The organism is Bacillus sp. PS95 (assembly GCF_037963565.1).
Classification (GTDB): domain Bacteria; phylum Bacillota; class Bacilli; order Bacillales; family Bacillaceae; genus Bacillus; species Bacillus subtilis.
In genome coordinates this window covers 3,937,729-4,168,414 of record NZ_CP150160.1, presented here as the reverse complement: position 1 = coordinate 4,168,414, position 230,686 = coordinate 3,937,729, and the positions used below count along the sequence as shown (strand labels likewise).

The following is a 230,686-nucleotide window of genomic DNA, read 5'->3' as shown; positions in this document are numbered from 1 at the left end:
TTGTATTTAAATGTCTATGAAAATATGGCATGTTTGCTTTCTTTTATTTATATAGTAACAATAACGGGAACAAGCTGAACTTTGTCTATGAGGTGATAGTGTTGTGGAGAGCCGGAATGAAGTGGATGCTGCTCATATTAGGGAGCCTGATCGGGGCCGGATATGCGAGCGGTCAGGAGATATGGCAGTTTTTTGGGGCGGAAAGCGGACTTGCTATTGTGCTGTTTACAATCATGTTCATTTTCTCGTCTTATATTGTGATGAAAATCAGTTTTAAGGTTCAATCCACTCATTTTCTGCCGGTTCTGGAGCATTTAATGGGGCCATGGCTGGCGAAAATTTATGATGTCCTCATCATTTTTTATTTGTTTTCGACGACTATGGTGATGATTGCCGGAGGCGGTGTGACCCTGCAAATGTACAAGCTTCCTTTCTGGTGGGGAATCACGCTGATTTGCATCGTGACAGTGTGTTTGTTTTTGTGGGATGTGAAAGGAATATTATCTATAAATAGTATTTTGATTCCTGTGTTAGTAGCGGGGCTTTTATATGCGCTGATCTCCTTTCAGAGCACACATCACCATACGTGGACGATTGATTTGTCCCAGCAGTATAACTGGCCTGCGAGCATTACGTTTACCTCTTTAAACATCCTTTCAGTTGTTGCGATTTTATCCTCTGTTGGGAAAGAGATGAAAGGGCTCGGAGAAGCAAAAATCGCAAGTGTGGCAAGCGGTCTTATTTTTGGCGTGATCTCATTTGTTTATAATGAAACGTTGGTGGAGCTGGCGGGCTCCCTTTCTCAGTTTGAAATACCGCTGTTTGCCGTTCTGGAGGGTGCGCCTTATTTCCTTTTTTTATGTATGACGGCGGTGCTGTGCCTGGCGATTTACACGACGACGGTAGCTGGTTTGCTGGGGCTGTCCAGCCGGCTGATGGCGTTTATTCATATGCCAAGATGGATGATTGTGTTGATTTTGTTAGTGTTAATGGTACCTTTTACTTCTTTCGGATTTTCTGATTTGATCGCGTTCTTGTATCCGATATATGGGATGCTCAATTTGTATTTGTTAGTTTGTCTGCTCTTATATCCTATTTTGAGTAAATGGAAATAAGAGGATGTATTTCTTTTCGGGTATCTTGATTGCTCTTATGATCAGTTTTTTTGTACAATAGATACAGCAGTTTAGGAAAAGAGGTGAAGGGTCTTGGCGGATAAAGACTTTGGCCTGAATGATATCGTAGAAATGAAAAAACCGCATCCATGCGGAGCGAACAGCTGGAAAATTATACGCATGGGAATGGATATTCGAATTAAGTGTGAGGGATGCTCTCACAGTGTTATGATTCCGAGAAGAGAATTTGAAAGAAAACTAAAAAAAGTACTAGTAAAGCATGAGGAGCCTACTTCATAAATAGGCCGACACTCATGCTTTTTCATATAGAAGGTAAGGAGAAGACGGCGATGAGCAAAGTGCATCAGTCGGCATGTCCGCTGAATTGTTGGGACAGCTGCGGCTTTTTGGTGACTGTTGATGATGGAAAGGTAACAAAAGTGGACGGAGATCCAAACCATCCGATTACGGAAGGTAAAATCTGCGGCCGCGGCAGAATGCTTGAGACAAAAACAAATTCCCCTGATCGGCTTCGCTATCCAATGAAAAAACAAAATGGCGAGTTTGTGCGGATTTCTTGGGAGCAGGCACTTGATGAAATTGCCGATAAACTTCGGGAAATCAAGGAAACGTCGGAGACGACTGCTGTTTTGCACAGCCATGATTATGCGAATAACGGTCTGTTAAAAGCGCTTGATCAGCGTTTTTTTAATGGATATGGAGGCGTGACTGAAATCGTCGGAAGCATATGCTGGGGCTCCGGCATCGAGGCGCAAAGCTGGGATTTTGGCCGTTCGTACGGTCACGGCCCGCTTGATATTTACAACAGCAAGCATGTTGTTGTGTGGGGAAGAAATGTATCCAGAACAAATATGCACTTATACCATCACTTGCAGCAGGTGAAAAAGAAGGGCGCCACGATTACGGTGATTGATCCGATCTTCAACCCGACTGCTAAGCTTGCTGACCGCTATATCTCTGTAAAGCCTGGAATGGACGGCTGGCTTGCGGCAGCCGTTTTGAAGGTTCTGATTGAGACGGGAAGAACGGATGAAACGTTTATTTCTGAGCATTCTGTCGGTTTTGATGATGTGAAAGAGCTTTTGAAAACTGTTTCTCTGGAAGAGTTTATTGTGAAAACAGAAACTTCTATGGAGGAGCTGGAGTATCTGGCCGGTTTGTATGCTGATGGTCCGGTGTCTACTTTTATGGGGCTTGGCATGCAGCGATATAAAAACGGCGGGGGAACGATTCGTTGGATTGATGCACTCGTTGCGGCAAGCGGAAATGTCGGAATTAAGGGCGGCGGCGCGAATTTCGGAAATGTCCAGATTGGCGAGAGCTTTGCAAAAACAAAGCTGACGTTGCCGGAATTAAAAACAACATCCCGTTCTTTTTCAATGATGACACAGGCTGAAGAAGTGTTGACCGCTGCTGATCCTGCGATTGCGATGATTATTGTGACGTGCGGAAATCCGCTGACTCAGGTGCCGAATACAAATAAGGTGAGACAAGCTTTTGAAAAGATTCCAATGACGGTCGCGATTGATTCCATTATGACGGATACCGCAAAGCTGTGTGATTATGTTTTGCCGACTGCCACTGTTTTTGAAGAAGAAGATATCTACTATTCCAGTATGTATCATCATTATGTTCAGTACGGGAAGAAGCTTGTGGAGCCGCAGGGTGAAGCGAAATCGGACAGCTGGATCTGGTCAGAGCTTGCAAAACGTCTTGGGTTTGGCGAGCTGTTTGAATACAGCACTCAAGAGTTTTTAGAGATGGGGCTTTCCTCATTGGAAGCAGAGGATGTGACACTTGAGCGTTTAAAAGAAAAAGGTCACCTCCCTCTTCCAGTAAAACAGGTGCCGTGGGATGATTATCAGTTTTTGACGCCGAGTGGAAAATTTGAATTTACTTCGTCGCTAGCTGAGCAAAAAGGATTTAGCGGCTCGCTTCAATTAAATGTGCCCGAAGAATCTGTTTTCCATAATGAGGAGTTAGCTGAAAAGTACCCTTATACGCTGTTATCCATTCATCCGCAGCGTTCCAACCATTCACAGCATGTGCCGTTTATTGAAAAGCTTCAGCACGTTCAGGTCGATATTTCTCCAGATATAGCTGCTGAGCAGAATCTTCAGGATGGAGACGAGGTTGTCATCTTTAATGACCGCGGACGCTTGAAGGGCAAGGTGAAAGTGATGAAGCAGGCTCATGCGAAGACGATTAATATAGATGAAGGCATGTGGGCGGCTTTTGGAGGGTCAGTCAATGCACTGACAAATGATACAAATTCTGATAATGGAATGGGAAGTACGCTTTTTGACTGTTTAGTAGGCTTGAAAAAAGCATAATCAAAGGGATTGGCAGGCTGAAAATGCTTTTTTGTCAGCTTGTCTTTTCCAGTGAACCTCCTTATAATTGCTCTAGGTTCAAAATACGTTCATACAATGACGGTTTTATATAGAGGAGATGAAAGAATGGCTTTAACAGCTGGAATTGTTGGTTTGCCGAACGTCGGAAAATCAACACTATTTAACGCAATTACACAGGCCGGTGCCGAATCAGCCAACTACCCGTTCTGTACAATTGATCCGAACGTGGGAATTGTAGAGGTACCGGATGATCGTCTGCAAAAGCTGACTGAGCTGGTCAACCCGAAGAAGACTGTGCCGACTGCTTTTGAATTCACTGATATTGCAGGGATTGTAAAGGGCGCATCTAAAGGAGAAGGACTCGGCAACAAGTTCCTATCTCATATTCGCCAAGTTGACGCGATTTGCCACGTTGTCCGTGCTTTTTCCGATGACAACATTACACACGTTTCCGGAAAGGTTGATCCGATTGATGACATTGAAACGATCAACCTTGAGCTGATCCTCGCTGATATGGAAACGGTTGAAAAGCGGATTACACGCGTCAGCAAGCTTGCGAAGCAAAAAGATAAAGACGCTGTATTTGAGTTTGAGATTTTATCTAAACTGAAAGAAGCGTTTGAGAGTGAAAAGCCTGCTCGATCTGTAGAATTCACTGAAGAGCAGCAAAAGCTTGTGAAGCAGCTCCATTTACTGACTTCGAAGCCTATTTTGTACGTGGCCAACGTAAGTGAAGATGAAGTTGCTGATCCATCTGGCAATGAAAATGTAGCGAAGATTCGCGAGTACGCTGCCGGCGAAAATGCAGAAGTTATCGTTGTATGTGCAAAAATCGAATCTGAAATCGCTGAGCTTGAAGGCGAAGAAAAGCAAATGTTCTTGGAAGAGCTGGGCATTCAAGAATCAGGTCTTGATCAGCTGATCAAAGCGTCTTACTCTCTTCTAGGCCTCGCAACATATTTCACAGCCGGAGAACAGGAAGTCAGAGCTTGGACATTCAAAAAAGGCATGAAAGCCCCTGAGTGTGCAGGAATTATTCATAGTGACTTTGAGCGGGGCTTCATTCGTGCTGAGACAGTTGCTTATGAGGATCTTCTTGCGGGCGGCGGTATGGCAGGAGCTAAAGAGGCAGGAAAAGTCCGCCTTGAAGGGAAAGAATATGTGGTCCAAGACGGAGATGTTATTCATTTCCGATTTAATGTATAGGATGCAGTTGTAAAGGGACAAGAGCTTTGGTATAATATAAAATTGTGAGTAATAGAATTATTGCTCCTTGCCCATTATGGGCCGCTTAGTCCAAAAGGAGGTGCAAACAGATGAGAAAGTACGAAGTTATGTACATTATCCGCCCAAACATTGACGAAGAGTCTAAAAAAGCAGTTATCGAGCGTTTCAACAACGTTCTGACTTCTAACGGTGCGGAGATCACTGGAACAAAGGATTGGGGTAAACGTCGTCTTGCTTACGAAATCAACGATTTCCGCGACGGTTTCTACCAAATCGTAAACGTTCAATCTGACGCTGCGGCAGTTCAAGAATTTGACCGTCTAGCTAAGATCAGTGACGATATCATTCGCCACATTGTTGTTAAAGAAGAAGAATAAGCAATTTTGAAATATATAATGGTAAAAGGTGGTCTTTCTTATGCTTAACCGAGTTGTATTAGTCGGAAGACTGACAAAAGACCCAGAGCTTCGTTATACGCCAAACGGTGCGGCTGTTGCTACGTTTACTCTTGCTGTGAATCGTACATTTACGAACCAGTCCGGAGAACGTGAGGCCGATTTCATTAATTGTGTCACTTGGAGAAGACAAGCCGAAAACGTTGCAAACTTCTTGAAAAAAGGAAGCCTTGCAGGCGTAGATGGCCGTTTACAAACAAGAAACTATGAAAACCAGCAAGGACAGCGTGTCTTCGTGACAGAGGTCCAAGCTGAAAGTGTTCAATTTCTTGAGCCGAAAAACGGCGGCGGTTCTGGTTCAGGTGGATACAACGAAGGAAACAGCGGCGGAGGCCAGTACTTTGGCGGAGGCCAAAATGATAATCCATTTGGGGGAAATCAAAACAACCAGAGACGCAATCAGGGGAACAGCTTTAATGATGACCCATTTGCCAACGACGGCAAACCGATTGACATCTCGGATGATGATCTTCCATTCTAATGTGATTATCACCTAAAATGAAAAAGAAAGGAGGGAAATGACAATGGCAGGAGGACGCAGAGGCGGTCGTGCGAAACGCCGTAAAGTGTGTTATTTCACTTCTAACGGTATCACGCACATCGACTACAAAGATGTAGATCTTCTTAAAAAGTTTGTTTCTGAGCGCGGTAAAATTTTACCACGTCGTGTAACTGGAACAAACGCTAAATACCAACGTAAATTGACTGCAGCGATCAAACGCGCACGTCAAATGGCTTTACTTCCATACGTAAGCGGTGAGTAAGCTGATACGTAAAGAGCAAGGACCTTCGGGTTCTTGCTCTTTTTTATAGGGGGGAGGATGAAACATGAAGTTGATTTCATGGAATGTAAACGGCCTGCGGGCTGTGATGAGAAAAATGGATTTCCTCTCTTATTTGAAAGAAGAGGATGCAGATATTATATGTCTTCAGGAAACGAAGATACAGGACGGCCAGGTTGATCTCCAGCCTGAAGGCTATCATGTGTACTGGAATTATGCAGTGAAAAAAGGATATTCCGGCACAGCTGTTTTTTCTAAGCAAGAACCGCTGCAGGTCATCTACGGTATCGGAGTAGAAGAGCATGACCAAGAAGGCAGAGTGATTACGCTGGAATTTGAAAACGTGTTTGTGATGACTGTTTACACGCCCAATTCCAGAAGGGGATTAGATCGGATTGATTACCGCATGCAATGGGAAGAGGCTTTATTGTCTTATATTCTTGAATTGGATCAGAAAAAACCAGTGATTTTATGCGGTGATTTGAATGTAGCCCATCAGGAGATTGATTTGAAAAATCCAAAGGCGAACCGGAATAACGCTGGATTTTCAGATCAAGAAAGAGGGGCATTCACTCGTTTCTTAGAAGCTGGCTTTGTTGATTCTTTTCGTCATGTTTATCCTGATCTTGAAGGCGCTTATTCCTGGTGGTCGTATCGTGCCGGCGCCCGGGACAGAAATATTGGGTGGCGGATTGATTATTTTGTTGTTTCTGAAAGCCTTAAGGAACAGATTGAAGATGCCAGCATATCAGCGGATGTCATGGGTTCCGACCATTGTCCTGTTGAACTTATCATCAATATATGATGAGATAGCAGTAAGGATTTTACACTTACTGCTTTTTTTATATGAAAAGGAGAAAGAGATGGCAAATATAAAAGAGATCGCAAGACTGGCAAATGTATCTGTTTCGACTGTCTCGCGTGTATTGAATCACCATCCTTATGTATCTGAAGAAAAGAGAAAGCTTGTTCATCAAGTCATGAAGGAATTGGATTATACGCCAAATCGAACCGCAATCGATCTCATTCGCGGGAAAACCCATACGGTCGGTGTGATTCTGCCTTATAGCGATCATCCCTGCTTTGATAAAATCGTTAACGGAATCACCAAGGCGGCTTTTCAGTATGAGTATGCAACGACCCTTCTCCCCACCAATTATAACCCCGATATTGAAATCAAATATTTAGAGCTGTTAAGAACGAAGAAAATAGACGGTCTCATCATTACTTCCCGCGCCAATCATTGGGACAGCATTTTAGCTTATCAGGAATATGGGCCGATCATCGCTTGTGAGGATACCGGAGACATTGATGTTCCTTGTGCTTTTAATGACAGAAAAACTGCTTATGCAGAGAGCTTTCGCTATTTAAAGAGCCGCGGGCATGAGAATATTGCTTTTACGTGTGTCAGAGAAGCTGATAGGAGCCCGAGCACGGCTGATAAAGCTGCGGCCTATAAAGCTGTCTGCGGAAGGTTGGAAGACCGCCATATGCTGTCCGGATGTAACGATATGAATGATGGTGAGCTGGCAGCTGAACATTTTTATATGAGCGGGCGGGTTCCAACTGCTATTTATGCAAATAGTGATGAAGTGGCAGCTGGAATTCATCTATTTGCCAAAAAGAATAATTGGGATGTTGAAATCATAGGCGAGGGGAATACTTCTATCAGCCGTGTTCTTGGTTTTCCGTCGCTTGATTTGAACCTTGAGCAGCTCGGCATCGCAGCATTTTCTCTATTTTTGCAGGATGAACCCGCTGATATCAAAATTCAGCATAAATTTAAGAAAAAAGCTTGAACTGAAATGCATTTCATACCTTATAACTTCATTGAAGGCGAAGGAGGAGGAAGAAATGCATATTGAACATACAGCGGTCTGGGTCAATGATTTAGAGCGAATGAAATCTTTTTATGAAACGTATTTTAATGGCGAAGCGAATGATTTGTATCATAATGAGAAAAAAGATTTTAAGTCTTATTTTATTACGTTTGATTCCGGAGCAAGGCTGGAGATTATGAAAAAAGGGAATGTGACCGATCCGCCCTCACAAACAATGACAGGCTGGGCACATATTGCCTTTTCCGTTGGAAGCCGGGAGAAAGTTGATGAACTGACTGATCGATTGAAGGCGGATGGTTTCGCAGTAGTAAACGGCCCGAGGACAACAGGAGACGGCTACTATGAAAGTGTGATTGAGGATGATGAAGGAAATTTGATCGAGATTACAATCTGACATCTGGAGTGACTTACATGCTGAGGACAGAAAAAGAAAAAATGGCAGCCGGAGAATTATACAATTCGGAAGATCAACAACTATTACTAGAACGCAAACATGCGAGACAGCTGATTAGACAATACAACGAAACACCGGAAGATGATGCAGTGCGGACGAAGCTTTTGAAGGAGCTGCTCGGTTCGGTTGGGGATCAAGTCACGATTTTGCCGACATTCCGCTGTGATTATGGCTATCACATTCATATCGGAGATCATACATTTGTTAATTTTGACTGTGTCATTTTAGATGTGTGTGAGGTGCGTATCGGCCGTCATTGTTTGATTGCGCCAGGTGTACATATCTACACGGCCGGTCACCCTCTTGATCCGATCGAAAGGAAATCCGGGAAGGAGTTCGGTAAGCCTGTGACAATTGGAGATCAAGTTTGGATTGGAGGCCGGGCGGTGATTAACCCGGGAGTGACAATCGGTGATAACGCAGTGATTGCTTCTGGATCTGTTGTCACTAAGGATGTACCCGCTAATACTGTTGTAGGCGGAAACCCCGCAAGGATTTTGAAGCAATTGTAATGAGATCAGTGCGGCAGATCCGCACTGACTTTTTTAAATCTGTTTTGCATTCGTATTAGGACCGAAGAAGATTAACAGCAAGGAGCATGCGAGCCAGCAGCCCCCAATAAATAAGAAGACGCTGATATAGCCGAGCTGAACGGCAATAAATCCAACAAGCAATGAGCCAAAAATGTTTGAAAAACGGCCAAGACCATAGGCTAAACCGCTGCCAGACGAGCGGTATTCAGTCGGATAAGGTTCAGATGTATAGGCGTATAAGTTCGAGGTAAAGACCCGTTCTGTGATATTCACGATAAAACCAAATACAATGATCATGATGGGAATAAAAGTCATACCATATAAGAGCCCGGCGATGGCCGTCAGAAACGCACTCGCAGCTAAAATCCATTTTCTTTGAAATCTTTCGGAAATCATGGAGCCGAGCAGTGCACCAAGCGGAGCGCCGACGGAATGCAATACGTTATACCACAATGTATTTTCCATGGTGACGCCATTGCTTTTTAGCAGACTTGGAACCCATGAGGCAAATCCGTAAAACCCAAACGTTTCAAAAATCCATACAGCAGATAATACGATGGTGATTTTGAGGTTTCTGCCTTTCAATAAGCCGGCATAACCTGCATTCTGCTTAACAGTTTCGCTTACTTTAGGCTGGGATGCTGCTGGAAGCGGGCCTTTCTCCTTTTCAACCTGTGCCTCAATTCGGTTGAGGATCGCATCGGCTTTCGCATATTCCCCGCGATTTTCGTGCCAGCGAGGCGACTCTTCCAGCCGTCGAATAAAGAAAAAATAAATAAGGCCGACGGCACCCCATACAAATACTAGCCTCCATCCCCATGAACCAAGAGGAATGACAAAGGCAGACACAATGTTGGTGATCGGCACCCCGATCAATCCAATCATGGCACAAAAAGAAATATATTTTCCACGTACACTTGAAGGGAAAAATTCCGCCAAATAGCTATTCGTAATGACCATGGCGGCTGCAACGCCAAATCCGGTGAGAAAACGGAATGTCATTAAAGATGGAATGTCCCATGCCGCAGCATTGCATAGCGATGCGATTGAGAAAACAAAGACAAATAGATTTAAGGCTTTTTTGCGGCCGATTCGATCGGACAGCCGTCCGCCCAGTGAAGCGCCTAAAAACATGCCTAAAAACGAAGCAGCCGTTACGTTAGCAATAGTTGAAAGCGGGATGCCCCAATGCTCGATCAGTGCCGGCGCTACATTGCTGAGGGTAAATAAATCTGCGAGATCAAAGAAATAAACAATGCCGAGAGCGGTTAACACTTGGAAATGAACGCGTGAAATCGGAAGGCGGTCTAAACGATTCGCTGCGTTTGAGAAAGGATGTGTATTCTTTTGTTTGAAGATCGTATTCATAAAAAACCCCCTTTTGAGTAGTAAGAAAAGACTGAAAATTCCCCTCTTGGGACTATTATAAGTATCTTGGTTCATTGGCAACAGAGTTCAAATCACTAGATGGAAGAACTAAATTCACACTTTATATTTTAATTTTGCTTGAAAGATTTCCAAAACAGTAGATTCATAGACCAATTTATGCAAATATATAGTAATATTCTCATTGAAAGGAAGAGACATAGAAGGAATGAATTCATTTATCCGTCCTATAGAAGGAAACAATACGTTGTGGAGATATTTTTTCGCTTTTTTGGTGATGGTAGGGTTATATGTATTCGGGAATATAGCTTACCTTTTCGCTATACTGTTCACGGTTATTGTGAATCCCAATATCACGTTTGATTTGGATGAAGCTGTGCTGAGTGATCCTCTCGTAGATCTTTATTTGTCCCATGTGATTTATTTATTCGCCATTCCGGGAGTTTGGCTGGCTGTGCGCTTTATTTTGAAGCGGCCTTTCCGAACTGTGATTACACCAAATTCAAAGATGAATTGGCGGAGAATTTCCTTTGGTTTTATTGCTTATTTCTTGCTGATGATCGCCGTACAATTGATTGATTTTGCGATTCATCCTGATAGCTATTCAATGCAAGAGTTTAATGCCTCACGCTTTATCTGGCTGCTAGCGGCTGCCCTCATTTTGGTTCCGATTCAGACATCAGCTGAGGAACTGTTTTTCAGGGGATTTTTGCTTCAAGCTTTCGGGAGATTGACGAAAAATCCTCTATTTTTGACACTGATTGTCGGAGGATTGTTTGGCGTATTGCATTTTGCGAATCCAGAAATGAACAATGGCGCTGTCTGGGCAGGAATTGAGTATTTAACATTTGGTTTTGTGTGGACCTATTACACGATTAAAACTGGAAGCATCGAAATATCACTTGGCGCCCATGCCGCGAATAATATGTTTTTGTGTATGTTTATTACAGAAAAAAACAGTGTGTATGGAGGAATTCCTTCTCTGTTTACGGTTACGCGGGGGAACCCGATGTGGGAGGCTTTCTTTACGATAGCGGTCAATCTTGTGTTTGCGGGGATCGCTTTATGGTACCATAAGAAATCAAAAAGTAAGCAGCAAGGGTCTTAATCCCTGCTGCTTATTAACGTTTGGATGGCTTCTTCGATATTTGTTGTCGGCTGCTGGCAGGCGAAGTTTTCACAAATATACACGGTTGTTTTGCCGTCTATGATGCGGTAGTCTGCTGCAAATGGCGCAATGTCTTTGCATTGCTCGGGCTGCTCTGCCACCAGAATGGAGTCGTTAGGCTTAAAGGCTTTTTGAAGCTCCGTTATGATTTGTTTTCTGGCTGGATCGTCTGCACTTCCAAAAATCACGATTTCTTTCTTAGGCATCAGATGCCTTAACACACTTTGCATAAAGAAAGCATGGCCGCTCGGATACGCGTCGATGTCTGGCTTGAACACGGAAAACATCGCTTCTGCTTTTTCAATTAGTGATAAGTCGCCTGTGACTTGTCCAAGACGAAGCAGCTGAACGGCTGCCACACTGTTTCCGGAAGGCACGGCGCCGTCGTACACTTCTTTTTCCCGTACGATTAAGGCTTCTGCATCATGCCCGGAAAAATAGAATCCGCCATGCTCCTCATCCCAAAATAAGCCGATCATATCGTCTGTCAGTTTCTTCGCTTTTTGTAAATAAGAAAGATCAAACGAAGCTTCATAGAGATCCAGATAAGCCCATAGGAGAAAAGCGTAATCGTCGATAAAGCCTTTGTTTTTCACTTCGCCATCACGATATCGGACCATCACACGGCCGTCGATGATTAATTTGTTTTCAATAAATGTGATGGCGTCTTTCGCTAGGCTGAGATATTTCGGCTCCTGGTATACCTTTGCCGCTTTCGCAAGACCCGCGATCATCAGCGCGTTCCATGAGGTCAACACTTTATCATCGACATGCGGATAGGTTCTTTCCTCGCGTGTCTTCAAGAGCTGCTGTCTTGCGTCTTCGAGTTTGAGACTGAGCTCTTTTTCGGTTAACCCGGCATCCTCTTTGATTTGTTCTCGCTTTGTGTGAATGAGGTTAGGAATATTTTTGCCTTCAAAGTTTCCTTCTTCAGTGATGTCATACACTTGGCAATACAGCGTTCCGAGATCGTCTCCGAGCGTTTTTAGAATCTCTTCCTTTGACCACACGTAGTACTTTCCTTCTTCTCCTTCTGTATCCGCGTCTAAAGCAGAGAAAAAGCTTCCGTCTTCATGAGTCATTTCCCTCTGAATGAACGTAATGATCTGCTCACAAATCTCTTTATAGCGGCTGTTTTGCGTGACCTGATAGGCTTCTGTATAATCGGTCAGCAGCAGCGCATTGTCGTACAGCATTTTTTCAAAGTGGGGAACGAGCCACTCGTCATCGGTCGAATAGCGGGCGAACCCATAGCCGATATGATCGTAAATGCCGCCATTCGCCATGCTGTCCAGCGTTTTCGTCACGTTGTATAAAGCGTTCTCCTGCCCCGTATTGTGATGATAACGAAGCAAATACATCAGCATATGGGGCATCGGAAATTTCGGTGCCTGCCCGAAACCGCCGTAGATCGTATCAAACCCGCTGGCAAGCTGCTGGAATGTCCGGGAAATCGCTGACTCGCTAAGGCCTTCGCCTGATTTGGCGGCTGTTTTGGTCTGCAAATGTTTAGCGGCGTTCTCCGCAATATCCTCGACATGCTCACGGTCGTTCGCAAACGTCTCAGACAGATGCTCAAGCACATCAACAAAACCAGGACGATTGAATTTGCTCGTCTTTGGAAAATATGTACCCGCGTAAAACGGCTTCTGATCAGGCGTGATAAACACATTCAGCGGCCAGCCGCCCTGCCCGGTCATCAGCTGGCAGATTCTCATATAAACAGAATCCACATCCGGCCGCTCTTCCCGGTCGACTTTAATCGCCACAAACCGTTCATTGAGAAGACGCGCGATTTCTTCGTCTTCAAAGCTTTCGTGAGCCATAACGTGGCACCAATGACATGTCGAATAACCGATGCTGACCAGAACCGGCTTGTTTTCGCGTTTTGCTTTTGCAAATGCTTCTTCTCCCCACGGGAACCAGTCCACAGGGTTGTGGGCGTGTTGGAGTAAATAAGGAGACTTTTCAGCGATTAATCTATTGGGTTTACTTTTATTTGGCATGGGATCACCTTCTTCCTAAGTTGGTTATATTCAGGTTACCACAGTTATCCTAAACAAATACAATAACTGACTGCTTATCGATAATTGTGATGTGAAAATATAAACTAATGTTTCATTTTGCCACTTGAGATAAATGCGAATAACGTTTTTCCTTGTTTCGCAATCTGGTCAAATTTTTATAAAAAAAGTAAAAGTTTAAACCTTAGTCTATATATAATAAGATCATATCAATCAAATGTAGGGGGAGTTATTATGAAGTGCAATAAAATGAACAGGGTACAATTAAAAGAGGGAAGCGTATCAATGACCCTATAAACTGCGTCTGCCCTCATTAATGGAGGGGAAATTGTGAATACGTCTTATTCACAGTCAACTTTACGGCACAATCAAGTTTTGATTTGGCTTTGTGTTCTATCATTTTTCAGCGTATTAAATGAAATGGTTCTGAACGTCTCATTACCTGATATTGCCAACGAGTTTAATAAACTGCCAGCAAGTGCAAACTGGGTGAATACTGCCTTTATGTTAACCTTCTCCATTGGAACAGCTCTATATGGAAAGCTATCAGACCAGCTGGGCATCAAAAATCTGCTTCTATTTGGGATTATGGTAAATGGCTTAGGGTCGATCATTGGATTTGTTGGACACTCTTTCTTTTCTATACTCATTCTAGCCCGGTTTATTCAAGGGATTGGTGCAGCCGCATTCCCAGCTCTTGTGATGGTTGTCGTTGCGCGCTATATTCCAAAAGAGAACAGGGGGAAAGCATTTGGCCTGATCGGGTCCTTAGTAGCAATGGGAGAAGGTGTTGGGCCAGCTATTGGCGGAATGGTTGCTCATTATATCCATTGGTCGTATTTGCTGCTTATTCCAACTGCAACAATTATCACCGTTCCATTTCTTATAAAATTGTTGAAAAAGGAAGAGAGAATAAGAGGACACATTGATATGGCAGGGATTATATTGATGTCTGCAGGTATCGTATTTTTTATGCTGTTTACAACATCTTATAGATTTTCTTTTCTGATCATCAGTATCCTTGCTTTCTTCATATTTGTGAAACACATTAGGAAAGCTCAGGACCCTTTTGTTGACCCTGAATTAGGGAAAAACGTCTTTTTTGTGATTGGAACCCTTTGCGGAGGACTAATATTTGGTACAGCAGCAGGATTTGTCTCTATGGTTCCTTACATGATGAAAGATGTTCACCATTTAAGTACTGCAGCAATTGGAAGCGGCATTATTTTCCCCGGAACAATGAGTGTCATCATCTTTGGTTACATTGGGGGATTGCTTGTTGATCGGAAAGGTTCCTTGTATGTACTAACTATTGGAAGTGCATTGCTTTCTTCCGGCTTTTTAATCGCTGCCTTTTTTATAGATGCAGCACCATGGATCATGACAATTATAGTAATTTTTGTTTTTGGGGGGCTATCTTTCACAAAAACAGTTATATCTACAGTTGTGTCTAGCAGTTTGAAAGAAAAGGAAGCGGGCGCTGGAATGAGTTTGCTTAATTTCACGAGCTTTTTATCAGAGGGAACGGGTATTGCGATTGTAGGCGGTTTATTATCTATCGGCTTCTTAGACAATAGGCTGCTGCCTATTGACGTTGATCACTCTACCTATTTGTATAGCAATATGCTCATACTTTTTGCAGGAACCATTGTTATTTGTTGGCTAGTAATCTTGAATGTATATAAACGTTCGCGGAGGCATCGCTAAATGAGTGAAAGGGTCAATCTTGTGAAAGTAATCCAAGGTTGATCCTTTTTTGTAAAATGAATAAACATGGCATCAATAGCATGTTCTTTAGATTAGCCATCGTTAGCTATACCCCATAGATACGAGAACAGGCTTGTTTTCGCGTTTCGCTTTTTCATATGCTTCTTCTCCCCAAGGGAACCAGTCCACAGGGTTATGAGCATGTTGAAGTAAAATAAGTAGACTTCTCAGCGATTAATTCTATTGGGTTTATGGTTAGTGGGCATAGGATCACCTCTTAGCCGATTTACTTAAAAGAGGGAGAATGAAATATACTATAATGTTTAATTATGTTAATGCGTCCTTTCCAGTCTTCTTTTCTTTTAATACAAGAGAATGGATATTTTTAGCTCTGTTAAAGTTGATAATTCAATAGTATTAAGGGGAACCCATTGGAGTCCCCTTTAGTTCAATAAGAAAAATAACTGTCGAGTGTTACCTTACAATGTATATTTTGGAGGGAAAGATTTTTTTAGCCATTCCAATGATAAACGATTTGCACAACGCCAGAGGAAAATGTTCTTGTATTCACCATTTTTAAATTTATCCTCTGTTTTACATCAATAAACAACGGTTTTCCTTCTCCCAAAACAACAGGGTGAATAGATAATCTAAATTCATCAACAAGCCCCAAATTTATAAAAGTTGTAATGAGACTCGCTCCACCATATAGCCAGATGTCTTTGCCAGACTTTTTCTTCAATTTATTTACTTCTTCAAGAATATTATCATTTATAAATATGGCTTGATTATCAATCTCATTTTGTGTTCTGGAAAAAACATATTTCTTTTTACTATGGACCAATTTCCAAAGTTCCTTTTCTGTATCAGGATCTTCATTTTTTGGAATATATTGTCCCCATAAATCGTAGCTTTTTCTGCCATATAAAATAGTATCAATTTGATTTAAGAAATCAGTAAACCCCATATCAGGGTCCATAATGCACCAATCAACTTCTCCATTTTTCCCTTCAATAAAACCATCTAAAGTAACTGCTAAATCTAAAATGATTCTTCTCTGTTTTAAGTTATTTGTCATAACTATTCATCCTTTTCCATAAGAAGTTGGTAGAAATTCTTCTCCCACTCACACACCAGATGGACTAAGTTGCGTTTGTGGACAAAGTGAAGAACAATATCTAAAATGAAAGTGCCCACTACTCTCCGCAGCTCGATTAGCAGAAACACTCTTTATCTTCACTTGGTTAAATGAAAGCTCTGCTCGATTAAGTTATAGATTTCGCCTTCTGGATCTGTCCGTTCTAAAACAATTGAAATCCAATGTTCCTTATCCATATGATATCCGGGTAAGACATTTTCCCCGTTTCTTAAGCTATCACTTATTTCAGGGGGACATTTTAGATTTAGAATATCTATTTCGCCATGACCATCCAAGCCTAATTTTTCTGGGAGAACATTCATGATAAGACCGTACCATTTTTTGTTTGATGTATGTCTCAAAGAAGCATAGTTTGGGTATTTCTCCCACGGGTAATCAGGCGATGTACCGTATTTTTCTTTGACGTGTTTAAAGATATCTTCTCTTGTTAACATACTCAATCACTCCTTTATTCACTCTACTTTCTTCTTGAAAAAGTCAAAGAGCGATCCTTGGTTGTCCTTTGGATACTTCAATAGAGATGTCATCAATGGCAGAAGCTGTGTCAAAGCTTCCTCTCTCCACGGATACTAGTCAACAGGGTTGTGGGCGAGTTGAAGGAAGTATGATATTTCTCATTGAGTTTATTGTTAGTGGGCATAGGTTCATCTTATTTTCTCTTTTACTGTACCACAAGCCTCTGTTGAAATACCTCATTAAGATAGTGAAATATATAAGGTAATGGATGCCTTACCTAGTGCTGTTCTCTTTTGGAAGCTGTTATTGAATAGTATCGAAACGAGTTTACTAAATATTATCTCAATTGGCGGAGATTGATATGATCATTAAAATGACTCAATTGAATTTGAAAGATTTCAATAAACCAAATGAACCTTTCGTTGTTTTTGGGAGAATGATACCTGCTTTTGAAAACGGTGTTTGGACATATACTGAGGAACGATTTTCTAAACCTTATTTTAAACAATATGAAGATGATGAAATGGATGTTAGTTATGTTGAAGAAGAGGGAAAAGCGGTTTTTTTATATTATGTTGAAAACAACTGCATCGGTCGGATTAAGATTCGTTCTAACTGGAATGGGTATGCACTAATAGAGGACATTGCCGTTGCAAAAGACTATAGACAAAAAGGCGTTGGAACAGCATTATTACATAAAGCGATTGAGTGGGCAAAGGAGAATCGCTTTTGTGGTCTTATGCTTGAAACACAAGATATTAATGTTTCAGCTTGTCGTTTTTATGCCAAACATCACTTTATAATAGGTGCAGTTGATACGATGCTTTATTCCAACCTTCCAACAGCAAATGAAATTGCGATTTTTTGGTACTATAAATTTTAATTTATCATAAAATTATTGAACGAAACGTAGCTTGTTTTGCGTTTCGTTTTTTCAAAGAAGAGGTTTTTTAACCCCTTCTTTTTTTTGATAAGAATTGTTTTTCCACAATAGGCATAAAAACGTGAAGGATCATTCCTCCTAAACAGACGGTTAATAGGGTTCCGATGCCGATAGGGCCTTTAAAGATGATGGCTAATACTAAGAAAAGAGCGTATACCAATGTTCTTGAAAACAAGATTGTTCTTTTGGAGAGATCTCGGATAATAAGTGTTAAATGATCGATGGGTGTTGATGCGAATTTCGTCTGAAGATAGATGGCTGTTCCAAGACCGATGAGCACCAATCCAATTCCGAAACAAATCAGTTTGCTTAACAACGCATTTAGATAGATGGTGTTTTTTACAACAAACAACCATAGGTCAATGCCTATTCCAGTAATGAATGCTGTAATTAAGCCTAGCAAAATAGGTTTTTTTCTCGTTAATATAGCGTTGCAGATTAAGAGGATCACAGAAATAAGGACCTCCCAGCTCCCTACGGTAAGACCGATTTCTTTTGACAGACCAACCAAAAGGGCATCGAAGGGTGATGTGCCCAGTCCTGATTGTATGGTTAAGGAAATGCCCAAACTTAATATGAGTATGCCTAATCCGTAAAAAATATATTTCATGTTAAATCCGCGATATGTCTTTTGTCATCAAGACATGAGGGATGCCGTCTTCCATAAATGCCTGTGAAGAAATCTGGTAGCCCAGTTTTTGATAAAAGCCTGCTGCTTGTGTTTGACCATGCAGCTTACATGCAGTCAATCCTTTTTCTTTTATGATTTCTTCTAACCCGCTTACGATGACTTTCCCCAATCCGTACTTACGGTAAGGTTTTAGGATGCATATTCTTTCCAGCTTTGCTGTATGGTCAACGATGCGCACACGGCCCGTGCCGACAGGCTGATTCTCATGATATACCAAGACATGCTGGCATTGTTCCTGGAGCGTATCAAATTCATCGAACTCTTCGGATTCCGATACATGTTGCTCCTCAATGAAAACCGTCTTTCTAATATTCAAAGCTTCATGTAAATCAGCTTCAGTTGTTATTCTTTTTATATTCATTATGAATCAATCCTTTTCTGATATTAGTCTGGACTGTACAGCATGCATGTGGTCTTATAATAGTAAGGTTAAAACATTTTTGTTGTAATTGCAACAAAAATACGTGAGGGGTTTTAGGAATGAATGATATTTTGCGTGAGATCGGCATGATAGCAAGAGCGTTGGATTCCATAAGCAACATCGAATTTAAAGATTTAGACTTAACAAGAGGGCAGTATCTCTATCTCGTGCGTATATACGAAAATCCGGGAATTATTCAAGAAAAATTGGCGGAAATGATAAAAGTGGACCGGACAACGGCCGCGCGGGCCATTAAGAAGCTGGAAATGCAGGGATTTATTCAAAAACTGCCGGATGAGCAAAATAAAAAAATAAAAAAACTGTTCCCGACTGAGAAAGGGAAAAAGGTATATCCATTGTTAAGAAGAGAAGGAGAACATTCCACGGAAGTGGCCTTGTCCGGTTTTACTTCAGAGGAAAAGGAAACCATTTCTGCACTCCTTCATAGAGTGAGGAAGAATATAGAACGTGATTGGGAGTATGTGAAGAAGGGGAACAAGAGGGATTATTAATGGACAATGTTAACAAGTCGAGCTGATGCTGGCGAAAATCGGCGTCTCCTCCTCAAGAATACCGGTCCGCTGGAGTGTGGGACCATTTTCAAGATAATATGCCTTGAAAATAGTCCGTTCACTTCTATTTTTCTTTTAAACTATCAAAAATCTCCAAAGGGAGTGGTTTGCGTGAACTTGAGACAATTATCAGAGCATGTCTATCAATGTGAATTTGAGCTTGATGTGCCTCTTCGGATTCCGGTTCATACCTGGTTTATCAAAGATGGTGATGATGTATATATTGTTGATACGGGAATAGAACGTTTTGCTGATGCTCAAATTAGGGCAGCGTTAGCGATCGGCAATCCAAAAGCCATTTTGCTTACCCATGGCCACAGTGATCATATCGGAGGTGCATCAAAATGGTTAGAGAGATTTGATATTCCGATTTTTGCGCACCAGAAAGAACTAAAGTACATCAATGGGGAAGAGCCATATCCGAACAAAAATGAAGTGGAGAACACAGGGGTAGCCCATATTGTCCAGCCGCTGACGGAGCAAACGCTTGCTCACCTGCCTCTGAAATACTATTTAACACCTGGCCATTCTCCGGGGCATGTCGTGTATGATCATAAAATCGATCGTACTCTTTTAACGGGTGACCTTTTTATCACAAGTAAGGAGGATTTACACCCACCTATAAGAAGATTCAGTGTTGATATAAATGAGAACATCGATAGCGGTGCGATTATAGATCAAATCAAACCAACGCTCATTTGCTCTTCACATGGCGAAGAAATCCTTTATAACGAAGAATTGTATAAAAACTATGTGGTAAGGTATAGGGATTAATGGAAGTGAAAAACATAAGCTGAAAAATCTCCAGCATGGTGAAGCCCTCGATCCGATTTACTCACACCCAAAAAGAAAAAATGGCAGCTGCCTGCCGCAGAGGCTTTTGCGGAGCTTGTTTTACATTCGATTCATGAGCAAAAGGAGTGAGTGTCAGGCTCACTCCTTTTCTATTTAAATTGCGGCTGTGAGCTTTGGTTTTACAAATTTCATGAAAATCCCTCTGACTAATGGGCCCATAATCAGTAATTGCAATGGATAGGCCAGGATGAAATTTTTCAACACAATTATAAGATAAGCACTGAAGAGGCTGTCCCCGTTCAGCCCATTTGCTAGAACCGCTGTCACTAAACCGAACACAGACATACAAAGTACCATGCCAATCACCATACAAGTTGACATGGCAAGGATGATATAAATTTTTTTAGTCTTGTCGAACGGCATGCGGAATGCAATCTTCTTGGCGAGGGGGCCCACTAACAGTAAATCGAACAGGAGGGCGACCATAAAACCGATGACCATTTCAAAAACGGTCAACAGTGAAAAATCATGAATGGCTCCGTTGATGATGGCATTGTAAATCGACATAACGCAGACCATTCCAAAACACATCATCACGCCAAATATAAGACTCTCTTTTTTATTTGCTGGCATACAATCATTCCTTCTCTCCATAATCGGTGATTAGTATACCAATGATCCGTTCATGCTCATAAGTGACAAATTTGTGAACAATCTATAAAGCAGAATCGTCTTGTTTTGTCATCAGCACATGCGGAATGCCGTCCAGAATAAATTCTTCTGATGCAGTCTGATAGCCGAGCTTTTCATAAAAGCCTGCCGCCTGTGTCTGGCCGTGCAGTTTGAAGGCAGAAATGCCTTGTTCTTTCACAATACGTTCTAATGCATCGACGATCACTTTTCCCAAACCGAATTTGCGGTAAGACTTCAGAATGCAGATTCGTTTCAGTTTCCCCGTGTGGCCAACGATACGGACACGTGCCGTGCCAACAGGTACATTCTGATGATAAGCCAGGATGTGCTGGCAATCACCGTGGAGTGTATCGAACTCATCGAATTCATCCGAAATGGGACAGCCTTGTTCCTCTACAAATACTGCCTTTCTGATTTCAAACGCTGTATGTAAATCCTGTTCTGACGTGATTTTTTTGACATTCATGCTTGAATCCTCCCTACTCAGAAAAATGGCTGATCACATATTGTTTAAAGGTCTCAGCAACCGGTGATAAAAACCTGCCTTTTATCCAGGCAATTCCTATGACACGCTGACATTCCGGCCAGCTGACGCGGATTTTGGTGATCTTGCTTTGGTCTAAGCCTTTCAGGTCTGGCAGAATAGATATGCCCAGTCCGGCTGCCACAAAACCTGCGGCAGTAGCTGCTTCTTCTCCTTCAAACATAATGTTCGGCTGTATATTGGCCTTCTCAAACAGCTCATCGACCGTCATCCGAAGCGCGTAGCCTTTTTTCAATAAAATAAAACGCTCCCCGGCAATCTCATTCAGGGTAATGCTTTCGCGACTGGCTAATGGGTGATCATTTGGCACAAATACAAAGAGTTCTTCACTCCACAGCTTGATCCATTGGATCGGATCTTCAGGCTTAATCGAAGCGAGGAGACAGAGGTCCAGATCCCCGGATTTTAACCGTTCAAGCAGCCAATAAGAGTGGTTTTGCTTCAGCTGGAAGGCAATGTTGGGGTATTCCTGCTGAAAGGAGCCGATGAGATCGGGCACGAGCGTGGTGCCTAATGTATGTAAAAAACCGAGAGAGACTACGCCTTGGTCTGGCTTTAATAAGGCTTGGATTTCTTCTTTTCCTTCAGTGTACTCCTTCATCATCGCCTGAACCCGCCGCAAAAAAATGTGTCCGTATTGATTTAAGCTAATGGATCGTCCTTGCCTGTCAAATAGCGGGACGCCCAAATGATTTTCCAGCCTGGCGATAGAGCGTGAAAGCGCAGGCTGTGTGATGGAGAGGCTTTTTGCGGCTTTCGTGACGTGCTGCATCCGGGCCAGTGTTTGAAAATATTCAAGTTGTTCCCATTCCAATTATCATCCCTCCTTTATTACATGTAAGCATGAAAACGATATTTTATATGCATTATACAACATATATCAACGGTGCTAAGATAATAATATAAACAGACTCGAGGATGTTTGAATTCGGAAGAAATAAAGGATGGTTGTTTATGAATGGCAGTGCTCCACAACATGATGAGGGACCGATAAAGTCCCGATGACATACATTCAAAAAGGCACACCGGTTTTTCGAAAAATTACGTTTGCTTTCTTCGCTGCGGGTTTCAATACATTTGCGATTCTATATTGCGTACAGCCGCTCATGGAGGAATTCACGCGGGAATTTCATGTAACGCCTACTGCGGCGAGTCTTTCTTTATCTGTTACCACAATGCTGTTAGCTGTGAGCATGCTTGTCTTTGGTTCATTATCCGAGGTGTGGGGGCGCAAGCCGATTATGGGTGTTTCCATGCTGGCCGCATCGGTTCTCTGTCTGGCATCGGCCTTTAGTCCGAACTTTCATACGCTGCTCGTATTGAGAACCATTCAAGGCGTTGCGCTCGCAGGCCTTCCGTCGATTGCGATGGCTTATCTCGGGGAAGAAATTGAACCCGGAAGTCTTGGGTCGGCGATGGGGCTGTATATCAGCGGAAATGCAATCGGCGCCGTTTTCGGAAGGATCGTTTCCGGGCTCCTGAGCGAGTACTTGAATTGGCATATGGCGATGGGGGCAATTGGTGTCATTAGTTTGATTGCTAGTATTATATTTTTTATGAATTTGCCGCCATCCAGGCATTTTACGCCAAGAAAATTGAAGCTCGGGAAATTGGGAATGTCTCTGGTCGGCCACTTGAGGGACCGAAAATTATTCAGCTTGTTTCTCATTGGTTTTTTGCTGCTTGGAAGCAATGTTGCATTGTTTAATTACATTGTGTATGTGCTGTTGGGCCCGCCGTATTCGCTTAATAAAGCATTTGCCAGCTGGATATTTATTGTGATGATTGTAGGCATTTTCAGCTCGTCTTTCATTGGAAGAATGGTTGATCGATATGGCTATCCAAAAATACTGGTGATGAATATTTTCATCGTCATTGCAGGTGCTTTATTCACGATAAACAGTATGCTGGCAGTGAAAATTCTGGGGATTGCCCTCTTTACATTCGGTTTTTTCGGAGGGCATTCAGTTGCCAGCAGCTGGGTGGGCAGGAGAGCCCTTCACAACAAAGCACAGGCTTCATCGCTGTATTTGTTCTTTTATTACGCCGGTTCAAGTGTTTTCGGAACAATCGGAGGGCTATTCTGGTCTGTTTTTCACTGGCTGGGCGTTGTCGGTATGATCACCTTCATGCTGCTGGTTGCGTTATGGCTGTCGGGATACTTGGCAAGAAGTGCGAAAGTGCCGGATAAAAGGAACGAAAAAGGATTGAATTGATCAGTAAAAAAGGACCGTTAGCGGGTCCTTTTTTATTTCCAATGGGCAGGGATTCGTAAAGACAGCGGCAGCTTTGTGTTCGAATCGCCGTTGGCGGCGTTCACCTGTGCCTGTGTCAGAAAGATGCTCCCGGTCAGGTCGGCGCCGCTGAGATCAGCGTCTCTCATATCTGCACCGATAAAGTCTGTCATTCTCAAATCGGCATTTCTCAGATCGGCGGCTATGAGCAGCGCCCCTCTTAGATTTGCTCCTCGCAGATCAAGCCCTTTCAGTTTCGCGCCGATCAGGACACTTCCCCGGCTGACCTTTTTCGGGAGTTTTGGATGGCGGGCTTGGGCTCGCACCAGTTCACTTGTTTTTAACAGCCATTCATTGACCTCAGCTCGATGCTCGTCCACCTGCAGTGTCAGCAAGCGTTCTTTGCTGAGTCTGGTGAGCCTTTCTATTTTTTCGAAACTGGTTCTCAGTTCAGCATGAATCGGCTTGGCTATATCTATAGAAAGAGCTTCATGTAAATACCAGAGCATTTCGTGCAGCTGCTGCATGATAGGAAAAACATCAAACATCTGGTTGGCCGTTTCGGGGCTGTTTCGCCAATCCTTTCCCTCATAAGTGATTTGGGATACTTTTTGGCCGGCGCCAAAGCATTCATATGCAGAGCAGCCTCGAAATCCTTTTTCTCTGAGATCTTTATGTATAGAACATTGATAGTTTGATTGTAAGTTGCGGCAAGGCGTGCCCCCGTCTTTATCAAAAGCAAAATCTGCCGACTTCGCATAAGGCAAGGCGACACAGCACAGGCCAAAACAGTGCTGGCAATCCGCACTTAAATCATGATGTATATTGTCATGTAACGTTACTTCCGCAGACAATAATATTCACCCCTTCACTTGGGTACTTTGTTAAATATATCTATTTGATTATATAGGAAAAAAGGATACTTTTCATTTTGTTTTCACGGTTTCAGTGGTCTAGCGATGTATAATATATCCAATCATGATGATTGGGGGAATTCATTTGGAACAGCAATTGAAAGACATCATCTCTGCGTGTGATTTGGCAATCCAAAATGAAGATTTTGATACACTGATGAATTATTATTCGGAAGATGCCGTTTTAGTTGTGAAGCCGGGCATGATCGCGCGAGGCAAGGAAGAAATCAAAAAAGCGTTTATCACGATTGCGAACTATTTCAATCATCATATTGTCCCGACACAAGGGAAAATGATCCTGTTGGAAGCAGGTGACACGGTACTCGTTCTTTCTCAGACACTGCTTGATTCGGATAAAAAGGACTCCGAGTATGCGATGGAAAGAAGGGCGACCTATGTATTTAAAAAGAGTGCGCAAGGCGAGTGGCTTTGTGTAATTGATAATTCATATGGTACGGATTTAATTGGTGTGTAAGATATGTCTTTGATGTGCCATTCCTGCATATAATGATTCATTCAGCTGATTAGGGAAGGTGACACAATTGAATGTGTATGACATCAGAATGGCTCCTTATTGGTTTTATGAAGGCAGAGAACTTGTTCAACATCCATACGTATTTCGGCAGCCTGTCTCCTCACGTGCAATCATTGCATCTACCCGCGGCGATGTAACGGGAGACGGCGTTATTGACGAGGTCTTTCTAACTGGAAATCAAATGCCCGGCAGCCCGTTATGGAGAGATATCACATTGGTGATCCGTGATGGCAGAACCCATCAGGAGCAGCGGATTCAGCTTCAAAACAATATGGGATACAATCCGTCACTTTTTCTGGGGGATATGACAGGCGACAAGATTGAGGATGTGGCAGTAGTAATGGACACAGGGGGAAGCGGCGGTGCTATTTATGCATATGTGTTTGCCTATCTAAACAGGCAGTTCCGGCGAATTTTCAATTCAGATGTATTGAATGATGAATTAAAGTACAGTGTGAGGTATCAAAATCAATATAAAGCGAGCGTCCTCAGTCATCAGCAAAACGAAACGTATATCCTCGACCTTACTTACAAGGGCAGGGAATATTTGAATGAGATTTATGACAGCCAAGGTGTGTTAAAAATGCCGATAGAAGGATGGGTGAATCCTTTATCGGGCTTGTATCCGGTTGATTTTGACAGAGACGGCGTATACGAATTATTGGCGTACCAGCGGATAGCGGGAAGGTATAACGCCGACTCATTGGGATATGTTCAAACCGTATTGAAATGGAACGGACGGCGTTTTGCCGTTGACCGGCAGAATGTTTCGATTGTTGGCGGTGCTGTCTCGTAATCCTGATGGCTGTCACCCTATAAAGGGTGACAAAACACTACAGGTGTTCTGCAACGACAACCAAATAATAAGATAAACCGGTTTGCTGCTCTTCTAACATTCCTCTATGGAAATCATCTTGCATAAAAAAACGTGTTTGTTTTACGTAGTCTTCTTTACTTGTCGGATGCCCGTTCTGATTTAGGAACTTAAGATGATTCATGACATGCTCTTGCACGGAAGGGTCATGATACGTTACACCATTTCTTAAAAAATCAGCCATCCTATCAAGAAAATGTTTAGCCTCTATTGCCATTTTGTTCATTTCATCGACATTGATTGTATGTGTATCCAATTCAAAATCGTAACGCTCTTTTAAATACCCATTTTGTTCTGCTAAAGATTGTTTCCATTCTTCAGCGCTTTCAAATCCTTTAAACATTACCTTATGATCCATGTTTTCACCTTTTCTCGTGTATTCTAAAGATGTGTTGACTGTTTGAATGAGATGCTGATACTTTTCAATTTTCTTTTCAAACAGCTTTTTTTGTTTTTCTAATGTACTTGTTCTTTTAGCATCCTCATTTAGTAATGTTTTAATTTCTGACAAAGGAATATCTAATTCTTTGTAAAAAAGGATTTCCTGCAGTCTTTTTAGTTCTTCAGCACCATAGTACCGATATCCGGCTTCGCTTATTTCCTTTGGGGCCAGCAAGCCGATTTTGTGGTAATGATAAAGCGTTTTGATTGTGACATTCGCAATATTGGATAGTTCTTTTACTGTTAATTTCACCATCCGACTCCTCCTTTCTTCTTTCACTATGAGGCCTTACCTTTGGTTGGAGTCAAGGATAAAATGGTGGTGTTTTCGTCCGAAGACAGACTAGTGAATGTGGGAGAAAGAAAATAACACCTGGCGGATTCAAAGAAAAGAGTGCTTTTCAGCAAGCACTCTTCATTCCAGTTTAATTCGTTTTACATCCCCTAATACAAACACATAAAAAACCAATCCCAGCAACAGCACAAAACCAGCTACCAGAAAGCTGAGGGTAAAGGAGCCTGTCACATCAAACAAATACCCTGTCAGTGACGCAGCAATAATGCCTCCGAACAGGTTGTTTGCGAGATTCACCATGGAGCTCAGCATGGATACGGAACCGATCGGCGCGAGTTCTGCGGAGATGGACCAGCCGACTGGAGCGGTTGCTGAAATTCCGGCGAGTCCGATGGAAATGCAAATAATGGCTACGGTAATATTGTTCGTCAGAATGGAGCCTAAAAAGAAAAAGCCAAAGCTCATTCCGACTATGATTACGGTTCGGTACACCTTGGTGTTAGGATAGCCTTTCTTAATAAAATAATCGACGAGCCAGCCGCCGACGGCAATTCCGGAAATGGTTGAGATCAGCCACGGCACTGCCGTAAATAAACCGGACGACATGAGATCCATACCGTATGTATGTTTAAAGAAAGTCGGAAGCCAGGTGAGCAGCAGGTTGAATGTATACCCGTAACCTGTAAATCCGATCATTAAGCCCCATACTTTTCGATTGGTGAAAAGCTTTTTTAAAAGCGGGCCCGTTTTGTAAGGGATTTGCTCTGTTGTAATGGCATTGTGTTTTTGAATATAGTTTAGTTCACTTTTAGAAATGCGTTTGTGCCGTTCAGGCTGTTCATAATACTGCCAGAAAAAAATCGTAAACAGCACATTGATGCATCCAATCGTCAAAAAAGCGACACGCCAGTCAAATGTTGTGACAAGAAAGGCGACCAATGGCGCGCCGATTACATTTGAAAACTTGGCGGCCGAATCAAACAGTGAGTTTGCCAATCCCCGCTCACTTGGAGGAAACCAGAGAGCGGTTGCTTTAGAGGCAGCAGGGAACGCAGAGGCGCTCGTCAGCCCAATGAGAAACCGGAACAGATACAACAGCAATTTTCCTTGCAAAAAAGCAAGAAGGATCGTTAAAAAGCTCCATATTGTCATTCCAACCCTCGTGACCCATGCGACCCCAAAACGGTCCAGCAAACTTCCGACAGGCAGCTGCATCAGTGTATAGGAATAGGTGTAAATGGAAAACACGATGCCGAGTTCAGTTGCAGTAAGGTGAAACGAATCTTGTATCGCAGGGGCCGCTACCGAGATGGCCACTCGGTCAAAATAATTAAGAATAATAATGCCGCTAAGTAACGAAGATATGTACCATCTGGTATGCCCAGGCCGTTTCACGCGCTCTTGACTCATGATTAAAACCTCCTCTGTCATAGCATGATCTCCTGATGGAAAAACCATTCAAATTTTAAATACCACAGCGCGCTTTTATATAAACGGCAGGAATTTGACTGGAACAGATCGGTGCTTTAGAATGAAAGTAATAAAAATGAACACTCCAAAGGGGAGTAGCTTTCACAGTAAAGTCGTCATTACGGGACAAGTTGTCCTCGGCTTTGCTGGCAATCTCATTTGTTAGCGAGACCTTTGCCAAATCTGATTTGGTGAAGGTCTTTTTGTTTCAGGAACTTCACCAAATTGGTGGAGTTTTTTCATTTTTTACCAAAAAGGGAGAGGAGCATCAGAATGTCTAAGCTGAAAAAGTGGCTGAAGCGTGAATTGGTGAGGAAAGGGCTGCCGTTAGCGAAAGAGAAATTGATTCCGATCTTAAAAGAAAAAATGAAAAAGAAACGATGAGGGGGCTGAAGATGAAGATCATTTTGACAATACTTGCCGGAGTGGGACTTTTGAGTGCAGGCGGATGCGGCATGCTTGATCAGGTGAACGACGGATTGAACTATACGAGTGAAGCAGCGGGGTATGTGGAGAAGGTGAAGACATTTGCAGAGGAAGCGCCTGAATTGGCTGAGAAAGCTGTAAATGACACCGAGGCGAAAGAAAAACTTGAAGCGCAGCTTGAGTCGATTCAGAAGGATGCCGCTGATTTTAATGAATTAACGCCGCCTGATGCCGCAGCGGAGATTCATCAAACCATTCAGGAGCATAACGAAACCTTGCAGAAAAGCGCTGAAGAGGTGTTGAAACAAGCCGAGGAAGGCAAGGTATCGCTTAAAGAATTGGAGCAGTCAGACCTGGTCCAAAACGCAAAGCAAATTACTGATGTGATGGGACAAATTGAGAAGCTGGGTGAATAAGAAAAAGCATCCCGACGCGGGATGCTTTTTGCTTATTCAGCCATTGCGTCTGTTAAGACAGGAACGACTTGTTTTTTACGGGAAACAACGCCTTTTAAGAGGGCTGTGTTGTTTTCTAATGTAACGTTGAACGCTTTTTCCACTTTCGCTGCTTCGTTACCGATTGCAAGAGCAAGTGAATCATTTTCTAAGATATCTGTGATAACGAGAAGGAAGAGATCAAGATTCTTCTCAGCCACAACTTTTGAGATCACAGCTTCTAATTCAGCTTGGCGTTTTTTCACATCTTCAATGTCCACTGTGTTTACTTGTGCGATTTCGACTTTCTTGCTGCCGAGTGTAAATTCTTTCGCATCAAGAGAAATGAGCTCTTCCACTGTTTTTTTGCTTAGATCAGCGCCTGCTTTCAACATGTTCAAGCCGTATTCTTCAGCATCTACGCCAGCGATCTCCGCAAGCTCTTTTGCTGCTGCTACGTCTTGGTCCGTGCAAGTTGGAGATTTAAATAACAGGGAATCAGAAATGATCGCAGACAGCATAAGGCCGGCAATTTCTTTCTCGATTTTCACGTTATTCTCTTTGTACATTTTGTTTAAGATGGTAGCCGTACAGCCTACAGGCTCAGCACGATAGTAAAGCGGCTCAGCTGTTTCAAAGTTAGCGATGCGGTGATGGTCGATAACCTCTAAAACCTGAACCTCTTCAATGTCTTTGATGCTTTGCTGGCGTTCGTTATGGTCAACCAGGATAACGCCGTTTACTTCGTTTGCAGCTGTTTCAACAAGACGCGGGCTTTCTTGTTTGAAATAGTCAAGCGCGTATTGTGTTTCGCCGTTGACTTGTCCGAGACGGACAGGCTCAGCATTGAAGCCGAGTTTGTTTTTCAAATCAGCATAAGCAATCGCAGAACAAATCGTATCTGTGTCTGGGTTTTGGTGTCCGAAAATAAGTATCTTTTCCATGATAGCTCCTATCCTTTTTTTAAGTAGTGTAATCTTTATATAGTTTAACACGTCTTGCTGCAGGTGTAATCATGCAAACCCTTAAAAATTGATGTGAATAAGAAGCATTTTCTTTGAGCTAAGGAGAAAAGGTGTGTAAAATACTGGGTAGCTTAGTTGCAAAATGTAATGTAGTATCAAAAAAGGTACTATTGGAGGGTCAAGAATGAGTGGAAAAAAGAATATATACCCGAACAAAGAAGGCTGTCCAGTTGAATTTACTCTAGATGTCATTGGCGGAAAGTGGAAAGGAATTCTTTTTTATCACATGATAGATGGCAAGAAACGATTTAATGAGTTTCGGCGAATCTGCCCGAGTATTACTCAAAGAATGCTTACTCTTCAGCTGAGGGAGCTGGAAGCGGACGGCATCGTGCATCGTGAGGTTTATCAACAGGTGCCGCCCAAGGTTGAGTACTCTCTGACGGAATTCGGGCGAACGCTTGAACCGATTGTTTTGCAAATGAAAGAATGGGGAGAATCCAACAGAGACGTGCTGGAATCTTATCGTTCGAACGGCTTACTGAAGGATCAGCAGAAATAGCAGCAAAGGGAAAACTCCTTTGCTGCTTGTTTTATTTCATTGAAATGGCTCTGTTGGCGTTTCTGACATCGTTTTTCAACAGTTCAGAAAGGTTGTAAGACGGATAATATCCATGCTGATACATGTATCGATAAACTTGGGCGTGCAGCTGGATGGCAGCATTCAGCTGTTTGACCAGTACGTTTCTTAATTGAGGTGTTGCTGTTTCTGTAATTGCGATGGCATAGCTGCGGACAGATGTTTTAGCAAAACCGAGCAGGTCACCGCTGTAAAATGGGTTATCTGCGCGTTCTTCTTCCTCATCTTCTCTGTGCGGAGCCTGTGGAAAGAACGGAAGAAGCTCTCTCAAATTTTGCTCAACACCCTGAATAGACACGTTATAAAGCTGTCTGAGCTGAGGGTCTTTTACTTCTCTTATCATTTTCTTCAGTTTAATGAGTCCGTTTGATTGAAAAGCAACCAGCTCGTGCATTTCTAATGTTTCATGCCAAGCCAATGTTCTGCGTTCATCCATGTGAAAATTCTCCTTTATCGATCAGATTCCATATCAGCATATGCCCAACGCTCAATGTTGTTCATGATGTTTTGAAGTTTATAAAAAGGGAAATTCACCTTATATAGGATACGGGTTGAGAACATGCACAAAGAGGTGAAACACAATGTGGGACATGATAAAGAACTTTTTCTTGTTTAGCAGCGGCGTTCTGCAAGCAACAACCCTTTTACTGGTGATCTTAATTTTTATGTATGTCAGAAAAACGAAAAAGAAAAACAAGGAATCTTCTGGCTTTATGGATGATAAACATTAATTGTGATGGGCATTCTTTTCAAAGAATGTCTTTTCATTTTTTATGTTTCACATGAAACATTAGCGTCATTTTACTTGCGATTTGGACTTATGTTAAAATATAAAAGTAAAATTTAGAGATGATATAAAAACATTCGGTGCAACGTATGTTGCAGCGATGAAAAAGAGCAGTCGTTTATGCTGCTCTTTTCTATTCGTATGTTCAGGATGATACGAGGTGACTAAGTGAAACAAACGAGAGCTTTAATGGAAGGTGCTATTTTAATCAGTCTGTTTGCGATCATCACGCTTCTGGTCGTTTATGTTCCTGTGATTGGAACAATTCTGTTATTTGCACTGCCGCTGCCAATGATCTTGTATACGATCAGACATGGATTGAAGCTAGGGATATGGATGGGCGCTGTCAGTCTTCCGGTTGTTTTTATTGTCGGGTCCTTTAACGGGCTTATTGTAGCTTTTATGTCAGCTTGCGCCGGCATTGCCATGGGACATTTTTTCAAAAGGAAAGAGCCCGGGCACGCCATTATTTCGGGCGCTCTTATTTATATGCTTAGTATTGTCTTCTATTTTGTGATAAGCATTCAGTTTTTGGGTATCAATATCATTGATGAGGCGATGACACAATACCGGCAATCTCTTGATATGGTAGAAACTGTAGCGAAGCAGTCGGGCAATGCTGGACAGTTTGAGAAGCAATTAAAACTGATGGAAGAACAATTGGGTATCGTTCAATATCTTTTTCCAACAGCTATTGTGATGGTAGGAGTTATTTTTTCTTTCCTCAGTTACCTTATCGCTAAGCCGCTCTTAAGGCGATTCTCCCCCGATATTCCTAATCTAAAGCCTTTTAGAGAGTTGAAGTTTCCGCAAAGTGTTGTAGTACTGTATTTGATTATTGTCATGCTTTCATTTTTGCCTTTAGAAAAAGGCCAAATGCTGTACTCTATCGCTTTAAATGGGGAGTTTATACTCGGGTTTCTGATTTTCATCCAAGGTTTATCATTTATCTTTTTCTATTGCCATAAGAAACAATATCCAAAGGCTGCGGTTGTGATTGCTGTCATACTTGGGTTTGTGCATCCGGTCTTCATGGCAGCCATTCGCATTTTAGGCGTTTTAGATATGGGCTTTCATATAAGGAATAAGGTGAAGTGAACATGAGTTTTACTCACATGGTGGGGAGTGATAGAAATGCCAAGCTTTTATGAAAAACCGCTGTTTCGGTATCCCATCTATGCATTGATTGCTCTGTCAATTATTACAATCCTCATCAGCTTTTATTTTAACTGGATATTAGGAACCGTCGAAGTGCTGCTGCTGGCAGTTATTTTGTTTTTTATTAAGCGTGCTGATTCTCTTATTCGACAAGAGATTGATGCTTATATTTCTACGTTGTCCTACAGGTTGAAAAAAGTCGGTGAAGAGGCATTGATGGAAATGCCGATTGGAATCATGCTTTTTAATGACCAATATTATATAGAATGGGCAAATCCGTTTCTTTCCTCTTGCTTTAATGAAAGCACTTTAGTGGGGAGATCACTTTACGATACTTGTGAATCGGTAGTGCCGCTTATCAAACAAGAGGTGGAATCGGAAACGGTTACATTGAATGACCGCAAGTTTAGGGTTGTCATCAAACGGGATGAGCGTCTCTTATATTTCTTTGATGTAACAGAACAAATTCAGATTGAAAAGCTATATGAAAACGAAAGAACCGTCCTGGCATATATTTTCCTTGATAACTATGATGATGTGACACAAGGATTGGATGACCAGACGAGAAGCACGATGAACAGCCAGGTGACATCTTTGCTGAACGCTTGGGCGCAGGAGTACGGGATCTTCTTGAAAAGGACGTCTTCAGAACGCTTTATTGCTGTACTTAATGAACACATCTTAACTGAACTCGAAAATTCGAAGTTTTCGATTCTTGATGAAGTGCGGGAAAAAACCTCGTTTGACGGTGTAGCGCTGACGTTAAGCGTCGGTGTCGGGGCTTCAGTCTCTTCCCTGAAAGAACTTGGCGATTTGGCGCAATCCAGCTTGGACTTAGCACTGGGACGCGGCGGAGACCAGGTAGCCATTAAGCTGCCAAACGGCAAGGTGAAGTTTTACGGCGGTAAAACAAACCCAATGGAGAAACGAACAAGGGTGCGGGCCCGCGTGATTTCTCACGCCTTAAAGGAAATCGTCACCGAAAGCAGCAATGTGATTATCATGGGGCATAAATTCCCCGACATGGATTCTATCGGCGCAGCGATCGGGATTTTAAAGGTGGCTCAGGCAAATAACAAAGATGGTTTTATCGTGATTGACCCAAACCAAATCGGATCAAGTGTGCAGCGTTTGATTGGGGAAATCAAAAAATATGAAGAACTGTGGTCAAGATTTATTACGCCTGAAGAAGCAATGGAAATTTCCAATGATGACACACTGCTTGTGATCGTTGATACACATAAGCCGTCACTCGTCATGGAGGAACGGCTGGTCAATAAAATTGAACATATCGTGGTCATCGACCATCACCGAAGAGGTGAGGAGTTTATCAGAGATCCGCTGCTCGTTTATATGGAACCATACGCTTCTTCCACAGCGGAATTGGTGACAGAGCTGCTTGAATATCAGCCGAAGCGCTTAAAAATCAATATGATTGAAGCAACAGCCCTATTAGCTGGTATAATAGTGGATACAAAGAGCTTTTCTCTCCGCACGGGCTCGCGGACTTTTGATGCGGCTTCTTATTTAAGGGCAAAAGGCGCCGACACGGTGCTGGTGCAGAAGTTCCTGAAAGAAACCGTTGATTCCTATATTAAACGGGCGAAGCTGATCCAGCATACGGTCCTCTATAAAGATAACATTGCGATTGCTTCTCTTCCTGAAAATGAAGAGGAATACTTCGATCAAGTGCTGATTGCGCAGGCTGCCGATTCGCTGCTGTCGATGAGTGAGGTTGAGGCTTCATTTGCGGTGGCGAGACGGGATGAACAAACGGTTTGTATCAGTGCACGGTCGCTTGGCGAGGTAAATGTTCAGATCATCATGGAGGCCCTGGAAGGCGGAGGGCATTTAACAAATGCGGCGACTCAGTTGTCCGGCATTTCAGTTTCTGAAGCGCTGGAACGGCTGAAGCACGCCATAGATGAGTATTTTGAGGGAGGCGTACAGAGATGAAGGTTATTTTCTTACAAGATGTAAAAGGAAAAGGAAAAAAAGGCGAAGTCAAAAACGTAGCAGACGGTTATGCGCATAACTTTCTAATTAAAAAAGGCCTCGCGGTTGAAGCGAACGCGTCAAACATCAGCGCGCTAAACGGACAAAAGCAGAAAGAGAAAAAAGAAGCCATTGCTGAGCTTGAGCAGGCTAAGAGCTTAAAAGAGACATTAGAAAAACTGACTGTTGAGCTTAGCGCAAAATCAGGTGAGGGCGGTCGTTTATTTGGTTCAGTGACAAGCAAGCAAATTACTGAACAGCTCCAAAAAGACCATAACATTAAAGTAGATAAGCGGAAGCTTGAACTGCCGGACGGCATTCGTGCATTAGGATATACAAACGTGCCTGTGAAGCTGCATCCTGAAGTGCAGGCTGTGTTAAAGGTACATGTAAAAGAAGAAGCTTAATAGAAAAGAGGCTTGGATTCATCCAAGCCTCTTTTTTTATTCCACGAGATAAAGAGTTTGCTGGCTTTCTCCGCCAGGTCCTCTTCGCATTCCCTGCACGCTGTTTGTGCTGCTGGAGGAACCGCTGTACTCGTCAGATGTTATTTCTTTTCCGTTTTTCTTAATCCAGGAAACAAGTTCGCTGTTGCCTGAGTTGTTTTCTGACAGAAGGAAGTATTTCACTTTGCCTTCTTTGATCAGTTTTTTCAGTTCCGACACAGTCAGAATGGGATCCGTGCCGTTAAATCCGCCCATTGCAATAACAGATTCATTTTCGTAAATGATGTATGGCGCAGCTGTTACGGTTGTCAAAGTAGCAAATAAATATTCTTCGCCGGTATTGTGTTTTCTCAGATAGGACAGGAGCCCGCTGTCGACCTCTGAAGAGAACATGTTCCCGCCGTTTGCTGAGTCTTTGAGCTGCGGACCGGATTCAGGAAGGACGCTGTTGCCACCGTATAGAAGCGGCGTTGCTGACCAGTAAACTGGTGTGAGAAGCAGAACGCACAAGCTGATGATGGTCAGCTGCTTACTGAACGGATGGCTGCGTTTAAGCATCAGAAGTGCAAGGGAGATGCCCAGTCCTAAGAGCCCCAGGGCATACATCCATACACTGCTGATTTGGCTTGTATAAGCGCTCAGAATATACACCTGGAACACGGTTGTGATCAGAACGGCTGCCGGCAGAAGATAGCTGGCCCAGTCTTGATTATTTTTGTATAAGCGGTGCATCGTATACCATCCGATACCAGAAAGGGCGGCAATCGGCGGTGCCAGCATAATCAAATAATACTGGTGGAAGAATCCTGCGATGCTGAAGAAACCAGCCACGGGAACAAGCCAAGCCGCCCAGAATAGCGTTTCTTTTTTTTCAGCAGCATGTCCGCGGCGATCACGGTACCAGCTGACGAGTGAGCCCAGTAATCCGATCAATGAGAATGGGAGCATCCAGCTGATTTGGCCGGAAAGTGCTGATTGGAAAAGACGAAGCGGTCCAGGATCACCGGTGCCGAACATATTCACGCTTTTTCCGCCTCCACCGCCAGGCCCTCCATTTCCAGGCCCGTTGCCACCTGTAGGAGGTGTGCCTCCGCCTCCATTGAGAGCGCCGGTTTGTCCGTTAGGCGGCTGAGGCGCCTGTGAATGGTTTCCGAATGATTGATTTCCGTTCTGAGAAAAAGATGAACCGTTGCCATTTGGCGCTTGCATGTTGTCTTGATTCTGCATGTTCCCTCCGCCAGCAGCATTCATATCACCCTTTGCAAGGCCCGTAGTTTGCCCAAGCAGACGCTCTGTGCCGTTGTAGCCAAAGGCCAGTTCTAGCACTGAGTTGGTCTGGCTGCTTCCTACATAAGGCCGGCTTGAGGAAGAGGCTGAATCCACTGCAATCGCCCATGAGAGTGAAAGGCCTGTCAGAAGGACAAGAGACAGAAGCAGGGACCCGATTTTTTTCTTCAGAGAAACCCGAGATGCAACCATGTAGAATAACACAAATGCAGGCAATACCATAAACGCTTGCATCATCTTCATATTAAAGGCGAGCCCAATCAGGGCAAATGCCATCAGCAGCCAAACCAGCTTGCCTTGTTTTACTGCCCGAAACAGGCAAGCTGAACCGAGCAATATGGTAAAAACGAGCATGCTGTCGATATTGTTTGTCCGGCTGACAGCTACTGCGATAGGGGTCAGTGCCATAACAAGTGCGGAAATGCGGGCCGCTCCAATTCCAAAAGTCGGCTTGATCATTCTGTAGAGAAGGAAGACAGATCCAACTCCGGCAAGAGCCTGGGGAATGATGACACTCCACGTGTGAACACCGAAAATCAGTGCGAAAATCGTTTGAATCCATAACACGACAGGAGGCTTATCTACTGTCACAAATCCAGAAGGGTCAAATGACGCATAAAAGAAATTATGGAAGCTTTGCGTCATGCTTTTTACAGCCGCCAAATAGTACTGGTTCGCTGTATCATCCTGCCAAATGTGATACGTATTCAAAAAAGCTGCTGCCAGCAAAATAAGAATAAGGGCTGCGTCGAATCGTTTGGTTTTCATCGTTTTTCACCTCTTTATGGTGTCTCATTGTAAAAAACAAATATGAAAAACTTATGAATAAACCATAAATATTCAAAGAAAAAAGCGGAGATATTTTCCCCGCTTTTATGCTGAATTTCTTTGTTTTTCTGACTGAAAAATGTATCGATCTCGTCCGGCTCCCTGTCCGGCTGCTCCCATTACGATCAGGGCAGCAATGAGAAGCACAATCGGCATCGTCCATGAATGCGTCTGGTCAAAGAGATAGCCGACAAAGATTGGCCCGACTGCTGCCAGCAGGTAGCCGAATGACTGAGACATGCCTGACAGCGCAGCGGCCTGTTGGGCATTTTCACTGCGGAGACCAATCAAAGTGAGCGCCAGACTAATGCTGGAGCCTTGCCCGATACCGATAATGATCATCCAGATGGCAAGCAATGTATGGCTTCCGCCCGCTAATAATCCGCAGAGGCCGATCAGATAAACTGAGGCCAGCGCCGCAACGATACCGCGCTGCTGTTTCACACGGTCAGCTAAAACTGGCGTCAGAAAAGTGGAAGGCAGACTCGCAAATTGCATGAGTGATACCATCCATCCGGCTGTTGCCGTATCAATCCCGTGTGAACGGAGAATTTCAGGAAACCAAGCGATGCTGCTGTAAAATAAAAACGATTGCAGGCCCATAAAGATGGTGACATACCATGCCATTTTGGAAGCCCAAATGGAACTGGATTGCAGCTTCATTGTCTGGTTTGCCGTATCTCGATGGCGCAGCTGAGGTATCCAGATCAGCAATGCAAGCAAAGCCAGCCCGCCCCATAAGAGAAAGGCTTGTTTCCATCCGCCATTCATCTGGGTCGCTAAAGGAACGCTGACACCTGATGCTAAAGCTGCGAATATATTCATTGATGTCGTATACAGGCTGATCATGATCCCTGGCTTTTCAGGGTATTTATGTTTGATTAAGCTTGGCAAAAGTACGTTACCAATCGCAATTCCGACTCCGATAAGTGCCGTTCCGAAAAACAAAGCGGCAGTATAGCCGGTAGAACGAGTCAAAACACCGATAAGCAGTATCACGAGACCTAGCCATAAAGTTCGCTCATTTCCGAGGCGCTGTCCAAGCTTAGGTGCAAGTGGAGAAAGAACTGCAAACGAAAGCAGCGGCAGTGCGGTCAAAAAACCGGCTGCCCCATTGGACATGTGCAGCTCTGCCCGGATAGAGCTGATGACCGGACCGACTGAAGTGATCGCGGGCCGTAAGTTAAAGGCGATAAAGATAATGCCGGTGATCAGCCAAAATGATTGGATTTTTTTATTATGTGGATGTGGCAAAGCAGTTACTCCTCTTTTCTAACATATACATGATATTATCCCGAAACAGGTAAGCAAGTATGTGAATGAACGCTATGATTTGTCCTCTTTTTGCAGTTCAGCCATTTTGGCAAGCAGAATATGCTGAGGCATATGCATGATCTGTTCAAGCGGCAGATTCAAGGACTCTGCAAGCTTTTGTGCAGTTTCAGCAGAAATTTGCAAAGGTCTCACAAAAGATCCCTCCTCTCTTCTGTCCATTGTACAAGAATCAGATGTGAAATGTAAGAAGATGTCACAAAGGAATAGAGCAATCGGAAAATGACCGTTATAAAAGAGGTAAGGAGGGTTCTTATGCACGCACCGTTATCCTTATTAAAACAAATGCTGAAGGAACACCAAATAGACACTGAAAAAGCTGTCACTTTCGAAGAATATATAGCAGTGAGGCTAAAGCTTCGGGAGCTGATGGGGAAATTTGCTTCGATCGGGGAGTGGGATCTGTATCAAAAAGCGGCAGATTTGATGATGCACATAGGCATCCAATGGATGAAATAAACCGATAACCGCTAAAAAACCCTCGCTGCAGCGAAGGCTTTCATTCATTAAAATGAGTGTTCTTCTTCCACATTTTTAAACTGGTCATAAATTACAAGCTTAGACGGACTGTTTTCCTTAGCCACCTGTTTGGCCTTTTCAATAGCGGCGTCTTTAGACGTATACAAAGCTGTCGGCGCTACATTCTCCACCTCAATAAACCAGCCGTCCGCATCAACATTAGGCGTAATCGCATATTTCTTTATCATCTTTCATTCCTCCCTCATGTTTTATTGCATTTTTCCCGCCTTGTTACTGTCCGAAACGATCCAATCTGCTAACTGAAAAAAACAGGAAACAGTCAATTTTTCTATTTTTTTTCTGTAGAAATGGTAGAATGGAGGTTGGAGATTTTTTAATGAGAGGACGGTGCTTAGCATGACAGACCTTCTGAATGACCGGCTTCCTCCGCAAAATATAGAAGCCGAACAAGCCGTGTTAGGCGCTATTTTTTTACAGCCGTCTGCTTTAACACTGGCTTCAGAAGTATTGATTCCAGATGATTTCTATAGAATGTCCCACCAAAAAATCTATAATGCGATGCTGGTGCTCGGTGACCGAGGTGAACCGGTTGATCTGGTGACAGTAACATCAGAGCTTGCGAACACAGACCTGCTGGAAGAAGTAGGCGGCATTTCATATTTGACAGATATCGCAAACTCGGTGCCGACAGCGGCTAACATAGAATATTACGCGAAAATCGTTGAGGAAAAATCGATTCTTCGCCGATTAATCAGAACTGCGACAACGATTGCTCAAGACGGGTATACCCGTGAGGATGAGGTCGAGGATTTACTCAGTGAAGCGGAAAAAACGATTATGGAAGTGGCACAGCGCAAAAACACGAGTGCCTTCCAAAATATTAAGGACGTCCTTGTCCAGACCTATGATAATATCGAACAGCTTCACAATCGAAAAGGTGATATCACGGGGATTCCAACAGGGTTTACGGAGCTTGACCGGATGACTGCGGGTTTCCAGCGCAACGACTTGATCATTGTGGCTGCCCGTCCGTCAGTAGGGAAAACAGCCTTTGCCCTGAACATCGCACAAAACGTGGCGACAAAGACCGATGAGAGCGTAGCGATTTTCAGTCTTGAGATGGGTGCCGAGCAGCTCGTTATGCGTATGCTCTGTGCCGAGGGAAATATCAATGCCCAGAATCTCCGTACAGGTAACCTGACCGAAGAGGATTGGGGCAAGCTGACGATGGCAATGGGAAGCCTGTCGAACAGCGGGATTTACATCGATGATACACCGGGTATTCGAGTGAGTGAAATCCGTGCCAAGTGCCGCCGCTTGAAGCAGGAAAGCGGGCTGGGCATGATTTTGATCGATTACCTGCAATTGATTCAGGGAAGCGGTCGTTCAAAGGACAACCGTCAGCAGGAAGTATCTGAAATTTCCCGTGAACTGAAGTCGATTGCCAGGGAGCTGCAAGTCCCTGTTATCGCGCTTTCTCAGCTTTCTCGGGGCGTTGAGCAGCGTCAGGATAAACGTCCGATGATGTCTGATATCCGGGAATCAGGAAGTATCGAGCAGGACGCGGATATTGTCGCGTTCCTTTATCGTGATGACTACTATGACAAAGAAACCGAGAATAAAAATATTATCGAAATTATTATCGCCAAACAGCGTAACGGCCCGGTAGGAACCGTGTCTCTTGCGTTCGTAAAAGAATACAACAAATTCGTCAACCTGGAACGGCGTTTTGATGACGCAGGCGTTCCGCCCGGCGCATAAGCCCCAAGAGCTGCTCTTGGGGTTTTTTCATTCGAAAGATGGAAGAAATACCGTTCGCTCAGCGGATGAAAAATTGAAAGCGTTTTAATAAAATGGTGCAAAAAGGAGATGGTAACAATATGGGAAAACGTTTTTCGTCTTTTCACGCAGCACAAATCCGAATTGCGCGTCCTACGGGCCAGCTTGATGAGATTATTCGTTTTTACGAAGAGGGATTGTGTTTGAAACGAATAGGAGAATTTTCAAAGCATAACGGGTATGACGGTGTCATGTTCGGCCTTCCTCATGCCGATTATCATTTAGAATTCACCCAGTATGAAGGGGGAAGCACTGCCCCCGTTCCCCATCCCGACAGCCTTCTTGTTTTTTATGTGCCGAATGCAGATGAACTGGCAGCGATCACTTCAAAGCTAAAGCACATGGGCTATCAAGAGGTCGAATCAGAGAACCCGTACTGGAGCAATGGGGGCGTAACGATAGAGGACCCGGATGGCTGGCGGGTCGTTTTTATGAATTCAAAAGGGATATCAGGCAAGTGATTCTTTCTTATGCTAAAGGATGAAAGTTTCGCAAGCTTTTTATGACAAAGCAGTGAGAAAACGCTTATAAAACGAATGGAAGCGAACGAATATAGATTTACAATAATTTAATGTTCGGATTTACAATTGACTTTCTGTTTCTTCACTGATAAACTTGATTTGTTTGAATAGAATCGTTTTGAAAGGTTAACGGAGGTGCACGGACATGTCTTCAGTAGTTGTAGTAGGTACGCAATGGGGCGATGAAGGAAAAGGTAAAATTACAGATTTCCTATCAGAAAATGCAGAAGTGATCGCCCGTTATCAAGGCGGAAATAACGCAGGGCATACAATCAAGTTTGACGGAATCACATATAAGCTTCACTTAATCCCGTCTGGAATTTTCTATAAGGATAAAACGTGTGTAATCGGAAACGGAATGGTTGTAGATCCGAAAGCATTAGTCACAGAGCTTGCGTATCTTCATGAGCGCAACGTGAGTACAGATAACCTGAGAATCAGCAACAGAGCTCACGTCATTCTGCCGTATCATTTGAAATTGGATGAAGTGGAAGAAGAGCGTAAAGGGGCTAACAAGATCGGCACAACGAAAAAAGGAATCGGCCCTGCTTACATGGATAAAGCAGCCCGCATCGGAATTCGCATCGCGGATCTGTTAGACCGTGACGCGTTTGCGGAAAAGCTTGAGCGCAATCTTGAAGAAAAAAACCGTCTTCTCGAGAAAATGTACGAGACAGAAGGGTTTAAACTTGAGGATATCTTAGACGAATATTATGAGTACGGACAGCAGATTAAAAAGTATGTTTGCGATACATCTGTTGTCTTAAACGATGCTCTTGATGAAGGGCGCCGTGTATTATTTGAAGGCGCACAAGGGGTTATGCTCGATATCGACCAAGGAACATACCCGTTTGTTACGTCATCTAACCCGGTTGCCGGCGGTGTCACGATCGGTTCTGGTGTCGGCCCGACCAAAATCAAGCACGTTGTCGGTGTATCAAAAGCATATACGACTCGTGTCGGCGACGGTCCTTTCCCGACTGAGCTGAAAGATGAAATCGGCGATCAAATCCGTGAAGTCGGACGCGAATATGGAACAACAACAGGCCGCCCGCGCCGTGTCGGCTGGTTTGACAGCGTTGTTGTCCGCCACGCCCGCCGTGTGAGCGGAATTACAGATCTTTCTCTGAACTCAATTGACGTCCTAACAGGAATTGAAACGTTGAAAATCTGTGTGGCGTACCGCTACAAAGGCGAAATCATTGAAGAATTCCCAGCAAGTCTTAAGGCACTTGCTGAATGTGAGCCGGTATATGAAGAAATGCCGGGCTGGACTGAGGATATTACAGGTGCGAAGAGCTTGAGCGAGCTTCCGGAAAATGCGCGCCATTATCTTGAGCGTGTGTCTCAGCTTACAGGCATTCCGCTTTCTATTTTCTCTGTCGGTCCAGACCGCTCACAAACAAATGTCCTTCGCAGTGTGTACCGTGCGAACTAAATAGAATATGTCTGCAAGCCCCTATTTAAGGGGCTTGTTTTTTGTTTGAAAGCCGCATATAAGTTGGTCTGAGAAAAAAATATGAAAAAAAACCAAAAAAGTTATTGCCACTTCTATTTGTTCGTGATATTATAAATCTCGTTGTTACGGAAACTGCTTCAATAGAGTACAAGATGAGAACTAGATTTAAGTCGTTTGCTCTATAGAAATTCCGACATCTTTAAGAGCCATTAGCTCAGTTGGTAGAGCATCTGACTTTTAATCAGAGGGTCGAAGGTTCGAGTCCTTCATGGCTCACCATTTCGTGAAGGCCCGTTGGTCAAGCGGTTAAGACACCGCCCTTTCACGGCGGTAACACGGGTTCGAATCCCGTACGGGTCATTGATTTACTTTAGCGTTATTGCTAAATTCCTTATTTGTCTGTGAGAGCTGACACGACAGCTCTCCGGGCAATTACTGTAAGGTCCGGTAGTTCAGTTGGTTAGAATGCCTGCCTGTCACGCAGGAGGTCGCGGGTTCGAGTCCCGTCCGGACCGCCATTTTACTTTACTTAGTAGAGAAAAATAAAACATTTGGCTCGGTAGCTCAGTTGGTAGAGCAACGGACTGAAAATCCGTGTGTCGGCGGTTCGATTCCGTCCCGAGCCACTTACCAAACGCATCTGCAATCGTAGGTGCGTTTTTTCTTTTAGGAAAAAGGCAAACATGAGGAGTGTTATAATAGAAGAAAAAGGGAGAACCGGCCCTGCGGCCGGTTCAAAGAAGAAGACGTCATTGATAAAGACGCACTCCGGTGAGGGGAGGTTTCAATAAAGTTATCTTTTTTAAAAAAAGTTGACCAGCATGACAATAGATAAACAACTGGCGATAAAGGTGAAACATGTGTTTTTTTTCTAAACCTTTATTTTTTTTATCTTTTGACCTTAAACCGTTATAATAGACAAGGACCCATTCTTTACATGGGCCATAAGTGATGAAACGAATGTTATATAGATGAAATGAAGTCATTCGGCAGGAGGAAAATCAAAATGATGGATAAAAAGATCCTTGTAGTAGATGATGAAAAACCGATTGCAGATATATTGGAATTTAACTTAAGAAAAGAAGGCTATGAAGTGCACTGTGCCCACGATGGAAACGAAGCCGTTGAAATGGTAGAAGAGCTTCAGCCTGATTTAATTCTTTTAGATATTATGCTCCCGAATAAAGACGGCGTTGAAGTATGCCGCGAAGTCAGAAAGAAATACGATATGCCAATCATTATGCTGACGGCTAAGGATTCAGAAATTGACAAGGTTATCGGGCTTGAAATCGGTGCTGATGACTATGTCACAAAACCATTCAGCACACGCGAGCTCTTGGCACGTGTAAAAGCGAACCTGCGTCGCCAGCTGACAACAGCGCCTGCGGAGGAAGAGCCTTCCTCTAACGAGATTCATATCGGCTCTCTCGTCATCTTCCCTGACGCGTACGTTGTATCAAAACGAGACGAAACAATCGAATTGACTCATCGTGAGTTCGAATTGCTTCATTATTTAGCAAAACATATCGGACAAGTGATGACCCGTGAACATTTGCTTCAAACCGTTTGGGGCTATGATTACTTCGGCGATGTCAGAACGGTTGACGTAACAGTCCGCCGGCTTCGTGAAAAAATCGAGGACAACCCGAGCCATCCAAATTGGATCGTCACACGCCGCGGTGTAGGTTATTACTTGAGAAACCCAGAACAGGACTAATGCCCATATGAATAAGGTTGGTTTTTTTCGGTCGATCCAATTTAAGATTACCTTGATTTATGTGCTTTTGATTATCATTGCCATGCAAATCATTGGTGTGTATTTTGTCAATCAGGTAGAGAAGTCGCTGATCAGCTCTTATGAACAATCGCTGAATCAGCGAATCGACAACCTTTCTTATTATATCGAACAAGAATATAAGAGCGATAACGACAGTACCGTCATAAAGGATGACGTCAGCCGTATTTTGAATGACTTCACGAAAAGTGATGAGGTTCGGGAAATTAGCTTTGTAGATAAAAGCTATGAAGTGGTCGGTTCTTCAAAGCCGTACGGTGAGGAAGTGGCTGGGAAACAAACGACCGATCTGATTTTCAAAAGAATTTTTTCTACCAAACAGTCGTATTTAAGAAAATATTATGACCCGAAAAGCAAAATCAGAGTTCTTATTTCCGCGAAGCCCGTCATGACTGAAAACCAAGAGGTTGTCGGCGCGATCTATGTTGTCGCGAGTATGGAAGATGTCTTTAATCAAATGAAGACGATCAACACGATACTGGCGTCCGGCACAGGTTTGGCACTTGTTTTGACGGCTCTTCTCGGTATTTTTCTGGCAAGAACCATTACCCATCCGCTTTCAGATATGCGAAAGCAGGCGATGGAGCTTGCGAAAGGGAATTTCTCGAGGAAGGTTAAAAAGTACGGGCATGATGAAATTGGGCAGCTGGCCACAACGTTTAACCACTTAACGAGAGAGCTTGAAGATGCCCAGGCGATGACTGAAGGAGAACGCAGAAAGCTAGCCTCTGTCATTGCCTATATGACAGACGGCGTAATCGCTACAAACCGAAATGGAGCGATTATTCTCTTAAACAGCCCGGCGCTGGAACTGTTGAACGTTTCACGTGAAACAGCCTTAGAAATGCCGATTACGAGTTTGCTGGGGCTTCAAGAGAATTATACTTTTGAAGATTTAGTGGAGCAGCAGGATTCTATGCTGCTTGAAATTGAGCGCGATGATGAATTAACGGTGCTTCGCGTGAATTTCTCTGTGATTCAAAGGGAACACGGCAAAATTGATGGTTTAATCGCTGTCATTTACGATGTAACCGAACAAGAGAAAATGGATCAGGAACGCAGAGAATTCGTTGCGAATGTATCACATGAGCTGAGGACGCCGCTTACGACAATGCGCAGCTATTTAGAAGCGTTAGCTGAAGGCGCGTGGGAAAATAAAGACATTGCTCCGCGCTTCTTAATGGTGACGCAAAATGAAACAGAGCGTATGATCCGGCTTGTCAATGATCTGCTTCAGCTGTCGAAATTTGACAGCAAGGATTATCAATTTAACCGGGAATGGATTCAGATTGTCCGGTTTATGTCGCTTATTATTGACCGTTTTGAAATGACAAAAGAGCAGCATGTGGAGTTTATCCGCAATCTGCCGGACAGAGATCTGTACGTCGAGATTGACCAGGATAAAATAACGCAGGTGCTCGATAATATTATTTCTAACGCTTTAAAATATTCACCGGAAGGCGGACATGTCACGTTCTCGATTGATGTCAATGAAGGGGAAGAACTTCTCTATATCAGCGTGAAGGATGAAGGGATCGGCATTCCGAAAAAAGATGTCGAAAAAGTCTTTGACCGCTTCTACAGGGTGGATAAAGCGAGAACGAGAAAGCTTGGCGGCACCGGTCTGGGATTGGCGATTGCCAAGGAAATGGTACAGGCGCACGGCGGAGATATTTGGGCGGACAGCATAGAAGGAAAAGGCACGACGATTACATTTACTCTTCCATATAAAGAGGAACAAGAGGATGATTGGGATGAAGCGTGAAAATATAAAAACGATATTACTTACGGTACTCGTCGTCATCAGTCTTGTTTTTACATGGGGGATATGGACGTTCCAGCCAAACTTTTCTGAAGGCTCATCCTCAACAGAGTCTACTGTTCGTGTGAAACATAAAATCGAAAAAACCACCCAAAAGCTGTCTGAAACGGTAAGGCCAAGGGACATGTTTATCCATGATGACGGCGCTCATTACAAAGTGGATGACAATGCCCTCTATGAAGAAATTTGGTCTGACTTGCCGCATTGGGATGTGAAAGGAATTAAAGATATTTCGGATCAGTATGACAAGGCTGGATTCAAAAGCTGGTTTTATGGAATAGGCGGTTCTGAAGCCAAGCTTGACTTGCAATTCAGCGATACGATCCCGATTGATATTTTCCAAACGTTGTTTAAATGGTCTAATCAGTCGTTTGAATACAGTTCGTTTGACCATATTCTGATCCCGTTCAATGAAACAAAAGCGAACAAGAAAATCTATTTGGTATCTTACAGCAAACAGCTCATTCTTGAAGTGACGGTTGAGTCGGCAAACTACCGGAACATTATGAACGACTTGAAAAACAGGCAATCAAATATGCCGGCGTTCAGTTTGTTCTCCATTGGCTCAAAGAAAGAGTTCTTGCTGCCGAACAAACCGCTTACGATGGACAAAAAAGAATTTGTCACAGAATCGATTAAAACAAATACCTTTAAGCAGGCTTTGTTTAGTGATCCGAGCATTGTAAGAGAAGATTCGAATTACAACAACAGAAATGTGCTGACAGATGGGATCAGCCGTTTAGATGTGAATCTAAGCCAGCGACAGGTGCAATTCCAGCAGCGCAATTTGGTGCAGAGCACATCCTATCAAACAGGTGAGTTAATCAAAAAGAGCCAAAAATACCTTGAGGATACCGGAAGCTGGACGGATCACTATCAATTTTTCAATATCAATGACAGCCAGCAGCTGAGCTTCTATATCTTTATGGATCAGATCCCGGTCATTAACAGCACCGCCAAACCTTTCGGAGCGACATCGGCGATTACGGTGCAATGGGCGAATGATGATATTCTCAGCTATAAGCGGCCGAATTACAGTCTCGGAACGAATCCGATTAAAACAAGTGAAACAGAGCTCATGAGCGGCAGCGAAGTGAAGATGCTGCTTTCGAAACAAACCGCTTATGATACGGACAAAATTGATCAGATCTTCCTTGCTTATCAATTGGTATCAACATCAACCAACGATGATCCTCTCGTTGAACTGGAACCGGTTTGGGCGATGAAAGTAAATGGAAAAATTGTGCCGATTACAAAGGATTTATTGAGGAAGGAGGGGGCTAACAGTGGAGTGGAATAAGACAAAATCAATCTTCATCGTTGCCTTCCTCATTTTAGATATTTTCTTAGGCTATCAGTTTTTTCAAAAATGGCAGGCTACCGGCAAAGAATATGAAGTCATTAAAAATGATGTCGAGCATGACATGAAGGCCGATCATATCACGTATGAAGGCTTGAATAAGGAAGCGACAGAAGGCTATCGGATCACGGCAAATCAAAAAGCCTTCACCAAGGAGGAAATTGAGGCGCTGAAGGATCAAAAGCCTTTGATGGACATGCCTAGTGATGATCATAAAGTAACGAGCCTGAAAATGAAGTTTGCAAATCCAATAGCCCTATCAAAGAAGGATATCGAGGACGATGCTCAGGCACTTGTTTCTTCAAAGATTCAAGATGGCGAAAAATATAAGCTTTGGAAGGTTGATAAATCGAAGAAAGAAATTATTTTCTTCCAAACGTACGAAGGTCATTATATTTACCAAAAGACCGACAATCCCTCTAATATGATCGGGCAAGTGGTGCTGCACTTAAACGGTAAAAACGAGGTTGTGTCATACGACCAGACTACGCTTGAGACCTTCAAGCAAATCCAGAAAGAAAGCTTAATTACTGAAATGGATGCGGTTGAGCTATTGTACTATCAAAATCAATTAAAAGAATACAGCACTGTGAAGAGCTGTAAATTCGGCTATGTAGCACAATATCCGCTGACAAGTACGCAGGTGCTGGCGCCGGTATGGAGAATTACGGTCGAGTACGAGAAAAAAGTGAACGGTGAGAAAAAGACAGTACAAGAGTATTTTACTGTGAATGCTTTGGAGAGTACGATTTTAGATACAGATCAATGAAAATAATGGAGTGAGACAAACATGAGCTTGCAATTTAGCGTACTTGCGAGCGGGAGTACGGGAAATGCGTTTTACCTCGAAACAGAGGATCACGCATTTTTAGTGGACGCCGGTTTGAGCGGGAAAGCCATGGATGGGCTGATGGCGCAGATCGGGCGTAAGCTGGATGATGTAGACGGCATTTTTGTGACGCATGAGCATAGTGACCATATTAAGGGCCTTGGTGTCGTCGCCAGAAAGTACAAGCTTCCGATTTATGCGAACGAGAAGACTTGGAAAGCGATGGAGAATCAAATCGGCAAAATTGACACCGATCAAAAGTTTGTATTTCCGATGGAGACGGTGAAGTCGTTTGGCGGACTTGATGTTGAATCGTTTGGCGTCTCCCACGATGCGGCCGAACCGATGTTTTATGTGTTCCATTATAACGGCCGAAAGCTCGCATTAATGACAGATACGGGATATGTCAGCGACCGAATGAAAGGCATTATCCGTTCAGCGAATGTGTTTGTGTTTGAAAGCAATCACGATGTCGGTATGCTGCAAATGGGAAGATACCCATGGAGCATTAAGCGGCGGATTTTAAGTGACGTCGGGCACGTGTCAAATGAAGATGCTGCCTTGGCGATGACGGATGTCATTGGCGATGAGACGTCTCGTATTTACCTGGCGCATTTGAGCCAGGACAACAACATGAAGGAGCTGGCAAGAATGTCCGTGCAGCAGACATTGGCTTCTAAAGGATTTGTGACGGGTGAGACATTTGACTTATACGACACTGATCCGAAGAAGGCCACTCCGCTTTGCGCTGTATAATTTTTCTATGTAAATCATGACTATTCTAGGAGCTTCTAACCCACAATATAACCATATTAACGTTCTTGGAAAGGATGGAATATGGTGGATTACGAACGTGAGGAAGAACATACTACTCCTGAACAGCCAAAGAGAAGCAAAAAAGGATATTTTCTTTCGAGTCTGATTGGCGTGATTGTCGGTGCCGTATTAATGGCGTTTATCATGCCGTACCTTTCAAATGAAGGGCTAGATACAGGCGCCTTAGATCAGCAGCAAAACAACAATGGCCGGGAATCAATCAGGACGGTGAATGTCAGTGTCAACAATACGGTCACCAAGATTGTCAGCAATGTGTCGCCCGCCGTTGTGGGTGTTGTGAACATCCAAAAATCAGATATACGGGGAGAGAGCGGCGAGGCTGGGAGCGGCTCTGGCGTCATCTATAAGAAAAATGACCATTCCGCTTATGTCGTGACCAACCATCATGTCATCGAAGGCGCTTCCCAAATTGAAATCAGCTTGAAAGACGGCTCACGTGTATCAGCTGACCTTGTCGGCAGCGACCAGCTGATGGACCTTGCCGTTTTACGGGTGAAAAGCGATAAGATTAAAGCAGTCGCCGATTTCGGAAATTCAGATAAAGTGAAGTCTGGGGAGCCGGTTATCGCGATCGGGAACCCGTTAGGCCTTGAGTTTGCAGGCTCTGTCACACAAGGCGTCATCTCAGGTACGGAGAGGGCGATCCCAGTGGATTCAAACGGTGATGGACAGCCTGACTGGAACGCAGAAGTCCTGCAAACAGATGCGGCCATTAACCCTGGGAACAGCGGCGGTGCTTTGTTAAATATGGATGGGAAGGTCATTGGCATCAATTCAATGAAAATTGCCGAGTCGGCGGTTGAAGGGATTGGCCTGTCGATTCCATCTAAGCTCGTGATCCCTGTGATAGAGGATTTAGAGAGATACGGAAAGGTCAAACGCCCGTTCCTTGGGATTGAGATGAAATCGCTAAGCGACATCGCAAGCTATCATTGGGATGAAACATTAAAGCTTCCTAAGCATGTTACCAATGGAGCGGTTGTGATGGGTGTAGACGCCTTTTCACCTGCCGGAAAAGCGGGGCTGAAGGAACTGGATGTCATCACGGGATTTGACGGATACAAAGTAAATGATATTGTTGACCTGCGAAAACGGCTTTATCAGAAAAAAGTCGGTGACCGGGTGAAGGTGAAGTTTTACCGCGGCGGAAAAGAAAAATCTGTAGACATCAAGCTGTCCTCCGCAGACCAATTAGGAAGTTAATCAAAACAGTCTGGCATCGTTTGCCAGGCTGTTTTGATATGCAAAAAAACTGAACGGGGGTCACGCCCGTTCAGTTGAAAAGGATATATCGAATATGAAGAAAAATACAAGATGGATGTTACACGTGAAACAGCAGCAAATGGCTGTTAACTGCAAATACCTCCATTCTCAGCATTCACTTTAATGGTTTGTACCGTGTGGTTGCTGGCTGTGATGGTGATGATGTACACATAGGTGCCATTTTCTTTCTTTAATGCAGAAGATGTGACAGTACCTTTGCATTTGTTCAACGCAATGCTTTGTGCTTTTGCTTTTGTGATCGCGGCTTGTTTATGTTCAACGTGATGCTTGACGATTTTTCCGCTGTTGCGGTTAATGTTAAAGGTGTGAATTTTGCCATCCTCACCAAGCACTTTAATGACATAGACATAAACGCCATCTGCTTTCTTCATTTGTGCTGATTGAACTGCGCCTTTGCAGTTCTTTAAAGCGACAGTTTTTGCTTTAGAGAGCGTAATAGAAGCCTGCTGCTGGGTTTGAACTTTAGCAGTGTCTTCTTTATGCAGAACAGCCGCGTGTGCGGATGATAAAGAACTGATTGAAATGATCGCTCCTAAAGCAGCTGCAGAACATATTTTCATATTCATTTGTAGGTCCTCCTTAGAAAAAGAACTGAACGCGGGTCACGCACGTTCAGTTTAAAAGAGTATTTAGAAAAAGGTAGACATGAACTTAGAACTTTGTGTTAAAACAAGACTGGTGTTATACGTTGAATTTCAGTTATTTTACTGCTGGCAGGCAGTTTATTTTATTTGCAAATGCTTCCGTTTTCAGCGTTCACTTTCACTGTTTGTTCAGTGTGGTTTTGGGCAGTGATTTTAATCACGTAAACGAATGTGCCGTTTTCTTTCTTCAAATCAGTAGATTTCACTGTGCCTTTGCATTTATTTAGTGCAATTTGATGTGCTTTTGTTTTTGTAACGGCTGCGTTTTTCTTTTGCACTTCTTGTTTTACGATTTTACCACTGTCACAGTTGACATGAATTTTATGAGTGCTTCCATCTTCGCCAAGCACTTTGACAACGTAGATGTATGCGCCGTTTTCTTTCTTCAGTTCAGAAGATTGAACTGCGCCTTTGCATTTGTTGAGTGCGATTTGATGCGCTTTTGTTTTAGAAAGATGTGCTTGTTTCTTTTGCTCGTGTTTTGCGACTTTGCCGTTTTCTCCATTGATATGGAACGTGTGAAGGCTTCCGTCTTCACCCATTACTTTCACGACGTAAGCGTAAACACCGTTTTCTTGCTTCAGCTCAGAAGATTGAACCGCACCTTTGCAGTTTTTCAAAGCGATCGATTGGGCTTTTGTTTTGCTGATATAGCTTTGTTTCTTTTGAACATCATGTTTCACAACTTTGCCGCTGTTGCAGTTGACGTTCATCGTATGCTGTTTGCCGTCCTCACCGAGAACTTTCACAACATATACGTATGTGCCATTCACTTTCTTCATTTGGGCCGTTTGAACAGTACCTTTGCATTTGTTCAACGCAACCTGTTTTGCCTTTGCTATTGTGATGGAAGCCTGTTGCTTCGTCTCAACCTTCGTTGATGTATCATCCTTTTGAATGACAGCGGCGTGAGCAGAAGTGAAAGAACTGATTGAAATAATCGTTCCCAGTGCAGCTCCTGATAAAACTTTAGTGATATTCATGTGAGATTCCTCCTTTAATTCATTGTTGGCTGTACCAACTAAGGCAATTGTATAGGCTGAAGCTGAAAATCAAATGAGGGCTGGCTGAAAACTTGCTGAATTCAGCTGATTTTTAGGGAAGATTCAGTTTGTTTTCAGTTAAAAACGAATAATAGGAGGGGAAGGGAAAAAACTAATCAGAGGTTTATGCCAACTAAGGAGAGAGCACAGCATGAATAGGATGAAAGGCATCAAGATTTTGCTCGTGGACGATGAACCGGCGATATTAGATTTTTTGACAATGGGTCTTGAAAATGAAGGCTTTGAAGTGAAGACAGCAGCTGACGGAATGACAGCGATGAACACCGTAAAGACATTTCAGCCGCATGTGGCCATCTTGGATGTGATGATGCCCGGAATGGATGGACTGGAAGTATCGAGGATGATGAAAAAAACCGGCCATACCGCCGTTATTATGCTTACGGCCAAGGATGAGGTGGGGGTTCGGGTAAAAGCGCTGACAGAGGGCGCTGATGATTATATGATCAAACCCTTCAGCTTTGAAGAGCTGCTGGCGCGAATCTATGCGAGAATTCGGGATCACTTTCCCAACCTGTTTGAAGAATTCGCGCTCGGTCCGTTTCGAATTGATGATCGGCGCAGAGAAATCCGCTATCAGGAAGAGGTGCTCAAGCTTTCAGCAACAGAATACGAGCTTTTAAAGTTTTTGGTGCTGAATCACGGCCTTGTGCTCAGTAAAGCAAGGATTCTGGATAAAGTATGGGGGTATGATTTTTACGGAGAAGAGAATATTGTTGAAGTGTACATTCGATCCTTGCGGGAAAAATTGAATGACAAAAAGCATGAAGTGATCCGAACGGTTCGGGGTGCGGGCTATCGGGTGGATATTGAATGAAAAAACGATTCAAAACACTGCGCTTTCAGCTTTTATTCCGTTCATTATGCATTCTCGTTCTTCTATTGGTGTTTGTCGGCGCTATGCAATATGTGTTTGGAAAACGCCTCTTATATGAAAACCGAGCTGTCAGCATTCAAAGTTATATCAACTCAACGGAGCCAACCATCTGGAATAATATTAAAACATACAAAAGCCATCCCGACAGCTCGGAAAAGTCAGATGGTGCTGTCCGTCCCGCCTTTATCTATCCGGGCGTGACCATTGTTTTTATCGATAAGAAAACAAAAGACAGTACGGTATTGTCGACCGATCCATATGCGGGAGCACCGCCAACAGTGAAAAAAAGTGTATATGATGAGGCATTAAAAGATACGATGGCCTTGCATTACAAAATCACGAAAAATGAATCCGGCGAGGAAGTGCTGATTGTGTTTCAGGCTATTACTATTGATGGAAAAGAAGCAGGCGTGATCCAAATGAGTACTTTAACAGAACCACTGAAGGACGTACTGCTCCGGCAAATCAGCATTTATTCCACGCTCTCGCTGGTTGCGCTCCTGCTCGGGCTTTTCACGTTCTTGCCTGTGGTCAGACATACGCTTAAACCGTTATCACAAATGGTACATATGATGGGAGATATTAATGCAGGAAATTTGAATAAAAGGCTTCCTGTATATCAAAAACAAATCGAAATTGATACGCTTGCCATTTCGTTTAATCGCATGCTGGAGCGGATTGAAACGTCATTTAAAGCAGAAAAAGAGGCGAAGGAGCGCATCCGGCAATTTGTATCAGACGCTTCACATGAACTGAGGACACCTTTAACGTCGATACACGGCTTTATCGAAGTGCTGCTGCGTGGCGCCGCGCTTCAGCCTGAGCAGAGAGATAGGGCGCTGAATAGTATGTATGAAGAGTCGAAGAGAGCCACTCGGCTGATAGAGGATCTGTTGTTTTTAGCAAAAATTGATCGGGTGCCGAGCTTTGAAATGAAGAGAGGAAATCTCGATGCGCTCATAAGGGAGATGGAGCCGCAGCTCAGTCTGCTTGCGAAAGAAAGAAGGCTGCAGCTGTGGCTTGAGGATGATGCTGAAGCGGTGTTTGACAGAGATAAGATGAAACAGGTCATTTTGAATTTGGTTTATAACGCGGTGCAGTATACAAATGAGAAAACCGGTGCCATCACCATCTCTCTGCAAAGAGGCAGTGACGGCGTGAGGTTGATGATAGCGGACAACGGCACAGGCATCGCGCCGGAGCATTTGCCGCATTTATTTGACCGGTTTTACAGGGCAGACCCATCCCGCTCCCGAAAATATGGAGGTTCGGGATTAGGCCTTGCCATAACGAAATCGATTATCGACAGTCACAATGGGACGATTGAAGTGAAAAGTGAAATCGGCAGAGGCACTGTATTTATGATCAGGCTTCCTGCACCAGTTCATTCGTCAGATGAGTGAGAAAATTTCTTCAGCCGGTATTGAAGGCTTTGTCTGCTGATGCCAAGTTCCTGAGCGGCTTTCGAGATGTTATGGCCGTGTTTTCTTAACACGTTCTCTATCACATATTTTTCGAAGCTTTCCATTTTTTCTTTTAAGTCCGCGGCCGGCTGGTGTCTTGGTGTTTCAGGCTCTGGGATGTCAGCCGGCTTGATTTTCATGCGGTATTGATAGGGCAGATGGGAAGCCGTAATCGTTTGCTCGTCCGTCATGAAATTCATTGCGCCTTCGATCATATGCTCAAGCTCGCGAATATTTCCCGGCCAGTCATAAGAAAGGAAAAATTGCTTCACGTCATCGCTGATGTGTTCAACATTCATTTGGAATAGATGGTTGTTTTTCTGGATGAACTCCGATGCGAGAAGCAAAATGTCTTCTTTTCGTTCCCGAAGCGGCGGGATGATCAGTGTGACGACACTCAGCCTGTAATACAAGTCCTTCCGCATTCGTTCGCCTGCAATTGCATCAATTGGGTCTTCATTCATCGTGGCAATAATACGTACGTCAATCGGTGTATCCTTTGTCGAACCGATGCGCCTGATTTTCCGTTCTTGAAGGGCGCGCAGCAGCTTCGCCTGAAGGCTGAGATTCAGCGAGTTGATTTCATCTAACAGCAGCGTCCCGCCGTGGGCTTGTTCAAACAGGCCGGGCTGGTCGACAGCGCCGGTAAACGCGCCTTTTTTCGTTCCGAACAAGATGCTTTCCACAAGGCTGTCTGGCAGTGCCGCACAGTTTTGCGAAATAAACGGGCCGCCAGAACGATCGCTTCCATTATGGATACTTTGCGCGAACAGTTCTTTTCCCGTGCCGGTTTCGCCTGCTAGAAGGACAGATGATGACGTACGGGTTGCCCGCTTGGCGTTTTCGATGACGTCTTGAATGGCCGGACTGGTGCCGAGAATACTGTCAAACGTATAGGTTGTGCTGCCTTTTTTGTTCATATTCTCCCTGATCAGCCGTTCAAGCTTTGTCACATCCTTGGCAATTTCAACAGCGCCCCTGATTTTGCCGTCTTGGACGATGGGATATGTATGATTGATCGTCGTAATTTCCTGGCCTTTATTATTGAAATAGCTCTGTTTGACGTTTTTAATCGTCTTGCCTTCCTGAAGAGCCTGTACCAGTGTGCTGTCCTGCTGCTTTGAAAACATAAACACATCCATCAGGTTTTTATTCAAGACGTCATGCTTCTCCATATCTTCAATCTGCATCATTTTATTGTTATAAACGATTGTGTTTCCATGCTCGTCTACCACGTGCAGGCCAACATCGATTTCATCTAAAATGCTCTGAAAAACCAATGTGAGGAATTCGCTGTCTTTGACCACTGTATGAACCTCCCTCAGTTTTCTTAATATTGCTTCTATTTTATAAAAAAATGGAGAGGATATGCAAAAGAATTTTGCACTTGCTGGAATTTTTGCTCGAAATATCAGAATGTTTTTGCACCTTGTCCTCGAAAATTGTAGAAAACACACGAATTCTTGATTTGGCACAGAACTTGCATTTATATAAAGGGAAAGCAGGATAACATGTTGAAACAGAAAACAAGGGGGAATTCAAATATGCCAGCTTTATCTAAATCTAAAGAAATTATTGATCAGACGTCTCATTACGGAGCCAACAATTATCATCCGCTCCCGATTGTTATTTCTGAAGCGCTGGGTTCTTGGGTAAAGGACCCGGAAGGCAATGAATATATGGATATGCTGAGTGCTTATTCTGCGGTAAACCAGGGGCACAGACACCCGAAAATCATTCAGGCATTAAAGGATCAGGCTGATAAAATCACCCTCACGTCACGCGCGTTTCATAACGATCAGCTTGGGCCGTTTTACGAAAAAACAGCTAAACTGACAGGCAAAGAGATGATTCTGCCGATGAATACAGGAGCCGAAGCGGTTGAATCCGCGGTGAAAGCGGCGAGACGCTGGGCGTATGAAGTGAAGGGAGTAGCTGACAATCAAGCGGAAATTATCGCATGTGTCGGGAACTTCCACGGCCGCACGATGCTGGCGGTATCTCTTTCTTCTGAAGAGGAATATAAACGAGGATTCGGCCCGATGCTTCCGGGAATCAAACTCATTCCTTACGGCGATGTGGAAGCGCTTCGACAGGCCATTACGCCGAATACAGCGGCATTCTTGTTTGAACCGATTCAAGGCGAAGCGGGCATTGTGATTCCGCCTGAAGGATTTTTACAGGAAGCGGCGGCGATTTGTAAGGAAGAGAATGTCTTGTTTATTGCGGATGAAATTCAAACGGGTCTCGGACGTACAGGCAAGACGTTTGCCTGTGACTGGGACGGCATTGTCCCTGATATGTATATTTTGGGCAAAGCGCTTGGCGGCGGTGTGTTCCCGATCTCATGCATTGCGGCGGACCGCGAGATCCTAGGCGTGTTTAACCCTGGCTCACACGGCTCAACATTTGGCGGAAACCCGCTTGCATGTGCAGTGTCTATCGCTTCATTAGAAGTGCTGGAGGATGAAAAGCTGGCGGATCGTTCTCTTGAGCTTGGAGAATACTTTAAAAGCGAGCTTGAGAGCATTGACAACCCGGTTATTAAAGAAGTCCGCGGCAGAGGGCTGTTTATCGGTGTGGAATTGACTGAAGCGGCACGTCCGTATTGTGAGCGTTTGAAGGAAGAAGGGCTTTTATGCAAGGAAACGCATGATACAGTCATTCGTTTTGCACCGCCATTAATCATTTCCAAAGAGGATTTGGATTGGGCAATAGAGAAAATTAAGCACGTGCTGCAAAACGCATAAATCCGCACCATGGCGGGATATTCACTTCGTTTGTATAAATTTACAACAGAAAAATCAGCACTCCCTATTTGCTCAGCTACAGTATTTTAGTATAATGTATCTTTATGAGAAGAAGTGAATTTTATATTAAATAGATAGAGGCTCTTTGGACAGCAAACTGGGATAGCACCATGCAGATGTTCCAGCTTAGATCCAATACAAGTTGCTGAAGGGGTGCAGAATGTGAATACAAACCAAGATAACGGAAATCAGCTCCAGCGGACAATGAAATCGCGCCACTTGTTCATGATTTCATTGGGCGGAGTGATCGGAACCGGTTTCTTCCTTGGAACCGGGTTTACCATTAACCAAGCGGGACCGCTCGGCGCGGTTCTGTCCTATTTAGTGGGCGGCTTTATCATGTTTTTGACGATGCTCTGCTTAGGAGAGCTGGCAGTCGCCTTTCCTGTGTCGGGGTCCTTCCAGACCTATGCCACGAAATTTATCAGCCCGGCTTTCGGGTTTGCGTTCGGCTGGCTGTACTGGCTCGGCTGGGCGGTTACATGCGCCATTGAATTTTTATCAGCGGGGCAGCTGATGCAACGCTGGTTTCCGCATATAGACGTGTGGATCTGGTGTCTGGTCTTTGCGGCACTGATGTTTATTTTAAATGCGATCACCACAAAAGCCTTTGCGGAATCTGAATTCTGGTTCTCAGGCATTAAAATTTTGATTATCCTTTTATTTATTATTCTCGGCGGAGCTGCCATGTTTGGCCTGATTGATCTGAAGGGCGGAGAGCAGGCGCCGTTTTTGACACATTTTTATGAAGACGGGTTATTTCCGAACGGCATAAAGGCAATGCTGATTACGATGATTACCGTGAACTTTGCGTTTCAGGGGACTGAGCTGATCGGGGTTGCAGCCGGAGAAAGTGAAGACCCTGAAAAAACGATTCCACGGTCAATCAAACAGACAGTATGGAGAACGCTTGTGTTCTTTGTGCTTTCAATCATTGTCATTGCCGGCATGATTCCGTGGAAACAGGCTGGAGTCGTGGAAAGTCCCTTTGTTGCCGTATTTGAGCAAATCGGAATCCCATATGCAGCTGATATCATGAACTTTGTTATTTTAATCGCACTGTTATCTGTTGCGAATTCAGGTTTATACGCATCGACACGTATTCTGTACGCGATGGCGAATGAAGGACAGGCCTTCAAAGCGCTCGGAAAAACAAATCAGCGCGGTGTACCGATGTACTCGTTAATCGTAACGATGGCTGTGGCCTGCCTATCACTTCTGACAAAGTTTGCGCAGGCTGAAACTGTATATATGGTACTGTTATCTTTGGCGGGCATGAGCGCGCAGGTCGGCTGGATTACAATTTCGCTTTCCCAAATCATGTTCAGACGCAAATATATCCGTGAGGGCGGGAAGATAGAAGATTTGAAATTTAAAACACCGCTGTATCCGGTGCTTCCGCTGATCGGCCTAACGTTAAATACGGTCGTGCTCATCAGTCTTGCATTTGATCCGGAGCAGCGTATCGCGCTGTATTGCGGCGTACCGTTTATGATCATTTGCTACATCATTTATCATGTCGTCATTAAAAAACGCCAGCAGGCGAATCGTCAGCTAGAGCTTTAAAAACGTTGTCCGTAAGTCATCTTTGTTAGAACCCGCATAGGACATTATCTTAAATGTTGAGGTGGAATCACAGATGGATAAAACGATTTCGGTTATTGGAATGCCAATGGATTTAGGACAAGCACGACGCGGAGTAGATATGGGCCCGAGTGCCATCCGGTACGCTCATCTGATCGAGCGGCTGTCAGACATGGGGTATACGGTTGAGGATCTTGGTGACATTCCGATCAACCGCGAAAAGATCAAAAATGACGAGGAACTGAAAAACCTGAATTCCGTTTTGGCGGGAAATGAAAAACTCGCGCAAAAGGTCAACAAAGTCATTGAAGAGAAAAAATTCCCGCTTGTCCTGGGCGGTGACCACAGTATTGCGATCGGCACGCTTGCAGGCACAGCGAAGCATTACGATAATCTCGGCGTCATCTGGTATGACGCGCACGGCGATTTGAATACACTTGAAACTTCACCATCGGGCAATATTCACGGCATGCCGCTCGCGGTCAGCCTCGGCATTGGCCACGAGTCACTGGTTAACCTTGAAGGCTACGCGCCTAAAATCAAACCGGAAAACGTCGTCATCATTGGCGCCCGGTCACTTGATGAAGGGGAGCGCAAGTACATTAAGGAAAGCGGCATGAAGGTGTACACAATGCACGAAATCGACCGTCTTGGCATGACAAAGGTCATTGAAGAAACCCTTGATTATTTATCAGCATGTGATGGTGTCCATCTGAGCCTTGATTTGGACGGACTTGATCCGAACGACGCACCGGGTGTCGGAACCCCTGTCGTCGGCGGCATCAGCTACCGGGAGAGCCATCTGGCTATGGAAATGCTGTATGACGCAGGCATCATTACCTCAGCCGAATTCGTTGAGGTTAACCCGATCCTTGATCACAAAAACAAAACAGGCAAAACAGCAGTAGAGCTCGTAGAATCCCTGCTAGGGAAGAAGCTGCTGTAATAAGAAAACCCCCGCACCCGCGGGGGTTTCAGCGTGTCGACAAACCCTCGCATTCGTTGTCAGGCCTGCGCTTCGGTGCTCGCGAATTTCAAACATTCGCTGCGCTCCAATGCTCGTTCTTCCTAGACTTCAAGGGTTTTCAATCACGCTGAAAAGATGAAAGAATCCTAAAACTACAAACCGTTTTAGGATTCTTTCGTTAAATTGAATCCCCGCACCCGCGGGGGTTTTTCATTTATCCAATCATTTTCTCAGCGACTTTCATTTCCTGTGAATGGGTTTGATGGTCTGCAATAAACCAACCTGATAAAATCACCGCTACGACGCCTGCGCCAATCAGAAATCTTTTCATTTATATAACCTCCGTTCGTTTAATCAGTTCTTCAATTTGTAATGCTTCATAAAAAAAGTGGGCAGCTTCTTTGTAAAGCTCAAGTTCCCTATACCGTTCGCCAGCCAAAATGGAAAGTTCTCTTACACTGTCATACTCTTTCTTGGACAACAAGTCATCCATATGTTGTTTGCATAAGTGAAACGTTTCCGCATGACCCCCTTCTGCATAAATGGCATATAAAATGTCTATTTTTGCCTCACATATTCTATTCGGCTCAGTATTCAATTTTTCCTTCACTTCTTGGTAATAAGATAAGGCCTGTTCTTTCTTTTTGATCTTAAACAGCTCTCGTATCAGCAGGTAGGCAGAATGATAATAATAGGCGGAGCGGGCATACTCTTCGTTCCGTAGAGCCTCCTCTAATTTCGAAACCGCTTCTTCTGATTTGCCGCTTTGCGCATGAAGAAGGCCGAAGTTATGCAAAAGCTGGGCTTCAAAAAAATGATCCTCTAATTCACTCGTGATCCGAATTGCTTCGTCCAAATAAGCCTCAGCTTCTTCAAACTGGCTCATCTCTGTAAAATTGCCTGACATGGTAATCAGGGCTGAAGCCAGCTTCTTTTTATAATCGGTTTCTTCCCTGAACGTTTTGACCGCTTGCCGTGTATGATTGAGGGACACAATATTTTGTCCCAGCTTATAATAAAGCTTTCCGACCTTCAGGTGAAATTCAGCTTTCTCAATCGGATCGGGAATGTTGTCGAGATACTGCTCTGCATCTTTATACAGCCCAATGGCAATGTCATAATTATTTTTATAGGCCTCATACATGCCTTCAAACAGAAAAAAGTAATATTTCAGCATGTCAGACGTAGCATTCATATGAGAAGGCTCCTCATGCTGAAAGCCCTGTCCTCTCGCCTCGTGAAGCAAAACCTTGTGGCGCAGTTCCAATAAGGAGAAGTAGGCAAGCACCTCCTGATCCTCTTCCATGTCATCCAATAAAGGCTTCACTTCTTCAAATAAACGGGAGGATTCTTCAACTTCATGTTTCTTGATGGCAAGGTACCAATCGTTGAGCATGCTAGCGATTTCTGCGGGTGCGATCTTATTCATGTGAAACTCCTTTCTCTAGTGACTTATCAATCTCAGTTGCTTATTCTGATAGTAACACCTCTTTCTATTTTATGTAAAATCCTCTAGTCAATATATGAAGGAGAGATGATATGACAATCATGCTGACCCCAATGCAGTCAGAAGAATTTCGGTCTTATCTCACATACACAACAAAGCATTACGCGGAAGAAAAGGTAAAAGCGGGAACATGGCTGCCTGAAGATGCACAGCTTTTGTCTAAGCAGGCGTTTACTGATCTGCTTCCGAGAGGGCTGGAAACACCCCATCACCATTTGTGGAGCCTCAAGCTGAATGAAAAGGATACCGTTGGCTGGCTCTGGATACATGCTGAACCGGAGCATCCGCAGCAGGAAGCGTTTATTTATGATTTCGGGTTATATGAACCGTATCGGGGAAAGGGCTACGCAAAGCAAGCATTGGCGGCATTAGATCAAACGGCACGCAGCATGGGAATCCGCAAGCTGTCCCTTCATGTCTTTGCCCATAATCAGACGGCGCGAAAGCTATATGACCAAACCGGATTTCAAGAAACAGACGTAGTGATGAGCAAGAAGCTTTAACGAAAAGGGCCTGATAAAGGCCTTTTTCTGTAAATGATTTCTAAAAATTCTGTAAATAACCTAGTTACTTTCCTTATTTTCCTAATATAATGTGGGTGAGGAAATTACCTTTCCTACACTCACAAGAAAAGAGGAGATGTAATGAAGTTGAAGAAACGAGTGTCGATGTTTTTGGTAGCGCTTACAATGTGTGGCGGCCTGTTTGTTTCTCCCGCCAAAGCCGTAAAGACCACAAATTATGCTGAAGAAATCGCCGCACTGCAGCCAGGCACGACACCGGAAGAAATCATGAAATCTGCCAGCCAGATTGCCAAACAGCAGCACGTAAAGCAGGACGTTATCCTAAAACAGTTCTATAAGGAAATCACGGCTGATAAAGCAGAAGGAGACCGGCTCGCCAAGGAAAGCGGCATGTCTATCATGGGCGGGTCGTCCGGCACGAAAAAACTCCCGACAAGCGCGAAAGGCAATATCTATTACACGAACTCCTACACAGCCTACTACAATCATGGCCACGTCGGCATGTACTCCGCTGCTGACAAAATTGTTGAATCTGTCCCGGGCGACGGCGTCAGGCAGATCGCTTATAATGCCAGAGACGTGGAAGACAACTCCATTGTGCAAACCGTCAGCGTATCCTCATCTCAAAAAACAGCTGCTGCCGACTGGGCGGTATCAAAAGTGGGCGACCCATACTCATTTAACTTCGTCAATAACAGAAATACCGGCCATGACGGCGCCAAAAACTGTTCAAAGCTCCTATGGTCTGCCTTTTTGCTGAAAGCAGGGATTGATATAGACAGCAACGGAGGCTTAGGCGTGTATCCGCGCGACATCACAAGTTCTTCGTATACGACAACTATCATGACCATTTACTAAGGAGAAGGCTATGAAAAAGTGGATGATTACCATCGCCATGCTGATTCTCGCAGGAATCGCACTATTTGTCTTCATTTCTCCTCTCAAAAGCCATAAAACCGTAAGTCAGCAGGATCTCAGAAACCCCGATTTCCTGGATGACAAAGAAGTCCTGCTGTATTTTTCATCCTCTGCAGATCAAGATGCATTTGGCGGCGGGAAAAGCTACGCCCTGTTTATCAGCCAGGACGGGACGCTGTCTTCCTTTAAGATGAAGGGCCTTGAGCTGGGCTCAGCCGAGGTTCACGGCGACAGTGTGATGCTGGAGGACAAAAACAAAATTTATACGATCAAAAACGGTCTGCGCTCCCATAAAAGAACCTATCAGCACACAGGCGACAGCGCAGGCTTTCTGCAAAACACGGACGGCTTTTACACCTTATACAACTCCGGTTACGACAAAAAGAAAGAAGGATACCGCTCAGAGCTGTACCGCCAAATGGACGGAGAGTGGAAAAAAGACGTCATCCCCTACTACATCCGAGCCTCCGGTTTTCATGACGGCGCCATTTACGCACTCGTCCCGACAGCTGACGAAAAAGGCTATGAGCTCCTTCAGATTCAAGCGGATCAGAAGAAGCTCACTTATCACACGATAACGGAATGGCAGTACCGGGAAGGAGCCTCAGTCGAATCCCAGCTTGCCGTGGACGACCAAGCTGTGTATGTCATGGTTCGCGGCCAAAAAGCCCACAATCTCTATCAAATGGTCAAGATTAACAAAAAAAGCGGCAAAGTCGAGCTGCATGACATCGCCGAATACAAAAACGACGAACAAACGATATACAGCTCCATGCCCTTCAGCTTTAAAAACAGCTTTTTCCCGTATGACGGGAACCTGTATTTCATTGACGGCTTCGGAAAGGTACACAAAATCGATGCCAAGACAGGAAAAACAAACATCGCCTTCACCCTTTCCCAGGACAAAATGAAAGCCGATTTCAAAGAAATCATCCAAAAAGGCAGCAGCCTCTATTTCTTCACATACACGTATAACAAGCCTGCCTACATTGAACAGTACAGTTTGAAAACCGGAAAGAAAATGAAAGAAAAAGAGATTAGGAAGGTAAAGGATGTCGTGACGCCGAAGAGTCATTTGAAGCTGTATGATGTTGAGGTAATGAAGAGGTTTTAAGGCAAGGAGGTTAGTATGGGAGCCATCGCCGTTTTATTTATCGTTTTTGGTTTTCCGATCATCGCAGGTGTATTTGGTATAGCGGGTCATTTTTTATTTAAGAGATTTTGGGTGGCACCGCTCATCGTTCTTATCACGAGCTTGATATTGTTATTTACGTTAGCTTCGGGCAATAGCTCATTCATGTTTTGGGTTGTTATGTATACGGCGATTTCGTTAGTAACCAGTATTGTCACATTATTTCTCAGGAAATTTTTTAATTGATCTCTAATTATGAAGAGACTGGTGTGAAGTCTCTTTTTTTGTTGAACCGAAATTTGCAGAGGATTTTGGGTATGGTTTAGAAACGAATCTAAAGGAGGAATTACATGCGCACCAAACGGGTTTTTCTTCTGGCAGTTATGATCAGCCTGGTTTCGGCCATTACTGTATTCCTGTTAAATGGATGTAAAGTCGACTTTTTAGACATCCTCGGAACTATTATTGGCTGCTTTCTTGGCATATTTGTTGTTATAAGAATACAGAAAAAACAGTCGTGAGAAAGGGAAAGAGTCATGCCGAACCGAAGTCATGTTCAAGGACGGAGAGTCCAAACACATGAATGGGAGGAATGGCGTTGACAGGAAACAAAGCGGTTGTGTACAAAGGCAAAGGGACTGTAGCGGTGGAGGATATCGGTTATCCGGAGTTAATCTTGAGGGACGGGCCCGGCGTCCCGAAGGCGAATGTGAATCGAAAATGTGAGCATGGGGTTATTCTCAAAGTCATTACAACCAACATTTGCGGAAGCGACCAGCATATGGTCAGAGGCCGCACAACGGCGCCTGAAGGCTTGGTGCTCGGGCATGAAATTACCGGAGAAGTCATTGAAACGGGGCGTGATGTCGAATTTATCAAAAAAGGCGATATCGTATCCGTTCCTTTCAATATTGCCTGCGGACGCTGTGTGATGTGCAAAACGCAGAAAACGCATGTGTGCCTGAATGTCAATCCGGACCGGCCGGGATCGGCTTACGGCTACGTCGATATGGGCGGCTGGGTCGGCGGCCAGTCTGAATATGTCATGGTGCCATACGCTGATTTTCAGCTTTTGGTATTCCCTGATAAAGAACAGGCGTTAGAAAAGATTCTCGATTTGACCATGCTGTCCGACATTTTCCCGACCGGCTTCCATGGAGCTTATACAGCGGGCGTGCAAACAGGTTCAACCGTCTATATCGCGGGAGCGGGGCCTGTTGGCTTGGCAGCTGCACACTCCGCTCAGCTCCTAGGCGCCTCAACCGTGATTGTCGGCGATCTGAACGAAGACAGACTGGCACAGGCGAGAAGCTTCGGCTGTGAAACGGTCAACGTGCAAAAACACGACCGCCTCGGCGAGCAAATTGAACAAATACTAGGTGAACCAACCGTTGATGCCGCAGTGGACTGTGTCGGCTTTGAAGCATCCGGACACGGCAATCAAGGAGAAGCGCCTGCCGCCGTGCTGAACTCAATCATGGACGTCACCCAGGTCGGAGGCAGCCTTGGCATTCCAGGCTTATACGTGACCGAAGATCCCGGTGCAAAGGATGCGGACGCCAAAACAGGCTCACTAAAAATCCGCTTCGGACTCGGCTGGGCTAAAGCCCACACCTTCGTCACCGGACAAACACCCGCCATGACATACAACCGCAATTTGATGAAAGCGATCCTGAGCGGCAGAGCGCAAATCGCAAAGGCCGTCAACGCCACTGTCATTTCTTTGGACGACGCGCCAAAAGGCTACAGCGTCTTCGACAAAGGCGCAGCCAAAAAATTCGTCATCGACCCGCATGGAACACTGAAGTAAAAGAAAAAGCCGGACGTTCTCAGAACGCCGGCTTTATTGCTGGTAATCCGTTTCTTCAAAGCGGTTTCCCTTTTCATCCTGTACAATGAATTCCCCTTCGATTTTGTCCAGTCCAATCAAAATATAAGGGTTTTTCTCATTTGCCGTAGGAGCAGGTTTTCGTTTCACAGTTACAATCGTTTCTTTAGGCGAGAATTTGACGTCTGACACTTCAAGCTTCTTATCTTTCTCGCTGCTTCCGAGAGACACAATAACCATTTTTCTCCCTTCTAAAATGGTGAAGACTTGGTATCCTTTCACGTCATCATGCATTTGGAGATAATTAGCGTATATTTCTAAGTCTGGACTGCCTTCACCGATTCGATCCTTCTCCAACACCCAATAAGACGGCTGACACCCAGCAAGCAGCAACATGATCACAAAAAGCCAAACCCATCTAAAGCGCAAATGCAAACCTCCCCACACATCGGTTACATCCAAACTAACACACGAGCGAAATAGAGTCATCAACAGCTTGTTTGTCGAATTGTGGATAAAACTCAGCCCGAAGCACTACTAACATGTGAATAAATAGGTTATATTGAGAAGAGAACATTTGTAAAAATGGAAGAAAACATCGGAGGATTTGAACATGAAACAAGCGTATTATTCCTGTGAAGAACACATCGAAACGGTGCTGGATATGTACATAGACGACCACGAGCTGCCGCCCGAAATCAGAAAAATCGAACATACTAACAGTTTATCCACAGCCTGTGAATTATGTGGAGACCCCGCAGTATATATAGTGGGGAACGAATGATCTTACACAAAATACAGAAAAGATATCCACAATTGTGGACAACATATATGAATAACTTGTTTTTAAAGTGGGGATGACCTGTGAATATCAATATTGTGACAATCGGAAAACTAAAAGAAAAATACCTCAAGCAAGGCATTGAAGAATACACCAAACGACTTTCGGCCTACGCAAAAATCGACATCATCGAACTCCCGGACGAAAAAGCGCCGGAAAACCTAAGCGACCAGGACATGAAAATCATAAAAGACAAAGAAGGCGACCGCATCCTATCAAAAATCAGCCCCGACGCCCACGTCATCGCCCTCGCCATCGAAGGAAAAATGAAAACATCCGAAGAACTAGCCGATACAATAGATAAGCTGGCTACATATGGAAAAAGCAAAGTCACCTTCGTCATCGGCGGATCACTCGGATTGAGCGACGCGGTAATGAAGCGAGCGGATGAGAAGCTGTCATTCTCGAAAATGACGTTCCCTCATCAGTTGATGCGGTTGATACTTGTAGAGCAGATTTATCGGGCTTTTCGGATTAATCGTGGGGAGCCGTATCATAAGTAGAGGCAAATATTGTTTTAAGAGTAAGGTATTAATCCATTGTTAGAGTGGGTATTAAAAGTGTGTTTTCATTATCCATTTCACGATACAACTCAATCTTTAAAGGATGAATTTTAAGTTGTCCGTATTGGATGGCTATTCTGCAAATAGCTTAATTGTGTTTCTTATTGAAGCATAGAAGAGTTTGATTATTTATGGGGGATTTTAAAAAGTTAGAACCGGTGAGGTAGCAAGGAAATTTATCAAAAGTTACTTTCCAAATTATGAATGGAGTTTTATGCTTATTACGAATGAAATGAGCCACTATGCGTAGTTTAGAGCCACCGATTACGAAAATAGAGAGCCACTAATAGTACAAATCTCTTCAAATAATAGAGACAGAGCTACAGCCACAGCGGAGCCGCTAGCCATTGACTGTAATGTGTGATTAACATTTACTAGAAGTGACGGAGAGCCCACCGGCAAATGTTTTAGAATCGGTTTGTCAGTATGCCTTTGGATAATAACAGAACTTAAAAAAACCAAACCACAAGAACAATTTTCATAAGGACCAACCTTATCTTTTATTCGTATAAATTTACTCCAATCATATCTTGAGCTTCTATAATAAATATGTGATAAACATTTCAATACAAATGGGTAGTCATTGTAAGAGAAAGACATTTTTAAGCATAGCTCTAAATTTTTCAAGAATATGTAAAGGAAGATTGGAATTGAAGAAATTCAAACATAGAATTAAAGGATTTAAGCACTCTTTAATAAGAGGAAAAAATTATTTAGATTTAAAGATGAAATTTCCTTTATTTAAGTCTGTGATGGTTATGTTCAAGTCCCTTGAAATTATTACCCTATTAACATATATTGGGTTGATCCTTCAATTAACAAGAGTTATAAACTTTGATTTTCTACAAAAAATACTGTCTTACATACCTGTAACTAATTCTGAAATCAATACCAGACTTGTAATAGCCCAAATAAGTATAACTTTTTTAATTCTTTCCTTATTCTCTCTTATCTCAAATATAAAAAAAGAAAAGATTTTAGGAACTTCAATTTATAGCGTAGCTTTTTCAAATTCGGTAATAAGCAATATTCTATTACTAACACCGTTCATATTTGTTCTTTTATTTATAAATTTATACTTGATGATGACTAAATCTGATTCAGGGAGTATTGTCTTCTTATTTCTGTCTTCAATGATAGCAATAACAATTTTAATTCTAAGAGTTATTACTTATACTAATTTTAAACAGTTAACAAGAAACAAGATTATCACACTATATTACTTGGAAAATAGAAAAATTATAAAAAAGCATGCAAAAAAATCATATGACCCAACTTATGAGCTGTCTAGTAATCTATTTGAATTAGTTAACGATACAGTGGAAAGAATTTGGCGTGATGATATAGAATATAAAATGAATTTAATGGTTTTCGAAAAGATAACAGATCTTTCATTAAAGAAATATGGAAAAGAAATACAGGAAAATCATACGGAGATGTTGAATAAACCTGATATAATCTCTTTATGGTCTAATTGTATTAGTGAATTAGTAAAGAAAACAAAAATATCTGACGCCCTAGATCAGTACAACCGAATGTTAAGGATTTTCATTAAAAATGAGATAGTAATTTCTTCATATGAAATCGGGAATCATTTTAAAGAAATTATGGACCTCGTAACAATTTCTAAAAACGAAATAACTTCAACGCAATACAAAGAAATAAAGAGAGCTATGAAATTAAGTATGGAGTATTGTTTTCTTTTATTAAATAACGATCTATCTTATACACGACTTGGAAAATTAAAAAGTGGTTTATTGAGTGTTTGGGGAATTTATGGGAGATTCTTTGTAGATTATTATAAGATTCTGAGTAATAAAGGCGATTTGTCTTCTAGTAAGCATTACTACTCCAATATTATAATTGAGTACTTTGAAGATATAAGGACAATGTCAATCGAATTTTCCTTTCCCCGCCATTATTTTATAAATTCTAAATTGAATAAAATAGCGAAGGATATCAGGAACCAGTATGATGGTGAATTATCACTGGCAGGAATTCCTTTAAGTGCACTACTAATAGAATTGATAAAGGAAGAAAATAAAGGAAGGTTATTATATTTCTTAAATGATTTTAACAACAAGTCTATTTACTTTGCGTGTCTTATTGTTGCAGGCAAATTAACTGATTTGTTAAGGAGTACTAACGACATAGTTGAATTAGAAAAAGTAAAATACTACTTAAAACTCATTTTAGCTAAGTTGCTCGAATGGGAATACTATAATCTAAAGTACAATATTCATATAATAAAAGAAACCCTTTTAAGAACACATATTTTCCCCTATTCTGACATATGGTTATTTGAAGAGCAGTTTGAGGATATAAAGAGAGTTAAAAGTGCTATTGAAATGAAAAGGCATAAAGTTGATGTACCTATAATGCAAATAAAAGATTCAGCTATAAGGGAGCTTTTTGCTTTGATGAAGGACATAAATATATCTACCTTAAATAAAGAAGCAAGAGAAAAGCAGTTGGAAATTACTAAAGAAAAGGGAATACTGTATAGATTGAGATAAAATATTGGATTGCGGAATTAATGTACATACTATAAGACATAAGTATTTTCAAAGCATGTTTAGCATGCTTTTTTATTTTTGTTTTCAATTAGAGTATACTCTGTCCAAGCAGATTATACATATAGTATTATTGGTGAAAAATATGTTCAACCATACCTGTTTAATTCTATATGTTAGAACATTAAGACTCGTTAGCGATTTGCTGTATTAAGTGAAAAACCGCAAAAAAAGAGCCCAGAGAAAGTCATCCCTGAACCCCACATCCCTCACTTCATATACCGATACTCCCGCAAACTCTCCAAAATCGCAACTTCCTGCAACAATTCCTCACCAACATTCGTTTCCTTCACTTTCTTCCGCTCAAGCTCTTTGTCCACTAATCGTTTGACCGTTAAGACGTCGGTTCCGGTGCTTAGGACTTCTGCCTTGGAATTGAAGTGTTTATGGGCGACGAGCTGCATGCCGTAGGAGTTGTATAGCAGCGTGTAGCCGGCGATGCCTGTTGTGGATTGGTAGGCTTTGGAGAAGCCGCCGTCGATGACGATCATTTTTCCGTTTGCTTTGATTGGGTCTTCTCCTTCGATTTCTTTTACAGGTGTATGGCCGTTGATGATATGGCCGTGATCTGGATTGAGGCCGAATTCTGCCAGGATGTTTCGGCAGGTTGCCTCGTCTTCTCGTAAATAATAATACGGGTTTTTCTTCTCTTTATGCGTTTCCTTCTCTTTGATGAAATAGCGCTCAAATGTCGTCATGGCGCGTTTTCCGAAGAGGGAGGAGTATTCGCCTGTCCATAAATACCAAGCCATATCTGTCGCCAGGTCATCGGTTTCTTCCGGGTGGGCAAAGGCTTCCCGCAAGAATCGTTCAAATACATCGAGCAGCTCACGGCCCGCATACGGTTTATCCTCAATCATCATCGTTTCCATATTGCCGTTTTCATCAACTGGAATACAGCCGTGAATCAACAGGTTGCCGTTATATTTTAAATAAAGGCTGCCTTTTTTCATCATAAAATTCATATGGCGGCCCAGCTTTTCGGAATGCTGGACAGAGAATAGCAGCTTGTCTATGACTTCTGCTTCTTCTTCTAATAGCTGATCTGGCTGCTCCGGATTAATCGTCGCAAAGCAGGTGTTTTCCAGTTGATATGTTTTTCCGTTCAGCGTGATTTCATTTTTGTCATAGTCTATTTTCTCTAATAACAGCCGCTCTTCCATATTAAAGTTCGGCCGTCTCTTGATAATCGGGCTCTCAAGCTTGAATTGGATCATGGCAATCGCTTGATGGATTTTTGTGATTTGCTTAATCTCATCCTCTGGCCTGTTTTCGTCTGCTTTTGGACGGAACGCTGGATTATCATCATAATATTTTTCGGCCAGGTTCAGCAGCGGTCTCAGGTTGATGCCGTACACGTCCTCAATAATATCCAGGTTGTCGTAGCGGGCACAGATGCGGATAATATTGGCCAGGCACACTTTGGAACCGGAATAGGCGCCGATCCAAAGGACATCGTGATTTCCCCACTGAATATCGACAGAATGATAGTTGATCAGTTCTTCCATAATTCTATCCGGCTGCGGGCCGCGGTCATAAATATCGCCGACCACATGCAGATGGTCGACCACCAATCGCTGAACGCTGTAAGCAAGGCCGGTGATCAGCTTATCGGCTTGGCCAAGCTCAATGATCTGATCAATGATTTCGGAGTAATATTGCTCCTTGTTGCCAGCTTGTTCTGTTTTGTATAACAGCTCCTCCGTAATATAAGCAAATTGGGCAGGCAGTGCTTTGCGTAATTTGGAGCGGGTATACTTGGAGGAGCAATATGAAACGAGCTTAATCATTCGATGAATCGTTTCTTTATACCACTCGTTTAATGCTGCTTTCGCATCAAAGTCATGTTTGATTAACTTCAGTTTGTCTTCCGGATAATAGACCAATGCTGCTAATTCATCAATTTCTCTATCGTAAATGACACCGCTGAAGATGTCGCGTATCTTCTCTTTGACTCGTCCTGAACCATTACGCAGTACGTGCTGAAATGCCTGATACTCCCCGTGCAGATCACTGACAAAATGCTCGGTGCCTTTTGGCAGGTTCAGTATCGCTTTCAAATTGATGATTTCTGTTACCACTTTTTCTTCACAATCGTATTTTTGTGCGAGTAGATCTAGGTACTTGCTTTCCAAAATCGTCCATCCCCTTTTTAGAATAAACCCCTATTTATGAGCATGTGCATGATAAGGTGAATTTAAAAGTATGACATTATTTTTAAACATTGGACCTTTATATGATAGTACCGCATAACTGCTTTTAGAGACAATTAAAACGAGAGAAAGAGGTGCCAAATGGGGTAAGCAAGAGCTTAAAACAGCTTTTCAGTACAGGTTGGTTTGGGGTAAGATTGTTTGCCTCATTTCTTCCACTTAAAATCTGTATATCCCTTAACTAGTGTAGTCAATATTGATGTTTTACTTTTCATTACGAAGCTTTAAATCAAACTATGGCCTTTCATTCGTATAGCTTAGAGGGGCTAGAGGACTATAGGCTTTATATACCAAGAATAGTGACATTTTTCAGATTTTTTAGGTACAATATATTGACATGTATTGAATCATATAGAATAATTGGTTTATATTAGAAAAGGAGGAGGGATAATATGAAAAAGGAAAACACTAACAATGAGACTGTGAAAAACTTAGAATTTAAGGGTCTATTAGATGAATCACAAAAGTTAGCAAAAGTGAATGATCTTTGGTATTTTGTAAAATCAAAAGAAAATCGCTGGATTCTTGGAAGTGGTCATTAATTAGAGGGGTACAAAGGAGAGTCTAACTCTCCTTTACCATTTGTTGGGGGATATTTCATGTATAATAAAACAGTATCAATCAATTTAGATTCAAGGTGTAATGCATCCTGTGACCATTGTTGTTTTTCTAGTTCACCAACTTCAACAACCAGGATGGAAAAAGAATACATAAGAGAGTTAGTAACTGAATTTGCAAAAAACAAAACCATTCAAGTGATTTCTTTTACAGGTGGGGAAGTTTTTTTAGATTATAAATTTTTAAAAGAACTAATGGAAATCATTAAACCATATGAAAAACAAATAACGTTGATCTCTAATGGATTTTGGGGTTTGAGCAAGAAAAAGGTCCAGGAGTACTTTCATGATATGAATTCTTTAAATGTGATAGCACTGACTATAAGTTATGATGAGTACCATGCTCCATTTGTCAAGTCTTCCAGTATTAAAAACATATTAGAACATAGCAGGAAATACCCTGATATCGATATTTCTCTTAATATGGCAGTTACCAAAGACAAAATGTCCAACCACATTTTAGAGGAATTGGGGGATTCAATCTTAGGTGTAAAGATAACAAAATTTCCAATGATATCAGTTGGCGCTGCTAAAACTAGAATTAAGCAAGAAAACATACATAAATTTTACAGTCTTGAAGATGAAGATTCCTTACATTGTCCCGGATATGACATTGTATATCATCATGATGGAGAAATTTATCCATGTTGTTCCCCTGCTATTTTTGAAACGAAAATAACCCTAAGGGAAGAATATAACCAAAGTTTCGAAAGAACCGTGGAAAAGTTAAATTCCAATTTGCTATTATTTATTCTTAGAAAAGAAGGATTCAAATGGTTTTTGAATATTTTAAAAGAAAATAACAAAATAGAGGAATTTGACATTCCTTATGAATTTTCCTCTATTTGTGGAGTTTGTGGTTCCTTATTCAACTCTGCAGAAAAAATAAACTACTTCTATCCTTATATGGAAAAATACTATAATGAAAATTTTAAAGTATGAAGATGAAAAATATGAAGTGCTTGTGCAAAACAACGTATTTATAAAAGACAAAAAAAGCGGAGAATACTATAAAAATAGTTTAAATTCTCTGTCAGATGAACAATTATTACGTTTTAAAATGTATAAAGAGAAAGTATCACCAAAGTTTTTTTATCTGTTCTTATCCTTTACGGCTCTCATGTTCATATTAAATTATATTCATTTAATAAAATTGCAAAATGGATTGTCCTCAGTATTTTACGGCTGGAAAATGTGGATAATTATAGTTATTTATTTTATAATGAATATAGTGCTTCATGAACTGGGACATATTTATTCCTTAAAATTTTTCGGGAAAAACTTTGATAAAGTGGGATTCAAACTGAATTTTTATGTATTTCCTGCTTTTTATGTCCAATTGAATGAAACCTACATGCTATCAAGAAATGAAAAGATAATCGTTCATTTATTTGGCTTGTTTATCAATTATCTTTTAATAAATACATTAGAATTAATAAATCAATTTACATTTTCCAGTGAAGCATTAACTATGGCATTTATGCTTTTCTCGTCTACTTTATTGTGGAACTTAATCCCAATATTGAATTCTGATGGTTACAAAATTCTTTTAGCTTTTCTGAGCTTAGATGAATATAGCCGTTTTAAGACAAATCATTGGTTAGTTCTTACGATTCAAATTATAGGGATTGGCCTTGCAGTGAATTCAGTTGTACATTGGATATTATATATTGTAAACTAGAGTAAAAGATATCCAGATTAATCATCGAAAAACATTTCTTACAGTTCCAAACCGGAAACGAAAGAGGTACCGCGAAAATACAAATATTTCCTAGGAGTATGTATATGAATATAGCGAATTACACTTTAAAAGTGAAAGGCAAAACGTTACTTCAGGACACCGACTTGCATTTTTCGAGCGGGAAAATTAATCACGTTGTCGGAAAAAATGGAGTCGGTAAATCACAGCTTGCTAAAGACTTTTTGTTGAATAATAGCAAGAGAATCGGCAGAGATATTCGTCAAAATGTTTCTTTAATATCCAGCTCGTCGAATATACCTAATGATGTTTCTAAGGACTTTTTATTACACTTTTTGAGTAAAAAATTTGATGCAGAAATGATAGATAAAATCGCACATTTACTTAATCTGGATAATATTGATGGAAAAGTTCTGATCAAAAATTTGAGTGATGGACAAAAGCAAAAATTAAAATTGCTCAGTTTCTTATTAGAGGATAAAAATATTATTGTTTTAGATGAAATAACGAATTCATTAGACAAAAAAACGGTTATAGAGATTCATGGCTTCTTAAACAAGTATATTCAGGAGAACCCCGAGAAGATTATCATCAACATTACACATGATTTGTCTGATTTAAAGGCGATAGAAGGGGATTATTATATATTTAATCACCAAGAAATTCAACAATATCATTCAGTGGATAAATTAATTGAAGTGTATATAAACGAGTAATAAAACAGTGGGGGCTTGAGATGAAATTAGAGTTTAAAAAGAGTATTAGCAACAAAGTTATCATTATTTTAGGAGCAATGTTTGTATTTTTATTTTTGCTGGGTTATTTTTTACTTGTTGGAATTGATAAAGTCAGCAATGTTACACCTGAAATGTTTTTCTTTAGCTCCTATACTGTTGCGACCCAGTTTGGTTTGATGTTATTTTCATTTGTTATAGCTTTCTTTATTAATAGAGAGTATTCAAACAAAAATATTCTCTTTTACAAATTAATTGGAGAGAACATCTATACTTTCTTTTATAAAAAGATAGCTGTTTTATTTTTAGAATGTTTTGCATTTATAACGCTAGGCCTGCTAATCATATCGTTGATGTACCATGATTTTTCGCATTTTGCATTATTACTTTTTTTATTTTCTGCAGTTATACTGCAGTATATTCTAATTATCGGAACTATAAGCATGTTATGTCCTAATATATTAATTAGTATAGGTGTCAGTATCGTTTATTGGATGACTTCTGTTATCTTAGTAGCTATAAGCAATAAAACGTTTGGTTTCATTGCTCCTTTTGAGGCAGGTAACACTATGTATCCCCGAATAGAAAGGGTGCTGCAATCTGATAACATGACACTTGGGAGTAATGATGTTTTATTTATTATTTTGTATTTAGTTTCAATTATTATCATAAATGCGATTATCCTTCGCTTTTCTAAAACTAGATGGATCAAAATGGGCATTTAATAAAGGAAGCTACTTCACAATGAAGTAGCTTTTTATGTGCACCTATATATCATTAACATCAAGATTAATGCATGTGACTGGCTGAGTTTGTTAAGGGAAGGATGTTTTTCTGTTTGCATCGCCCAAACTATTATTGTTTTTCTTTCACCATCTTTACAAAGAGGAAAAAGATAATGAATACGATAAAGTAGTTCATTGGATTCTTAACGATGCTCATCTCTAGTGAAATCTGTAAGAGTATCCAGAGCGAAAAGATGGCTAGTATGGCAGGAATGATGATTTTGTACATGTCGACCACCTTCCGTAGTAGAGCCCTATAATAAAAAACTATTAGCCTGTACCACAAACTGCGACTGCTCATAATTATACGAAATCTTCGAGTAATCAAACGGCTGCCCATTTGTCAGGTGAAAAATACTTTCTATATACAGCTTCGGCAGTCCAGCCTCTAATCCCAAATATTCCGCTTCTTCCTCATTAAGCTGGCCCACGTGCAGAAACAAATCAGAAAAACCAATCTTCAACCCCAGTCCTTCCCGGATGTAATGGAAGATGGAGTGGGAGACGATTTCGTTGTTTAAATACGTCACGATCGATTTGTTGTAGTAAGACTCTTCGTAGCAAAGGGTCTGGCCGTTGATGTAGCGGACCCTTTTGACATAGTAGATGTCTTCGTTTATTTCGATGTTCAGATTTTCCGCCGCTTCCGGTGTTGGCTTTCTCACGTCCAGTTCGATGACTTTTGAGGTGACGTTGAAATCCTCGAGGTCTTTTTTAAATCCCTGATTCGACAGAAGGCTGATATAGCCTTTTCGTTTATGTTTTCTGACGAAAATGCCGCTTCCTCTGACCTGAAAGATCGTGCCTTTTTGCTCTAATAGCTCCAGGGACTTTGTGATGGTGCTTTTGCTGACTTCAAACTGGGCCATGAGGGTTTCTAGGACTGGCAGTTTGTCTCCCTGCTGAAGCTGGTGTTCTTCTATATATGTTTCAATTTCCGCTGCGATTTGCTGGTATTTTAACATACGCATTCCTCATTTATTCGTTTAGTTTCACTGCCAAAATTATAGCATAAACCGCTTACAATGATAGTAAGTGCGTAAATATTTTGTTTCGGTATTGATATATTATACCGGTACAATTATAATGAAAGCGCAACCAAAACGAAGGGGTGGGTGAAATGTCGGGGAAAGTGAGAGATTATACGAGACTAGCAAAAGACATTTTAGAGGCCGTAGGCGGGGAAGAGAATGTGATTGGGGCTTCTCGCTGCGCTACCAGACTTCGATTGGTGCTGAAGCGGTCTACCCCTAAAGCGAAGGATATCGTGAAATCGATGCTACCATCCCGGCGTCATTACGGTTGTCATGGTTACGCCTACAAAGCATGCGATTGGCCTGCGTTCAGCGTCCGGCGTCGAATTGCTTGCGCACATCGGGCTGGATACGGTGACATTAGGCGGCACTCCTTTTTACTTGAAGGTAAAAGAAGGCGATACCGTCAAAAAAGGCGAAGTGCTTGTTGAGTTTGATAAAGCTTTCATTGAAGAGATTGAGGAAAGTGCATTACATCAAAAAATATTTACAGTCGTAAGCTGAGGAGGAATTAAACATGGGAAACATGCCAAAGGATTTTTTATGGGGCGGTGCTTTAGCTGCCCACCAATTTGAAGGCGGATGGAATCAAGGCGGTAAAGGGCCGAGTGTCGTCGATGTGATGACAGCGGGTGCGCACGGCGTGCCGAGAAAAATCACTGACACGATTGAAGAAAACGAATTTTATCCAAACCATGAAGCCATTGATTTCTATCACAGATACAAGGAAGATATCGCTTTGTTTGCGGAAATGGGATTAAAATGTCTGCGGACGTCCATCGGCTGGAGCCGGATTTTTCCGAAAGGCGATGAGGCTGAACCGAACGAAGCTGGTTTGCAGTTTTATGATGATGTGTTTGATGAATTGCTAAAGCACGGGATTGAGCCGGTCATTACGCTGTCTCACTTTGAAATGCCGCTGCACCTGGCAAGAGAATATGGCGGCTTCAGAAACCGGAAAGTCGTGAACTTCTTCGTCAACTTTGCAGAGGCTTGCTTTACCCGTTACAAAGATAAAGTGAAGTACTGGATGACATTTAACGAGATTAACAACCAAATGGATGTGAACAATCCGCTGTTCCTATGGACGAATTCAGGTGTTGTGGTTGGCGAAAACGAAAACGCCAAGGAGGTCATGTATCAAACGGCACACCACGAACTAGTGGCGAGCGCATTAGCAGTGGCAAAAGGAAAAGACATCAATCCAGAGTTCCAGATCGGGGCCATGGTATCACACGTGCCGATTTATCCTTTCTCCTCCAATCCTGAAGATGTGATGCTGGCTGAAGAAGAAATGAGGCAGCGCTATTTCTTCCCTGATGTACAGGTTCGCGGTTATTATCCAAGCTACGCGTTGAAGGAATTTGAACGCGAAGGCTACAACATCACATTCGAAGACGGCGATGATGAGATTTTAAGAAACGGAACCGTCGATTACTTAGGCTTCAGCTATTATATGTCAACAACTGTGAAAAGCGATGTGAAAAATGATAACACTGGCGATATTGTAAATGGCGGCTTGCCGAATGGTGTCAAAAATCCGTACATCACTTCGAGTGACTGGGGATGGGCGATTGATCCAACCGGGCTGAGATATACGTTAAATCGTTTTTATGACCGATACCAAATCCCGTTATTCATCGTTGAAAATGGCTTTGGCGCAGTGGATACGCTGGAGGAGGACGGCAAGGTTCATGATCCGGAACGCATTCAATATTTAAAATCGCATATTGAAGCATTGAAAAAAGCGGTCACGTACGATGGTGTTGATTTAATTGGCTACACGCCGTGGGGCATTATTGATATTGTCTCCTTCACAACTGGCGAAATGAAAAAACGCTACGGCATGATCTATGTTGATCGTGACAATGAAGGAAACGGATCCATGAAGCGGTATAAGAAAGATTCCTTTGAGTGGTACAAAAACGTCATTCAAACGAACGGCGAGGAACTATAAGAAGCTGGCCCGAATCGAGCACTTTTACCGAGTGCCTGATTCGGGTTTTTGGCATGATCCGATCCGATATCCAATAATGGGAATAGATTACTAGCGCTGATTGCTATGTTATGATTTCACCTGTAAGATCCTTTTTTGTATAATTTAATATTAGAATGGAAGAAAGGGAGAGAGTTTGTGAGTAAAAAGGGATGAAAGCGGGTGTCCGGCTGAAGTTTTAAGATCATGATAGAGTTCCCTAAGCAAATCTCCTGAAAAAAATTTGGCGAGGAAGGGGCAACATCACATTGAAAAACATTTTAATAAGAGCTGGCATATCACCATTTGATACATTTAATGCAGCTGAAATGATTGTTCGCAACTCCATTGGCGGCAACGTAGGAAACCTAGTATATGCCTACAGTGTGTTTCGCACGCTGATGACAGAAGGAACGACGATTACTCCTGATTATTATCGGATTAATCCAGCGGATGCTGAACAAATTAATACAAATTATGATATGTATATTATTCCGCTGGCAGATGCATTCCGCGAGGATTTCGTGCCTTCTTTACGGAAATATACCCAATTAATTAAGAAACTAACCATTCCGGTTGTTGTGATTGGTGTTGGTTTGCGGGCTCCGTTTGAACCAAAATTAAATGAAGGTTTTCCTTTTGATGAGGATGTAAAAGCGTTTGTAAGTGCTGTGCTGGAGAGATCAAATATGATCGGTGTCCGCGGTGAAATTACAGCGAAATACCTTTCCAGATTAGGCTTCCGTGAAGGCATTGACCATACGGTGATTGGGTGTCCTTCTATGTATGCGTTTGGCAGAGAACTGAAGATAAGAGAAACTAATATCACAACAGAATCTATGGTGACGGTTAACTCATCAAGGCTGTCTCCAAAGCATGTGCTGGACTTTATTACGAGAAGCATGAAAGAGTTCCCGAATCATTACTTTATCCCGCAATGGCGAAAAGAAATGATTCTGACGTATGCGGGTGCGCCTGCGCTAGCGAAGCCTGCTGATAATTATCCGGTCAGCATGGAAGACCCGGCTTATCAGAATGATAGAGTCCGATTCTTTTTAAATGTGCCGACTTGGCTGGATTTCCTGAGAAAAGCCGATTTGAGCTTTGGCGCAAGGCTGCATGGAAATATCGCAGCGACGATTGCCGGTACACCGAGCCTGTTGCTTCCGAAAGATGCCAGAATGCGTGAATTAGCTGAGTACCATCAATTAACGCATGTCATGGCAAATGAGATAACCGATCAGACAAAACTGTCAGAATTAATTGAAACACTTGATTTTCATCAGCCTGAGAAACGGCAAGCGCAAAACTTTGACCATTTCATCAGCTTCTTGAATCAAAATGAATTAGACCATATTTATAAAGAGAAAGCGATTCCTGATACCGTTCCTTTTGACGAAAAACTATCTAACACGAAGCTTCTTCCGCCTGTGACTACAGTTAGCGGCTGCAGTTCCACAGAAACAGCGAAACGCTGGGAAGCGCTGATGGCATTAGAAAATGCCAAAAAGGAAAAAACCATTAAAGATCTGAAAAAAAAGGTCAAAAAGTATCAGGGCACGTTAAATAGAAAATCAGTGCGTATCGCTTTAAAAACAGCAAATATGCTGAGTGTGAAGTGACCATTCACTAACATTACAACTATATTACAGTTGTATAAAACTTGCAATATTTTTGGAATAAAAAAGAAAGCCGCAATGCTGCCAATCTGGCAATTGCGGCTTTCTTATATTAGTTACGGATTAGGTAATCAAACGCGCCGAGGGCGGCAGTTGCACCTGATCCCATAGAAATAATAATTTGGTTGTACGCACTGTCTGTGCAGTCGCCGGCAGCAAATAAGCCTGGTACGCTTGTTGCGCCATGTTTGTCGACGATGATTTCGCCCATGCGGTTGCGTTCAACCGTTCCTTCTAACCATTCTGTGTTTGGCACGAGACCGATTTGGACGAATACACCTTGAAGTTCAACGTGTTTTTCTTCGCCTGTTTCGCGGTCTACATATGTGATGCCGTTAACACTCTGATCACCTGTGATTTCTTTTGTTTGTGCGTTTTTCACGACAGTAACGTTAGGCAGGCTGTAGAGACGTTTTTGCAGGACTTCGTCTGCTTTCAGTTCCGGCGCGAATTCTAGCACAGTAACGTGATTGACAATACCTGCAAGATCAATCGCTGCTTCGATACCAGAGTTTCCGCCGCCGATTACCGCAACGTCTTTGCCTTCAAACAATGGCCCATCACAGTGCGGGCAGTATGCGACACCTTTGTTTTTGAACTCTTGTTCACCGGGGACGTTGACATTGCGCCAGCGTGCACCTGTTGAAAGGATCACTGTTTTACTTTTCAGGACAGCGCCGTTTTCGAGTTCAAGTTCGAACAGATCTTTTTTCTCAAGGCGTTTCGCACGCTGAAGGTTCATGACATCAATATCATATTCCTTCACATGCTCTTCAAGACTTGCCGCAAGCTTCGGCCCTTCCGTCGCTTTGACGCTGATGAAGTTTTCGATGCTCATGGTGTCGAGTACCTGTCCGCCGAAGCGTTCAGCGACAACACCAGTGCGGATGCCTTTACGTGCAGTGTAGATCGCTGCACTTGCACCAGCAGGTCCGCCTCCGACAACAAGAACGTCAAACGGCTCTTTGTCAGCAAATTCAGATGCATCTGTGCCGCTGCCCATTTTTGCAAGAATTTCTTCAAGCGTCATACGGCCGCTTCCGAAGGACTCGCCATTCAGGTAAACGGTCGGCACTGCCATGATGTTTTTGCTTTCAACTTCTGCCTTGTATGCTGCACCGTCAATCATCGTGTGCGTAATGTTCGGGTTCAGCACGCTCATCATGTTTAAAGCTTGTACAACATCAGGACAGTTGTGGCATGTCAGGCTGATATAAGATTCGAAGTGGTATTCACCGCTGATCTTCTTCACCTGATCAATGACTTTTTGGTCCACCTTAGGCGGTCTGCCGCTCACTTGGAGCAGCGCCAACACTAATGATGTAAATTCGTGGCCCAGAGGGATACCGGCGAAAGTCACGCCAGTGTCTTCTCCGACGCGATTGACACTGAAGCTTGGCGTTCTGTTTAATTCAGCTTTTTCAACTGAAATTTTCGATGACATGGAAGCCAGCTCATCAACGAGAGCCAGCATGTCCTTAGAAGTGTCATCTTCGCCTGCGCTAACTTTGAGAACAATGTCATTCTCAATTAGCTGCATATATTGATTTAATTGTGCTTTGATGTTTGCATCAAGTACCAATTGAATGCACTCCTTAGATTTTACCTACTAGATCAAGGCTAGGTGTAAGAGTTTCGCCGCCTTCTTCCCATTTAGCCGGGCAAACTTCACCTGGGTTTTGACGAACGTATTGAGCTGCTTTTACTTTGTTTACAAGGTTGCTTGCGTCACGGCCGATACCGCCTGCATTGATTTCAACAGTTTGGATAACGCCATCTGGATCGATGATGAATGTTCCGCGGTCAGCAAGACCAGTTTCTTCGTCAAGAACATCGAAGTTGCGAGAGATTGTTTGAGATGGGTCGCCGATCATTGCGTAAGTGATTTTGCTGATTTTTTCAGAGCTGTCATGCCAGCCTTTGTGTACGAAGTGAGTATCTGTAGAAACAGAGTATACTTCAACACCTAATTCTTTAAGAGCAGCATATTGTTCTTGAAGATCTTCAAGCTCAGTTGGGCATACGAAAGAGAAATCTGCTGGGTAGAAGCAGAATACGCTCCATTGGCCTTTCAAATCTTCGTTTGTTACATCGATGAATTCACCGTTTTTGAATGCTTTTGCTTCGAATGGAAGTACTTCTTTACCGATTAAAGACATAATGTATATTCCTCCTAAAAATGTATTAGAAAGCATAATCGCTTTCAATAATAATTCTAATTATATATGAATTATTAATTAATATATATTTTTTGTCAAGCCATAACCTACTTTTTTTCATCTTACTAAAGGTGTGACAGGTAGGATTTAGGCATTTCTTTTATAACAAATGAGAGGCTGATTCTCAATTAGACAAGGTTTTCAGGGACTTTTGTAAATCAGAATGACAGGCCGTTTTGGCATTTGAACATTTTATGACACCATGGACAAGGGGCAAAGGACAATGGCCAAAAGCAGAATAGAACGGAACAGCAAGCTGCTGTCACATGATGATCTTGGGGATTGTTTCTAGCTATTATTGTATCACTGTTTATGATATTTAAAACATAACTTATGTCTTCTGTTGTTTGAGATAGAAGAAATCATAGAAGAAAAAAACACGGTTCAGTTGAAAACTGACCGTGTTTTTGATGACAGGTTATTCAGACCAATTCGTATGGAAAACGCCGTCCATATCAGTCCGTTCGTACGTGTGAGCGCCAAAGTAATCGCGCTGCGCCTGCAAGAGGTTCGCATTGGAACGCCCTGTGCGGTAGCCGTCGTAATAAGAGAGCGCGGTAGTTAAGCATGGGAAAGAGATTCCGGTGCTGATACCCTCGCAAACGACTTTTCGCAGGCCTGTTTGATAGGCATGGAGCTTATCTGTGAAATAAGGCGCGATCAGCAGGTTAGCCAGATTTGGCTGCTCACTGAATGCTTCGCTGATCACGTTTAGGAAATCAGCGCGGATGATGCAGCCGCCTCGGAAAATCAAGGCGATGTCTTTGAGCGGCAGATTCCAGCCGTAAAGCTCAGATGACATCTTATATTGGGCAAAGCCTTGTGCATAGGCGCATACTTTCCCCATGTAAAGAGCCTGTCTGACGTATTCAATCCAGGTGTCTTTATCCAAGTGTTTTTCTTCGGATTCCGGGCCTGCTAATACGTCTTGAGCTGCCATCCGTTCTTCTTTTAAGGATGACAAGTAGCGGGCGAACAAGGACTCTGTGATGATCGTGGACGGGATGCCGTTATCAATCGCCTGCATGCTCGTCCATTTCCCAGTGCCTTTTTGTCCGGTTTTATCAAGGATGACATCGATCAGAGGCTGTCCTGTTTTTTCGTCTTTTTTGCGTAAAATCTCAGCTGTAATCTCTATTAAATAGCTTTTCAGCTCACCTTGATTCCATGTTTCAAAAATAGATGCAATTTCATCTAGCGGCAGACGAAGCGTTTCTCTTAGAAACGTATACGCTTCTGCAATCAGCTGCATGTCTGCATATTCAATGCCGTTGTGCACCATCTTTGTAAAGTGCCCTGCCCCTTTTGGTCCGATATAGACACAACAAGGGTCATCTCCGACTTGAGCTGCGATTTTCGTCAGGATAGGAGCGGCTTTCTCATAGACGTCGCGATCTCCGCCCGGCATGATGGAAGGCCCTGTTAATGCACCGACTTCACCGCCGGAAATGCCGACTCCCAGGTAGCCGATCCCTTTTTCCTTCAGCTCGTCATATCTTCTTTCTGTGTCTTCATAGTGGGAGTTTCCCCCGTCCATGATGACGTCGCCTTCTTCAAGCAAAGGCTTTAATGATTGGATGACGGAATCTACGGGTTTTCCCGCTGTGACCATCAAAAAGATTTTTCTTGGTTTTTCTAACGATTGAACAAAGTCCTCAAGCTCGTAATACGGGCTGAGAGATTGTCCATCCAGCTTTTGGATAAGCTGGTCCGTTAAATCTCTGGTGTAATTATAGACAGCGACGTTTTCGCCTTTATTTGCCATGTTTAAGGCGATGTTGCTTCCCATTACGCCTAAGCCTATGACACCAATCGTATTGAACATGTGTTACAGCTCCTTCTTAATTTCATACAACTAAACTTAACAATAAAATGAATCCCAGTCCAGCAACGGAAATAATGGTTTCCAGCAATGTCCATGTGGCAAATGTTTCTTTCATGCTTAATCCGAAGTATTCCTTGAACATCCAGAAGCCGGCATCATTGACGTGTGAAGCGATGACACTTCCGGCGCCTGTTGCGAGCACGACTAACGCCAGGTTAACATCAGAATGGCCCAATAACGGGATGACCAGACCTGTTGTGCTTAGTGCGGCAACAGTCGCTGATCCTAGAGAAATGCGCAGGATCGCCGCGATGAGCCATGCCAGAATGATTGGCGATAATGCCGTTCCTTTGAATAAGTCTGCTACGTAATCGCCGACACCGCCGTTGATCAGCACTTGTTTGAAGGCGCCGCCTCCTCCGATGATCAAAAGCATCATGCCGATTTGTGAAATGGCAGTTGAACAAGAATCCATCACGGTTTTGACTGGAATGTTGCGCTTGATGCCCATTGTATAGACTGCGACCAATAACGAAATAATCATAGCAGTCGATGCGTTTCCAATCAATCTGATAAAAGCTAAAATTCCGTTATCTGCAAACCCGATTGTTTCTTGAAGCAGGTCGATAATGGTCGCGACCGACATGATGATAATCGGGAGCATTGCAGTAAAGACACTTATTCCAAAGCCGGGTGTTTCTTCAAGGTTAAACGTTTTTTGTGTGCCGAGTGATGCAATATTGCCGTTTTTCGCAAATGATGCAGGAACGATTTTTTTCGCGAACTTTGTAAATAACGGCCCTGCGATGAGCACTGTCGGAACAGCAACAATAAAGCCGTACAGCAGCACTTCTCCAATGTTTGCGCCATACTCACCGGCGATCGCCGTAGGTCCCGGGTGCGGCGGCAGGAAACCGTGTGTGACGGATAGTGCCGCGACCATCGGGATTCCGAGAAATAAAATAGAAATCTTCAATTCTCTTGAAATCGCAAAGACAATCGGAATTAATAGAACCAGTCCTACTTCAAAAAATAACGCAATCCCAATAATGAATGAGGCAATGACAACGGCCCATTGAATATTTTTCTCACCGAATTTGTTGACGAGCGTCATCGCAATGCGCTGTGCGCCTCCTGAATCCGCGATCAGCTTGCCCAGCATCGCACCGAGTCCGAAGATGAGCGCGATGTGGCCAAGAGTCCCCCCTATTCCTGCTTCGATGGAGCTGACAACCTTATCGAACGGCATCCCGAGTGCCAGTGCCACGCCGAACGATACGACCAGCAGGGAAATAAATGTGTTTAATTTTAAGCCCATAATCAGAAATAGTAATGCTAAGATCCCAAGTGCAACGATGATTAACGGCATGGTAATGCCCTCCCCTTCATGTCATGTACTATTTGTGTGTGATTAAGCCCCTCTGATAATCTGCAATTTGTGTATATTGATTTTCTAATAATCTTGATAGATTGATGAAAATCGGCATTAATGTTCTGTATTCCTTGGCTGAGTCTTCGATCGGCGTATGTCTGTATGTGCTGCCGATCATGTCGGACGCGGCGTCGAAAGAGTCAATTTTTCCTGTTGCATACAGGCCTAAAATGCAGGCGCCGAGACATGAGCTTTCGTAGCTTTCCGGAACGACAACCTCTGATTCGAAGATATCCGACATCATTTGGCGCCAAACCTCTGACCTTGCAAATCCCCCTGTCGCTTGGATGCGGGTTACCGGGCCATCCATGCATTCAGTTAACGCCAAGAACACCGTGTACAGGTTGTAAATGACGCCTTCCAATGCCGCGCGTATCATATGCTCTTTCTTATGCGACATGGTCAGGCCGAAAAATGAGCCGCGTACATCCGGATTCCATAACGGAGCGCGTTCTCCGGCGAGATATGGGTGGAACAGCAGACCGTCAGAACCGGGTCTGACGCGTTGGGCAATTTTCGTCAGCACGTCATATGGATCAATGCCCAGCCGTGTCGCTGTTTCGATTTCGGAGGAGGCAAACTCGTCTCTGATCCAGCGAAGGACGATGCCCCCATTGTTCACAGGTCCCCCAATAACCCAATGCTTGTCCGTCAAGGCATAGCAAAAAATTCTCCCTTTTTCATCGGTTTGCGGCTTGTCAATAATCGTCCGAATGGCACCGCTTGTACCGATGGTGACGGCGATTTCGCCCTTTTTAATGGCGTTGACGCCGAGGTTGGACAGCACGCCGTCGCTGGCGCCGATGACAAAAGGCGTTTCCGGATCGATCCCCATTTGGATCGCTATTTCCGGGCTGCAGTGCTGAAAGATCTGGGTTGTCGGCACGAGTTTGGATAAGTGATCCGGCGTGATGCCTGCGATGCGCAGTGCCTCTTCGTCCCAAGCCAAGCCTTTCAGGTTCATCATGCCTGTCGCTGATGCCAATGAGTAATCGATGACATACTCATTGAACAGCTGTTTAAAAATGTATTCTTTGATGCCGATATATTTTTTTGCCTTGGAAGCGATTTCTTTCCTTTCATTCGTGATCCAGGCAATTTTACTTAACGGTGCCATCGGATGAATCGGTGTTCCCGTCCGTTTGTACACCTCATGTCCGTTCAATTCCTCTTTGATCTTATGCGCCCAGCCTTCACTTCTGTTGTCGGCCCATGTGATGCATGGCGTCAGCGGCTTGTCATTTTCGTCGATTGCAATGACGCTGTGCATGGCGCTGCTGAACGAAATGAAAGAGATCCGTTTTTCGGGATGCTGTTTTGTAATTCTCGCTGTTGTATGGATGACTGCCTGAAAAATCTCTTCCGGATTTTGTTCTGCTGTTGAGATGTCCGGTGTATAGAGCGGGTAGCCGATGCTTTCTTTCTGTACCACATCCCCGTTTTCACTGAACAGCACAGCTTTTGTGCTTGTCGTGCCGATATCGATTCCTAACATATAACTAGTCATTGTTGTATTCAGCTCCTTTTGCCAGCATTTGTTGTGAGAGCCATAGGTCTTCTACCTTATCCTGCACATCATCAAAGTTTTGGTGAAGAGACTGAATCATCAGCGCCCTATCCTTTGTTTTGATGGCTTGAATATAAAGCTCGTGGTTATCTAAGATCCTTGTGAAGTCTTCATACTTTTCCTTTAACCGTACCCGCATCGATAAAAGAATAAAGCTTTCCATGACGGGTTTTAGATTGTTCCAGATCATCTGAATGTATGAATGATCAATCGCTCGGATAATGGTTTCATGGAACAGCACATCTTGAAATGAAAATTCGTCAGCGTCCTCATATTTGATTGAGACTTTCATCATTTCAAGAATTTTGCTGAGATCCTTAACTAAAGGCTCAATGTCTATTTTGACAAGCCGTTCAAAGACAAATGTTTCTAATAGTAACCGCACATCATAAATTTCCGCGATTTTCTTCTCAGTTAAACCAATTACGACCGCTCCCATTCGTTCTAAGCGGATGATTTTTTCGGATGCGAGTATTTTTAGCGCTTCGCGAACCGGCGAACGGCTTACTGAAAACTCGGCGGCGATTGTATTTTCTGATAAAATGGTACCGCTTTCAATCAGGCCTGAAACGATCCGCATTCTCAGCTCGTATGCGACACGAACTCCGGTTGACGCTTTTGAGAGCCATTTTGCGGGATACAACAGGTCTTTGGAGTCTAGCATACACTCACCTTCCTCACTCAAGAAGTATACTTGTATACAAGTATGATAACGTGAATATTTCTTTTATGCAAACACTTTCATTTCTAATTTTTAATAAAATTTTTCCCGATCATTATGGTATTTATTTCTAAATGGAATATGGTACATTGGTGATAACTAGCATAAGTGAATCATGTTTTGAAAGAGGCGATTTGGATGAAAATCATCATTGCACCTGATTCTTTTAAGGAAAGCTTATCAGCTCTGGAGGCAGCCGAAGCGATAGAAAGAGGTTTCAAATCGGTCTTTCCGGGTGCTGATTACAGAAAATTGCCGGTGGCGGATGGCGGCGAGGGAACCGTTCAATCTCTGGTCGATGCGACCAATGGAAGGATCATAGAGCAAGTTGTCACAGGGCCGCTGGGGGAACCGGTGAGAGCTTTCTTTGGCATGATGGGAGATGGGAGAACAGCTGTGATTGAAATGGCTGCTGCTTCAGGGCTGCATCTGGTGCCTGTAGATAAGCGAAATCCGCTCATCACTACAACAAGGGGAACGGGAGAATTAATCGGAGCAGCTCTTGATGCGGGAGCGGAGCGATTGATCATCGGAATCGGCGGAAGCGCCACGAACGACGGGGGAGCCGGGATGATTCAGGCATTGGGCGGAAGGCTTCTTGATAACTCAGGCAGCGAGATTGGCCCAGGGGGCGGCGCGTTATCTCAGCTTGCATCAATAGATGTTGGCGGGCTTGATTCCAGATTGCGGAATGTCAAACTGGAAGTTGCCTGTGACGTGGACAATCCGTTAACAGGACCAAAGGGTGCTACGGCTGTTTTCGGACCGCAAAAAGGCGCGACGGCCGACATGCTGGATGTACTAGAACAGAACGTAAACCATTTCGCTGATATGGCAGAAAAAGAGCTCGGATCAACCTTCCGAGATACAGAGGGCGCCGGTGCAGCGGGCGGTCTTGGATGGAGCCTGCTGACTTATCTTCAGGCTGACCTGAAAAGAGGCATTGATATTGTCCTTAATGCGATTGATTTTGAAAGTATCGTTCAGGATGCAGATCTTGTGATTACCGGCGAGGGACGGATCGACAGCCAAACGGTTCATGGAAAAACGCCGATCGGCGTAGCCAAGGCGGCTAAATCATACGATGTGCCCGTCATCGGTATTGCGGGATCAGTATCACGAGACAGTGATGCCGTCTATCAACACGGAATCGATGCGCTTTTCAGCATCGTTCCCGGAGCCGTGCCGCTAGAAGATGCGTTTGAACATGCCGCGGAATATATGGAAAGAACGGCGCGGGACATTGCAGTGACTATCAAATTGGCGAAAACGATGTTTCTGATATAGCCGATGCACACGCCAATGCATAGCCATCCTTCTTTTTGGGTAGAGACAGTTAACACACAATGAGGAATTCATCCCAGAAGGAGGACGCAGATATGACTGTACAAGAAATCAAAGGCAAAAAACTAGTAAAAGGCATTGCGCCAAATGTGGAGCCGGAAGCTCTGTTAAATGATAAACGAAAAGTATTTTTGTTTGGTTCCCCTAGTTACACAAACATTGGAGACCAAGCGATTGCGTATGCGGAAGAGAAATTTATCAAAAATCATTTTCCGTATTATGAATACATTGAGATTATGGATTATGCGACGGATGAGGGCATTGAACTGGTGAAGGAGATCATTCGTGAAGACGATATTGTCTGCTTTACAGGCGGAGGGAACTTAGGAAACCTTTATCTTGATATTGAGGAAGACAGAAGAAAGGTCTTTTCGGCATTTAAAGACTACAAATCAATTTCTCTGCCACAATCCGTTTATTTTGAGGATACAGAGGAAGGACAGAAGGAAAAGAAAAAAACACAGGATGCGTACCATCAAAATACAAACTTAACGATTGCTGCGCGTGAGACGCAAACACTGGATGTTGTGAAAGAGACCTTCAACTCCAATGTGATCTTTACACCGGACATGGTGCTTTCCTTGGATATTGTGCCGCGAGAGCTCGAGCGGGACGGCGTTCTCTTTATTTTAAGAGCGGATAAGGAGAAAGTGACTGACGAAGATTTTATTTCACAGATGAAGCAATGGGCAGAAAAAACAACTTACACAGAGCGTACCGATACGGTGCTGGATACGGTAGACACCATCGATTACGCTGATCGTGAAAAGCATTTTATGGAGATGCTGGACCGCATCGGCTCCAGTAAATTGGTGATTACCGACCGCCTTCACGCGATGATTTTCTCGATTATCACCAAAACACCTTGCCTTGTCTTTGGAAACAGCTATGGCAAAGCCAAACATTCATATCGGGATTGGCTTGAAAGCTTAAACTTCATTGAATATACGGATAAGAATGATGTTGAGGAGCTGGAGCGAATGATTGACCGCCTGCTTCAAGCAGAACCGAATGACGTTGATTTATCTAAGGACTTTCAGCCGCTGATTGATTTTTTTGCTTCTTAAACGAAAAAGACTGCCCTCCCCCGGGGCAGTCTTTCTTTGTTAAATATGAAACAGCCAGACGACGAGCGGGCCGAAGAATGAGCCGAGCACCGCACAAAGCGTCATGGAGACGGAACTCATGGATACGGCCAGTTCCCCATATTCCAATGCTTTGGAGGTACCCAGTGCGTGGGAGGCGCTGCCTAATGCAATGCCTTGTCCAAGGGAGCTGCGTATGCGAAGCCATTTTAGGAAAAGCGGCCCGAGGATGACGCCTGAAAAGCCCGCAATCATGACAAATACGACTGTCATGGAAGGGACGCCGCCAAGACCGGCGGCGATCTGAATAGCGACAGGGGTTGTGATCGACTTTGGCAGAATGGATAATAAGAGATCATGATCAATCCCGAATGCTTCTGCGAAGATCAGCCCGCTGATCATTCCCATGCATAAGCCGACCAGGACGCCGCCTAAAATGGGAACACAATGTTTGACAATGATATGCCATTGCTTATAAAGCGGATAGGCCAGCGCCACAACAGCCGGCCCAAGCAAAGAATTGATCCATTTCCCCCCGATCATATAGCCTTCATAGGAAACATGGAACATCATCAAAGCCGCTACAATCAAAATGGTCGTTGTGAGAACGGGGATCAGAAATGGAAGCGGGAATCGCTTATAGAGTTTGACCATCGCTAAATAAGCGGCAACTGTTAAAAGAATTATAATGATCGCGATACATGCTTGCTGCATTTCTCTTTCTCCTCCCGTTTTTTTGCTTTTTTCTCTAATAGCTGGCTGGCGAATCCAGCCGCAATGATCGTGACGATGGTGCTGAGAACGACTGTAATCAGCAGCATCAGGCCATTGAATGAAATGAGAGACGGATAGTTTATCACTCCTGTCATTGCCGGGATGAACAACAATGGAAGGAAGGATAATAAAAACCCTGCTCCGTCTTCAATGAGGGAGACAGGAACAATACGGAGGCCCAAGCAGATCAGAAGCAATACCAATCCAACGATGCTTCCTGACACGGGTAAATGAAACAGATGCTGAATGGCTTCCCCGATCATAAAAAATACATATAATATCAACACTTGCAAAATAATTCGTATGACTTTCACATCAAGTGCTGCTCTCCAATCAGAACAGCTTCCTCCTTTCTGGTGCTTGCTTCTAGGATGGTTCTGAGGAATCGCTTTACTTTCTTTTTATATGATTGTACTATACAAGTATAATAATTGATTTAGTCATATAACGACTTGTATTTATTCAGTTAATGTACATTTGTATTATACAAGCATATATGATGTTGTCAATGCCGGAGATTGGAATAGGGAGCGAGAGCGATTGCAAAATCAAAATCCAGTTGAATTAATTGAATATGAGCTGACGACTTTTATCAGGAGAGCTGTTTATCTGGATCAATCGGAGAAAAGAACAGGGAATTTGGAGAGATCTTCGTACTTATTACTGAGACAATTGGATGAGTTTGGGCCTGCTCGTGTTAAGGAATTGGCTGAATCGTTTAAGCTTGATATTTCTACTCTTTCAAGACAAGCAGCTGCATTAGAGGCAAAGGAGCTCATCTATCGTTTCTCAGACCCGTCTGATGGGAGAGTAAGCCTGTTTACCATTACAAAACTCGGCAAACAACTATTAAAAGCCGATCAGCAAAAGCGCCTTGAACGTTATGAACAGATGCTGAAAGAATGGTCAACACAGGAAAAAGAGATGTTCGGCGAGCTGCTGCAGCGTATGAACAAGGCTTTTATCGATTAACAGCTGAAAAACCCATGGTTCGCTGGAACAGCATGGGTTTTTCTTATGGTCAGAGATTATCTGCATCGTTTGGCGGCAGCCCAAGCCACTAGTCCGGCAACAACAGCCGCCGATACAATGGGGCGCTTCGTCGCTTTTGTGTAGTAGCTTCTTGACCTCATCCATCCTTTATTTGTGCCTCTGTCATGCATACCGTGGCCCGCATCATAAAGAGCACTTTCTTCTCGCGGTTTGGACGGTTTTTCGGCATGCTGGCTGTGATACATGATTTTTTCCATCAGTTTGTCTGTCAGACGAGGGAAAAGCGCGCCCAGCATGGCGATGGCTTTGGCCTGTGACCCGATGTACATGTCGCGCTTAGGGTGTTCGGCGGCAAACAGGATCGCTTCGGCGACTGCTTCCGGTGGATAGATCATGGAGCGGTAATGAGCCGGCTGTTTGTCGAGGTAGCTGTGCGCATGCTCGTTATAAGGTGTGTCAATTCTGCCCGGGTGGATGAGCGTTACCGAGACGGGCGCCTGTTCCTTTTCAAGCTCCATTCGGATGCTTTCCGTCCAGCCGTGAAGCGCAAATTTGGCAGACGCATATGTGGATTGAATGACTGTTCCCCTGTCTCCGAACAGGCTTCCTACATTAATGAGTGCGCCCGGCACACCTCTGCCGGTGTAGTGTTTGACAGCCGCTCTTGTTCCGTAAACAGGTCCCCAGAAATTTGTGTCGAACATGCGCTTCATGTCTTCGACGGTGACGTCCATGGCGTGTCCGAAAGTCGAGACGGCCGCATTGTTGACCCATGTATCAAAGCGGCCGAATGTGCTGATCGCGGTTTCTGCGATGCGGTTGACGTCCTCTTCTTTTCCGACATCCGCCTTTACCCATATGGCGTCGTGCCCTTTTTCCTTAAGTTCATCAGTGAGCTCCTTCAGCGCCTCTTCATTTCGCGCTGCTGCCACGACCTTTGCGCCTTTTTCAGCTGCCATTCTCGCCGTGACAAGTCCGATACCGCTTGAAGCGCCGGTAATGACGATCACCTGATCCTTAAGCTTTTTCAGTTTGAGCTTTGTTTTTATGGCGGGGTTCTGTTGTTCAAGCTGCTCTGTATTTGTGACTGAATGATCGATTGTCATTGAGAGATCCCTCCTAGACGCTGTTTTTGTACATTACCCCATCCGGAAGGGTCTTACCCCTTTTGACAATCACAGGGTTCTTTTTTATATTATATAAGTCGCTCTACCATACCTAGGAGGGAATGTTTTAATGACTAGCAGAGGAGATTCACGTGAAAAAATCCTTCACACGGCGTCACGTCTGTTCCAGCTGCAAGGATATCACGCGACAGGTTTGAACCAGATTGTAAAAGAAAGCGGTGCTCCAAAAGGATCGCTTTATCACTTTTTTCCGAATGGCAAAGAAGAACTAGCAATTGAAGCGGTTACATATACAGGTAAGATCGTTGAACATCTGATACAGCAAAGCATGGATGAATCCTCTGATCCTGTTGAAGCGATTCAGCTTTTTATCAAAAAAACAGCCAGCCAATTTGACAACACAGAAAGCATTAAAGGTATTCCAGTCGGTTTGCTGGCGAGTGAGACAGCGTTAATCAGTGAACCGCTGCGGACGGTTTGCATGAAGGTGTTTAAAAGCTGGGAAGCGGTTTTTGCCAGAAAATTAATGGAAAACGGATTTGCAGAAGAAGAAGCAAATCAGCTTGGAACGCTGATTAATTCGATGATTGAGGGCGGCATCATGCTTTCGTTAACGAATAAAGACAAAACGCCTCTTCTTCTCATTGCCGAACAAATACCAGTGCTGGTGAGAAAAAAAGGGTAGCATTTTGTTATCCTTTCTCCTACAATTATATAGAACGGTCTAGTAAAAAAAAGTTATAGTATATAGACTGGTCTAAATTGGAGGAAGCGATAATATGAAAACATTATGTACACATTCATTGCCTAAAGAAAAAATGCCTTATTTGCTCCGGAGCGGAGAAGGCGAGCGCTATCTGTTCGGCAGACAGGTTGCCACGGTGATGGCGAATGGGAGGAGCACAGGTGATTTGTTTGAGATCGTGCTTCTTTCCGGGGGAAAAGGAGATGCCTTTCCGCTTCACGTCCACAAGGACACACATGAAGGAATTCTCGTTTTGGACGGGAAACTGGAACTGACACTTGATGGTGAACGCTATTTATTAATATCAGGTGATTATGCCAACATTCCGGCGGGAACACCGCACAGCTACCGGATGCAGAGCCACAGAACAAGACTGGTGTCTTACACGATGAAAGGAAACGTAGCGCACTTGTATTCCGTTATTGGGAATCCGTATGATCACGCTGAACATCCGCCGTACGCAAGCGAAGAAGTCTCAAACGAGCGGTTTGCAGAAGCAGCCGCTGTAGCGGACATTGTATTTCTAGATGAAGAAAAGCCTGCATGTTCGGCCAAATTAGCGGAACTTACAGAGCTCCCAGATGGAGCCGTTCCATACGTTCTTGAATCTGGAGAAGGAGATCGCCTGTTGACGGGAGATCAGCTTCACCGCATTGTGGCTGCACAAAAAAATACAGATGGCCAGTTTATCGTCGTATCCTCTGAAGGCCCTAAAGGTGACCGAATCGTTGATCACTACCATGAACATCATACAGAAACATTTTATTGCCTTGAAGGCCAGATGACGATGTGGGCAGATGGCCAGGAAATTCAGCTGAATCCGGGAGATTTCCTGCATGTCCCTGCAAATACCGTTCACTCCTATCGCCTTGATTCTCACTATACTAAGATGGTGGGCGTATTGGTTCCTGGTTTATTTGAACCGTTTTTCCGGACGTTGGGCGACCCGTATGAAGGCCACATCTTCCCATGTGAGCCTCAGGCTTTGCGTTTTGATCGCGTTTTGCAGAATATCGAAGCATTAGATTTAAAGGTGATGAAACCATAAAGATGACAAGATTGTAAGGTTTTCATGCCGGCCTGACACCTAAATCGATGTTTCCGCGCTTCATTTTTTCATACCCTTAAGGTACAGAAAAAAGGAGCGTGATGGCTATGTCTTCATTACAGCCGACTTTGGCAAATGAGCGGATCGGTGTGCTTGATGTGCTGAGAGGAATGGCGATTTTCGGCATCTTATTTGTCAATCTGGCACATTTCAGTTATCCGGATATGTATTTGTCTATGCTTGGAAAAGAGAATTTTTTCATGGATAAGTGGTCTGAAGCTGATTTTGCCGCCGCAGACATACTGAAATTCTTCATTCAAACAAAATGTATTTTATTGTTTTCCTTTTTATTTGGATTTGGCATGGTTGTCATGATGGAGAGAGCAGAAAACAAAGGGAAACGGTTTGTTCCGTTATATGTGAGAAGGTTAATGGCGCTTCTCTTGTTTGGAACGATTCATGCCTTTTTGATATGGGACGGGGATATTTTAACAGAATATGCCCTGCTCGGTTTTGTCCTGCTCTTGTTTCGAAAAGCAAAGCCGAAAACACTGCTGATATGGGCGGTCTCTTTGTATCTTCTGTTTTCCATTCCGTTCATGTTGACAAGTTTTGATCAATCAAACGGACAGGAATGGGTACAAGCGGTAACACAGCAGGCAACACAATCGATTCATGTTTATGGAAGCGGCAGCCTGAAGGACATTGCAGAACAGCGGATCCATGACCGTCTTGTTTATATGTCTTCGAATGGCATGCTTACGTATAATCCGCTCAACTTCTTCTTTGCATCCATTCCTTATTTCAGCATGTTTTTGCTGGGAGCTGCGGCAGCAAAATCACGGTATTTGCATGAACCGGAAAAGCATCGCAAAGGATTAAAACGATTATGGATGGCTGGGCTTGTCATCGGCATCGGCGCCCAGGTGCTGTACAATGTAACGGATAAAGAAATATGTTTGCTGATTGGCGCGCCTTTCCTCATGTTTTTCTATGTTACAACGGTTGTCTATCTTTATCATAAAACAAGAGTGAGAACAGTGCTGCAATCATTCTCCGCTGTTGGGAGGATGGCATTTACCAATTATCTGATGCAGTCTATTGTATGTACTTGGATTTTTTATCATTACGGCTTGGACCTGTATGGAAAAGTGTACCCTGCTGCCGGTGTGCTCATTACAATTACGGTTTGTGCCGTTCAAATGGTCTTCAGCCACCTTTGGCTTCGTGTCTTTCGGATGGGGCCGTTTGAGTGGCTGTGGAGAAGCGCTACGTATCTGTCGTGGCAGCCTATTGTAAAGAAAACAAAAGTCTAGATGCCTATTGGCGTCTAGACTTTTTTCTATTATTTATACACGACACGTGTTTTGCAAATGATGTCATGCAGGCCTTTTTTCTCTCCAAAGGCGATCATGATAAACCCGATATAAAAGATGATACCAGATAAGATATAGGCAAAGTAACGGCCAATTCCCTGTCCGACAGAAACCCGTTCACCCTGTTCATTGACCACTTTCAGGCCAAGAATTTTTTTGCCAAGTGTGCCTTGCATTTTAGAAGCTGTGAGCAGCCCGTAATATAACACACTGATGACGATCATGATCAGCATAGTAGGCAAAAATGCAAGCGTCATGTATTTTACTAAATACTCTTCTTCCGTCATGTAAGGGTTTGTTGCCACAGCCCCAGCTACAAAAACAGAATTGATCACAAATAGAATAATATAACTAGGAACAGATACAATAATGCCATCAATAAAATAAGCTAAAAAACGAATCCAAAATCCTGCTGGTTTTTCCATGTATTTTTCTCTCTCCTCTGAATTAATCTGGAATAGTATACTTTGAAAAACAAGTACATGCAATATGGTATGGTGATAAAATCCTGATATTACAGAAAAATGAGTCTTTTATCCTTTGTTTTTTACTATATAAATATACCAGAAAGAATCATATCATTTTTGTATGTTCTGGATTTTTTAAAAAAATATAATGAATATAACATTCAACTTACTTATAATGAAAAAGGTTAATATTTCTATTAAAGGAGGAGTTTGATGTCTAAAAAAAATAGCGTGGCGATCATGACAACCATTTCTGCGTTTCTTTTTTGCGCCGTGATTGTGGCGGCTTCACTTTCGCCGCTGGCCGGAACGGGAGCGGCGGCCAATCAGTTTAATTCAGTTGGCATGTGGTCAGCTGTCGGTATGATCCTTGTATTGTATTTCATTCCATTTCTCGTTTATATGCTCGGAGTTGATGCAATGAGGTATGTCATGGCGGTGCTTTGCGGCTTCGGGCTTTTGATTCATTTGTCTTCGGCCGGTTTTATCTTGATGTTTAGTTTCTTTAGTGACCATCTGCTTTCTGAGGTGATCTTTGTTTTCGGAATTAGTCTCGCTGCGGCTGCTGTCAACGTCATTTGGTTTGTGGCTGCATTTCGGCCGGGTGCTGAAAAAACGTCCGTGAATACTCTTACATAGTTTTCTAGTTTGTGATGTTTTTGTGAAATAGATTTATAAAATGGATGAATATGTTATGATGGTCACAAATTAGAAGTTACATATAATGGGGGTCTCAATGATGGTCAAGTCATTTCGTATGAAAGCTTTGATTGCGGGAGCTGCGGTGGCGGCGGCTGTTTCGGCCGGCGCTGTTTCTGATGTGCCCGCTGCCAAAGTGCTTCAGCCGACAGCTGCTTATGCGGCGGAAACGGTGTTTTCTCAAAATAATGGAGCATCTGGCTTTTTGACAGGAAGATATGATGTACAAGCGATGGCACCTGCCATGTTTAACTGGTCACGCGAAAGCCGGTTCGCCGGAAATACAGACGGGACGCTGAAATGGCAAAACGACATCAGAACGACTCCGCAAAATGGAGCGGGGGCTGTGATTGACGGAGACGGCACAGTATATCTTCATTCCAGAGACGGGGAAATGAAAGCCTTTAATCCAGACGGCTCAGTCAAATGGGTGACGGGCAATCTTGGAAAAACATATACGCAATCTCCTGTACTTGGGACCAACGGCGTTATCTATTTGGCATCCTATGACAAAAAGATTTATTTTATTGACAAAGAAACGGGAGAAATTTTAACAACGGTTCCGTTAAGCGGCGGGCCAAGCTCTGAAACGGTGATCGGTTCAGACGGGACGCTGTATTTCTCAACACTTGATAATTATGTTCACGCGATCAAACCGACGTCAAAATCAACCTGGACAGAGCGCTGGAAGTTGAAAACAAATGGTGTCGTCAGCTCTGTGCCGGTGCTTGCCAAAAACGGCACCGTGTATGTCGGCACATATAATTACGTGTTTTATGCGATCAACTCCGGAACCGGACAGGTGAAATGGTCCAGAACGACGTCAAATGCGTTTAAAGGATATCCGGTGATTGATAAGGATGGAAACATTTATGCCGGCAACCAAGATGGACAGCTGTATGCTTATACATCAACAGGCAGTTTGAAATGGACATTCCCGCTAAACGGGTTCTCCAGCTCATCTCCTGCGATTGATCATAATGGCAATATCTACATCGGCTCAGGAAGCGGCGAGCTGTTTTCCATCAGCAAAAACGGGGATATGAACTGGTCATTCTACACAGACGGCCCTGTCAGAACGGCGCCGCTGATTGACGCGAAGGGAACGGTTTATTTCGGGTCAGATGATATGAAGGTTTATGCGGCAGACGCAAACGGCAATGAATTATGGAGCTATCAAACCGACAGCAACGTCGTGTCATCTCCTCAGCTCGCTGAGGACGGAACGCTTTATATTGGAAGTTATACGAAGCTGATGGCTTTTGGGAAATAGTAAAACAGGCTGGCGAGGTTAACTCGGCAGCCTGTTTTTTTGATCAATCAAGATATTTATTTTTATAGACAACCTTTGTCCCGCAAATATAATCATGTAATGCCAGTTTAGAGGGAAAGGCCGCCATGATAAAACCGATATATAAGATCTTAGATAATGTGTAAGCGAAGAAACGGCCGAAGCTGTGCCAAAAAGAAATACGCTCGCTATACTGATTGACAACGATGATGCCCATGAGTTTTTTTCCCAATGCTGCTTGCATGTTTGAGGAAGTCAGCAAGCTATAGTAAAGAATAGCGAAAATAAATATGATGGCCAAAACAGGGATTGTGCCAATGATCAACATGAAAAACTCATATTGGGCTTCTGACATGTGTGTACCTGCTGCATCAATGAGTGGCAACACAATGAAGGTGTTAATGAAAATCATAATGAAAGAGAATATAGCTATAATAAATACATCAATAATAGAGGCGGCTGCCCGAATCCAAAATCCAGCTGGTTTTTCCATGTATAATATTCTTTCCTTTGAAGTTTTCTGGGATATTATACGTTAGGGGCTGTAGGGTTTCAATGAGATAGACTAGAGGAATTTGGTCTCGTAGTAAAAATGGTATTTTATCACTTTTAATCTCTTTATTTAGGTGATATAAAGATAAAAAAAGAACCTGCAAGATGATGCAGATTCTCTTCATTACGATTATTTAGCGGCTTGAATAAATACACCCTTCTCATGAGAAAACTCTTTGAATCCGTATACCCCATGATAGGAGCCGATTCCGCTTGTGTTGACGCCGCCGAATGGCAGGTTGACGTCACTGAAATGGACGACGACATCATTGATGGCGGCATTTCCTGATGTCGTGTGCTGAAGGACGTTGTCAATCAGGTCTTGGTTTTTGCTGAACACATAAAGTGCAAGCGGTTTATCGCGGTCATTTACGTAATCGATGACCTCGTCGATGTCTTCATAGTTCATCATTGGCAGAATCGGTGCGAAGATTTCCTCCTGCATGATTTTCATATCAGGCGTGACGTTTTTCAAAACGGTTGGCGAGATCGTGCGGTCGCTGGCATCAAATACGCCGCCGAACACCACTTCCGCCCCTTTTTCGATGGCATCGTCGAACAGATCTTTGACGCGGTTGAAGTTGCGGTCATTGACGATCTGCGTAAATTTGCTGCGGTCTGGGGTATGATCATCCTCCATAAATCCAGCGTTGACGACTGTTTGTAAAATCCCCGCGAACCTGTCCTGAACGTCTTTTTTAATGAACAGGTAATCAGGTGCGATGCAGGTTTGGCCGGCGTTTACGAATTTCCCGACGGCGATCTTTTTCGCTGCGTCCATCAGATCGTATTCACTGTCAATAATCGTCGGGCTCTTGCCGCCAAGCTCAAGTGTGACAGATGCCAAGTGTTTGGCAGCCGCTGTCATGACAATTTTCCCGACATTTGTGCTTCCAGTGAAGAAAATATGGTCGAACGGCTGATCAAGTAGTTCGGTTGCCACCTCAACCTCTCCTTCAAAAATCGCGACTTCTTTTTCATCAAAAGCGTCTCTTATTACTTTAGCGGCAATGTTGCTCGTGTTCATCGTGAAATCGGACAGCTTCACAATCGCGCTGTTTCCGGCTGCGAGAGAAGCGGCAAGCGGCGCCATCGTCAGCATAAACGGATAGTTCCACGGGCCGAGGATGAGTGTGACGCCTTTAGGCTCGTACATAAGAATTCCGTTTGCGTCAGGGCTTAACGATGAACCGACTTCTTTAGGCGCCATCCATTGTTCCAGGTTATTCATATTATCTCTAATCGCTTTTTTTGTTCCTTCGATTTCCGCTTTTTTGACTTCGTGATATGGTTTGCGGACGTCTTTGCGGATCGCTTCGATGATTTCTTCTTCATGGGCGATGACGGAATCTAAAAAGCGTTGAAGCTTTTCTCTCCGCTGTTCCGCTGTTGAAGCGCGCAAGGCTTTTTGCTGTTTTTTCTGAAGCTGAAAGACACGCTGGATGTCGTCCTTTACTTGCTGTTCCATTGTAAAATCCCCCTCATTTGCTTTCTTCTTTTCTCGGACCTATTATAAGGTGGTACCTTTTCTGTAAGAAAGACAACGGTGAACCATCTATACGTTACCGTACATATATCTAAGATCTGTCTAATGATTGGAGGTGTCTTTTGTGCCGGAATCTGCCGAAGCTCAAGTGAAAGAGGCGCTGCTGGCTTTATTGAAAGAAAGAGATATTCAACACATCACAATGAAAGAAATCGCTGAGAAGGCCAAAGTGAGCCGCGGATCGCTCTACCTTTATTATGAGGATAAGTTTTCAATCATTGAGGATGTGATCGAAGACATGAAGGAAGGACTGGGCAAAGCGCTTTTTGACGCCTTCAGTCATATGGATACCCTTCATTTGAACAAAAAACGGCAAACGGTGCATCCGACGCTGTCCTTTGTTCATGAGCATCGATCCTTTTTTTCTGTGATGATGAACAGAGGGCATTTCCATCGTTTTTTTAGGGATGTGTTTCAGCAGGATGTGCTGCTGACTCCGGTCCATGTGAATTTGACGCCGATTGAACGGGAAATTTACGGACATTACCGGGCCTTGTATACGTACGCGATTATCCTGTATTGGCTGAATGAGGATGCGGCCGCGACTCCGGAAGCTATCAGCCAAAAGGTATGGGAGCTTGTTTCTCAAAAGAGATTTTATTGGCTGTTTGGACAAGCTGTGCCAGGAGAGCGAGAGAATGACAAGCAAATCGACAGGCGTGTGGTTCGAACGAGAGAGGCGCTCCAGAAGGCATTTCTGGACGTGCTGGCGGAGAAAAAAGACTACGCAGCCATCACGATTTCGGATATTACCCGGAAAAGCAATATCCGCCGTGCAACCTTTTATGATCACTATGCCAATAAGGAGGAATTGCTCCAAACCATGATACAGCGATCATGTGCGGAGATCATTGATCACCTGACGATTGCCTCCAGCCCGAATGAATTTTCCTTAAAGGAAGCGGAGAAGGCGCTCGCCAGTCTGCTTTCTGCTTTGTCAAACATGCCCATTGTCCATTTTCTCAATCGGGAATGGGGTGTTCCTCATGTGATACCTGATATGTTCAAAGCGCTGGAATCGTTTTATCTGCATCAGCAAACTGATATTCACGCAGAGAAAAAGCTTTATGCCCATTATGTATCCGCAATGATTATTGGGTTGCTTTTGTATCGGCTGGATGAAGGAAAGGCGCATCCGCCTGAAGTGCTGGCGAGGGAATTTTTGCAGTTTTTGGATGTGAAAAAGTATAAGGTTGTATTGCTTTGAAAGACAAAAAGAGAGGGACATCCCCTCTCTTATTTCGTTTCTTTCTTCCATTTCTCATCAATCAGCATTTTCCCTGGCCATGTGTATGCCATGATGCCGCCGTCTGCGGTGATGTCCTCTCCTGTGACGTATGAGCTGTCGTCTGACGCGAGGAACAGGGCCACTGTCGCCATTTCCTTCGGCTGGCCGAGGCGGCCGAGCGGCGTGACCCATTTGTTGGCTTCGCGGAATTTTTCACCCATTTCCTGTTCTTTGGTGCCTGCTAATTTGTCAATCAGCGGGGTTTCGATCGTACCCGGTGAAATGGAATTGACGCGGATGCCGTTCCGTGCGTAGTCGATCGCCATCGCTTTTGTCAGGTTGGTGATGCCGCCTTTTGCTGCGTTGTAGCCGGAGCGGTCAAGGTCCGCGGCACGGCCTGACATGGAGGAGGTATTGATGATGGAGCCTCCTTTTTCGAGCATGAGCGGAATCAGATATTTGCTGCAAAGGAACGTGCCGCGCAGGTCGACGGCGATAATGCGGTCAAACAGGTCAACCGGATATTCGTGCACCTTTCCGCCTTCCTGATCAACGCCGGCATTATTAAACAGAATATCAATCGTTCCGCATGCATCCTTGATTTGATCAGCAAATGCTTTCACACTGTTTTCATCTGACACATTGAGGTGAAAGGATTCGGCCTGTCCTCCGTTTTTTCTGATTGCGTCAACTGTTTCTTCCATTTGATCTTTATTGATATCTCCGATGATCACACGCGCGCCTTCATTGGCAAAAACCTCTGCCGTCGCTTGCCCAATGCCTGTCGCGGCGCCTGTGATCACTGCTGTTTTGTTTTCAAGTCTTCCCATGATACGAGACCTCCTTTTTCTATTTGTCTTCCCGCTATGTGCAGTGATAAACATGCGAGAAAAGAAAGGCCAGCATATGTTAAGATGAATTAGAAATTGTTGGGAGGTTTGTATGTGTGAAGGTACAGCATAAGAAGGAGCTCAAGTTTTATTGCTTCATTACCATTCCATCTGCATTTGTTGTGCTGACTGTCATCTCTTTTTTATTGCAAGAGATTACGTTTCCGGTGACTGCAAGCGCATTTCTGAGTGCTTCATGGCATAATCTATTGTTTTTGATACCGTTCGGTTTGTTTTTCTACCCGGTGCATATATGGATGAAGCGGGAGTTTGGCCGCTGGAATGACACAGAAAAAAAGAGAGGATGATGAAGCCTCTCTTTTTTATGAGAATGAGTGAGAAAAAGAGTGAAAACAAATCCAACTAATGTTAAATTTACATATATATGCATCTATCAATCTAATTGACAATTGTCATCTTATGTGATAAATAGATGCTGAAAAGGGTTTACATAATGGTAAAGGAGCGATCAAGAGTGGCGAAAAAAGAGTTTAAAGCAGAGTCTAAACGCTTGCTGGATATGATGATTAACTCCATTTATACCCAAAAAGAAATTTTCCTGCGCGAGTTAATCTCCAATTCGAGTGATGCGATTGACAAAATCTATTACAAAGCGCTTACGGACGATGCGCTTACGTTTGATAAAGACAGTTACTACATAAAGGTCGCAGCTGACAAAGATGCGAGAACATTAACCATCTCTGATACGGGGATCGGAATGACAAAGGATGAGCTTGAACAGCATCTTGGAACAATTGCAAAAAGCGGTTCCCTCGCGTTTAAAAAGGAAAACGAGCTGAAAGACGGACATGACATTATCGGGCAGTTCGGTGTCGGTTTTTACGCGGCATTTATGGTTGCCGATGTCGTGACAGTCATCAGTAAAGCGCTTGGCAGCGAAGAGGCTTATAAATGGGAGTCTGCGGGTGCAGACGGCTATACGATTGAGCCGTGTGAAAAGGATTCTGTCGGTACAGACATTATCCTGAAAATCAAAGAGAACACAGAAGATGACAGCTATGACGAGTTTTTAGAGGAATATCGTTTAAAAGCGATCATCAAGAAGTACTCCGACTTCATTCGCTACCCGATCAAAATGGATACAACCATTAATAAGCCGAAGGAAGGCAGCGAAAATGAATTTGAAGAGGTGCAGGAAGAGCAGACGGTCAACAGCATGGTGCCGATCTGGAGAAAAAACAAAAGCGAGCTGACAGATGAGGATTATGAAAAATTCTATGCTGAAAAGCATTACGGGTTTGATAAACCGCTCACACACGTTCATATCAGTGTGGATGGAGCCGTTCGCTACAATGCGATTCTATTCGTCCCTGAAAACATGCCGTTTGACTACTATTCCAAGGAATATGAGAAAGGCTTGGAGCTGTATTCCAATGGCGTGCTGATCATGAATAAGTGCGCAGACCTGCTACCGGACCACTTCAGCTTTGTGAAGGGCATGGTCGATTCTGAGGATCTGTCGCTGAATATTTCCAGAGAAATGCTGCAGCATGACCGCCAGCTGAAGCTGATCGCGAAAAACATCAGCAAGAAAATCAAAAGCGAGCTGCAAAGCCTGTTGAAAAAAGACCGCGAGAAATACGAGACGTTCTACAAGTCGTTCGGCAGACAGCTGAAATTCGGCGTGTATAATGATTTTGGCGCGAATAAGGATCAATTGAAGGATCTCCTATTATTCTACTCTTCAAAAGAGAAAAAACTGGTCAGCTTAGACGAGTATGTTTCCAGAATGCCAGAGGAGCAGAAATTCATTTATTACGCGACCGGGGATTCTTACGACCGCATTGAGAAACTGCCGCAAACGGAAATGGTGGCGGACAAAGGCTATGAAATCCTCTACTTTACTGAGGACATCGATGAGTTTGCAATTAAAATGCTGGCTTCTTATCAGGAAAAAGAATTCAAGTCCGTATCAAGCGGAGACCTTGGCATAGACACGGATGAGGATCAAAAGCAGTCCGAGGAAGAGGAAAGCAAGTATAAGGATCTGTTTGAGGAAATGAAAAACATTCTGTCAGATAAAGTGAAAAACGTCAGAATCTCAAAACGGCTTAAATCACATCCAGTCTGCCTTGCAGCTGACGGCGAAGTGACAATTGAGATGGAAAAAATCTTAAACGCGATGCCTGACAGCCAAAATGTGAAGGCGGAAAAAGTGCTGGAAATCAACCCGAATCACGAGGTATTCCAAACGCTGCAGGACGCGTTTGAACAAGATAAAGAGAAGTTGAGCCTGTACACAAACCTTCTGTACAATCAGGCGCTTCTCATCGAAGGCCTGCCGATTCAGGACCCTGTGGAATTTACGAACAATATTTGCAAGGTCATGGTGTAAACAGAAAAAGGAATCGTCCCATAAGGAGACGATTCCTTTTTTTATAATGTACGCTCATTCAGCACTTGGTTTTGGGTGCTTTTCTTCTTTTTAAACCGTTTTTTCAGGCTTGCTTCAATTTCCTCCAAGCTTTTCCCTTTGGTTTCCGGTACCATGTAGAACGCGAAGAAAAATGAGAGAAGACAAATGACTGAGAAAACCATAAAGACCCATGCGATGCCCATCGCGCTTAGCATCAGCGGAAAGACAAGCGACACGATCAGGTTAGCCGCCGATAACACCAAAGTCGTGAACCCTGTCGCGGCTCCGCGTGCTTTGGACGGGAAGAGCTCAGGCATGAGCACCCACACTACCGGACCCCATGTCGCCTGGTAAAAGACGATATAGACACCTAGAAAGACTACTGTCATCCACGCTGTTGATGCGGAAAGTCCGAGCGTTAGGAGCACGCCTGATAAAGCAGCAAGGCTCAGTGTGATGCCGACACTTCCCCAGATCAGAAGTTTTTTGCGGCCGACACGGTCAATTAAGATCATGGCAGTGATACACATGATGACGTTGAGGATGCCGATCCCCATTGTGCCGAGCGCCGAAGCTGATGTGCCAAGACCGGCCTTCGTAAAAATGGTTGGCGCGTAGTAGATGACCGTGTTAATGCCGACTGCCTGCTGGAAAATGGCAAGGCCGACGCCAATCAGAAGCATAGGGCGAATCCACTTGGCTTTCAGCACGCCAAGTGTCGTTTCTTTTTTCTCCGCTTCCCCTTGCTTCATCTCTGCCAATTCCATTTCGATGTCTTTGGGGTCATGAGTGATGTTCATGATGCGTCTCGCTTCTTCTTCGCGGCCGCGCTTCACGAGCCATCTTGGCGATTCCGGCATGAACGCGATGCCGATTAATAGAAGCACGGCAGGCACTGCAGCCAGACCGACCATCCAGCGCCACGCTTCAAACGGTGTGAACAGGTAGTTAACGATATAGGCGAGCAAAATCCCGGTGACAATCATTAAGTTGTTCATTGTGCCGAGTGTCCCGCGAATTTTCGTCGGTGCCATTTCGGAAAGATACACGGGCACAAGTGCCGTTGAACCGCCGACGGCCAACCCGAGTATCACCCTAGATGCAATCAGCATGCCGATTGTTTGAGAAAATGCGCAAGCGAGCGCGCCGATAATAAAAATGATGGAAAGGACAAATACAACCTTTCTCCTGCCCCAGCGGTCTGAGCATGTGCCGCTCAAGGCAGAACCGAAAATCGCGCCAAGGAGCAGCATGCTGACAACCAATCCTTCTGTCAATGTCGTTAAAGGAATATCGTTATTGATAAACAGGAGTGCTCCGGAGATAACACCTGTATCGTAACCATATAGCAGTCCCCCTAAAGCGCCGAAAAAGTAGATCATATATTTCCTTGTGTCTTTCTTCACAAATGTCTCCTCCTCAGTTGTTGAGCCAATGAGTATCTAAAATGTATAACAAAGTTAATAGATTAGTACCCATTTCCTATCTCATTTGAAACATTTGTTTTGAACAAACGGAAACGTTAAAGCCAAAAGAGATGATCACAGATCCGCTGAGTTTAGGAAAAACGAAATAACTTTATGCTCAGAGAAACCATTAAAAAAACCTTACCCGCGCGGAGTAAGGTTTTGATTAAGACATTTTTATTCTTCTGCTTCGTTGACGAAAACCAAGGCGGAGAAGCCTTTTTTCTTATCAAATTGCAATTCAACGACGGTAACGTCCGGATTGAAGTTGTGGTATTCCTCTAAGAACTGAATAATGCCTTCTGAAATGTCATCTGACATAAGCTGCTTGTGGTGCAGGCCAAATGTAGCTTCAGCGAAGAACCCTGTACGCTTGTTATAAGATAGCTCCTTTACTTCAACGTCTTCAGGGTAGATATCTTCTTCATTGGAAATATACACGCAAATTCCGTCTACAATTTCTTGCTCATTTAATATTAATCTCATCGCCTAAAATCTCCTTCTGTACGTCTTCGGTGCTTTAAATGCGCGAATCAATGCGATGACAATGATTAAAATAATGATCAAAGCGATGATATCCACGATCCAGGCAATGGGTGAAGCGCCATAAGAAACATAGCCGGGGCCTCCGGCTGGATGATAGGTGTAACCCCACGGGTGCATCATGCTGATCATGAACATACCCATTGTAAATCCGCTATAATATCCAAACCATCCTGATGGCGCGAAACCTGCGTGATAGTAATGATTGACTGAAACATATCGTCCGCCAACATAGGCTTTAGACGTTTTTCCGCTGTATGTCTTTCCGGTTACTTTTGATGTAGCGCCGGAAAAGGTGCCTGACGATTTTTTAGAGCTTGAGGAGCTTGCCTTTTCTGAAGGCTTCTTTTTAAGCGAAATCGATGATGATGAATCGTCAGACGTCTTGGATTTTTTGCTAGAAGAGCTTGATCCTGAGCTGTAGCTTGATTTCGGGCTTGATTTATAGCTTCCGCTGTATGACGAGCTTGAACTTCGGCTGCTGTAACTAGATGATGAGCGGCCGCTGAAGCTCTTTGCATGAGAAATCGTTGATGGCAGCAGTACACCTAAAGCAACGGTTACTGCAACTAAGGCTTTTACATATTTAAGTTTCATTCTGTTTCCTCCATAGACCGCCGAAAAGGTCCGCTATTCTGACCAGCAAATAAAAGAAGCTGGGTCAGCTTTATTTCATATGAGCTAGATGATATGAACGTTTCATACTTTTGCTTTCTCAATCACTTTCTTTCTGAGATAAACTACCTTTATTTTATCGGATTTATGGCTCATTTTGTAAGGTTTTGCTTCAAAATCAGTTATTTAGGAATTTATCGCACAAAAAAACAGCCTTCTCCAATGGAGAAGGCTGCTTTCTTCTTATGCGAACAGCTTATCAATAAATGAAATATCCTCTTGAGAAAGCGTCACGTCGGCTGTTTTGATGTTATCAATCAGCTGATCGGCACGTTTTGCTCCCGGGATTAAAATATCAATTTCCGGTCTTGCTAAATACCAGGCCAATACGATGTGAGGGATATCCACGTTGTGTTTTTCGGCAATCGGCGCAAGCTTGTTGACCTTTCTGATATTTTCTTTGAAACGCTCGCCCTTGAAGTGTTCCTGTTCGTTTCGCAGGTCGCCTTCTGGGAACGTTGTATCTTCTGTATACTTTCCTGCCAATAAACCTGATACGAGCGGGAAGTAAGGGATAAATGAAATATTATGCTCCTTCGTATACGGGAAGAATGTGTTTTCCGCTTCACGGTTTAACAGGTTGTATTCGCCTTGCAATACATCTACCAAACCGTCTTTGTTTGCTTCTTTCAATTGCTCTAAAGAGAAGTTGGATACACCGATGGAGCGGATTTTTCCGGCTTTCTTCATCTCATTCAGCGCGTTAACGGCTTCATCCTTAGGCGTATGTTCGTCAGGGAAGTGAATGTAGAACAAATCGATATAATCGGTATTCAAGCGCTTCAGGCTTTCATCAACTGATTTTTTAAGAAATTCTGGTGAATTATCAAAGACAAAGTCATTGCCTTGTTTTCTGTGAGCGGCTTTTGTCGCGATGACAACATCTTCACGGTTGAATTCACGCAGCACTTCACCAATTAATTCTTCGGAACGGCCGATCCCGTAAATATAAGCGGTGTCTAACATTGTCACGCCATTACGGATCGCCTCGCGCACCAATTCTTTTCCGGTTTCTTCATTTAGGTTCGGGTAGAGGTTATGTCCTCCGACAGCATTTGTTCCTAATCCGATAGGGAATACCTGCAAGTCTGATTTTCCGAGCTTCGCTTTTTTCATGATCTGCCTCCTAGAATAAAATGGATGATAGACTCTCAACACTATTGTAAACGTTAGGCCAGATGAATGCCGATTTGATGCTCATTGCAGTACTGCGTGTACTCGTCGTCTAATGGCTGAGAGGTCACAATGCAATGCAGCCTGTCAAACGGTGCATACGTCAGAAGCGTTGATTTTCCGAATTTAGAATGGTCAGCCAATAGATACACTTCTTTTGCTTTTTCTGAAATCCTCTTTTTAATTTCATACTCCAGCAGATCCGAATTGGTCAATCCGTGAGTCAGCGTCGTTCCGGTAGCGGACATAAAGGCTTTGTTGATATTGTACTTATCAAGCATAGCCGGGTCGTCCATGCCGACAAAGGAGCGGGTTTTTCTCTTATAGTTGTTTCCGATAATGATTAAGTTGATATTCTTCAAAGCTGACGCCGCATTGATAATGTCTAAACTGTTGGTTAAGATGGTGACATTTTTGGCTGGATCAAGCGTATCAAGAATAGACTTTGTCGTCGTTCCTGAATCAATGAAGACCAAATCGTGATCTTCAATAAATCGGGAAGCATAATGGGCGATTTTTGTTTTTTCATCCTGGTGCTGAATGGTGCGATTTTCAAAAGGAACTAATGCGGTTTTTTCAATAGATGTTACGCCGCCGTATACTTTTTCAATCGCACCCTTTTCTGTTAGCTTGTTGATATCACGTCTGACTGTGTTTTTGGAGACATTGAACACCTGGCACAGCTCATCTAAGGAAACAGTGCCATGCGATAAAATGTACTCCTCCATTTCCTGAATCCGCATCAGTTTCATATTAAAAACTCCTTCTTGAATCTTTACGTAACATAAATATATAATAAAAACCAAAAGTTAATCAATAGTTGCTTAAAAAATGATAACATCGGTGTATATCTTTTGCAAGATTCTACGGCCTTCTCTTACCTCTCTTACTTGATTAAAAGATTAATATAATAAAAATAATGAAAAAATGTAGTGTTTATGATTGACTTATGGGTATTATGCGATTAGAATATAACCAAGAAATGACCAAAAAGTAACCTGTTGTGCATGAAATGGTTGCTTGTATGTAAATATGCATCCGCCATTTATTTTTTTGGTTTTTTTGAAAGCGTTTAATTCTTGGCTTGCTGAAAAGTGGATATTGATATGAATCTATCCTGAACCATCAATACAAGTGTATGTGTTTACTAATGAAGGAGGCAATAAGAATGGCAGAAATCAGAAAATTAAAAAACTACATCAACGGTGAATGGGTTGAAAGCAAAACAGATCAATATGAAGATGTCGTCAATCCGGCGACGAAAGAAGTGCTATGCCAAGTGCCGATTTCTACAAAAGAGGATATTGATTACGCAGCGCAAACGGCGGCTGAAGCATTTAAAACATGGTCAAAGGTGGCGGTTCCGCGCCGTGCCAGAATTCTATTTAACTTCCAGCAGCTGCTGTCCCAGCATAAAGAAGAACTGGCTCATCTGATTACCATTGAAAACGGAAAAAACACAAAAGAAGCTTTAGGTGAAGTGGGACGCGGGATTGAAAACGTAGAGTTCGCCGCTGGAGCACCTTCCCTGATGATGGGTGACTCACTTGCTTCCATCGCAACGGACGTTGAAGCGGCGAACTACCGTTACCCAATCGGAGTTGTCGGCGGAATCGCGCCATTCAACTTCCCGATGATGGTCCCTTGCTGGATGTTCCCAATGGCGATCGCACTCGGCAACACATTTATTTTAAAACCATCAGAGCGGACACCGCTGTTAACAGAGAAATTGGTTGAGCTTTTTGAAAAAGCGGGCCTTCCGAAAGGGGTATTCAACGTCGTATACGGTGCGCATGACGTTGTGAACGGCATCCTCGAGCATCCCGAAATTAAAGCGATTTCATTTGTAGGCTCCAAGCCAGTCGGCGAATACGTCTACAAAAAAGGAAGCGAAAACTTAAAACGCGTTCAATCTCTGACTGGCGCGAAAAACCATACGATTGTCTTGAACGATGCGAATCTTGAAGACACGGTTACAAACATCGTCGGAGCTGCCTTCGGTTCTGCCGGTGAACGCTGCATGGCTTGTGCGGTTGTGACAGTTGAAGAAGGAATCGCCGATGAATTTATGGCGAAGCTGCAGGAAAAAGTGGCGGACATTAAAATCGGTAACGGCCTTGATGACGGCGTGTTCTTAGGACCGGTGATTCGCGAAGACAACAAGAAGCGCACGCTCAGCTATATCGAAAAAGGTCTTGAAGAAGGTGCCAGACTCGTATGTGACGGACGTGAAAATGTGTCAGACGACGGCTACTTTGTCGGCCCGACGATCTTTGACAATGTCACAACAGAGATGACGATCTGGAAAGATGAAATTTTCGCTCCGGTCTTATCTGTCATTCGTGTGAAAAACCTGAAAGAAGCGATTGAAATCGCCAATAAGTCTGAGTTTGCCAACGGTGCCTGCTTGTTCACATCCAACTCAAACGCAATCCGCTACTTCCGTGAAAACATTGATGCGGGAATGCTAGGCATCAACCTTGGTGTGCCGGCTCCAATGGCGTTCTTCCCATTCTCAGGCTGGAAATCTTCATTCTTTGGAACGCTGCATGCGAACGGAAAAGACAGCGTCGACTTCTATACACGTAAAAAAGTGGTGACGGCAAGATATCCGGCACCTGATTTCAACTAAACGACGAACAGCCGAACGGCGTCCATGTGCGCTGTTCGGGCTCATTCTGCCAATAGAAAGAGGAGGGCATCACTATGAGTTATTTGTTGCGTAAGCCGCAGTCGCATGAAGTATCTAATGGGGTCAAACTCGTGCACGAAGTAACGACATCCAACTCTGATCTCACTTATGTAGAGTTTAAAGTGTTAGATCTTGCATCAGGTTCAAGCTATACAGAAGAATTGAAAAAACAAGAAATCTGTATTGTGGCGGTAACGGGAAAAATTACAGTGACAGATCATGAGTCGACTTTTGAGAATATCGGCACGCGTGAAAGCGTATTTGAACGAAAACCGACAGACAGCGTCTATATATCAAATGACCGTGCATTTGAGATCACAGCAGTCAGCGACGCAAGAGTGGCGCTTTGCTATTCTCCATCGGAAAAGCAGCTTCCGACAAAGCTGATCAAAGCGGAAGACAACGGAATTGAGCATCGCGGGCAATTTTCAAACAAACGTACTGTTCATAACATTCTTCCGGATTCAGACCCTTCAGCTAACAGTCTATTAGTAGTTGAAGTCTATACAGACAGCGGCAACTGGTCCAGCTACCCGCCTCACAAACATGATCAAGACAACTTGCCGGAAGAATCTTTCTTAGAAGAAACGTACTACCATGAGTTAGACCCGGGACAGGGCTTTGTATTTCAGCGCGTATACACAGATGACCGTTCTATTGACGAGACAATGACTGTGGAAAATGAAAACGTTGTCATCGTTCCTGCGGGATACCACCCGGTAGGCGTTCCGGACGGATACACATCCTACTATTTAAATGTCATGGCAGGGCCGACGCGAAAATGGAAGTTTTATAACGACCCGGCGCATGAATGGATTTTAGAACGCTAACAAGTGAGGAGTGGCTGTTTACGATGAAGTATACATTCAATGAAGAGAAGGCTTTTGATATTGTTGCCATCGGCCGGGCATGTATTGACCTGAACGCAGTCGAATACAACCGCCCAATGGAAGAGACGATGACATTTTCCAAATACGTTGGGGGTTCACCTGCGAATATCGCGATCGGCAGCGCGAAGCTTGGCTTAAAAGCGGGCTTCATCGGCAAAATTCCGGATGACCAGCATGGAAGATTCATAGAGTCCTATATGAGAAAGACCGGCGTTGATACAACACAGATGGTTGTTGATCAAGATGGACACAAAGCAGGCCTTGCATTTACAGAAATCCTCAGCCCTGAAGAATGCAGCATTTTAATGTATCGCGATGATGTGGCGGATCTTTATCTTGAGCCTTCAGAGGTAAGCGAGGACTATATCGCAAATGCGAAAATGCTGCTTGTTTCCGGGACAGCGCTCGCCAAAAGCCCGTCACGGGAAGCGGTGCTAAAAGCTGTTCAATACGCGAAGAAGCATCAGGTTAAAGTGGTGTTCGAACTGGATTACCGTCCGTATACGTGGCAGTCATCAGATGAAACAGCCGTTTATTATTCTTTGGTTGCCGAGCAGTCTGATATCGTCATCGGCACACGCGATGAATTTGATGTGATGGAAAACCGCACAGGCGGAAGCAATGAAGAATCCGTCAATCATTTATTTGGCCATTCAGCCGACCTCGTTGTCATCAAACACGGCGTCGAAGGCTCTTACGCATACAGCAAATCCGGCGAGGTATTCCGCGCTCAAGCGTACAAGACAAAAGTGCTGAAAACCTTTGGAGCCGGTGACTCCTATGCGTCAGCCTTTATCTATGGCCTTGTCAGCGGAAAAGACATTGAAACGGCATTGAAATACGGCAGTGCTTCCGCTTCCATTGTGGTGAGCAAGCATAGTTCGTCAGAAGCGATGCCGACTGCGGAAGAAATCGTACAGCTTATTGAAGCACAGTCATAATTGAAAAAGATCGAGTAAAGGTGGGATCGTTTGTGGGTAAGAAAATTCGCTTAACAACAGCACAGGCGCTGATTAAATTCTTAAACCAGCAGTACATCCATGTTGATGGAAAGGAAGAGCCTTTTGTCGAAGGGATTTTCACAATTTTCGGCCATGGAAACGTATTAGGGATCGGGCAAGCGCTTGAGCAGGATGCAGGCCATTTGAAAGTCTATCAAGGGAAAAATGAACAAGGAATGGCGCATGCGGCCATGGCGTACAGCAAGCAAATGCTGAGAAGAAAAATATATGCGGTGTCTACATCCGTCGGACCTGGAGCGGCTAACTTGGTGGCGGCAGCCGGCACTGCATTGGCAAACAATATCCCAGTTCTCTTGATTCCGGCAGACACATTTGCGACAAGACAGCCAGACCCTGTACTGCAGCAAATGGAGCAAGAATACAGTGCGGCGATTACGACAAACGATGCATTGAAACCTGTATCGAGATACTGGGACCGCATTACGCGCCCTGAGCAGCTGATGAGCAGTTTGCTGCGCGCGTTTGAAGTCATGACTGACCCGGCAAAAGCAGGTCCGGCAACGATTTGTATTTCTCAGGATGTTGAAGGGGAAGCATACGATTTTGATGAAAGTTTCTTCGTCAAACGGGTTCACTATATTGATCGCATGCAGCCGAGCGAGCGCGAGCTTCAAGGTGCGGCGGAGCTGATTAAATCCAGCAAAAAACCTGTGATTCTCGTCGGCGGAGGCGCAAAATATTCCGGTGCGCGCGATGAATTGGTTGCCATTTCTGAAGCCTATAACATTCCGTTAGTTGAAACGCAGGCAGGAAAGTCTACTGTTGAGGCAGATTTTGCGAACAACCTTGGCGGAATGGGCATCACAGGTACACTTGCGGCAAACAAAGCGGCCCGCCAAGCTGATTTGATTATCGGCATCGGCACAAGGTATACAGATTTTGCGACATCCTCTAAGACCGCTTTTGATTTTGATAAAGCGAAGTTTTTGAACATTAACGTCAGCCGAATGCAGGCGTATAAACTTGATGCATTCCAAGTGGTAGCGGATGCGAAAGCGACGCTTGGCAAACTGCATGGCTTGCTTGAAGGCTATGAGAGCGAGTTCGGCACAACGATTCGGGAGCTGAAGGACGAATGGCTAGCTGAACGCGAGCGTCTCAGCAAAGTGACGTTTAAGCGGGAAGCATTTGATCCGGAAATCAAAAATCATTTTTCTCAAGAGGTCCTGAATGAATATGCTGACGCGTTGAATACGGAGCTTCCGCAAACAACGGCATTGCTGACAATCAACGAGACGATTCCTGAAGACAGCGTCATCATCTGTTCAGCAGGCTCACTCCCAGGAGATTTGCAGCGTCTGTGGCATTCTAATGTTCCGAATACGTATCACCTGGAGTATGGGTATTCTTGCATGGGCTATGAAGTGTCCGGGACACTCGGTCTTAAACTGGCCCACCCTGACAGAGAAGTGTATTCAATCGTCGGAGACGGCAGCTTCCTGATGCTTCATTCTGAATTGATCACGGCGATTCAGTACAACAAGAAAATCAATGTGCTGCTCTTTGACAACTCAGGATTCGGATGCATCAACAACCTGCAAATGGATCACGGCAGCGGCAGCTACTATTGCGAGTTCCGCACAGATGACAACCAAATCCTGAATGTCGATTACGCGAAAGTTGCTGAGGGATACGGCGCGAAAACCTACCGCGCAAACACAGTAGAAGAATTAAAAGCGGCGTTAGAGGATGCGAAGAAACAGGATGTATCAACATTAATTGAAATGAAGGTTCTGCCTAAAACAATGACGGACGGCTATGACAGCTGGTGGCATGTCGGGGTGGCAGAGGTATCTGAACAAGAAAGCGTTCAGAAAGCATACGAAGCAAAAGAGAAAAAGCTGGAATCTGCGAAGCAGTATTAGAGGGGAGGCACCATAGATGGGCAAAAATGAAATCCTGTGGGGGATCGCTCCTATTGGGTGGCGGAATGATGACATGCCTGAAATTGGAGCGGGAAATACACTTCAGCATTTGTTAAGTGATATCGTTGTCGCACGTTTTCAAGGCACGGAGGTCGGGGGCTTTTTCCCCGAACCTGCCATCCTGAACAAAGAGCTGAAGCTTCGGAACTTACGCATTGCAGGAAAGTGGTTCAGCAGTTTTATTTTGCGTGACGGACTTGGTGAAGCGGCAAAGGCATTTACCCTGCATTGTGAGTATTTGCAGCAAGTAAACGCGGATGTCGCAGTTGTCTCTGAACAAACGTACAGCGTGCAAAGCTTGGAGAAAAACGTGTTCACAGAGAAGCCGCACTTTACGGATGATGAATGGGAGCGGCTTTGCGAAGGGCTGAATCACCTTGGCGAAATTGCCGCTCAGCATGGCTTGAAGCTTGTCTATCATCATCATCTCGGCACTGGTGTCCAAACAGCGGAAGAAGTGGACCGCCTGATGGCAGGAACTGACCCTTCGCATGTACACCTCCTCTATGATACAGGCCATGCGTATATTTCTGACGGCGATTACATGGGGATGCTTGAGAAGCATATCGGCCGCATTAAGCATGTGCACTTTAAGGATGCCCGCCTGAATGTCATGGAACAATGCAGGCTCGAAGGACAATCGTTCCGGCAATCATTTTTAAAAGGCATGTTTACGGTTCCCGGTGACGGCTGCATTGACTTTAGAGAAGTATATCAGCTGCTGTTGAAGCACAGTTATTCCGGATGGATTGTCATTGAAGCTGAACAGGACCCCGATGTTGCAAACCCGCTGGAGTATGCATTGATTGCGAGAAACTATATTGATCAGCAGTTGTTGGATCTGGCTTAATGGGGAATGAACATATGGGCAATACCAATGGAGATTCAGCCTTCAATAAACGGACAATCGCGGCAGCATTGGCCAACTATATTGATGCCGGTTCAATTGTGGCAGGCTCCGCCGGTTTATCATTATGGGTCAGTTACCTTAAGCTATCCGATACACAAATCGGGCTGCTCGGCGCGCTGAGCGCAAATGCGATTTCTGCCGCTGTCGGCGCGCTGCTTGGCGGGTTTCTGGCTGATAAAGTCGGACGGAAGGCTGTTTATACCAATAGTATGCTGGTTTATGCACTAGGGATTTGTTTGGTTTTGTTCGGGGTTAATTTCCCCATGTTGTTAAGCGGTTACATCATTATCGGTTTATCAGTAGGAGCTGACATAACCGCGTCATGGACCATTATTGCGGAAAATGCGCCAAAGAAGAATCGGGCCAGGCATTGCGGCGTAGCACAAGTCGCTTGGGCCGCGGGCGCTGTCGTTGTACTGCTCCTCTCCGTACTGGCCGGTGACTTGGGACTCTTGGGGAATAAAATCGTATTTGCCCATCTGCTTGTGATTGCGCTGATTACGTACATCCTGAGAATCAGGCTTCCGGAATCAGACGCCTGGCAGACAAAAAATCAGCCGGAGGAAGCTCAGGCAGAGAAGCCGGCTGTATTGAATAAGACATCGTATTTTGATTTGCTCAAGCCTATGTATCTAAAAAGCATACTGTTTTTGATGGGTGTGTACTTGGTTTGGAACCTAGCCGCCGGGGTCATGGGCTTCTTTATGCCATACATTTATCAGCAGGTCGGCGGTGTATCTGCCAACATGGCCAACCTTTTGCAAATGGGGCTGTTTATCTTCACAGGATTGGGGGTCGCTTTGATCTTCATGCCCTTTGCCGACAAATATAGAAAAACCGTATTTGGAATTGCCGCTTTCATGGCGGTGATCGGGTGGACACTGTTTCTGCTGCCAGTTGAAGGCCTGCCGATTCTGCTCCTGTTTATTGTCGTGATCGGCATCAATAACGGAGCCGGGCAGCAAGCGAACTATCAGTTATGGGCCAGCGAAATCTTTCCTACGCAATATCGTGCTTCCGCACAAGGACTGATGTTTTTCCTTGTCCGTATTTCAATAGGGATTTGGAGTCTGTTTGTCCCAATGATTATCACCAATTTCGGCATTGGAACGATGGCTGCAATTCTTCTCGGATGTGTGACGGCCAGTATGATCATCGGGCTGCTCTTTGCGCCGAATACGTCTGGCAAGTCGCTTGAACAAATTCAAGAGGAACTCTACGGATCTCCTCAGAGCCAAGTAAAGCAAGAAACAGAAAGCAAAATTATGTAATCAACAGAAGGAGTGGCTGTCAATGAGTTTACGTATTGGCGTAATTGGAACTGGAGCAATCGGAAAAGAACATATTAACCGTATCACGAACAAGCTGTCAGGCGCGGAAATTGTAGCTGTAACGGATGTTAATCAAGAAGCTGCACAAAAGGTCGTTGAGCAATACCAATTAAACGCGACGGTTTATCCGAATGATGACAGCTTGCTTGCAGACGAAAATGTAGACGCTGTTTTAGTGACAAGCTGGGGGCCTGCGCATGAGTCAAGCGTGCTGAAAGCGATTAAAGCCCAGAAATATGTGTTCTGTGAAAAACCGCTCGCGACAACGGCTGAAGGATGCATGCGCATTGTCGAAGAAGAAATCAAAGTGGGCAAACGCCTTGTTCAAGTCGGCTTCATGCGCCGTTATGACAGCGGTTACGTACAGCTGAAGGAAGCACTTGATAACCATGTGATTGGCGAACCGCTTATGATTCACTGCGCGCACCGCAACCCGACTGTAGGAGATAACTACACAACCGATATGGCCGTAGTCGACACGCTTGTTCATGAAATTGATGTGCTGCACTGGCTCGTCAACGATGACTACGAGTCCGTTCAAGTCATCTACCCGAAAAAATCGAAAAACGCGCTGCCGCATTTAAAAGATCCGCAAATCGTTGTGATTGAAACAAAAGGCGGTATCGTCATCAATGCTGAAATCTATGTGAACTGTAAATACGGCTATGACATTCAATGCGAAATCGTCGGAGAAGACGGCATCATCAAGCTTCCCGAGCCATCAAGCATCAGCTTGAGAAAAGAAGGCAAATTTAGCACTGATATTTTGATGGATTGGCAGAGACGCTTTGTCGCTGCGTACGATGTGGAAATCCAAGACTTTATTGATTCGATTCAAAAGAAAGGCGAGGTCAGCGGACCGACGGCATGGGACGGCTATATTGCTGCTGTCACGACTGACGCGTGTGTAAAAGCCCAGGAATCTGGACAAAAAGAAAAGGTTGAATTGAAGGAAAAACCGGAATTCTATCAATCTTTTACAACAGTTCAAAACTAAAAAACAGAGGAGTGAAAATATGAAGTTAGCATTGGATCCATCCATGTATCGTGATGATTTAACTTTAGAGGAAACGGTCTATAAAACGGCGGAGCTTGGCTATGAATATATCGAATTGTCTCCGCGCGAGGATTTTTGCCCGTTTTATAAATATCCGAAAGTCGATTCAGCAAAGATCAAACAATTAAAGCGTCTTTTAAGAGATACAGGTGTTAAGCTTTCATCGCTTCTTCCTCTTTACCACTGGGCGGGACCCGATGAAGACCGCCGCCAGGCAGCAGTGCGCAACTGGAAACGGGCAATCGAAATTGCGGTTGAACTTGAAGTCGATTTGATGAACAGCGAATTCAGCGGTTCAAAATATGATCCTTTAACAAGTGAAGAAAAATTTATCAAATCCATGGATGAGCTTCTGCCAGTCTTTGAAAAAGAAGGTATTAAACTCAATCTTCAAGCCCACCCATACGATTTTATCGAAACGCACAAGGGTGCGATGGATATGATCCGCGCGCTTGACAAGGATTGGATCAATCTTGTCTACTCGACTGCGCATACGTTCTTCTATGATGACGGCAAAGGCGACATCGAGACCATGTTTGACGAAGCCGGCGACCGCCTCACACATGTTTTATTTGCAGATACCTATAATCATAAAGCGGCTCATGGTCTTCGCTATATCGTCAATCCGCCTGACGCGAAAGTAACGGTTCACCAGCATTTGGACATTGGTCAAGGCGAGGTTGATTTTGATACGATTTTCAGAAAACTGAGAGAGATGAAGTTCGACGGAATTGCGACGAATGCCGTATTTGCTTGGGTCGATGAAAGAGCGGATGAATCAAGCCGATTTATGCTTAAGAAAATGAAAGAAGAATTAGGTCTGGCATAAGCTGAGCATGGAGTTCGGCGGGATATGGCGACAGCCTTCCTGCCGAACTCCCTTCATATCTAAAACGCAGATGGGGGAGTCTGGCATGAAACTTTGTTTTAATGAAGCGACAACATTGGAAAACTCAAACCTTAAACAGGATTTAGAACTATGCGAAAAGCACGGCTATGATTATATTGAAATCCGCACAATGGATAAGCTGCCCGAGTACTTAAAAGATCATTCATTGGCAGATCTTGCGGAATATTTTCAAACCCATCACATCAAACCGCTTGCCCTAAACGCGCTTGTTTTCTTCAACAACCGTGATGAAAAGGGCCACAACGAGATCATCACTGAATTTAAAGGCATGATGGAAACATGCAAAACCCTCGGTGTGAAATATGTGGTGGCTGTTCCGCTTGTGACAGAGCAGAAGATTGTAAAAGAAGAGATCAAAAAGAGCAGTGTAGACGTGCTGACTGAGCTGTCAGATATCGCGGAGCCGTACGGCGTAAAAATCGCACTTGAATTTGTCGGCCATCCGCAATGTACGGTCAATACGTTTGAACAGGCGTATGAGATCGTAAACACAGTTAACCGTGACAATGTCGGGCTTGTCCTTGACAGTTTTCACTTCCATGCAATGGGTTCAAATATTGAGAGCTTAAAGCAGGCGGACGGAAAGAAAATCTTCATCTATCATATTGATGATACAGAAGATTTCCCAATCGGCTTTTTAACAGATGAGGATCGTGTATGGCCGGGACAAGGGGCAATTGACTTAGATGCCCACTTATCAGCACTGAAGGAAATCGGCTTCTCTGATGTTGTATCGGTTGAGCTCTTCCGGCCTGAATACTATAAGCTGACTGCTGAGGAAGCCATTCAAACAGCGAAAAAAACAACAGTGGATGTCGTATCAAAATACTTCAACATGTAATGGATAAAGGAGGGGTGGACATGGCTTTTGTATCGATGAAAGAGCTTCTTGAAGATGCAAAGCGGGAGCAGTATGCGATCGGCCAGTTTAATATCAATGGTTTGCAGTGGACGAAGGCGATTTTGCAGGCGGCGCAAAAGGAGCAATCACCGGTCATCGCCGCGGCTTCCGATCGCCTGGTCGACTATTTAGGCGGATTTAAAACGATTGCCGCCATGGTAGGGGCGTTAATAGAGGACATGGCAATTACCGTTCCGGTCGTGCTTCATCTCGATCACGGCAGCAGTGCGGAACGCTGCAGACAGGCCATTGATGCCGGATTCAGCTCAGTGATGATTGACGGCTCCCATCAGCCGATTGACGAGAATATCGCGATGACAAAAGAAGTCACCGATTATGCCGCAAAACACGGCGTGTCAGTAGAAGCCGAAGTCGGCACGGTCGGCGGAATGGAAGACGGACTGGTCGGCGGGGTCCGCTATGCGGATATCACGGAATGTGAGCGGATCGTTAAAGAAACCAATATCGACGCGCTGGCCGCCGCCCTCGGCTCTGTACACGGCAAATATCAGGGTGAGCCGAATCTCGGATTTAAGGAAATGGAGGCTATCTCCCGCATGACTGATATTCCCCTCGTTCTTCACGGGGCATCCGGGATTCCGCAGGATCAGATCAAAAAAGCCATCACGCTCGGCCACGCGAAGATCAATATCAATACGGAATGTATGGTAGCGTGGACAGACGAAACACGCCGCATGTTTCAGGAAAACAGCGATCTGTACGAACCGCGCGGCTATTTGACACCCGGCATTGAAGCCGTGGAAGAGACAGTGCGAAGCAAAATGAGAGAGTTCGGATCAGCCGGTAAAGCAGCTAAGCAGCAGGTCGGCTAAAGAGACCAGAAACCGCCGAGATGGCGGTTTTTTTGTGCGGTGTTGCGTCCATACGCCCAAAACGATTATGATGATGGCAGCAGTGTAAGAAACGGGAGTGGTTCAGTTTGAATAAAATCATGATTGTGGAAGACAGTGAAGACATTCGCGGACTATTGCAGAATTACCTTGAAAAATACGGATATCAAACAGTGGTCGCCGCGGATTTTACAGCTGTTCTTGATGTCTTTTTGCGGGAAAAGCCCGATGTGGTGCTGCTTGATATCAATTTGCCGGCATATGACGGATATTATTGGTGCCGGCAGATCCGCCAGCACTCCACAAGCCCGATCATCTTTATTTCTGCCAGAAGCGGGGAAATGGATCAGGTGATGGCGATTGAAAATGGGGGAGACGATTATATCGAAAAACCGTTTTCTTATGATATTGTGCTGGCGAAAATCAAAAGCCAGATCCGGAGGGCGTACGGGGAGTACGCCGCAAAGCAGGGAGAGAAAGTGGTTGAATATGCCGGCGTTCAGCTCTTTGTGGAACGGTTTGAACTGCGTTTTCAGGATGAAAAAAGCGAGCTTTCTAAAAAAGAAAGCAAGCTTTTGGAAGTGCTGCTTGAGCGGGGAGAAAAGGTGACGAGTCGGGACCGTCTCATGGAAAAGACGTGGGACACCGACATATTCATCGATGATAATACACTTAACGTGTATATCACGCGGCTCAGAAAAAAACTGCGGGAGCTGAATGCGCCTGTTTCTATTGAAGCGGTGCGGGGCGAAGGCTACCAGCTGAGGGCGCAGTCATGAAGCTGTTTCTCCGGTCTCATGCAGTGCTGATTCTGCTTTTTCTCCTTCAAGGGCTGTTTGTCTTCTTTTATTACTGGTTTGCGGGTCTTCATTCTTTTTCTCACTTGTTTTACATATTGGGCGTGCAGCTTCTTATTTTGGCGGGCTATCTTGCCTATCGCTGGTACAAAGACCGCGGCGTGTATCATTGGCTCAGCTCGGGGCAGGAAGGGACGGATATCCCGTATCTCGGTTCTTCAGTGTTCTGTTCAGAGCTGTATGAAAAGCAGATGGAGCTGGTCCGGCTGCAGCACCAGAAGCTCCATGAGACCGAAGCCAAGCTTGACGCGCGGGTGACGTATATGAATCAATGGGTGCACCAAGTGAAGACACCGCTGTCGGTCATTAATTTAATCATTCAAGAAGAGGATGAGCCCGTTTTTGAACAAATCAAAAAAGAAGTCCGGCAGATTGAATTCGGGCTGGAGACGCTTCTTTATTCTTCAAGGCTCGACCTGTTTGAACGGGATTTTAAAATCGAAGCGGTTTCCCTGTCCGAGCTTCTCCAATCAGTCATTCAAAGCTATAAACGATTTTTTATTCAATATCGCGTTTATCCGAAAATGAACGTTTGCAATGATCATCAGATTTACACCGATGCCAAATGGCTCAAATTTGCGATTGGCCAAGTGGTCACAAATGCGGTCAAGTATTCAGCGGGCAAGAGTGACAGACTTGAGCTGAATGTCTTCCGCGATGAAGACAGGACGGTGCTTGAAGTCAAAGATTACGGTGTCGGGATTCCCTCGCAAGACATCAAGCGGGTGTTTGACCCTTATTACACTGGTGAAAACGGGCGGCGTTTCCAAGAATCTACGGGAATCGGCCTCCATCTCGTCAAAGAAATTACAGATAAGCTCAATCATACGGTGGACATCAGCTCGTCTCCTGGTGAAGGGACATCAGTTCGATTTTCATTTCTTACAAAAATGTAAGGCTGCGTTAAGAAAACAACATAGCTCGCTTTGTTTCCCCTTGATAACATGGATTTATGTCAAGGGGATTTTTATGTTGAACGTCCCGGCACTACATGAAAGCAGCCCAGATCAACAAGAATAAAACCATAAGGAGGATTTTCATGGCGAATATGCTTGAAGTCAAACATATAAATAAAACCTATAAAGGACAAGTGTCCTATCAAGCCTTAAAGCAAATTTCATTTTCAATAGAAGAAGGCGAGTTCACGGCGGTGATGGGGCCGTCCGGGTCCGGAAAAACAACGCTTTTGAATATCATTTCAACGATTGACCGTCCAGATTCAGGCGATATCCTGATTAACGGAGAAAACCCGCATCGCCTGAAGCGGACAAAGCTCGCTCATTTCCGCCGCAAGCAGCTCGGATTTGTGTTTCAGGATTTCAACCTTCTGGACACGCTGACGATCGGTGAAAATATCATGCTGCCGTTAACGCTTGAAAAAGAAGCGCCGTCTGTCATGGAAGAAAAACTGCACGGCATCGCGGCAAAGCTCGGTATCGAAAACCTGCTTAACAAGCGGACGTTTGAAGTATCCGGAGGCCAGCGCCAGCGGGCCGCCATCGCAAGAGCGGTCATTCATAAGCCGTCACTCATTCTGGCCGATGAACCAACTGGAAACCTTGATTCCAAAGCGACAAAAGACGTCATGGAAACGTTGCAGAGCCTGAATCGGGATGATCATGTCACGGCTTTGATGGTGACCCACGATCCGGTTTCGGCAAGCTACTGCCGCCGCGTCATCTTTATAAAAGACGGCGAATTGTTTAATGAGATTTACCGCGGGGAAAACCGCCAAGTATTTTATGAACAAATTCTCGATGTGCTGTCTATGCTGGGGGGAAACGCAAATGACCTTTCTTCAGTTCGCTTATAAAAACGTCACGAGAAACAAAAGGGCCTATCTTGCATTCTTTTTAAGCAGCGCCTTTTCCGTTTTGATTTTCTTTACCTTTGCGATGTTCCTGTTTCATCCGGCATTAAAGGAAGGCTACCTGAATAATATCGCCAAAAAAGGCTTAACCGCTGCGGAATGGATGATCTTTGTTTTTTCTTTCTTATTTGTTCTGTATTCGGTTAATGCATTTTTGAAATCGAGAAATAAAGAATTCGGCATTCTGCTCATGCAGGGCATCACGCCGGGGCAGCTGAGAAAGCTCATTACTGCGGAAAATATGATCATCGGCGTCATGTCAATTGCAGCCGGCATTATCGGTGGATTCATTTTTTCAAAGACGTTCTTTACGGTCGGCGCTTATATTTTAGAAATGGACGCGCTGCCTTTGTATATGCCTTGGAAAGCGCTCGGTATTACGGCCTGCGGATTTCTGCTCTTATTTTTCTTTTTATCGCAGTTTACGATCCTTTTTGTCAGATCAAATACGGTTATCAAATTAATAAAGGGCACTGGCAAGGTTAAACCGGAGCCTAAGCCGTCCGTGCTTCTGTCCTTATTCGGCATCGCCTGTCTGTGCGGCGGGTACGGCATGGTTCTTAAAGGCAATGTCCACGGGGCCGAACCGTTTATCATTTTACTGCTCACCGTCATCGGAACATATTTCTTTTTCAGCCAAAGCAGCATATGGATTCTGCGCGCGCTGAAGAAGTGGAAAACCTTTTATCTGCGCGGGAAAAACATCATTTGGGTTTCTGACCTTGTCTATCGTTTAAAAGACAACGCCCGCCTGTTCTTTATTGTCAGCATTATTTCCGCGGTTGCGTTTACTGCGACAGGCGTGCTCGCAATGTACAAATCGACCGTCGGAGCGGAAGAGTCCGCTTATGAAATGGAGTATTTATCTTACAGCAACAATCCAAAAGAACAGACTCATTTGAAAGATATTGACCATGAACTGAAAACACACGGCTTTACGTATAAGAAAGACAAAATAGATGTTTCCTATGTTCGCTATCAGGAAGGAGAAACTGTTCCCCCTGTTTACATGATCAGTGAATCGGATGCGGCAAAATACTTCCATGTCAAAGTGAACGGCCTGAAAGAAGACGAGGCTGTCTATTTCCCGGGCACGTATGACCGCAATTTCAAAAACGAAGCGCCGGATCAGCTGAAGCTGCTGAACCAAAAAGGGGAGCTGTCTGATCAAAAACTGTCGGTAAAAGAAGTCAAAAAACCGCTGATCTCATTGAATGCTATCATCGCGGTGAATGATCAAACCTTTGATCAGCTGAAATCACTCGGTGATCAAGCGTCATTATACGGCTACAGCTATGATCATTGGAAAGACAGTCTTGAGATCAGCCAATCCTTGCAAAATGAGATTTACGGCAATTATATCGACGTGCATTCTGATTTTGCTTCAAAAGCCGGGACTTACTATGATACGGTGCAGCTGCCGAGCCTGAGTTTATTTATCGGCCTGTTTATCGCAATTGTATTCTTTGTCGCGGCAGCAAGTTTCTTATATTTCAGGCTGTTCACTGATTTAGATGAAGACCGGGAGCGCTACCGTTCACTGGCCAAAATCGGCCTGAGTGAGCGAGAAATGGCACAAAGCGTGACAATACAATTGGCCATTCTTTTCTTCTTTCCATTTGTCATTGCCGTCATGCATACACTGTTTGCCTTGAGAACATTGGCTGTGGAAGGCTATTCTGATGTCGCGGGACCGCTCAGTCTCACCATCGGAGGGTTTTTCATTTTTCAGCTTCTATTCTTCCTCGCGGTGCGGTCAAGCTATTTGAAAAAAATGAACAAGTAAGGGGAGTGCAAAGATGAAAAAAGCAATGGCAATCCTAGCCGTCTTGGCGGCTGCTGCCGTAATATGCGGGCTTCTCTTTTTTCATAACGATGTTACAGACAGATTTAATCCGTTTATTCACCAGCAAGATGTCTATGTTCAGATTGATCGAGATGGCAGACATCTTAGTCCGGGCGGTACTGAATATACATTAGACGGATATAATGCATCCGGGAAAAAAGAAGAAGTGACCTTTTTCGCCGGCAAAGAGCTTCGGAAGAACGCGTATTTGAAGGTGAAGGCGAAAGGAAAGTATGTCGAGACTTGGGAAGAAGTCAAGTTTGAAGATATGCCGGACTCCGTACAGTCAAAATTAAAGTGAACCATAAAAAACGGCACAGCGTCATGACTGTGCCGTTTTTTTATTTTTTATTTTCTTCGGCCCGTTTGATCAGCATGTCGGTGATGATATCCACCTGTTTGCTGACAGAAATCGGGTCGTACGGGTAGAACGTGTCAAAGTCATTGATAAACACGCGATTATGTTTAACAGCGTCAAGATTTTTCCAAATAGAGGAATTCTCCAGCTTGTCGAGTGTTTTGCTTTCGCCTTTCGGGTTGTAATCCGTAATGAACATATAATCTGCGGCATACTCAGGAATAACCTCTTGAGAGAGCTGTTTCATCTCTCCTTTTTTGATGACATCTTGCTCAATTTTTTCAGGCGCTTTTAACCCAAGTGCATTGTATACAGCTTGGCCGCCGCGTCCGCCATTGTCATTGAACACCCAGAATTCGCCCTTGTCTGTGTTTTCATAAATGCCGAAGGTTGCATCTTTGTCGATGACGCCGGCAATTTTCTTCTTAGCTGCTTCCGCTTTTTTGTTAAAGTCATCCATAAAGGATTTTGCTTTGTCTTTCGCTCCGGCGATATCTCCGAACATGCTGACTGTGTCTTCTACGTTTTTCGCTGTGTTATAAGGTATGACAACAGTCGGAGCGATTTTCTTTAATTTATCAACATTCTCTTCATTCATGACAACAATTAAGTCAGGCTGAAGCTCCATCACTTTTTCAACGCTGATTGGATCACCAACATCCTTCACATTTTTCAGCTTTGATTTTAAAAACGGATTATCAAATGACCATGAGCCTGAGCCGACCACATTGGCCCCGACAGACAGCAATTCACCGGCATAAAAATCAGTGACGATGCGTTTCGGATGTGCAGGAATGTTGACGTTCCCTTTTGGTGATTTGTATGTTCTCATTTCTGTTTTTTCGGAAGCAGAATCGCTTGAGCTCCCTTTAGAAGCCGTGCCGCTGCAAGCGCTGACAAACATGAGAAGCAGCACAAGCATGCCCACGAGCAATATGTTCTTTTTCATCAAGAACCCTCCCACTATGTATCTCAATAGATTAGTAATGATTATCATTATCAATTAATAATATAGCAAGAAACCTGTTCTCCGTCTATCACTATTTTTAAGGGAGAAAGTTTTTCCCGTTTATGGGTGACGCGGTATGCCTAATCGATTATTATAGGTAAATAGGAGGAGAAAAATATGGGAATTACAAAAAGAGGTTCCGCTTGGGAATGGCTGCATAGCTGGTGGATGCTGTTTATTTTCATGCCTTTTGCCATTACCAGTTTTTTTGCCTTTTTATTTATTGGCATCAAGGTTAGAAATAGAAAGTGGATCATGTACGGCATCATTTATTTTTTCATTTTTGCGTTTGGTTTTGTTTTGCCCGATCTGCCCGGTGTTTTTATTGTGGTTCCGTTATGGGCGGTAACCATTATTCATGGATTTAAAGTGCGCCCGCTGTATTTGATTCAGCTGGATGTCTACAAAGATCATGTAGAGGCGCGGGCTTTTGCCGAGGCAAGAAGTGAAGCCGAGAGCAGATTTCATGCACCGAAACAGTCTATTCAGGATATACATATTCGCAAAGAACAGTAAGAAAAAAAGCTCAACACTCGCATTGTGTTGAGCTTTTTATATGTTACTGCTGGTAGGATTGCTGCTGAAATGGCGTGTTTTGGCCGAATGGAAGTGTAGACACATTCGTATTCATGACGCTGGATTGTCCAGTAAGTTCCTGTTGTATTTGATTGCACATGTTGACAACCTGCTGGCACTTTTGAATCGCCATGTCATGCCCGTGCAGCGCTTGCTGAATGGTATGTGCAGCTTGTTGTTCGTGGTTTAGAATCTGCTGCAGCATTTGGATGTTTTGCTGTTCCTGATGAAGCATTTGGCGATATTGCTGGCTGCTTTGCTGTGTTTGCTGAATGAGCTGCTGAGCAGTTTGGCGGCATTGGTTCAGCTGCTGCAAGCCGTGTTGTGTATTATGCATGAATGATCCCTCCATGTATCGATTGACGTGAGTCGGTATTATCATGCAACCTGAATGAAAAGAAATTCTGTCAAAGAGGAACTACAATTATTTTCCTCAGCCCCTCTATCTTTGAATGAAAACGGTAAAGATTGTATACTGGGTACAAACCCTTTTTATGTAAATGTTCCGTTTTAACATATAAGAATTGCGGAAAACGAAACCCTGAGATGGGAGAATCGTATTCCGCTTTTTTTCTTTGTTTCGCTCAGAAACCGCCTTCCCCTGCAGTAAATGGGATATTCAGCCGGTTTTCTACTGTACGGAGGCGCTGATTGAGCCGGTTTAAGCGGCGTGTATGGCGTTCAACAGCCTGGCTTAGCTGATTGACCTGTTCGGCAATCCGTGCAATTTCCCGATTTTGACGGCGGTCTTCGTTTGTCAGACGGGTTAATTCTCTTGACTGTTGTTCATTTTGCCGTTCAAGTGCTGCGATTCTTCTTTCCAATGCCGGCTGTCTATCCATTTGGTATGGATCGTATACATCCTGCTGCGGATAAGGATTGTACTCATAGTGGCTATAGTAAGGTTCCTGCTGAGGCAGCTGAGGGCTGTAATATTGATAAGGGTTCATTATGATCAATCTCCTTGTGGGTGAATTCCTTATAACTTATGTAGTCCTTGGCACAGTGGCACGGCATTCGCCCAAAAAGAGGAGGAAAGGATGGTGATCCCCTTGAGAAACAAATATGGCATTTTGTTTTTAATTGCTGTATGCATCATGGTATCGGGCTGCCAGCAGCAAAAAGAAGAGACGCCGTTTTATTACGGAACGTGGGATGAGGGGCTTGCCCCCGGGCCAACGGACGGCGTGAAATCAGCAACAGTCACATTTACCGAAGATGAGGTTGTGGAAACGGAAGTGATGGAAGGAAGAGGAGAGGTACAGCTGCCTTTTATGGCATACAAGGTGATTTCCCAAAGCACTGACGGGTCTATCGAGATTCAGTACCTCGGCCCCTATTATCCGCTCAAAAGCACGCTGAAAAGAGGAGAAAACGGGACATTGATATGGGAGCAAAATGGCCAGACAAAAACGATGACAAGAATCGAATCAAAGACCGGCAGGGAGGAGAAAGATGAGAAATCAAAAAGCTGAAAGACTGGTGGCAGCGGGGCTTGTTTTACATATTATTCAGTGGATATTTATATTATGGGCTTTTCTCAAAGTCAAACATGTATTTAGTGACTATACGATCTATAACCCTAATGTCATCAGCGGCTCCATGCAGTCCTTATCGTTTATACAAATGATGCGCGCTATGATGTACTCAGGGGCAATCGTGAATTATGTATTGTTTTTTGCCCTTGTATTGCTGATTTATGGCATAGTGCTTCATGCCATCCTGATTGTTCTGGAAATGGCGGCTTACGTCATGATCAGACGGAATCCATCATCTTCATGGGGGTTCTTTTTCATCGCGGCGGGTGTGAAGCTTGCCATCTTGAATATAACCGGCATTCCTTTTCTAGCTGCCGGCTTTCTGCTGATGAAACAGAAAAAAGCAGAAAACGGCGTCAAGGCAGAAAGAAAGCGGAAACCGCGCTTGCGTATCCGAAGACAAGGGCAGCGTCTAAACAGAATCCGGAGAAAACCATCTCTTCCGGTTGAATATCAAAAAGAAAAAACGATATGATGGGACTATAGCCTGAAAACGACATGAAGGAGATGCAGGATGTACAAACTAATTGCAATTGATATGGATGGAACACTTTTAAATGATCATCATGAAGTAACAGAGGAGGTCCGCGACGCCCTTCACGCGGCAAAAGCGGAAGGTGTCAAAATTGTGCTTTGCACCGGCCGGCCTATCGGGGGTGTGCAGAGATATTTAGATGAACTGAATTTAATTGAAGAAGGCGACTATGTTATTGCGTATAATGGAGCACTTGTTCAAAATACGCATACAAATGAAGTGGTCTCGGAGCTGTCTCTCGGTTATGATGATTTGGCTTCATTATATGACCTGAGCTTAGAGCTGAAGACGCCGATGCATTTCTTTGACTCATCTAATCTGTATACGCCTAACCGGGATATTAGCGAATTTACCGTATACGAATCCTATGTGACACAGGTGCCGCTTCATTTCCGCAAGATTGACGAGGTGCCAAAAGATATCCTCATCCCGAAAGTGATGTTTATTGATAAACCGGAGAACTTAAGCCGCGTCATTACATCGATTCCAAAAGACGTGAGAGAAAAATATACAATGGTCAGAAGCGCGCCTTTCTTTTATGAAATTCTGCACTCGGAAGCCAGCAAAGGAAATGCTGTACGCCAGCTGGCTCAGCTGCTTGGAATTGAACAGGCGGAAGTCATGTGCATAGGTGACAACGGGAACGACCTGACAATGATCGAATGGGCGGGCTGCGGGGTTGCCATGGCAAACGCCATCCCAGAAGTATTGGAAGCCGCAAACTTTCAAACGCGCTCCAATAATGAACATGGTGTTGCGCATGCGATTCACGAGCTTGTTTTGGCTAAATAATAAAAAATCCAGCCTTCTAAAGGCTGGATTTTTTCGTTTTATTTGATGTAATGCCAATTCTTTGACGAATCGATTTGACTTTCGTTATGCTGATAAAACCAATTCGTTCACAATATGTATGATATTAATCTGAATTGAAAAGGGGACTGATCAAATGTGCACAAGTCTTACATTGGAAACTGCTGACCGTAAACATGTATTAGCGAGAACAATGGATTTTGCATTTCAGCTGGGGACAGAGGTGATTCTCTATCCGCGCCGTTACAGTTGGAATAGCGAAGCTGACGGAAAGGCCCATCAGACACAGTACGCATTTATCGGTATGGGAAGAAAACTTGGTAATATTTTATTTGCAGACGGCGTTAATGAAAACGGTTTATCGTGTGCTGCACTTTATTTTCCGGGCTATGCGGAGTACGAAAAAACGATACGGGAAGATACCGTTCACATTGCCCCGCATGAGTTTGTGACATGGGTGCTGTCAGTCTGTAAATCTTTGGAAGACGTAAAAGAAAAGATTCGATCTTTAACGATTGTAGAGAAAAAATTAGATCTATTGGATACAGTTTTACCGCTTCACTGGATATTGTCAGACCGGACGGGCCGAAGCCTGACGATAGAACCGAGAGCAGACGGCCTCAAAGTCTATGATAATCAACCTGGTGTCATGACGAACAGCCCCGACTTTATATGGCATGTAACCAATCTGCAGCAATATACAGGAATCAGACCGAAGCAATTAGAGAGCAAAGAGATGGGCGGATTAGCCCTTTCTGCTTTTGGCCAAGGCTTAGGAACTGTTGGTCTGCCGGGGGATTACACACCGCCTTCCCGGTTTGTCAGAGCTGTTTATTTGAAAGAACATCTAGAGCCGGCGGCCGATGAAACGAAAGGTGTAACAGCCGCTTTTCAAATTTTGGCAAATATGACGATACCAAAGGGCGCAGTGATAACGGAAGAAGACGAAATTCATTATACGCAATATACTTCCGTGATGTGCAACGAAACTGGAAACTACTATTTCCACCACTATGACAATCGGCAAATCCAAAAAGTGAGTTTATTTCATGAAGACCTAGACCGCCTTGAGCCTAAAGTGTTTTCTGCTAAAGCAGAAGAAAGTATTCTAGAACTTAATTAAGATTCAATTAGCTGATTTCGGTATGAATCCGGGATCAGCTTATTTTTTTATGTGATGTCTCAGCTTCTGAATGAGTGGGAAAATGGACCGTTCTACGACGGCGACCACGCGCGTTTATTAGCAAAGAGCAAAAGTGGCGGCAAAATGCGTATGGTCGGAAGTAGAGATAAGGTGCAAGCTACATTTATATAAAACTTTGGATCAAAACGAGTCTCAGCATCAGACTGGTTTTGCCAGTATACAGGTTGCACAAATGCCGCCCCATGACCCCGCGAGTTTTCAGCTTAAAAAGAAAAATTTAATCTTAACTCATTGACAAACGTCCAAGACAAAGGTACATTTTGATTTATTCATATTAAACGACTAGGAATATAGGAGTTTATTTTTCGGATTATTCAGCCTAAAAACATGATAAAAGGAGTATCGTCATGACAAGCAAAAAGAAACAAATCAAATTAGGGGTATTTTTAGCAGGTACAGGCCATCACGTCGCGTCTTGGCGGCACCCGGACGCGCCGTCAGATGCGAGCATGAATTTGGATTATTTTAAAGAGCTTGCGAAAACAGCGGAGCGAGGCAAGCTTGATATGCTGTTTTTAGCGGACAGCCTTTCGATTGACAGCAAATCACACCCAAATGTATTAACAAGGTTTGAGCCATTCACCCTGCTCTCTGCTTTGGCGCAGGTCACATCAAAAATCGGACTGACAGCAACAGCCTCCACTACATACAGCGAGCCATTCCATATTGCCAGACAGTTTGCGTCATTGGATCATTTGTCCAACGGCCGTGCCGGATGGAACGTCGTCACTTCATCTATTGAATCAACAGCGCTGAATTTCAGCGGTGAAAAGCACCTCGAACACCATTTGCGCTATCAGCGGGCAGAGGAATTTGTCGAGGTTGTAAAGGGGCTTTGGGATTCATGGGAAGAGGACGCCTTTATCCGTAATAAAGAAACGGGTGAATTCTTTGAAAAAGAAAAAATGCACGAGCTGAACCACAAAGGAGAATATTTCTCGGTTCGCGGACCTCTAAACGTTTCAAGAACGCCGCAGGGCCAGCCGGTCATTATCCAGGCAGGATCATCAGGAGACGGAAAAGCGCTGGCTGCCAAAACAGCAGAAGTGATCTTCACAGCACAAAACCACCTGGAATCAGCTCAAGAATTTTATCACTCCATTAAAGAACAGGCTGCGGAATTCGGACGCGATCCGGAAAAAATTGCCATCATGCCGGGTATTTTCCCGATCATTGCTGATACAGAAGAAGCGGCGCAAGCCAAATACAAGGAGCTTCAAGATCTGATTATCCCATCTGTCGGTCTGCAAATTCTCCAAAATTACTTGGGCGGAATTGATTTGTCGGCATATCCGCTTGATGGGCCGCTGCCGAATCTTGACGCCGAAGCTTCCAATGCGGTGAAGAGCCGCTTCAAGCTTGTTCAGGAGATGGCTGAACGTGACAATATGACGATACGAGAGCTTTACAAATACGTTGCAGGCTCCAGAGGCCACCATATCTTCGTCGGCACGCCGGAGCAGCTCGCCGACAAAATGCAGGAATGGGTGGATACGAAAGCGTGTGACGGGTTTAACATCATGCCTCCGCTTCTTCCAGAAGGAATTGAAGTGTTTGTTGATCAAGTGGTTCCGATTTTACAGGAGCGCGGCGTGTTCAGAAAAGAATATGAAGGCACAACATTACGAGAGCACTTCGGTTTGGAAAAGCCGGTAAACCGCTATGCAAAGTAAGGAGGAACGCTAGATGAAGCCACAATACCGCCTTGCAGTTGAACGTGATGCCGAACAGCTTCTCGAGCTGACATTGCGGGCTTATGAACCGATTCGAAAGCTCGGCATTCGTTTTGCTGCCGCTCATGCTGATTTGGATTTGGTGCTGAAAAATATTCGGCAAAATGCTTGCTACGTCATGGAAGAAGACGGGCGGATCATCGCGACCATCACCTTGAGAATGCCTTGGGGAAAACAGCCGGGACCGTATGGCGTTCCGCATATCTGGTGGTTTGCTGTGGACCCCGACACCGGTAAAAAAGGAATCGGAACAAAGCTGCTTCAATGGCTGGAGGAAACAATCCTTCGCGATACGTTAAAGGTTCCGTTTGTCTCACTCGGAACAGCGGATAAGCATCCGTGGCTGATTGAGATGTACGGACGAAAAGGGTATGTCCGCTCAGGTGAACAAGACCTTGGAAAAGGGCATATCACAGTCTATATGAAAAAACAATTGCGACATGATCTATAAAAATAGAAAAGGCGGGAAAATCAAATGAAAATGAAAAAATGGACTGTGCTGGTCGTTGCTGCATTATTAGCGGTGCTCTCAGCTTGCGGCAATGGAAACAGCAGCAGTAAAGAGGATGACAATGTGCTTCATGTCGGTGCGACAGGACAAAGTTACCCATTTGCTTATAAAGAAAACGGAAAGCTGACAGGCTTTGACGTTGAAGTGATGGAAGCAGTCGCTAAGAAAATTGACATGAAACTGGACTGGAAGCTGCTTGAATTCAGCGGGCTGATGGGAGAGCTTCAAACAGGCAAGCTTGACACCATTTCCAACCAGGTAGCTGTGACAGACGAACGTAAGGAAACGTATAACTTTACGAAACCATACGCTTATGCGGGAACACAGATTGTCGTCAAAAAAGACAATACAGACATCAAATCAGTAGACGATTTAAAAGGCAAGACAGTAGCAGCCGTTCTCGGTTCAAACCACGCGAAAAACCTTGAAAGCAAAGATCCTGATAAAAAAATCAATATCAAAACGTATGAAACACAAGAGGGTACGCTGAAGGATGTTGCGTACGGCCGTGTAGACGCTTATGTCAACAGCCGAACTGTATTGATCGCGCAAATCAAGAAGACCGGTTTGCCATTAAAGCTTGCAGGAGATCCGATTGTTTACGAACAGGTTGCATTCCCATTTGCCAAGGACGATGCGCACGACAAGCTCCGCAAAAAAGTCAATAAGGCGCTAGATGAATTGCGTAAAGACGGAACACTGAAAAAACTCTCTGAAAAATACTTTAATGAAGATATCACAGTAGAACAGAAGCATTAAGAAACGGCGGTGACTCACCAGAATGAACACGATTGATTGGGAATTCATGATATCAGCGTTCCCGACTTTAATTCAGGCCCTTCCGATCACGTTGTTTATGGCCATAGCGGCTATGATTTTTGCCATTATCGGAGGACTTATTCTCGCACTCATTACAAAGAACAAAATTCCAGTGCTTCATCAGCTGTCAAAGCTGTATATATCCTTTTTCCGAGGCGTGCCGACACTGGTGCAGCTGTTCTTAATCTATTACGGGCTGCCGCAGCTCTTTCCAGAGATGAGCAAAATGACAGCTCTCACAGCCGCTATCATCGGGTTAAGCTTAAAAAATGCAGCATATTTGGCAGAAATCTTCCGGGCCGCCCTCAATTCTGTTGATGACGGGCAGCTGGAGGCGTGCCTGTCTGTCGGTATGACAAAATTTCAGGCATACAGACGGATTATTTTGCCGCAAGCGATCCGAAATGCGATTCCGGCAACGGGCAATACATTTATCGGGCTCCTGAAAGAAACGTCACTGGCCTTTACATTAGGGGTCATGGAGATGTTCGCCCAAGGGAAGATGTACGCTTCAGGAAACCTCAAATATTTTGAGACGTACTTGGCGGTTGCGATCGTCTATTGGGTTCTTACCATGATCTACAGCATGTTGCAGGACTTGTTTGAACGTGCCATGAGCAAGCCATACCGGACTTAGAGGTGAAATCAGTTGATAACAGTAAAAAATATTCGCAAAGCGTTTAAAGATCTCGTCGTGCTAGATGGAATCGATCTAGAAGTGAAGCGCGGAGAAGTGGTGGCGATCATCGGTCCGTCCGGTTCCGGAAAATCAACGCTTCTCCGGTGCTTGAATCTATTAGAACGTCCGGATCAAGGCCTCATTGAAATCGGAGAAGCCAAACTGAACGCGGAAAAATTTACACGCAAGGAAGCACACCGGCTTCGCCAGCAAACGGCCATGGTTTTTCAAAACTACAATCTGTTTAAAAATAAAACGGCTCTGCAAAACATTACAGAAGCTTTAATCGTGGCTCAACATAAACCACGCGACGAAGCGAAACGTATTGGAATGGAGATTCTGAAACAAGTCGGTCTGGAGCATAAGGCTGACAGCTATCCGATCACAATGTCCGGCGGCCAGCAGCAGCGAATCGGCATTGCGCGGGCACTTGCGGTCAATCCGCATGCGATTTTACTGGATGAACCAACGTCAGCGCTTGACCCTGAGCTCGTCACAGGGGTGCTTCAGGTCATCAAGTCCATTGCGGAAAAGCAAACAACGATGATCATTGTTACACACGAAATGGCGTTTGCAAAAGAGGTCGCTGATCAAGTGATTTTTATGGCAGACGGCCATATTATCGAGCAGGGAACGCCAAAAGAACTGTTTGACTATCCGAAAAACGAACGGACGAAACGATTTATCAAGCAGGTGGGAGAGCCTGCAGAGCTTATATAAGAAGGGGAGAAGAACAATGGCCGACACAGCGTTTCATACCTGTTTAATCAATATGCGGCGTGATCTTCATGAACATCCTGAGCTGTCATTTCAAGAGGTTGAAACGACGAAAAAAATCCGCCGCTGGCTTGAGGAGGAGCAAATCGAAATACTTGATGTTCCTCAATTGGAGACTGGCGTGATTGCAGAAATCAAAGGACGGGAAGACGGCCCCGTGATAGCAATACGAGCGGACATTGACGCGCTCCCGATCCAAGAACAGACGAATCTCCCATTTGCATCTAAGGTTGATGGCACAATGCATGCGTGCGGACACGATTTTCATACTGCTTCTATTATTGGCACAGCGATTTTGCTGAATCAAAGAAAGGCCGAGCTGAAAGGTACAGTCCGCTTTATCTTTCAGCCGGCCGAAGAAATTGCAGCAGGAGCAAGAAAGGTCATAGAAGCTGGCGTACTTGATGACGTTTCCGCAATTTTCGGCATGCACAATAAGCCGGATCTGCCTGTCGGAACCATTGGTGTAAAGGAAGGTCCGCTTATGGCAAGTGTTGACCGGTTTGAGATCGTCATCAAAGGGAAAGGCGGACACGCCGGCATCCCGAATAACAGTATTGATCCAATCACTGCAGCCGGACAAATCATCAGCGGGCTGCAATCTGTGGTCAGCCGCAATATCAGCTCACTGCAAAACGCAGTCGTCAGTATCACAAGAGTACAGGCGGGCACCTCGTGGAACGTAATTCCAGACCAAGCTGAAATGGAGGGGACGGTTCGAACCTTTCAAAAAGAAGCGAGGCAGGCTGTTCCCGAGCATATGAGACGAGTGGCTGAAGGAATTGCAGCGGGCTATGGGGCACAAGCAGAATTCAAGTGGTTTCCTTATTTGCCTTCCGTTCAGAATGACGGCACATTTTTGAATGCGGCATCCGAAGCTGCGGCACGGCTTGGCTATCAAACCGTTCACGCTGAGCAGTCTCCGGGCGGAGAAGACTTCGCTCTGTATCAAGAGAAGATTCCGGGATTTTTTGTCTGGATGGGAACGAACGGGACGGAGGAGTGGCATCATCCGGCCTTTACACTGGATGAAGATGCCCTTACGGTTGCCTCTCAATACTTTGCGGAGCTGGCGGTTATTGTATTGGAGACCATCAAATGAGCAAACAAGGGCTGACAGCAGGTCTTGCAGAGGCTGTGAGAACGTCACAACCTGAGCATTCAGTTGACGCGATTCGCGAAGCAAAAAAAGGATTACTTGATTTTACTGCCACTTCATTCGCAGGAAGAGAAGATAAAGGAATTCAAAAGCTCCTCCGTCTGATAGAGGATGAAGGAGGCCGGCCCCTTGTTCCTGTTATCGGACAGGGCAAAAAGGCCGCGCCATTACAATCCGCGATGCTCAATGGATTTATCGCCCATGCATTGGATTTTGATGATGTCCACTCCGATGTAAGAGGACACCCCAGTGCAGTCATCGTACCGGCCCTTATTGCTTCTGCCGCTCGCGGACATGACGAGCGGCTTCTTGGCGCTTATGTTGTTGGTGTTGAAGTGATGGCACGGCTGGGAGAATCAATTGGCAGCCGCCACTATGAGAGGGGCTGGCATAATACAGGTACGCTTGGTGCCATCGCTGCTGCCTGCGCCGTAGGTTATGCTGAGGAGCTGACTCAGGAAAAGCTGGAAAAAGCGATTGGTTTTGCGGCTACGCAATCTGCTGGGATGAGGGTGCAATTTGGAACAGAAATGAAACCGCTGCACGCCGGTCTGGCGGCTCAGGCTGGCTTGCTGGCCGTTAAGCTGGCCCAATCAGAATTTGGCGGGTCCCGCACGGCACTTGATGGAGAAACTGGTTTCTTCAGTCTGTACGGTGACGTTGAAAAAGCACAACACACTTTGCTAAACGATTGGGGGGCACCGTGGAGAATTGTGCAGCCGGGTCTATGGTTTAAAATCTATCCATTTTGTTCCGCGGCACACCATGCTGCAGATGCGGTACGACAGCTTATCTCCGAAGAGGCCATTTCTGCTGCCAATACTGAGCGTATTGAAGTGATTTTTCCGCCAGGCGGAGATGCTGCATTGACGGAAAGATCTCCAAAAACTGGAGAGGAAGGCCGTTTCAGCGTTGAATATGTGATTGCTCTTGCTTTGCATGGACACGACCTGACCGTTGAACATTTCAACAGCCAGCCGATCCCAAACGGCATTCAAACGACAATAAGGCATATTCAGCGCGTATATGACAATGCTACTCAGCCGGCTCCCCATGCCGTTCCAAAAGGCCGTTTCACGATTATCCGGGCCTATTTATCAGACGGCCGGATTTGCGAAGCGCGTGTGGACTGCCCAAAAGGGGCGCCAGGAAATGAGCTGTCTGAAGAAGACATAATAGAAAAATTGACATTAACGGTCCCGCAAGAAAAAGCGCGGAGCATCATAACAGCCGTTGAAAAAGCCGATATAACAGAATTTTTAGCTCATATTGAATAAGATCAACTCTATTCGGTGATTTCAGATGATATGATAAAACCAATCATACGTTTGAAAAAGGAGAAAACCATGACGGTGAATGACACGGTTGTATTCATTTTGGCTGCCTTTTTACTATGGGGAGCGGCGGATTATTGTTTGGGAAACAGATGGGGGCTAGGCGAGCGGTTTGCGGACGGCTTTAAGGCTATGGGGCCGCTGGCGCTGTCCATGATCGGAATTGTGTCGCTGGCGCCCGTGCTGGCAGCAATCCTGATTCCCATTGTTGCTCCGTTTTACACAGCGATTGGCGCGGACCCTTCTTCCTTTGCGAACACCATTTTGGCGATTGATATGGGAGGATATGCGCTGGCTGGAGAAATGGCGAAAGATCCGCAGGCCGGGCTGTTTTCATGGGTGTTTTTAGGAACAATGATGGGACCGGCAATCGTCTTCACGATTCCCGTCGCTCTTGGCATCATCGAAAAAGAGGATCATCCGTATTTTGCGAAAGGCATATTAATCGGGCTGTGCACAGTGCCGATCGGTTGCTTAATCGGCGGATTATGCGCAAGCTTTGACATCGGCATGATAGGTAAAAATCTTCTGATCCCGAGTCTGTTATCTGCTGTGATCGCTTTTGGGTTATGGCGATACACCGACAGTATGATTCAGTTGTTTCATCTCTTCGGGAAAGCGGTCAGTGTGGTTGCGATTATCGGGCTTGCAGCTGTCTCCGTTGAAACGATGACCGGTATTGTGCTGATTCCGGGAATGGAGAATGTCGAGACAGGGATACAAACAACAGGGACCATCGCCATTGCCTTGGCAGGGGCGTTTCCAATGACGGCTTTTATTACAAAAACCTTTAAAAAACCGCTACAGGCTCTGGGGAAATGCCTTCATTTAGATGAGACAGCAACTGCAGGCTTGGTGACCTCTTTGGCGCACCATATCCCAATGCTGGCTTCATTAAAGGATATGACGCCGAGAGGAAAGGTCATCAATGTCGCGTTTGCAGTCAGCGGCGCTTTTGTACTCGGCAGCCACCTCGGTTTTGTGGCTGGAATGAAAAAAGAAATGGCGGCGGCCATGATCATTGGGAAATTAGCAGGCGGAGTCACAGCTGCCGCAGCGGCTGCTTGGATGACACCTGCACAATCAGCTAAACAGCAAAAACGTATCTCAGCCAGCCATAGCTGAGGCAGAAGCTGTTTCAACTTTGTCCAATCGGGAATGTTACAGTAAAGACTTCTGTGAAAGAGGGTTGGACACATGGCGGTGAAAGACCGGTACATGTCAAAAATAAAACAGGAAACCAAGCCTTGGATCAAGCGATTCGGGAGGCTTGGTTATTTTACATTCGGCGGCGTTTTTATTCTGCTTGGGGTTTTGGCCTTTATGACGACTGCCGGGGCAGGCCGCGCGAAAGATTCGAGCGGAGCTCTCCAAACGCTATCACGCATGCCGTATGGGTCACTATTGCTTTTTTTAATAGGCATCGGCCTTATCGGCTATGTGATCTGGATGGTGTTAAGCGCGATCAAGGACACGGAGGGGCACGGAAACAGCAGGCGAGGCCTGTCGCGGAGAATAGGAAACTTTTTCAGTGCCGCTGTTTACACATCCATCGCTTGGAATGCCTTGCGATTTGTGTTTGGCCAAGGGGACGGCGGCACTTCAGAACAGACGTGGTCCGCTTATGTATTGGCGCAGCCATTTGGCCAATGGCTCACAGGGCTTACGGGTGCGGGTTTTATCGTATTTGCGATTGTTCAATTTATGAAAGGCGTTCGGGCTGCTTTTATGAAAGAATTTGATACGTCAAAAATGAACAAACAAATGATATGCATCACGAAAAACACCGGACGCGCAGGCAATATCGCTCGGGCCATTATTTTCTCGGCTATCGGCTATTTTCTCATCAAGACAGCCATGACCGCTGATCCCGATGACACAAGAGGCTTTGACGGCGCGCTCGCCGAACTCGCGCAGCAGCCGCATGGCAAATTGATTCTGTCTATATTGGCATTAGGCCTGATCCTATATGGAATGTACGCCATTATGAAAGGCATTTATCAGCACATGACTTGGGAGAAGTAAGCTCTGGGCAGCTCCGCGCCCAGAGCGTTTTTCAGTTTCTTAGAAATCAGGTGGATGAAAGCCGGCGCCAGCCTGTATAATAAAAGCAAATCAAAAGCAGTTTTATCAGGACTGATCCACAGGGAGGTGCAGAATGGATCGGGAAAAACAACAATTAAGCATAGAAGCGGCAAGGCTTTACTATCAGTCTGACTACAGTCAGCAGCAAATTGCTGAGCAGCTCAACATTTCAAGGCCAACCGTTTCCCGGATGCTGCAATATGCAAAGGAAAAAGGGTATGTCCAGATTCGCGTCATGGACCCTTTTGAGGATTTGGATGCGCTCGGTTCCATACTTGAAGAGAAATACGGGCTCCTTGAGGCGCATGTTGTGTTTTCCCCGACACCCGATTATGCAGGAATTACACATGACCTAAGCCGCTATGGTGCAGAATATATGCATGAAACGGTAAAAGACGGCGACATTGTCGGCGTCAGCTGGGGAACCACCATGTATCAAATCGCGCAAAACATGCAGCCGAAGCAGGTAAAAGGCGTCGAGGTCGTCCAGCTGAAAGGCGGCATCAGCCATTCCCGGGTAAACACGTATTCGGCTGAAACGATTCAGCTGTTTGCAGAGGCTTTTCAAACGATGCCGCGCTATCTTCCGCTTCCCGTCGTGTTTGATAATGCGGATGTGAAGCGAATGGTGGAGAAAGACCGTCATATTGAGCGGATCATCGAGATGGGAAAGCAGGCGAATATCGCTCTCTTCACGGTGGGGACTGTCCGTGATGAAGCGCTATTGTTCCGGCTCGGATATTTTAACGAAGAAGAGAAAGCCCTGCTGAAAAAACAAGCCGTGGGGGATATTTGTTCACGCTTTTTTGATGCGAAGGGGAATATTTGCAGCAGCGCCATCAATGACCGGACCATCGGTGTTGAGCTTGAAGACCTCAGGCTGAAGGAACGCTCCATTTTAGTTGCCGGCGGAAGCAGAAAAGTATCTTCCATTCACGGAGCATTAACCGGAAAATATGCCAACGTTTTAATCATTGACCAGCATACCGCGAGGGCGCTTGTTAATGATTTGTGACACGTTCAAACCTTTCGTTGAACAAAATTTCAATTACCAATTTACATATGTTCAAAAGTCGGTTATGCTAAAAAATATCTTAACAAAAAAGGAAGTGTGCGAAGGATGTCATTAGCCAACATAATTGATCATACAGCTTTGAAACCGCATACACAAAAAGCGGACATTCTAAAACTAATTGAAGAAGCGAAAACATACAAATTTGCTTCAGTATGTGTCAATCCGACATGGGTGGAGCTTGCTGCAAAAGAGCTTAAGGGAACTGGAGTCGACGTTTGTACGGTCATCGGCTTCCCGCTCGGTGCCAATACAACTGAAACAAAAGCGTTCGAGACAAAAGACGCGATTTCAAAAGGCGCCACTGAAGTGGATATGGTCATTAATATTGCCGCTTTAAAAGACAAGGAAGACGATGTGGTGGAAGCTGATATCCGCGGTGTAGTGGAAGCTGCAGCCGGAAAAGCGCTTGTCAAAGTCATTATCGAAACGTGCCTTCTGACTGATGAAGAAAAAGAACGTGCATGCCGTTTAGCGGTGTCTGCGGGAGCGGATTTCGTAAAAACATCAACAGGCTTTTCTACAGGCGGCGCAACGAAGGAAGATATCGCCTTAATGCGCAAAACAGTAGGACCTGATATCGGCGTGAAAGCATCTGGCGGCGTCAGAACGAAAGAAGATGTAGACACAATGGTTGAGGCTGGAGCAAGCCGAATTGGCGCCAGCGCAGGCGTTTCTATCGTAAAAGGAGAAAATGCATCAGACGGAGACAACTATTAAGAGCTGACGGAAGGCAGACTGCTTTCCGTTTTCTGAGGAAACAGTGATTGTAAGCGAATACAAATAAAGGAGAAACACATATGAAGTATTTGATTGGGATTATCGGTTTAATCGTGTTTTTAGGCCTCGCGTGGATCGCGAGCAGCGGCAAAAAAAGAATTAAGATCCGCCCAATTGTTGTTATGCTCATTTTGCAATTTATTCTTGGCTACATTCTCCTCAATACCGGGATAGGGAATTTCCTCGTAGGAGGATTTGCAAAAGGTTTCGGTTACCTGCTTGAATACGCGGCAGAGGGAATTAACTTTGTGTTTGGCGGCTTGGTGAATGCGGACCAAACGACATTCTTTATGAATGTTCTCTTGCCGATCGTGTTTATTTCTGCTCTGATCGGGATTCTGCAAAAGTGGAAAGTCCTCCCGTTTATCATTAGATATATCGGCCTTGCCCTCAGCAAGGTAAACGGTATGGGAAGATTGGAATCGTATAACGCAGTGGCTTCTGCGATTTTAGGGCAGTCAGAAGTATTTATCTCCTTGAAGAAAGAACTCGGTCTTTTAAATCAGCAGCGCTTGTACACGCTTTGCGCATCTGCGATGTCAACTGTATCAATGTCGATTGTCGGCGCGTATATGACAATGCTGAAACCGGAATATGTTGTAACAGCGCTGGTCTTGAACTTATTTGGCGGTTTCATAATTGCTTCTATTATTAATCCGTACGAGGTTGCAAAAGAAGAGGATATGCTTCGTGTTGAGGAAGAAGAAAAACAATCCTTCTTCGAAGTGCTCGGAGAATACATCCTTGACGGTTTCAAAGTAGCGGTTGTCGTCGCTGCGATGCTGATTGGATTTGTCGCGATTATTGCCTTGATCAATGGCATTTTTAATGCAGTATTCGGTATTTCGTTCCAAGGCATTCTTGGATATGTGTTTGCTCCATTCGCTTTTCTTGTCGGTATCCCATGGAATGAAGCTGTTAATGCGGGAAGCATTATGGCAACAAAAATGGTATCGAATGAATTTGTCGCCATGACGTCGCTTACGCAAAACGGTTTCCATTTCAGCGGCCGTACAACAGCGATCGTATCGGTATTCCTTGTGTCATTTGCGAACTTCTCCTCAATCGGAATCATTGCCGGTGCCGTAAAAGGACTGAATGAAAAGCAAGGAAATGTCGTCGCTCGTTTCGGCTTGAAATTATTATACGGTGCTACGCTTGTCAGCTTTTTATCAGCAGCAATTGTGGGCTTGATTTACTGAACTTAATCGAAAAGGATCGGTGACCAAACATGAGAATGGTAGATATCATCATCAAAAAACAAAACGGAAAAGAACTCACCACTGAAGAAATTCAATTTTTCGTGAACGGCTATACAGACGGAAGCATTCCTGATTATCAGGCAAGCGCGCTTGCTATGGCGATTTTCTTCCAGGATATGAGTGACCGTGAACGCGCGGACTTGACGATGGCTATGGTGAACTCCGGTGAAACGATTGATCTTTCTGCCATTGAAGGAATTAAAGTGGATAAACACTCCACCGGCGGCGTCGGCGACACGACAACACTCGTTCTCGCTCCGCTTGTTGCGGCTCTTGACGTACCGGTTGCCAAAATGTCCGGCCGCGGCCTCGGCCATACGGGCGGCACGATTGATAAGTTAGAGGCAATCGACGGCTTCCACGTGGAACTGACGAAGGATGAATTTATTAAACTTGTGAACCGCGACAAGGTTGCGGTCATCGGCCAAAGCGGCAATTTAACGCCGGCTGATAAAAAACTGTACGCGCTTCGTGATGTAACGGGAACGGTCAATTCCATTCCGCTCATTGCAAGCTCGATTATGAGCAAAAAAATCGCTGCCGGGGCGGACGCCATCGTGCTTGACGTAAAAACGGGAGCGGGCGCCTTCATGAAAACAGAAGAAGACGCAGCTGAACTTGCCAAAGCGATGGTACGCATCGGAAATAACGTCGGCCGTCAAACAATGGCTGTCATTTCAGACATGTCCCAGCCGCTCGGCTTTGCGATCGGAAATGCGCTTGAAGTCAAAGAAGCGATCGACACGCTCAAAGGCGAGGGACCCGAGGATCTTCATGAGCTTGTCTTAACGCTCGGCAGCCAGATGGTTGTGCTTGCGAAAAAAGCCGATACATTGGACGAAGCGAGAGCGAAGCTGGAAGAAGTCATGAAAAACGGCAAAGCACTTGAGAAATTCAAGGATTTCCTGAAAAACCAAGGCGGCGACAGCTCAATTGTTGACGATCCGTCTAAGCTTCCGCAAGCCGCATATCAAATTGATGTGCCTGCCAAAGAAGCGGGTGTCGTCTCTGAAATCGTTGCGGACGAAATCGGCGTCGCGGCGATGCTGTTAGGTGCCGGTCGCGCCACAAAAGAAGATGAGATCGATTTAGCCGTCGGCATCATGCTCCACAAAAAGGTCGGCGACAAAGTAGAAAAAGGCGAACCGCTCGTGACGCTTTACGCCAACCGCGAAAACGTCGATGAAGTCATCGCAAAAGTCTATGACAACATCCGCCTCGCCGCGGAAGCGAAGGCGCCGAAGCTGATTCATACGTTGATTACTGAATAAAAAATAAAGCACATCCCATCCTGAGCGGGGTGTGCTTTTTTAATTACAGGATGTGATCGGCCGGATATTCCTCTTGGCTGATTTTTTTCGCTTTTGAAACATTTCTTTTGAAATGGTAGATCAGATAGCAAAGGATGATACAAGGAACTCCACAGAAAAGTGCGATTCTTTGATTGGGATCAAAAGCAAGACCAATACAAGAAGCTGAGCATAATAAAAGAGCGGCTATAGGCATAAGAGGGTAAAGCGGCGTGCGAAATGTCAGATCTTTTACATTCCCCCCTTTTTTCAGAAATCTCTTTCGAAACAAGAGTTGGGACAAGGCAATGCTCATCCAGACCACGACTCCTGCAAATCCAGCAATTGCGACCATCACCACATAGACAGTTCCAGGGGCCACGATACTGGAAACGAGAGATAAACAAGATACAGCCATACTGATCATTAAGGCATTTAAAGGAATGCCTTTAGAGGTCACTTTCTTAAAACGGGAGCTGATCATGTTTTCATTTGCTAACGACCACATCATACGGGTCGAAGCATATAAGCCTGAGTTGGCGACAGACAGCAAGGCTGTTAATATCACGAAATTCATAATATCAGCAGCGTAAGGGATTCCGATCTCCGCAAATACGGCTACAAAAGGGCTTTCAATCACGCCTGCGTCCTTCCACGAAATCAATCCGGATAATATGAAGACAGCGCCAATGAAAAAAATCACGGTTCTCCATGCGACATTACGGATGGATCGCGGTATATCCTTTTGAGGATTTGCTGATTCTCCTGCTGTAACGCCGATTAACTCTGTACCGGAAAAGGCGAAGCTCACAGATATCATCGCGATAAAAACGGCAAGAAAGCCATTCGGAAACAGCCCGCCATGGTCCGTGAAGTTTGACAACATAGGAGCATCCGCCGTTCCGTTTAAAGAGATCAGGCCAAACATGGCGGCTCCTCCTAGAATGATAAATAAAATAATGGTGACAATCTTTACGCTGGAAAACCAAAATTCAGTTTCCGCAAATAACTTAACTGAAAATGCGTTGCATATAAAAAGAAGGGCTGCAAAAATCGCACTCCACATCCATACACTGCTGTCAGGGAACCAGCGCTGCATGAGAATACCGGATGCGGTAAACTCAGAGCCTACCGTCACCACCCAATTGATCCAGTACATGATGCCGACCATAAAACCGGTAGATGGACCAATAAATGTTGTAGCATATTTTTGAAAAGAGCCGGTCACCGGCATGGCAACCGACAATTCGCCGAGACATTGCATGACGAGGTACATCATCAACCCGCCGATTACATAAGCGAGTATCGTACCGCCGGGTCCGGCTTGATGTAGCGTATAGCCCGTACTGAGGAAAAGTCCTGTGCCTATGACGCCTCCCAATGAGATCATAAATAGGTGCCTGCTTTTCATTGTGCGTTTTAGCTGTTGGCTGCTGTTCTCCTGAAGATTCACTGTCTCGCCCTCCTTTTAGCTGCCATTCATTAGGCAGATGAGTTTCTTATACCCAAAATACAACCTGCCAGAAGATCACTTGAATGGGGAGAGTTTCATTCCTTTTAATGCGTGTAACAGAACATGAGCTGCAGCTCTGCTTGTCATATCTCGAAAATCGAGGGTAGGATCGACTTCAACAATTTCAATCCCGGCAACATTGGGCTGTTGTGCGATATACTTGACTGCTTCAAGCAATTCGTCTGTATAGAGGCCGCCCGGGCCAATCGCTGGACAGCCGGGTGCATGGGACTGGTCTAAGACATCCATGTCAACAGATATAAAAATGAAATCTGTTCTATCTTGAACGGCAGGCAAAATCTCTTTTATCGTTGGGATCAGTCCTTTTTCCCGGATCATGTCCATCGTGTGAATGTTCACGCTATGTTTTTTTGCATATGCTTCATAGGCCTGGCTGTTGCTGAATTCTCTGATACCGAGCTGGATCAAATGTTGGCCTTTAATAATCTCTTCATCCAAAAGGCGGCGGAAGGGGGTGCCGTTTGTCGGCCCCCCGTCCTCCGTATTGCGAACATCGTGATGGGCATCAAATTGAATCACTGCTGTCGTTCCTTTTGTTTGTGCTATCGCTTTTATTGTGGAGTAGCTGATAGAGTTATCTCCCCCAAGTATGAGCGGCACCCAATCGGGATGGTCCGAAAGCAGAGCGTGCATGGTTTGGAAAATGTGATGATGTGACTTTACGATATCAGTGACATGAATATCGATATCCCCCAGATCATATAGAAGCTCTGATACGACATGCTCTCCAAGCTCAGCAGAATAGGCTGATGAATGTTTCAGAGCCTGGCGTATTGTTCCGGGTGCAAAGGAAGCGCCTGAATGACTGATGGAGGATTTTGATAGGGGGACACCTATCAACGCCGGTCCCTTAATGTCCTGGCCGTCCCATGTTGCGATCAGGTCGCTCATTTTTGTGACATCCCGGTCTTTAAACGAAGATCCGGCCTCTCTGAGAAAAGGGTACTTATCCAAGAATGGCTCCCTCCCTGTTGACAACAATTGTTCCGTTTTTCATGACTTGATGTACATGATTGACCCCGTAGTGATACGGAATATACATATAGTTCGAGGCTTGCCAAATGACTAGATCAGCTGAGCGGCCGACTTTGAGCTGACCGGCTTCCTCTCCTTTCCCTATGGCGTATGCGGCATTGACTGTGACCGCATGCCAAATTTCTTCTGCAGTCATTTTCAGATGAAGCGCGGCAATGGACATAATCAGCTGGATATTTTCAGTCGGCGAGCTGCCAGGATTAAAATCCGTTGCCAAGCTGACACATACACCTTCATCAATCATAGCTCTAGCCCTAGCGTATGTGCTTTTGCCAAGATAAAATGTCGTGCCCGGCAAGAGGACGGCGATCGTTCCTGCCTCAGCCAATTTCTTTATGCCTTCGTCCGATGCACCTACCAAATGGTCGGCTGAGACGGCCTTTAGCTCACCTGCTAATTCAGCGCCTCCAAGCGGATCGATTTCATCTGCGTGTATTTTTAATCCGAAGCCTGCCTCAGCTGCTTTTTGTAAATAACGGCGGGATTGGCTGACTGTAAAAACGCCTGTTTCTGTAAAAATATCAGCAAAGCTGGCGAGCTCCTGCTCTTTGATTTCCGGCAAAAGGGAAAGCATTTGATCCAGAAATTCATCTGGATCGTTTTGATATTCGGGAGGAATCGCATGGGCTCCCATAAATGTGGAAACAAGGTCAACAGGCTGGCTTTCATGCAGTTTCTTTGCGACACGCAACTGTTTGAGCTCTGTCTCTTTTTCCAAGCCGTAGCCGCTTTTTACTTCTGCTGTGGTTGAGCCGTAGGACAGCATTCTTTGCAAATGAAAATGGGCTTTTTGCAGCAGCTCTTCTTCTGAAGCCGCCCTGGTATCCTTGACTGTAGACAGAATCCCGCCGCCCTGCGCCAGAATATCCAAATATGAAATGCCCTGAAGCTTAAGGTTCATCTCCTTTTCACGAGATCCGCCAAATACAAGATGGGTGTGCGGATCAACGAGGCCGGGCGTTACAAGGCGTCCCGAACAGTCAATGATTTCGTCTGCCTCGTAACCGGCTTCAGCCCCTTTTTGTCCGGCGAACACAATTTTCTGTTCATGGATGCCGACAACAGCGTCTTCGATCACATGAAGATCCTGCATGCTTTTGCCTGCCCGCGGACCGCTGCTTTCCATCGTCAAAAGCTGACCGATGTTGATGAGAATCGTATCAATTTGCTTTGGCATGTCATCACTCCTTTATTTTTGCATCGGCACGATAATGTCCTGTTCCTTCGCTACTTCAACGGCACGTTCATAACCCGCATCCGCATGACGGATAATGCCCATTCCTGGGTCGCTCGTTAAGACCCGCGCGAGCCGCTCGTCAGCCAGCTCACTTCCATCGGCCACTGCAACCATGCCGGCATGCAGGGAATAGCCCATTCCGACGCCGCCGCCATGGTGGAAGGAAACCCAGCTTGCACCCGCCGCCGTGTTGACAAGCGCATTTAGCACAGCCCAGTCACCAACAGCGTCACTTCCGTCCTTCATCGCTTCTGTCTCCCGGTTTGGAGAGGCGACAGACCCGCAGTCCAAATGATCTCTCCCAATAACGACAGGCGCTTTTAGCTCCCCGCTTCTAACCAGCTCGTTAATGGCGAGGCCCATCTTTTTTCGTTCTCCATATCCAAGCCAGCAGATACGGGACGGCAAACCTTGGAAGGTGACTTTTTCCTGTGCCATATCAATCCAGCGGTGAAGGGCTTTATTTGTCGGGAACAGCTCTTTTAATAACGCATCCGTACGGTAAATATCTGCCGGATCTCCGGAAAGCGCCGCCCAACGGAACGGCCCTTTTCCTTCACAGAATAAAGGGCGGATGTAGGCAGGGACAAACCCCGGAAAATCGAAGGCATTCTCCAGCCCTTCATCCTTTGCGACTTGCCGGATATTGTTGCCGTAGTCAAATACAATAGAGCCCTTTTGCTGAAAGGCCAGCATGGCTTCGACATGTTTTTTCATGCTTTGCTTCGCAAGGCGCACGTAAAGCTCTGGATTGTCTTGACGCAAACGGTCAGCTTCATCAAGTGAATAGCCCTCGGGAACATAACCGATTAAAGGGTCATGGGCAGATGTCTGATCTGTCACAATATCAATTTTGACGCCTCGGTTCAAAAGTGTGTGATGCACCTCAGCTGCGTTTCCGAGAAGTGCAATGGACAAAGGTTTTCCTGCCAGCTTTGCCTCTTCAGCCCAAGCTAAGGCTTCCTCAATCGATGCTGTTTTTCGATCGCAGTATTTTGTTTCGATCCGCTTGTCGATGCGTTTCTCGTCAACCTCGACAGCAATGACGACGCCTTCATTCATCGTGACAGACAGCGGCTGTGCGCCTCCCATTCCGCCGAGACCCGCTGTCAGCGTCAACGTTCCTTTTAAGCTGCCCCCGAAGTGCTGTCGCGCCAACTCAGCGAAGGTTTCATAGGTTCCTTGCAATATGCCTTGTGAGCCAATGTAAATCCAGCTTCCAGCCGTCATCTGTCCGTACATCATTAACCCTTTTTTCTCAAGTTCGTGGAAATGCTCCCAGTCTGCCCACTTCGGAACAAGAACAGAATTAGCCAGGAGCACGCGCGGGGCCTGCGGGTGTGTACGGAACATGCCAACGGGCTTTCCGGATTGCACGAGCAATGTTTCATCATTTTTTAATGTTTTCAAGGAATGCTCAATGGCGTGAAAAGCGTCCCAATCCCGTGCGGCTTTGCCAATCCCGCCATATACGATGAGGTCCTCCGGCTTCTCGGCGACTTCTGGATCAAGGTTGTTTCGAAGCATCCGAAGCACTGCCTCTTGCTCCCATCCTAAGCATTCAAGCTCTGTTCCTCTGTTGGCACGGATTGATTTTTTTACATCAGTCATATGTTCATCCCCCTTAGTTCTTTATTCTGATGATCAGGTATTAAAGATTCTTTCTTCAGCCAGTCAGTCAAGCGTTCAATGTCATAGGAAAAAACACGATCCTGCTGAATGGACGGCACGACTTTTCTCATTTCTTGAAAAAGCTGTTTCGTATAGGACGCTGCATGTTCTATGCCTCTGTATTCAACAGCCTGCAATGCGCAAATGGCTTCGATCGCAATGACTCTCCTTGTATTTGCGATCACCTGATAAGCATGCCGAGCGGCGATGGTTCCCATGCTGACATGGTCCTCTTGGTTGGCGGATGACGGAATGGAATCCACACTTGCAGGATGGGCCAGTGTTTTATTTTCAGAAACGAGTGAGGCCGCGGCGTACTGCATGATCATTGCACCGGATTGCAGACCGGGATGAGGGCTCAGGAACGGCGGCAGGTCATTCAGCTGCGGATTCACAAGTCGTTCGATCCTGCGCTCTGCGATATTCGCAAGCTCTGATATTGCGATTTTCAGAAAATCCATGGCAAAGGCGATCGGCTGTCCGTGAAAGTTTCCGCCGGAAATCACTTTGCCACCGTCATTGAAAATGAGAGGATTGTCTGTAGCTGCGTTCATTTCAATCTCTAATTTTTCTTTGACATAGCCTAGTGTCTGCCAAGTCGCACCGTGTACTTGCGGAATACAGCGCAATGAATAGGCATCCTGAACCCGCAGTTCTCCCTGGGAGGTTGTCAGGCCGCTGTCAGATAGATAAAAGCGAATTCGTTCTGCGACATCGATCTGCTCCTGATAGCCGCGGGCTGAGTGAATATCCTCGTCAAATGCATCGATAATTCCCCGCAACCCCTCAATCGTTAAGCTGGCAATGCGTTCTGTTTGATAGGCTAGTTTCTCAGCTTCAATGTAGGCGACCACCCCCATTGCAGTCATGGCCTGAGTCCCGTTAATCAAGGCAAGCCCTTCCTTGGATGTCAGCGTTACCGGTTGAATACCTGCTTTTTTCAAGCCTGTCATTGCCGGCATTCTTTCCCCCTCAAAAAAGACTTCTCCTTGTCCGATCAGCGCAAGCGCCAGGTGGGAAAGCGGCGCCAGATCTCCGCTTGCGCCAAGTGATCCCTGCTGGGGGATGACAGGATGGACGCGTTTATTTAAAAAAGCAAGCAACTGTTCGATCAGCTCAGCGCGGACACCGGAAAAGCCTTTTAACAGCGCATTGGCGCGCAAAAGCAGCATTGCCCTGGAAACACACTCAGGAAAAGGGTCGCCGACTCCGCAGGCATGAGAAAGGATTAAATTCAGCTGCAGCGCCGCCGAGTCTTCTTTCTGAATCAGGACATCGCTGAATTTGCCAAATCCGGTGTTGATGCCGTAGATTGTCTTTTCGTCGCGTACAATCCGTTCCACTGCCGCTCTGCTTTTTTTCACGCGCTCCATACTTTCCTCAGAAGCCGCTGCCTCCTCAAAATCAAACAGCACACGAGCGACGTCGGCTGTTGTCAATGAAGAACCGTCTAAAGTCACCATAAGCCCAACTCCTTTTTCTTTACTTTGGTAAAGCGCCCATACAAAAAGGAGCTATGCTGTGAAAATTTGATTTCACGCATAGCCCCCTATCGTCTAAGATCTATGGGCTGTTTCATATGTGATTAATCCCAACACCGAATGTCTCGTGCTCAAGACCTTTAATCGGCGCCCCGATTGTTCCGTAAAGCGAGACAGCAATCCAATCGCCTTCCGCTTCACTTTCATAAGGATTTCCCCTCAAAACGGCAAACCTCAAGCCCACCGTCCGAAGCAGCGATCCCAGCAGCATTTCACCTCTGGTCACGCCATGCAAAGCTTCCATCGTCGCATGATAAAGCGCATGTGACTCCCGATAACCCTCAGATTGAATGACACCGCTCTTTTTGGAAGCGGTTTCAATTGCGGCTACTACTTTATGCGCGTCCATTGATCCTACCTTGCCAAGACAGACCTTCCATCCGTCTCGCTCCAGCTCCTCAACCTGCGTACTTTCTTCCGCCTCATTCAGCAGCAGGAGAACAGACAGCCGGCCGATCCGACGCTCTTTATGCAGTGTCATATGAATCACTCAATTCCTAAAAATTCTGATAACTATTAACTGAGTATTATATTAATTGGTTCAGCAGCAGAAGTCAAAAGGTTTTTTACAGTCTTTAACAAGTTAGATTGCTATTGTAATAGCGTGACGCAGAAAGCAGGACGGGTTTTCTTTCAGCACATTGCATACGATACCCTGACAGAAGTGGAAGCGGCCGCTGTCATATTGCTGACAATGATGGCTAAAGTGCCCAAAAGAGGCGTAGTTACCGGAGAAAAGTCGACGACTTCACAAGGCTGGACAAGCTATTCATTGCGTACGCAAATGTAGAAACAGAAGTAATTGAAGAAGGAGAAACAGCAAAAGAGTTGAACTATGAAGGAGAGGATATGCAAGCAGCAAGTTCTGCGCAAAACAGACAGACATCAGTCTGACTATGTAAGAGAAGTGAGAAATCACCTATCTGTTTGAATATGAAAACATTCGGCTGTTTTAATAGGCCGGGGTATCTTCATAGAGAAATGTAAGCGTTTAAAATTTAATAAATAAGAGAGGCGAATTGTTTAGATGTTCAACCGATTGTTCCGTGTATGTTTTCTTGCAGCTCTTATCATGGCCTTCACCCTCCCAAACTCCACCAATGCACAAAAACCTATATTTAAAGAAGTCAGCGTCCATGACCCTTCCATCATTGAAACAAGCGGCACCTTTTATGTTTTTGGATCTCATCTCGTTTCAGCAAAAACAAATGACCTCATGCAATGGCAGCAGCTGACCACCAGCGTAAGCAATGACAACCCACTTATCCCGAATGTCTATGAAGAATTAAAAGAAACCTTTGAATGGGCGCAATCCGATACCCTTTGGGCGGCTGACGTCACGCAGCTGGCGGACGGCAAATACTACATGTACTACAACGCCTGCCGCGGCGACTCACCTAGGTCCGCCATGGGTGTTGCCGTCGCTGACAACATCGAAGGGCCATACAAAAACAAAGGCATCTTCTTGAAATCAGGAATGGAAGGCACAAGCAGCGATGGAACACCGTATGACGCAACCAAACACCCGAATGTCGTCGACCCGCATACCTTCTTTGATAAAGACGGAAAGCTGTGGATGGTGTACGGATCATACTCAGGCGGCATTTTCATACTTGAAATGAATCCAAAAACGGGCTTCCCGCTTCCTGGGCAGGGATACGGGAAAAAACTGCTCGGCGGCAACCACAGCAGAATCGAAGGCCCGTATGTTCTCTATAATCCAGACACCCAATACTACTACTTATACCTATCATATGGCGGTCTCGATGCAACAGGCGGCTACAACATCCGTGTGGCCCGCTCCAAGAAACCGGACGGCCCTTACTATGATGCAGAAGGCAATCCAATGCTCGACGTCCGCGGCAAAGAAGGCACATTCTTCGACGACCGTTCCATCGAACCATACGGCGTCAAACTCATGGGCAGCTACACTTTTGAAACAGAAAATGAAAAAGGCACCGGGTACGTCTCACCAGGCCACAACTCCGCATACTATGATGAAAAAACCGGGCGTTCCTATTTAATCTTCCACACCCGCTTCCCGGGCAGGGGTGAAGAACACGAAGTCAGAGTCCACCAATTGTTCATGAACAAAGACGGCTGGCCGGTAGCAGCACCATATCGTTATGCGGGCGAAACATTGAAAGAAGTAAAACAAAAAGACATCACAGGAACATACAAACTTATCCAGCACGGAAAAGACATCTCAGCCGACATCAAACAAACCATCAACATCCAGCTCAACAAAAACCACACCATTTCCGGGGAAATGACCGGAACATGGAAGAAAACCGGAAAAAATAAAGCTGACATCACGTTAGCGGGCAAGACGTATAACGGGGTATTTTTACGCCAGTGGGATTCGGTGAGAGAGAAGAACGTCATGACGTTTAGTGTGTTAAATGGCAGCGGTGAGGCTGTATGGGGTAGTAAGCTTAAAAGATAAAATTATATTTAAGAACCTTTTCTTGGAAAAGAAAAGGTTCTTTTCTTACTTACTTCATATCAGGTATTTTGAAAACACCTTATTAATTTTGTATACTATAACAAAAAATAACAATTTTGATAAAAGTTATTTTGGAGGGAATAATTTGACGGGTGTAAGCATTGAGGTAGGTAATACAACATATTCTGATCAAATTAAAGAATGGCGATTATCTAAACGTGATAATGCTAAAATAACTGTTCATATTACATTGAACAGTGGAATGAAGATTAGTGAAGAATTAGATAGGTGTATAATTACCCCTGTTCGAGAATTGGTCATTAACAAGCAAGAACGACTAGTTCTAAAGGGAAATGTAAAAGCAAATATAGAAAGCGTTAAAATATATGGAGATAAGTATGCTGTTTTGATTTTTAGTGGAAATGATCAGAAATATATTTATAAAGAAAAAGATATTGAAAAGATTACTTTAGGTAATGCAAAGTTTAAACAACTTTTGGATTATTTTAGACATGTAGCGGCCGTTAAAGATAAAACAAAAAATGATATCCCACCTATTTTGGAAGGTGAAATTCAGCGTATGCCGTTAAGAATAGAAAGTGCTCTCTATGCTTATTTTTCAAAAGAAAATCGATCGTATAAGGATTCAGAGACACTCCTTTTTCCTTTTGGTTTAAACCTAAGTCAGATTCAGGCAGTTCAGTCTGCTTTTTCTTCTCAAATAAGTGTAATTGAAGGTCCTCCTGGTACAGGAAAAACACAAACTATTTTAAATTTGATCACTAATATAATGATGAAGGGAAAAAATGCTGCAATTGTCTCAAGTAATAATTCTGCTGTCGCCAATGTAAGAGAAAAAATGGAGAAAGCAGGCTACGATTTTCTTCTTGCATTATTAGGTAGCCAAGATAATCAAAAAAAATTCTTTGAGCAACTTCCGGAACTCCCTCAAAATATAGCCGAATGGAAGGTTGAGAATGAGAGAGAATCAGAGTTACTGAAAAGCGTCTTAAGTGATGTAGAATCTATTAAAGAACTATTAAAGTTACAAAACCGACAAGCAGTGATAAAACAGCAAATAAAAGACCTAGAGACGGAGGAAAAATATTATAAACAACATTTTGAGTCATTAGAAACCATGAAACCAAAACTTTTACCTTTTTATAAGTTTAATAATTATAAGATTTTAAATTTTATGGCTGACGAAGCACTGAACAAACAAAATCGAATGAACTTCTTTAAGAAAACCAAATATCTTTTCTACTATGGGTTATATGATTTCAAACAAATAGGAGACAGTCTAAATAAAGAGAAAATGCTTTCTCAACTCCAATATCAATTCTATAAGCAAAAACTAACTGAATTAAATTCTGAGTTAAATAAAATAAATCAAATGCTACATGCCAAAAATTTTGATGAGCTAAGTAATCGAATTGAAAATTACTCTACATTAATTTTCAAAAATTATATACATAATAAGCAAAAAACGGTTAAGAAAGAGAATTTTGAGTACAAGAAATATAAAGATGCAAAGCAGTTTGATCGATTTATAAATCGATATCCTATTATTCTGAGTACTGCATTCTCTTTAATGAAATCAATTCCAGATGGTTTCTTATTTGATTACTTAATTATTGATGAAGCCTCACAGTTAGAATTGATGCCAGGTATCCTTGCTCTAGGCTGTGCTAAAAATGTAATTATTGTTGGAGATACAAAACAACTACCTCACATTCCAGATAAGAACATATCAAAGGGAGAAATGGGAATCGAACCTTGCTTTGATTATGTAGAAAATAGCCTACTGCATTCTGTTTTAAAAGTATACGAGAATAAAATTCCTGTTACTTTATTAAAGGAGCACTATCGTTGCCATCCTATGATCATCAAGTTTTGTAATGAACAATATTATGATGGCAACCTCATTCCTTTGACTAAATATGATGAAGAAGACGATTTTTCAATTATTTTAATAAAAACCGTTAAAGGAAATCATATGAGATTCCAAGGCGGACGACACAATGTTCGTGAATTAGATTCTCTTGAAGAGGCAACGATTAGAGATAAGGTTTTCCCACGTGATTTTGATGATATTGGATTCATTGCTCCTTATAGAGCCCAGATAAAAGCTGCTAATCGTTATATGAGAGAAGAAATTATTAAAGATACTGTACATAAGTTTCAGGGAAGAGAATGTGATGGAATTATTTTCTCCACAGTACTTGATGATAAGGGCGGTAAAAAGGATATTGAATTTGTTGATAGTGCTACTTTAATTAATGTCGCTATATCGAGAGCAAAAAAACGTTTTGTTTTAGTATCTGCTGTCGATATTTTCAAGAGAAGTAACAAAGAAATCTCCGAGTTAATACGTTATATGGAATATTATACGGAAGCTAGTTTATATCATGAAAGTCAGGTCATTTCTGTGTTCGATTTACTATATAAAGAATTCTCCGAAGTTTTAATGCAACGAGAAAATAAACTACGAGAGAGTGACTCAAAGTATAAATCTGAAAGGATTATTGCTAGTTTGCTCAGAGATATTCTTAAAGAAGAGACCTATAAAAAAATTGAGTTTAGAAGGGAGTATCGTTTAAAGGATTTATTTAATGACACCTCTCATTTAAATGAAGAGGAGCAAAAGTTTGTTAAAACAGTAGCTCGATTTGATTTTATGCTTTATTACAAAATGGGGAATGCACCTGCTGGAGTAATAGAGGTGGACGGTACTGCTTATCATTATTCAAATGACCAGAAAAGAAGGGATGAATTAAAAGATTCTATTCTGAGGAAATCAGGGATACCTTTTATTAGATTAAGGACAAATGAGAGTGGCGAGGCAGAAAAAATAAAGGGACTGCTAAATTCTATTTTAGGAACAAATAAGTTATGATTAAAACTCTACCATTAGAATAAGTTATTTTACTTAAGTAGTTTTTTAGTGGGTGATAATAACTCTATATAGTCAAAAAAAGTTATGTTGTTTGTCATAGAATCTTTTCAGTATGATAAAGTTTTACTAAAAGTGCAAGGTCAGATCACTATGTAATATTAAATATAGCGTTGAATTTAAGAAGAAATGCAAGGAAGGAAGAAATAAAGTGAAAAAAACAATCAAAGTAGCTGCAGCAGTGATTAAAAACGATAAAGATATGATATTATGTGCACTTCGTTCGCCAATCATGTCTTTGGCCAATCTATGGGAATTCCCAGGAGGGAAACTTGAAGAGGGTGAGAATGCACGAGAAGCTCTTGTAAGAGAAATTCATGAGGAGCTTGGTTGTAAAATTGAAGCAGGTGAAATAATTGCTGACATTCATCACGAATATGAAAAAGTCATTGTTAATTTGATTTCTATTCAAGCGAAAATTGTAGAGGATGAACCTGTTGCCAAAGAACATGCGGAACTCAGATGGGTGCCCGTGAGTGAACTTGAGTCACTTGAATGGGCACCTGCTGATCTTCCAACCGTAAATGCACTAGTTAATTAAATCAACATACAAGTTTTCTGGGACAGGCTGATGGAGCTTCCATATTACATTCATAGGTTTGTCCCCATTGCTTGATACGTAATCAACTTTACCTAGATAAATAAAAGGTAAGGTGATGTCATGCATTTCGCTAAATTTACGCACGAAAAGATGTATTTTATATTCTTTTTGTCTATGGTTAATAAAATTCTGACCTACAGGAGAATCATGTGATGTTTGATTTTGGCTTTGCCAGTGAAAATGATGGGGATCTATAAAGTAATCTTTATATAACAAATGGTCCTCAACTTTTTTAGATTTATTTAATGTAATAAAAATTAAGTAGTTATTGTTAACTCTCCTTACACCTTCTCGCCACGTTCCCTCTTGATCAGTTGATTGAAATAAATGTATGAGTTCATTTCTAGTATATGTTTGATACAAGGTGAGTTGTAGTTCACTAGATAAAAGTGCTTCTAAATTATTCATGCGTCTAAATTCGGTTAAACCATACTGGATACGCTCCTTAATATAAGGACCAAACCGAGGATGGCATAAACGTTCAAAAATATTTAATTGTAGTATGAACGTATTTTCCTCCACTGTACCAAAACTCCATTGTTGTTTCTTATGTGGTGTGGATAAACGCTCCATAGATCGTTTAATCAAGTTGTCGTGTATATTAGTATTTTTGATTTTTAAATGAAATGTATCTTCTAAAGACTTTTTAACATCCTCTACAGTGATTCTCTGTATATTAAATCCACATTGTAACAATAATAAATCATAGGGCCACTTAATCGGAAACTGTTGCTCTAACCAGGATACCATTCTTAAAACTAGCGAATCATTTAATACTTCTTTATCTAAAGAATGAAGGTCATCCATTTTTCTTTTCGTTTCGACCCAAGACTTATATTTTTTTATAAAAAAGGTAAGACCTGGAGCTTGATCTGAATAAAGAAAATCAAGTAGCTCTGGAGAACGCCCAATATCTCGTTTAAATTGATAATATAATGTTTTTAGCATGGCAGCTGAATTTAATTTAATACTATCAATTTTGTGTAAAATCTCTTTCTTCGTTACAGATGCAAGATCTACATAAGATCCACCTGGTAAGTCTGCAAACTCATGGGTAACCGCAACTCGTAATGAATCTTTATCAAAGGATTTTTGGCTAGTTTGTCCGGAAAGGGCTAGCGGTATAACAAACGATTTTTGATAGTTTCCTATAAAATCAAGTACCGTTACAAACTCTTTATCATCAGTCTTTCTTAATCCTCTTCCTAACTGTTGAATAAATATGGTTGGTGATTCAGTCGGTCTCAAAAAAAGCAGTAAGTTTAATTTTGGTATATCAATGCCTTCATTAAAAATATCTACTGTAAAAATCAGTTCTAAACTATGATGCGGATCTTCAAGTTCTCTAATCACTTTCTGACGTTGTGCTGAGGAATCTTGCCCTGTTAAATAAGTTGTATGTAATCCTAATTGATTAAATTCTTGGCTCATATATTGGGCATGTTCAACGTTAGTACAGAAGCCCAACCCACACATTCTTTCTCCGTCGAAACCGTACATATTTATCATCTTTATTACATAATCGACTCGCTCATGATTTTTCAAATGATTAACCAATGAACGTTCATCGTAGACCCCGTTTGTTATTTTCACTTTATCGTAATCAACAGTATGATCCGGAATACCAAAATAATGAAATGGGGCAAGCAATTCAGCTTCTAACGCATCTCGAAGGCGGATTTCATAGACAACATTATGATTGCAGATTTCAAGTACATCTTTACCGTCTAAACGTTCTGGAGTTGCAGTTAAACCTAATAAGAATCCAGGCTTAAAGTAATTCAACACTGATTGATAGGTAGAGGCTTCTGCATGATGAAATTCATCAATGACAATGTAATCAAATTCATCTGGTGCAAACCGTTTTAATGTTTCTTCTTTATACAAGGTTTGAACTGTGCTAAATAAAAACCTTTTATTCCATTCTTTTTTCGATCCAGTTAACAATCCAAAGTTATCATGGTCATTTGTGACTTTTTCAAATGTTTCAATGGCTTTAGTTAGTAACTCCTCACGATGAGCAATAAAAAGATATTTTTTTGGTTGATATTCGGAAAAATCAAATGCTGCAAGATATGTTTTCCCTGTACCAGTTGCAGCGATAATAACAGCCCTTTCCTCACCTTGTTCTCTCGTTTTCTTGAGGTTTTTAAGCGCTATTTCTTGCATGGCATTAGGTTGTATTTTTGTTTGGTAAAGAGAGTTTTGAGAGACGAGAGACGCGCTCATTTTGTGATTAGCTGCTTGAAATTCTTCATAAGCTTTTAAGAACTGGTCATCGACCGGTTGTGTTTTTTCGACCCATACTTTATTAAAGACATCTTTTGTTTGTTGAAAAATTGGAAGATATTTTGTATCTGGTATTCTTGCATTTAGCTCATACCCAGTGGTCAGAGCGGATTGCGAGAGATTTGATGATCCAATAATGACACTATGTTGCCCTGAAAGACGTTCAAATAAGTAAGCTTTTGTATGAAACGATTGACTGTAATCATTTACAATTCTCAAGTCGACATTTTGAAATTGCATGAGCTGTTTAAGGGCTTTAGGTTCAGTAATTCCCATATATGTTGATGTGATAATACGTACTGGCACATTACGCTTATTAAGCTCTTGTAATGGTGGAATAAGAAGTTGGACGCCAGACCATCTTGTAAAACTGACCATAAAATCCACACGATCAGCAGTTAACATTTCATTCTTTAATGCTTTAAAAAAATTATCATCCGCTCTATGGTTTCCGAGTAGATTCAACCGTGATAGCGAAAAGTGCTCTGACACAGGAAGATCCAGGTCACCTACATGATAAAGAACTGAAGAAAGTGGTATTGCAAAGGCTGTATCATTACCAAGATCAGAAGATATTTTTTGGGTTAATTCAACCGCCTGATTATATTGTCCGTGATGAACAAGCGTTTTGATTTTTTCGCCAAATTGTTTTGCTATATGTAAAGTTAAAATTTCTGGATATTCTTTCGGTAAAACAGGCTGAAAACGATGTTCAACCGGATAAAGCTGGTGCTTTTCTTGCAATTCTTCATGAAAACCACTGTTTTTTTTCATTTTTCTCTCTCCATATTTAGATAGATATCCTAATTTTATCATTATTATTGACTATAGGTAACAGATATCTGTAAATGGCATCGCGAATCAAATGAGGACGATTGTACCCGATCTTAAAGTCCTGGGTAAGCAGGATTTTATTCGCAAGAAAGTCGAATGAAAAGGATAATAGATAAATATACTTATTTATATTCTGTGTAAGACAAATCCTTTTACCTATTTATCCAATATGACCCATCATGTAATATGAAAATAGTCTGTATTGTAAAGAATTTACACAGTTTGATAGAAACACGAGGTGTTGCGGCATGCATAGTGAAATGTTGTTACATTCGGTAAAAGCCGACTTACATGAAAAGCAGGAACAGATCCATCAATTAAAACGAGTGCTGCACGAAATTAGGCAAATCAAACACGATTTCTCTGAGGCCCAGCATCTCATTCACCGGCCTCATCTTAACCGGGAGGCATGGAGAGGAACACATGCTCAGCGGTTTGAAGATATTCGTGAAGGAATGAACAAAGCATATCAGCAAATCAAAAGCGATCAAGTCAGCGGAATCATCGAAAGCATAGAAGGAAAAATCCACTCATTAGAGGGCGATGTCTATTCCATAAGACGCCAAATTACGAGGATAGAGCATGAAATAGAGAAGGAAAAACATAAAAAGTGAGGTGAGCACAAATGGCACAGGAAATTAAAATGGTGTATGGCACAGTGAAGCAAGGGCTTTCTCAGCTCAAGAATTCAGCTGAACTCAAGTCCTCCTTGCCCGGCCATCTCTCAGGCAGAAACCATTTGAATGTTGTGAAGTCCATCGAGCAATTAAATAAGGACATCAAAGAGCTCACTGAAGCATATGCGTCTGTTCTGGCCAAGCATATCGCACAAACGGAAAGCGCGGTAAACGCCATGAAGGAAACGGACGAAAACATATCATCTTCCATGAAATAAAGCGCGGGAGGACAAGGGATTGAAAACATTAGATGTCCACGCTCTTCACGAGGGCATTCAGCATACGATTGAGAAACTGGACAAGCAAAAACAACAGCTGGAGAAGCTGGAAAAAAGCGTTGAGCATCTGGCAGGCATGAAGGATGCGCTAAAGGGAAAAGGCGGAGATGCCATCCGGACCTTTTACGAGGAGTGCCACAAGCCTTTTCTCCTTTTCTTTGGCATGTTTATCGACGAATACAAAAAAGTGCTGAAACAAACACAGCATGCGATTTCCTCTGTAGAATCTGACTCTCACGGCATGATTGCAGAGGCTTTTCTCTCACACGATGCGAGACATGGGGTCAAGCATGCACGAGAAGTGACAGAGCAGCTCACTGATGCAGTCAATCGCCAGACGTCGGCCATAGATCACATCGTCAGCCTGCCGACAGTCAATGATTCCTTTTTTCGGATGGAAACAGAACAGGCTGAGCGGCTGATTACAGACACCCTGCATAAGCTCTTTCAATTTGACGGCCAGCAAACCCAAGCACTAGAAACCGCAAAATCAGATTTTCAAACGATGAAAAAATATATAGACCAGCTCGAAACCATGTACACCGATCCGAAAATTGAAATCACAGGCTACAAAAGCGGCTCCATCCTGAAATCACAGGAAGAAGAAAACATCAACCAAACCTTCGGCGCGATTAACCCGCAAATGAAGCAGTCGGATGATTCACCGATGGAGATGATGCTGAAGAAACTGGAGAAACATAAGCAATCAAACGTTGATTCTGTGATGATGGATGACAAACAACAGAAGATCGAGCGCGAGATTCATGCTGATGATAGTAACTTAACGGTATTACAGAAAGAAGCAGCAGCCCACCTGAAAGTCTATGGAGACATACGGGTGGTAAATGATAAACTATATAATCATAAAGGATTAAAAAAGATAGATACGATAGAAGTGATTGACGAACTAACTCGTGATACTGCAAGCATCGACTACGTCGGCGGCAAATATTATGTATATGAAAACGGCCAAATTGTGAGAGAACTCTACGCTGGAGGGAAAAAGCGGCTAGAAGAAGTGTCTTACATTCCAGAGGATAAAGTAGGCGGAGCTAAGCCACTGGATTCATTTTTGGCTGGAACGCAGTATGAATTTATTGAGTGGGTAAGCCCTCAGGGTGCTGTTAAAAAATTGGCGGTCCGAGGCGGGAAGCGTGTTGTCACAGATGTGGCTAAACATGTTGCGGAGAAGGAAAGTAAGGGTGAGGTTAATAAGGTTGCTTCAAAGGGTGCGAGTGAAGGTAAGAAATTGGTATCTTCAAAGACGGTTATTAGCTCAGATATGGAAGCGAAAATATTGGAAGGACAACGTAAAGTTCCAAAAAATATTTTAATAGGTGGACATTCCTCAAGTATAAACAACGCTAATGATAATTTCGCAGTGGAAGTACTATCTACTAATGCAGATGGGACGAAAAGTGTTATGTTTACTAAGCAATTTGTAGATGGTAATATTTCTAAAATTAAAAAGAGTACATTATTTCCGGAATCGTGGAATGATGATCAGATTCTTAAGAGTATTATAGAGGTTGGAAATACACCACCTATATCTACAAGGTTGAGGGATAGATCAACTTGGCATAGAGCATCAAAAAATGGAGTGGAAATAGATGTTATCAAAAATGGTGACGAGGTAACTAGTGGTTACCCAACAGGAAAGGTAAATGCGCCTCGTCCATCAGGTTTTTGAGATGTAAATTGAAAGGTGATAAAAAATGTATAGAGAATTAGATAATCTTTTATCTGCTGAAACAACTGAGGACTCATGGTACGATGATGGTTGTATAATTGCAAGTGATATATTGTCAGACTTTAGAGCAGATGATTGGGGAAAATTAAAAAACGAAGCACTTACTAAACCTTTGGAATGGCAAAAAAAACTGGCATACTGTATGGATAATAACGGAAGTTCACATGAATTTTCAATATTACTATCACTACTTAGTATTGATAATGAAGAGCTATTTGAGGTATGCATAGATTCTCTAAGAAGCTTTGTGACTCCCGAGAGTAAACAAATGATATTGAACGATCCATCCATACTTCAGAGAATAAATGATAAGTTGCCAAAAGCAAGTGCCCCAGTAAAGAAAATACTTGAAGACTTCCTTGAGAAGGTTCATTCTTAATAATTTGTTATAGAATTGTTTATACAACAATGCTTAAAAGTCAATGATAACTTTTTAAAGCTTATTCTCACACAGTGGTGTGAAGTGGAATAAGCTTTTCCTATTGCAGGATCAGCTTATAATTTTAAAGACTCAGGTAAAATAACCACATGGAAGAGATAGATGGTGTATACAGTTGAGATAATCAAGAAAAACGAATTTGAATGTAACTGGATTACATTGTTTATTAGTAGGCAGTTTAAGTTAATTTCTTCACAAGAAGTAACAAATTATGCGGTTAATTATCTAGTGAATAATCCTAATATTAAAGATGAGAATATCTTTGAATTGGCGTGGGAACAAACTGAAGAAAGAGCAGATGCATTATTAGACCACATAGTCTCTAATAGCCGTTCTGAAGTCTTGAATAGAGAGTATCATAAGTGGTTATACACTGTTTTGAAGAATATATAATAATTCTTCTGATGATAGTATGTTTAGCGACATTGAAAACATTGTTTATATGTTTAACACAACTGAACATATGAACAATTTTTTTAGAACTGTATCGCCTGTTTTCTATTATCCTTCTGATTTGAAATATACAGTAAAAGAACTACTGAAAGAATTTTTGGAAACTGAGAGGAAAATAATTTCTAATTAATTATGATTGGGAAATACTCATTATATTGCTTGCGTTACCTCACACCATCTACCGGTGAATAAGAAATAACGGAGATAGTATATTGCTCAGATATAAATATGCAATTGAATATATAGATGATTATGATGAAGTCATTTTGGATTTGGAAAAAGAGAAAATACTTAAAAATGGTTACCTTATTAGTAATTCGTTAGGATCTGATATATTTAGTGATTTCGATAGCATAAAGGAAGAAATTGAACAATTATTAAAAGTATTGTCTGGGGAATTACCAATATTCGAAAGTGGCGGGAATTTAAATTTAATTAGTTCTGATAAACATAAAACAGTGATTGAAGATATTTTCGCAGATGAAGATGAAGGAGATTGTATATGCACAATAGAGACGGTGGAATATACCAAGATCATTTTAATCTGGGCAAAAGAAAGTATTAAGTACAAAAACAAAAGAGACGTTCTATCAGCAGAAGAAGCTGATGAAAGAATAGGTTGGATAAAAGAAAAGTGGAGTGAATTGAATTTTACTAATTGAGGAATAAACAGTGGCGGTATACATTTTATTACTAAAAGAATATGAAGATAATGAAACTGTGGTTTACAAATTGGGGCCTCATGAAAATACTATGGGCAAAATGAAATTAAATAAAATAATTAGGGAATTTTCAGAGTTAGAAGAAATTAAAGACTTCCCGTCAACATTTTATTTTGATCGAGCTGCACATAGATTAGCAGTTTGTTTAGTAAAAGAAGAGGGTGTATTTCCAGTAAAAACGGCTTTTGAGTCTTAGCAAATAATGAAGCTTTTATTGACAACAATGCCCTTCAAGGTTTTAACGCATTCAATATAATAAAAATCAAAGAGGTTCTCCTATGATATATAAAGCACTTATTAAAGGACTTGATCCACATATAGAAGAGGAAGTGATACTCGAAATTGAAGGGGTTGAATTCACAGGTTTTTCATCTGTCTGTCCTTATGAAATTGAAGTGGGGAAAAAATATCCTGTGTTAGTTGGTTTTACGATTTTGGATGAGTTAGTTATTCGTGAAAGTATAGAAAAAACAAAAGAATTAGAACGGATTGGTTTAGGATATCAATATTATATTAGGGGGGTTTTACAAGAGGATTCAATTGATGCAGGAATCGTTCTTACTGATGAAGATGAGTATTTTTCTGAATATCCTTATTTAATTGGGAAAAATGTTGAGATGAAGGTTGACAGGATAAGTATAGAATTTTTAAGGGAGGCTGTTTAAATATAAAAAGTAAAATGATTATAAAAATGGAAACTTAAATTTTTTTATGAGAAGGCTTTGTTCTTGGACATAATCAGAAAAAATTATGAAGGAAACCTTGATTGACACTGCCATAAATAATAGCTGAAGAAATACATAAGGTGATTGTAGAGAGTGAAGAAGATAGATGAGAAATTTTTATTGAGAAAAATAAATGAATCATTATTAATCATTCAGATTGTTTTGCCCCTAGCAGGAATAGTTCTAACTATCACGACAATATGGTTAGCAAATACCAATCAAGTTAACGATATAGAGTTATATGTAATTGCTGGTTTTTCATATGGTGTATTTTTCTTTTTGTTCCCTTTAGGTATTTATATATTTAGGAAAAGAATACTTATAAAAAAATTAAATGATTTAGACGGATATCAATAAGTTTCTAATACGTGAACGTACAGTTTAAGAGCCATTGGGTTGAAAAAAATCCATTCAAGAAAGTCATCCGGGAATAGGGTTTGAAACTATTATTAGAAGGTCATTTGAAATTATGTTAAAAACATTAGAATGTAGAGATAAAAAGCCTATGAAAGTAGAATTTGATGTCTATACACCAATTAATATAGAATTTGGAAATTGGGATATATCAGAAGATAAAACGGTATACTGGAGAACCGGAGATTTTAAAAAATCATTAATTGAAATAGGATTTGCACAAAAAACAGGAGAAATTCGTTCTATTACATTAACTCTGTGTGAAAGTGTTTATAAATCTAAAGAATGGAATATTGAAAACATTGAACCAATAAAAGGGGTTCCTGTTCTTAGCGTAGACCGACAACGGAATGAAACGTATATCGATGAAAAAGGAATATTAAACGTATATATAACAGATAAGACAGTTTATATTCAATTTTCAGCTCATGAGATAGAAGCTCTTATAGAAAATAATCACGTATTATTTTGTTTGGATTGTGATGACAATATTTGTGGTGTCATTATAAACGATGTAGGAGATAATGAAATCAACATATTAGAACAGGCATTAAAATAATAATAAAGAAAAACCTTGAAGAGTAAACCTTTCAAGGTTTTTGACAATTATCATCTTTTTCTAGCAACAACAAATAAAAAGTTAAGGGGCAGTTTAAAAATGTTCACTACTTACAATGAATATGATTTATTAGAACTGTTTGATAGCGAGCCAATAATCGTGGTGAGTGACCCCCTTGCAGAAATATTTATGTACTCTATCCAAGATATGAAAGGCTTTAAACTGATTCTGACTATGGATGTATACGCTTTGGAGTGCAATCTAAGTCTCACCTTCAATGAGTTGCTTGTTTTTGAATCTAAGTTTATAAATGTTACTCAATTAAAGAGATGTAATTCTGATCTATTTATATATATTCATAACGAACCAAAGGTAAAGGTTATATTTAAAAAGCAACTTGGAATTATTTTTGTTTAATGACATATATGAAAGCAAGGATGTTAGAAATTAAAAATCGCTTTAAATACTTTCAAAGTACATCATGTAAATGACGATTAGAAAACTCTTTACGTTGGGTTGAAGCAAGGGTGGATAAACAAAATTGAAGTAATGAATTATGCTGTTGAATATTTGATGAACCATCCCGGTGTACAACGAGAAGAAATTCTAGAACTGGCTTGGGGAGACAAGGATGATATTGAAGAAGCCATTTTGAATATATTACGAGTTGAAGAAAATAGTTTCTATGCTATTGAAAAAAGAAAATGGAGATATGTTATTCTTCTTGAAGTAAAATCAAAGTATAGTGATCATGGAATTGAACTTTTGAGCAAGCTTGCGGAAGTTTATGCAGATATGAATTACCCTGAAGATATGGCGGGTTTTATTCATTATCATCCTTTTAATAACGGATGTAACTCGCATTTACATTCCTATGAAAAAAATATAAATAGATTATGCAATTTGTTTCAAGATTTTTTAGTAAGGAAAAAACAAAATATACAAAATGGCTTACCGTTATAAAAAATAGTCCTTATTGAGCAATCACCTTAGTCAACACCAAAAAATGAAAGCGTTGACATCCCTCAAATCTAGTGCTAAAGTATACCTACAAACAAATAAAACGACCCGTCAGGATTGTTACTGCGAAAGCAGGCAAAACCTAAATGGTGCAGGTGCAGGAGGAGACTCTCGCAATCTGTGTCATTTAGGTTTTTTTATTCTCTTTTAGGAGGTGATGCAGCATTTGATACAAAAAAAGCTGGTGAAAGGCGGCCACCTTTCATCCAGCAGTCCCCCCATAAAAAGGAGGTATACACATGGATTATGATAAATTATCGAAGGACATATTACAACTCGTAGGCGGTGAAGACAACGTTCAGCGCGTGATTCACTGCATGACAAGACTGCGTTTTAATCTTCATGACAATTCGAAGGCGGATCGCAGTCAGCTGGAGCAACTGCCTGGGGTGATGGGCACCAATATCAGCGGCGAGCAGTTTCAAATTATTATCGGAAACGATGTGCCGAAGGTGTATCAGGCGATTGTGCGGCACAGCAATCTCAGTGATGAAAAGAGCGTTGGTTCATCCTCTCAGAAAAAGAATGTGCTGAGTGCGGTCTTTGATGTGATTTCTGGTGTGTTTACCCCGATTCTGCCTGCGATTGCGGGAGCGGGGATGATCAAAGGGCTTGTTGCGCTGGCAGTTACGTTTGGCTGGATGGCGGAGAAGAGCCAGGTTCATGTCATTTTGACGGCTGTCGGTGACGGCGCGTTCTACTTCCTGCCGCTCCTGCTAGCGATGAGTGCGGCGAGAAAATTCGGAAGCAACCCGTACGTAGCGGCTGCCATTGCGGCGGCGATCCTGCATCCGGATTTGACAGCCCTGCTCGGTGCGGGGAAACCGATTTCCTTTATCGGGCTTCCTGTAACCGCTGCCACTTATTCGTCAACGGTCATCCCGATTTTGCTGTCGATTTGGATTGCTTCATACGTGGAAAAATGGATTGACCGTTTTACACACGCATCTCTCAAATTGATTGTGGTTCCGACATTCACGCTATTGATTGTCGTGCCGCTGACATTGATTACAGTCGGTCCGCTTGGCGCTATTTTAGGAGAATACTTGTCTTCCGGGGTCAATTATTTGTTTGATCATGCAGGGCTTGTGGCAATGATTTTGCTGGCGGGTACATTCTCTTTAATCATTATGACGGGCATGCACTATGCCTTTGTGCCGATCATGATCAACAACATCGCTCAAAACGGCCACGATTATTTACTGCCGGCTATGTTTTTGGCGAATATGGGGCAGGCGGGAGCATCATTTGCCGTCTTCCTTCGCTCCAGAAACAAAAAATTTAAATCACTCGCGCTTACCACAAGCATCACGGCGCTGATGGGGATCACAGAACCTGCGATGTATGGCGTGAATATGCGATTGAAAAAGCCGTTTGCGGCCGCTTTGATTGGCGGTGCAGCCGGTGGCGCGTTTTACGGCATGACGGGTGTTGCTTCCTATATCGTCGGGGGGAATGCAGGTCTCCCGAGCATCCCTGTCTTTATCGGCCCAACGTTTATTTACGCGATGATCGGCCTTGTGATTGCGTTTGCGGCGGGAACAGCAGCTGCGTATTTGCTTGGATTCGAGGATGTGCCTTCTGACGGCAGCCAGCAGCCGGGCAGCAGAGAGATTATCCACAGCCCGATTAAAGGAGAAGTGAAAGCCTTAAGTGAAGTCAAAGACGGAGTGTTTTCTGCTGGGGTCATGGGAAAAGGATTTGCCATTGAGCCTGAAGAAGGAGAAGTTGTGTCGCCTGTTCGTGGAAGCGTTACCACCATTTTCAAAACAAAACATGCCATTGGCATTACGAGTGATCAGGGAGCTGAAATACTCATACACATTGGATTGGACACGGTGAAGCTGGAGGGACAATGGTTCACGGCTCACGTCAAAGAAGGCGACAAGGTCGCACCGGGAGATCTGCTCGTGTCCTTTGATCTGAAGCAAATCAAAGCCGCGGGATATGACGTCATTACCCCGGTGATCGTGACCAACACAGACCAATATTCATTTTCGCCGGTGAAAGAGATCGGTAAAGTGCAGACAAGAGAAGCGCTGCTTGCTTTATCTTGAAAAAACTGATGGGGTGATCAATATGAGTTCAAACGCAAAACGATTTCCAGAAGGATTTTTATGGGGCGGCGCAGTTGCTGCCAACCAAGTGGAGGGAGCTTATAACGAGGGTGGCAAGGGGCTTTCGACAGCTGACGTATCGCCGAACGGGATCATGTCTCCATTTGATGAATCAATGACTTCCTTGAATCTGTATCACAACGGGATTGACTTTTATCATCGTTATAAAGAGGATATCGCCTTATTTGCAGAAATGGGATTTAAGGCGTTCCGCACATCGATTGCGTGGACGAGAATTTTTCCGAATGGCGATGAAGAGGAGCCCAATGAAGAAGGCCTTAGATTTTATGATGATCTGTTTGATGAGCTGTTAAAGCATCATATTGAGCCTGTCGTAACCATCTCTCATTATGAAATGCCGCTCGGTTTAGTGAAAAATTATGGCGGCTGGAAGAATCGTAAAGTCATAGAGTTTTATGAACGCTATGCCAAAACGGTTTTCAAACGCTATCAACACAAAGTGAAGTATTGGATGACGTTTAATGAAATTAACGTGGTGCTCCATGCGCCGTTTACCGGAGGCGGTCTTGTCTTTGAAGAAGGAGAAAACAAATTAAACGCGATGTACCAGGCAGCACACCACCAATTTGTGGCCAGTGCTCTTGCTGTCAAAGCGGGCCACGACATCATTCCTGATTCGAAAATCGGCTGTATGATAGCAGCAACGACAACCTATCCGATGACTTCTAAGCCGGAGGATGTCTTCGCGGCAATGGAGAATGAGCGCAAAACACTTTTCTTCTCAGATGTTCAGGCAAGAGGCGCATACCCAGGATATATGAAACGCTATCTGGCAGAAAACAATATCGAAATTGAAATGGCTGAAGGCGATGAAGAGCTCTTGAAAAAACATACGGTGGATTATATTGGATTTAGCTACTACATGTCGATGGCGGCGAGCACTGATCCGGAAGAGCTTGCAAAATCAGGCGGCAACCTGCTGGGCGGAGTCAAAAACCCTTACCTCAAATCATCAGAATGGGGCTGGCAGATTGATCCGAAAGGCTTGCGCATCACGCTCAACACCTTATACGACCGTTATCAGAAGCCGCTGTTCATCGTTGAAAACGGTCTTGGCGCTGTAGACAAAGTTGAAGAGGACGGCACGATTCAGGACGATTATAGAATCAACTATCTGCGTGATCATTTAATTGAAGCGCGCGAAGCCATTGCGGACGGCGTTGAATTAATCGGATACACATCATGGGGGCCAATTGACCTTGTCAGCGCATCTACTGCAGAAATGAAAAAACGCTATGGCTTCATTTATGTGGACCGGGACAATGAAGGAAATGGAACATTTAACCGCATCAAGAAAAAAAGCTTCAACTGGTATCAGCAGGTTATCGTCACAAACGGAGAGAGTCTCTGACAATTTTTCGAAAAATCATGCGCTTCAATTGACAATAACGAAATGCAGGCGGACAATAAAAGAGAAAGATGAACCACCCACAGTCCGAAAGGCGGGAAGAGCATGTTTAACAAAATGTTAGTTGCAATTGACGGATCAGACATGAGTGCAAAAGCGCTTGATGCCGCAGTGCATTTGGCAAAAGAGCAGCAAGCGGAACTAAGCATTCTTCATGTGGGGAGAGAAGCCGTCGTTACGACTTCTTCTCTGACGGGAATTGTCTATGTGCCTGAACACTTTATTGATGAAATCAGGAATGAGGTTAAAAAAGAGGGCCTGAAAATCCTTGAGAATGCAAAAGAAAAAGCAGCCGAAAAAGGCGTTCAAGCTGAAACCATTTACGCGAACGGCGAGCCGGCGCATGAGATACTAAATCACGCAAAAGAGAAAGGCGTCAGCCTGATCGTAGTTGGCAGCCGGGGGATCAGCGGCCTGAAAGAAATGATGCTTGGAAGCGTCAGCCATAAAGTGTCTCAATTATCAACATGCCCGGTTTTAATTGTTCATTAGAATAAAGAAAATCAGATTGAAAATTCAGTTGAGGTATCTTAGGAATTGTTGAGATTTTCGCGAAAGAATTCAGCGATTTACAATGAGACAATTTAAGAATTTATAAAAGTTAATGTTAAGATATTTAAGGAGAGCTAATAAGCTCTCTTTTTTTAATTTTCTATATATATTATCTAAAAATGAGTAATCGTAAATTAGTAACAAAGACTTTAATTTAATATCCAGGTAAATACAGTAGTAATTTACCTTTTTTGTCCATGTAAATATATGTATAATAGTAAGTAATAACGATACAGGAGATTTGATATGAATAATAGTTCATTAAAAAGTAAGAGTTTCATAGTGTTAATAGTTATCTCTGCTGTATGGATAATTTTTATAGGTAAGTCGATCATTGCAGTTCTACCTACAAACCCGTTGTCTCCAAATATTGAAGAACAAAGCCTTATGAAAACATTGTATCCACAAGGGTGGGGCTTTTTTAGCAAAAATCCTAGAGAAGAAATGATAAATGTCTATGAAACAAAAACATACACACAGGCAGTTTCTTGGCCTAATAATAGTTTTAAAAACGTTTTTGGATTAGATAGACATGGTAGAGCACAAGGTGTTGAGTTGGGATATTTAATCGAACAGATTCCAAAATCAATAGAATGGGGAGATTGCAAAGACGGAACAATATCATGTTTAAAAAAGACTGATACTGTAGTCACTATAAACAATAAAACACCTAAAGCATCCTTATGCGGAAATTTAGGTTTGTCCAGAGAAACATTAATTCCTTGGGCATGGAGCAATAAGAGAGAAAGTAATATTTCAAAAGAATCTAAAGTATTGAGAGTTGAAGTTACATGTTCTTAAAACAAAGTGTTTTTAAGACATTGAATGAGAAGATTTTTGAGTGGGTTAATTGCAACTATCCCTGGACAAACGTTTATGGCATATCTAGAAGTTTAATGGCTTTGGCAACAGCGCTAACTTTGATTTTTAATGATGCCAGTGTGTTTTTTAGACCAGCTAGTGGAATAGCTACTTATCCTTATTGCCCCAAAACTATTCCAAGTGTTTTTTGCTTTACTTCAAATGATTATCTTCATCTTAATATAGTACGTTGGATTTGTGTGCTGTTATTGCTAATTATAGCGACTGGCTGGCGTCCGAGAATTACTGGGATTATTCATTGGTGGATTTGTTATAGTTTACAGGTTTCTGCATTAACAATTGATGGTGGCGAACAGGTAAATGCGGTTTTCACCTTATTACTCCTGCCAATAACATTAACGGACTCTAGGAAATGGCATTGGTATAATAATGAAGTATATGACATTGATAACAACGGAGAGTTTTATGCTAGGATGATAGCGTTAGTCTCTTTTGTTGCAATAAGAGTACAAGTATCTATTTTATATTTTAATTCTTTTGTAGCTAAGTTAGGTGAGGAAGACTGGATTAATGGAACAGCAGTTTATTACTATTCCCAACACTTAATGTTGGGTTTTCCAGAGGTAATCCTTCATATATTTCAATTTATAATTACTAGTAAATTTGTTGTTGTTGCTACTTGGGGAACATTGCTTATTCAGTTCTTATTGTTTGCAGCTATCCTGGCACCCAAAAAAGGTTGGAATTTTTTATTCTATATAGGATTACTAATGCATGACATTTTTGCCATTATGTTTGGATTGATTAGTTTTTCTATGATTATGTGCAGTATTTTAATTTTATATTTAAGACCTCTAAATAAACCTTTCAAGTTGAAACAACTTAACTTAAAAAGAAGTTTATCTGAAAGGGGGGATAAACAAAAGATTCTTAATTATTAAACGGAAAGGGGAAAAGGAAAATGAAAGGGAAAGTTATTAACAGAAAAAACTTAATATTCATTTTATTTGTGCTGTTAGTTTCATCAATTACAAGCAATTTTAACTCTGTGGAGGCTATCGAAAGCCATAAATTTTCTGGTGAAGAAATTTATGCTGGAGTAGCCTTTGGTCAGGGAGAAGTAGCAAAACTTTTTCCGGAAGTTTGGAGTAAAGAGAATTTAGAAAAATTATCTACAAAGGAATCAAAAAGAAAAGCACTTAAGTTAATCGCAGATATGAAGGAAGTAGATCCAAACTACTTCAATAACTTAGAGAAAGCTATTTACGAAAACAAAGACCCAAAAGAAGTAAAAGAACTTCTTACGAGAAGTGGAAAAATTCTAAAGAAAATTGATCCGAACATTTCTGAAAATACTCAAGTTGACTCTGCCGAAGGAGCTTGTGTTACATTTGTTACATGGACAGCAGTAGCCGCTATATGGGTAGCTGTTGTGGCCGGAGCTGTGGTAGTTGCCTCCACTGTGACTAATGATAAGACATCTTTGATGAATGAAATGCTTGTTAAAAATATGGTGGAAAGACTAAATTAAACTCTAAAAGGATCTTAATTTTTAGTTAAGGTCCTTTTTTTATTGACCTATCCCTCACGGATACCTTTAAGATAAAAGTGGAAAAATCTTTAAGGAGTGAATTTCATGAATATAAAACAAGTATCTGAATTAACTGGATTAACTAAAAAAGCGATTAAGTACTATGAATCTGAAGGATTGATTGAAGTTAATAAAAATCCCATAAATCAATACAGAGAGTATTCGGAAAAAGTGATTTCCCAGTTAAATCTAATTGCTTCTCTTCGATTGCTCCACCTGCCTATAAAAGAGATTAAATCTCTTCTGAAAGGAGAAAGAAGGCTCCCAGAATTATTAAATGAACAGTTAAATGAAATTAATAAAAATTTAAAACAGCTTGAGCAACAAAAATTATTAACAGAGACTCTTATACAGAATGTAAATGAAATTGATGATTTTAGTGATAAGGTGAAAATTTTAGAAGACACTTTGCATTTGAAAGATCAGGAAAAGAAAGAATATATAATGGACAAAATTTTAAGAATGTTTCCAGGTAAATTTGGTGAATTCGTTGTTGCTATGTTTGAGCCTTTTTTAGAAGTTACTATTGATAACGAAAGTAAACAATCATATTGGTTAAATTTGGTTAACTATCTTGATGATATTGAAGAGGTAGATGATAATCATCCAATTATGAAATTAATTATGGAAAATGAGCATGAGTTAGAGAATTTTAAGAAGAACAATTATGACTTTGTTAATAAAATAATAAATAAAGATCCTGAATTATTTGAACAACAAAAAAACACATTAATAAATTTAGTTAAAAGTGTGAAGGAAAATAGAGAGTATAGAGAGAATTTTATTACACAAGCAAATAAAGGAAAAGACCTTCCACATCTAAAAGAAGGTAGTAAATTTAGTAATATGTTGTATAAAATAAGTTCAAAATATAAGATCTTTTTAGACAATCAAACAGAAATAAAAAACCAAGCAGACGCAGAGTTAGGATTTGATTCAAAACAATTTTTAGAAGCAGTTATAAAGGGTGAAAGAGATTGATAAACTATATTATTGGCGGACTTCTATGTTTATTATTTGCCTATTTAATAGGAGTAAAAAAAATATTAGTTCTAATAATAAATTACAATTCCTTCACTTTTTTAGGTGATAAGGATAAGTTATCAAAAAGAATGGGAATAATACTACTGATAATCGGAGTATTCACTATATTAATGCCTTTATTACTCATATTATTTGGCGTTTTAATAAAAAGCATATATACAGCTATAATAATTGCATTGGTCTTATTGGCTTCTTTATTTATTGTAGTTCCATACTTTCAAATCAAATAAATGATCTTCTTCGCTTAAGTATAGTTCAAGGAAAGAGTTTAAAGCTTATGTGCTTTCAAAAGTAACAGGATTATTTTCACCGTGTAGTTCAATTGATAACTGAAATAATGTGGTTGAATGGTAATGGATGAAAGTAATTAATACTAAAAATGAGTATAACACTAAAATAAAATCATCAAAATTATAAATTATTTCTTAATTTTAAGGAAGGAGTACTGGAGGTAGAATACGCTTGATGCAGCAAGATCTCTCAATCACACCAAAACAAAAATCAACAGCCGTAATCAAAATGGTCATCTCTATGGTGATTTTCGGCTCCATCGGCTTTTTCTCAGAGCATACCAATCTGCCGTCATTTGAATTGGTCTTTGTCCGCTGCCTTTGCGCAACGCTGTTTTTAGGTCTTTGCTGGCTGGCGTCCGGCCAGTATAAAACTGAAAAATGGAGCAAGAGAGACGTGCTGCAAACATTGGCGTGCGGTTTCTTTCTTGTATTCAACTGGGTGTTTTTATTTAAGTCTTTTGAAGAAACGTCCGTTACAATTGCCATCTCCGTTTATCATCTAGCGCCGGTGCTTGTTCTTCTTCTGGGGAGCTTCTTCTACAGAGAGAAATTAAATGTGATCTCCGTCAGCTCCATTATCATCTGCTTTCTGGGAACTGCGCTGATTTCCGGGATTAACGGCAGCACTTCATTGACACAGCTGATGGGATCAGGGATCATATGGGCAGTTCTCGCCGCACTGTTTTATGCGTTCACCACTTTATTGGGAAAAGGCATTCACAATCTCAGTCCTTACACGACCACCTTCTTGCAGACGGGTTTAGGGGTTATCATCTTGATTCCGTTTATTCACTTTGGCGCTTTTGCTGACCTATCTCAGGGAAACTGGATTATGGTGGTATCTACCGGCATTATCCATACGGGTATTGTATATTTGTTGTTTTTTGACAGCTTGCGATTTTTATCAACGAAATTTATTTCAATCATTGTATTTCTCGACCCCGCTGTCGCAATCGTGCTCGATACCGTCTTCACAGGCTTCCGCCCTGACCTCTATCAAACGCTTGGCATCGTAATGATCTTTGCGGGCATGGCCTTGACGCTTGTCAGGAGGCAGGGGAAGGTGAATGTGGCAGCTGAGGGTACGGATATTGAACAAATGCAATAATGGAAAATGTAAAAAGGCCTATGCGGCCTTTTTTTGTTTTAGGTCAATTGACTCTCGCTAATCCTTAAAATAAGATAAATTTTCTAGAAAAATATTGTAATAATATTTCAGTCTAGTTAAGATTATTGAGTAAATATTACTTTTATTACAGAAGGAGAGAGAAAATGAAAAAAAGAAAGAGGCGAAACTTTAAAAGGTTCATTGCAGCATTTTTAGTGTTGGCTTTAATAATTTCATTAGTGCCAGCCGATGTACTGGCAAAAACCACAGAAGAAGAGAATGGAAATCGTATTGCTGCCGATGATCCAGAAGAAACTCTTCAGAAAGAACAATCTGAGGAAGCTGTACCTTTTGATCCAAAAGATATAAACAAAGAGGGTGAGATCACCTCTGAAAGAACAGAAAATACAAAACTCTATTATGAAGGTGACGGTGTCTATAAACAGGAAGTATACCTTGATCCTATTCATACAAAGGAAACACCTGATGCCGACTGGGAAGACATTTCTCCTGAGTTAAAAGAGTCGACAAGCAAACAAGTCCAGACAGAGAACGCTATTTTGAATTCAGATTTTCAAAAGCAAATGAAGAACGGGCTTTATGCGACTTTTGAGCATAATGACCATAAGGTTACATATTCACTTGTAGAAGCGAAAGGCCCGAATAAAACTTCACTTACTCCGAAAGATACCTCAGCAGATTATAAGACTGACAGTAATGAGATTGTGTATCCGGATGTTTTTCCGAATATTGATCTTCAGACTTTCACATTCAATGAAAACATAAAAGAAGATTTAGTCCTTCATCAGTATGATGGATACAACACATTTACATTTCAGTTAAAAACCGATTTGCAGGCTAAAGAACAAGAGGATGGATCCATTGATTTTTCTGATGAAAAAGGCAAAGTTGTTTTTTCTGTGCCTAAACCTTTTATGACGGATTCAAAACTAGATGAGCTTTCCGGCGAGGTTGAACGGTCAGACAAAGTCAGCTATAAGCTAGAAAAGAATGAAGAAGGGTATTTGCTTCATCTTACGGCAGACGAGAACTGGCTGAAAGACCCAGAACGCGTATATCCAGTATCTATCGACCCGTCAACTTCTTTATCTGTTTCATCGGATACGTTTGTCATGAGTGCCTACCCGACGACGAACTATTCGGCCTCCTCACAAAAATGGGATGCTAATTTAAAGGCCTATGTACTGAAAACGGGCTATTATGACAAAACAACAGGCACAAACTATGCGTTCATGAAATTTAACAACCTAAAGCCAATTCAAAATATGACTGTCACTAAAGCTACATTAAAAACATACGTAGCCCATTCCTATTATGGAACAAAGGCAACCGGTCTTTGGCTGGATACGGTCAACAGCAATTATGATAATGCAAAAATGACATGGAACACCAAACCGGCATCTAAAAATATCGGAAAAGCCGACGTCCATAAAGGACAGTGGGCGAGTTATGATGTGACCGCTGCTGTAAAGTCATGGAACTCCGGCGGGGCCAACTATGGGTTTAAGCTTCATACAAACGGAAACGGTAAGGAATACTGGAAAAAACTAATTTCTTCAGCGAACTCCGCCAATAAACCGTATATTGAAGTGACGTATACCATACCAAAGGGAAACACCCCTACAATTAAAGCCTATCACAATGGTGATTCCACTGGTTATTTTGATATCAGTTGGAAAAAGGTTGAAGGTGCGAAAGGGTATAAGGTATGGATTTACAATGGTAAAGAATATCAAGCGATCTCTACAGGCAACGTCACGTCGTGGAGCACAAAAGGGAAAAAAATCTGGCCTACGAGCGCAGAAATTGCCTCCAAGCGATATAAACTGCATCTGGACGGCAAGGATGGAGCTGAATTGGCATTAGACCCATCCCCGGTCTATAAGAACTCCGGCGGAAGCTATGCCACAAGCAAAAACTATTGGATTGGCGTCAGTGCGATATTTGACCAAGGTGAAGGAGCGATGTCCGCACCGGCAAAGCCCGTTATCCCTAATGTAGGAAAAGCACAAGCACCGTCAGCAAAGGGCTACAATAATGGGAATGCCACAGGATACTTCGACCTTTCTTGGAAAGCTGTATCCGGTGCAACCGGCTATAAGGTTCAGGTGTTCAATGGGAAAGGCTTTGAGACACTTGATCTCGGAAATCAGACGTCTTGGACCACAAAAGGGAAAAAGATCTGGCCGACAAGTGCAGAAATCAAGGCGGGAAAATATGCTCTTCACCTAAAGGACGGAAGCGGAGCAGAGCTGCCGATCAATCCCGGACCAACCTATAAAAACGCCGGGGGAGATGGAGCCAAAAGAAATTACTCGTTTAAAATTATCGCATACAACAAAGACGGCGAAGCCATTGCATCCCCGGCTGCTAACCCGGCACTTCCTGATATCGCTAGGCCAAAGAATGTAACTGGCTATTTGTATACAAATACAAAATCGAGTCAAACGGGTTATGTGAATTTGATATGGGAAAAGGTTCAAAATGCGAAAGGCTATAAAGTTAACATTTACAACGGTAAGGAATATCAGTCCTTTGATGTGGGTGACGCGGATCATTGGACAACCCAAAATAAAAACATTTGGCCGACTTCTGAGGAAATCAAAGCCGGAAGCTATAAGCTTCATACAGATGGAAAAGGCGGGGAATTAGCCCTCGATCCGTCACCTGTCTATAACAATGCAAATGGAAATTACAAAGGGAAGAAGAATTATTCTTTCACGCTTGTCGCTTATGATGCGAATGGTGAAACGATTCCGACAGCGCCCTTTAACCCAACGTTCCATGAAGGAGCAGAATTCCTTGGGACAGAAGAATACTGGTCTATCATTGATATCCCAAGCGGCCAGTTAAATGGTGCGACAGGCAATGTCATTGTGAATGAAGAAGATTTGTCAATTGACGGACGTGGTCCGGGACTTGGCTTATCGAGAACCTACAACAGTCTTGACAGCTCTGATCATTTATTTGGGCAAGGCTGGTATGCTGATGCAGAAACATCTGTCATCTCAACGGATGGCGGGGCAATGTATATCGATGAAGACGCTACGACACATCGATTCACGAAAAAAGCCGATGGCACCTATCAGCCGCCGACCGGTGTATATCTTGAATTAACAGAAACAACTGATCAGTTCATATTAAAAACAAAGGATCAAACCAACGCTTATTTCAATAAAAAAGGCGGCAAACTCCAAAAGGTAGTGGATGGCCACAACAATGCAACTGTCTATACTTACAATGACAAAAATCAACTGACCGCCATTACAGATGCATCAGGCCGCAAGCTTACATTTACCTATGATGAAAACGGCCATGTGACGTCCATCACCGGACCTAAGAATAAGAAAGTCACCTACTCATATGAGAATGATTTGCTGAAGAAGGTTACAGATACAGACGGGACTGTCACAAGCTATGACTACGATAGCGAAGGGCGCCTTGTCAAACAGTATTCAGCCAACAGTACCGAAGCAAAGCCTGTCTTTACCGAATATCAGTATAATGGACACCGTCTTGATAAAGCGATTAACGCTAAGAAAGAAACATATGTCTATAGCTATGATGCTGATAAAAAGACGCTTCTCATGACACAGCCGAATGGCCGGAAAGTACAGTACGGCTATAATGAAGCGGGAAATCCGATTCAGGTCATTGATGATGCGGAAGGGTTAAAAATTACAACGAATACAAAGTATGAAGGCAACAATGTTGTAGAAGATGTCGATCCAAACGACGTCGGCACCGGAAAAGCAACGGAAAGCTATCAATATGACAAAGATGGCAACGTTACGTCTGTTAAAGACGCATATGGAACTGAGACATACGAATACAACAAAAACAACGATGTCACAAAAATGAAGGATACCGAGGGCAATGTCACGGATATTGCTTATGACGGACTGGATGCTGTATCCGAAACCGATCAGAGTGGAAAATCATCGTCAGCAGCCGTTTATGATAAATACGGAAATCAGATTCAATCCAGCAAAGATTTATCAGCTTCAACTAATATTTTGAAAGATGGAAGCTTTGAAGCGCAAAAATCCGGCTGGAATCTGACTGCTTCTAAAGACAGCGGCAAAATCTCAATTATCACCGATAAAAGCGGGGTTCTTTCCGGATCAAAGGCATTGGAAGTCTTGAGCCAATCAACGTCTGCCGGAACAGATCATGGGTATTCGTCAGCAACACAAACAGTTGAGCTGGAGCCGAATACAACCTATACATTAAGCGGGAAAATCAAAACAGATCTTGCGAAATCAAGAGCCTACTTTAACATTGATTTGCGAGACAAAGATCAAAAACGAATTCAATGGATTCACAATGAATACAGTGCATTAGCCGGAAAAAACGACTGGACAAAACGGCAAATCACTTTTACGACTCCAGCGAATGCAGGAAAAGCCGTTGTGTATATGGAAGTCGATCATAAAGATAAAGATGGCAAAGGAAAAGCATGGTTTGATGAAGTCCAGCTGGAAAAAGGCGAAGTATCGTCAAGCTATAACCCAGTTCAAAACAGCAGTTTCACCTCAGCAACGGAAAGCTGGAATGTAAGCGGAGCATCCGTTGATTCTGAAGAAGGCTTTAATGATGATGTATCATTAAAAGCTGCCCGGACCAGTGCGTCCCAAGCCGGATCAGTAACAAAACAAACCGTTGTCTTAGGGCAAAGCGCAAATGACAAATCGGTTTATCTCACACTGACAGGAATGTCGAAAGCAAGCAGCGTCAAATTTACAGATGAAAAAGACTATTCTCTGCAGGCGAATGTCACTTACGCTGACGGCAGCACAGGCGTCTACAATGCGAAATTCCCTTCTGGAACACAGGAATGGAACCGGGCAGCTGTCGTCATCCCTAAAACAAAGCCGATCAATAAAGTAGATATTAGTATTCTGTTCCAAAAGAGTGCGACAGGCACAGTCTGGTTTGATGATATCCGTTTGATTGAAGGAAGCCTTCTGACTAAAAGCACGTATGACAGTAATGGCAACTATGTGACCAAGGAAGAGGACGAACTAGGTTACGCCACTTCAACTGATTACGATGAAACTGGTAAGAAAACGTCTGAAACAGATGCAAAAGGTGAAAAAACAACCTATACGTATGATCAGGCAGACCAATTGACAAACATGACGCTCTCTAACGGCACGTCTATCCTTCACAGCTATGATAAGGAAGGCAATGAGGTAAGCAAAACCATCCGGGCGGGAGCAGATCAAACCTATAAATACGAATATGATGTGATGGGCAAGCTTGTCAAAACAACTGATCCTCTGGGCAATGTGTTAGCAAGCGAATATGATGCCAACAGCAACCTGACCAAAACCATTTCACCAAATGGCAACGAAGTGTCTCTTTCTTATGATGGAACAGACCGGGTGAAATCAAAGTCGTATAACGGTACAGAAAAGTACAATTTCACGTATGACAAAAATGGAAATGAAACGTCGGTCGTCAATAAAGAGCAGAACACCACAAAAAAACGGACATTTGACAACAAAAACCGTTTAACCGAATTGACTGACCGCGGCGGCAGCCAAACTTGGACATATCCTAGTGACTCCGATAAGCTGAAAACCTTCTCGTGGAGCCATGGAGATCAAAAAGGAACGAATCAATTTACGTATAACAAACTTGATCAAATGATTGAGATGAAAGACAGTACATCTTCCTATTCATTTGATTATGATGAAAATGGAAACGTCCAAACCTTTATTACGGGCAACGGCGGCGGAACAAGTTTTTCATATGACGAAAGAAACCTTGTAAGCTCGCTGCATATCGGCGACAAAAATGGCGGAAGCATTCTGACAGAAAGCTATGAATACGACGCCAACGGCAACCGCACAACGATAAACAGCTCAGCAAGCGGCAAGGTGCAATATGAGTATGGGAAGCTGAATCAGCTTGTCAAAGAAACCCATGAAGACGGTACTGTTATTGAATACACATATGATGGATTCGGAAACCGGAAAACCGTTACAACTATAAAAGACGGCTCAAGCAAAACGGTGAACGCTTCCTTCAACATCATGAACCAGCTGACAAAAGTCAATGATGAAAGCATCTCTTACGATAAAAACGGCAACCGCACATCCGACGGCAAATTCACATATACGTGGGATGCAGAAGATAACCTGACCGCCGTTACCAAAAAAGGCGAAGACAAGCCATTCACAACATATAAGTATGACGAAAAAGGAAACAGAATCCAAAAAACCGTCAACGGAAAAGTCACGAACTACTTCTACGACGGAGACAGCTTGAACGTCTTGTATGAAACAGACGCGGACAACAACGTCACAAAATCATACACGTACGGAGACAGCGGCCAGCTGTTATCCTACACAGAAAATGGTAAGAAATATTTCTATCACTACAACGCACACGGCGACATCATCGCGATCTCAGACAGCACTGGAAAAACCGTTGCCAAATATCAGTACGACGCATGGGGAAATCCAACAAAAACCGAAGCAAGCGACGAAGTAAAAGACAACCGCTACCGCTACGCAGGCTACCAATACGACGAAGAAACCGGCCTGTACTACCTCATGGCCCGCTACTACGAGCCAAGAAACGGCGTGTTCCTATCGCTCGACCCAGACCCGGGCAGCGACGGCGACTCATTGGATCAGAATGGGTATGCTTATGGAAATAATAACCCGGTGATGAATGTTGATCCGGACGGGCATTGGGTGTGGCTAGCCATTAATGCTGGATTTGCGGCTTATGATGCTTATAAAGCATATAAATCTGGTAAGGGCTGGCGAGGAGTTGCTAAAGCTGCAGCATTTGGTTTTATTGGTGGGGGAAGGTTAAAAATTGCTAGTAGGATAGGAAAATGGGCTACTACGACTAGATATTGGAGTAAAGGCACTTTTAAGAGTGCAAAGGCTTCTTTAAATTATCATCATAAAAAACATGTCGTTTGGAAAGGGAGATCTTACGGTAAAAAAAGATACACTAATGCAGCTAGGGCTTTTTATAGATCTAATAAACATTTAAGACAAAAACATGTTCTTTCTAACGGGAAAAAAGGCTATAAAATTAAGAATGGCAAAAGAGGAGGGTATTATACGAGAAGTGGTAAAATTATTACATTTTGGCATAACGGTTGGAAAAAAAGAAGATAGTGTTTTGTAAGACACAAATTATTTGGGGAGGGATAATAATTAAAAAGTATAAGCGTTACAATTTAGATAATGAGTTAATTTCCACCCTTGAGAGAATTAAAAGAGATTTAGAAGGTCCATTTCCTTCTGATATTGAGAAATTAGAGGAAGATTATAATGAATTTTGTTCAGCGGAAGATTTTTATGAATTTTTTATGCTCATCGTTGGAAGTCTAAGTTATGTTTTAGCAGATAAAAAACTGCCCAAACGCCAACTTGATTCATTATCAAAATCTTTTTTTGAACTATACCCAAGGTACTCTCAAATGAATGGAATTTTAGAAAACTATCCTGCACTAAAGCGAGAACTAGAACTACACGAGCGAGCAAGGAGATTATTAATTAAAATAATTTCTAATTAGCTAGCACTTTAAGAAATAGGTACGTACTACTTTCAATTTGAAATGATAGTATAAGCTTAGAAAATGTATTTAGAACTGGCACGGAAAGTTATTAAAAAGCAAAACCCCAGCCTTCACTCAAGGTTGGGGTTTCTGCATATGACGCGCCAAATTCTGAAGACAGTGGCTGCGTAAGTGAGGATAGCCGGAATAGTGATGCAATGAGAAAAATAGAAAGGATGTTTATGGTGTTATGAAGTATGGAAGCTTCAGCAGAAATAAACATTGAAAGCCGCAGTAAGACAGAGCATGAACAATATGATATAGCGGAGGGTATATTCACTTTGTTTGTATTTATCAATCATGGTTGAACGGTCGGAGTAAATCGGCTTCGTTCCGGGTGCGGCGGCAAAGATATGTGTGGTGTATTCAGAATAAACATGCTCCCATCCGGCATTTTCGAATATTTCAAGGTACTCATCTATGTTGTCATTATCGACGGCACGATAGTCTAAGCTGTAGATCAATTTCCGCGGCTCAGTTTTTCTAAGCTTATACCCCATAAACGCAAAAGAATCGAGTACCCAGCCTTTGCTGGCCATATCACTTAGTCTCTTCATATCCTTTTCTTCTGAAAAGGCCAATCCTTCAGACATCATAAATTTTTTCTGTTTCATGATGAATCCCCTTTCAATTGTTGAAAAGCACGTTGACCGTGTTCAGCCATCACTTTTCTGCGCTGAATTTCTTTTTTGAGTAGTTCTTGGCCGTGCAAGGTGGTTTGGTACACTTTGCGCCGTGGGTTGTCATTGTTGACAAGCTTAATGATTTCTTCTTGCAGTAATTTCTTTAACAATGTATATAAGGTAGCCGGGCCGATCGTAAAGGAGTCATCGGTCATGTCCTCAATCTCCTGCATGATCGAATATCCGTGTTTTGGCTCCAGCAAGGTTAAGACAATATAATAGGCTGGATCGGTAAGCTGATCCATTTCCTGCGGACGCTGCTTTGGCAAGCGGTCACCTCATTTCTTATATCAACTAATGATATATCACTTATTGATATAATAAAATCTTCCTTTTTGTTTGTCAACGCAATTTTTTTCTTCCTTCAGTCATCATAAAGAAACAATCACCGAGTATGGATTAATGTATTCGTTTTCATAGAGGGGGAGTCTTGATGAAAAAATGGATGGCAGCGGTTTTTGTGATGATGCTGATGCTGTGTTTTGGCGGGAATGAGAGTGTGAAGGCGGCGGAGCCGAAGGTGTATCAATTTGACTTTGGAAGCGGTTCGGTGGAGCCTGGTTATATTGGTGTCAGGGCGTTTGATCGATATGATCGGTCAAAGGGCTACGGTTTTCAAACACCGGAGAATATGAGGGATGTGGCGGCATCCGGGACTGGTGTGAAGAGTGATGCGGTTCAGTTTTTAGCGTATGGGACGAAAAGCAATAACACGTTTAATGTGGATCTCCCGAACGGCCTTTATGAGGTGAAGGTGACGCTTGGCAATACGGCAAGGGCCAGTGTGGCGGCGGAGGGCGTGTTTCAGGTTATTAATATGACAGGGGATGGCGCGGAGGATACGTTCCAAATTCCTGTCACCGACGGGCAGCTGAATCTGCTGGTGACAGAGGGGAAAGCTGGCACCGCTTTTACGCTTAGCGCCTTGAAAATAAAGAAATTGTCTGATCAGCCGGTGACGAACCGAACCATTTATGTCGGCGGCGACTCGACGGTGTGCAATTATTATCCGCTCAACAGCAGCAAGCAGGCGGGCTGGGGGCAGATGCTGCCTCACTATATCGATAAACACACCTTTCAAGTGAGAAACATGGCGTCCGGCGGGCAGATCGCGAGAGGGTTCAGAAATGATGGACAGCTTGAGGCGATCCTGAAGTATATTAAACCGGGAGATTATTTTATATTGCAGCTTGGCATTAATGACACAAATCCGAAGCATAATGAATCTGAAGCGGAGTTTAAAGAGATGATGCGTGATATGATTCGTCAGGTAAAAGCGAAAGGAGCGGACGTCATCCTATCAACGCCTCAGGGCCGGGCGACCGATTTTACTTCTGAAGGCATCCATTCGTCTGTAAACAGATGGTACAGGGCCTCTATTTTAGCTTTGGCCGAAGAGGAAAAAACACACCTCATTGACTTAAATGTCCTCAGCTCGGCATACTTTACATCGATCGGTCCGGAAAGAACACTCGGGCTTTATATGGATGGAGATACGCTGCATCCGAATCGCGCGGGGGCCGACGCACTGGCGCGATTGGCTGTTCAGGAGCTAAAACGCCAGGGAATCGATGGCTTTTAATACATCACTTTTCGACAAAACACATATGCCTTCGTCAATTAGAGTATAATGAGAACATCTGCAAGAGACAGGAGTTTATACATGAGTCATTTTAAAAACTATCAAATCAGTCATGACATTTTACGAGCATTGGAAGGACTGGGATATACAGAACCGACCAAGGTGCAGCAGAGCGTGATCCCCGCTGCCCTTGAACGAAAGGATCTTGTCGTCAAATCACAGACGGGAAGCGGGAAAACGGCTTCGTTCGGAATTCCTCTCTGTGAGCTGGCGGATTGGGATGAAAACAAGCCGCAGGCGCTTATTTTAACTCCAACCCGTGAGCTTGCGGTGCAAGTAAAGGAAGATATCACGAACATCGGACGATTTAAACGGATCAAAGCGACAGCCGTATTTGGAAAATCCTCCTTTGATAAACAAAAAGCTGAGCTTAAGCAAAAAAGCCACATTGTTGTCGGCACGCCGGGACGTGTTCTGGATCATATCGAAAAAGGCACGCTGCCGTTGGATCGTCTCTCTTATTTGGTCATTGATGAAGCGGATGAGATGCTGAATATGGGCTTCATTGAGCAGGTGGAGGCGATTATCAAGCATCTTCCGACTGAGCGTACGACGATGCTGTTTTCGGCGACGCTTCCGCAGGATATCGAGAAGCTGAGCCGTCAATATATGCAAAACCCCGAGCATATCGAAATCAAAGCGGCCGGGCTTACCACAAGAAATATTGAACATGCGGTGATTCAAGTAAGAGAAGAGCATAAATTTTCATTGCTGAAAGATGTGCTGATGACGGAGAATCCCGACAGCTGCATCATTTTCTGCCGAACGAAGGAGCACGTCAATCAGCTGACCGATGAATTGGATGACTTAGGATATCCATGCGATAAAATTCACGGCGGAATGATTCAGGAAGACCGATTCGACGTCATGAATGAATTTAAACGTGGCGAGTACCGTTACTTAGTCGCGACGGATGTCGCCGCGCGCGGGATTGATATTGAAAATATCTCCCTTGTCATCAACTATGATCTGCCGCTTGAAAAGGAAAGCTATGTCCACCGCACGGGCCGAACGGGACGCGCAGGGAACAAAGGAAAGGCCATTTCGTTTGTCACGGCCTTCGAAAAACGGTTTTTAGCCGACATTGAAGAATATATCGGATTTGAGATTCAAAAAATAGAAGCCCCTTCTCAAGAGGAAGTGGCAAGGAAGAAACCAGAATTTCTAGCTAAAATGAATGACCGTCCGGAAAGCAAAAAAGACAAAAGCGAAGAGCTGAATAAAGACATTATGAAGCTGTATTTTAACGGCGGAAAGAAAAAGAAAATCAGAGCCGTTGATTTTGTAGGAACGATTGCAAAAATTGACGGTGTGTCAGCTGACGACATCGGCATCATTACGATCATGGATAACGCCTCATACGTTGAGATTTTAAATGGTAAAGGTCCTCATGTTCTCAAAGTGATGAAGAACACAACCGTCAAAGGGAAAAAGCTGAAGGTGAATAAAGCGAATAAATGATGAATGACCTGCTCCCAGTTAAAGGGGCAGGTCATTTTGCTGCTGGCTGACATTGGCGCTGGTCTCCTCCGGAACAAAGGCAAGAATCACAATACCAATTACAAACAAAATGATCAGACTGAACACCGCAGTCGAGGATTTCCCGGTCAGCTGGGCTGTCACGGCAATGAGCAGCGGTCCCATAATTGAGGCGAATTTTCCAAAAATGTTGTAAAAACCGAAGAATTCATTGGCGTGGCGCTTTGGCACAAGCTTGGCGAAATAGGAACGGCTTAGGGCTTGAATACCGCCCTGCGAGGTGGCGACAAGCATAGCCAGTATCCAGAAATCAAGCGTTGTCTCCATAAAATAGGCATACACGCAAACGATCATATAAATGACGATCCCGACGTACAGCATGGTCTTCCCCGTGAAGCGTTCTGCCAGTTTTCCGTATATAATCGAAAACGGTGCAGCGACCACCTGAGTGACAAATAGGATGATCAGAAGGCTTGAGGAGCCGATCCCTAAATCTGATCCATAGGATGTCGACATCGTAATAATTGTGCCGACTCCGTCGATATAAAAGAAATAAGCGAGCAAGAAGAGGAAAAGTGCCCGGTATTGCCTGATCCGTTTCATCGTTTGGCCGAGCCGCTTAAAGCTGTTGATGACAATATGAGGTTCTTTTTTGATGTAATAGCGTTGATGGACATGTTTAATCATTGGGATAGTGAACAGCCCCCACCAGGCAGCCGTTATGAAAAAGGACAGCTGGCTTGCGGCCGATACAGACACTGGAATCGTCTCTGCTTGCGCGAGCAGGATGACAGCAATACTGATGATAAATGGAATCGTGCTGCCAATGTATCCTAAGCCAAAACCCCGTGCCGAGACGAGATTCATCCGTTTCTCAGGCGTGACGTCCACGAGAAAGGCATCATAAAACACATTGGCGCCGGAAAAACCGATAGCCGATATCGTATAAAACAGCAACAATAGCAGCCAATGTTCACTAGGGATAAAGGCGAGCATCGCGGTGCTGGCGACACCGACTGACACAAAGAAACCGAAGAACTTTTTCTTGCACCCTTCATAGTCGGCGATTGTGCCTAAAATAGGGCCGAGCATCGCAAGAATAAACGTTGAAATCGCAATGGTATAGCCCAGATAGGCAGTCGATTGAGCGGCGCTGACACCGCTTTCCGCAGCTGCTGATTTATAAAATAACGGAAATACCGCGGTGGTCACGACAATTGAGTAAGCAGAATTTGCCCAGTCATATAATACCCAGCTGTTTTCTTGTTTCGTAAAACGTTTCATCATCAGAGCCCCCTCTCCGGTAACGATACTTCTATTGTACGAAAAATGGGCCTGAAAAGAATGGAATGCACGTCAATTTTTACAAAATATTTATGCTTTTGCGCTTCAAATCATACTTTTGATTTATTGCTGGGGTTAGGTGAATCTGGTACCATTTAACTATATTTTATGGTATTTTCCAGAAGGGATTCAGCAGAGAGGAGACAGAGCATGAGGCGAATAGGCTTGTGTATAAGCCTGCTGGTCACAGTTCTTGTGATGAGCGCATGCGAAAGTGAAGGTGAGGCTCAGATGTTCGCAGACTGTGATCAAAAGACAGTAAAACAAACCGCAGCCAAACCGATGAGCAGTAAGAAAAAGCAGGATTTCCAAGCCCTCGCAAGCGACAGGCAGCTGGCCATTGTGTTCAGTTCCATGATACAAGTGAGCGAAGCATTTGATTATGGAATCGGTAATCCAGAATACTTCGTGCGAAGCAACATGACTGAAGAAGAAGCAGACATTGCGAAGGAGAATCTCGAATCGATTAAGCTTGAGAACAAATCGCTCAAAAAACAAAACAGCGAGGCGGTCGCCTTGCTACAAAAAACGCGTAATCAAGACATGAGCCGCATCGAAATTCAGCAGCTGACAGAAAATAGAGCCGCTTTTTTTGAGACCGCAGACAGTATGATCAAACTCATCGGCCAAGTCACACCGAAAAACGCGAAGAAGACAAGACAGCAGCTGGATCAGCTGAAAAAACAATATACACAATACAGCGCTGAAAGCATTAAAATCATGAACAGCATTGTCAAAAAGCAGAAAGCTGACAAGGCATCATTTGAACGCCATCTGGAGGCGCTGCTTCAAAAACAGCCCGGGCAGCAGGTACGGAGTGAATTGTACTGACCAGCTTCCGTCTTTCCCTGATGATATTGACCTAGTACAAAAAGAATGTACAATCAAGATATAGTCTATTCTTAGTTGATTGGAGGGACATGCCATGAAAATTGCGAAGGTGATCAACAATAATGTGATCAGCGTGGTCAATGAACAGGGAAAAGAATTGGTCGTCATGGGCAGGGGGCTCGCGTTTCAGAAAAAGTCTGGCGATGATGTCGATGAAGCCCGCATTGAGAAAGTGTTCACGCTCGATAACAAGGATGTATCAGAAAAGTTCAAAACCCTTTTGTATGATATACCGATCGAGTGTATGGAAGTATCCGAAGAGATTATCAGCTACGCAAAATTACAGCTCGGCAAAAAGCTCAACGACAGCATCTATGTGTCGCTGACCGACCATATTAACTTTGCCATCCAGCGCAACCAGAAAGGGCTTGATATCAAAAACGCCTTGCTGTGGGAAACAAAACGGCTGTACAAAGACGAATTTGCGATCGGCAAAGAAGCGTTGGTTATGGTAAAAAACAAGACTGGTGTGTCTCTGCCAGAGGATGAAGCGGGCTTTATTGCTCTGCATATTGTAAATGCCGAGCTGAATGAAGAGATGCCCAATATTATCAACATTACAAAAGTCATGCAAGAGATTTTGAGTATTGTAAAATACCATTTTAAGATTGAATTCAACGAAGAATCGCTTCACTATTATCGGTTCGTCACCCACTTAAAGTTTTTCGCGCAGCGTCTATTTAACGGCACTCACATGGAAAGCCAGGACGATTTTTTGCTGGATACAGTGAAAGAAAAGTATCATCGCGCGTATGAATGCACGAAGAAAATCCAAACCTACATTGAGCGGGAGTATGAGCACAAGCTCACAAGTGATGAGCTGCTGTATTTAACCATTCACATAGAAAGGGTAGTTAAACAAGCATAATGAGAGCGCTGACATTTTTGTTTCCTTGTATTCATTTTTTCTTACATTCACATATGAAAATGATAGGATTGTTACTGATAAAGCAGGCAAAACCTAAATTACAATGAGTGCGGATCATCTCTGTCTGTGCTGATGGTAATTTAGGTTTTTATTTTTTTCAGAGGGAAGATGATGATAGTTACAGGATTCAAGTCAGTAAGATTCGATATTATCATTATTTTGACCGATGTTCCCTTTTAAAAGAATCATGTAAGATCAACATAGAAAACGCTTTCAATGAAAGGGGAATGCCAATATGCCTTATCTGAAACGAGTGTTGCTGCTTCTTGTCACTGGATTGTTTATGAGTTTGTTTGCAGTCACTTCTACTGCCTCAGCTCAAACAGGTGGATCGTTTTTTGACCCTTTTAACGGCTATAACTCCGGTTTTTGGCAAAAAGCAGATGGTTATTCGAATGGAAATATGTTCAACTGCACGTGGCGGGCTAATAACGTATCAGTGACGTCATTAGGTGAAATGCGTTTAGCGCTAACAAGCCCATCTTATAACAAGTTTGACTGCGGGGAAAACCGTTCTGTTCAAACATATGGCTATGGACTTTATGAAGTCAGAATGAAACCAGCTAAAAACACAGGGATCGTTTCATCGTTCTTCACATACACAGGTCCAACAGATGGAACCCCTTGGGATGAGATTGATATCGAATTTTTAGGAAAAGACACAACGAAGGTTCAATTTAACTATTATACAAATGGTGCAGGAAACCATGAGAAGATTGTGGATCTCGGGTTTGATGCAGCCAATGCCTATCATACGTATGCATTCGATTGGCAGCCAAACTCTATTAAATGGTATGTCGATGGGCAATTAAAACATACTGCAACAAGCCAAATTCCGACAACACCTGGAAAGATCATGATGAACCTGTGGAATGGCACGGGTGTCGATGAATGGCTTGGCTCCTACAATGGTGTAAATCCGCTATACGCTCATTATGACTGGGTGCGCTATACAAAAAAATAATGCCAAATGTGAAAGAGCCTGCTGCAATATAGCAGGCTCTTATGATTGTAATGAGAAGTTGTTGGCATGAATCTTCTATTCACTCATAATATCCTATTTGATCTTCTCCCCTCTGTAAATCACGTACTCACTCAATGCTACGATCAAGCTCATACATTTAGAAAGAAATAATCCCAATCAAAAGTGCGGCAATCGTCATCACAATCGTTGTTCCCACGGCCCATTTAATAGTGAATTTTTGATGGTCGCCAAAGCTGACGCCTGCCATCCCTACCAATAGATAGGTGGAAGGCACAAGCGGGCTGAGCAGATGCACAGGCTGCCCCAGCAAGGAGGCCCTTCCGATTTCAGCGGCATCTATTCCGTAAGCGGAAGCGGCTTCGGTGATGATGGGAAGGACACCGAAGTAAAAGGCGTCATTCGACATGAAAAAGGTGAATGGCATGCTGACGATCGCAGTGATCAACGGCAGGTGCGGGCCCATGGCATCAGGGATGAGTGAAACGAGAGAATGCGCCATGGCATCCACCATTTTTGTGCCGGAGAGAATGCCTGTGAATATGCCCGCAGCAAACACCATCGAGACAACGTTTAACGCATTACCCGCATGCGCCGAGATTCGTTTCTGCTGCTCTTTGACATTTGGATAGTTAACCATCAAGGCAACGGCGAACGCAGTCATAAAAAGAACAGGAAGCGGCAGCAGGCTGGTGATCAGTGCGGCCATCAGAGCGACAGTCAGCAGCAGGTTAAACCATTGAAGAGCGGGACGCTTGAGCGGTGGGGCCTCCGGATCGGAAGACGGTGCGTGATCAATCGAAATGACGCCGAGCCGCTTCCGCTCTTTCTTTCCGAGGATATAAGCAACGGCGATCACCCAGAGAATGCCGGCGATCATAGCGGGAATCAGCGGCGTGAAAACCTCTGACGTGTCCAATTTTAAGGAGGCCAAAACCCTCGCAGTCGGCCCGCCCCACGGGATAATATTCATAACCCCCGAACCGAGCATCGCTATTCCCGCTAACACCAAACGGTTCATGCCGAGCCGTTTGTAGAGAGGCAGCATCGCTGCAATGGTAATCATATAGGTTGTTGTCCCATCTCCGTCCAGCGAAATGGTCATGGTCAGAACCGCTGTGCCTACGGCGATTTTTAACGGATCTCCTTTGACAAACGATAAGATTTTGGCAATGAGAGGATCAAACAGGCCTGAGTCAATCATAATGCCGAAATACAGGATGGCGAATAACAGCATGATACCGGTAGGGGCGAGGTCTGTAACGCCCTGAATCATCATCTCGCCGAGATCTTTGCCAAATCCGCTGATCAGGGCGAACACAATAGGAACGACAATCAAAGCAATAAGAGCGGAAAGCCGGTTAGACATAATAAGGTACATAAAGACAATCATCATCACAAAACCGAGTATGGCAAGCATGATATGACCTCCCCTATTCAACAGCTTTTTTAGTAAGCGCTTCCATCCTTTCTTTCTGTGAAGAAGGCTTATTTCAAATGTGTATGACCGCATATTTATATGTAGACCAAAAATCCTAATGAGCGGATTAGCAGTTTATATGAAGAACGCCACGGGTAAATGTGCTGTAGAATGTTTCGTTTTAAAAAGGGGGAGCAGACATGAGTGATGACCAAAACAAACGTGTAAATGAACACTCAAAGGACGAGCAGCTTGAGCAGTACAGGACCGATAACAGCGGGAAGAAAATGACGACAAACCAAGGCTTGCGAGTGTCAGAGGATGAGCATTCGTTAAAAGCCGGGGTTCGCGGTCCGACGCTGATGGAGGATTTTCACTTTCGGGAGAAAATGACGCACTTTGACCATGAGAGGATTCCGGAGCGCGTTGTGCATGCGCGCGGGTATGGCGTGCATGGCTTTTTTCAGGTTTACGAACCAATGACGGAATATACACGGGCCAAATTTCTTCAGGACCCTTCGGTGAAGACACCGGTATTTGTCCGTTTTTCTACGGTCGCGGGTTCTAAAGGCTCCGCAGACACGGTGCGGGATGCCAGAGGCTTTGCGACAAAATTTTATACTGAAGAAGGAAACTATGACCTTGTGGGAAATAACATTCCGGTGTTTTTCATTCAGGATGCGATCAAATTTCCGGATTTGGTTCATGCGTTTAAGCCTGAGCCACACAATGAAATGCCTCAGGCCGCGACTGCTCACGATACGTTTTGGGATTTTGTCGCCAATAACCCTGAGTCGGCTCACATGGTGATGTGGACGATGTCAGACAGAGGCATCCCGCGCAGCTACAGAATGATGGAAGGCTTCGGCGTTCACACGTTCCGTTTTGTCAATGAACAAGGAAAGGCACGTTTCGTGAAATTTCACTGGAAGCCGGTGCTCGGCGTGCATTCTCTCGTATGGGATGAAGCGCAAAAAATTGCCGGGAAAGATCCAGATTTCCATCGCCGTGACCTGTGGGAAACAATTGAAAACGGCGGCAAGGTTGAATACGAGCTCGGCGTGCAGATGATTGATGAGGAAGATGAATTCAAGTTTGATTTTGATATTCTTGATCCGACTAAGCTGTGGCCGGAAGAGCTTGTGCCGGTGAAGATCATTGGGAAAATGACGCTGAACCGCAATCAGGATAATGTGTTTGCGGAAACAGAACAAGTCGCATTCCACCCGGGAAATGTCGTGCCGGGCATCGACTTTACAAATGACCCGCTCCTGCAGGGACGGCTTTTCTCTTATACAGACACACAGCTCATCCGTCTTGGCGGCCCGAACTTCCATGAGCTTCCGATTAACCGGCCTGTATGTCCATTCCATAACAATCAATACGACGGCTATCACCGGATGACGATCAATAAGGGACCTGTCGCTTATCATAAAAACTCTCTGCAAAACAATGATCCGTCGCCAGCGACAGCTGAAGAAGGCGGCTACGTCCACTATCAGGAAAAAGTCGAGGGCAAAAAAATCCGCCAGCGAAGCGACAGCTTCAACGATTATTACTCACAGGCGAAGCTTTTCTGGAACAGCATGTCTCCTGTGGAGAAACAGCATATCATTTCTGCTTTCTGCTTCGAGGTCGGGAAGGTCAAAAGCAAAGACGTACAGCGGCAGGTCGTTGATGTCTTCAGCAATGTCGATGCTGATTTAGCAGAAGAAATCGCCAAAGGAGTAGGCGTGGCGGCGCCCGCGAAGCGTAAAGCATCTAAAGAAATTCTTACTTCGCCTGCGTTAAGCCAAGCCCGTACAGTGAAAACCGCGTCAACAAGAAAAGTCGCTGTACTCGCCGGAAACGGATTTCATGAAAAAGAGCTGCAAACAGTGCTGGAAGCCTTAAAGCAAGAAGGAATCACAGTAGATATCATCAGTCAAAATCTGGGGTATATGACAAGCGGCAGCGGACAGCAGCTTGAGGCCAACGGCACGTTCCTGACGGTTGATTCTGTTCTGTATGATGCCGTCTATGCCGCAGGAGGACTGGAGTTAAAAGACAACAAACAAGCGATGGCGTTTATCAGAGAAGCTTACAATCACTACAAGGCAATCGGTGCGGCAAATGAAGGAATTGACCTTCTTCAATCCTCTGTCGGGACGACAGAGGGACCAGGCATCGTAACGGCTGAAGAAGAACCTGACTACGCCGCTTTCAGCAAGGCATTTATCGATGCGGTTTCTGCTCATCGCCATTGGGATAGACGAATTTGATCGGCTCCTGTATCTTTAAGGAAGATACTTTTCATAAGGAGCATGACAAATGAACGAAAAACAGCTCGCTGAAGCTAACGAACGCGATGAAAATATGATGATTTTGGTGTTTGCCCAGTGGTGCGTGAACCATGATCTTGATCCGATGGAGCTGTACGCCAAAGCGTATCCGCAGCAAAAGCTGAATGAAAGCTTGAAAAAAACCATGGACGATCTGGTCGTGCCAAAACACGAAGCAGAGCACATTCCGGACCAGACTGTCATTGCGGTATTAGAAATGTTCGGAAATACAGATTTGGCACAGGCCGTTCATGAAGCGATTTCTGGGCGCAAACAGTAAAAAAAGAGACATCCTGTGTCTCTTTTTTTATTGGAAAAATCATGCTGTTAGACCTAGAAACTTCTTTCGATTTAATCAGTCTATAAAAGTGTGTATTGCTTAAATAAGGGAATGATAAACAACGACATCAAAGGAGGAGATTGTATGAAATGGAATAAAATGATGAAAGCCGCGGGGATTGCAGTCTTGCTTTTTTCCGTAGTTGCATATGCGGCCCCATCTTTAAAAGCAGTTCAAGCGAAAACACCGACTGTCAGCACCCATACGTACAAAAAGATCAAGGAGTTAACGTATCCACAAGTGCATCACGTCGGGAATGCCGCGTTTGAAAAGAAAATCAATCAAGAGCTGAAAGCCTACATTGAACAATCGTATCAGGAATATCTGAAAAACAAAAAAGCAGGCGAACAGCAGGGCTTTAAAACCGAATATCAAGCATCCTTCAGCGTCAAATACAATGCGGCAGGCAAGCTCAGCATTCAAACACTTAATTATATCTATTCAGGAGGCGCCCACGGTTTAACGTCTGTCCAGTCCTTCAACTATGACTTGAAAGCACAAAAGCGGGTGACGCTGGATCAGATTCTGAACACCAAAACAAAAGTCAGCAAAACGAGAGATTACCTATATAGCTATATCAAAAAACACGATGAGCTGTTTTTCCCTGATGTTAAGAAAGAGGATATAACCCTAAACAAAGACACAATGTTTTACTTTACGGCAAACGGGATCGCCATCGTCTTTGGCCAATATGACTTGGGGCCTTATGCAGCGGGAATCCGGAATGTGCAGGTGCCAGCCTCTATTTATCAATAATGAAAAGAGCCATATCCGAAAAGGGATATGGCTCAATGTTTCTACCACACAAACAGGCCGACAATCGCAGCACTTAATAAAGATACTGCAATTCCGCTGACGAGCAGCTTCCACACGTTTCTCCCGATGACCGTTGACTTTTCTCCGTCAAGGATCGAATTGTACGTGCCGTAAATCATGCCGACCGTACTGAAGTTTGCAAAGGACGTCAGGAATGTCGTCGCCACCGCAACGGTGTGAGGCGGAAGGGATTTGAGATTGTTTTTCAAGTCAAGCATCGCAACAAACTCGTTCGTTGCTAATTTCATGCCCATCAGCTGAGCAACATACATCGCATCGTGCACTGGCAGTCCAAGCAGGAATGCGAACGGACTGAACAGATAAGCAAAAATTGTCTGGATGGTCAGGCCATGTACGAAAACGCCAAGAATGCCATTAACTGCTGACGTTAATGCGACATATCCGATCACCATTGCCAAAATAACGATAACCATGTTCATGCCGACAAGCATACTGTTAGAAATCGTAGAGAAAAAGTCTTTCTTCTCTTCTTTAGGCGGTGTATAGATGATATCTTCATCCTCCGGCACGTGAACAGGATTCAGCAGGTTTGCGATAATCAGCGCGTTTAAGCAGTTCAAAGGAATGGCTGTAAACACGTATGTCGCAGGCACCATTGAAAGATAAGATCCGATAATGGAGCCGCTGATGCTGCTCATGCTCATTAAACCGAATGTGAGCAGGCGGTTGTTGCTTAAAACCGTAAGCTGCTGGCGGATGACCGCAAGTGCTTCGGTATTTCCAAGGAACATCATTTGAATAGAGAAAAAGCTTTCTAATTTCGGCAAGCGGGAAGCCTTTGAAATCACCCATCCGATTTTATCAATCAGCCAAGGCAAAATGCCGAAATACGTTAAAATATCAAAGAATGTGACGATAAAGATAATTGGAAGAAGCGCACTAAAGAAAAAGTCTACTGTTTCATTCGCCATCACTGACGGAAAGGCAAACGCGATACCGTCACTGGCGCAAGCAATCAGCCAAGTGAAGAAATCACCGATTTTACCGATGGCCCAGCTTCCGACTTTTGTTCCCAGCATAAACCAAGTAATCAGCAATTCCAGAACAATTAACGTAATGATCGGGCGCCACTTGATTTTCTTTTTCTGCGGAGAACATAGGAATACAACTGCCATAATCACAATGAGACCGACAAGGTTTAGTAAAAAGTACATGATAGCAACTCCTATGAGGGTTATTATGGAAACAAAAAAAGCTCTTATCCTTCACAAATTCTGGAAGTGCAGAAAGTGTGAAAAATAAGAGCAAACAGAAAAGAACTTGTCCTTTTCAACTCGTTCAAATTTATTCAAACTTTCTTGTAGTCTAGTTTTTTACGGTTACTAGGTAGAAACAATCAGACCATATTACTGATCATATACAAGAATGTCTTTTTCTAAGATGATAGCAGTATTTTATCCTTTCACTTTTTGAAAATCAACCTTTTTAACTATTTTCACAATAATAAAATTTATATTCTAAAATGAGAAAATAAAGGAAAAACATGCTGGATTGCTATGCTGATATGATGTTGGCGGGATACCAGCATGTCAGTACTGATTTTTCTTCACTATAAGGTTCTAGCTCCTGGAGATTTGTTGTATAATGGAAATGGGGAAACCATACAGCAGAAAGGGAGTTTTTTTCATGATTATCCAATTCATTCGTTATAGATAATGACAGGTGTAGACAAACTGCCAGACCTGGCCAATTTTTGAGATAGGCCTAGGTTTATTTGTCTATGCCTTTTTCATTTATCTAAAAATGAATGAATGGGGTGTTTTTTATCATGAAGCGAACAGTTGATTTCAGCATGTTTCGATGCCCGCTCTGCGATTCTTCTATGGATGCGGCATCAGGGAAAAGCTTGATTTGTACAGAACGAGGACATACATTTGATCTATCTCGGCACGGCTACGTGAACTTTCTGACGAAGCCGGTCAAAACTAGTTACGGTACTGAGCTTTTTGAAGCGAGGAGCAGGCTGATTGGAGAATGTGGTTTTTTTGAGCCGCTCCATGATGCGGTTGCAGAACTCATCAGTCATCCCAAATCTGGTCATGAGGCATTCACCATCCTGGACAGCGGTTGCGGTGAGGGTTCTCATTTGAATGCGCTTTGCGGGTTTGATTATGCAGGGAAAGCAGCGATAGGAACCGGCATAGATCTTTCGAAGGATGGGATCTTAAAAGCTTCTAAGGCATTCAAAGATCAGATGTGGGCGGTTGCCGATGTGGCGCGTGCTCCTTTTCATGATCGTCAATTTGATGTTGTGCTGTCTATTTTTTCGCCGTCCAATTATGCAGAGTTTCATAGACTGCTGAAGAATGATGGCATGCTCATAAAAGTAGTGCCGCGAAGCGACTATTTAATAGAATTAAGGCAATTTTTATATACTGATTCACCAAGGCGCACGTATTCCAATACGGCAGCAGTTGAGCGTTTTACAGCAAATGCAGCACACAGCCGTCCTGTCAGGCTGCGCTATGTTAAAACGCTTGACCAGCAGGCAATTCACTGGCTTCTCAAGATGACGCCGCTTGCCTGGTCGGCGCCGAAAGATCGAGTCAGCCTGCTGAAAGAGATGAAATCAGCCGATATTACGGTTGATGTTGATATCCTAATAGGAATGAAATGAATGGCAGAGGAAAGCTCCGAAAAAAGGAGCTTTCCTTTTTTAATCGGAATAGTTGGCCCACGCTTCTCGTACATATGGAAAGGGGACGGAAACAGCCGATGCGGACAGGTTTTTGTAAACGCTTTCTAGTTCGCGGAAACGGGGGATGTGTGTGTGGAACTGATCATCATTCTATTGGCGTTAGGTTTGCTGATGTTTACGGCGTATCGGGGATTTTCTGTCATATTGTTTGCGCCGATTTGCGCGTTATTCGCGGTGCTGCTGACAGATCCAAGCCATGTGCTTCCTTTTTTTTCATCAATTTTTATGGAGAAGATGGCGGGTTTTATTAAGCTGTATTTCCCAGTGTTTTTGCTCGGTGCCATTTTTGGAAAGGTCGTTGAAATAGCCGGGCTTGCGGCATCAATCGCGAAAACAATTGTCCGGCTTGTCGGGGCAAAAAGAGCGATACTTGCCATTGTGCTGATGGGTGCTGTCTTGACGTACAGCGGTGTCAGCCTGTTTGTTGTCGTATTTGCCGTATATCCTTTTGCGAAAAACATGTTCCAAGAAGCAAACATACCAAAACGCCTCATCCCGGGAACGATTGCTTTAGGGGCTTTTACGTTTACGATGGACGCACTTCCGGGAACGCCGCAAATCCAAAATGTCATCCCGACGTCGTTTTTCAAAACAGACATTTATGCCGCCCCTTGGCTGGGTTTGATGGGCGCAGTGATTGTGCTGGCAGCTGGGATGCTCTATTTGGAATCAAGGCGGAAGAAAGCGCAGGCATCTGGCGAAGGCTATGGCGGTTTTGATTCGCAGAATGCTCCTGCTCCTGAATCGATTGAGTCCGCGGCTGAACCGGACAAAAGCCCGATTCGGCACGCGCTTGCCTTTGTCCCGCTTATTCTCGTCGGTGCAGTGAATAAATATTTCACCATTTACCTGCCAAAGTGGTATCCGAATGGATTTGATTTTTCTTCCATAGGATTAAAGGAGTTCGGCAGGCTTGATATTTCTTCCGCGGCTGCTATTTGGTCGGTGGAGATTGCTTTAGTGATTGGCATCATCACAACGATTTTATTTGATTGGAGAAGTGTGTTTGCCCAATTGAAGGAAGGGCTGAATGAAGGAATTGGCGGCGCCTTGCTGGCATCTATGAATACGGGTGCTGAGTACGGGTTCGGCGGCATTATCGCCGCGCTGCCGGGGTTTCATAAGCTGAGCAGCGGAATTTCACATACTTTTACCGATCCGCTTGTAAATGGCGCCGTTACGACAACTGCGCTGGCGGGAATCACCGGCTCGGCTTCGGGAGGAATGGGCATTGCGTTAAGCGCAATGTCAGAACAATACTTACAGGCGATTCAGGCTTACAATATTCCGCCAGAGGTGATGCATCGGGTCATTTCAATGGCATCAGGCGGGATGGATACACTGCCGCATAATGGCGCCGTTATCACGCTTCTGGCCGTGACGGGTTTGACCCACCGGCAATCCTATCGCGATATTTTTGCGATCACGCTCATTAAAACGGCTGCCGTATTTGCTGTGATCGCGATTTACAGCCTGACTGGTCTAGTGTAGAAGAATACGAAAGGGGCATCAATATGGGAAAAGTGCTGTCATCAAGCAAGGAAGCTGCGAAACTGATTCATGATGGGGATACGCTGATCGCGGGAGGGTTTGGGCTGTGCGGCATCCCTGAACAGCTCATTTTGTCTATAAGAGATCAGGGAGTAAAGGATTTAACCGTTGTCAGCAATAACTGCGGAGTCGATGACTGGGGGCTTGGTTTGCTTCTGGCTAACAAGCAAATCAAGAAAATGATCGCTTCCTATGTCGGTGAAAATAAAATTTTTGAGCGGCAGTTTTTAAGCGGAGAGCTCGAGGTCGAGCTTGTTCCCCAAGGAACGCTCGCTGAGAGAATTCGTGCAGGCGGTGCAGGCATACCGGGATTTTATACGGCGACAGGCGTCGGCACCTCCATAGCCGAGGGAAAAGAACATAAAACATTCGGCGGCCGGACTTATGTGCTGGAGCGAGGCATTACCGGCGATGTGGCGATTGTCAAAGCGTGGAAAGCGGACACCATGGGCAATTTGGTTTTTAGGAAAACGGCGAGAAATTTCAATCCCATTGCCGCCATGGCAGGCAAGATCACGATTGCCGAGGCGGAAGAAATCGTGGAAGCAGGAGAGCTCAATCCAGATCACATCCATACGCCGGGAATTTACGTACAACATGTCGTGCTTGGCGCGAGCCAAGAAAAACGGATTGAAAAACGAACAGTTCAGCAAGCATCGGGAAAGGGTGAGGCCAAGTGAAGGAAGCGAGAAAACGAATGGTCAAACGGGCTGTACAAGAAATCAAGGACGGCATGAATGTGAATCTCGGGATTGGCATGCCGACGCTTGTCGCAAATGAGATACCCGATGGCGTTCACGTCATGCTTCAGTCGGAAAACGGCTTGCTCGGAATCGGCCCCTATCCTCTGGAAGGAACGGAAGACGCGGATTTGATCAATGCGGGAAAGGAAACGATCACTGAAGTGACGGGCGCCTCTTATTTTGACAGCGCTGAGTCATTCGCGATGATAAGAGGCGGGCATATCGATTTGGCTATTCTTGGCGGAATGGAGGTTTCGGAGCAGGGGGATTTGGCCAATTGGATGATCCCGGGCAAAATGGTAAAAGGGATGGGCGGCGCCATGGATCTCGTCAACGGGGCGAAACGAATCGTTGTCATCATGGAGCACGTCAATAAGCATGGTGAATCAAAGGTGAAAAAAACATGCTCCCTTCCGCTGACAGGCCAGAAAGTCGTACACAGGCTGATTACGGATTTGGCTGTATTTGATTTTGTGAACGGCCGCATGACACTGACGGAGCTTCAGGATGGTGTCACAATTGAAGAGGTTTATGAAAAAACAGAAGCTGATTTCGCTGTAAGCCAATCTGTACTCAATTCTTAATGGGAAGGTGTTTGACATGAGAAAACAAGTCGCTTTGGTGACAGGGGCTGCCGGCGGAATCGGATTCGAAATGGCAAGAGAATTCGCCCGGGAAGGTGCCAGCGTCATCGTTTCAGACCTCCGTCCGGAAGCATGTGAAAAAGCAGCCTCCAAGCTTGCAGAAGAAGGCTTTGACGCGGCGGCCATTCCGTATGATGTGACAAAGGAAGCGCAAGTTGCTGATACGGTAAACGTCATCCAAAAACGATACGGCCGCTTGGATATTCTGGTGAACAATGCCGGTATTCAGCACGTCGCTCCGATTGAAGAGTTTCCGACAGACACCTTTGAACAGCTGATCAAGGTCATGCTGACGGCTCCCTTTATTGCAATGAAGCATGTTTTTCCGATCATGAAAAAACAGCAGTTTGGCAGAATCATTAATATTGCGTCTGTTAATGGATTAGTGGGCTTTGCAGGGAAATCCGCTTATAATAGCGCCAAGCACGGCGTCATTGGACTCACAAAAGTAGGGGCGCTGGAAGGCGCGCCCCACGGCATAACAGTCAATGCGCTCTGTCCGGGTTATGTCGATACCCAGCTTGTACGCAATCAGCTTAGCGATCTATCGAAAACTAGAAATGTCCCTTACGACTCTGTACTTGAACAAGTCATTTTTCCGCTTGTGCCGCAAAAGCGACTGCTTTCCGTCAAGGAAATTGCGGATTATGCCGTGTTTTTGGCAAGCGAGAAGGCGAAGGGCGTCACTGGGCAGGCTGTCGTCCTTGATGGGGGCTACACCGCACAATGACATAAAAAACACACTTGCTCCGCTAGGGAATCAAGTGTGTTTTTTCTTTGCTTATTTCCAAACATCATTAGCGATCTCAACCACATGGCGGAGCTTCGCCCATTGCTGTTCTTCAGTCAGCTTATTGCCTTCCTCAGTTGAAGCGAATCCGCATTGAGGGCTGAGGCAAAGCTGGTCTAAGCTTACATAACGGGACGCTTCTTCGATACGGCGTTTCACGTCATCCGGATTTTCAAGCTCACCGAATTTAGATGTCACTAAGCCAAGAACAAGCTGAAGATCAGACCGTTTTACGTAACGGAGCGGCTCAAATCCGCCTGAGCGTGAATCATCATACTCTAAGAAAAGTCCGTCAAGATTCAAGCCGTCAAAAATGGTTTCGGCTGCTGCGTCATAGCCGCCTTCCGCTGTCCAAGTGGACTGGAAGTTGCCGCGGCAAATATGCATGGTTACCGTCAAGTCATCCGGGCGGTCTGCAATCGCGTCGTTAATGGATTTCGCAAACAGCTGGCGAAGCTCGTCAGGCGTTGTTCCGAACGCTTCGATTTGTTTTAAGCCTTTTTCTGATAAGAAAACGGCCCACGCTGTATCATCAAGCTGGAGGTAGCGGCAGCCTCTGTCATAAAACGCTTGAATCGCTTTTTTATATGCTTTGGATACATCGTGCTGGAAAAGTTGATAATCGTTTTTGTATTCATCCTTTTCCAGTTTTCCGCGGAAAAACAGCATATTCGGACTTGGAATCGTCATCTTTGGCGTCGCGTCACCGGCAATGCTATGGAGAAATGAGTAATCTTCAAGCATTGGGTGAGTTGAAAAGTCGATATCACCTGTGACTTTAATGCCGCGTGCTTTTGTCTGTACGTTATGGAATTGAATGCCTTGCTCAGGAGTAAACGGCTCAACGCCATCTAAGTTTTCCAGGAAATCAAAGTGCCACCATGCTCTGCGGAATTCACCGTCTGTCACGACGTTCAGGCCGGTTTCCTTCTGTTTTTCCACAATGCGGATAATTTCATCGTTTTCGATCTGGCGAAGCTGCTCAGCCGTAATATCGCCGGCCGCTTTTTGCAGCCGCGCTTTTTTAACGGGCTCAGATCTCAACAGGCTTCCGACTTGATCCGCGCGAAACGGCGGTTTTTTTCTTTGAAGTGATTTTTGTTCTGCGGGTGTTGTTTGTTGTGACATGTTGTCCATTCCTTCTTTCCATTCAAATGTAAAAAAGCTCTTCCTTTGGATAAGGAAGAGCTTGCGTGACAATCTCAACCTTATCTTCAAGAGCAATCATTGCTCTAAAGGATTTAGCACCATTCTGTTAAACAGCGGTTGCCGGGTATCGCAGGGCCAGTCCCTCCACCTCTCTTGATAAGGAAAACCTTTTTATGAAATTTTCTGATAGTATCTATTATTCACACATTTTCTATTTCTGTCAATGATAGATTATCTCCACACATCGTTGGCAATGTCGATGACATGGCGAAGCTTTGCCCATTGCTGCTCCTCTGTCAGAAGGTTGCCTTCTTCTGTAGAGGCGAAACCGCACTGCGGGCTCAGGCATAGCTGGTCCAAGCTGACAAAACGCGCGGCTTCATTGATACGGCGTTTCACATCCTCAGGATTTTCAAGCTCGCCGTATTTCGATGTGATCAAGCCGAGCACAATTTGCAGATCCTTGCGCTTCACAAAACGGAGCGGATCAAAGTTTCCGGAGCGGTCATCATCGTATTCCAAGAAAAGGCCGTCAAGGTTTAAGCCGTCCAAAATCGTTTCCGCTACAGCGTCGTACCCTCCTGATGCCGCCCAGGTTGAGCGGAAGTTGCCGCGGCAAATGTGCATTGTGATCGTTAAATCGTCAGGCCGGTCTGCGACGGCATCGTTAATTGTTTTGGCAAATATGGCTGGCAATGTTTCTGGATCGCCGCCGAGCGCCCGGACAACCTCTCTGCCTTTGTCCTCAAAGAAGAGAGACCATGACGTATCATCGAGCTGGAGATAACGGCAGCCAGCATCATAGAAGGCTTTGATTGCTTTTTTGTATGCTTGGGCCAGATCATGAAAGTATTCCTCTTGATCGTCATAAATCCCTTTATCCGCCTTTTCGCCAAAAAACAGCATATTTGGGCTGGGAATGGTCAATTTTGGCGTCGCGTTACCGGCAATCTCATGTAAAAATTGATAATCAGCAAGCGCTGGGTGGCTCGTAAAATCGAGTTTTCCCGTCACTTTGATGCTGCGCGCTTTCGTTTTTGTGTTATGGAACTGAATTCCCTCAGCCGGGATGAACGGTTCCACACCGTCAAGCCCTTCCAAGAAGTCATAATGCCACCAGGAACGCCGGAATTCCCCGTCTGTTACCACATCGAGACCGATTTCTTTTTGTTTTTCCACGATGCGGGTGATCTCTTGATTTTCGATATCACGAAGCTGTTCCGCTGTCATCTCACCAGCCGCTTTTTTTTGCCGGGCTTCCTTTACCGGAACGGAACGAAGCAAGCTGCCGACATGATCGGCGCGGAAAGGTGCTTTGCGTTGTTTTTCTGTTTTTTGTCCTGCAACATTCGTTTGTTGAGCCATGTTATTCGCCTCTTTTCTGAAATATTGAGCATGTAAAAAGCTCTTCCTTTGTGTAAGGAAGAGCTTGAACGATCAAATCTCCGCCTCATCTGCAAGAACACAATGTTCTTAAGGATTTAGCACCATTCTGTTTGAAACAGCGGTTGCCGGGTATCATAGGGCCAGTCCCTCCACCTCTCTTGATAAGGTATAACTTCATATTCAGATTTCAATTATCTTAATATTATTACTTTTGGATCAATTGTCAATGCTTTTTAGAAAATACCTTCATCTTCATCGTTATATAAAACCATATCAAGCACGATAGCGATGGCAGTGCAAATCAGAACATCTTCCTCGTTTGCAATCTGCAAGTGATAGGAATCACCCCAACTGAGCCACTTTTTGCTCACTGACATCCGGACATTTTCCCCGTCCGTCAGCTGGAATTCATCCCTCCATAAATCACCATCGATTTCCCAGTTAAGCCCGGAAATCACAAATTTCGGTTTGAAAAACGTTACTTTCTTCGTTACCTCACAAACTGTTTTCCCGCCAATTGAAATCTCATAGCGCGGCAATAAAGACATTAGTTTTTGTTCTATGGAAACGAGCGTTTTCCCAGATGAGTCTGTCATTTGTAATGAGTCTCCTAACGAGAAAAAACGCCCCTCCACCTTGAATGTTTCTTGTTCATCCCGGTCATAAATGTGAAATGCATCTTTAAATGAGAACATTTTTTGTTTCATAAATAACTCGATCATTGCTGAAGTCTCCTTTGGGTTTGCCTTGTATGAAATTACGGATATGTGGCGAAAAGGTTTCAGGCTCTAAATCAAAACAATTTTAAAAGGCTGCGTGATTCAGCAGCCTTTTCGTTTGAAATATAGAATTAGGAAAGATGCATCCGGCGTTTTTGGCGGATGGCGTCAAGGTCGATTAGGTTGTTGTGATGAGGTGCGGCTGCTGGCAGAGGGCTTGTCTTTTGCGGTTTGCGGCGATTGTCCTTGCTGAAAGAAAAAAGAAGATAGCCGCATAATGCGATGATAATAAATAGGATCATATTACATACCTCCCAAAAAAAGTTTTGGTACTCTCTATTGTACGGATAAAATGCCAAAAAGTATTCAAAAAATTCTAAATCAATAAATAACAAGAAACTGTCCCTCTAAAACAGTATTACCTGATGACCTGAAAATAGTCTTGAATTACGCTGTTTGCTCTTGTTGATGATTGGTTCTATAGTTACTATCGACGATAAAATAAATTACTTTATATAACTTTTAACCTAAGTTTACGTAATTCGAATTGCCTGTTTTTGGGTGCTGTTTTCTTGCTTGTTTGGTTTGTACCCTATTTTGCGGAATTGAACACAAAAAACCCAAATTACGGAGCATTTGGGCGGTACGGGTGAATACGGATTGTATTTAGGGGATTTGAATGTTTTATTTGAAGAAGCGTTTGAACATTTTTCTGATTTTTTGAAATGGGCTGGATTTCTTTTGCATGTTAAGCGGCCTGGAAATGATCCATTTTTTCAAGAGACTCTTTGCAGCGATTGCATGTTTTGTCATTGTTTTTCCTCCTCATTTGTTAATACTTGTTTTACGGAGGACGCGTTTAAAATGTTTCACTTTCACACAAAAAAGCCAGTCCTTTTTTGGACTGGTTTTTTGGCATTAGGCTTGCGCTTCAAACTGCTTTGCAATCTCAACGATAACATTTACGGCTTTGACCATGTTGTCAACTGAGATGTATTCAAATTTGCCGTGGAAATTTTCCCCGCCTGTAAAGATGTTTGGCGTCGGAAGCCCCATATAGGACAGCTGCGATCCGTCGGTGCCGCCGCGGATGGGAGAAATCTTCGGTTCGATGCCGAGGTTTTCCATCGCTTGCTTGGCAATGTTGACGATTTCGATGACAGGTTCAATTTTCTCTCTCATGTTGTAGTATTGGTCGTTCATATCCAGCAGAATCCTGTCTTGTCCGTATTCGTTTTGAAGTTCTTCAACGACACGCTTCATTGTTTCTTTTCTGTTTTGGAAATTCTCTTTGTCAAAGTCTCTAATAATGTAGTGGAGCTTTGTTTCCTCTACGTCTCCTTGAATCGACAGCAGGTGGTAGAAGCCTTCATAGCCTTCCGTATATTCAGGCGCTTCGTCTGCCGGCAGCAGGCTGTTCAGCTTCATCGCGATTTTCGCAGAGTTGATCATTTTCCCTTTTGCCGTGCCGGGATGTACGTTGTTGCCTTTAATCGTAATTTTTGCGGCAGCGGCATTGAAGCTTTCGTATTCAAGCTCGCCGAGCGGCCCGCCGTCAACCGTGTAGGCAAAGGAAGCATTGAACCGTTTCACATCAAATTTGTGCGGCCCTCTTCCGATTTCTTCATCAGGCGTAAAGGCGACTCTGATCGCGCCGTGCTTGATTTCAGGGTGTTTGATGAGGTAATCCATGGCTGTCATGATTTCAGCGATACCGGCCTTATTGTCTGCGCCGAGAAGGGTAGTGCCGTCTGTGGTGATGAGTGTATGGCCCTTATAGCCAGACAGCTCAGGGAATTGATCAGGTGACAGGGTGACCTGCAGCTGTTCGTTAAGAACGATGTCTTTTCCATCATAGCTTTCGATGATTTGCGGATTCACGTTTTTGCCGGTAAAGTCTGTAGCGGTGTCGACGTGAGCGAGAAAGCCGATTGTCGGCACGTCTTTTTCAGTATTGGAGGGAAGAGTTGCCATGACATAGCCGTTTTCATCAATGGCTGCATCCTGCATGCCGATGGACTTCAATTCATCAACGAGCATGTTTCCTAATGTCAATTGGCCGGGTGTGGAAGGACAAGTGTCAACGGATTCATCGGACTGTGTGTCGACTTTTACATATGTAGTAAACCGTTCAATGATTTCTTCTTTCATTTCCAATCATCTCCTTTGTCTTATTTTAGCATGGCGGGATGAGAGATTTCTATTGCACAATACCGTTTCGAATGGCAAAAACGACTGCCTGTGTCCGGTCTTGGGCATTGCATTTTTGCAGGATGCGGTGCACGTGGGTTTTCACAGTGCTTTCACTGACGAAAAGCTTTTCAGCAATATCCTCATTTCTCAATCCGTAGGCCATTTGCTGAAGAACCTCAAGCTCTCTTTTGGTGAACGGCTCTGCCAGTTCTTCGGCATGGGGCTGTTGCTTCGCTCGAAATGTCTCACTGATAATTTTAGCAGCTGTGACTGTACGGAAAATCGCCTCGCCTCTCGCCGCAGCGCGAATCGCATCTATCAACTCCTCAGGAAGTGTATCCTTCAGCAGATAGCCGACTGCGCCCGCACGGATGCCTTCAAATACGTATTCTTCCGTGTCAAAGGTGGTTAAAATGACTATCTTTGTATTTGGAAGTGCGGACATAATGTCTTTCGCCGCTTCGATGCCTGAGCAACGCGGCATCTGGACATCCATGAGGATGACATCGGGTTTTGTTTGTTTTGCGAGTGCTATAATATCGTGACCGTCGCCGGCCTCACCAGAAACCGTCATATCCGTCTGTGCGTTGATGACGTAGCGGAAGCCTTCACGCACAAGCGGCTGATCATCGGCAAGCGCGACGCGTATTTTATCTTTGTTCATCTTTTTGCTCCTTATTCGTTGTCATGAGCGGCAATGACAGCTCAATTTTCAGGCCGCTCGGCTGTATGGCACTGAAAGTAAGGGAACCGCCTGCTTTTTCTGCGCGCTCTTTCATTCCTGTTAGGCCAAATCCATAAGTAAGGCTGCCGGTGAATTGTCCGTCGTCGGTGATTGTGACATAGAGATGGGACTTGTCGTTAGAAATGACGGCCGCCGCATGGGAAGCGTCAGCGTGACGAATAATATTGGTCAGCGCTTCCTGCAAGATGCGGTAGATCGTTTCGCTCACGTTTGGAGGCCAAGACTCTTCTGACAGTCCGGCAGTATCTAAAGAAACGTACAAGCCGCTCCGTTCCTCCACTTGATGAATGAGCCCCCGCAAAGCGGTAAGCCCCACCATCGATTCACTACGGCCCATTTGGTGAACGACAGACCGTACTTCTTGAAGACATTCCCTGGCGACACTCAGTACATTTTGAATGACTTTTTCTGAATCTTCCTTGCTGCTTTTAAGGATATAGGGAAGAGATTGAAGCTGAACAATCACAGAAGTCAGCTCGTGACCGATGCTGTCATGAATGTCGCGGGCGATTCTTGTACGTTCCTCAAGGACCGCGTACCTTAATGAAAGAACAGAAGCCTCCTGCAGCTCTGCATGCGCTTTCTGGAGTTCTTTATGAGCATGCTCCAGCTGCACATGCATTTTCGCCAATTCAGCATGATTTCGTTCAGCCTCCCTTCTCGCTTCTCGTCTGAAACGCATGGAGGAGAAGAAGACGTAGAGTCCGATCATGATCGAGATGTTGCTGATGATGGTATTCAAGCTTCCTCCATGTGAGGATAGGAGTAATATGTTGCCTCCAATTAAACATGCTGTGAAGATCAAGGATAGCCGTGAAGGGAGTCTAAAGGCGGCATATATCATTAAAAATACAATCAAAAAATAGGCGGCACCCTGCTCTTGGCCGGAAACAGCCCAAAAGAAATCGGTCAGGAGCCAGAGTCCGATGAATATGCACAAACTAACAGCAGTGGATGCCACATAGGGAATGATCCAAATGAATGCTAAGTATACCGCAAATACAAATGCTAACAAAATGGGATCAGCTTTGGCTGGGTGAGATAAAAATTGTATGCAATTCAAAATGAGAATAAGGCTCGGCACAAGCTTCTTGTAGTAGTGCCGAGCCGGAGTTTGTCCGTTCATGCTGATCCTTCTTTCGGTTATTGAATGGATACTTTGCCGTCGGTCAGCCGTCGGTATGCTTTGTAAAGCATGATGTTGCGTGCTGTGATGGTGCCGAGGGGAATGAAGAACATAGAATGAATAATGGCAATAAACATCTCGTTGCTCTCAGGCAGCCATGTTCTCGCGGCCATGCGCAAAGAAAGTATCACTAGAATGAGAATAACACTTCCAAGGGAGCCGCGTGAAGTGACCTTTCCGGTTTCCGGGTGAATCCGCACGTTTACCATCTTTCCAATGCCAAACCCGCAGGCCAGCCCGATTAATAATAAAATGCCGCTGATCGCCACATGTAATACGGAATGAAAATACGCCGGCTGAAACGATGCTGATACGCCCCATAAGAGCAGCAGCGGAATGATCAGCAACTTCCCGGGTCTGACAGCTCTCTCTCGGTACATCGATAAAATAATAAGAATCAATACAATAAAAATATATGGGCTCATCGCCATGTCATCAAATCCTTTCTGCATTAAGCATAGCGAAAAAGGGAAAGAAAAACGTCAACCGGCAGATTGATTTTTCAGCTGCTATACTTGTTCACGCTGCATAAAGGTAAGAAAATGCTGATAATATATGAAAAAACTATTAATAAACGATTAAACTTCTTAAAAATGGATGTGGACCGGTTTTAAACACTATATAATGAAAACAGGTCATTTTTTAGGAGGGTTACATCATGGCAATACTTGTTACTGGCGGTGCCGGGTACATTGGCAGCCACACATGTGTTGAACTATTGAACAGCGGCTACGAGATTGTTGTTCTTGATAATCTGTCTAACAGTTCGGCTGAAGCGCTGAACCGTGTCAAGGAGATTACGGGAAAAGATTTAACGTTCTACGAAGCGGATTTATTGGACCGGGAAGCGGTAGATGCGGTTTTTGCTGAAAATGAAATCGAAGCTGTGATTCATTTTGCTGGGTTAAAAGCAGTCGGTGAATCTGTGGCGATTCCGCTCAAATATTATCATAACAATCTGACAGGAACGTTTATTTTATGCGAGGCCATGGAGAAATTCGGCGTCAAGAAAATCGTATTCAGTTCATCTGCGACAGTGTACGGCGTTCCGGAAACATCGCCGATTACGGAGGACTTTCCATTAGGCGCGACAAATCCTTATGGGCAGACGAAGCTCATGCTTGAACAAATATTGCGTGATTTGCATACAGCCGACAATGAGTGGAGCGTTGCGCTGCTTCGTTACTTTAACCCGTTCGGCGCGCATCCAAGCGGACGGATCGGTGAAGACCCGAACGGAATCCCTAATAACCTTATGCCGTATGTGGCACAGGTAGCAGTCGGGAAGCTCGAGCAATTAAACGTATTCGGAAATGACTATCCGACAAAAGACGGGACAGGCGTACGCGATTATATTCACGTCGTTGATCTCGCAGAAGGCCACGTCAAGGCGCTGGAAAAAGTATTGAACTCTACAGGAGCCGATGCATACAACCTTGGAACAGGCACAGGCTACAGCGTGCTTGAAATGGTCAAAGCCTTTGAAAAAGTGTCAGGGAAAGAGGTTCCGTACCGTTTTGCGGACCGCCGTCCGGGAGACATCGCCACATGCTTTGCAGATCCTGCGAAAGCCAAGCGGGAACTGGGCTGGGAAGCGAAACGCGGCCTTGAGGAAATGTGTGCTGATTCCTGGAGATGGCAGTCTTCTAATGTGAATGGGTATAAGAGTGCGGAATAAGAATGGAGGCCTTCTCAATAGAGAAGGCCTTTAAAGAACAAGGGTGCCTGAACAGGCACCCTTGTTAGCTGTTATTTGATTTTCACAATAACATCATTACTGAATTTTAGTTTCCAAGTGCCTTTTGCATAAGCTTCCTTGTCAACTTCAAATGCTTTTACACCTGTTACTTTAATATTAGGATTTAGATCACTCAAAATTTTAGAGTTATCAACTTTTGTCTCAGTTGCATAGTTTACAGAAGCATCAATATCAGAATCATAAGAAGTACCATCAGCATCAACTAATTTAACAGTTGGAATTGAAAAAGAACTTATTGGCTTTTTAGATACGTTTTTAATTGTATATTGAACAGCTACAATTGTACCACCATCAGATGCTTTCTTTTCAACATATTGAGTACCGACAGTATCTCTGTCCTCTACCTTCGTAACTGTCACTTCAGTTTTTTCAGTTTTTACAGTATCACCGATATTGTATGTTTTTTCAGTTTCTGCTTTGCTTCCGCTTGATGTTTTGGAAGTGGCTTCTGAACCGCCTCCGCCAATCATATTACCGATAATAATGATGACAACAACTGCGAGAATAAACGTAATGATTTTATGTCGCATAAAAAAGTTACGTTGATCCTTACCGCAGTTAGGACATTTTTTTACACCCTTTGCAATTTCTTGACCGCAAGCTTTACAGGGTACTAGTTTTCCTGCCATGATATTTCCTCCTATGTAATAAAATGTACGAAACATATGTACTATAATGCCTATATTATTTCACTTAGTCAATATAAAATTATGAATTTCTTATAATTATTATCATTTATAGTTACATTCACTTGTAAAATATATGCTTTTTTTCTTATCGGTTATATCTGTTCTTTTTTTAATAGATAAAATCGTATTTTCTTCCAGCTTATCTGATGAAAACTCCGCAAATACCCCTTGAACCAATTCGAACCGTCCCTTATAATGCTAATATTGGAAAGTGAAAAGGATATGATAAAAACAGTGGTTTTCTAGGGTTCCGCAATGCAAATTGGACTGTGACCGAGAGAAAACACATAGCAGTTTGGCTGTTATGACACGGTGGGATAAAAGCCCAGGAGTTTCTGCTCTTTTTCGAGAGCGTTCTCCTGGGTTTTTTTATTTGCTAGTAGAACAGAACAATGAGAAGGAGTGTTTTCGTGATGAAAAAGAGAATGCTGGATGTACTTATGCTTGTGATTGGCGCTTTTTTCTTCGCGCTTGCGGTTAATTTATTTGCGATTCCCAATGATCTTGGGGAAGGCGGAGTCACTGGGATTACGCTGATATTGTATTATCTGTTTCAATGGTCTCCTGGTGTCACGAACTTTATCTTAAATGCGTTTTTGCTTTTAATCGGCTACAAGTTTCTGGATGGAAAAACAACGGTTTATACGATCATTGCGGTTGCGGCAAATTCGCTTTTTCTTCATCTGACACATGGGTGGAGCATTCCGTCTGATGAATTGATCATTAATACGATTTTCGCAGGTGTATTTGCCGGAGTCGGGATCGGCATGATTATCCGGGTCGGCGGGACGACGGCTGGTTCCGCGATTCTGGCCAGAATTGCTAATAAATATTTAGACTGGAATATCAGCTATGCACTCTTGTTTTTTGATTTAATCGTAGTATTTAGCTCTTATTTTATTATTGGTGCAGAAAAAATGATGTTTACGATCGTGATGCTGTATATCGGTACCAAAGTGATGGACTTCATTATTGAAGGTTTGAATACGAAAAAAGCCATTACGGTCATTTCAGAAAATAAGAGTGAGATTGCAGAGCAGGTGAATACCTTGATGGATCGGGGCGTGACGATTTTATCAGGGAAGGGAAATTATACGGGCCAATCAAAAGAGATTTTGTATATCGTCATTAACAAACAGGAGCTGTCTATGCTGAAAAAAATCATTAGAAGCTGCGACAAAAAAGCGTTTGTGATCGTTCATGACGTACGCGATGTGTTTGGCGAAGGGTTTGTGGATATATCTAAATAAAGAAAAATCCCTCTGTACTTGAAGCAGAGGGATTTTTTCAATTAGAACGGATATTTGCGGTATTGCTTCTGTATCGAAATCCATTTTGTCACGGTAAATTCCTCGACGACCCACGGATTGCCGAAGCGGCCGACACCGCTTGCTTTGTTTCCGCCAAAGGCAATATTCGGCGAATCATTGACGGACTGGTCGTTGACATGGGTCATGCCGCTGTCAATTTGCAGGGCGAACTTTTCACCTTTTTCTAAATCAGAAGTGAAAACCGCAGAGCTGAGGCCGTATTCAGTATCATTTGCCATGTCAATCGCTTCCTGGTCACTGCCAGCTTTAATAATGGTTGCGATTGGGGCAAACAGCTCCGTTTGGGCAATTTTACTGTTGTTGTCCGCACCGACAAAGACGTACGGCGTGAGCACGTTTCCAACACGTTTTCCTTCAACCGCAAGCTCAATGCCGTCTGCCTTTGCCTGCTCAATGATCTCCAGTGCTTTCTCGATTTGGCGCTCGTTGATCAGCGGGCCGACAACGGTTTTCGGATCGGTTTGATCGCCGTACGGAAGCTGTTTGACACGGGTGGTGAACTTTTCTACAAACTCATCGTATACATCTTGATGAACGATGATCCTGTTGATAATCATACAGATTTGTCCTTGGTGAATAAATTTTCCGAAAATCGCGGCATCCACAGCACGATCGACATCCGCATCTGAAAGAACGGCAAATGGATTGTTGCCGCCGAGCTCAAGTGCCATTCGTTTGAAGGCACGCCCGGCGATTTCACCGATGTGGCGCCCGACTGCTGTTGATCCCGTAAAGCTGATTAATCTCGGGATTGGATTGGTGAGCATGCCGTCCCCGATTTCCTTTACATCCGTCAGCATGACGTTAAGGACACCGGCAGGAAGACCGGCGTGTTCAAACGCTTTCGCAATGATGGTCCCGCCGGAAATAGCAGTTTGGATATCAGGCTTGTGAACAACACTGTTACCCAGCGCAATTGCGGGCGCAATGGATCTCATAGATAAATTCATTGGAAAATTAAATGGAGAAATCGATGAAATGACACCTAGCGGAAGGCGGTAAATCTTATTGGTTTTCCCTTCAATGTCGGATGGCACCTCTTTGACGCCGCCTAATTCACCAGTATACGTCATGGCTTCATCTAAAATCGCAATCGTTTGTTCCAGCTCGATCGTTGATTTAATAATCGTTCCGCCAGTTTCGCGGGCGATCATCATGATGATGTCATCACGGTTTTCCTGTAAATAGCCGCGCGCTTTTTGCAGGACGGCTTTTCGGTCTTCCGTTGTGCTCTTGGCCCACTCTTTTTGGGCTTTCTTTGCAATGTCAAACGCATCCTCCAGCTGTTTGCCCGTTGCCAAAGATGCTGTTGTGATCACAGACTGGTCATACGGATTCAAAATGTCCTCCGTACGTCCGCTTTCTCCCTCAGTCCATTTTCCGTTGATAAAACTTTTGTTTAACGTTTCGAAACTCATAAGATGACCCTCCTTTGGTCCTGCATATCCTCTTCTATTTCCGCTGAAGCCAATATGTAAACGAATGAGGTTTCCCCTTCAGTTTCTCGTCTATCTATACCGGATATACTCTTTTTTAGTGGAGAACATGTGTGTTTCGCCTTATACTGAATATACAGATCCTTACATAAGAGAGGAGACTCTATGAAATCGCTGCTGGCTATTTATCCCGGTTCGATTGTGTCTGAGGAGCTTTGCATAAGGGAAGGCTGTCTATGTTTTTTTGATGAGAGCAATCAGAGATATATCTCCATTCCGAAAACAGAGATCAGTGAAAAAGAAGTATTGGTGCTGCAGTCATTTTTGACGCCTGCGGATGAGGGCAATCAACTATCTATGAAATCACCTGAGGAAAACAAGTGGTTTTCATTCCTTTTTTCCAGAGGGGAATTGCCGGCGTATATAAAGAAACGGACGAGATTTGTTCACTTTCATTTGTTCGGCAAAATAGAAAGGACGTCCTTTACGGAAGCGGTTCGCCATTTTTGGCCGGTGTCTTTTGTGATTGTGTGGATCCATGAGGACAGAGGCGTGATTGTCGAGCAGGAAAGTGAAGCGGCGGCGGAGAAGGGCGAACTGGAATCGCTCGCAAAGGTTCTTGAAAGTGATTTCTACTTCAGTGTCCGTTTTTACGCCGGAAGATTTTACGAGCCGGATGAGTGTCTGCGAAAACATTATGCTCGTGAACAGGCGTATTTCCTGTTTGCTGAAAAACGGCTGCCTCAGGTGCAGAGTGTGACCTTTGAGATGATCTTTCCTTTTCTATTATTAGAAACAGAAAAAGAAAAACTGGAAACGCTGCTCTCTGAAGAAGCTGAGCTTTTATTTGGAAGTGAAGCTGAGCTAAGGAAGACCATTAAGCTGTTTATTGAAAACAACTCAAACGTCACATTAACAGCGAAAAAGCTGCATCTGCATCGCAACAGCCTGCAATATCGGATTGATAAATTTATTGAGCGGTCAGGGATAGATATCAAATCGTACAAAGGCGCACTTCTTGCCTATTTTATCTGCCTGCAAAATGAAAGTTCAGATTAAATTGGAAATATGCACGAAAAATGGCTGGGTGATTTTATGAACGCTGCCCATTTTAGCGAGAGGGAATTGCTGTTACACTTAATATAAGAAAGCGTTTACAATGACAAAGGGGGATGTTAGATGGCTGAATTGCGGATGGAGCATATTTATAAATTTTATGATCAAAAGGAACCGGCGGTTGATGACTTTAACCTTCATATTGCCGATAAGGAATTTATCGTATTCGTCGGCCCGTCCGGCTGCGGGAAATCAACGACGCTGCGAATGGTCGCAGGACTTGAAGAAATTTCGAAAGGCGATTTTTATATTGAAGGAAAACGGGTCAATGATGTAGCGCCAAAGGACAGGGATATCGCGATGGTATTTCAGAACTACGCGCTCTATCCGCATATGACGGTCTACGATAATATCGCGTTCGGGCTCAAGCTTCGGAAAATGCCGAAGCCTGAAATCAAAAAAAGAGTAGAAGAAGCCGCTAAAATTCTCGGGCTGGAGGAATATTTGCACCGTAAACCGAAAGCGCTGTCAGGCGGACAGAGACAGCGGGTTGCGCTGGGCCGGGCAATCGTGCGGGATGCAAAGGTGTTCCTGATGGATGAGCCTTTGTCAAACCTGGACGCGAAACTGAGGGTGCAAATGCGGGCGGAAATCATTAAGCTCCACCAGAGACTGCAGACTACTACGATTTATGTGACGCATGACCAGACAGAAGCGCTGACGATGGCGACACGGATCGTAGTCATGAAAGATGGGAAAATTCAGCAAATCGGGACGCCGAAGGATGTATACGAGTTCCCTGAAAACGTCTTTGTCGGCGGGTTTATCGGATCACCGGCGATGAACTTTTTCAAAGGGAAGCTCACGGATGGCTTAATCAAAATCGGTTCTGCGGCATTAACCGTCCCGGAAGGAAAAATGAAAGTGCTGCGTGAAAAAGGCTATATCGGCAAAGAGGTCATCTTCGGCATCCGTCCTGAGGATATACATGATGAATTGATTGTCGTCGAATCATATAAGAACTCTTCGATTAAGGCGAAAATCAATGTTGCAGAGCTGCTCGGTTCTGAAATCATGATTTATTCGCAGATCGACAACCAAGACTTTATTGCGCGGATCGACGCCCGCCTCGATATTCAATCGGGCGATGAACTGACGGTTGCATTTGATATGAATAAAGGCCATTTCTTTGACAGTGAGACAGAAGTGAGAATTCGATAAGATCAAAAAAACCGGACATGGAGACATGTCCGGTTTTTTGCTATTGAAAATCTCAAAATCAAACCGATGAAAAAGGAGGAAGAAATAGACAGAAAGCAGGAGAATGATGAAACGATTGTTTTTAAGCATCTTTCTTTTGGGCAGCTGTTTGGCTCTTGCGGCTTGCGCTGATCAAGAGGCGAATGCAGAGCAGCCGATGCCAAAAGCGGAACAAAAGAAACCGGAAAAAAAGGCAGTACAAGTTCAGAAAAAAGAAGATGATACATCCGCATGGATCAAAACAGAGAAACCGGCAAAGCTGCCGATTTTGATGTACCACAGCATTTCTTCAGGAAACAGCCTCCGTGTGCCAAAGAAAGAATTCGAGGCGCATATGAAGTGGCTTCATGATAACGGCTATCAGACATTAACGCCGAAAGAGGCATATCTCATGCTGACGCAGGATAAAAAACCGAGTGAGAAGTGCGTGCTGATCACATTTGATGACGGGTACACCGACAATTATCAAGATGCGTATCCGGTGCTGAAAAAGTACGGGATGAAGGCAACGATTTTTATGATCGGCAAATCGATCGGACATAAGCACCATCTGACAGAGGAACAAATGAAGGAAATGGCACAGCACGGGATATCGATTGAAAGCCATACGATTGACCACGTTGAGCTGAACGGATTAACGCCTCAACGGCAGCAAAGTGAGATGGCGGATTCGAAAAAGCTGTTTGACCACATGTTTCATCAGCAAACCACCATCATCAGCTATCCGGTAGGGCGCTACAATGAGGAGACGCTGAAGGCCGCTGAAAAAACAGGCTATCAAATGGGCGTGACAACAGAACCGGGCGCGGCTTCGAGAGACCAGGGTATGTATGCCCTCCATCGAGTGCGCGTGTCCCCAGGCATGTCAGGCTCGGCTTTTGGTGCGTACATCGAATCAATGAAATAAAAAAAGGCGGCGTTTAATCGCCGCCCCCTCCGCCGCCACAGCCGGAATCGCTGAAACCTCCGTCACTGCTGCATCCATCATGGTGTGAGCTATGATCTGAATAACCGAAATACCCGCTGTCCGCCTGCTGGCGGCTTTTATTTTCCGATGGCTGCGGCTGAATCACTGAAAGAAAAACAATAATAGCTATTATCAATAAGATCACTATCACTTCTGGTCACTCCCTTTTTTTACCATATCTGTTATACGGATGAAACGCTGACCGGTTTCATTTCAAAGTGATCGATTCTTTCAGGCGGTCTCTGAGCCAGCGCTTTAGCACCCCATGTCCTTTGTTTGACAATAAAGTGCCGACACGCCAATACATAGGGGGATGAGGAGCGAACTGAAAATCAATCAATCTGAAAAACCAGCTTTTATCACGGGTGAGAGAATCAATTTGAAGCTCGTCTTCACCTGCTTCAGAGCTGTAGGCACTTTGTTTCTGTATGTCCTCATCCTGCCGAACCGCCAAGATTCTCAAGGCTTCAGCCATTTGTTTGTAACCGCCCTCCAGCAAGGATGCGCCAAGGTTGTCAGCACGTACCTCCATCCATTGTGAACAAAAGGATTGATAGAGCTGGAACAGGATAATGATTGCCATAATGAAAGCCCAAAGCGCAATTTTGTGGGCCTCGGGATGGGTGATATGCTGCTCAAACAAGAGGAAAATCCCAACGACAGCTCCAAGATATAGAAAACGCAAAAGCTGTGATGACAGAACGTCACGTTTTTTGATATGAATTGCCTCATGGGCCAGAATGCCTTCGATGACACGCTGTGGAAGTGTTAGTGTGGCGCTTGTCAGGATGACCATTGACCTCCCGACATTCATGCCTACTGCCATTCCGTTGTAATCATCACTCTCCGTTTCGTATATGCGGACATGGGAAATGCCGGCCGCTCGGAAAATCTTATCGGCCGCTGCCTGTACATGCGGATGATGACAAGGCTTGGCGTCCATCGCCGCCCGCAACACACGGTCTGACATATACATGTTGAATACCCAATATAGGATTACGGCAACAGCCATGACCCATGGAGAGGCGTGTAATGCGTATAACGCGAGCACCAATAAGGCGTAAGCGGATACCCCTTTTACGCTGGCGGCAAAATAAAGCTTCCCGAGCAGCCGCTTCACATTTTTTCTATGATAAAACGGCAAAACAGAAATCACATTGTCCACATTGTTTTCTGCATCTGTGTATTCCTGGAGAATTGTTTTCCATTTTTGCGGTTCCTTCACCGTCAGAAACAGTGTTTCGCCGGGAAGAGACAGTTTAATGACTTGCTGAAAGCTTGTTGTTAAATCTAGACGTGATGAATACATCGTCAGAAGCGGATGGAGCTTTAAGAGATCTGCCGTTGATTCAAGCTGAATATCCTTCAAATCGGAAAGCGGGTATGTACGGGTTTCATAGTGTGAGCTGATATGCAATTTTTCTAAGGCAGCTGAATAAAAAACCTTTACGCTGAAAACATTCAGTATACGCTTCACCAGTGCCCCTCCGCCGGAGATCATGCCGAGAAGGATCACATATTTGAGAGGGCTTGGGTCAGGTCCATAGATGAAAAAAATAACAGCCCCTGCAAACACAATGGCGGTCAGCGTAATGTCTGACAGGAGACGTGTTTTGTTTCTGGCCAGCTCGATTTCCTGCCAGTCTCCCGAAGGTTTTTCCACACGCTCTGAAACAATGAGATCCATTGCGGTCCAATAGCAGTAGAACATTGTCGCGAGTGAGACAATGCCGTCCATGAATGAGAGATGAGAGAAGATGTAAACTGCAGCGCCGACCCATAGAACAATATCAATCCAGAAGTCTATGGCCGGAATGAGTTTTGCAGCTAGGGCTGATATCAAATAAAATCCCAGCCCGAGAAGCATAAAGAGAAATAGATGAGTTCCCATAGGCATGCCAGATTCCTTTCTATCTAGTATTTCCAACTATTACTATAGCATGGGATGGGAACTTGCAAAAATATGGACATGCAAAAAAGCAAGCTCTTTCGTTTGACGAAGAACTTGCTTGCGGGGATCAATAAAACTGGTGCAGCAGCAATAAGGTTAAGGATACTGTGATCGCGCCCCCGATGCGGGTAGATACCTGGGCGAACGGCATCAACTCAAGCCTTTCAGCGGCGCTTAAAATGGCAACGTCACCCGTGCCGCCTTGTCCAGAATGGCACGCATTGATAATGGCGGTTTCAATCGGATACATGTTCAGCCATTTTCCAGTGAAGAAGCCAACGGCCATCATGGTCACAACGACAGACAGAATCGTAATAATATTACTGAGGTTAAAAGCGGCGACAAGCTTGTCCCACGGCGTCATGGATACCCCAATCGCAAAGAGAAGCGGGTAGGTCACAGCTGTTGAAAAAAAGCGGGACACTCCAAACGCGCCATTTTCAATTGAGGCAGGCACCAATCTGAACAGCTTGATTAGAACAGCCAGTAACAGCATGGCAACGGGTGCCGGAAAACCGAAAAAATCGTGAGCGAGCATGCCGACTAAGTATAAAGAAACAGCAAGGATACCGCCTGACGCAAATAAAGAAAGGTTGAACATTTGCTGTCCGCTTTGAGATTCCTCCAGCGCAGGGGACTCTTCTTCGGAGCGGTCCACTTTGCCGTTGCCTGTCCATTCCGGTTTTTTCTTTCCGATGCGGTTCAGCAATCCCGCTAGAATAATCGCGCACAAGCTGCCCAGCATAATCGATGGCAGAACAAGTGCAAACGCTTCCCCTTGAGAAATGGGCATGATGTCAGAATATCCGATGGACAGCGGGATAGCGCCTTCTCCGACTCCTCCAGCCATAATCGGAATGACAATGTACAGCAGGGTATGCTGAAATCCGAGTCCGAGCAATGTCCCGACAGCCAGCCCGACAATAGCGGCTGTGACAGAACCGACAATAAGCGGAATAAAGATTTTCATAAATGCTTTTACGAGTGTTTCTCTTTTCATGCCAAGAATGCTTCCGACGACAATACCGGCGATAAACAAATAAAGAAAGTTTGAGTTTTCTGTAAATTCTGTGGTGGATTTGACGATATCATTAGGCAGCAGGTGATAGTACACGACAGCGGATGGAATAAAAGTAGCTAGGATGGCCGGGCCGCCGATAGAACGCACAATCGGTATCGATTTGCCGATTTGGGCAAAGGTAAACCCGAAAAACGCCATGACGGCAATGGATGTCAAAATGTCACTTTTTACATCGTGATGCATAACAAAAACAGTGATTAATATAAACAGCAAGGCATACACAGGAAGCGGTATGATGCCTACTTTTATATTCATGGCTTTCGCAAACCAATTCTCTTTTCGAACCCCTTCGTGAATTGTATCCGTTTGCAATTGCATGTGTGTTTGAAGCTCTCCCATTGAAAAACCTCCCCTATTCTTGATGCAGTGAAATTGTTCACTATGTTAAGTATACTAAAAAATTGAAATTATTAATATATTAGAAATTTACTATTCAACTTTTCTCCACTTGCCGGTTCAAATGAAAAGAGGCATCCTGCCTAAAATCTGTTTATGACGGAGTGCTGAGAAACGAGTGCTGGTGCGGGGCAAGCATTTTGTTCGCAAGGAACGATGTGTTGATGTACGATAATAAAGGGTCATTTATCCTAGCAGCCGACATAAATAAGCAACAAAATAGACAAAAATCCGTCACATAGGGCGGGACTTTTTAGGTATTTTAGGCTTTATTTTTGAAATGAATCGTTGTAAAGTACTTAATATGAACCAGTCAGAGATTGTGTCATTTGGTCAGTCTGGCAATTTTGCCTCATATTGAACGACTTTTTGACACATTTGTGAAATATTGAACAATATTTTTTTCGTCTATTTTGTGAATTACTGATCAAAGTCTCGGTTCTATTTGTGAAGTAGTGAGCAAATTAACAGTTTTAACCGGAAATGGAGGAGAAAGCATGAGTGAATTGGTATTAGCCCGCATACAATTTGCATCAACAACGTTGTTTCACTTCTTGTTTGTGCCGATGTCTATCGGGCTTGTGTTTATGGTTGCGTTGATGGAGACTCTTTATCTTGTAAAGAAAAATGAGCTGTATCTCAAAATGGCAAAGTTTTGGGGGCACTTATTCTTAATAAATTTCGCAGTCGGTGTTGTAACGGGGATTTTGCAAGAATTCCAGTTTGGACTGAACTGGTCTGATTACTCCCGTTTTGTCGGAGATGTATTTGGCGCTCCCCTTGCGATTGAAGCATTATTGGCGTTTTTCATGGAATCTATTTTTATCGGATTATGGATTTTTGGCTGGGACCGCCTGCCGAAGAAAATTCACGCTCTCTGCATATGGCTCGTATCATTCGGAACGATCATGTCATCTTTCTGGATTTTAACAGCAAACTCCTTTATGCAGGAGCCGGTCGGCTTTACGATCAAAAACGGCCGCGCGGAAATGAATGATTTTGGCGCGTTGATTACAAACCCTCAGCTTTGGGTTGAATTCCCGCACGTTATTTTCGGTGCGCTTGCCACTGGAGCTTTCTTTATTGCCGGAGTGAGTGCTTTTAAACTGCTGAAGAAAAAAGAAGTGCCGTTCTTTAAGCAATCTTTTAAACTGGCAATGATCGTCGGCCTTTGTGCCGGTCTTGGCGTCGGCCTTAGCGGACACATGCAGGCTGAGCACTTGATGGAATCACAGCCGATGAAAATGGCTGCCAGTGAAGGCCTATGGGAAGACAGCGGTGACCCTGCTGCTTGGACCGCTTTTGCGACGATCGATACAAAAAATGAAAAAAGCTCAAATGAAATCAAAGTTCCTTATGCCTTGAGCTACTTGGCTTATCAGAAATTCAGCGGAAGTGTCAAAGGGATGAAAACCCTTCAGGCTGAGTACGAAAAAATATACGGAAAAGGCGACTACATTCCGCCAGTGAAAACGACATTCTGGAGCTTCCGCATCATGGTAGGAGCAGGTGTTGTCATGATTCTTGCTGCGTTAGGCGGCCTTTGGTTAAACCGCCGCAAAAAGCTTGAAAACAGCAAATGGTATTTGCGCATCATGATCGCGTTGATTTCCTTCCCGTTTCTTGCGAACTCCGCGGGCTGGATTATGACAGAAATCGGACGTCAGCCTTGGACGGTTATGGGGTTAATGACAACCGCTCAATCTGTGTCGCCTAACGTAACAGCGGGTTCCCTGTTATTCTCAATCATCGCATTCGGTGTGATGTACATGATTCTGGGCGCACTGCTTGTCTTCTTGTTTATCCGTGAGATTAAAAAAGGTGCGGAGCATGATAATCATCATGATGTGCCTGTATCAACAGATCCATTTAGTCAGGAGGTATACCATGGCATCTCTTCATGATCTTTGGTTTATACTCGTTGCCGTATTGTTTGTAGGTTTCTTCTTTTTGGAAGGCTTTGATTTCGGGGTCGGCATGGCGACCCGTTTTCTTGGCCATAATGAATTAGAACGCAGAGTGCTGATCAACACGATCGGGCCGTTCTGGGACGCGAATGAAGTGTGGCTTTTGACTGGCGCAGGCGCCATTTTCGCGGCATTCCCAAACTGGTATGCAACGATGCTGAGCGGTTATTACATTCCGTTTGTCATAGTGCTGCTTGCGTTAATGGGCCGCGGGGTCGCGTTTGAGTTCCGCGGCAAGGTGGATCATTTAAAATGGGTAAAGGTTTGGGACTGGGTCGTTTTCTTCGGCAGTCTGATTCCTCCGTTTGTGCTTGGTGTGCTGTTCACGACATTATTCCGCGGGATGCCGATTGATGCCGACATGAACATTCACGCACATGTATCTGATTATATCAATGTATATTCTATACTTGGCGGTGTGACGGTAACACTTCTTTGCTTCCAGCATGGATTAATGTTTATCACGCTGCGTACGATTGGTGATTTGCAAAACCGCGCCCGGAAAATGGCGCAAAAGATAATGGGTGTTGTTTTTGTAGCGGTTCTTGCCTTCGCGGCCCTTTCTGCGTATCAGACAGACATGTTTACACGCCGCGGCGAGATTACCATTCCGCTCGCTGTTTTGATTGTCATCTGCTTTATGCTCGCGGCTGTATTTATTCGTAAGAAAAAAGACGGCTGGACATTTGGGATGACAGGCGCTGGTCTGGCGCTGACCGTGGGAATGATCTTTATTTCCCTATTCCCTCGTGTAATGGTCAGCTCGCTTCATAGCGCATACGATTTAACAGTAGCTAACGCTTCTTCCGGAGATTATTCGCTTAAAGTCATGTCAATTGCAGCATTAACGCTATTGCCGTTCGTCATCGGCAGCCAGATCTGGAGCTATTATGTCTTCCGGAAGCGCGTCAGCCATAAGGAGCCTATGACTTATTAATGGGAAAAGACCTGTTTCGATATAAAGGAATGAAGCGGATTCTCACCTTGATTACTTGTTTAACGATGATTCAGACAGCCGCCATTATTATGCAGGCAGAGTGGCTGAGTGAGGCCGTAACCGGACTGTTCAACGGGAAGGGCATTACCTCCCTTTTTCCGATGATCGGCTTTTTCCTCATCGCTTTTATCGCCCGGCACGGGGTGACGGTGGCGCGACAGAAAATCGTCTATCAATACGCCGCCCGGACAGGAGCAGATTTGAGGAAAAGTTTTCTTGATCAGCTGTTCCGATTAGGCCCCCGCTTTGCAAAGAAAGAGGGGACGGGGCAAATGGTGACGCTGGCGATGGAAGGCATCAGCCAGTTCCGCCGCTACCTGGAGCTGTTTCTGCCGAAAATGGTCAGCATGGCGATTGTGCCTGCGGCAGTTGTCATTTATGTGTTTTTTCAGGATCGGACATCAGCCATCATTTTAGTCGCTGCTATGCCGATTCTGATCATCTTTATGATTCTCCTCGGCCTTGTCGCGCAGAGAAAAGCGGATCGTCAGTGGAAATCCTATCAGAGACTTTCCAATCATTTTGTTGATTCTCTTCGCGGGCTGGAGACATTGCGTTTCCTAGGTTTGAGCAAGTCACACAGCAAAAATATTTTCTATGTGAGTGAGCGGTATCGCAAGGCAACGATGAGCACACTCCGGGTGGCGTTTTTGTCATCATTCGCCCTCGATTTTTTCACGATGCTGTCGGTGGCGACAGTCGCAGTATTTCTGGGCCTGCGCCTCATTGACGGCGATATTTTGCTTGGCCCTGCTTTAACGGCGCTTATTCTGGCGCCTGAGTATTTTTTGCCGGTGCGGGAAGTGGGGAATGATTATCATGCAACGCTGAACGGCCAGGAAGCAGGAAAAACCATTCAAGAGATTTTGTCACAGCCTGGTTTTAAAGAAGAGACGCCGCTTCAGCTCGAGGATTGGTCCGATCAGGATGAGCTGAAGCTGTCAGGCGTGTCAGTCGGCCGTTCGGTGTTTGATATTCATCTCTCATTTAAGGGCAAGAAAAAAATCGGCATTATCGGTGCAAGCGGCGCCGGAAAATCAACATTAATTGATATTCTCGGCGGATTTTTGGAGCCGGATGGCGGGATGATTGAGGTTAATGGTACAAGCCGGTCCCATTTGCAGGACGGCAGCTGGCAGAAGAACCTTCTGTACATCCCCCAGCATCCGTACATTTTTGATGATACGTTGGGGAACAACATTCGCTTCTACCATCCAAGCGCTTCGGCAGAGGATACAGCCCGTGCTGCTGCGGCGGCGGGACTGGCGGAGCTGGTGGATAATCTTCCTGAAGGATTAGAGGGGCGGATCGGGGAAGGCGGCCGGGCGCTCAGCGGCGGCCAGGCACAGCGTGTCGCGCTGGCCCGCGCCTTTTTGGGAAACCGTCCGATCCTGCTGCTGGATGAGCCGACCGCTCATCTTGATATCGAAACAGAATATGAAATAAAAGAAACGATGCTGGATTTATTTGAGGATAAGCTCGTCTTTCTCGCGACTCACCGCCTTCACTGGATGCTCGATATGGACGAAATTATCGTGCTGGACAGAGGCAGGGTTGCGGAAATCGGGACTCACAATGAACTGCTGGAGAAAAACGGTGTGTATACCAAACTCGTGAAGGCACAACTGGGGGAAAGAGCATGAAGAAAGAAGAATGGATTTTGCCGTATATCAAGCAAAATGCCCGCCTGTTTGTTCTGGTTATCTTTTTGGGCGCGGTGACGATTTTTTCTGCTGCTTTTCTCATGTTCACCTCAGGGTTTTTGATTTCTAAAGCGGCGACAAGGCCGGAAAACATTCTGCTCATTTATGTGCCGATTGTCGCAGTGCGCACCTTTGGGATTGCGCGCTCTGTATCGCGATATGTGGAACGGCTCGTCGGGCATCACATCATTTTGAAAATCGTATCCGACATGCGCGTCCGCCTTTACAATATGCTTGAGCCGGGTGCTTTGATGCTGCGTTCCCGTTTTCGCACGGGGGATATGCTCGGCATTTTGTCTGAGGATATTGAGCATTTGCAGGATGCATTCTTAAAAACGATTTTTCCTGCGATCTCAGCCTTGCTCCTGTATGCTGTGTCAGTGATAGCGCTCGGCTTCTTCTCTTGGCCGTTTGCCATATTGCTTGCGCTGTATTTGTTTGTTCTTGTTGTATTGTTTCCGGTTGTGTCTTTGCTCGTGACGAGAGCGAAGAATGCGAAGCTGAAAAGCGGACGGAATGTGCTGTACAGCCGTCTGACAGATGCCGTGATGGGTGTCAGCGACTGGATGTTCAGCGGACGCCGGCATGCTTTTATTGATGCTTATGAAAAAGAGGAACGTGATTGGTTTGAGCTTGAACGGAAAAAACAACGTTTTACGAGATGGCGGGACTTTGCTGCGCAATGCTTTGTCGCCGGCCTTATTTTGCTGATGCTGTTTTGGACAGCGGGACAGCAAGCGGACGGCGAGCTCGCTAAAACGATGATTGCCGCTTTTGTGCTAGTGGTATTTCCGTTGACGGAAGCCTTTTTGCCGCTTTCGGATGCCTTAGGCGAAGTGCCGGGCTATCAGGATTCTATCAGACGCATGAACAAGGTGGCTCCTCAGCCGGAGGCGTCACAAACAGAATCAGGGGCTCAAATGCTCGATCTTCAAGATGTCACCCTGGCCTTTCGTGATGTGACGTTTTCTTATGACAACAGCAGCCAAGTGCTGCACAACTTTTCCTTTACGCTGCGCCAAGGAGAAAAAATGGCGCTGCTCGGCCGAAGCGGCTCTGGGAAATCAACATCGCTTGCATTAATCGAAGGCGCCTTGAAACCGGACTCCGGTTCTGTAACGTTAAACGGAGTGGAGACAGCGCTGTTAAAGGATCAGATTGCGGATGCGGTGGCCGTGTTAAATCAAAAACCGCACCTGTTTGATACAAGTATTCTGAACAACATCAGGCTCGGAAACGGAGAAGCAAGCGACGAAGATGTGCGCCGC

The 230,686-nt window shown here is 43.7% G+C and carries 221 protein-coding genes, 4 tRNA genes, 7 pseudogenes and 4 riboswitches (1 of these 236 cut by a window edge); of the genes and pseudogenes, 157 read left to right on the top strand and 75 right to left on the bottom strand.

Annotated features, from left to right (window positions below):
- Window positions 1–98: 98 nt before the first annotated feature.
- The 11 genes from NSQ12_RS21660 (at window position 99) to NSQ12_RS21610 (ending at window position 8,761) form a co-directional block, all read left to right on the top strand.
- Window positions 99–1,115 (top strand): membrane protein, encoded by a 1,017-nt coding sequence (locus NSQ12_RS21660; RefSeq protein WP_010886647.1) that lies wholly within the window; start codon window positions 99–101, stop codon window positions 1,113–1,115.
- A gap of 93 nt (window positions 1,116–1,208) precedes the next feature.
- A complete protein-coding gene (locus NSQ12_RS21655) occupies window positions 1,209–1,415 on the top strand; it encodes a DUF951 family protein (RefSeq protein ID WP_003226838.1) in 207 nt (68 codons plus the stop codon).
- 50 nt (window positions 1,416–1,465) lie between these two features.
- Entirely contained in the window at window positions 1,466–3,469 is a 2,004-nt protein-coding gene (locus tag NSQ12_RS21650) for a molybdopterin-dependent oxidoreductase (RefSeq protein WP_339175624.1), read from the top strand.
- 126 nt (window positions 3,470–3,595) lie between these two features.
- Complete coding sequence (ychF, locus tag NSQ12_RS21645) at window positions 3,596–4,696, top strand: redox-regulated ATPase YchF (protein ID WP_003242727.1); 1,101 nt, start codon at window positions 3,596–3,598, stop codon at window positions 4,694–4,696.
- Between the two features lie 110 nt (window positions 4,697–4,806).
- A complete protein-coding gene (rpsF, locus tag NSQ12_RS21640) occupies window positions 4,807–5,094 on the top strand; it encodes a 30S ribosomal protein S6 (protein WP_003244064.1) in 288 nt (95 codons plus the stop codon).
- Window positions 5,095–5,134: 40 nt separating this feature from the next.
- Window positions 5,135–5,653, top strand: a complete 519-nt coding sequence (ssbA, locus tag NSQ12_RS21635) for a single-stranded DNA-binding protein SsbA (RefSeq protein ID WP_003219228.1) — start codon at window positions 5,135–5,137, stop codon at window positions 5,651–5,653.
- Between the two features lie 43 nt (window positions 5,654–5,696).
- Window positions 5,697–5,936 (top strand): 30S ribosomal protein S18, encoded by a 240-nt coding sequence (gene rpsR / locus NSQ12_RS21630; RefSeq protein WP_003219224.1) that lies wholly within the window; start codon window positions 5,697–5,699, stop codon window positions 5,934–5,936.
- 64 nt (window positions 5,937–6,000) lie between these two features.
- Window positions 6,001–6,759: an exodeoxyribonuclease III gene (gene xth, locus NSQ12_RS21625; RefSeq protein WP_163130468.1), complete on the top strand. Its 759-nt coding sequence runs from the start codon at window positions 6,001–6,003 to the stop codon at window positions 6,757–6,759.
- 58 nt (window positions 6,760–6,817) lie between these two features.
- On the top strand, window positions 6,818–7,753 hold the full coding sequence (gene ccpB, locus NSQ12_RS21620; protein WP_088327380.1) for a transcriptional regulator CcpB: 936 nt from the start codon (window positions 6,818–6,820) through the stop codon (window positions 7,751–7,753).
- A gap of 55 nt (window positions 7,754–7,808) precedes the next feature.
- A complete protein-coding gene (locus NSQ12_RS21615; RefSeq protein ID WP_144500413.1) occupies window positions 7,809–8,189 on the top strand; it encodes a VOC family protein in 381 nt (126 codons plus the stop codon).
- A 17-nt stretch (window positions 8,190–8,206) separates the two neighbouring features.
- A complete protein-coding gene (locus NSQ12_RS21610; protein WP_033884396.1) occupies window positions 8,207–8,761 on the top strand; it encodes a sugar O-acetyltransferase in 555 nt (184 codons plus the stop codon).
- 33 nt (window positions 8,762–8,794) lie between these two features.
- Here the strand turns inward: NSQ12_RS21610 and NSQ12_RS21605 are convergent, their stop codons facing one another.
- Window positions 8,795–10,150, bottom strand: a complete 1,356-nt coding sequence (locus NSQ12_RS21605) for an MFS transporter (RefSeq protein WP_029318525.1) — start codon at window positions 10,148–10,150, stop codon at window positions 8,795–8,797.
- Window positions 10,151–10,376: 226 nt separating this feature from the next.
- On the opposite strand from NSQ12_RS21605, the gene NSQ12_RS21600 reads away from it, so the two are divergent.
- Window positions 10,377–11,276 carry a type II CAAX endopeptidase family protein gene (locus NSQ12_RS21600; protein WP_015250787.1) on the top strand — a complete coding sequence of 300 codons (900 nt, stop codon included), beginning with the start codon at window positions 10,377–10,379 and terminating at the stop codon, window positions 11,274–11,276.
- On the opposite strand, the gene NSQ12_RS21595 is transcribed toward NSQ12_RS21600, so the two are convergent.
- Window positions 11,273–13,342 (bottom strand): thioredoxin domain-containing protein, encoded by a 2,070-nt coding sequence (locus NSQ12_RS21595; RefSeq protein ID WP_339175619.1) that lies wholly within the window; start codon window positions 13,340–13,342, stop codon window positions 11,273–11,275. The two genes, NSQ12_RS21600 and NSQ12_RS21595, sit on opposite strands and share 4 nt — an antisense overlap.
- 348 nt (window positions 13,343–13,690) lie before the next feature.
- On the opposite strand from NSQ12_RS21595, the gene tet(L) reads away from it, so the two are divergent.
- Complete coding sequence (gene tet(L), locus NSQ12_RS21590; RefSeq protein ID WP_339175617.1) at window positions 13,691–15,067, top strand: tetracycline efflux MFS transporter Tet(L); 1,377 nt, start codon at window positions 13,691–13,693, stop codon at window positions 15,065–15,067.
- 105 nt (window positions 15,068–15,172) lie between these two features.
- Here tet(L) and NSQ12_RS21585 read toward each other — a convergent pair.
- The 3 genes and pseudogenes from NSQ12_RS21585 to NSQ12_RS21575 form a co-directional block, all read right to left on the bottom strand.
- Window positions 15,173–15,320 (bottom strand): annotated as a pseudogene (locus NSQ12_RS21585) (DUF255 domain-containing protein); the annotation flags it as partial.
- Between the two features lie 258 nt (window positions 15,321–15,578).
- Window positions 15,579–16,145: a dihydrofolate reductase family protein gene (locus NSQ12_RS21580; protein WP_015715072.1), complete on the bottom strand. Its 567-nt coding sequence runs from the start codon at window positions 16,143–16,145 to the stop codon at window positions 15,579–15,581.
- A 158-nt stretch (window positions 16,146–16,303) separates the two neighbouring features.
- Window positions 16,304–16,660, bottom strand: coding sequence for an MmcQ/YjbR family DNA-binding protein (locus tag NSQ12_RS21575; protein ID WP_029726097.1), 357 nt, complete (start codon window positions 16,658–16,660; stop codon window positions 16,304–16,306).
- A 383-nt stretch (window positions 16,661–17,043) separates the two neighbouring features.
- Between NSQ12_RS21575 and satA the strand changes: the two genes are divergently transcribed.
- The gene (gene satA / locus NSQ12_RS21570; protein WP_227058017.1) at window positions 17,044–17,565 is read left to right on the top strand and encodes a streptothricin N-acetyltransferase SatA; all 522 of its coding nucleotides are present in this window, start codon (window positions 17,044–17,046) and stop codon (window positions 17,563–17,565) included.
- Window positions 17,566–17,632: 67 nt separating this feature from the next.
- On the opposite strand, the gene NSQ12_RS21565 is transcribed toward satA, so the two are convergent.
- Window positions 17,633–18,235 carry a YitT family protein gene (locus NSQ12_RS21565; RefSeq protein ID WP_017695807.1) on the bottom strand — a complete coding sequence of 201 codons (603 nt, stop codon included), beginning with the start codon at window positions 18,233–18,235 and terminating at the stop codon, window positions 17,633–17,635.
- 1 nt (window position 18,236) lies between these two features.
- Window positions 18,237–18,677 carry a GNAT family N-acetyltransferase gene (locus NSQ12_RS21560; protein WP_128738552.1) on the bottom strand — a complete coding sequence of 147 codons (441 nt, stop codon included), beginning with the start codon at window positions 18,675–18,677 and terminating at the stop codon, window positions 18,237–18,239.
- A 119-nt stretch (window positions 18,678–18,796) separates the two neighbouring features.
- Between NSQ12_RS21560 and NSQ12_RS21555 the strand changes: the two genes are divergently transcribed.
- The 3 genes and pseudogenes from NSQ12_RS21555 to NSQ12_RS21545 form a co-directional block, all read left to right on the top strand.
- On the top strand, window positions 18,797–19,249 hold the full coding sequence (locus NSQ12_RS21555; RefSeq protein WP_003226875.1) for a MarR family transcriptional regulator: 453 nt from the start codon (window positions 18,797–18,799) through the stop codon (window positions 19,247–19,249).
- Between the two features lie 171 nt (window positions 19,250–19,420).
- Entirely contained in the window at window positions 19,421–20,083 is a 663-nt protein-coding gene (locus NSQ12_RS21550) for an MBL fold metallo-hydrolase (RefSeq protein WP_116315643.1), read from the top strand.
- Window positions 20,084–20,099: 16 nt separating this feature from the next.
- Window positions 20,100–20,233, top strand: a pseudogene (locus tag NSQ12_RS21545) (LysR family transcriptional regulator); the annotation flags it as partial.
- Window positions 20,234–20,257: 24 nt separating this feature from the next.
- On the opposite strand, the gene NSQ12_RS21540 reads toward NSQ12_RS21545, so the two are convergent.
- From NSQ12_RS21540 to NSQ12_RS21530, 3 genes are all read right to left on the bottom strand, one after another.
- Window positions 20,258–20,737, bottom strand: coding sequence for a DUF2798 domain-containing protein (locus tag NSQ12_RS21540; RefSeq protein ID WP_122895811.1), 480 nt, complete (start codon window positions 20,735–20,737; stop codon window positions 20,258–20,260).
- 82 nt (window positions 20,738–20,819) lie between these two features.
- On the bottom strand, window positions 20,820–21,263 hold the full coding sequence (locus NSQ12_RS21535) for a GNAT family N-acetyltransferase (RefSeq protein WP_227058018.1): 444 nt from the start codon (window positions 21,261–21,263) through the stop codon (window positions 20,820–20,822).
- A gap of 13 nt (window positions 21,264–21,276) precedes the next feature.
- On the bottom strand, window positions 21,277–22,155 hold the full coding sequence (locus NSQ12_RS21530; protein ID WP_015715067.1) for a LysR family transcriptional regulator: 879 nt from the start codon (window positions 22,153–22,155) through the stop codon (window positions 21,277–21,279).
- A gap of 187 nt (window positions 22,156–22,342) precedes the next feature.
- Between NSQ12_RS21530 and NSQ12_RS21525 the strand changes: the two genes are divergently transcribed.
- A complete protein-coding gene (locus tag NSQ12_RS21525) occupies window positions 22,343–23,557 on the top strand; it encodes an MFS transporter (protein ID WP_227058019.1) in 1,215 nt (404 codons plus the stop codon).
- 32 nt (window positions 23,558–23,589) lie between these two features.
- Here the strand turns inward: NSQ12_RS21525 and NSQ12_RS21520 are convergent, their stop codons facing one another.
- Window positions 23,590–24,429 carry a pentapeptide repeat-containing protein gene (locus tag NSQ12_RS21520; RefSeq protein WP_003226887.1) on the bottom strand — a complete coding sequence of 280 codons (840 nt, stop codon included), beginning with the start codon at window positions 24,427–24,429 and terminating at the stop codon, window positions 23,590–23,592.
- A 145-nt stretch (window positions 24,430–24,574) separates the two neighbouring features.
- Here NSQ12_RS21520 and NSQ12_RS21515 point away from each other — a divergent pair, with 145 nt between their 5' ends.
- Both NSQ12_RS21515 and NSQ12_RS21510 read left to right on the top strand, forming a co-directional pair.
- Window positions 24,575–24,964, top strand: a complete 390-nt coding sequence (locus NSQ12_RS21515; RefSeq protein ID WP_130573102.1) for a nuclear transport factor 2 family protein — start codon at window positions 24,575–24,577, stop codon at window positions 24,962–24,964.
- 67 nt (window positions 24,965–25,031) lie between these two features.
- A complete protein-coding gene (locus NSQ12_RS21510; protein ID WP_339175610.1) occupies window positions 25,032–25,820 on the top strand; it encodes a hypothetical protein in 789 nt (262 codons plus the stop codon).
- Window positions 25,821–25,857: 37 nt separating this feature from the next.
- Here NSQ12_RS21510 and NSQ12_RS21505 read toward each other — a convergent pair whose 3' ends face one another.
- Both NSQ12_RS21505 and NSQ12_RS21500 read right to left on the bottom strand, forming a co-directional pair.
- Window positions 25,858–26,595 carry a MerR family transcriptional regulator gene (locus tag NSQ12_RS21505; protein WP_339175609.1) on the bottom strand — a complete coding sequence of 246 codons (738 nt, stop codon included), beginning with the start codon at window positions 26,593–26,595 and terminating at the stop codon, window positions 25,858–25,860.
- Window positions 26,596–26,754: 159 nt separating this feature from the next.
- Window positions 26,755–28,065 (bottom strand): MFS transporter, encoded by a 1,311-nt coding sequence (locus NSQ12_RS21500; protein ID WP_029726109.1) that lies wholly within the window; start codon window positions 28,063–28,065, stop codon window positions 26,755–26,757.
- A 434-nt stretch (window positions 28,066–28,499) separates the two neighbouring features.
- On the opposite strand from NSQ12_RS21500, the gene NSQ12_RS21495 reads away from it, so the two are divergent.
- On the top strand, window positions 28,500–28,946 hold the full coding sequence (locus NSQ12_RS21495; RefSeq protein WP_015715059.1) for a DUF6376 family protein: 447 nt from the start codon (window positions 28,500–28,502) through the stop codon (window positions 28,944–28,946).
- 32 nt (window positions 28,947–28,978) lie between these two features.
- On the opposite strand, the gene NSQ12_RS21490 is transcribed toward NSQ12_RS21495, so the two are convergent.
- Window positions 28,979–29,908, bottom strand: coding sequence for a manganese-dependent inorganic pyrophosphatase (locus tag NSQ12_RS21490; RefSeq protein ID WP_003226902.1), 930 nt, complete (start codon window positions 29,906–29,908; stop codon window positions 28,979–28,981).
- 205 nt (window positions 29,909–30,113) lie between these two features.
- On the opposite strand from NSQ12_RS21490, the gene hypR reads away from it, so the two are divergent.
- Entirely contained in the window at window positions 30,114–30,491 is a 378-nt protein-coding gene (gene hypR, locus NSQ12_RS21485) for a transcriptional regulator HypR (RefSeq protein ID WP_014478546.1), read from the top strand.
- Window positions 30,492–30,522: 31 nt separating this feature from the next.
- On the opposite strand, the gene cotF is transcribed toward hypR, so the two are convergent.
- Window positions 30,523–31,005, bottom strand: coding sequence for a spore coat protein CotF (gene cotF, locus NSQ12_RS21480; RefSeq protein ID WP_003243364.1), 483 nt, complete (start codon window positions 31,003–31,005; stop codon window positions 30,523–30,525).
- 145 nt (window positions 31,006–31,150) lie between these two features.
- On the opposite strand from cotF, the gene NSQ12_RS21475 reads away from it, so the two are divergent.
- From NSQ12_RS21475 to rplI, 4 genes are all read left to right on the top strand, one after another.
- Complete coding sequence (locus NSQ12_RS21475; protein ID WP_003226909.1) at window positions 31,151–31,300, top strand: hypothetical protein; 150 nt, start codon at window positions 31,151–31,153, stop codon at window positions 31,298–31,300.
- A gap of 224 nt (window positions 31,301–31,524) precedes the next feature.
- Window positions 31,525–32,454, top strand: coding sequence for a YybS family protein (locus NSQ12_RS21470; RefSeq protein WP_015715057.1), 930 nt, complete (start codon window positions 31,525–31,527; stop codon window positions 32,452–32,454).
- 36 nt (window positions 32,455–32,490) lie between these two features.
- Window positions 32,491–34,470: a cyclic-di-AMP phosphodiesterase GdpP gene (gene gdpP, locus NSQ12_RS21465; protein ID WP_003242517.1), complete on the top strand. Its 1,980-nt coding sequence runs from the start codon at window positions 32,491–32,493 to the stop codon at window positions 34,468–34,470.
- The gene (gene rplI / locus NSQ12_RS21460) at window positions 34,467–34,916 is read left to right on the top strand and encodes a 50S ribosomal protein L9 (RefSeq protein WP_003226915.1); all 450 of its coding nucleotides are present in this window, start codon (window positions 34,467–34,469) and stop codon (window positions 34,914–34,916) included. The genes gdpP and rplI overlap by 4 nt, the downstream gene beginning before the upstream one ends.
- A 36-nt stretch (window positions 34,917–34,952) precedes the next feature.
- Here rplI and NSQ12_RS21455 read toward each other — a convergent pair whose 3' ends face one another.
- The 3 genes from NSQ12_RS21455 to NSQ12_RS21445 all read right to left on the bottom strand — a co-directional run bounded on the left by NSQ12_RS21455 (window position 34,953) and on the right by NSQ12_RS21445 (window position 38,537).
- Window positions 34,953–37,010 (bottom strand): glycosyltransferase family 39 protein, encoded by a 2,058-nt coding sequence (locus tag NSQ12_RS21455; RefSeq protein WP_003226916.1) that lies wholly within the window; start codon window positions 37,008–37,010, stop codon window positions 34,953–34,955.
- 105 nt (window positions 37,011–37,115) lie between these two features.
- Entirely contained in the window at window positions 37,116–38,324 is a 1,209-nt protein-coding gene (locus NSQ12_RS21450; RefSeq protein WP_003226917.1) for a CynX/NimT family MFS transporter, read from the bottom strand.
- A 72-nt stretch (window positions 38,325–38,396) separates the two neighbouring features.
- Window positions 38,397–38,537: a YycC family protein gene (locus NSQ12_RS21445; RefSeq protein WP_003242786.1), complete on the bottom strand. Its 141-nt coding sequence runs from the start codon at window positions 38,535–38,537 to the stop codon at window positions 38,397–38,399.
- Between the two features lie 120 nt (window positions 38,538–38,657).
- Here NSQ12_RS21445 and NSQ12_RS21440 point away from each other — a divergent pair, with 120 nt between their 5' ends.
- Entirely contained in the window at window positions 38,658–38,861 is a 204-nt protein-coding gene (locus NSQ12_RS21440; RefSeq protein ID WP_003226920.1) for a hypothetical protein, read from the top strand.
- A 47-nt stretch (window positions 38,862–38,908) separates the two neighbouring features.
- Here the strand turns inward: NSQ12_RS21440 and NSQ12_RS21435 are convergent, their stop codons facing one another.
- On the bottom strand, window positions 38,909–39,109 hold the full coding sequence (locus tag NSQ12_RS21435) for a DUF2188 domain-containing protein (protein ID WP_003226922.1): 201 nt from the start codon (window positions 39,107–39,109) through the stop codon (window positions 38,909–38,911).
- A 169-nt stretch (window positions 39,110–39,278) separates the two neighbouring features.
- On the opposite strand from NSQ12_RS21435, the gene dnaB reads away from it, so the two are divergent.
- The 14 genes and pseudogenes from dnaB (at window position 39,279) to NSQ12_RS21365 (ending at window position 50,697) form a co-directional block, all read left to right on the top strand.
- Complete coding sequence (gene dnaB, locus NSQ12_RS21430) at window positions 39,279–40,643, top strand: replicative DNA helicase (protein WP_003226923.1); 1,365 nt, start codon at window positions 39,279–39,281, stop codon at window positions 40,641–40,643.
- A 119-nt stretch (window positions 40,644–40,762) separates the two neighbouring features.
- On the top strand, window positions 40,763–41,182 hold the full coding sequence (locus NSQ12_RS21425; protein ID WP_015250809.1) for a VOC family protein: 420 nt from the start codon (window positions 40,763–40,765) through the stop codon (window positions 41,180–41,182).
- Between the two features lie 205 nt (window positions 41,183–41,387).
- Entirely contained in the window at window positions 41,388–42,680 is a 1,293-nt protein-coding gene (gene purA / locus NSQ12_RS21420) for an adenylosuccinate synthase (protein ID WP_003226929.1), read from the top strand.
- 224 nt (window positions 42,681–42,904) lie between these two features.
- Window positions 42,905–42,980: transfer RNA gene (locus tag NSQ12_RS21415), tRNA-Lys, on the top strand.
- 9 nt (window positions 42,981–42,989) lie between these two features.
- A tRNA-Glu gene (locus NSQ12_RS21410) sits at window positions 42,990–43,061 on the top strand.
- 81 nt (window positions 43,062–43,142) lie between these two features.
- Window positions 43,143–43,219: transfer RNA gene (locus NSQ12_RS21405), tRNA-Asp, on the top strand.
- 35 nt (window positions 43,220–43,254) lie between these two features.
- Window positions 43,255–43,327: transfer RNA gene (locus tag NSQ12_RS21400), tRNA-Phe, on the top strand.
- A 383-nt stretch (window positions 43,328–43,710) separates the two neighbouring features.
- Window positions 43,711–44,418 (top strand): cell wall metabolism DNA-binding response regulator WalR, encoded by a 708-nt coding sequence (walR, locus tag NSQ12_RS21395; protein ID WP_003244363.1) that lies wholly within the window; start codon window positions 43,711–43,713, stop codon window positions 44,416–44,418.
- 7 nt (window positions 44,419–44,425) lie between these two features.
- On the top strand, window positions 44,426–46,261 hold the full coding sequence (gene walK, locus NSQ12_RS21390; protein WP_024572714.1) for a cell wall metabolism sensor histidine kinase WalK: 1,836 nt from the start codon (window positions 44,426–44,428) through the stop codon (window positions 46,259–46,261).
- Window positions 46,251–47,618 carry a WalRK two-component regulatory system regulator WalH gene (gene walH, locus NSQ12_RS21385; RefSeq protein WP_003226936.1) on the top strand — a complete coding sequence of 456 codons (1,368 nt, stop codon included), beginning with the start codon at window positions 46,251–46,253 and terminating at the stop codon, window positions 47,616–47,618. The genes walK and walH overlap by 11 nt, the downstream gene beginning before the upstream one ends.
- Window positions 47,605–48,447, top strand: a complete 843-nt coding sequence (gene walI / locus NSQ12_RS21380) for a WalRK two-component regulatory system regulator WalI (RefSeq protein ID WP_003226937.1) — start codon at window positions 47,605–47,607, stop codon at window positions 48,445–48,447. The genes walH and walI overlap by 14 nt, the downstream gene beginning before the upstream one ends.
- A gap of 21 nt (window positions 48,448–48,468) precedes the next feature.
- The gene (locus NSQ12_RS21375) at window positions 48,469–49,263 is read left to right on the top strand and encodes an MBL fold metallo-hydrolase (RefSeq protein ID WP_003226939.1); all 795 of its coding nucleotides are present in this window, start codon (window positions 48,469–48,471) and stop codon (window positions 49,261–49,263) included.
- Between the two features lie 81 nt (window positions 49,264–49,344).
- Complete coding sequence (htrC, locus tag NSQ12_RS21370; protein ID WP_003226941.1) at window positions 49,345–50,547, top strand: serine protease HtrC; 1,203 nt, start codon at window positions 49,345–49,347, stop codon at window positions 50,545–50,547.
- Window positions 50,548–50,567: 20 nt separating this feature from the next.
- A pseudogene (locus NSQ12_RS21365) lies at window positions 50,568–50,697 on the top strand (hypothetical protein).
- Here the strand turns inward: NSQ12_RS21365 and NSQ12_RS21360 are convergent.
- Both NSQ12_RS21360 and NSQ12_RS21355 read right to left on the bottom strand, forming a co-directional pair.
- Window positions 50,694–51,194 carry a PepSY domain-containing protein gene (locus NSQ12_RS21360; RefSeq protein ID WP_003226943.1) on the bottom strand — a complete coding sequence of 167 codons (501 nt, stop codon included), beginning with the start codon at window positions 51,192–51,194 and terminating at the stop codon, window positions 50,694–50,696. The pseudogene NSQ12_RS21365 and the gene NSQ12_RS21360 overlap by 4 nt on opposite strands.
- Before the next feature lie 161 nt (window positions 51,195–51,355).
- On the bottom strand, window positions 51,356–52,255 hold the full coding sequence (locus NSQ12_RS21355; protein WP_003226945.1) for a PepSY domain-containing protein: 900 nt from the start codon (window positions 52,253–52,255) through the stop codon (window positions 51,356–51,358).
- A gap of 211 nt (window positions 52,256–52,466) precedes the next feature.
- On the opposite strand from NSQ12_RS21355, the gene NSQ12_RS21350 reads away from it, so the two are divergent.
- Window positions 52,467–53,150, top strand: coding sequence for a response regulator transcription factor (locus NSQ12_RS21350; protein WP_024573086.1), 684 nt, complete (start codon window positions 52,467–52,469; stop codon window positions 53,148–53,150).
- Window positions 53,147–54,613 carry a HAMP domain-containing sensor histidine kinase gene (locus NSQ12_RS21345; protein WP_212059499.1) on the top strand — a complete coding sequence of 489 codons (1,467 nt, stop codon included), beginning with the start codon at window positions 53,147–53,149 and terminating at the stop codon, window positions 54,611–54,613. The genes NSQ12_RS21350 and NSQ12_RS21345 overlap by 4 nt, the downstream gene beginning before the upstream one ends.
- Here the strand turns inward: NSQ12_RS21345 and rocR are convergent.
- Entirely contained in the window at window positions 54,595–55,980 is a 1,386-nt protein-coding gene (gene rocR / locus NSQ12_RS21340) for an arginine utilization regulatory protein RocR (protein ID WP_029318546.1), read from the bottom strand. The two genes, NSQ12_RS21345 and rocR, sit on opposite strands and share 19 nt — an antisense overlap.
- Before the next feature lie 237 nt (window positions 55,981–56,217).
- On the opposite strand from rocR, the gene rocD reads away from it, so the two are divergent.
- From rocD to rocF, 3 genes are all read left to right on the top strand, one after another.
- Window positions 56,218–57,423, top strand: a complete 1,206-nt coding sequence (rocD, locus tag NSQ12_RS21335) for an ornithine aminotransferase (RefSeq protein ID WP_024571526.1) — start codon at window positions 56,218–56,220, stop codon at window positions 57,421–57,423.
- Window positions 57,424–57,645: 222 nt separating this feature from the next.
- Window positions 57,646–59,049 (top strand): amino acid permease, encoded by a 1,404-nt coding sequence (locus NSQ12_RS21330; protein WP_003242721.1) that lies wholly within the window; start codon window positions 57,646–57,648, stop codon window positions 59,047–59,049.
- Window positions 59,050–59,122: 73 nt separating this feature from the next.
- Window positions 59,123–60,013, top strand: a complete 891-nt coding sequence (rocF, locus tag NSQ12_RS21325; protein WP_003226959.1) for an arginase — start codon at window positions 59,123–59,125, stop codon at window positions 60,011–60,013.
- A 235-nt stretch (window positions 60,014–60,248) separates the two neighbouring features.
- On the opposite strand, the gene NSQ12_RS21320 is transcribed toward rocF, so the two are convergent.
- Both NSQ12_RS21320 and rapG read right to left on the bottom strand, forming a co-directional pair.
- Complete coding sequence (locus NSQ12_RS21320; protein ID WP_076457346.1) at window positions 60,249–60,365, bottom strand: Phr family secreted Rap phosphatase inhibitor; 117 nt, start codon at window positions 60,363–60,365, stop codon at window positions 60,249–60,251.
- On the bottom strand, window positions 60,366–61,463 hold the full coding sequence (gene rapG / locus NSQ12_RS21315) for a response regulator aspartate phosphatase RapG (RefSeq protein WP_029318547.1): 1,098 nt from the start codon (window positions 61,461–61,463) through the stop codon (window positions 60,366–60,368).
- 110 nt (window positions 61,464–61,573) lie between these two features.
- Here rapG and NSQ12_RS21310 point away from each other — a divergent pair, with 110 nt between their 5' ends.
- From NSQ12_RS21310 to fdhA, 6 genes are all read left to right on the top strand, one after another.
- Window positions 61,574–62,044: a GNAT family N-acetyltransferase gene (locus tag NSQ12_RS21310; RefSeq protein ID WP_003226965.1), complete on the top strand. Its 471-nt coding sequence runs from the start codon at window positions 61,574–61,576 to the stop codon at window positions 62,042–62,044.
- Between the two features lie 141 nt (window positions 62,045–62,185).
- Complete coding sequence (locus NSQ12_RS21305) at window positions 62,186–62,923, top strand: YiiX/YebB-like N1pC/P60 family cysteine hydrolase (RefSeq protein WP_015715046.1); 738 nt, start codon at window positions 62,186–62,188, stop codon at window positions 62,921–62,923.
- A 10-nt stretch (window positions 62,924–62,933) separates the two neighbouring features.
- A complete protein-coding gene (locus NSQ12_RS21300; RefSeq protein WP_217024022.1) occupies window positions 62,934–64,097 on the top strand; it encodes a hypothetical protein in 1,164 nt (387 codons plus the stop codon).
- Between the two features lie 15 nt (window positions 64,098–64,112).
- The gene (locus tag NSQ12_RS21295) at window positions 64,113–64,361 is read left to right on the top strand and encodes a DUF2651 family protein (RefSeq protein WP_069703567.1); all 249 of its coding nucleotides are present in this window, start codon (window positions 64,113–64,115) and stop codon (window positions 64,359–64,361) included.
- Between the two features lie 104 nt (window positions 64,362–64,465).
- Window positions 64,466–64,636, top strand: coding sequence for a hypothetical protein (locus NSQ12_RS21290; RefSeq protein ID WP_069703568.1), 171 nt, complete (start codon window positions 64,466–64,468; stop codon window positions 64,634–64,636).
- Between the two features lie 62 nt (window positions 64,637–64,698).
- Entirely contained in the window at window positions 64,699–65,925 is a 1,227-nt protein-coding gene (gene fdhA / locus NSQ12_RS21285; RefSeq protein WP_080477776.1) for a formaldehyde dehydrogenase, glutathione-independent, read from the top strand.
- A gap of 33 nt (window positions 65,926–65,958) precedes the next feature.
- Here the strand turns inward: fdhA and NSQ12_RS21280 are convergent, their stop codons facing one another.
- Window positions 65,959–66,372: a hypothetical protein gene (locus NSQ12_RS21280; protein WP_043858394.1), complete on the bottom strand. Its 414-nt coding sequence runs from the start codon at window positions 66,370–66,372 to the stop codon at window positions 65,959–65,961.
- A 184-nt stretch (window positions 66,373–66,556) separates the two neighbouring features.
- Between NSQ12_RS21280 and NSQ12_RS21275 the strand changes: the two genes are divergently transcribed.
- The 3 genes from NSQ12_RS21275 (at window position 66,557) to NSQ12_RS21265 (ending at window position 69,863) form a co-directional block, all read left to right on the top strand.
- A complete protein-coding gene (locus NSQ12_RS21275; protein ID WP_003219122.1) occupies window positions 66,557–66,727 on the top strand; it encodes a CxxH/CxxC protein in 171 nt (56 codons plus the stop codon).
- Window positions 66,728–66,807: 80 nt separating this feature from the next.
- The gene (rlmH, locus tag NSQ12_RS21270; RefSeq protein ID WP_003226975.1) at window positions 66,808–67,287 is read left to right on the top strand and encodes a 23S rRNA (pseudouridine(1915)-N(3))-methyltransferase RlmH; all 480 of its coding nucleotides are present in this window, start codon (window positions 66,808–66,810) and stop codon (window positions 67,285–67,287) included.
- A 710-nt stretch (window positions 67,288–67,997) separates the two neighbouring features.
- Window positions 67,998–69,863 (top strand): hypothetical protein, encoded by a 1,866-nt coding sequence (locus NSQ12_RS21265; protein ID WP_032676938.1) that lies wholly within the window; start codon window positions 67,998–68,000, stop codon window positions 69,861–69,863.
- A gap of 266 nt (window positions 69,864–70,129) precedes the next feature.
- On the opposite strand, the gene fbp is transcribed toward NSQ12_RS21265, so the two are convergent.
- A complete protein-coding gene (fbp, locus tag NSQ12_RS21260; protein WP_088272599.1) occupies window positions 70,130–72,055 on the bottom strand; it encodes a fructose-1,6-bisphosphatase in 1,926 nt (641 codons plus the stop codon).
- 470 nt (window positions 72,056–72,525) lie between these two features.
- On the opposite strand from fbp, the gene NSQ12_RS21255 reads away from it, so the two are divergent.
- From NSQ12_RS21255 to NSQ12_RS21235, 5 genes are all read left to right on the top strand, one after another.
- A complete protein-coding gene (locus tag NSQ12_RS21255; protein ID WP_014478520.1) occupies window positions 72,526–72,675 on the top strand; it encodes an epipeptide YydF family RiPP in 150 nt (49 codons plus the stop codon).
- Between the two features lie 57 nt (window positions 72,676–72,732).
- Window positions 72,733–73,692 carry a YydG family radical SAM peptide epimerase gene (locus NSQ12_RS21250; protein WP_003242609.1) on the top strand — a complete coding sequence of 320 codons (960 nt, stop codon included), beginning with the start codon at window positions 72,733–72,735 and terminating at the stop codon, window positions 73,690–73,692.
- Window positions 73,673–74,431, top strand: a complete 759-nt coding sequence (liaK, locus tag NSQ12_RS21245; protein WP_019712618.1) for a zinc metalloprotease LiaK — start codon at window positions 73,673–73,675, stop codon at window positions 74,429–74,431. Before NSQ12_RS21250 ends, liaK begins: the two co-directional genes overlap by 20 nt.
- A gap of 104 nt (window positions 74,432–74,535) precedes the next feature.
- A complete protein-coding gene (locus NSQ12_RS21240; RefSeq protein ID WP_014481448.1) occupies window positions 74,536–75,165 on the top strand; it encodes an ATP-binding cassette domain-containing protein in 630 nt (209 codons plus the stop codon).
- A 20-nt stretch (window positions 75,166–75,185) separates the two neighbouring features.
- On the top strand, window positions 75,186–75,908 hold the full coding sequence (locus NSQ12_RS21235; RefSeq protein ID WP_014478516.1) for a peptide ABC transporter permease: 723 nt from the start codon (window positions 75,186–75,188) through the stop codon (window positions 75,906–75,908).
- Window positions 75,909–76,038: 130 nt separating this feature from the next.
- On the opposite strand, the gene NSQ12_RS21230 is transcribed toward NSQ12_RS21235, so the two are convergent.
- Both NSQ12_RS21230 and NSQ12_RS21225 read right to left on the bottom strand, forming a co-directional pair.
- A complete protein-coding gene (locus NSQ12_RS21230; protein ID WP_029726129.1) occupies window positions 76,039–76,197 on the bottom strand; it encodes a hypothetical protein in 159 nt (52 codons plus the stop codon).
- 25 nt (window positions 76,198–76,222) lie between these two features.
- Entirely contained in the window at window positions 76,223–76,933 is a 711-nt protein-coding gene (locus NSQ12_RS21225) for a GntR family transcriptional regulator (protein ID WP_029726130.1), read from the bottom strand.
- 155 nt (window positions 76,934–77,088) lie between these two features.
- Here NSQ12_RS21225 and NSQ12_RS21220 point away from each other — a divergent pair.
- The 4 genes and pseudogenes from NSQ12_RS21220 to NSQ12_RS21205 all read left to right on the top strand — a co-directional run.
- A pseudogene (locus tag NSQ12_RS21220) lies at window positions 77,089–77,169 on the top strand (PTS beta-glucoside transporter subunit IIBCA); the annotation flags it as partial.
- Window positions 77,170–77,266: 97 nt separating this feature from the next.
- Window positions 77,267–77,506: pseudogene (locus NSQ12_RS21215) on the top strand (PTS glucose transporter subunit IIA); the annotation flags it as partial.
- A gap of 13 nt (window positions 77,507–77,519) precedes the next feature.
- Window positions 77,520–78,959, top strand: coding sequence for a 6-phospho-beta-glucosidase BglA (bglA, locus tag NSQ12_RS21210; protein ID WP_029726132.1), 1,440 nt, complete (start codon window positions 77,520–77,522; stop codon window positions 78,957–78,959).
- Between the two features lie 287 nt (window positions 78,960–79,246).
- On the top strand, window positions 79,247–80,599 hold the full coding sequence (locus NSQ12_RS21205; protein ID WP_029318563.1) for a polysaccharide pyruvyl transferase family protein: 1,353 nt from the start codon (window positions 79,247–79,249) through the stop codon (window positions 80,597–80,599).
- Window positions 80,600–80,708: 109 nt separating this feature from the next.
- On the opposite strand, the gene ahpF is transcribed toward NSQ12_RS21205, so the two are convergent.
- From ahpF to gntR, 6 genes are all read right to left on the bottom strand, one after another.
- Window positions 80,709–82,238, bottom strand: a complete 1,530-nt coding sequence (gene ahpF, locus NSQ12_RS21200) for an alkyl hydroperoxide reductase subunit F (protein ID WP_003243077.1) — start codon at window positions 82,236–82,238, stop codon at window positions 80,709–80,711.
- 13 nt (window positions 82,239–82,251) lie between these two features.
- Window positions 82,252–82,815 (bottom strand): alkyl hydroperoxide reductase subunit C, encoded by a 564-nt coding sequence (ahpC, locus tag NSQ12_RS21195; protein WP_003243686.1) that lies wholly within the window; start codon window positions 82,813–82,815, stop codon window positions 82,252–82,254.
- 478 nt (window positions 82,816–83,293) lie between these two features.
- Window positions 83,294–84,700, bottom strand: a complete 1,407-nt coding sequence (gnd, locus tag NSQ12_RS21190) for a decarboxylating NADP(+)-dependent phosphogluconate dehydrogenase (RefSeq protein ID WP_029726133.1) — start codon at window positions 84,698–84,700, stop codon at window positions 83,294–83,296.
- Between the two features lie 22 nt (window positions 84,701–84,722).
- Window positions 84,723–86,069 carry a gluconate permease GntP gene (gene gntP, locus NSQ12_RS21185; RefSeq protein ID WP_003227006.1) on the bottom strand — a complete coding sequence of 449 codons (1,347 nt, stop codon included), beginning with the start codon at window positions 86,067–86,069 and terminating at the stop codon, window positions 84,723–84,725.
- Window positions 86,070–86,097: 28 nt separating this feature from the next.
- The gene (gntK, locus tag NSQ12_RS21180; protein ID WP_029726134.1) at window positions 86,098–87,639 is read right to left on the bottom strand and encodes a gluconokinase; all 1,542 of its coding nucleotides are present in this window, start codon (window positions 87,637–87,639) and stop codon (window positions 86,098–86,100) included.
- Window positions 87,632–88,363 carry a gluconate operon transcriptional repressor GntR gene (gntR, locus tag NSQ12_RS21175; RefSeq protein ID WP_003243132.1) on the bottom strand — a complete coding sequence of 244 codons (732 nt, stop codon included), beginning with the start codon at window positions 88,361–88,363 and terminating at the stop codon, window positions 87,632–87,634. Before gntR ends, gntK begins: the two co-directional genes overlap by 8 nt.
- 195 nt (window positions 88,364–88,558) lie before the next feature.
- On the opposite strand from gntR, the gene NSQ12_RS21170 reads away from it, so the two are divergent.
- Window positions 88,559–89,707: a glycerate kinase gene (locus tag NSQ12_RS21170; protein ID WP_029726135.1), complete on the top strand. Its 1,149-nt coding sequence runs from the start codon at window positions 88,559–88,561 to the stop codon at window positions 89,705–89,707.
- A gap of 92 nt (window positions 89,708–89,799) precedes the next feature.
- Window positions 89,800–90,831 carry a polysaccharide pyruvyl transferase family protein gene (locus tag NSQ12_RS21165; protein ID WP_003242482.1) on the top strand — a complete coding sequence of 344 codons (1,032 nt, stop codon included), beginning with the start codon at window positions 89,800–89,802 and terminating at the stop codon, window positions 90,829–90,831.
- 39 nt (window positions 90,832–90,870) lie between these two features.
- On the opposite strand, the gene NSQ12_RS21160 is transcribed toward NSQ12_RS21165, so the two are convergent.
- Both NSQ12_RS21160 and NSQ12_RS21155 read right to left on the bottom strand, forming a co-directional pair.
- A complete protein-coding gene (locus NSQ12_RS21160) occupies window positions 90,871–91,563 on the bottom strand; it encodes an LrgB family protein (RefSeq protein WP_003227015.1) in 693 nt (230 codons plus the stop codon).
- Window positions 91,533–91,937 (bottom strand): CidA/LrgA family holin-like protein, encoded by a 405-nt coding sequence (locus NSQ12_RS21155; RefSeq protein WP_029726136.1) that lies wholly within the window; start codon window positions 91,935–91,937, stop codon window positions 91,533–91,535. Before NSQ12_RS21155 ends, NSQ12_RS21160 begins: the two co-directional genes overlap by 31 nt.
- 226 nt (window positions 91,938–92,163) lie before the next feature.
- Between NSQ12_RS21155 and NSQ12_RS21150 the strand changes: the two genes are divergently transcribed.
- On the top strand, window positions 92,164–92,595 hold the full coding sequence (locus NSQ12_RS21150) for a MarR family transcriptional regulator (RefSeq protein WP_003243994.1): 432 nt from the start codon (window positions 92,164–92,166) through the stop codon (window positions 92,593–92,595).
- Window positions 92,596–92,651: 56 nt separating this feature from the next.
- Here NSQ12_RS21150 and NSQ12_RS21145 read toward each other — a convergent pair whose 3' ends face one another.
- Entirely contained in the window at window positions 92,652–93,722 is a 1,071-nt protein-coding gene (locus tag NSQ12_RS21145; RefSeq protein ID WP_003227021.1) for an SDR family oxidoreductase, read from the bottom strand.
- Between the two features lie 130 nt (window positions 93,723–93,852).
- Here NSQ12_RS21145 and yxaF point away from each other — a divergent pair, with 130 nt between their 5' ends.
- The 3 genes from yxaF to NSQ12_RS21130 all read left to right on the top strand — a co-directional run bounded on the left by yxaF (window position 93,853) and on the right by NSQ12_RS21130 (window position 96,852).
- Window positions 93,853–94,428 (top strand): transcriptional regulator YxaF, encoded by a 576-nt coding sequence (yxaF, locus tag NSQ12_RS21140; RefSeq protein WP_003227022.1) that lies wholly within the window; start codon window positions 93,853–93,855, stop codon window positions 94,426–94,428.
- 94 nt (window positions 94,429–94,522) lie between these two features.
- Entirely contained in the window at window positions 94,523–95,536 is a 1,014-nt protein-coding gene (gene qdoI, locus NSQ12_RS21135) for a quercetin 2,3-dioxygenase (protein ID WP_003227025.1), read from the top strand.
- A 107-nt stretch (window positions 95,537–95,643) separates the two neighbouring features.
- Window positions 95,644–96,852: a DUF418 domain-containing protein gene (locus tag NSQ12_RS21130; protein WP_339175591.1), complete on the top strand. Its 1,209-nt coding sequence runs from the start codon at window positions 95,644–95,646 to the stop codon at window positions 96,850–96,852.
- A gap of 29 nt (window positions 96,853–96,881) precedes the next feature.
- Here the strand turns inward: NSQ12_RS21130 and NSQ12_RS21125 are convergent, their stop codons facing one another.
- On the bottom strand, window positions 96,882–97,337 hold the full coding sequence (locus NSQ12_RS21125; RefSeq protein ID WP_015250840.1) for an RDD family protein: 456 nt from the start codon (window positions 97,335–97,337) through the stop codon (window positions 96,882–96,884).
- A 255-nt stretch (window positions 97,338–97,592) separates the two neighbouring features.
- On the opposite strand from NSQ12_RS21125, the gene NSQ12_RS21120 reads away from it, so the two are divergent.
- The gene (locus NSQ12_RS21120) at window positions 97,593–98,018 is read left to right on the top strand and encodes a DUF5391 family protein (protein ID WP_024572867.1); all 426 of its coding nucleotides are present in this window, start codon (window positions 97,593–97,595) and stop codon (window positions 98,016–98,018) included.
- A gap of 100 nt (window positions 98,019–98,118) precedes the next feature.
- Entirely contained in the window at window positions 98,119–99,351 is a 1,233-nt protein-coding gene (locus tag NSQ12_RS21115) for a PQQ-binding-like beta-propeller repeat protein (protein WP_144453139.1), read from the top strand.
- Window positions 99,352–99,394: 43 nt separating this feature from the next.
- On the opposite strand, the gene NSQ12_RS21110 is transcribed toward NSQ12_RS21115, so the two are convergent.
- Together NSQ12_RS21110 and NSQ12_RS21105 are read right to left on the bottom strand one after the other, a co-directional pair.
- Window positions 99,395–99,862, bottom strand: a complete 468-nt coding sequence (locus NSQ12_RS21110) for an RDD family protein (RefSeq protein WP_041338094.1) — start codon at window positions 99,860–99,862, stop codon at window positions 99,395–99,397.
- Between the two features lie 189 nt (window positions 99,863–100,051).
- Window positions 100,052–101,389, bottom strand: a complete 1,338-nt coding sequence (locus tag NSQ12_RS21105) for an aldehyde dehydrogenase family protein (protein WP_339175586.1) — start codon at window positions 101,387–101,389, stop codon at window positions 100,052–100,054.
- A gap of 142 nt (window positions 101,390–101,531) precedes the next feature.
- Between NSQ12_RS21105 and NSQ12_RS21100 the strand changes: the two genes are divergently transcribed.
- Window positions 101,532–102,674 (top strand): TetR/AcrR family transcriptional regulator, encoded by a 1,143-nt coding sequence (locus tag NSQ12_RS21100; RefSeq protein WP_319620326.1) that lies wholly within the window; start codon window positions 101,532–101,534, stop codon window positions 102,672–102,674.
- Between the two features lie 29 nt (window positions 102,675–102,703).
- On the opposite strand, the gene NSQ12_RS21095 is transcribed toward NSQ12_RS21100, so the two are convergent.
- Complete coding sequence (locus NSQ12_RS21095) at window positions 102,704–103,525, bottom strand: SDR family oxidoreductase (protein ID WP_339175583.1); 822 nt, start codon at window positions 103,523–103,525, stop codon at window positions 102,704–102,706.
- 116 nt (window positions 103,526–103,641) lie between these two features.
- On the opposite strand from NSQ12_RS21095, the gene NSQ12_RS21090 reads away from it, so the two are divergent.
- Complete coding sequence (locus NSQ12_RS21090) at window positions 103,642–103,893, top strand: hypothetical protein (protein ID WP_339175581.1); 252 nt, start codon at window positions 103,642–103,644, stop codon at window positions 103,891–103,893.
- 167 nt (window positions 103,894–104,060) lie between these two features.
- A complete protein-coding gene (gene htpG / locus NSQ12_RS21085; RefSeq protein WP_003243561.1) occupies window positions 104,061–105,941 on the top strand; it encodes a molecular chaperone HtpG in 1,881 nt (626 codons plus the stop codon).
- Between the two features lie 41 nt (window positions 105,942–105,982).
- Here the strand turns inward: htpG and NSQ12_RS21080 are convergent, their stop codons facing one another.
- The 5 genes from NSQ12_RS21080 to iolR form a co-directional block, all read right to left on the bottom strand.
- Window positions 105,983–107,368, bottom strand: coding sequence for a sugar porter family MFS transporter (locus NSQ12_RS21080; RefSeq protein ID WP_046161055.1), 1,386 nt, complete (start codon window positions 107,366–107,368; stop codon window positions 105,983–105,985).
- 237 nt (window positions 107,369–107,605) lie between these two features.
- Complete coding sequence (locus NSQ12_RS21075) at window positions 107,606–107,914, bottom strand: YxcD family protein (RefSeq protein ID WP_003227046.1); 309 nt, start codon at window positions 107,912–107,914, stop codon at window positions 107,606–107,608.
- 3 nt (window positions 107,915–107,917) lie between these two features.
- The gene (locus NSQ12_RS21070; protein ID WP_003227047.1) at window positions 107,918–108,568 is read right to left on the bottom strand and encodes a hypothetical protein; all 651 of its coding nucleotides are present in this window, start codon (window positions 108,566–108,568) and stop codon (window positions 107,918–107,920) included.
- Between the two features lie 261 nt (window positions 108,569–108,829).
- A complete protein-coding gene (locus NSQ12_RS21065; protein WP_063335873.1) occupies window positions 108,830–109,762 on the bottom strand; it encodes an aldo/keto reductase in 933 nt (310 codons plus the stop codon).
- Window positions 109,763–109,815: 53 nt separating this feature from the next.
- Complete coding sequence (iolR, locus tag NSQ12_RS21060) at window positions 109,816–110,571, bottom strand: myo-inositol utilization transcriptional regulator IolR (RefSeq protein ID WP_003227050.1); 756 nt, start codon at window positions 110,569–110,571, stop codon at window positions 109,816–109,818.
- A 416-nt stretch (window positions 110,572–110,987) separates the two neighbouring features.
- Between iolR and iolA the strand changes: the two genes are divergently transcribed.
- The 15 genes from iolA (at window position 110,988) to NSQ12_RS20985 (ending at window position 127,182) form a co-directional block, all read left to right on the top strand.
- On the top strand, window positions 110,988–112,451 hold the full coding sequence (iolA, locus tag NSQ12_RS21055; RefSeq protein WP_003243682.1) for a methylmalonate-semialdehyde dehydrogenase: 1,464 nt from the start codon (window positions 110,988–110,990) through the stop codon (window positions 112,449–112,451).
- A 74-nt stretch (window positions 112,452–112,525) separates the two neighbouring features.
- On the top strand, window positions 112,526–113,341 hold the full coding sequence (gene iolB / locus NSQ12_RS21050; RefSeq protein WP_014481418.1) for a 5-deoxy-glucuronate isomerase: 816 nt from the start codon (window positions 112,526–112,528) through the stop codon (window positions 113,339–113,341).
- 23 nt (window positions 113,342–113,364) lie between these two features.
- Complete coding sequence (iolC, locus tag NSQ12_RS21045; protein WP_029726145.1) at window positions 113,365–114,342, top strand: 5-dehydro-2-deoxygluconokinase; 978 nt, start codon at window positions 113,365–113,367, stop codon at window positions 114,340–114,342.
- 32 nt (window positions 114,343–114,374) lie between these two features.
- Entirely contained in the window at window positions 114,375–116,288 is a 1,914-nt protein-coding gene (gene iolD, locus NSQ12_RS21040; RefSeq protein WP_088467465.1) for a 3D-(3,5/4)-trihydroxycyclohexane-1,2-dione acylhydrolase (decyclizing), read from the top strand.
- Window positions 116,289–116,304: 16 nt separating this feature from the next.
- Window positions 116,305–117,198, top strand: a complete 894-nt coding sequence (gene iolE / locus NSQ12_RS21035; RefSeq protein WP_131228280.1) for a myo-inosose-2 dehydratase — start codon at window positions 116,305–116,307, stop codon at window positions 117,196–117,198.
- A gap of 14 nt (window positions 117,199–117,212) precedes the next feature.
- Entirely contained in the window at window positions 117,213–118,529 is a 1,317-nt protein-coding gene (iolF, locus tag NSQ12_RS21030; RefSeq protein ID WP_032676943.1) for a myo-inositol transporter IolF, read from the top strand.
- 22 nt (window positions 118,530–118,551) lie between these two features.
- Entirely contained in the window at window positions 118,552–119,586 is a 1,035-nt protein-coding gene (gene iolG / locus NSQ12_RS21025) for a bifunctional inositol 2-dehydrogenase/D-chiro-inositol 1-dehydrogenase (protein WP_014481414.1), read from the top strand.
- Between the two features lie 19 nt (window positions 119,587–119,605).
- Window positions 119,606–120,475, top strand: coding sequence for a sugar phosphate isomerase/epimerase (locus tag NSQ12_RS21020; protein ID WP_015250852.1), 870 nt, complete (start codon window positions 119,606–119,608; stop codon window positions 120,473–120,475).
- A gap of 85 nt (window positions 120,476–120,560) precedes the next feature.
- A complete protein-coding gene (iolI, locus tag NSQ12_RS21015; protein ID WP_049140862.1) occupies window positions 120,561–121,397 on the top strand; it encodes a 2-keto-myo-inositol isomerase in 837 nt (278 codons plus the stop codon).
- Between the two features lie 20 nt (window positions 121,398–121,417).
- On the top strand, window positions 121,418–122,290 hold the full coding sequence (gene iolJ / locus NSQ12_RS21010) for a 6-phospho-5-dehydro-2-deoxy-D-gluconate aldolase (RefSeq protein WP_003242766.1): 873 nt from the start codon (window positions 121,418–121,420) through the stop codon (window positions 122,288–122,290).
- Between the two features lie 107 nt (window positions 122,291–122,397).
- A complete protein-coding gene (gene yxdJ, locus NSQ12_RS21005; protein ID WP_003243527.1) occupies window positions 122,398–123,087 on the top strand; it encodes a two-component system response regulator YxdJ in 690 nt (229 codons plus the stop codon).
- Window positions 123,084–124,061 carry a two-component system sensor histidine kinase YxdK gene (gene yxdK, locus NSQ12_RS21000; RefSeq protein WP_019712858.1) on the top strand — a complete coding sequence of 326 codons (978 nt, stop codon included), beginning with the start codon at window positions 123,084–123,086 and terminating at the stop codon, window positions 124,059–124,061. Before yxdJ ends, yxdK begins: the two co-directional genes overlap by 4 nt.
- Window positions 124,062–124,204: 143 nt before the next feature.
- The gene (yxdL, locus tag NSQ12_RS20995; RefSeq protein WP_003243557.1) at window positions 124,205–124,978 is read left to right on the top strand and encodes an ABC transporter ATP-binding protein YxdL; all 774 of its coding nucleotides are present in this window, start codon (window positions 124,205–124,207) and stop codon (window positions 124,976–124,978) included.
- Complete coding sequence (gene yxdM, locus NSQ12_RS20990) at window positions 124,953–126,821, top strand: ABC transporter permease YxdM (RefSeq protein WP_029318589.1); 1,869 nt, start codon at window positions 124,953–124,955, stop codon at window positions 126,819–126,821. The genes yxdL and yxdM overlap by 26 nt, the downstream gene beginning before the upstream one ends.
- Window positions 126,822–126,834: 13 nt before the next feature.
- Window positions 126,835–127,182, top strand: a complete 348-nt coding sequence (locus NSQ12_RS20985; protein ID WP_003227084.1) for a YxeA family protein — start codon at window positions 126,835–126,837, stop codon at window positions 127,180–127,182.
- Between the two features lie 40 nt (window positions 127,183–127,222).
- On the opposite strand, the gene NSQ12_RS20980 is transcribed toward NSQ12_RS20985, so the two are convergent.
- Window positions 127,223–128,188, bottom strand: coding sequence for an iron-hydroxamate ABC transporter substrate-binding protein (locus tag NSQ12_RS20980; protein ID WP_088327320.1), 966 nt, complete (start codon window positions 128,186–128,188; stop codon window positions 127,223–127,225).
- A 177-nt stretch (window positions 128,189–128,365) separates the two neighbouring features.
- Here NSQ12_RS20980 and NSQ12_RS20975 point away from each other — a divergent pair, with 177 nt between their 5' ends.
- The gene (locus tag NSQ12_RS20975) at window positions 128,366–128,764 is read left to right on the top strand and encodes a hypothetical protein (RefSeq protein WP_003227087.1); all 399 of its coding nucleotides are present in this window, start codon (window positions 128,366–128,368) and stop codon (window positions 128,762–128,764) included.
- 43 nt (window positions 128,765–128,807) lie between these two features.
- Here the strand turns inward: NSQ12_RS20975 and NSQ12_RS20970 are convergent, their stop codons facing one another.
- Window positions 128,808–129,161, bottom strand: a complete 354-nt coding sequence (locus NSQ12_RS20970) for a hypothetical protein (protein WP_101172305.1) — start codon at window positions 129,159–129,161, stop codon at window positions 128,808–128,810.
- 247 nt (window positions 129,162–129,408) lie between these two features.
- On the bottom strand, window positions 129,409–129,774 hold the full coding sequence (gene cotNE, locus NSQ12_RS20965; protein WP_003227093.1) for an inner spore coat protein CotNE: 366 nt from the start codon (window positions 129,772–129,774) through the stop codon (window positions 129,409–129,411).
- Between the two features lie 90 nt (window positions 129,775–129,864).
- Here cotNE and NSQ12_RS20960 point away from each other — a divergent pair, with 90 nt between their 5' ends.
- From NSQ12_RS20960 to NSQ12_RS20880, 17 genes are all read left to right on the top strand, one after another.
- Window positions 129,865–130,299 (top strand): DUF3255 family protein, encoded by a 435-nt coding sequence (locus NSQ12_RS20960; protein WP_015715009.1) that lies wholly within the window; start codon window positions 129,865–129,867, stop codon window positions 130,297–130,299.
- Window positions 130,280–130,837: a hypothetical protein gene (locus NSQ12_RS20955; protein WP_339175571.1), complete on the top strand. Its 558-nt coding sequence runs from the start codon at window positions 130,280–130,282 to the stop codon at window positions 130,835–130,837. The genes NSQ12_RS20960 and NSQ12_RS20955 overlap by 20 nt, the downstream gene beginning before the upstream one ends.
- A gap of 39 nt (window positions 130,838–130,876) precedes the next feature.
- Entirely contained in the window at window positions 130,877–131,689 is an 813-nt protein-coding gene (gene yidA / locus NSQ12_RS20950; protein ID WP_339175569.1) for a sugar-phosphatase, read from the top strand.
- Window positions 131,690–131,843: 154 nt separating this feature from the next.
- Window positions 131,844–132,830 (top strand): penicillin V amidase, encoded by a 987-nt coding sequence (gene yxeI, locus NSQ12_RS20945; protein ID WP_339175567.1) that lies wholly within the window; start codon window positions 131,844–131,846, stop codon window positions 132,828–132,830.
- 428 nt (window positions 132,831–133,258) lie between these two features.
- Window positions 133,259–134,584, top strand: a complete 1,326-nt coding sequence (locus NSQ12_RS20940; RefSeq protein WP_339175565.1) for an LLM class flavin-dependent oxidoreductase — start codon at window positions 133,259–133,261, stop codon at window positions 134,582–134,584.
- 13 nt (window positions 134,585–134,597) lie between these two features.
- Complete coding sequence (gene snaB / locus NSQ12_RS20935; RefSeq protein WP_339175563.1) at window positions 134,598–135,095, top strand: sulfur-containing aminoacid acetyltransferase SnaB; 498 nt, start codon at window positions 134,598–134,600, stop codon at window positions 135,093–135,095.
- 24 nt (window positions 135,096–135,119) lie between these two features.
- Window positions 135,120–135,914: an amino acid ABC transporter substrate-binding protein gene (locus tag NSQ12_RS20930; protein ID WP_003227109.1), complete on the top strand. Its 795-nt coding sequence runs from the start codon at window positions 135,120–135,122 to the stop codon at window positions 135,912–135,914.
- 22 nt (window positions 135,915–135,936) lie between these two features.
- Window positions 135,937–136,611, top strand: a complete 675-nt coding sequence (locus NSQ12_RS20925; protein WP_003227111.1) for an amino acid ABC transporter permease — start codon at window positions 135,937–135,939, stop codon at window positions 136,609–136,611.
- A 12-nt stretch (window positions 136,612–136,623) separates the two neighbouring features.
- Window positions 136,624–137,373 (top strand): amino acid ABC transporter ATP-binding protein, encoded by a 750-nt coding sequence (locus NSQ12_RS20920; protein ID WP_038428070.1) that lies wholly within the window; start codon window positions 136,624–136,626, stop codon window positions 137,371–137,373.
- Between the two features lie 16 nt (window positions 137,374–137,389).
- The gene (gene sndB, locus NSQ12_RS20915; RefSeq protein ID WP_038428069.1) at window positions 137,390–138,532 is read left to right on the top strand and encodes an N-acetyl-sulfur-metabolite deacetylase SndB; all 1,143 of its coding nucleotides are present in this window, start codon (window positions 137,390–137,392) and stop codon (window positions 138,530–138,532) included.
- A complete protein-coding gene (locus NSQ12_RS20910; RefSeq protein ID WP_038428068.1) occupies window positions 138,529–139,866 on the top strand; it encodes an MmgE/PrpD family protein in 1,338 nt (445 codons plus the stop codon). Before sndB ends, NSQ12_RS20910 begins: the two co-directional genes overlap by 4 nt.
- Before the next feature lie 69 nt (window positions 139,867–139,935).
- Window positions 139,936–141,048 (top strand): ethanolamine utilization protein EutH, encoded by a 1,113-nt coding sequence (gene eutH / locus NSQ12_RS20905; RefSeq protein WP_038428067.1) that lies wholly within the window; start codon window positions 139,936–139,938, stop codon window positions 141,046–141,048.
- Between the two features lie 72 nt (window positions 141,049–141,120).
- Window positions 141,121–141,948: a DUF1206 domain-containing protein gene (locus NSQ12_RS20900; RefSeq protein ID WP_038428066.1), complete on the top strand. Its 828-nt coding sequence runs from the start codon at window positions 141,121–141,123 to the stop codon at window positions 141,946–141,948.
- 133 nt (window positions 141,949–142,081) lie between these two features.
- Window positions 142,082–143,023, top strand: coding sequence for a DNA-binding transcriptional repressor DeoR (deoR, locus tag NSQ12_RS20895; RefSeq protein ID WP_339175558.1), 942 nt, complete (start codon window positions 142,082–142,084; stop codon window positions 143,021–143,023).
- Window positions 143,024–143,128: 105 nt separating this feature from the next.
- Window positions 143,129–143,800, top strand: coding sequence for a deoxyribose-phosphate aldolase (gene deoC, locus NSQ12_RS20890; protein WP_038428061.1), 672 nt, complete (start codon window positions 143,129–143,131; stop codon window positions 143,798–143,800).
- 80 nt (window positions 143,801–143,880) lie between these two features.
- A complete protein-coding gene (gene nupC / locus NSQ12_RS20885; RefSeq protein WP_003244143.1) occupies window positions 143,881–145,062 on the top strand; it encodes a nucleoside permease NupC in 1,182 nt (393 codons plus the stop codon).
- Window positions 145,063–145,091: 29 nt separating this feature from the next.
- The gene (locus NSQ12_RS20880; protein ID WP_038429900.1) at window positions 145,092–146,393 is read left to right on the top strand and encodes a pyrimidine-nucleoside phosphorylase; all 1,302 of its coding nucleotides are present in this window, start codon (window positions 145,092–145,094) and stop codon (window positions 146,391–146,393) included.
- Window positions 146,394–146,436: 43 nt separating this feature from the next.
- Here NSQ12_RS20880 and NSQ12_RS20875 read toward each other — a convergent pair whose 3' ends face one another.
- From NSQ12_RS20875 to hutP, 6 genes are all read right to left on the bottom strand, one after another.
- The gene (locus NSQ12_RS20875) at window positions 146,437–147,864 is read right to left on the bottom strand and encodes an amino acid permease (RefSeq protein ID WP_038429899.1); all 1,428 of its coding nucleotides are present in this window, start codon (window positions 147,862–147,864) and stop codon (window positions 146,437–146,439) included.
- 75 nt (window positions 147,865–147,939) lie between these two features.
- Complete coding sequence (gene hutG / locus NSQ12_RS20870) at window positions 147,940–148,899, bottom strand: formimidoylglutamase (protein WP_069703578.1); 960 nt, start codon at window positions 148,897–148,899, stop codon at window positions 147,940–147,942.
- On the bottom strand, window positions 148,892–150,157 hold the full coding sequence (gene hutI / locus NSQ12_RS20865; protein WP_069703579.1) for an imidazolonepropionase: 1,266 nt from the start codon (window positions 150,155–150,157) through the stop codon (window positions 148,892–148,894). The genes hutG and hutI overlap by 8 nt, the downstream gene beginning before the upstream one ends.
- A 12-nt stretch (window positions 150,158–150,169) precedes the next feature.
- Window positions 150,170–151,828, bottom strand: coding sequence for a urocanate hydratase (gene hutU, locus NSQ12_RS20860; protein WP_032722751.1), 1,659 nt, complete (start codon window positions 151,826–151,828; stop codon window positions 150,170–150,172).
- Window positions 151,825–153,351 carry a histidine ammonia-lyase gene (gene hutH / locus NSQ12_RS20855; protein ID WP_144527188.1) on the bottom strand — a complete coding sequence of 509 codons (1,527 nt, stop codon included), beginning with the start codon at window positions 153,349–153,351 and terminating at the stop codon, window positions 151,825–151,827. The genes hutU and hutH overlap by 4 nt, the downstream gene beginning before the upstream one ends.
- Window positions 153,352–153,463: 112 nt before the next feature.
- Entirely contained in the window at window positions 153,464–153,910 is a 447-nt protein-coding gene (gene hutP, locus NSQ12_RS20850; protein WP_003243875.1) for a hut operon transcriptional regulator HutP, read from the bottom strand.
- 123 nt (window positions 153,911–154,033) lie between these two features.
- Between hutP and NSQ12_RS20845 the strand changes: the two genes are divergently transcribed.
- The 5 genes and pseudogenes from NSQ12_RS20845 (at window position 154,034) to NSQ12_RS20825 (ending at window position 159,369) form a co-directional block, all read left to right on the top strand.
- The gene (locus NSQ12_RS20845; RefSeq protein ID WP_326121751.1) at window positions 154,034–154,219 is read left to right on the top strand and encodes a hypothetical protein; all 186 of its coding nucleotides are present in this window, start codon (window positions 154,034–154,036) and stop codon (window positions 154,217–154,219) included.
- Window positions 154,219–154,323: pseudogene (locus tag NSQ12_RS20840) on the top strand (hypothetical protein); the annotation flags it as partial. The gene NSQ12_RS20845 and the pseudogene NSQ12_RS20840, both read left to right, overlap by 1 nt.
- A gap of 133 nt (window positions 154,324–154,456) precedes the next feature.
- Window positions 154,457–155,875, top strand: coding sequence for an arabinan endo-1,5-alpha-L-arabinosidase AbnB (gene abnB / locus NSQ12_RS20835; RefSeq protein WP_339175554.1), 1,419 nt, complete (start codon window positions 154,457–154,459; stop codon window positions 155,873–155,875).
- 145 nt (window positions 155,876–156,020) lie between these two features.
- A complete protein-coding gene (locus NSQ12_RS20830) occupies window positions 156,021–158,771 on the top strand; it encodes an AAA domain-containing protein (RefSeq protein ID WP_326121755.1) in 2,751 nt (916 codons plus the stop codon).
- Window positions 158,772–158,979: 208 nt separating this feature from the next.
- A complete protein-coding gene (locus NSQ12_RS20825) occupies window positions 158,980–159,369 on the top strand; it encodes a (deoxy)nucleoside triphosphate pyrophosphohydrolase (RefSeq protein ID WP_014481384.1) in 390 nt (129 codons plus the stop codon).
- On the opposite strand, the gene NSQ12_RS20820 is transcribed toward NSQ12_RS20825, so the two are convergent.
- The gene (locus tag NSQ12_RS20820) at window positions 159,358–162,492 is read right to left on the bottom strand and encodes a DUF3427 domain-containing protein (protein ID WP_144482970.1); all 3,135 of its coding nucleotides are present in this window, start codon (window positions 162,490–162,492) and stop codon (window positions 159,358–159,360) included. The genes NSQ12_RS20825 and NSQ12_RS20820 overlap by 12 nt on opposite strands.
- A 308-nt stretch (window positions 162,493–162,800) precedes the next feature.
- Here NSQ12_RS20820 and NSQ12_RS20815 point away from each other — a divergent pair, with 308 nt between their 5' ends.
- From NSQ12_RS20815 to NSQ12_RS20710, 22 genes and pseudogenes are all read left to right on the top strand, one after another.
- Complete coding sequence (locus NSQ12_RS20815) at window positions 162,801–163,166, top strand: DUF5082 family protein (protein WP_014478447.1); 366 nt, start codon at window positions 162,801–162,803, stop codon at window positions 163,164–163,166.
- Between the two features lie 11 nt (window positions 163,167–163,177).
- Window positions 163,178–163,447, top strand: a complete 270-nt coding sequence (locus NSQ12_RS20810) for a YwqI/YxiC family protein (RefSeq protein WP_003218942.1) — start codon at window positions 163,178–163,180, stop codon at window positions 163,445–163,447.
- A gap of 19 nt (window positions 163,448–163,466) precedes the next feature.
- A complete protein-coding gene (locus tag NSQ12_RS20805; protein ID WP_256683099.1) occupies window positions 163,467–165,197 on the top strand; it encodes a T7SS effector LXG polymorphic toxin in 1,731 nt (576 codons plus the stop codon).
- Between the two features lie 25 nt (window positions 165,198–165,222).
- Window positions 165,223–165,636: a hypothetical protein gene (locus NSQ12_RS20800; RefSeq protein ID WP_015483915.1), complete on the top strand. Its 414-nt coding sequence runs from the start codon at window positions 165,223–165,225 to the stop codon at window positions 165,634–165,636.
- 162 nt (window positions 165,637–165,798) lie between these two features.
- Window positions 165,799–166,089: a DUF2247 family protein gene (locus NSQ12_RS20795; RefSeq protein WP_224588581.1), complete on the top strand. Its 291-nt coding sequence runs from the start codon at window positions 165,799–165,801 to the stop codon at window positions 166,087–166,089.
- A gap of 272 nt (window positions 166,090–166,361) precedes the next feature.
- Window positions 166,362–166,811: a hypothetical protein gene (locus NSQ12_RS20790; protein ID WP_212060112.1), complete on the top strand. Its 450-nt coding sequence runs from the start codon at window positions 166,362–166,364 to the stop codon at window positions 166,809–166,811.
- Window positions 166,812–166,821: 10 nt separating this feature from the next.
- Complete coding sequence (locus NSQ12_RS20785) at window positions 166,822–167,067, top strand: hypothetical protein (protein WP_130573038.1); 246 nt, start codon at window positions 166,822–166,824, stop codon at window positions 167,065–167,067.
- 82 nt (window positions 167,068–167,149) lie between these two features.
- Entirely contained in the window at window positions 167,150–167,536 is a 387-nt protein-coding gene (locus tag NSQ12_RS20780; RefSeq protein ID WP_212060110.1) for a hypothetical protein, read from the top strand.
- Between the two features lie 153 nt (window positions 167,537–167,689).
- Window positions 167,690–167,953: a hypothetical protein gene (locus NSQ12_RS20775; protein ID WP_014665973.1), complete on the top strand. Its 264-nt coding sequence runs from the start codon at window positions 167,690–167,692 to the stop codon at window positions 167,951–167,953.
- A gap of 112 nt (window positions 167,954–168,065) precedes the next feature.
- Window positions 168,066–168,569, top strand: coding sequence for a hypothetical protein (locus NSQ12_RS20770; protein WP_041521459.1), 504 nt, complete (start codon window positions 168,066–168,068; stop codon window positions 168,567–168,569).
- 99 nt (window positions 168,570–168,668) lie between these two features.
- On the top strand, window positions 168,669–168,986 hold the full coding sequence (locus NSQ12_RS20765) for a hypothetical protein (protein ID WP_256683096.1): 318 nt from the start codon (window positions 168,669–168,671) through the stop codon (window positions 168,984–168,986).
- Between the two features lie 93 nt (window positions 168,987–169,079).
- Window positions 169,080–169,532 (top strand): annotated as a pseudogene (locus NSQ12_RS20760) (DUF2247 family protein); the annotation flags it as partial.
- A gap of 296 nt (window positions 169,533–169,828) precedes the next feature.
- Complete coding sequence (gene bglP, locus NSQ12_RS20755) at window positions 169,829–171,646, top strand: PTS beta-glucoside transporter subunit IIABC (protein WP_339175542.1); 1,818 nt, start codon at window positions 169,829–169,831, stop codon at window positions 171,644–171,646.
- 22 nt (window positions 171,647–171,668) lie between these two features.
- Window positions 171,669–173,078: an aryl-phospho-beta-d-glucosidase gene (bglH, locus tag NSQ12_RS20750; protein WP_038428164.1), complete on the top strand. Its 1,410-nt coding sequence runs from the start codon at window positions 171,669–171,671 to the stop codon at window positions 173,076–173,078.
- Window positions 173,079–173,180: 102 nt separating this feature from the next.
- Window positions 173,181–173,627 (top strand): universal stress protein, encoded by a 447-nt coding sequence (locus NSQ12_RS20745; RefSeq protein WP_038428044.1) that lies wholly within the window; start codon window positions 173,181–173,183, stop codon window positions 173,625–173,627.
- Between the two features lie 306 nt (window positions 173,628–173,933).
- Window positions 173,934–174,488, top strand: a complete 555-nt coding sequence (locus NSQ12_RS20740; RefSeq protein ID WP_051632896.1) for an SdpA family antimicrobial peptide system protein — start codon at window positions 173,934–173,936, stop codon at window positions 174,486–174,488.
- Complete coding sequence (locus NSQ12_RS20735; RefSeq protein ID WP_033882827.1) at window positions 174,479–175,450, top strand: sporulation-delaying protein SdpB family protein; 972 nt, start codon at window positions 174,479–174,481, stop codon at window positions 175,448–175,450. The genes NSQ12_RS20740 and NSQ12_RS20735 overlap by 10 nt, the downstream gene beginning before the upstream one ends.
- Window positions 175,451–175,470: 20 nt before the next feature.
- Window positions 175,471–176,040 carry a sporulation delaying protein family toxin gene (locus tag NSQ12_RS20730; protein WP_033882829.1) on the top strand — a complete coding sequence of 190 codons (570 nt, stop codon included), beginning with the start codon at window positions 175,471–175,473 and terminating at the stop codon, window positions 176,038–176,040.
- Window positions 176,041–176,145: 105 nt separating this feature from the next.
- Complete coding sequence (locus NSQ12_RS20725; RefSeq protein WP_033882831.1) at window positions 176,146–177,081, top strand: MerR family transcriptional regulator; 936 nt, start codon at window positions 176,146–176,148, stop codon at window positions 177,079–177,081.
- 528 nt (window positions 177,082–177,609) lie between these two features.
- Complete coding sequence (locus NSQ12_RS20720) at window positions 177,610–178,545, top strand: DMT family transporter (protein ID WP_038428163.1); 936 nt, start codon at window positions 177,610–177,612, stop codon at window positions 178,543–178,545.
- 164 nt (window positions 178,546–178,709) lie between these two features.
- Window positions 178,710–185,711: a tRNA nuclease WapA gene (wapA, locus tag NSQ12_RS20715; RefSeq protein ID WP_128471942.1), complete on the top strand. Its 7,002-nt coding sequence runs from the start codon at window positions 178,710–178,712 to the stop codon at window positions 185,709–185,711.
- Window positions 185,693–186,112, top strand: coding sequence for a YxiJ family protein (locus NSQ12_RS20710; protein WP_214287113.1), 420 nt, complete (start codon window positions 185,693–185,695; stop codon window positions 186,110–186,112). Before wapA ends, NSQ12_RS20710 begins: the two co-directional genes overlap by 19 nt.
- A 248-nt stretch (window positions 186,113–186,360) precedes the next feature.
- Here NSQ12_RS20710 and NSQ12_RS20705 read toward each other — a convergent pair whose 3' ends face one another.
- Entirely contained in the window at window positions 186,361–186,768 is a 408-nt protein-coding gene (locus NSQ12_RS20705) for a DUF2812 domain-containing protein (RefSeq protein WP_128471941.1), read from the bottom strand.
- Window positions 186,765–187,106, bottom strand: coding sequence for a helix-turn-helix transcriptional regulator (locus tag NSQ12_RS20700; RefSeq protein WP_128471940.1), 342 nt, complete (start codon window positions 187,104–187,106; stop codon window positions 186,765–186,767). The genes NSQ12_RS20705 and NSQ12_RS20700 overlap by 4 nt, the downstream gene beginning before the upstream one ends.
- A 164-nt stretch (window positions 187,107–187,270) precedes the next feature.
- On the opposite strand from NSQ12_RS20700, the gene NSQ12_RS20695 reads away from it, so the two are divergent.
- Entirely contained in the window at window positions 187,271–188,419 is a 1,149-nt protein-coding gene (locus tag NSQ12_RS20695) for a GDSL-type esterase/lipase family protein (protein ID WP_038428036.1), read from the top strand.
- A gap of 81 nt (window positions 188,420–188,500) precedes the next feature.
- On the top strand, window positions 188,501–189,940 hold the full coding sequence (dbpA, locus tag NSQ12_RS20690; protein ID WP_038428034.1) for an ATP-dependent RNA helicase DbpA: 1,440 nt from the start codon (window positions 188,501–188,503) through the stop codon (window positions 189,938–189,940).
- Between the two features lie 18 nt (window positions 189,941–189,958).
- On the opposite strand, the gene NSQ12_RS20685 is transcribed toward dbpA, so the two are convergent.
- Window positions 189,959–191,245: an MFS transporter gene (locus tag NSQ12_RS20685; protein WP_108029134.1), complete on the bottom strand. Its 1,287-nt coding sequence runs from the start codon at window positions 191,243–191,245 to the stop codon at window positions 189,959–189,961.
- 207 nt (window positions 191,246–191,452) lie between these two features.
- Between NSQ12_RS20685 and NSQ12_RS20680 the strand changes: the two genes are divergently transcribed.
- The 3 genes from NSQ12_RS20680 to bglS all read left to right on the top strand — a co-directional run bounded on the left by NSQ12_RS20680 (window position 191,453) and on the right by bglS (window position 194,085).
- A complete protein-coding gene (locus tag NSQ12_RS20680) occupies window positions 191,453–192,133 on the top strand; it encodes a hypothetical protein (protein WP_069703586.1) in 681 nt (226 codons plus the stop codon).
- Between the two features lie 94 nt (window positions 192,134–192,227).
- The gene (gene licT / locus NSQ12_RS20675; protein ID WP_003242598.1) at window positions 192,228–193,061 is read left to right on the top strand and encodes a transcriptional antiterminator LicT; all 834 of its coding nucleotides are present in this window, start codon (window positions 192,228–192,230) and stop codon (window positions 193,059–193,061) included.
- A gap of 295 nt (window positions 193,062–193,356) precedes the next feature.
- Window positions 193,357–194,085, top strand: a complete 729-nt coding sequence (bglS, locus tag NSQ12_RS20670) for a beta-glucanase (RefSeq protein WP_069703587.1) — start codon at window positions 193,357–193,359, stop codon at window positions 194,083–194,085.
- A 157-nt stretch (window positions 194,086–194,242) separates the two neighbouring features.
- On the opposite strand, the gene citH is transcribed toward bglS, so the two are convergent.
- Window positions 194,243–195,523, bottom strand: coding sequence for a citrate transporter CitH (citH, locus tag NSQ12_RS20665; RefSeq protein WP_069703588.1), 1,281 nt, complete (start codon window positions 195,521–195,523; stop codon window positions 194,243–194,245).
- A gap of 200 nt (window positions 195,524–195,723) precedes the next feature.
- Here citH and NSQ12_RS20660 point away from each other — a divergent pair, with 200 nt between their 5' ends.
- The 3 genes from NSQ12_RS20660 to NSQ12_RS20650 all read left to right on the top strand — a co-directional run bounded on the left by NSQ12_RS20660 (window position 195,724) and on the right by NSQ12_RS20650 (window position 198,940).
- Window positions 195,724–197,784 (top strand): catalase, encoded by a 2,061-nt coding sequence (locus NSQ12_RS20660; RefSeq protein WP_069703589.1) that lies wholly within the window; start codon window positions 195,724–195,726, stop codon window positions 197,782–197,784.
- 49 nt (window positions 197,785–197,833) lie between these two features.
- A complete protein-coding gene (locus NSQ12_RS20655) occupies window positions 197,834–198,124 on the top strand; it encodes a hypothetical protein (RefSeq protein WP_069703590.1) in 291 nt (96 codons plus the stop codon).
- Between the two features lie 144 nt (window positions 198,125–198,268).
- Entirely contained in the window at window positions 198,269–198,940 is a 672-nt protein-coding gene (locus tag NSQ12_RS20650; protein WP_069703591.1) for a DUF3298 and DUF4163 domain-containing protein, read from the top strand.
- A 41-nt stretch (window positions 198,941–198,981) separates the two neighbouring features.
- Here the strand turns inward: NSQ12_RS20650 and NSQ12_RS20645 are convergent, their stop codons facing one another.
- The gene (locus NSQ12_RS20645; protein WP_003227216.1) at window positions 198,982–200,175 is read right to left on the bottom strand and encodes a NupC/NupG family nucleoside CNT transporter; all 1,194 of its coding nucleotides are present in this window, start codon (window positions 200,173–200,175) and stop codon (window positions 198,982–198,984) included.
- Window positions 200,176–200,302: 127 nt separating this feature from the next.
- A riboswitch (purine riboswitch) is annotated at window positions 200,303–200,404 on the bottom strand.
- Between the two features lie 385 nt (window positions 200,405–200,789).
- Between NSQ12_RS20645 and NSQ12_RS20640 the strand changes: the two genes are divergently transcribed.
- The 5 genes from NSQ12_RS20640 (at window position 200,790) to NSQ12_RS20620 (ending at window position 205,387) form a co-directional block, all read left to right on the top strand.
- Window positions 200,790–201,638: a methyltransferase domain-containing protein gene (locus NSQ12_RS20640; RefSeq protein WP_069703592.1), complete on the top strand. Its 849-nt coding sequence runs from the start codon at window positions 200,790–200,792 to the stop codon at window positions 201,636–201,638.
- A gap of 153 nt (window positions 201,639–201,791) precedes the next feature.
- Complete coding sequence (locus tag NSQ12_RS20635; RefSeq protein ID WP_069703593.1) at window positions 201,792–203,210, top strand: GntP family permease; 1,419 nt, start codon at window positions 201,792–201,794, stop codon at window positions 203,208–203,210.
- A 23-nt stretch (window positions 203,211–203,233) separates the two neighbouring features.
- Window positions 203,234–203,950: a succinyl-CoA--3-ketoacid CoA transferase subunit A gene (locus NSQ12_RS20630; protein WP_003227229.1), complete on the top strand. Its 717-nt coding sequence runs from the start codon at window positions 203,234–203,236 to the stop codon at window positions 203,948–203,950.
- Window positions 203,947–204,597: a succinyl-CoA--3-ketoacid CoA transferase subunit B gene (locus NSQ12_RS20625; RefSeq protein ID WP_003243049.1), complete on the top strand. Its 651-nt coding sequence runs from the start codon at window positions 203,947–203,949 to the stop codon at window positions 204,595–204,597. The genes NSQ12_RS20630 and NSQ12_RS20625 overlap by 4 nt, the downstream gene beginning before the upstream one ends.
- A gap of 16 nt (window positions 204,598–204,613) precedes the next feature.
- Window positions 204,614–205,387, top strand: coding sequence for a 3-hydroxybutyrate dehydrogenase (locus NSQ12_RS20620; RefSeq protein ID WP_069703594.1), 774 nt, complete (start codon window positions 204,614–204,616; stop codon window positions 205,385–205,387).
- A 51-nt stretch (window positions 205,388–205,438) separates the two neighbouring features.
- Here NSQ12_RS20620 and NSQ12_RS20615 read toward each other — a convergent pair whose 3' ends face one another.
- The 9 genes from NSQ12_RS20615 to NSQ12_RS20575 form a co-directional block, all read right to left on the bottom strand.
- On the bottom strand, window positions 205,439–206,575 hold the full coding sequence (locus tag NSQ12_RS20615; protein WP_069703595.1) for a 5-methyltetrahydropteroyltriglutamate--homocysteine S-methyltransferase: 1,137 nt from the start codon (window positions 206,573–206,575) through the stop codon (window positions 205,439–205,441).
- A gap of 77 nt (window positions 206,576–206,652) precedes the next feature.
- A riboswitch (SAM riboswitch) is annotated at window positions 206,653–206,759 on the bottom strand.
- A gap of 68 nt (window positions 206,760–206,827) precedes the next feature.
- Window positions 206,828–207,961, bottom strand: a complete 1,134-nt coding sequence (locus tag NSQ12_RS20610; protein ID WP_140600083.1) for a 5-methyltetrahydropteroyltriglutamate--homocysteine S-methyltransferase — start codon at window positions 207,959–207,961, stop codon at window positions 206,828–206,830.
- Window positions 207,962–208,043: 82 nt separating this feature from the next.
- Window positions 208,044–208,150, bottom strand: a riboswitch (SAM riboswitch).
- 65 nt (window positions 208,151–208,215) lie between these two features.
- Window positions 208,216–208,704: an LURP-one-related/scramblase family protein gene (locus NSQ12_RS20605; protein ID WP_003227238.1), complete on the bottom strand. Its 489-nt coding sequence runs from the start codon at window positions 208,702–208,704 to the stop codon at window positions 208,216–208,218.
- Window positions 208,705–208,832: 128 nt separating this feature from the next.
- Window positions 208,833–209,096 (bottom strand): hypothetical protein, encoded by a 264-nt coding sequence (locus tag NSQ12_RS20600; RefSeq protein ID WP_010886640.1) that lies wholly within the window; start codon window positions 209,094–209,096, stop codon window positions 208,833–208,835.
- A gap of 289 nt (window positions 209,097–209,385) precedes the next feature.
- Window positions 209,386–209,514, bottom strand: a complete 129-nt coding sequence (locus NSQ12_RS20595) for a hypothetical protein (protein ID WP_003227241.1) — start codon at window positions 209,512–209,514, stop codon at window positions 209,386–209,388.
- A gap of 105 nt (window positions 209,515–209,619) precedes the next feature.
- Entirely contained in the window at window positions 209,620–210,852 is a 1,233-nt protein-coding gene (pepT, locus tag NSQ12_RS20590; protein WP_069703597.1) for a peptidase T, read from the bottom strand.
- A gap of 49 nt (window positions 210,853–210,901) precedes the next feature.
- Window positions 210,902–211,558, bottom strand: a complete 657-nt coding sequence (yxjL, locus tag NSQ12_RS20585) for a two-component system response regulator YxJL (protein ID WP_024571477.1) — start codon at window positions 211,556–211,558, stop codon at window positions 210,902–210,904.
- The gene (gene yxjM, locus NSQ12_RS20580) at window positions 211,545–212,765 is read right to left on the bottom strand and encodes a two-component system sensor histidine kinase YxjM (protein WP_069703598.1); all 1,221 of its coding nucleotides are present in this window, start codon (window positions 212,763–212,765) and stop codon (window positions 211,545–211,547) included. The genes yxjL and yxjM overlap by 14 nt, the downstream gene beginning before the upstream one ends.
- A 17-nt stretch (window positions 212,766–212,782) precedes the next feature.
- Entirely contained in the window at window positions 212,783–213,256 is a 474-nt protein-coding gene (locus tag NSQ12_RS20575) for a DUF1453 family protein (protein ID WP_029726184.1), read from the bottom strand.
- Window positions 213,257–213,483: 227 nt separating this feature from the next.
- Between NSQ12_RS20575 and galE the strand changes: the two genes are divergently transcribed.
- Window positions 213,484–214,503 (top strand): UDP-glucose 4-epimerase GalE, encoded by a 1,020-nt coding sequence (galE, locus tag NSQ12_RS20570; protein WP_003227253.1) that lies wholly within the window; start codon window positions 213,484–213,486, stop codon window positions 214,501–214,503.
- A 71-nt stretch (window positions 214,504–214,574) separates the two neighbouring features.
- Here galE and NSQ12_RS20565 read toward each other — a convergent pair whose 3' ends face one another.
- The gene (locus NSQ12_RS20565; protein ID WP_339176689.1) at window positions 214,575–215,114 is read right to left on the bottom strand and encodes a DUF4352 domain-containing protein; all 540 of its coding nucleotides are present in this window, start codon (window positions 215,112–215,114) and stop codon (window positions 214,575–214,577) included.
- 390 nt (window positions 215,115–215,504) lie between these two features.
- A riboswitch (guanidine-I (ykkC/yxkD leader) is annotated at window positions 215,505–215,607 on the top strand.
- Window positions 215,608–215,686: 79 nt separating this feature from the next.
- On the opposite strand from NSQ12_RS20565, the gene NSQ12_RS20560 reads away from it, so the two are divergent.
- Entirely contained in the window at window positions 215,687–216,523 is an 837-nt protein-coding gene (locus NSQ12_RS20560; RefSeq protein ID WP_003242615.1) for a YitT family protein, read from the top strand.
- A 41-nt stretch (window positions 216,524–216,564) separates the two neighbouring features.
- Here the strand turns inward: NSQ12_RS20560 and NSQ12_RS20555 are convergent, their stop codons facing one another.
- Complete coding sequence (locus tag NSQ12_RS20555; protein ID WP_339175526.1) at window positions 216,565–218,022, bottom strand: aldehyde dehydrogenase family protein; 1,458 nt, start codon at window positions 218,020–218,022, stop codon at window positions 216,565–216,567.
- Window positions 218,023–218,205: 183 nt separating this feature from the next.
- Between NSQ12_RS20555 and NSQ12_RS20550 the strand changes: the two genes are divergently transcribed.
- The 3 genes from NSQ12_RS20550 to NSQ12_RS20540 all read left to right on the top strand — a co-directional run bounded on the left by NSQ12_RS20550 (window position 218,206) and on the right by NSQ12_RS20540 (window position 221,263).
- Window positions 218,206–219,099 carry a PucR family transcriptional regulator gene (locus tag NSQ12_RS20550; protein ID WP_317680472.1) on the top strand — a complete coding sequence of 298 codons (894 nt, stop codon included), beginning with the start codon at window positions 218,206–218,208 and terminating at the stop codon, window positions 219,097–219,099.
- A 120-nt stretch (window positions 219,100–219,219) separates the two neighbouring features.
- The gene (gene msmX, locus NSQ12_RS20545) at window positions 219,220–220,317 is read left to right on the top strand and encodes a maltodextrin ABC transporter ATP-binding protein MsmX (RefSeq protein ID WP_003242648.1); all 1,098 of its coding nucleotides are present in this window, start codon (window positions 219,220–219,222) and stop codon (window positions 220,315–220,317) included.
- A gap of 106 nt (window positions 220,318–220,423) precedes the next feature.
- Window positions 220,424–221,263, top strand: a complete 840-nt coding sequence (locus tag NSQ12_RS20540) for a polysaccharide deacetylase family protein (protein WP_041334479.1) — start codon at window positions 220,424–220,426, stop codon at window positions 221,261–221,263.
- 13 nt (window positions 221,264–221,276) lie between these two features.
- Here the strand turns inward: NSQ12_RS20540 and NSQ12_RS20535 are convergent, their stop codons facing one another.
- The 3 genes from NSQ12_RS20535 to cimH all read right to left on the bottom strand — a co-directional run bounded on the left by NSQ12_RS20535 (window position 221,277) and on the right by cimH (window position 224,694).
- Complete coding sequence (locus tag NSQ12_RS20535; RefSeq protein ID WP_069703600.1) at window positions 221,277–221,474, bottom strand: hypothetical protein; 198 nt, start codon at window positions 221,472–221,474, stop codon at window positions 221,277–221,279.
- Window positions 221,475–221,531: 57 nt separating this feature from the next.
- Window positions 221,532–223,220, bottom strand: coding sequence for a M56 family metallopeptidase (locus NSQ12_RS20530; protein ID WP_198878391.1), 1,689 nt, complete (start codon window positions 223,218–223,220; stop codon window positions 221,532–221,534).
- 121 nt (window positions 223,221–223,341) lie between these two features.
- Window positions 223,342–224,694: a citrate/malate transporter CimH gene (gene cimH / locus NSQ12_RS20525; protein WP_003227271.1), complete on the bottom strand. Its 1,353-nt coding sequence runs from the start codon at window positions 224,692–224,694 to the stop codon at window positions 223,342–223,344.
- A gap of 554 nt (window positions 224,695–225,248) precedes the next feature.
- Between cimH and cydA the strand changes: the two genes are divergently transcribed.
- The 4 genes in view from cydA to cydC are tightly spaced (each overlapping or abutting the next) and all read left to right on the top strand, a layout consistent with a single transcriptional unit that may run on beyond the window.
- Entirely contained in the window at window positions 225,249–226,655 is a 1,407-nt protein-coding gene (cydA, locus tag NSQ12_RS20520) for a cytochrome ubiquinol oxidase subunit I (RefSeq protein WP_003243795.1), read from the top strand.
- Entirely contained in the window at window positions 226,639–227,655 is a 1,017-nt protein-coding gene (gene cydB, locus NSQ12_RS20515) for a cytochrome d ubiquinol oxidase subunit II (protein ID WP_003244559.1), read from the top strand. Before cydA ends, cydB begins: the two co-directional genes overlap by 17 nt.
- On the top strand, window positions 227,655–229,358 hold the full coding sequence (gene cydD, locus NSQ12_RS20510) for a thiol reductant ABC exporter subunit CydD (RefSeq protein ID WP_198878392.1): 1,704 nt from the start codon (window positions 227,655–227,657) through the stop codon (window positions 229,356–229,358). The genes cydB and cydD overlap by 1 nt, the downstream gene beginning before the upstream one ends.
- Window positions 229,355–230,686, top strand: partial view of a thiol reductant ABC exporter subunit CydC gene (gene cydC / locus NSQ12_RS20505; RefSeq protein WP_038428019.1) — the 5' portion only. The gene runs 396 nt beyond the window's last position; 1,332 of the gene's 1,728 nt are visible here — the first part of the coding sequence; it begins with the start codon at window positions 229,355–229,357; the stop codon falls past the right edge of the window. The genes cydD and cydC overlap by 4 nt, the downstream gene beginning before the upstream one ends.

Coding starts and splice junctions, on each gene's coding strand:
- ssbA (WP_003219228.1), top strand. CDS start 5,135: ATGCTTAACCGAGTTGTATTAGTCGGAAGACTGACAAAAGACCCAGAG.
- ahpC (WP_003243686.1), bottom strand. CDS start 82,815: ATGTCTTTAATCGGTAAAGAAGTACTTCCATTCGAAGCAAAAGCATTC.
- NSQ12_RS20765 (WP_256683096.1), top strand. CDS start 168,669: ATGTTCACTACTTACAATGAATATGATTTATTAGAACTGTTTGATAGC.
- msmX (WP_003242648.1), top strand. CDS start 219,220: ATGGCTGAATTGCGGATGGAGCATATTTATAAATTTTATGATCAAAAG.
- NSQ12_RS21255 (WP_014478520.1), top strand. CDS start 72,526: ATGAAAAAGGAAAACACTAACAATGAGACTGTGAAAAACTTAGAATTT.
- hutH (WP_144527188.1), bottom strand. CDS start 153,351: ATGGTGACTTTAGACGGTTCTTCATTGACAACAGCCGACGTCGCTCGT.
- NSQ12_RS20620 (WP_069703594.1), top strand. CDS start 204,614: ATGAGAAAACAAGTCGCTTTGGTGACAGGGGCTGCCGGCGGAATCGGA.
- NSQ12_RS21295 (WP_069703567.1), top strand. CDS start 64,113: ATGGGAGCCATCGCCGTTTTATTTATCGTTTTTGGTTTTCCGATCATC.
- xth (WP_163130468.1), top strand. CDS start 6,001: ATGAAGTTGATTTCATGGAATGTAAACGGCCTGCGGGCTGTGATGAGA.
- NSQ12_RS21535 (WP_227058018.1), bottom strand. CDS start 21,263: ATGAATGTCAAAAAAATCACGTCAGAACAGGATTTACATACAGCGTTT.
- qdoI (WP_003227025.1), top strand. CDS start 94,523: ATGAAAACATTATGTACACATTCATTGCCTAAAGAAAAAATGCCTTAT.
- gntR (WP_003243132.1), bottom strand. CDS start 88,363: ATGCTAGACTCCAAAGACCTGTTGTATCCCGCAAAATGGCTCTCAAAA.
- NSQ12_RS20960 (WP_015715009.1), top strand. CDS start 129,865: ATGGTGATCCCCTTGAGAAACAAATATGGCATTTTGTTTTTAATTGCT.
- yxaF (WP_003227022.1), top strand. CDS start 93,853: ATGACTAGCAGAGGAGATTCACGTGAAAAAATCCTTCACACGGCGTCA.
- NSQ12_RS21250 (WP_003242609.1), top strand. CDS start 72,733: ATGTATAATAAAACAGTATCAATCAATTTAGATTCAAGGTGTAATGCA.
- NSQ12_RS21440 (WP_003226920.1), top strand. CDS start 38,658: ATGCACGCACCGTTATCCTTATTAAAACAAATGCTGAAGGAACACCAA.
- NSQ12_RS21230 (WP_029726129.1), bottom strand. CDS start 76,197: ATGTACAAAATCATCATTCCTGCCATACTAGCCATCTTTTCGCTCTGG.
- NSQ12_RS21455 (WP_003226916.1), bottom strand. CDS start 37,010: ATGAAAACCAAACGATTCGACGCAGCCCTTATTCTTATTTTGCTGGCA.
- deoC (WP_038428061.1), top strand. CDS start 143,129: ATGTCATTAGCCAACATAATTGATCATACAGCTTTGAAACCGCATACA.
- NSQ12_RS21070 (WP_003227047.1), bottom strand. CDS start 108,568: ATGAAACTTAAATATGTAAAAGCCTTAGTTGCAGTAACCGTTGCTTTA.
- NSQ12_RS20705 (WP_128471941.1), bottom strand. CDS start 186,768: ATGAAACAGAAAAAATTTATGATGTCTGAAGGATTGGCCTTTTCAGAA.
- yxdM (WP_029318589.1), top strand. CDS start 124,953: ATGACCTTTCTTCAGTTCGCTTATAAAAACGTCACGAGAAACAAAAGG.
- NSQ12_RS20605 (WP_003227238.1), bottom strand. CDS start 208,704: ATGATCGAGTTATTTATGAAACAAAAAATGTTCTCATTTAAAGATGCA.
- cimH (WP_003227271.1), bottom strand. CDS start 224,694: ATGGGAGAGCTTCAAACACACATGCAATTGCAAACGGATACAATTCAC.
- NSQ12_RS20800 (WP_015483915.1), top strand. CDS start 165,223: ATGTATAGAGAATTAGATAATCTTTTATCTGCTGAAACAACTGAGGAC.
- NSQ12_RS20650 (WP_069703591.1), top strand. CDS start 198,269: ATGAAATGGAATAAAATGATGAAAGCCGCGGGGATTGCAGTCTTGCTT.
- NSQ12_RS20615 (WP_069703595.1), bottom strand. CDS start 206,575: ATGTCACAACAAACAACACCCGCAGAACAAAAATCACTTCAAAGAAAA.
- rapG (WP_029318547.1), bottom strand. CDS start 61,463: ATGAATAAGATCGCACCCGCAGAAATCGCTAGCATGCTCAACGATTGG.
- NSQ12_RS21475 (WP_003226909.1), top strand. CDS start 31,151: ATGTGGGACATGATAAAGAACTTTTTCTTGTTTAGCAGCGGCGTTCTG.
- NSQ12_RS21375 (WP_003226939.1), top strand. CDS start 48,469: ATGAGCTTGCAATTTAGCGTACTTGCGAGCGGGAGTACGGGAAATGCG.
- rpsR (WP_003219224.1), top strand. CDS start 5,697: ATGGCAGGAGGACGCAGAGGCGGTCGTGCGAAACGCCGTAAAGTGTGT.
- walR (WP_003244363.1), top strand. CDS start 43,711: ATGGATAAAAAGATCCTTGTAGTAGATGATGAAAAACCGATTGCAGAT.
- NSQ12_RS20980 (WP_088327320.1), bottom strand. CDS start 128,188: ATGAAAAAGAACATATTGCTCGTGGGCATGCTTGTGCTGCTTCTCATG.
- NSQ12_RS21160 (WP_003227015.1), bottom strand. CDS start 91,563: ATGCAGCAAGCATGTATCGCGATCATTATAATTCTTTTAACAGTTGCC.
- gdpP (WP_003242517.1), top strand. CDS start 32,491: ATGCCAAGCTTTTATGAAAAACCGCTGTTTCGGTATCCCATCTATGCA.
- NSQ12_RS20735 (WP_033882827.1), top strand. CDS start 174,479: ATGTTCTTAAAACAAAGTGTTTTTAAGACATTGAATGAGAAGATTTTT.
- gntK (WP_029726134.1), bottom strand. CDS start 87,639: ATGACTAGTTATATGTTAGGAATCGATATCGGCACGACAAGCACAAAA.
- gntP (WP_003227006.1), bottom strand. CDS start 86,069: ATGCCGTTAATCATCGTTGCACTTGGGATCTTAGCATTACTATTTCTG.
- NSQ12_RS21110 (WP_041338094.1), bottom strand. CDS start 99,862: ATGGAAAAACCAGCTGGATTTTGGATTCGGGCAGCCGCCTCTATTATT.
- deoR (WP_339175558.1), top strand. CDS start 142,082: ATGGATCGGGAAAAACAACAATTAAGCATAGAAGCGGCAAGGCTTTAC.
- NSQ12_RS21580 (WP_015715072.1), bottom strand. CDS start 16,145: ATGACAAATAACTTAAAACAGAGAAGAATCATTTTAGATTTAGCAGTT.
- cotF (WP_003243364.1), bottom strand. CDS start 31,005: ATGGATGAACGCAGAACATTGGCTTGGCATGAAACATTAGAAATGCAC.
- NSQ12_RS21355 (WP_003226945.1), bottom strand. CDS start 52,255: ATGAATATCACTAAAGTTTTATCAGGAGCTGCACTGGGAACGATTATT.
- NSQ12_RS21610 (WP_033884396.1), top strand. CDS start 8,207: ATGCTGAGGACAGAAAAAGAAAAAATGGCAGCCGGAGAATTATACAAT.
- NSQ12_RS20725 (WP_033882831.1), top strand. CDS start 176,146: ATGAATATAAAACAAGTATCTGAATTAACTGGATTAACTAAAAAAGCG.
- iolF (WP_032676943.1), top strand. CDS start 117,213: ATGGGCAATACCAATGGAGATTCAGCCTTCAATAAACGGACAATCGCG.
- NSQ12_RS21525 (WP_227058019.1), top strand. CDS start 22,343: ATGACATACATTCAAAAAGGCACACCGGTTTTTCGAAAAATTACGTTT.
- iolE (WP_131228280.1), top strand. CDS start 116,305: ATGGGCAAAAATGAAATCCTGTGGGGGATCGCTCCTATTGGGTGGCGG.
- walH (WP_003226936.1), top strand. CDS start 46,251: ATGAAGCGTGAAAATATAAAAACGATATTACTTACGGTACTCGTCGTC.
- NSQ12_RS21095 (WP_339175583.1), bottom strand. CDS start 103,525: ATGGGAAGACTTGAAAACAAAACAGCAGTGATCACAGGCGCCGCGACA.
- NSQ12_RS20955 (WP_339175571.1), top strand. CDS start 130,280: ATGAGAAATCAAAAAGCTGAAAGACTGGTGGCAGCGGGGCTTGTTTTA.
- NSQ12_RS21500 (WP_029726109.1), bottom strand. CDS start 28,065: ATGACAGAGGAGGTTTTAATCATGAGTCAAGAGCGCGTGAAACGGCCT.
- NSQ12_RS20880 (WP_038429900.1), top strand. CDS start 145,092: ATGAGAATGGTAGATATCATCATCAAAAAACAAAACGGAAAAGAACTC.
- NSQ12_RS20925 (WP_003227111.1), top strand. CDS start 135,937: ATGAACACGATTGATTGGGAATTCATGATATCAGCGTTCCCGACTTTA.
- NSQ12_RS20815 (WP_014478447.1), top strand. CDS start 162,801: ATGCATAGTGAAATGTTGTTACATTCGGTAAAAGCCGACTTACATGAA.
- purA (WP_003226929.1), top strand. CDS start 41,388: ATGTCTTCAGTAGTTGTAGTAGGTACGCAATGGGGCGATGAAGGAAAA.
- cotNE (WP_003227093.1), bottom strand. CDS start 129,774: ATGAACCCTTATCAATATTACAGCCCTCAGCTGCCTCAGCAGGAACCT.
- liaK (WP_019712618.1), top strand. CDS start 73,673: ATGAAAATTTTAAAGTATGAAGATGAAAAATATGAAGTGCTTGTGCAA.
- NSQ12_RS21305 (WP_015715046.1), top strand. CDS start 62,186: ATGAAGTTGAAGAAACGAGTGTCGATGTTTTTGGTAGCGCTTACAATG.
- NSQ12_RS20720 (WP_038428163.1), top strand. CDS start 177,610: ATGCAGCAAGATCTCTCAATCACACCAAAACAAAAATCAACAGCCGTA.
- nupC (WP_003244143.1), top strand. CDS start 143,881: ATGAAGTATTTGATTGGGATTATCGGTTTAATCGTGTTTTTAGGCCTC.
- NSQ12_RS21605 (WP_029318525.1), bottom strand. CDS start 10,150: ATGAATACGATCTTCAAACAAAAGAATACACATCCTTTCTCAAACGCA.
- iolA (WP_003243682.1), top strand. CDS start 110,988: ATGGCAGAAATCAGAAAATTAAAAAACTACATCAACGGTGAATGGGTT.
- hypR (WP_014478546.1), top strand. CDS start 30,114: ATGAGTGGAAAAAAGAATATATACCCGAACAAAGAAGGCTGTCCAGTT.
- dnaB (WP_003226923.1), top strand. CDS start 39,279: ATGACAGACCTTCTGAATGACCGGCTTCCTCCGCAAAATATAGAAGCC.
- yxdL (WP_003243557.1), top strand. CDS start 124,205: ATGGCGAATATGCTTGAAGTCAAACATATAAATAAAACCTATAAAGGA.
- NSQ12_RS21505 (WP_339175609.1), bottom strand. CDS start 26,595: ATGGTGAAATTAACAGTAAAAGAACTATCCAATATTGCGAATGTCACA.
- NSQ12_RS20730 (WP_033882829.1), top strand. CDS start 175,471: ATGAAAGGGAAAGTTATTAACAGAAAAAACTTAATATTCATTTTATTT.
- iolI (WP_049140862.1), top strand. CDS start 120,561: ATGAAACTTTGTTTTAATGAAGCGACAACATTGGAAAACTCAAACCTT.
- NSQ12_RS20560 (WP_003242615.1), top strand. CDS start 215,687: ATGAAAAAGAGAATGCTGGATGTACTTATGCTTGTGATTGGCGCTTTT.
- NSQ12_RS20910 (WP_038428068.1), top strand. CDS start 138,529: ATGAGCAAACAAGGGCTGACAGCAGGTCTTGCAGAGGCTGTGAGAACG.
- cydA (WP_003243795.1), top strand. CDS start 225,249: ATGAGTGAATTGGTATTAGCCCGCATACAATTTGCATCAACAACGTTG.
- NSQ12_RS20740 (WP_051632896.1), top strand. CDS start 173,934: ATGAATAATAGTTCATTAAAAAGTAAGAGTTTCATAGTGTTAATAGTT.
- NSQ12_RS21105 (WP_339175586.1), bottom strand. CDS start 101,389: ATGGAACAGCAAGTAAAGGACGACATCCAGCGTGTCTTTCAGCTTCAG.
- NSQ12_RS21165 (WP_003242482.1), top strand. CDS start 89,800: ATGACTGTACAAGAAATCAAAGGCAAAAAACTAGTAAAAGGCATTGCG.
- NSQ12_RS21290 (WP_069703568.1), top strand. CDS start 64,466: ATGCGCACCAAACGGGTTTTTCTTCTGGCAGTTATGATCAGCCTGGTT.
- NSQ12_RS21120 (WP_024572867.1), top strand. CDS start 97,593: ATGTCTAAAAAAAATAGCGTGGCGATCATGACAACCATTTCTGCGTTT.
- NSQ12_RS20770 (WP_041521459.1), top strand. CDS start 168,066: ATGTTAAAAACATTAGAATGTAGAGATAAAAAGCCTATGAAAGTAGAA.
- snaB (WP_339175563.1), top strand. CDS start 134,598: ATGAAGCCACAATACCGCCTTGCAGTTGAACGTGATGCCGAACAGCTT.
- ychF (WP_003242727.1), top strand. CDS start 3,596: ATGGCTTTAACAGCTGGAATTGTTGGTTTGCCGAACGTCGGAAAATCA.
- bglH (WP_038428164.1), top strand. CDS start 171,669: ATGAGTTCAAACGCAAAACGATTTCCAGAAGGATTTTTATGGGGCGGC.
- NSQ12_RS20660 (WP_069703589.1), top strand. CDS start 195,724: ATGAGTGATGACCAAAACAAACGTGTAAATGAACACTCAAAGGACGAG.
- NSQ12_RS20540 (WP_041334479.1), top strand. CDS start 220,424: ATGAAACGATTGTTTTTAAGCATCTTTCTTTTGGGCAGCTGTTTGGCT.
- licT (WP_003242598.1), top strand. CDS start 192,228: ATGAAAATTGCGAAGGTGATCAACAATAATGTGATCAGCGTGGTCAAT.
- NSQ12_RS20655 (WP_069703590.1), top strand. CDS start 197,834: ATGAACGAAAAACAGCTCGCTGAAGCTAACGAACGCGATGAAAATATG.
- NSQ12_RS21495 (WP_015715059.1), top strand. CDS start 28,500: ATGAAGATCATTTTGACAATACTTGCCGGAGTGGGACTTTTGAGTGCA.
- NSQ12_RS20645 (WP_003227216.1), bottom strand. CDS start 200,175: ATGTACTTTTTACTAAACCTTGTCGGTCTCATTGTGATTATGGCAGTT.
- bglA (WP_029726132.1), top strand. CDS start 77,520: ATGGGAAACATGCCAAAGGATTTTTTATGGGGCGGTGCTTTAGCTGCC.
- NSQ12_RS21310 (WP_003226965.1), top strand. CDS start 61,574: ATGACAATCATGCTGACCCCAATGCAGTCAGAAGAATTTCGGTCTTAT.
- rocF (WP_003226959.1), top strand. CDS start 59,123: ATGGATAAAACGATTTCGGTTATTGGAATGCCAATGGATTTAGGACAA.
- yxdK (WP_019712858.1), top strand. CDS start 123,084: ATGAAGCTGTTTCTCCGGTCTCATGCAGTGCTGATTCTGCTTTTTCTC.
- NSQ12_RS20575 (WP_029726184.1), bottom strand. CDS start 213,256: ATGGCGATGAGCCCATATATTTTTATTGTATTGATTCTTATTATTTTA.
- yxeI (WP_339175567.1), top strand. CDS start 131,844: ATGTGCACAAGTCTTACATTGGAAACTGCTGACCGTAAACATGTATTA.
- NSQ12_RS20630 (WP_003227229.1), top strand. CDS start 203,234: ATGGGAAAAGTGCTGTCATCAAGCAAGGAAGCTGCGAAACTGATTCAT.
- NSQ12_RS21650 (WP_339175624.1), top strand. CDS start 1,466: ATGAGCAAAGTGCATCAGTCGGCATGTCCGCTGAATTGTTGGGACAGC.
- NSQ12_RS21360 (WP_003226943.1), bottom strand. CDS start 51,194: ATGAATATGAAAATATGTTCTGCAGCTGCTTTAGGAGCGATCATTTCA.
- galE (WP_003227253.1), top strand. CDS start 213,484: ATGGCAATACTTGTTACTGGCGGTGCCGGGTACATTGGCAGCCACACA.
- cydD (WP_198878392.1), top strand. CDS start 227,655: ATGGGAAAAGACCTGTTTCGATATAAAGGAATGAAGCGGATTCTCACC.
- pepT (WP_069703597.1), bottom strand. CDS start 210,852: ATGAAAGAAGAAATCATTGAACGGTTTACTACATATGTAAAAGTCGAC.
- NSQ12_RS20780 (WP_212060110.1), top strand. CDS start 167,150: ATGATATATAAAGCACTTATTAAAGGACTTGATCCACATATAGAAGAG.
- NSQ12_RS21555 (WP_003226875.1), top strand. CDS start 18,797: ATGAATGATATTTTGCGTGAGATCGGCATGATAGCAAGAGCGTTGGAT.
- NSQ12_RS21615 (WP_144500413.1), top strand. CDS start 7,809: ATGCATATTGAACATACAGCGGTCTGGGTCAATGATTTAGAGCGAATG.
- satA (WP_227058017.1), top strand. CDS start 17,044: ATGATCATTAAAATGACTCAATTGAATTTGAAAGATTTCAATAAACCA.
- NSQ12_RS20610 (WP_140600083.1), bottom strand. CDS start 207,961: ATGGCTCAACAAACGAATGTTGCAGGACAAAAAACAGAAAAACAACGC.
- iolG (WP_014481414.1), top strand. CDS start 118,552: ATGAGTTTACGTATTGGCGTAATTGGAACTGGAGCAATCGGAAAAGAA.
- hutI (WP_069703579.1), bottom strand. CDS start 150,157: ATGCCAAAGCAAATTGATACGATTCTCATCAACATCGGTCAGCTTTTG.
- NSQ12_RS20930 (WP_003227109.1), top strand. CDS start 135,120: ATGAAAATGAAAAAATGGACTGTGCTGGTCGTTGCTGCATTATTAGCG.
- NSQ12_RS20900 (WP_038428066.1), top strand. CDS start 141,121: ATGGCGGTGAAAGACCGGTACATGTCAAAAATAAAACAGGAAACCAAG.
- NSQ12_RS20975 (WP_003227087.1), top strand. CDS start 128,366: ATGGGAATTACAAAAAGAGGTTCCGCTTGGGAATGGCTGCATAGCTGG.
- NSQ12_RS20985 (WP_003227084.1), top strand. CDS start 126,835: ATGAAAAAAGCAATGGCAATCCTAGCCGTCTTGGCGGCTGCTGCCGTA.
- NSQ12_RS21575 (WP_029726097.1), bottom strand. CDS start 16,660: ATGTTAACAAGAGAAGATATCTTTAAACACGTCAAAGAAAAATACGGT.
- NSQ12_RS20530 (WP_198878391.1), bottom strand. CDS start 223,220: ATGCCTATGGGAACTCATCTATTTCTCTTTATGCTTCTCGGGCTGGGA.
- NSQ12_RS20555 (WP_339175526.1), bottom strand. CDS start 218,022: ATGAGTTTCGAAACGTTAAACAAAAGTTTTATCAACGGAAAATGGACT.
- yxjM (WP_069703598.1), bottom strand. CDS start 212,765: ATGAACGGACAAACTCCGGCTCGGCACTACTACAAGAAGCTTGTGCCG.
- NSQ12_RS20810 (WP_003218942.1), top strand. CDS start 163,178: ATGGCACAGGAAATTAAAATGGTGTATGGCACAGTGAAGCAAGGGCTT.
- NSQ12_RS21600 (WP_015250787.1), top strand. CDS start 10,377: ATGAATTCATTTATCCGTCCTATAGAAGGAAACAATACGTTGTGGAGA.
- hutU (WP_032722751.1), bottom strand. CDS start 151,828: ATGACTGATGTAAAAAAATCAATCCGTGCCAACAGAGGAACAGAGCTT.
- NSQ12_RS21020 (WP_015250852.1), top strand. CDS start 119,606: ATGAAGTTAGCATTGGATCCATCCATGTATCGTGATGATTTAACTTTA.
- iolJ (WP_003242766.1), top strand. CDS start 121,418: ATGGCTTTTGTATCGATGAAAGAGCTTCTTGAAGATGCAAAGCGGGAG.
- dbpA (WP_038428034.1), top strand. CDS start 188,501: ATGAGTCATTTTAAAAACTATCAAATCAGTCATGACATTTTACGAGCA.
- NSQ12_RS20640 (WP_069703592.1), top strand. CDS start 200,790: ATGAAGCGAACAGTTGATTTCAGCATGTTTCGATGCCCGCTCTGCGAT.
- cydB (WP_003244559.1), top strand. CDS start 226,639: ATGGCATCTCTTCATGATCTTTGGTTTATACTCGTTGCCGTATTGTTT.
- bglS (WP_069703587.1), top strand. CDS start 193,357: ATGCCTTATCTGAAACGAGTGTTGCTGCTTCTTGTCACTGGATTGTTT.
- NSQ12_RS21130 (WP_339175591.1), top strand. CDS start 95,644: ATGTCTTCATTACAGCCGACTTTGGCAAATGAGCGGATCGGTGTGCTT.
- yidA (WP_339175569.1), top strand. CDS start 130,877: ATGTACAAACTAATTGCAATTGATATGGATGGAACACTTTTAAATGAT.
- NSQ12_RS21115 (WP_144453139.1), top strand. CDS start 98,119: ATGGTCAAGTCATTTCGTATGAAAGCTTTGATTGCGGGAGCTGCGGTG.
- NSQ12_RS20745 (WP_038428044.1), top strand. CDS start 173,181: ATGTTTAACAAAATGTTAGTTGCAATTGACGGATCAGACATGAGTGCA.
- NSQ12_RS21145 (WP_003227021.1), bottom strand. CDS start 93,722: ATGACAATCGATCATTCAGTCACAAATACAGAGCAGCTTGAACAACAG.
- hutP (WP_003243875.1), bottom strand. CDS start 153,910: ATGACACTGCATAAAGAGCGTCGGATCGGCCGGCTGTCTGTTCTCCTG.
- NSQ12_RS21225 (WP_029726130.1), bottom strand. CDS start 76,933: ATGTTAAAATACCAGCAAATCGCAGCGGAAATTGAAACATATATAGAA.
- htrC (WP_003226941.1), top strand. CDS start 49,345: ATGGTGGATTACGAACGTGAGGAAGAACATACTACTCCTGAACAGCCA.
- NSQ12_RS20550 (WP_317680472.1), top strand. CDS start 218,206: ATGAAATCGCTGCTGGCTATTTATCCCGGTTCGATTGTGTCTGAGGAG.
- NSQ12_RS20685 (WP_108029134.1), bottom strand. CDS start 191,245: ATGATGAAACGTTTTACGAAACAAGAAAACAGCTGGGTATTATATGAC.
- NSQ12_RS21240 (WP_014481448.1), top strand. CDS start 74,536: ATGAATATAGCGAATTACACTTTAAAAGTGAAAGGCAAAACGTTACTT.
- NSQ12_RS21170 (WP_029726135.1), top strand. CDS start 88,559: ATGAAAATCATCATTGCACCTGATTCTTTTAAGGAAAGCTTATCAGCT.
- NSQ12_RS20695 (WP_038428036.1), top strand. CDS start 187,271: ATGAAAAAATGGATGGCAGCGGTTTTTGTGATGATGCTGATGCTGTGT.
- NSQ12_RS21560 (WP_128738552.1), bottom strand. CDS start 18,677: ATGAATATAAAAAGAATAACAACTGAAGCTGATTTACATGAAGCTTTG.
- NSQ12_RS20940 (WP_339175565.1), top strand. CDS start 133,259: ATGACAAGCAAAAAGAAACAAATCAAATTAGGGGTATTTTTAGCAGGT.
- NSQ12_RS21345 (WP_212059499.1), top strand. CDS start 53,147: ATGAAAAAACGATTCAAAACACTGCGCTTTCAGCTTTTATTCCGTTCA.
- sndB (WP_038428069.1), top strand. CDS start 137,390: ATGGCCGACACAGCGTTTCATACCTGTTTAATCAATATGCGGCGTGAT.
- NSQ12_RS21320 (WP_076457346.1), bottom strand. CDS start 60,365: ATGAAAAGATTTCTGATTGGCGCAGGCGTCGTAGCGGTGATTTTATCA.
- NSQ12_RS20565 (WP_339176689.1), bottom strand. CDS start 215,114: ATGCGACATAAAATCATTACGTTTATTCTCGCAGTTGTTGTCATCATT.
- NSQ12_RS21300 (WP_217024022.1), top strand. CDS start 62,934: ATGAAAAAGTGGATGATTACCATCGCCATGCTGATTCTCGCAGGAATC.
- NSQ12_RS20680 (WP_069703586.1), top strand. CDS start 191,453: ATGAGGCGAATAGGCTTGTGTATAAGCCTGCTGGTCACAGTTCTTGTG.
- bglP (WP_339175542.1), top strand. CDS start 169,829: ATGGATTATGATAAATTATCGAAGGACATATTACAACTCGTAGGCGGT.
- fdhA (WP_080477776.1), top strand. CDS start 64,699: ATGGGAGGAATGGCGTTGACAGGAAACAAAGCGGTTGTGTACAAAGGC.
- NSQ12_RS21235 (WP_014478516.1), top strand. CDS start 75,186: ATGAAATTAGAGTTTAAAAAGAGTATTAGCAACAAAGTTATCATTATT.
- NSQ12_RS21425 (WP_015250809.1), top strand. CDS start 40,763: ATGGGAAAACGTTTTTCGTCTTTTCACGCAGCACAAATCCGAATTGCG.
- eutH (WP_038428067.1), top strand. CDS start 139,936: ATGACGGTGAATGACACGGTTGTATTCATTTTGGCTGCCTTTTTACTA.
- NSQ12_RS21490 (WP_003226902.1), bottom strand. CDS start 29,908: ATGGAAAAGATACTTATTTTCGGACACCAAAACCCAGACACAGATACG.
- ccpB (WP_088327380.1), top strand. CDS start 6,818: ATGGCAAATATAAAAGAGATCGCAAGACTGGCAAATGTATCTGTTTCG.
- NSQ12_RS21125 (WP_015250840.1), bottom strand. CDS start 97,337: ATGGAAAAACCAGCAGGATTTTGGATTCGTTTTTTAGCTTATTTTATT.
- NSQ12_RS21065 (WP_063335873.1), bottom strand. CDS start 109,762: ATGAAAAAAGCGAAGCTCGGAAAATCAGACTTGCAGGTATTCCCTATC.
- NSQ12_RS20595 (WP_003227241.1), bottom strand. CDS start 209,514: ATGACAAAACATGCAATCGCTGCAAAGAGTCTCTTGAAAAAATGGATC.
- rplI (WP_003226915.1), top strand. CDS start 34,467: ATGAAGGTTATTTTCTTACAAGATGTAAAAGGAAAAGGAAAAAAAGGC.
- citH (WP_069703588.1), bottom strand. CDS start 195,523: ATGCTTGCCATACTCGGTTTTGTGATGATGATTGTCTTTATGTACCTT.
- abnB (WP_339175554.1), top strand. CDS start 154,457: ATGTTCAACCGATTGTTCCGTGTATGTTTTCTTGCAGCTCTTATCATG.
- wapA (WP_128471942.1), top strand. CDS start 178,710: ATGAAAAAAAGAAAGAGGCGAAACTTTAAAAGGTTCATTGCAGCATTT.
- NSQ12_RS20820 (WP_144482970.1), bottom strand. CDS start 162,492: ATGAAAAAAAACAGTGGTTTTCATGAAGAATTGCAAGAAAAGCACCAG.
- iolC (WP_029726145.1), top strand. CDS start 113,365: ATGAAGTATACATTCAATGAAGAGAAGGCTTTTGATATTGTTGCCATC.
- rocD (WP_024571526.1), top strand. CDS start 56,218: ATGCCAGCTTTATCTAAATCTAAAGAAATTATTGATCAGACGTCTCAT.
- NSQ12_RS20970 (WP_101172305.1), bottom strand. CDS start 129,161: ATGCATAATACACAACACGGCTTGCAGCAGCTGAACCAATGCCGCCAA.
- iolB (WP_014481418.1), top strand. CDS start 112,526: ATGAGTTATTTGTTGCGTAAGCCGCAGTCGCATGAAGTATCTAATGGG.
- NSQ12_RS21075 (WP_003227046.1), bottom strand. CDS start 107,914: ATGAGATTAATATTAAATGAGCAAGAAATTGTAGACGGAATTTGCGTG.
- NSQ12_RS21350 (WP_024573086.1), top strand. CDS start 52,467: ATGAATAGGATGAAAGGCATCAAGATTTTGCTCGTGGACGATGAACCG.
- NSQ12_RS20795 (WP_224588581.1), top strand. CDS start 165,799: ATGGTGTATACAGTTGAGATAATCAAGAAAAACGAATTTGAATGTAAC.
- NSQ12_RS21540 (WP_122895811.1), bottom strand. CDS start 20,737: ATGCCAGCAAATAAAAAAGAGAGTCTTATATTTGGCGTGATGATGTGT.
- rpsF (WP_003244064.1), top strand. CDS start 4,807: ATGAGAAAGTACGAAGTTATGTACATTATCCGCCCAAACATTGACGAA.
- NSQ12_RS21435 (WP_003226922.1), bottom strand. CDS start 39,109: ATGATAAAGAAATATGCGATTACGCCTAATGTTGATGCGGACGGCTGG.
- iolR (WP_003227050.1), bottom strand. CDS start 110,571: ATGAAACTGATGCGGATTCAGGAAATGGAGGAGTACATTTTATCGCAT.
- gnd (WP_029726133.1), bottom strand. CDS start 84,700: ATGTTCAATACGATTGGTGTCATAGGCTTAGGCGTAATGGGAAGCAAC.
- NSQ12_RS21595 (WP_339175619.1), bottom strand. CDS start 13,342: ATGCCAAATAAAAGTAAACCCAATAGATTAATCGCTGAAAAGTCTCCT.
- walK (WP_024572714.1), top strand. CDS start 44,426: ATGAATAAGGTTGGTTTTTTTCGGTCGATCCAATTTAAGATTACCTTG.
- yxjL (WP_024571477.1), bottom strand. CDS start 211,558: ATGAACAAAGATAAAATACGCGTCGCGCTTGCCGATGATCAGCCGCTT.
- NSQ12_RS21275 (WP_003219122.1), top strand. CDS start 66,557: ATGAAACAAGCGTATTATTCCTGTGAAGAACACATCGAAACGGTGCTG.
- NSQ12_RS21565 (WP_017695807.1), bottom strand. CDS start 18,235: ATGAAATATATTTTTTACGGATTAGGCATACTCATATTAAGTTTGGGC.